Origin of the sequence: Flavobacterium cryoconiti, assembly GCF_048158645.1 — a bacterium.
Taxonomy (GTDB): Bacteria; Bacteroidota; Bacteroidia; order Flavobacteriales; family Flavobacteriaceae; genus Flavobacterium; species Flavobacterium cryoconiti.
This window is the reverse complement of the sequence record NZ_JBLNKW010000003.1, coordinates 115,343-346,028: the sequence shown is the minus strand read 5'-3', so window position 1 is coordinate 346,028 and position 230,686 is coordinate 115,343. Positions and strand designations below refer to the sequence as shown.

At 33.3% G+C, this 230,686-nt stretch carries 215 protein-coding genes and 1 tRNA gene (2 of these 216 cut by a window edge); 85 read left to right on the top strand and 131 right to left on the bottom strand.

Annotated features, from left to right (window positions below):
* Positions 1-514 carry the start of an FMN-binding glutamate synthase family protein gene (locus tag ACM55H_RS06690; protein WP_416835782.1) on the bottom strand. 995 nt of this gene lie to the left of the window's left edge, so only the first 514 of its 1,509 coding nucleotides appear in the window; it begins with the start codon at positions 512-514; its stop codon lies off the left edge, out of view.
* 183 nt (positions 515-697) lie between these two features.
* Here ACM55H_RS06690 and ACM55H_RS06685 point away from each other — a divergent pair, with 183 nt between their 5' ends.
* The gene (locus ACM55H_RS06685; protein ID WP_416835781.1) at positions 698-3,079 is read left to right on the top strand and encodes a hybrid sensor histidine kinase/response regulator; all 2,382 of its coding nucleotides are present in this window, start codon (positions 698-700) and stop codon (positions 3,077-3,079) included.
* Here the strand turns inward: ACM55H_RS06685 and ACM55H_RS06680 are convergent.
* Complete coding sequence (locus ACM55H_RS06680; RefSeq protein WP_416835780.1) at positions 3,076-3,861, bottom strand: NYN domain-containing protein; 786 nt, start codon at positions 3,859-3,861, stop codon at positions 3,076-3,078. The two genes, ACM55H_RS06685 and ACM55H_RS06680, sit on opposite strands and share 4 nt — an antisense overlap.
* 229 nt (positions 3,862-4,090) lie before the next feature.
* Here ACM55H_RS06680 and ACM55H_RS06675 point away from each other — a divergent pair, with 229 nt between their 5' ends.
* Both ACM55H_RS06675 and ACM55H_RS06670 read left to right on the top strand, forming a co-directional pair.
* Complete coding sequence (locus ACM55H_RS06675; RefSeq protein WP_416835779.1) at positions 4,091-5,353, top strand: aminotransferase class I/II-fold pyridoxal phosphate-dependent enzyme; 1,263 nt, start codon at positions 4,091-4,093, stop codon at positions 5,351-5,353.
* Positions 5,354-5,472: 119 nt separating this feature from the next.
* Positions 5,473-5,946, top strand: a complete 474-nt coding sequence (locus ACM55H_RS06670) for a hypothetical protein (RefSeq protein ID WP_416835778.1) — start codon at positions 5,473-5,475, stop codon at positions 5,944-5,946.
* A 92-nt stretch (positions 5,947-6,038) separates the two neighbouring features.
* Here ACM55H_RS06670 and ACM55H_RS06665 read toward each other — a convergent pair whose 3' ends face one another.
* Both ACM55H_RS06665 and ACM55H_RS06660 read right to left on the bottom strand, forming a co-directional pair.
* Positions 6,039-7,157, bottom strand: a complete 1,119-nt coding sequence (locus ACM55H_RS06665) for a GTP cyclohydrolase (protein ID WP_416835777.1) — start codon at positions 7,155-7,157, stop codon at positions 6,039-6,041.
* Positions 7,158-7,165: 8 nt separating this feature from the next.
* On the bottom strand, positions 7,166-8,131 hold the full coding sequence (locus tag ACM55H_RS06660; RefSeq protein WP_416835776.1) for a transporter: 966 nt from the start codon (positions 8,129-8,131) through the stop codon (positions 7,166-7,168).
* A 123-nt stretch (positions 8,132-8,254) separates the two neighbouring features.
* Here ACM55H_RS06660 and ACM55H_RS06655 point away from each other — a divergent pair, with 123 nt between their 5' ends.
* The 7 genes from ACM55H_RS06655 (at position 8,255) to ACM55H_RS06625 (ending at position 15,023) form a co-directional block, all read left to right on the top strand.
* Positions 8,255-8,536 carry a DUF4834 family protein gene (locus tag ACM55H_RS06655; protein WP_035670903.1) on the top strand — a complete coding sequence of 94 codons (282 nt, stop codon included), beginning with the start codon at positions 8,255-8,257 and terminating at the stop codon, positions 8,534-8,536.
* 48 nt (positions 8,537-8,584) lie between these two features.
* Entirely contained in the window at positions 8,585-11,017 is a 2,433-nt protein-coding gene (locus ACM55H_RS06650) for a YfhO family protein (RefSeq protein ID WP_416835775.1), read from the top strand.
* 40 nt (positions 11,018-11,057) lie between these two features.
* Positions 11,058-11,210, top strand: a complete 153-nt coding sequence (locus ACM55H_RS06645) for a hypothetical protein (RefSeq protein ID WP_416835774.1) — start codon at positions 11,058-11,060, stop codon at positions 11,208-11,210.
* 57 nt (positions 11,211-11,267) lie between these two features.
* The gene (locus ACM55H_RS06640) at positions 11,268-11,393 is read left to right on the top strand and encodes a hypothetical protein (protein WP_416835773.1); all 126 of its coding nucleotides are present in this window, start codon (positions 11,268-11,270) and stop codon (positions 11,391-11,393) included.
* A gap of 106 nt (positions 11,394-11,499) precedes the next feature.
* On the top strand, positions 11,500-12,783 hold the full coding sequence (locus ACM55H_RS06635; protein WP_416835772.1) for a glycosyltransferase family 4 protein: 1,284 nt from the start codon (positions 11,500-11,502) through the stop codon (positions 12,781-12,783).
* A 42-nt stretch (positions 12,784-12,825) separates the two neighbouring features.
* Positions 12,826-14,295 carry a lipopolysaccharide biosynthesis protein gene (locus ACM55H_RS06630; RefSeq protein WP_416835771.1) on the top strand — a complete coding sequence of 490 codons (1,470 nt, stop codon included), beginning with the start codon at positions 12,826-12,828 and terminating at the stop codon, positions 14,293-14,295.
* A gap of 428 nt (positions 14,296-14,723) precedes the next feature.
* Positions 14,724-15,023 carry a hypothetical protein gene (locus ACM55H_RS06625; RefSeq protein ID WP_416835770.1) on the top strand — a complete coding sequence of 100 codons (300 nt, stop codon included), beginning with the start codon at positions 14,724-14,726 and terminating at the stop codon, positions 15,021-15,023.
* Between the two features lie 4 nt (positions 15,024-15,027).
* On the opposite strand, the gene uvrA is transcribed toward ACM55H_RS06625, so the two are convergent.
* Positions 15,028-17,826, bottom strand: coding sequence for an excinuclease ABC subunit UvrA (uvrA, locus tag ACM55H_RS06620; RefSeq protein ID WP_416835769.1), 2,799 nt, complete (start codon positions 17,824-17,826; stop codon positions 15,028-15,030).
* A 430-nt stretch (positions 17,827-18,256) separates the two neighbouring features.
* Between uvrA and ACM55H_RS06615 the strand changes: the two genes are divergently transcribed.
* Both ACM55H_RS06615 and ACM55H_RS06610 read left to right on the top strand, forming a co-directional pair.
* Positions 18,257-18,841, top strand: coding sequence for an RNA polymerase sigma factor (locus ACM55H_RS06615; RefSeq protein WP_039107547.1), 585 nt, complete (start codon positions 18,257-18,259; stop codon positions 18,839-18,841).
* A gap of 51 nt (positions 18,842-18,892) precedes the next feature.
* Positions 18,893-19,036, top strand: a complete 144-nt coding sequence (locus tag ACM55H_RS06610; RefSeq protein WP_416835768.1) for a hypothetical protein — start codon at positions 18,893-18,895, stop codon at positions 19,034-19,036.
* A gap of 110 nt (positions 19,037-19,146) precedes the next feature.
* Here the strand turns inward: ACM55H_RS06610 and ACM55H_RS06605 are convergent, their stop codons facing one another.
* On the bottom strand, positions 19,147-19,812 hold the full coding sequence (locus ACM55H_RS06605; RefSeq protein ID WP_416835767.1) for an endonuclease III domain-containing protein: 666 nt from the start codon (positions 19,810-19,812) through the stop codon (positions 19,147-19,149).
* An 89-nt stretch (positions 19,813-19,901) separates the two neighbouring features.
* Here ACM55H_RS06605 and bcp point away from each other — a divergent pair, with 89 nt between their 5' ends.
* The gene (gene bcp / locus ACM55H_RS06600) at positions 19,902-20,354 is read left to right on the top strand and encodes a thioredoxin-dependent thiol peroxidase (protein WP_416835766.1); all 453 of its coding nucleotides are present in this window, start codon (positions 19,902-19,904) and stop codon (positions 20,352-20,354) included.
* Positions 20,355-20,454: 100 nt separating this feature from the next.
* Here the strand turns inward: bcp and ACM55H_RS06595 are convergent, their stop codons facing one another.
* Positions 20,455-21,918: a TonB-dependent receptor gene (locus tag ACM55H_RS06595; protein ID WP_416835765.1), complete on the bottom strand. Its 1,464-nt coding sequence runs from the start codon at positions 21,916-21,918 to the stop codon at positions 20,455-20,457.
* 95 nt (positions 21,919-22,013) lie between these two features.
* On the opposite strand from ACM55H_RS06595, the gene ACM55H_RS06590 reads away from it, so the two are divergent.
* Positions 22,014-22,778, top strand: coding sequence for an MBL fold metallo-hydrolase (locus tag ACM55H_RS06590; protein WP_416835764.1), 765 nt, complete (start codon positions 22,014-22,016; stop codon positions 22,776-22,778).
* A 12-nt stretch (positions 22,779-22,790) separates the two neighbouring features.
* Positions 22,791-23,291, top strand: a complete 501-nt coding sequence (locus ACM55H_RS06585) for a hypothetical protein (RefSeq protein ID WP_416835763.1) — start codon at positions 22,791-22,793, stop codon at positions 23,289-23,291.
* A 47-nt stretch (positions 23,292-23,338) separates the two neighbouring features.
* On the opposite strand, the gene ACM55H_RS06580 is transcribed toward ACM55H_RS06585, so the two are convergent.
* Genes ACM55H_RS06580 through ACM55H_RS06565 form a run of 4 tightly spaced genes read right to left on the bottom strand, consistent with a single transcriptional unit; the run spans position 23,339 to position 27,574 of the window.
* A complete protein-coding gene (locus tag ACM55H_RS06580; protein ID WP_416835762.1) occupies positions 23,339-23,986 on the bottom strand; it encodes an alpha/beta hydrolase in 648 nt (215 codons plus the stop codon).
* 4 nt (positions 23,987-23,990) lie between these two features.
* Complete coding sequence (locus tag ACM55H_RS06575) at positions 23,991-24,317, bottom strand: hypothetical protein (RefSeq protein WP_416835761.1); 327 nt, start codon at positions 24,315-24,317, stop codon at positions 23,991-23,993.
* A 44-nt stretch (positions 24,318-24,361) separates the two neighbouring features.
* Positions 24,362-25,615, bottom strand: a complete 1,254-nt coding sequence (locus ACM55H_RS06570) for a dihydroorotase (RefSeq protein WP_416835760.1) — start codon at positions 25,613-25,615, stop codon at positions 24,362-24,364.
* A gap of 30 nt (positions 25,616-25,645) precedes the next feature.
* A complete protein-coding gene (locus tag ACM55H_RS06565) occupies positions 25,646-27,574 on the bottom strand; it encodes a BatA domain-containing protein (protein ID WP_416835759.1) in 1,929 nt (642 codons plus the stop codon).
* A gap of 182 nt (positions 27,575-27,756) precedes the next feature.
* Between ACM55H_RS06565 and ACM55H_RS06560 the strand changes: the two genes are divergently transcribed.
* A complete protein-coding gene (locus ACM55H_RS06560) occupies positions 27,757-28,869 on the top strand; it encodes a lactonase family protein (protein ID WP_416835758.1) in 1,113 nt (370 codons plus the stop codon).
* A 70-nt stretch (positions 28,870-28,939) separates the two neighbouring features.
* Here ACM55H_RS06560 and ACM55H_RS06555 read toward each other — a convergent pair whose 3' ends face one another.
* The 8 genes from ACM55H_RS06555 to ACM55H_RS06520 all read right to left on the bottom strand — a co-directional run bounded on the left by ACM55H_RS06555 (position 28,940) and on the right by ACM55H_RS06520 (position 38,834).
* Positions 28,940-30,292 carry a DEAD/DEAH box helicase gene (locus tag ACM55H_RS06555; protein WP_416835757.1) on the bottom strand — a complete coding sequence of 451 codons (1,353 nt, stop codon included), beginning with the start codon at positions 30,290-30,292 and terminating at the stop codon, positions 28,940-28,942.
* A 77-nt stretch (positions 30,293-30,369) separates the two neighbouring features.
* Positions 30,370-31,635 carry a YaiO family outer membrane beta-barrel protein gene (locus tag ACM55H_RS06550; protein WP_416835756.1) on the bottom strand — a complete coding sequence of 422 codons (1,266 nt, stop codon included), beginning with the start codon at positions 31,633-31,635 and terminating at the stop codon, positions 30,370-30,372.
* Positions 31,632-34,022, bottom strand: coding sequence for a sulfatase-like hydrolase/transferase (locus ACM55H_RS06545; RefSeq protein WP_416835755.1), 2,391 nt, complete (start codon positions 34,020-34,022; stop codon positions 31,632-31,634). Before ACM55H_RS06545 ends, ACM55H_RS06550 begins: the two co-directional genes overlap by 4 nt.
* Positions 34,023-34,039: 17 nt before the next feature.
* On the bottom strand, positions 34,040-35,470 hold the full coding sequence (locus ACM55H_RS06540) for a glycosyltransferase family 2 protein (protein WP_416835754.1): 1,431 nt from the start codon (positions 35,468-35,470) through the stop codon (positions 34,040-34,042).
* Between the two features lie 12 nt (positions 35,471-35,482).
* Positions 35,483-36,559 (bottom strand): HEAT repeat domain-containing protein, encoded by a 1,077-nt coding sequence (locus ACM55H_RS06535; protein ID WP_416835753.1) that lies wholly within the window; start codon positions 36,557-36,559, stop codon positions 35,483-35,485.
* 24 nt (positions 36,560-36,583) lie between these two features.
* Positions 36,584-36,958, bottom strand: a complete 375-nt coding sequence (locus ACM55H_RS06530; protein ID WP_416835752.1) for a response regulator transcription factor — start codon at positions 36,956-36,958, stop codon at positions 36,584-36,586.
* A gap of 444 nt (positions 36,959-37,402) precedes the next feature.
* Complete coding sequence (locus tag ACM55H_RS06525; protein ID WP_416835751.1) at positions 37,403-38,167, bottom strand: TIGR02757 family protein; 765 nt, start codon at positions 38,165-38,167, stop codon at positions 37,403-37,405.
* Between the two features lie 4 nt (positions 38,168-38,171).
* Positions 38,172-38,834 (bottom strand): ABC transporter ATP-binding protein, encoded by a 663-nt coding sequence (locus tag ACM55H_RS06520; RefSeq protein WP_291246788.1) that lies wholly within the window; start codon positions 38,832-38,834, stop codon positions 38,172-38,174.
* A gap of 190 nt (positions 38,835-39,024) precedes the next feature.
* On the opposite strand from ACM55H_RS06520, the gene msrA reads away from it, so the two are divergent.
* On the top strand, positions 39,025-39,573 hold the full coding sequence (gene msrA / locus ACM55H_RS06515) for a peptide-methionine (S)-S-oxide reductase MsrA (RefSeq protein WP_416835750.1): 549 nt from the start codon (positions 39,025-39,027) through the stop codon (positions 39,571-39,573).
* A 49-nt stretch (positions 39,574-39,622) separates the two neighbouring features.
* A complete protein-coding gene (locus ACM55H_RS06510) occupies positions 39,623-39,919 on the top strand; it encodes a hypothetical protein (protein WP_416835749.1) in 297 nt (98 codons plus the stop codon).
* A gap of 13 nt (positions 39,920-39,932) precedes the next feature.
* On the opposite strand, the gene ACM55H_RS06505 is transcribed toward ACM55H_RS06510, so the two are convergent.
* The 6 genes from ACM55H_RS06505 to ACM55H_RS06480 all read right to left on the bottom strand — a co-directional run bounded on the left by ACM55H_RS06505 (position 39,933) and on the right by ACM55H_RS06480 (position 44,785).
* A complete protein-coding gene (locus tag ACM55H_RS06505; RefSeq protein ID WP_416835748.1) occupies positions 39,933-40,235 on the bottom strand; it encodes a DUF6787 family protein in 303 nt (100 codons plus the stop codon).
* A 32-nt stretch (positions 40,236-40,267) separates the two neighbouring features.
* The gene (locus tag ACM55H_RS06500; protein WP_416835747.1) at positions 40,268-40,702 is read right to left on the bottom strand and encodes a DUF6146 family protein; all 435 of its coding nucleotides are present in this window, start codon (positions 40,700-40,702) and stop codon (positions 40,268-40,270) included.
* A 114-nt stretch (positions 40,703-40,816) separates the two neighbouring features.
* Positions 40,817-41,380, bottom strand: coding sequence for a DUF937 domain-containing protein (locus tag ACM55H_RS06495; RefSeq protein WP_416835746.1), 564 nt, complete (start codon positions 41,378-41,380; stop codon positions 40,817-40,819).
* A 92-nt stretch (positions 41,381-41,472) separates the two neighbouring features.
* The gene (locus ACM55H_RS06490; RefSeq protein WP_039107595.1) at positions 41,473-42,423 is read right to left on the bottom strand and encodes a D-2-hydroxyacid dehydrogenase; all 951 of its coding nucleotides are present in this window, start codon (positions 42,421-42,423) and stop codon (positions 41,473-41,475) included.
* Positions 42,424-42,562: 139 nt separating this feature from the next.
* On the bottom strand, positions 42,563-43,633 hold the full coding sequence (gene serC, locus ACM55H_RS06485) for a 3-phosphoserine/phosphohydroxythreonine transaminase (protein ID WP_416835745.1): 1,071 nt from the start codon (positions 43,631-43,633) through the stop codon (positions 42,563-42,565).
* Between the two features lie 93 nt (positions 43,634-43,726).
* Positions 43,727-44,785, bottom strand: a complete 1,059-nt coding sequence (locus tag ACM55H_RS06480; protein ID WP_416835744.1) for an acyl-CoA reductase — start codon at positions 44,783-44,785, stop codon at positions 43,727-43,729.
* A 136-nt stretch (positions 44,786-44,921) separates the two neighbouring features.
* On the opposite strand from ACM55H_RS06480, the gene ACM55H_RS06475 reads away from it, so the two are divergent.
* Entirely contained in the window at positions 44,922-45,272 is a 351-nt protein-coding gene (locus ACM55H_RS06475; RefSeq protein WP_416835743.1) for a 4Fe-4S dicluster domain-containing protein, read from the top strand.
* 41 nt (positions 45,273-45,313) lie between these two features.
* On the opposite strand, the gene ACM55H_RS06470 is transcribed toward ACM55H_RS06475, so the two are convergent.
* The gene (locus tag ACM55H_RS06470; RefSeq protein WP_416835742.1) at positions 45,314-46,072 is read right to left on the bottom strand and encodes a class I SAM-dependent DNA methyltransferase; all 759 of its coding nucleotides are present in this window, start codon (positions 46,070-46,072) and stop codon (positions 45,314-45,316) included.
* A 94-nt stretch (positions 46,073-46,166) separates the two neighbouring features.
* Positions 46,167-48,848 carry a TonB-dependent receptor gene (locus tag ACM55H_RS06465; protein ID WP_416835741.1) on the bottom strand — a complete coding sequence of 894 codons (2,682 nt, stop codon included), beginning with the start codon at positions 48,846-48,848 and terminating at the stop codon, positions 46,167-46,169.
* A 361-nt stretch (positions 48,849-49,209) separates the two neighbouring features.
* Between ACM55H_RS06465 and ychF the strand changes: the two genes are divergently transcribed.
* The 4 genes from ychF (at position 49,210) to ACM55H_RS06445 (ending at position 55,762) form a co-directional block, all read left to right on the top strand.
* A complete protein-coding gene (gene ychF, locus ACM55H_RS06460; protein ID WP_416835740.1) occupies positions 49,210-50,304 on the top strand; it encodes a redox-regulated ATPase YchF in 1,095 nt (364 codons plus the stop codon).
* 149 nt (positions 50,305-50,453) lie between these two features.
* Positions 50,454-50,975 (top strand): NADPH-dependent FMN reductase, encoded by a 522-nt coding sequence (locus ACM55H_RS06455; RefSeq protein ID WP_416835739.1) that lies wholly within the window; start codon positions 50,454-50,456, stop codon positions 50,973-50,975.
* A gap of 150 nt (positions 50,976-51,125) precedes the next feature.
* A complete protein-coding gene (locus ACM55H_RS06450) occupies positions 51,126-52,988 on the top strand; it encodes a DNA topoisomerase IV subunit B (protein ID WP_416835738.1) in 1,863 nt (620 codons plus the stop codon).
* Positions 52,989-53,032: 44 nt separating this feature from the next.
* A complete protein-coding gene (locus tag ACM55H_RS06445) occupies positions 53,033-55,762 on the top strand; it encodes a DNA gyrase/topoisomerase IV subunit A (RefSeq protein ID WP_416835737.1) in 2,730 nt (909 codons plus the stop codon).
* A gap of 51 nt (positions 55,763-55,813) precedes the next feature.
* Here the strand turns inward: ACM55H_RS06445 and ACM55H_RS06440 are convergent, their stop codons facing one another.
* The 10 genes from ACM55H_RS06440 to ACM55H_RS06395 all read right to left on the bottom strand — a co-directional run bounded on the left by ACM55H_RS06440 (position 55,814) and on the right by ACM55H_RS06395 (position 63,870).
* Positions 55,814-56,476: a 3'-5' exonuclease gene (locus ACM55H_RS06440; protein ID WP_416835736.1), complete on the bottom strand. Its 663-nt coding sequence runs from the start codon at positions 56,474-56,476 to the stop codon at positions 55,814-55,816.
* Positions 56,473-58,392 carry a DUF294 nucleotidyltransferase-like domain-containing protein gene (locus tag ACM55H_RS06435; protein ID WP_416835735.1) on the bottom strand — a complete coding sequence of 640 codons (1,920 nt, stop codon included), beginning with the start codon at positions 58,390-58,392 and terminating at the stop codon, positions 56,473-56,475. Before ACM55H_RS06435 ends, ACM55H_RS06440 begins: the two co-directional genes overlap by 4 nt.
* Positions 58,393-58,552: 160 nt before the next feature.
* The gene (locus ACM55H_RS06430) at positions 58,553-59,323 is read right to left on the bottom strand and encodes a TerC family protein (protein WP_416835734.1); all 771 of its coding nucleotides are present in this window, start codon (positions 59,321-59,323) and stop codon (positions 58,553-58,555) included.
* A 39-nt stretch (positions 59,324-59,362) separates the two neighbouring features.
* Positions 59,363-59,737 (bottom strand): DNA topoisomerase IV, encoded by a 375-nt coding sequence (locus ACM55H_RS06425; RefSeq protein WP_416835733.1) that lies wholly within the window; start codon positions 59,735-59,737, stop codon positions 59,363-59,365.
* A 67-nt stretch (positions 59,738-59,804) separates the two neighbouring features.
* Entirely contained in the window at positions 59,805-60,383 is a 579-nt protein-coding gene (locus ACM55H_RS06420) for a DUF1572 family protein (protein ID WP_416835732.1), read from the bottom strand.
* A gap of 2 nt (positions 60,384-60,385) precedes the next feature.
* Positions 60,386-60,958 carry a pentapeptide repeat-containing protein gene (locus tag ACM55H_RS06415; RefSeq protein WP_416835731.1) on the bottom strand — a complete coding sequence of 191 codons (573 nt, stop codon included), beginning with the start codon at positions 60,956-60,958 and terminating at the stop codon, positions 60,386-60,388.
* Positions 60,958-61,179 (bottom strand): DUF6095 family protein, encoded by a 222-nt coding sequence (locus tag ACM55H_RS06410; protein ID WP_416835730.1) that lies wholly within the window; start codon positions 61,177-61,179, stop codon positions 60,958-60,960. The genes ACM55H_RS06415 and ACM55H_RS06410 overlap by 1 nt, the downstream gene beginning before the upstream one ends.
* A 276-nt stretch (positions 61,180-61,455) precedes the next feature.
* Positions 61,456-62,271, bottom strand: a complete 816-nt coding sequence (gene murQ / locus ACM55H_RS06405) for an N-acetylmuramic acid 6-phosphate etherase (RefSeq protein ID WP_416835729.1) — start codon at positions 62,269-62,271, stop codon at positions 61,456-61,458.
* A 119-nt stretch (positions 62,272-62,390) separates the two neighbouring features.
* Positions 62,391-63,059, bottom strand: coding sequence for a ZIP family metal transporter (locus tag ACM55H_RS06400; RefSeq protein ID WP_416835728.1), 669 nt, complete (start codon positions 63,057-63,059; stop codon positions 62,391-62,393).
* A gap of 46 nt (positions 63,060-63,105) precedes the next feature.
* A complete protein-coding gene (locus ACM55H_RS06395) occupies positions 63,106-63,870 on the bottom strand; it encodes a class I SAM-dependent methyltransferase (RefSeq protein WP_416835727.1) in 765 nt (254 codons plus the stop codon).
* Positions 63,871-63,939: 69 nt separating this feature from the next.
* On the opposite strand from ACM55H_RS06395, the gene ACM55H_RS06390 reads away from it, so the two are divergent.
* Together ACM55H_RS06390 and ACM55H_RS06385 are read left to right on the top strand one after the other, a co-directional pair.
* Positions 63,940-65,130 carry a THUMP domain-containing class I SAM-dependent RNA methyltransferase gene (locus ACM55H_RS06390; RefSeq protein WP_416835726.1) on the top strand — a complete coding sequence of 397 codons (1,191 nt, stop codon included), beginning with the start codon at positions 63,940-63,942 and terminating at the stop codon, positions 65,128-65,130.
* 59 nt (positions 65,131-65,189) lie between these two features.
* Positions 65,190-65,426, top strand: coding sequence for a hypothetical protein (locus tag ACM55H_RS06385; protein WP_416835725.1), 237 nt, complete (start codon positions 65,190-65,192; stop codon positions 65,424-65,426).
* A gap of 107 nt (positions 65,427-65,533) precedes the next feature.
* Here the strand turns inward: ACM55H_RS06385 and ACM55H_RS06380 are convergent, their stop codons facing one another.
* Genes ACM55H_RS06380 through rlmD form a run of 3 tightly spaced genes read right to left on the bottom strand, consistent with a single transcriptional unit; the run spans position 65,534 to position 68,330 of the window.
* Positions 65,534-66,310 carry a DUF6048 family protein gene (locus tag ACM55H_RS06380; protein WP_416835724.1) on the bottom strand — a complete coding sequence of 259 codons (777 nt, stop codon included), beginning with the start codon at positions 66,308-66,310 and terminating at the stop codon, positions 65,534-65,536.
* Between the two features lie 10 nt (positions 66,311-66,320).
* The gene (locus tag ACM55H_RS06375) at positions 66,321-66,860 is read right to left on the bottom strand and encodes a DUF6452 family protein (protein ID WP_416835723.1); all 540 of its coding nucleotides are present in this window, start codon (positions 66,858-66,860) and stop codon (positions 66,321-66,323) included.
* Positions 66,861-66,917: 57 nt separating this feature from the next.
* Positions 66,918-68,330: a 23S rRNA (uracil(1939)-C(5))-methyltransferase RlmD gene (gene rlmD, locus ACM55H_RS06370; protein WP_039107631.1), complete on the bottom strand. Its 1,413-nt coding sequence runs from the start codon at positions 68,328-68,330 to the stop codon at positions 66,918-66,920.
* A gap of 413 nt (positions 68,331-68,743) precedes the next feature.
* Between rlmD and ACM55H_RS06365 the strand changes: the two genes are divergently transcribed.
* Positions 68,744-69,343 (top strand): DedA family protein, encoded by a 600-nt coding sequence (locus ACM55H_RS06365; protein ID WP_416835721.1) that lies wholly within the window; start codon positions 68,744-68,746, stop codon positions 69,341-69,343.
* A 19-nt stretch (positions 69,344-69,362) separates the two neighbouring features.
* On the opposite strand, the gene ACM55H_RS06360 is transcribed toward ACM55H_RS06365, so the two are convergent.
* On the bottom strand, positions 69,363-69,806 hold the full coding sequence (locus ACM55H_RS06360) for a hypothetical protein (protein ID WP_416835720.1): 444 nt from the start codon (positions 69,804-69,806) through the stop codon (positions 69,363-69,365).
* Positions 69,807-70,086: 280 nt separating this feature from the next.
* Here ACM55H_RS06360 and ACM55H_RS06355 point away from each other — a divergent pair, with 280 nt between their 5' ends.
* Complete coding sequence (locus tag ACM55H_RS06355) at positions 70,087-71,142, top strand: sensor histidine kinase (protein WP_416835719.1); 1,056 nt, start codon at positions 70,087-70,089, stop codon at positions 71,140-71,142.
* Positions 71,143-71,237: 95 nt separating this feature from the next.
* A complete protein-coding gene (locus tag ACM55H_RS06350; protein ID WP_416835718.1) occupies positions 71,238-71,648 on the top strand; it encodes an OsmC family peroxiredoxin in 411 nt (136 codons plus the stop codon).
* 71 nt (positions 71,649-71,719) lie between these two features.
* On the opposite strand, the gene ACM55H_RS06345 is transcribed toward ACM55H_RS06350, so the two are convergent.
* The 7 genes from ACM55H_RS06345 to ACM55H_RS06315 all read right to left on the bottom strand — a co-directional run bounded on the left by ACM55H_RS06345 (position 71,720) and on the right by ACM55H_RS06315 (position 77,325).
* On the bottom strand, positions 71,720-72,706 hold the full coding sequence (locus tag ACM55H_RS06345; protein ID WP_416835717.1) for an aldo/keto reductase: 987 nt from the start codon (positions 72,704-72,706) through the stop codon (positions 71,720-71,722).
* An 11-nt stretch (positions 72,707-72,717) separates the two neighbouring features.
* On the bottom strand, positions 72,718-73,419 hold the full coding sequence (locus ACM55H_RS06340; protein WP_416835716.1) for an SGNH/GDSL hydrolase family protein: 702 nt from the start codon (positions 73,417-73,419) through the stop codon (positions 72,718-72,720).
* 150 nt (positions 73,420-73,569) lie between these two features.
* Positions 73,570-74,457: a cysteine synthase CysM gene (cysM, locus tag ACM55H_RS06335; protein ID WP_416835715.1), complete on the bottom strand. Its 888-nt coding sequence runs from the start codon at positions 74,455-74,457 to the stop codon at positions 73,570-73,572.
* Between the two features lies 1 nt (position 74,458).
* Entirely contained in the window at positions 74,459-75,250 is a 792-nt protein-coding gene (gene epsC / locus ACM55H_RS06330; protein ID WP_416835713.1) for a serine O-acetyltransferase EpsC, read from the bottom strand.
* 205 nt (positions 75,251-75,455) lie between these two features.
* Entirely contained in the window at positions 75,456-76,115 is a 660-nt protein-coding gene (locus ACM55H_RS06325; protein ID WP_416835712.1) for a sensor histidine kinase, read from the bottom strand.
* Positions 76,093-76,839, bottom strand: coding sequence for a PDC sensor domain-containing protein (locus tag ACM55H_RS06320; RefSeq protein WP_416835711.1), 747 nt, complete (start codon positions 76,837-76,839; stop codon positions 76,093-76,095). The genes ACM55H_RS06325 and ACM55H_RS06320 overlap by 23 nt, the downstream gene beginning before the upstream one ends.
* Before the next feature lie 225 nt (positions 76,840-77,064).
* Positions 77,065-77,325: a DUF2752 domain-containing protein gene (locus ACM55H_RS06315; protein ID WP_416835843.1), complete on the bottom strand. Its 261-nt coding sequence runs from the start codon at positions 77,323-77,325 to the stop codon at positions 77,065-77,067.
* A 144-nt stretch (positions 77,326-77,469) separates the two neighbouring features.
* On the opposite strand from ACM55H_RS06315, the gene ACM55H_RS06310 reads away from it, so the two are divergent.
* Both ACM55H_RS06310 and ACM55H_RS06305 read left to right on the top strand, forming a co-directional pair.
* A complete protein-coding gene (locus ACM55H_RS06310) occupies positions 77,470-77,628 on the top strand; it encodes a hypothetical protein (protein WP_416835710.1) in 159 nt (52 codons plus the stop codon).
* Positions 77,621-78,172, top strand: coding sequence for a Smr/MutS family protein (locus tag ACM55H_RS06305; RefSeq protein WP_416835709.1), 552 nt, complete (start codon positions 77,621-77,623; stop codon positions 78,170-78,172). Before ACM55H_RS06310 ends, ACM55H_RS06305 begins: the two co-directional genes overlap by 8 nt.
* 126 nt (positions 78,173-78,298) lie before the next feature.
* On the opposite strand, the gene ACM55H_RS06300 is transcribed toward ACM55H_RS06305, so the two are convergent.
* Positions 78,299-79,258, bottom strand: coding sequence for a hypothetical protein (locus ACM55H_RS06300; RefSeq protein WP_416835708.1), 960 nt, complete (start codon positions 79,256-79,258; stop codon positions 78,299-78,301).
* A 204-nt stretch (positions 79,259-79,462) separates the two neighbouring features.
* On the opposite strand from ACM55H_RS06300, the gene ACM55H_RS06295 reads away from it, so the two are divergent.
* Positions 79,463-80,383 carry an EamA family transporter gene (locus tag ACM55H_RS06295; protein ID WP_416835707.1) on the top strand — a complete coding sequence of 307 codons (921 nt, stop codon included), beginning with the start codon at positions 79,463-79,465 and terminating at the stop codon, positions 80,381-80,383.
* Between the two features lie 17 nt (positions 80,384-80,400).
* Positions 80,401-81,525, top strand: coding sequence for a cysteine desulfurase family protein (locus ACM55H_RS06290; RefSeq protein ID WP_416835706.1), 1,125 nt, complete (start codon positions 80,401-80,403; stop codon positions 81,523-81,525).
* A gap of 416 nt (positions 81,526-81,941) precedes the next feature.
* Here the strand turns inward: ACM55H_RS06290 and ACM55H_RS06285 are convergent, their stop codons facing one another.
* From ACM55H_RS06285 to ppsA, 18 genes are all read right to left on the bottom strand, one after another.
* Entirely contained in the window at positions 81,942-84,164 is a 2,223-nt protein-coding gene (locus ACM55H_RS06285) for a glycosyltransferase (protein WP_416835705.1), read from the bottom strand.
* Between the two features lie 10 nt (positions 84,165-84,174).
* Positions 84,175-85,212: a glycoside hydrolase family 130 protein gene (locus ACM55H_RS06280; protein WP_416835704.1), complete on the bottom strand. Its 1,038-nt coding sequence runs from the start codon at positions 85,210-85,212 to the stop codon at positions 84,175-84,177.
* A gap of 45 nt (positions 85,213-85,257) precedes the next feature.
* Positions 85,258-86,235, bottom strand: a complete 978-nt coding sequence (locus ACM55H_RS06275) for an MlaD family protein (RefSeq protein ID WP_416835703.1) — start codon at positions 86,233-86,235, stop codon at positions 85,258-85,260.
* 7 nt (positions 86,236-86,242) lie between these two features.
* Positions 86,243-86,995, bottom strand: coding sequence for an ABC transporter ATP-binding protein (locus ACM55H_RS06270; RefSeq protein ID WP_416835702.1), 753 nt, complete (start codon positions 86,993-86,995; stop codon positions 86,243-86,245).
* 6 nt (positions 86,996-87,001) lie between these two features.
* A complete protein-coding gene (locus ACM55H_RS06265; protein ID WP_039107669.1) occupies positions 87,002-87,784 on the bottom strand; it encodes an MlaE family ABC transporter permease in 783 nt (260 codons plus the stop codon).
* A gap of 199 nt (positions 87,785-87,983) precedes the next feature.
* Positions 87,984-89,894 (bottom strand): SPFH domain-containing protein, encoded by a 1,911-nt coding sequence (locus tag ACM55H_RS06260; protein WP_416835701.1) that lies wholly within the window; start codon positions 89,892-89,894, stop codon positions 87,984-87,986.
* Between the two features lie 258 nt (positions 89,895-90,152).
* Positions 90,153-90,446, bottom strand: a complete 294-nt coding sequence (locus ACM55H_RS06255; RefSeq protein ID WP_416835699.1) for a chaperone modulator CbpM — start codon at positions 90,444-90,446, stop codon at positions 90,153-90,155.
* Positions 90,443-91,351 (bottom strand): DnaJ C-terminal domain-containing protein, encoded by a 909-nt coding sequence (locus ACM55H_RS06250; RefSeq protein ID WP_416835698.1) that lies wholly within the window; start codon positions 91,349-91,351, stop codon positions 90,443-90,445. Before ACM55H_RS06250 ends, ACM55H_RS06255 begins: the two co-directional genes overlap by 4 nt.
* Before the next feature lie 108 nt (positions 91,352-91,459).
* Positions 91,460-91,894: a universal stress protein gene (locus ACM55H_RS06245; RefSeq protein ID WP_416835697.1), complete on the bottom strand. Its 435-nt coding sequence runs from the start codon at positions 91,892-91,894 to the stop codon at positions 91,460-91,462.
* Positions 91,895-92,124: 230 nt separating this feature from the next.
* Positions 92,125-92,724, bottom strand: a complete 600-nt coding sequence (locus tag ACM55H_RS06240) for a YceI family protein (RefSeq protein ID WP_416835696.1) — start codon at positions 92,722-92,724, stop codon at positions 92,125-92,127.
* Between the two features lie 239 nt (positions 92,725-92,963).
* Complete coding sequence (locus tag ACM55H_RS06235; protein ID WP_416835695.1) at positions 92,964-94,025, bottom strand: reverse transcriptase domain-containing protein; 1,062 nt, start codon at positions 94,023-94,025, stop codon at positions 92,964-92,966.
* A gap of 185 nt (positions 94,026-94,210) precedes the next feature.
* The gene (locus ACM55H_RS06230; RefSeq protein WP_416835694.1) at positions 94,211-94,336 is read right to left on the bottom strand and encodes a hypothetical protein; all 126 of its coding nucleotides are present in this window, start codon (positions 94,334-94,336) and stop codon (positions 94,211-94,213) included.
* A gap of 163 nt (positions 94,337-94,499) precedes the next feature.
* On the bottom strand, positions 94,500-95,651 hold the full coding sequence (locus ACM55H_RS06225) for a phospholipase D-like domain-containing protein (RefSeq protein WP_416835693.1): 1,152 nt from the start codon (positions 95,649-95,651) through the stop codon (positions 94,500-94,502).
* Positions 95,641-96,744 (bottom strand): site-2 protease family protein, encoded by a 1,104-nt coding sequence (locus tag ACM55H_RS06220; protein WP_416835692.1) that lies wholly within the window; start codon positions 96,742-96,744, stop codon positions 95,641-95,643. Before ACM55H_RS06220 ends, ACM55H_RS06225 begins: the two co-directional genes overlap by 11 nt.
* A gap of 101 nt (positions 96,745-96,845) precedes the next feature.
* Positions 96,846-97,835 carry a 2-hydroxyacid dehydrogenase gene (locus tag ACM55H_RS06215; protein ID WP_416835691.1) on the bottom strand — a complete coding sequence of 330 codons (990 nt, stop codon included), beginning with the start codon at positions 97,833-97,835 and terminating at the stop codon, positions 96,846-96,848.
* Between the two features lie 224 nt (positions 97,836-98,059).
* A complete protein-coding gene (locus ACM55H_RS06210) occupies positions 98,060-99,352 on the bottom strand; it encodes a dihydrolipoamide acetyltransferase family protein (RefSeq protein ID WP_416835690.1) in 1,293 nt (430 codons plus the stop codon).
* A 63-nt stretch (positions 99,353-99,415) separates the two neighbouring features.
* Complete coding sequence (locus tag ACM55H_RS06205) at positions 99,416-100,171, bottom strand: SDR family oxidoreductase (protein WP_416835689.1); 756 nt, start codon at positions 100,169-100,171, stop codon at positions 99,416-99,418.
* Positions 100,149-102,599 (bottom strand): phosphoenolpyruvate synthase, encoded by a 2,451-nt coding sequence (gene ppsA / locus ACM55H_RS06200; RefSeq protein WP_416835688.1) that lies wholly within the window; start codon positions 102,597-102,599, stop codon positions 100,149-100,151. The genes ACM55H_RS06205 and ppsA overlap by 23 nt, the downstream gene beginning before the upstream one ends.
* Positions 102,600-103,178: 579 nt before the next feature.
* Between ppsA and ACM55H_RS06195 the strand changes: the two genes are divergently transcribed.
* From ACM55H_RS06195 to ACM55H_RS06170, 6 genes are all read left to right on the top strand, one after another.
* Positions 103,179-105,500, top strand: a complete 2,322-nt coding sequence (locus ACM55H_RS06195; protein ID WP_416835687.1) for a PAS domain S-box protein — start codon at positions 103,179-103,181, stop codon at positions 105,498-105,500.
* Between the two features lie 6 nt (positions 105,501-105,506).
* Positions 105,507-106,217 carry a sensor histidine kinase gene (locus tag ACM55H_RS06190; protein WP_416835686.1) on the top strand — a complete coding sequence of 237 codons (711 nt, stop codon included), beginning with the start codon at positions 105,507-105,509 and terminating at the stop codon, positions 106,215-106,217.
* A 22-nt stretch (positions 106,218-106,239) separates the two neighbouring features.
* Positions 106,240-106,650: a response regulator gene (locus ACM55H_RS06185; protein ID WP_039107687.1), complete on the top strand. Its 411-nt coding sequence runs from the start codon at positions 106,240-106,242 to the stop codon at positions 106,648-106,650.
* A gap of 17 nt (positions 106,651-106,667) precedes the next feature.
* Positions 106,668-107,093: a response regulator gene (locus ACM55H_RS06180; protein WP_416835685.1), complete on the top strand. Its 426-nt coding sequence runs from the start codon at positions 106,668-106,670 to the stop codon at positions 107,091-107,093.
* Between the two features lie 6 nt (positions 107,094-107,099).
* A complete protein-coding gene (locus tag ACM55H_RS06175; protein ID WP_416835684.1) occupies positions 107,100-109,457 on the top strand; it encodes a response regulator in 2,358 nt (785 codons plus the stop codon).
* 214 nt (positions 109,458-109,671) lie between these two features.
* Positions 109,672-110,031 (top strand): response regulator transcription factor, encoded by a 360-nt coding sequence (locus ACM55H_RS06170; RefSeq protein WP_416835683.1) that lies wholly within the window; start codon positions 109,672-109,674, stop codon positions 110,029-110,031.
* A gap of 97 nt (positions 110,032-110,128) precedes the next feature.
* Here the strand turns inward: ACM55H_RS06170 and ACM55H_RS06165 are convergent, their stop codons facing one another.
* From ACM55H_RS06165 to truA, 11 genes are all read right to left on the bottom strand, one after another.
* On the bottom strand, positions 110,129-110,575 hold the full coding sequence (locus ACM55H_RS06165; protein WP_416835682.1) for an endo-arabinase: 447 nt from the start codon (positions 110,573-110,575) through the stop codon (positions 110,129-110,131).
* Positions 110,576-110,702: 127 nt separating this feature from the next.
* Complete coding sequence (locus ACM55H_RS06160) at positions 110,703-111,110, bottom strand: ribosomal maturation YjgA family protein (RefSeq protein ID WP_416835681.1); 408 nt, start codon at positions 111,108-111,110, stop codon at positions 110,703-110,705.
* Between the two features lie 182 nt (positions 111,111-111,292).
* On the bottom strand, positions 111,293-111,793 hold the full coding sequence (locus ACM55H_RS06155) for a GNAT family N-acetyltransferase (protein WP_416835680.1): 501 nt from the start codon (positions 111,791-111,793) through the stop codon (positions 111,293-111,295).
* Positions 111,794-111,862: 69 nt separating this feature from the next.
* Complete coding sequence (locus ACM55H_RS06150; RefSeq protein ID WP_416835679.1) at positions 111,863-112,291, bottom strand: DUF1801 domain-containing protein; 429 nt, start codon at positions 112,289-112,291, stop codon at positions 111,863-111,865.
* A gap of 175 nt (positions 112,292-112,466) precedes the next feature.
* The gene (locus ACM55H_RS06145; protein WP_416835678.1) at positions 112,467-113,384 is read right to left on the bottom strand and encodes an FRG domain-containing protein; all 918 of its coding nucleotides are present in this window, start codon (positions 113,382-113,384) and stop codon (positions 112,467-112,469) included.
* 39 nt (positions 113,385-113,423) lie between these two features.
* Positions 113,424-113,810, bottom strand: coding sequence for a hypothetical protein (locus tag ACM55H_RS06140; protein ID WP_416835677.1), 387 nt, complete (start codon positions 113,808-113,810; stop codon positions 113,424-113,426).
* A 487-nt stretch (positions 113,811-114,297) separates the two neighbouring features.
* Complete coding sequence (locus tag ACM55H_RS06135) at positions 114,298-114,693, bottom strand: cupin domain-containing protein (protein ID WP_416835676.1); 396 nt, start codon at positions 114,691-114,693, stop codon at positions 114,298-114,300.
* 669 nt (positions 114,694-115,362) lie between these two features.
* The gene (locus ACM55H_RS06130) at positions 115,363-115,851 is read right to left on the bottom strand and encodes a hypothetical protein (protein WP_416835675.1); all 489 of its coding nucleotides are present in this window, start codon (positions 115,849-115,851) and stop codon (positions 115,363-115,365) included.
* A 222-nt stretch (positions 115,852-116,073) separates the two neighbouring features.
* Complete coding sequence (gene lpdA, locus ACM55H_RS06125) at positions 116,074-117,462, bottom strand: dihydrolipoyl dehydrogenase (RefSeq protein WP_416835674.1); 1,389 nt, start codon at positions 117,460-117,462, stop codon at positions 116,074-116,076.
* A gap of 390 nt (positions 117,463-117,852) precedes the next feature.
* Positions 117,853-119,607, bottom strand: coding sequence for an ABC transporter ATP-binding protein (locus ACM55H_RS06120; RefSeq protein WP_416835673.1), 1,755 nt, complete (start codon positions 119,605-119,607; stop codon positions 117,853-117,855).
* A 129-nt stretch (positions 119,608-119,736) separates the two neighbouring features.
* Positions 119,737-120,507 carry a tRNA pseudouridine(38-40) synthase TruA gene (gene truA / locus ACM55H_RS06115; protein ID WP_416835672.1) on the bottom strand — a complete coding sequence of 257 codons (771 nt, stop codon included), beginning with the start codon at positions 120,505-120,507 and terminating at the stop codon, positions 119,737-119,739.
* Between the two features lie 316 nt (positions 120,508-120,823).
* On the opposite strand from truA, the gene ACM55H_RS06110 reads away from it, so the two are divergent.
* Positions 120,824-121,321 (top strand): metallophosphoesterase family protein, encoded by a 498-nt coding sequence (locus tag ACM55H_RS06110; RefSeq protein ID WP_416835670.1) that lies wholly within the window; start codon positions 120,824-120,826, stop codon positions 121,319-121,321.
* 3 nt (positions 121,322-121,324) lie between these two features.
* Here ACM55H_RS06110 and ACM55H_RS06105 read toward each other — a convergent pair whose 3' ends face one another.
* The 3 genes from ACM55H_RS06105 to ACM55H_RS06095 form a co-directional block, all read right to left on the bottom strand.
* Positions 121,325-123,019, bottom strand: a complete 1,695-nt coding sequence (locus tag ACM55H_RS06105) for a tetratricopeptide repeat-containing sensor histidine kinase (RefSeq protein ID WP_416835669.1) — start codon at positions 123,017-123,019, stop codon at positions 121,325-121,327.
* An 11-nt stretch (positions 123,020-123,030) separates the two neighbouring features.
* The gene (locus ACM55H_RS06100; protein ID WP_416835668.1) at positions 123,031-123,693 is read right to left on the bottom strand and encodes a response regulator; all 663 of its coding nucleotides are present in this window, start codon (positions 123,691-123,693) and stop codon (positions 123,031-123,033) included.
* Positions 123,694-123,827: 134 nt separating this feature from the next.
* Entirely contained in the window at positions 123,828-124,241 is a 414-nt protein-coding gene (locus ACM55H_RS06095; RefSeq protein ID WP_416835667.1) for a DUF4293 domain-containing protein, read from the bottom strand.
* Positions 124,242-124,422: 181 nt separating this feature from the next.
* Here ACM55H_RS06095 and rho point away from each other — a divergent pair, with 181 nt between their 5' ends.
* Positions 124,423-126,228, top strand: a complete 1,806-nt coding sequence (gene rho, locus ACM55H_RS06090) for a transcription termination factor Rho (RefSeq protein WP_416835666.1) — start codon at positions 124,423-124,425, stop codon at positions 126,226-126,228.
* A 106-nt stretch (positions 126,229-126,334) separates the two neighbouring features.
* On the opposite strand, the gene ACM55H_RS06085 is transcribed toward rho, so the two are convergent.
* The 3 genes from ACM55H_RS06085 to ACM55H_RS06075 form a co-directional block, all read right to left on the bottom strand.
* Positions 126,335-127,591, bottom strand: coding sequence for an RsmB/NOP family class I SAM-dependent RNA methyltransferase (locus tag ACM55H_RS06085; RefSeq protein WP_416835665.1), 1,257 nt, complete (start codon positions 127,589-127,591; stop codon positions 126,335-126,337).
* A gap of 140 nt (positions 127,592-127,731) precedes the next feature.
* Positions 127,732-129,693 (bottom strand): KUP/HAK/KT family potassium transporter, encoded by a 1,962-nt coding sequence (locus ACM55H_RS06080; RefSeq protein WP_416835664.1) that lies wholly within the window; start codon positions 129,691-129,693, stop codon positions 127,732-127,734.
* Positions 129,694-129,819: 126 nt separating this feature from the next.
* The gene (locus ACM55H_RS06075) at positions 129,820-131,199 is read right to left on the bottom strand and encodes a hypothetical protein (protein WP_416835663.1); all 1,380 of its coding nucleotides are present in this window, start codon (positions 131,197-131,199) and stop codon (positions 129,820-129,822) included.
* A 117-nt stretch (positions 131,200-131,316) separates the two neighbouring features.
* Between ACM55H_RS06075 and ACM55H_RS06070 the strand changes: the two genes are divergently transcribed.
* The gene (locus ACM55H_RS06070; protein ID WP_416835662.1) at positions 131,317-132,381 is read left to right on the top strand and encodes a WD40/YVTN/BNR-like repeat-containing protein; all 1,065 of its coding nucleotides are present in this window, start codon (positions 131,317-131,319) and stop codon (positions 132,379-132,381) included.
* A gap of 64 nt (positions 132,382-132,445) precedes the next feature.
* Here the strand turns inward: ACM55H_RS06070 and ACM55H_RS06065 are convergent, their stop codons facing one another.
* From ACM55H_RS06065 to ACM55H_RS06050, 4 genes are all read right to left on the bottom strand, one after another.
* The gene (locus tag ACM55H_RS06065; RefSeq protein ID WP_416835661.1) at positions 132,446-132,904 is read right to left on the bottom strand and encodes a sensor of ECF-type sigma factor; all 459 of its coding nucleotides are present in this window, start codon (positions 132,902-132,904) and stop codon (positions 132,446-132,448) included.
* A gap of 50 nt (positions 132,905-132,954) precedes the next feature.
* Positions 132,955-133,368, bottom strand: a complete 414-nt coding sequence (locus tag ACM55H_RS06060) for a hypothetical protein (protein ID WP_416835660.1) — start codon at positions 133,366-133,368, stop codon at positions 132,955-132,957.
* A 33-nt stretch (positions 133,369-133,401) separates the two neighbouring features.
* Positions 133,402-133,944 (bottom strand): RNA polymerase sigma factor, encoded by a 543-nt coding sequence (locus tag ACM55H_RS06055; RefSeq protein ID WP_416835659.1) that lies wholly within the window; start codon positions 133,942-133,944, stop codon positions 133,402-133,404.
* A gap of 62 nt (positions 133,945-134,006) precedes the next feature.
* Positions 134,007-135,251 (bottom strand): SRPBCC family protein, encoded by a 1,245-nt coding sequence (locus tag ACM55H_RS06050; RefSeq protein WP_416835658.1) that lies wholly within the window; start codon positions 135,249-135,251, stop codon positions 134,007-134,009.
* 278 nt (positions 135,252-135,529) lie between these two features.
* Here ACM55H_RS06050 and ACM55H_RS06045 point away from each other — a divergent pair, with 278 nt between their 5' ends.
* Both ACM55H_RS06045 and ACM55H_RS06040 read left to right on the top strand, forming a co-directional pair.
* Positions 135,530-137,551: a dipeptidyl-peptidase 3 family protein gene (locus ACM55H_RS06045; protein ID WP_416835657.1), complete on the top strand. Its 2,022-nt coding sequence runs from the start codon at positions 135,530-135,532 to the stop codon at positions 137,549-137,551.
* Positions 137,552-137,892: 341 nt separating this feature from the next.
* Positions 137,893-138,279, top strand: coding sequence for a pyrophosphohydrolase domain-containing protein (locus ACM55H_RS06040; RefSeq protein ID WP_416835656.1), 387 nt, complete (start codon positions 137,893-137,895; stop codon positions 138,277-138,279).
* Positions 138,280-138,372: 93 nt separating this feature from the next.
* On the opposite strand, the gene ACM55H_RS06035 is transcribed toward ACM55H_RS06040, so the two are convergent.
* Positions 138,373-139,440: a branched-chain amino acid aminotransferase gene (locus tag ACM55H_RS06035; RefSeq protein ID WP_416835655.1), complete on the bottom strand. Its 1,068-nt coding sequence runs from the start codon at positions 139,438-139,440 to the stop codon at positions 138,373-138,375.
* A 307-nt stretch (positions 139,441-139,747) separates the two neighbouring features.
* Between ACM55H_RS06035 and mnmC2 the strand changes: the two genes are divergently transcribed.
* The gene (mnmC2, locus tag ACM55H_RS06030; RefSeq protein WP_416835654.1) at positions 139,748-140,410 is read left to right on the top strand and encodes a tRNA (5-methylaminomethyl-2-thiouridine)(34)-methyltransferase MnmC2; all 663 of its coding nucleotides are present in this window, start codon (positions 139,748-139,750) and stop codon (positions 140,408-140,410) included.
* Positions 140,411-140,556: 146 nt separating this feature from the next.
* A complete protein-coding gene (locus ACM55H_RS06025; protein ID WP_416835653.1) occupies positions 140,557-140,754 on the top strand; it encodes a hypothetical protein in 198 nt (65 codons plus the stop codon).
* Between the two features lie 30 nt (positions 140,755-140,784).
* Here the strand turns inward: ACM55H_RS06025 and ACM55H_RS06020 are convergent, their stop codons facing one another.
* Positions 140,785-141,729, bottom strand: a complete 945-nt coding sequence (locus ACM55H_RS06020; RefSeq protein ID WP_416835652.1) for a LysR substrate-binding domain-containing protein — start codon at positions 141,727-141,729, stop codon at positions 140,785-140,787.
* A 97-nt stretch (positions 141,730-141,826) separates the two neighbouring features.
* On the opposite strand from ACM55H_RS06020, the gene ACM55H_RS06015 reads away from it, so the two are divergent.
* Together ACM55H_RS06015 and can are read left to right on the top strand one after the other, a co-directional pair.
* Complete coding sequence (locus ACM55H_RS06015) at positions 141,827-142,306, top strand: Dps family protein (RefSeq protein WP_416835651.1); 480 nt, start codon at positions 141,827-141,829, stop codon at positions 142,304-142,306.
* 112 nt (positions 142,307-142,418) lie between these two features.
* The gene (gene can, locus ACM55H_RS06010) at positions 142,419-143,054 is read left to right on the top strand and encodes a carbonate dehydratase (protein WP_416835650.1); all 636 of its coding nucleotides are present in this window, start codon (positions 142,419-142,421) and stop codon (positions 143,052-143,054) included.
* A gap of 26 nt (positions 143,055-143,080) precedes the next feature.
* On the opposite strand, the gene ACM55H_RS06005 is transcribed toward can, so the two are convergent.
* From ACM55H_RS06005 to ACM55H_RS05995, 3 genes are all read right to left on the bottom strand, one after another.
* Complete coding sequence (locus ACM55H_RS06005) at positions 143,081-144,283, bottom strand: LETM1-related biofilm-associated protein (RefSeq protein WP_416835649.1); 1,203 nt, start codon at positions 144,281-144,283, stop codon at positions 143,081-143,083.
* 86 nt (positions 144,284-144,369) lie between these two features.
* A complete protein-coding gene (locus tag ACM55H_RS06000; RefSeq protein ID WP_416835648.1) occupies positions 144,370-144,939 on the bottom strand; it encodes a YdeI/OmpD-associated family protein in 570 nt (189 codons plus the stop codon).
* Between the two features lie 16 nt (positions 144,940-144,955).
* Positions 144,956-145,483 (bottom strand): superoxide dismutase family protein, encoded by a 528-nt coding sequence (locus ACM55H_RS05995; protein WP_416835647.1) that lies wholly within the window; start codon positions 145,481-145,483, stop codon positions 144,956-144,958.
* 240 nt (positions 145,484-145,723) lie between these two features.
* Here ACM55H_RS05995 and ACM55H_RS05990 point away from each other — a divergent pair, with 240 nt between their 5' ends.
* The 3 genes from ACM55H_RS05990 to ACM55H_RS05980 all read left to right on the top strand — a co-directional run bounded on the left by ACM55H_RS05990 (position 145,724) and on the right by ACM55H_RS05980 (position 147,807).
* Positions 145,724-146,638 (top strand): YihY/virulence factor BrkB family protein, encoded by a 915-nt coding sequence (locus tag ACM55H_RS05990; RefSeq protein WP_416835646.1) that lies wholly within the window; start codon positions 145,724-145,726, stop codon positions 146,636-146,638.
* 141 nt (positions 146,639-146,779) lie between these two features.
* Complete coding sequence (locus ACM55H_RS05985) at positions 146,780-147,208, top strand: META domain-containing protein (RefSeq protein WP_416835645.1); 429 nt, start codon at positions 146,780-146,782, stop codon at positions 147,206-147,208.
* A 77-nt stretch (positions 147,209-147,285) separates the two neighbouring features.
* A complete protein-coding gene (locus ACM55H_RS05980) occupies positions 147,286-147,807 on the top strand; it encodes a DUF4251 domain-containing protein (protein ID WP_416835644.1) in 522 nt (173 codons plus the stop codon).
* A 79-nt stretch (positions 147,808-147,886) separates the two neighbouring features.
* Here the strand turns inward: ACM55H_RS05980 and ACM55H_RS05975 are convergent, their stop codons facing one another.
* The 17 genes from ACM55H_RS05975 to ACM55H_RS05895 all read right to left on the bottom strand — a co-directional run bounded on the left by ACM55H_RS05975 (position 147,887) and on the right by ACM55H_RS05895 (position 170,253).
* Positions 147,887-149,692, bottom strand: a complete 1,806-nt coding sequence (locus tag ACM55H_RS05975; protein ID WP_416835643.1) for an acyl-CoA dehydrogenase family protein — start codon at positions 149,690-149,692, stop codon at positions 147,887-147,889.
* A gap of 65 nt (positions 149,693-149,757) precedes the next feature.
* Positions 149,758-150,939, bottom strand: coding sequence for an acetyl-CoA C-acyltransferase (locus ACM55H_RS05970; protein ID WP_416835642.1), 1,182 nt, complete (start codon positions 150,937-150,939; stop codon positions 149,758-149,760).
* 4 nt (positions 150,940-150,943) lie between these two features.
* Complete coding sequence (locus ACM55H_RS05965; RefSeq protein WP_416835641.1) at positions 150,944-153,334, bottom strand: 3-hydroxyacyl-CoA dehydrogenase/enoyl-CoA hydratase family protein; 2,391 nt, start codon at positions 153,332-153,334, stop codon at positions 150,944-150,946.
* A 139-nt stretch (positions 153,335-153,473) separates the two neighbouring features.
* Positions 153,474-153,986 carry a MarR family winged helix-turn-helix transcriptional regulator gene (locus tag ACM55H_RS05960; RefSeq protein ID WP_416835640.1) on the bottom strand — a complete coding sequence of 171 codons (513 nt, stop codon included), beginning with the start codon at positions 153,984-153,986 and terminating at the stop codon, positions 153,474-153,476.
* Between the two features lie 138 nt (positions 153,987-154,124).
* Positions 154,125-154,514, bottom strand: a complete 390-nt coding sequence (locus ACM55H_RS05955; protein ID WP_416835639.1) for a hypothetical protein — start codon at positions 154,512-154,514, stop codon at positions 154,125-154,127.
* Between the two features lie 200 nt (positions 154,515-154,714).
* The gene (locus ACM55H_RS05950) at positions 154,715-155,767 is read right to left on the bottom strand and encodes a proline iminopeptidase-family hydrolase (RefSeq protein WP_416835638.1); all 1,053 of its coding nucleotides are present in this window, start codon (positions 155,765-155,767) and stop codon (positions 154,715-154,717) included.
* Positions 155,768-155,791: 24 nt separating this feature from the next.
* Positions 155,792-157,567 carry an AMP-dependent synthetase/ligase gene (locus ACM55H_RS05945; RefSeq protein ID WP_416835637.1) on the bottom strand — a complete coding sequence of 592 codons (1,776 nt, stop codon included), beginning with the start codon at positions 157,565-157,567 and terminating at the stop codon, positions 155,792-155,794.
* Positions 157,568-157,751: 184 nt separating this feature from the next.
* Complete coding sequence (locus ACM55H_RS05940) at positions 157,752-158,165, bottom strand: hypothetical protein (protein ID WP_416835636.1); 414 nt, start codon at positions 158,163-158,165, stop codon at positions 157,752-157,754.
* A 32-nt stretch (positions 158,166-158,197) separates the two neighbouring features.
* Positions 158,198-160,483 carry a GH92 family glycosyl hydrolase gene (locus tag ACM55H_RS05935; protein WP_416835635.1) on the bottom strand — a complete coding sequence of 762 codons (2,286 nt, stop codon included), beginning with the start codon at positions 160,481-160,483 and terminating at the stop codon, positions 158,198-158,200.
* Between the two features lie 135 nt (positions 160,484-160,618).
* Positions 160,619-161,098, bottom strand: coding sequence for a GNAT family N-acetyltransferase (locus ACM55H_RS05930; RefSeq protein ID WP_416835634.1), 480 nt, complete (start codon positions 161,096-161,098; stop codon positions 160,619-160,621).
* Positions 161,099-161,636: 538 nt separating this feature from the next.
* Positions 161,637-162,398, bottom strand: coding sequence for a LuxR C-terminal-related transcriptional regulator (locus ACM55H_RS05925; protein ID WP_416835633.1), 762 nt, complete (start codon positions 162,396-162,398; stop codon positions 161,637-161,639).
* Positions 162,399-162,744: 346 nt separating this feature from the next.
* Positions 162,745-163,101 (bottom strand): helix-turn-helix domain-containing protein, encoded by a 357-nt coding sequence (locus tag ACM55H_RS05920; RefSeq protein ID WP_416835632.1) that lies wholly within the window; start codon positions 163,099-163,101, stop codon positions 162,745-162,747.
* A gap of 5 nt (positions 163,102-163,106) precedes the next feature.
* A complete protein-coding gene (locus tag ACM55H_RS05915) occupies positions 163,107-163,400 on the bottom strand; it encodes a type II toxin-antitoxin system HigB family toxin (RefSeq protein ID WP_416835631.1) in 294 nt (97 codons plus the stop codon).
* A 165-nt stretch (positions 163,401-163,565) separates the two neighbouring features.
* Complete coding sequence (locus tag ACM55H_RS05910; protein ID WP_416835630.1) at positions 163,566-164,003, bottom strand: hypothetical protein; 438 nt, start codon at positions 164,001-164,003, stop codon at positions 163,566-163,568.
* 153 nt (positions 164,004-164,156) lie between these two features.
* Positions 164,157-164,753 (bottom strand): hypothetical protein, encoded by a 597-nt coding sequence (locus ACM55H_RS05905; RefSeq protein ID WP_416835629.1) that lies wholly within the window; start codon positions 164,751-164,753, stop codon positions 164,157-164,159.
* Positions 164,754-164,988: 235 nt separating this feature from the next.
* On the bottom strand, positions 164,989-168,642 hold the full coding sequence (purL, locus tag ACM55H_RS05900; RefSeq protein WP_416835628.1) for a phosphoribosylformylglycinamidine synthase: 3,654 nt from the start codon (positions 168,640-168,642) through the stop codon (positions 164,989-164,991).
* A gap of 84 nt (positions 168,643-168,726) precedes the next feature.
* On the bottom strand, positions 168,727-170,253 hold the full coding sequence (locus tag ACM55H_RS05895; protein ID WP_416835627.1) for a hypothetical protein: 1,527 nt from the start codon (positions 170,251-170,253) through the stop codon (positions 168,727-168,729).
* A gap of 138 nt (positions 170,254-170,391) precedes the next feature.
* Between ACM55H_RS05895 and ACM55H_RS05890 the strand changes: the two genes are divergently transcribed.
* The 6 genes from ACM55H_RS05890 (at position 170,392) to ACM55H_RS05865 (ending at position 175,535) form a co-directional block, all read left to right on the top strand.
* Positions 170,392-170,829: a PaaI family thioesterase gene (locus ACM55H_RS05890; protein WP_416835626.1), complete on the top strand. Its 438-nt coding sequence runs from the start codon at positions 170,392-170,394 to the stop codon at positions 170,827-170,829.
* Positions 170,829-171,905: an isochorismate synthase gene (locus ACM55H_RS05885; protein WP_416835625.1), complete on the top strand. Its 1,077-nt coding sequence runs from the start codon at positions 170,829-170,831 to the stop codon at positions 171,903-171,905. Before ACM55H_RS05890 ends, ACM55H_RS05885 begins: the two co-directional genes overlap by 1 nt.
* Before the next feature lie 47 nt (positions 171,906-171,952).
* A complete protein-coding gene (gene bshB1 / locus ACM55H_RS05880) occupies positions 171,953-172,669 on the top strand; it encodes a bacillithiol biosynthesis deacetylase BshB1 (RefSeq protein WP_416835624.1) in 717 nt (238 codons plus the stop codon).
* Between the two features lie 74 nt (positions 172,670-172,743).
* A tRNA-His gene (locus ACM55H_RS05875) sits at positions 172,744-172,819 on the top strand.
* 392 nt (positions 172,820-173,211) lie between these two features.
* On the top strand, positions 173,212-174,408 hold the full coding sequence (locus ACM55H_RS05870; protein ID WP_416835623.1) for a PAS domain-containing sensor histidine kinase: 1,197 nt from the start codon (positions 173,212-173,214) through the stop codon (positions 174,406-174,408).
* A gap of 242 nt (positions 174,409-174,650) precedes the next feature.
* Positions 174,651-175,535, top strand: a complete 885-nt coding sequence (locus tag ACM55H_RS05865; protein ID WP_416835622.1) for a sulfurtransferase — start codon at positions 174,651-174,653, stop codon at positions 175,533-175,535.
* Positions 175,536-175,716: 181 nt separating this feature from the next.
* Here the strand turns inward: ACM55H_RS05865 and ACM55H_RS05860 are convergent, their stop codons facing one another.
* From ACM55H_RS05860 to ACM55H_RS05845, 4 genes are all read right to left on the bottom strand, one after another.
* Positions 175,717-176,730 (bottom strand): M28 family peptidase, encoded by a 1,014-nt coding sequence (locus ACM55H_RS05860; protein WP_416835621.1) that lies wholly within the window; start codon positions 176,728-176,730, stop codon positions 175,717-175,719.
* A gap of 5 nt (positions 176,731-176,735) precedes the next feature.
* Entirely contained in the window at positions 176,736-177,830 is a 1,095-nt protein-coding gene (locus ACM55H_RS05855; protein ID WP_416835620.1) for a DUF3667 domain-containing protein, read from the bottom strand.
* A gap of 36 nt (positions 177,831-177,866) precedes the next feature.
* Positions 177,867-178,640, bottom strand: coding sequence for a dienelactone hydrolase family protein (locus ACM55H_RS05850; RefSeq protein WP_416835619.1), 774 nt, complete (start codon positions 178,638-178,640; stop codon positions 177,867-177,869).
* Positions 178,641-178,750: 110 nt separating this feature from the next.
* Entirely contained in the window at positions 178,751-179,203 is a 453-nt protein-coding gene (locus tag ACM55H_RS05845) for an Lrp/AsnC family transcriptional regulator (RefSeq protein WP_416835618.1), read from the bottom strand.
* Between the two features lie 232 nt (positions 179,204-179,435).
* Here ACM55H_RS05845 and rocD point away from each other — a divergent pair, with 232 nt between their 5' ends.
* The 17 genes from rocD to ACM55H_RS05760 all read left to right on the top strand — a co-directional run bounded on the left by rocD (position 179,436) and on the right by ACM55H_RS05760 (position 193,931).
* Entirely contained in the window at positions 179,436-180,686 is a 1,251-nt protein-coding gene (gene rocD / locus ACM55H_RS05840) for an ornithine--oxo-acid transaminase (protein WP_416835617.1), read from the top strand.
* Positions 180,673-181,659 carry an arginase gene (locus ACM55H_RS05835; RefSeq protein ID WP_416835616.1) on the top strand — a complete coding sequence of 329 codons (987 nt, stop codon included), beginning with the start codon at positions 180,673-180,675 and terminating at the stop codon, positions 181,657-181,659. The genes rocD and ACM55H_RS05835 overlap by 14 nt, the downstream gene beginning before the upstream one ends.
* A gap of 230 nt (positions 181,660-181,889) precedes the next feature.
* The gene (locus ACM55H_RS05830; protein WP_416835615.1) at positions 181,890-183,062 is read left to right on the top strand and encodes a molybdopterin molybdotransferase MoeA; all 1,173 of its coding nucleotides are present in this window, start codon (positions 181,890-181,892) and stop codon (positions 183,060-183,062) included.
* Between the two features lie 10 nt (positions 183,063-183,072).
* On the top strand, positions 183,073-183,816 hold the full coding sequence (locus tag ACM55H_RS05825) for a sulfite exporter TauE/SafE family protein (protein ID WP_416835614.1): 744 nt from the start codon (positions 183,073-183,075) through the stop codon (positions 183,814-183,816).
* Positions 183,817-183,961: 145 nt separating this feature from the next.
* Positions 183,962-184,525 carry a molybdenum cofactor guanylyltransferase gene (locus ACM55H_RS05820; RefSeq protein ID WP_416835613.1) on the top strand — a complete coding sequence of 188 codons (564 nt, stop codon included), beginning with the start codon at positions 183,962-183,964 and terminating at the stop codon, positions 184,523-184,525.
* 5 nt (positions 184,526-184,530) lie between these two features.
* The gene (gene cobA, locus ACM55H_RS05815; protein WP_416835612.1) at positions 184,531-185,328 is read left to right on the top strand and encodes a uroporphyrinogen-III C-methyltransferase; all 798 of its coding nucleotides are present in this window, start codon (positions 184,531-184,533) and stop codon (positions 185,326-185,328) included.
* A complete protein-coding gene (locus tag ACM55H_RS05810) occupies positions 185,325-185,561 on the top strand; it encodes a MoaD/ThiS family protein (RefSeq protein WP_416835611.1) in 237 nt (78 codons plus the stop codon). The genes cobA and ACM55H_RS05810 overlap by 4 nt, the downstream gene beginning before the upstream one ends.
* A gap of 74 nt (positions 185,562-185,635) precedes the next feature.
* Positions 185,636-186,715: a molybdopterin-synthase adenylyltransferase MoeB gene (gene moeB, locus ACM55H_RS05805; RefSeq protein WP_416835610.1), complete on the top strand. Its 1,080-nt coding sequence runs from the start codon at positions 185,636-185,638 to the stop codon at positions 186,713-186,715.
* Between the two features lie 19 nt (positions 186,716-186,734).
* Positions 186,735-187,172: a molybdenum cofactor biosynthesis protein MoaE gene (locus tag ACM55H_RS05800; protein ID WP_416835609.1), complete on the top strand. Its 438-nt coding sequence runs from the start codon at positions 186,735-186,737 to the stop codon at positions 187,170-187,172.
* Positions 187,173-187,313: 141 nt separating this feature from the next.
* The gene (gene moaCB / locus ACM55H_RS05795) at positions 187,314-188,228 is read left to right on the top strand and encodes a bifunctional molybdenum cofactor biosynthesis protein MoaC/MoaB (RefSeq protein WP_416835607.1); all 915 of its coding nucleotides are present in this window, start codon (positions 187,314-187,316) and stop codon (positions 188,226-188,228) included.
* The gene (moaA, locus tag ACM55H_RS05790; RefSeq protein ID WP_416835606.1) at positions 188,215-189,222 is read left to right on the top strand and encodes a GTP 3',8-cyclase MoaA; all 1,008 of its coding nucleotides are present in this window, start codon (positions 188,215-188,217) and stop codon (positions 189,220-189,222) included. The genes moaCB and moaA overlap by 14 nt, the downstream gene beginning before the upstream one ends.
* 504 nt (positions 189,223-189,726) lie before the next feature.
* Positions 189,727-190,938, top strand: coding sequence for a hypothetical protein (locus ACM55H_RS05785; RefSeq protein ID WP_416835605.1), 1,212 nt, complete (start codon positions 189,727-189,729; stop codon positions 190,936-190,938).
* 209 nt (positions 190,939-191,147) lie between these two features.
* Positions 191,148-191,342: a hypothetical protein gene (locus ACM55H_RS05780; RefSeq protein ID WP_416835604.1), complete on the top strand. Its 195-nt coding sequence runs from the start codon at positions 191,148-191,150 to the stop codon at positions 191,340-191,342.
* Positions 191,329-191,559: an AAA family ATPase gene (locus ACM55H_RS05775; RefSeq protein WP_416835603.1), complete on the top strand. Its 231-nt coding sequence runs from the start codon at positions 191,329-191,331 to the stop codon at positions 191,557-191,559. The genes ACM55H_RS05780 and ACM55H_RS05775 overlap by 14 nt, the downstream gene beginning before the upstream one ends.
* Positions 191,560-191,750: 191 nt before the next feature.
* Positions 191,751-192,299 carry an REP-associated tyrosine transposase gene (locus ACM55H_RS05770; protein ID WP_416835602.1) on the top strand — a complete coding sequence of 183 codons (549 nt, stop codon included), beginning with the start codon at positions 191,751-191,753 and terminating at the stop codon, positions 192,297-192,299.
* Between the two features lie 340 nt (positions 192,300-192,639).
* The gene (locus tag ACM55H_RS05765) at positions 192,640-193,602 is read left to right on the top strand and encodes a GNAT family N-acetyltransferase (RefSeq protein ID WP_416835601.1); all 963 of its coding nucleotides are present in this window, start codon (positions 192,640-192,642) and stop codon (positions 193,600-193,602) included.
* Positions 193,603-193,607: 5 nt separating this feature from the next.
* A complete protein-coding gene (locus ACM55H_RS05760; RefSeq protein WP_416835600.1) occupies positions 193,608-193,931 on the top strand; it encodes a cupin domain-containing protein in 324 nt (107 codons plus the stop codon).
* A gap of 138 nt (positions 193,932-194,069) precedes the next feature.
* On the opposite strand, the gene katG is transcribed toward ACM55H_RS05760, so the two are convergent.
* Positions 194,070-196,289: a catalase/peroxidase HPI gene (gene katG, locus ACM55H_RS05755; protein ID WP_416835599.1), complete on the bottom strand. Its 2,220-nt coding sequence runs from the start codon at positions 196,287-196,289 to the stop codon at positions 194,070-194,072.
* A gap of 338 nt (positions 196,290-196,627) precedes the next feature.
* Between katG and ACM55H_RS05750 the strand changes: the two genes are divergently transcribed.
* Positions 196,628-197,230: a hypothetical protein gene (locus tag ACM55H_RS05750; RefSeq protein WP_416835598.1), complete on the top strand. Its 603-nt coding sequence runs from the start codon at positions 196,628-196,630 to the stop codon at positions 197,228-197,230.
* A 130-nt stretch (positions 197,231-197,360) separates the two neighbouring features.
* Here ACM55H_RS05750 and ACM55H_RS05745 read toward each other — a convergent pair whose 3' ends face one another.
* From ACM55H_RS05745 to ACM55H_RS05735, 3 genes are all read right to left on the bottom strand, one after another.
* The gene (locus ACM55H_RS05745; RefSeq protein ID WP_039107932.1) at positions 197,361-197,909 is read right to left on the bottom strand and encodes an acyl-CoA thioesterase; all 549 of its coding nucleotides are present in this window, start codon (positions 197,907-197,909) and stop codon (positions 197,361-197,363) included.
* A gap of 132 nt (positions 197,910-198,041) precedes the next feature.
* The gene (locus tag ACM55H_RS05740; RefSeq protein ID WP_416835597.1) at positions 198,042-199,484 is read right to left on the bottom strand and encodes a rubredoxin; all 1,443 of its coding nucleotides are present in this window, start codon (positions 199,482-199,484) and stop codon (positions 198,042-198,044) included.
* A 69-nt stretch (positions 199,485-199,553) separates the two neighbouring features.
* Complete coding sequence (locus ACM55H_RS05735; RefSeq protein ID WP_416835596.1) at positions 199,554-203,066, bottom strand: molybdopterin-dependent oxidoreductase; 3,513 nt, start codon at positions 203,064-203,066, stop codon at positions 199,554-199,556.
* A gap of 178 nt (positions 203,067-203,244) precedes the next feature.
* Here ACM55H_RS05735 and ACM55H_RS05730 point away from each other — a divergent pair, with 178 nt between their 5' ends.
* From ACM55H_RS05730 to ACM55H_RS05710, 5 genes are all read left to right on the top strand, one after another.
* The gene (locus tag ACM55H_RS05730) at positions 203,245-203,949 is read left to right on the top strand and encodes a Crp/Fnr family transcriptional regulator (RefSeq protein WP_416835595.1); all 705 of its coding nucleotides are present in this window, start codon (positions 203,245-203,247) and stop codon (positions 203,947-203,949) included.
* A gap of 344 nt (positions 203,950-204,293) precedes the next feature.
* Positions 204,294-205,745 carry an alginate export family protein gene (locus ACM55H_RS05725; RefSeq protein WP_416835594.1) on the top strand — a complete coding sequence of 484 codons (1,452 nt, stop codon included), beginning with the start codon at positions 204,294-204,296 and terminating at the stop codon, positions 205,743-205,745.
* A 31-nt stretch (positions 205,746-205,776) separates the two neighbouring features.
* Positions 205,777-207,006 carry a CmpA/NrtA family ABC transporter substrate-binding protein gene (locus tag ACM55H_RS05720; RefSeq protein WP_416835593.1) on the top strand — a complete coding sequence of 410 codons (1,230 nt, stop codon included), beginning with the start codon at positions 205,777-205,779 and terminating at the stop codon, positions 207,004-207,006.
* A 118-nt stretch (positions 207,007-207,124) separates the two neighbouring features.
* A complete protein-coding gene (ntrB, locus tag ACM55H_RS05715) occupies positions 207,125-208,012 on the top strand; it encodes a nitrate ABC transporter permease (RefSeq protein WP_416835592.1) in 888 nt (295 codons plus the stop codon).
* 185 nt (positions 208,013-208,197) lie between these two features.
* Positions 208,198-209,004 carry an ABC transporter ATP-binding protein gene (locus ACM55H_RS05710; protein ID WP_039107927.1) on the top strand — a complete coding sequence of 269 codons (807 nt, stop codon included), beginning with the start codon at positions 208,198-208,200 and terminating at the stop codon, positions 209,002-209,004.
* Between the two features lie 1,163 nt (positions 209,005-210,167).
* Here ACM55H_RS05710 and ACM55H_RS05705 read toward each other — a convergent pair.
* The 12 genes from ACM55H_RS05705 to ACM55H_RS05650 all read right to left on the bottom strand — a co-directional run bounded on the left by ACM55H_RS05705 (position 210,168) and on the right by ACM55H_RS05650 (position 221,763).
* Entirely contained in the window at positions 210,168-211,649 is a 1,482-nt protein-coding gene (locus ACM55H_RS05705) for an MFS transporter (protein ID WP_416835591.1), read from the bottom strand.
* Positions 211,650-211,801: 152 nt separating this feature from the next.
* The gene (locus tag ACM55H_RS05700) at positions 211,802-212,461 is read right to left on the bottom strand and encodes a response regulator transcription factor (RefSeq protein ID WP_416835590.1); all 660 of its coding nucleotides are present in this window, start codon (positions 212,459-212,461) and stop codon (positions 211,802-211,804) included.
* A 126-nt stretch (positions 212,462-212,587) separates the two neighbouring features.
* The gene (locus ACM55H_RS05695; RefSeq protein WP_416835589.1) at positions 212,588-214,399 is read right to left on the bottom strand and encodes a sensor histidine kinase; all 1,812 of its coding nucleotides are present in this window, start codon (positions 214,397-214,399) and stop codon (positions 212,588-212,590) included.
* Positions 214,400-214,411: 12 nt separating this feature from the next.
* The gene (locus ACM55H_RS05690) at positions 214,412-214,999 is read right to left on the bottom strand and encodes a DUF4202 domain-containing protein (protein WP_416835588.1); all 588 of its coding nucleotides are present in this window, start codon (positions 214,997-214,999) and stop codon (positions 214,412-214,414) included.
* Positions 215,000-215,028: 29 nt separating this feature from the next.
* Positions 215,029-215,406, bottom strand: a complete 378-nt coding sequence (gene nirD, locus ACM55H_RS05685) for a nitrite reductase small subunit NirD (protein WP_416835587.1) — start codon at positions 215,404-215,406, stop codon at positions 215,029-215,031.
* A gap of 117 nt (positions 215,407-215,523) precedes the next feature.
* Entirely contained in the window at positions 215,524-218,031 is a 2,508-nt protein-coding gene (nirB, locus tag ACM55H_RS05680) for a nitrite reductase large subunit NirB (protein WP_416835586.1), read from the bottom strand.
* Between the two features lie 272 nt (positions 218,032-218,303).
* Positions 218,304-219,347: an ACR3 family arsenite efflux transporter gene (gene arsB, locus ACM55H_RS05675; protein ID WP_416835585.1), complete on the bottom strand. Its 1,044-nt coding sequence runs from the start codon at positions 219,345-219,347 to the stop codon at positions 218,304-218,306.
* 2 nt (positions 219,348-219,349) lie between these two features.
* On the bottom strand, positions 219,350-219,982 hold the full coding sequence (locus ACM55H_RS05670; RefSeq protein ID WP_416835584.1) for an arsenate-mycothiol transferase ArsC: 633 nt from the start codon (positions 219,980-219,982) through the stop codon (positions 219,350-219,352).
* 16 nt (positions 219,983-219,998) lie between these two features.
* On the bottom strand, positions 219,999-220,469 hold the full coding sequence (locus ACM55H_RS05665) for a DUF6428 family protein (protein WP_416835583.1): 471 nt from the start codon (positions 220,467-220,469) through the stop codon (positions 219,999-220,001).
* A gap of 19 nt (positions 220,470-220,488) precedes the next feature.
* On the bottom strand, positions 220,489-220,821 hold the full coding sequence (locus tag ACM55H_RS05660) for an ArsR/SmtB family transcription factor (RefSeq protein WP_039107915.1): 333 nt from the start codon (positions 220,819-220,821) through the stop codon (positions 220,489-220,491).
* Positions 220,822-221,065: 244 nt separating this feature from the next.
* Positions 221,066-221,449 carry a hypothetical protein gene (locus ACM55H_RS05655; RefSeq protein ID WP_416835582.1) on the bottom strand — a complete coding sequence of 128 codons (384 nt, stop codon included), beginning with the start codon at positions 221,447-221,449 and terminating at the stop codon, positions 221,066-221,068.
* A 53-nt stretch (positions 221,450-221,502) separates the two neighbouring features.
* Entirely contained in the window at positions 221,503-221,763 is a 261-nt protein-coding gene (locus ACM55H_RS05650; protein WP_416835581.1) for a heavy-metal-associated domain-containing protein, read from the bottom strand.
* Positions 221,764-222,160: 397 nt separating this feature from the next.
* Here ACM55H_RS05650 and ACM55H_RS05645 point away from each other — a divergent pair, with 397 nt between their 5' ends.
* From ACM55H_RS05645 to ACM55H_RS05630, 4 genes are all read left to right on the top strand, one after another.
* Positions 222,161-222,979 (top strand): AraC family transcriptional regulator, encoded by an 819-nt coding sequence (locus ACM55H_RS05645; RefSeq protein ID WP_416835580.1) that lies wholly within the window; start codon positions 222,161-222,163, stop codon positions 222,977-222,979.
* Between the two features lie 168 nt (positions 222,980-223,147).
* A complete protein-coding gene (locus ACM55H_RS05640) occupies positions 223,148-224,491 on the top strand; it encodes a TolC family protein (protein WP_416835579.1) in 1,344 nt (447 codons plus the stop codon).
* A 36-nt stretch (positions 224,492-224,527) separates the two neighbouring features.
* On the top strand, positions 224,528-225,580 hold the full coding sequence (locus ACM55H_RS05635; protein ID WP_416835578.1) for an HlyD family secretion protein: 1,053 nt from the start codon (positions 224,528-224,530) through the stop codon (positions 225,578-225,580).
* Positions 225,581-225,584: 4 nt separating this feature from the next.
* Positions 225,585-227,168: an efflux MFS transporter permease gene (locus ACM55H_RS05630; protein ID WP_416835577.1), complete on the top strand. Its 1,584-nt coding sequence runs from the start codon at positions 225,585-225,587 to the stop codon at positions 227,166-227,168.
* A 93-nt stretch (positions 227,169-227,261) separates the two neighbouring features.
* Here ACM55H_RS05630 and ACM55H_RS05625 read toward each other — a convergent pair whose 3' ends face one another.
* Positions 227,262-229,364 carry a M3 family metallopeptidase gene (locus tag ACM55H_RS05625; protein ID WP_416835575.1) on the bottom strand — a complete coding sequence of 701 codons (2,103 nt, stop codon included), beginning with the start codon at positions 229,362-229,364 and terminating at the stop codon, positions 227,262-227,264.
* A gap of 340 nt (positions 229,365-229,704) precedes the next feature.
* On the opposite strand from ACM55H_RS05625, the gene ACM55H_RS05620 reads away from it, so the two are divergent.
* Together ACM55H_RS05620 and ACM55H_RS05615 are read left to right on the top strand one after the other, a co-directional pair.
* Positions 229,705-230,067, top strand: a complete 363-nt coding sequence (locus ACM55H_RS05620) for a hypothetical protein (RefSeq protein WP_416835574.1) — start codon at positions 229,705-229,707, stop codon at positions 230,065-230,067.
* Positions 230,068-230,167: 100 nt separating this feature from the next.
* A protein-coding gene (locus ACM55H_RS05615; protein WP_416835573.1) for a DNA polymerase ligase N-terminal domain-containing protein crosses the window boundary here: on the top strand, positions 230,168-230,686 show its 5' portion. It continues 57 nt past the right edge of the window; only the first 519 of its 576 coding nucleotides appear in the window; the start codon lies at positions 230,168-230,170; its stop codon lies beyond the right edge, outside the window.

Below are 230,686 nucleotides of genomic sequence, written 5' to 3'. Positions count from 1 at the left end.
TCAAAGCCATAATAGCATTTTGACTTAAGGAACCAAAACTCATAGCCGAAATGTTTAATAACGAAGCCGAATAGGGTTGCGTACAATCAGGTCCACCAACTAGAACTCGGGGTAATTCTTCATTGACTTTTGCAGGAAAAATAGAATGTTTAATTCCCTCATAACTCGATTGATTTAAATTTAATTGTGTTCCAAAAGGGGTTGTCGCATCAATATTTTTGGCCCTTTGATAAGCCAGAGTTCGCTGATTTCTTGAAAATGGTTTTCCATCTGTGGAACGCTCGATAAAATATTGCTGAATTTCGGGCGCTATCGTTTCAAATAAATATCTAAAATAACCTAAAACAGGAAAATTTCTTAAAATGGCGTGTTTCTGTTGAATACTATTGGCATAACCAATCAATAATAGAATCAATAAAAAAACTAATAAAAATAGGCCTACTTTAAAATATAAGTAAATACCCAAAGTAATTATAAATGCAGTAATTCCTAAAACGAAAAATTTTTGTCTCATAATGAAAGTTATTTCAACTACTAAATTAGTAAGAATATTAAAGATTTTGCACTTTTGTAACTATTATTTGAAAGGAATTGTTTTATTTCACAAAATAGAAAAGCACAATTAAAAAAGAGTTGTTAAAAAACTAAAGAGCTCTTTTTTACGTAAGTGTTTTTGTCTAATTGTAATTTATTAAACATGGGTCAGAAAAAATGCATCGAATTTTCGATTACTTTGAAATTATTGTTTTTCTTGTTGTTTTTTACAAGCGCCCATTCACAATATGTTTTTAGGAATGATGCAATTCCTAAAGAGATTTCCCTTTATAATTTTACTACAATTACGGATGTTGGTCAAAGAAATTTAGATATTCATTTTGTGATTAAAAATTACAATTCACTGAATGTTAAAAAATTAAAAAATGAAAGTGATGATTTAGGCTTTACACAAAATAATTTTTGGTCTAAAACGGAACTTGAGAACCCTACAAATTTATCTTTGAACTATTATTTAGAAACAGCTCGTCCCATAACTGATTTGGTTGAGTTGTATGTTGTTAATGGAGTTTCTGGAAAAATAACTAAATCAATAAGTGGCGATAATATTCCTTATTCCAAACGAAGTTTTGATAATCGTAAAACCATTTTTAAAATTGAAATAGCACCAAAATCCAATTTAAAATTGTTTTTACATCTAAAGAGTGATGGAGAAGTAATAAAAATGCCAATAAAACTGTATTCCTCTGAAAGTTTTATCAAGATGGTTTCAAAAGAGCAATTGATATATGGTGTTTTCTATGGTATTTTAGTTATTGTAGCGATTATTTACTTCTTTTTCTTTTTTGCCTTACGCGAAAAAACATTTTTGTACTACAGTTTGTATGTTGTTTTTGTTGGTTTGTTGCAGTTTTCGTTAGATGGTTTTTTCTTTCAGATTGTTACGCCTTACGGTGGCTGGTTTTCAAATCATGCCGTGTTGTTTTTTGCAATAATTGCCGCTTTTTTATCAGGTAAATACAGTGAAGTTTTTCTGAAAATTAAACAATATAGTAAAACATTTTATACGTTGTTTAATGTTAGTTATGCATTACTATTTGTTTTATTGTTTTGTGCAATCGTACTTCCTGTTACATTGTTGTATTGTTATATGTTGGTGAATGTATTAGCGTTAATATTTTTGATTTTGATTATTTGTTCCATTGGATATCTTTATTATAAAAAAAAGCCAATAGACTCTTTATTTACCATTGGGATTTTCTTTTTAATTCTAGGATTTGGGGTTTTTATTCTGAACAATTTTGGTCAGGTTCCTAATAATTTTTTAACTGAAAACAGTTCTAAGCTGGGTACCGGTTTAGAGATTATTTTTCTTTCGCTTTCGATGTCAAATTTAATTCGAAATCTTAAAAATGAAAAGAATGAACTCAATCGTCTTGCTTTAGTTCGTTCGGAAGAAATGAATGATTTGAAATCATACTTCTTGTCAAATATCAGTCATGAATTGCGAACTCCGTTGAATGCCATTATGAATTTAATCGATTCTATTTCCAGTGAAGTTCAAGATGATAAAATTAGAAAAAATTGTCAGATTATAAAGTATTCTTCCCATAGTTTGTTGAGTTCCGTTAATGATATTTTGGATTTTTCTAAAATTGAAAAAAGAGAATTAAGACTGGAAAATAATCAATTTGATCCGGTTCAGGTTTTGGAACATTTGAAGAATAATGCCATCAATATCGCTAAAGATAAAGGGTTGGGATTTCAGTTTTCAAAATCAGACACTATTCCTGATTTTTTAATTGGAGATGTGACCCGATTGGTTCAGGTGGTGAACAATGTATTGAATAATGCCATTAAATTTACGGCTACTGGATTTGTGAAATTCAGTATTGATGCTGAATTGAAACCAAACAATAAAGCCAGTTTGATTTTGACTGTTTCAGATTCTGGTGTGGGAATTTCCAAAGATAAAATGAACAGTATTTTTGATTCTTTCTCTCAAAATAATATCGATAATAAGCGAAAATTTGGAGGACTTGGATTAGGGCTTTATATTGTAAAAACTCTTGTAGATATGCAAAACGGAACTGTTTTAATGGATAGTAAAGTTAATGAGGGTACAACGTGTAAAATTACAATTGACTTTGATGTGGCAGAACAACAAAAAGTAAAAGAAGTGGTAATTGAGCCAATTGTTTATGATTTAGAAGGTAAATCAATCTTAGTGGTTGAAGATAACCCCATTAATCAAATGGTTATTAAAATGATTACAAAAAAATGGTTGAATACGACTGTAGTTTATGTAAATAATGGACAGGAATGTCTGGATGCTTTCAAAACAAACCAATTTGATATTATCTTGATGGATCTTCAAATGCCAATAATGGATGGTTATGAAGCTACGATTGCCATTAGAAATGGTGAAGCAGGAGCACATAATAGTAATATACCAATTATTGCAGTAACCGCCGATGTGATGGAAACCACAAAACAGCGCGTTAAAGAAATTGGAATTAATGATTATTTATCGAAACCAATTAAAAAAGAAGTCTTATTCCAGGTTGTGAAAAACTTAGTTTAACTGAAACGCAATCGCACATAAACGTGTTTGATTCCTTTTTTGTCGGATTCTCTTTCGTCGATTTCAAGAATATCGGTAAGGGATTTTAGCATAGGAGTTAATTTTGAAAAGCCGTAATTTCGTGGGTCAAATTCAGGTTTTCTTTTTACAATAAGATTACCAACATCTCCAAGAAAAGCCCAACCGTCATCATCACAAATATCTTCTATTGTGGTTTCGATAAGTTCTATCGTGTCTACATCTATTTTGTTTAACGATTTTTCCACAGGTTTCTCCACGGGTTTCTCCACAGGTTTTTTAGTGTCAGCCGAACGTTTTTTTGCTTTTTTCTTGATGGCGCCGTCCAATACTTCAATGTAAATAAATCGATCACAGGCTACAATAAATGAATTGGGGGTTTTTTGTTCTCCAATTCCAATGACTTTCATCCCAGATTCCCGGAGTCTAATGGCTAAACGTGTAAAGTCAGAATCACTGGAAACAATACAAAAACCATCTACTTTATCCGAATATAACAAATCCATAGCGTCAATAATCATCGCTGAATCCGAAGAATTTTTACCTACCGTGTAACTGTATTGTTGGATAGGTGTGATAGCATGTTCCAATAAAACACTTTTCCAGCCTCCTGCATTTGGTTTGGTCCAATCAGCATAAATACGTTTGGTGGTTGGTGTTCCAAATTTGGCTATTTCTTCCATCATTCCTTTTACATTACTGTATGGAACGTTGTCAGCATCAATGAGAACGGCTAGTTTTAATTCTTTTGTATCTTGGGACATAAATTTCTAATGTTGAAATATTTATTCAAATATACAAAGTTTATTGATGAATACGCTTTTTAGCCCTGATCGAAACGGCATCCTTTTGTGCCGATTTTTCTTCGGCACAAAAGATACAGTGTAGAGCAGGAAATAGCTCCTGAAAAATAAATTTACTTTCAATACCATTATAAAATTTAAATAATTATTTTTGCAACTTCTTAAAATTAAAATTATTACTTAATATATTATGGTAAAAGATTTATTCGAAAGGATTCAAAACAATAAAGGACCATTAGGGAAATGGGCTTCACAAGCAGAAGGATATTTTGTATTTCCAAAATTAGAAGGAGATTTAGGACCAAGAATGAAATTTCAAGGAAAAGAGGTTTTGAACTGGAGTTTGAATGACTATTTAGGTCTTGCAAATCACCCTGAAGTGCGTAAAGCAGATGCGGATGCAGCGTTAGAATATGGTGCAGCTGCTCCAATGGGTGCTCGTATGATGTCAGGTCACACTAAATATCACGAACAATTAGAGAATGAATTGGCTGCTTTTGTAATGAAAGAATCGGCTTATTTATTGAATTTTGGTTACCAAGGAATGGTTTCTATCATTGATGCTTTGGTGACTAGAAATGACGTTATTGTGTATGATGTAGATGGACACGCTTGTATTATTGACGGTGTTCGTTTGCATAGCGGAAAACGTTTTACTTACAAGCACAACGACATTGAAAGTATGGAGAAAAACCTGCAACGTGCCACAAAATTAGCTACTGAACAAGGGGGAGGAATCCTTTTTATTACTGAAGGTGTTTTTGGGATGCGTGGGCAACAAGGAAAGTTGAAAGAGATTGTAGAAATGAAAAAGAAATATAATTTCCGTCTTTTAGTTGATGATGCTCACGGTTTTGGTACACTTGGTAAAACAGGTGCTGGAGCAGGCGAGGAGCAAGGTTGTCAGGATGGAATTGATGTTTATTTCTCAACTTTTGCCAAATCAATGGCGAATATTGGTGCTTTTGTGGCTGCCGATAAAGATATTATCGATTATTTAAAATACAATTTGCGTTCTCAAATGTTTGCGAAAGCATTACCAATGATTCAAACTATTGGTTCTTTGAAACGTTTGCAATTGTTGCGTGACAACCCAGGATTGAAAGACAAATTATGGGAAAATGTAAATGCTTTGCAAGGTGGTTTGAGAAGTAAAGGATTTAATATTGGTGATACCAATACTTGTGTTACACCAGTTTACTTGGAAGGAAGTGTGCCAGAAGCGATGGTGATGGTGAATGACTTAAGAGAGAATTATGGTATTTTCTTGTCAATAGTAATTTATCCGGTAATTCCAAAAGGCATGATTTTATTGCGTGTTATTCCTACTGCACCTCACACTTTGTCAGATATTGACGAAACACTAACGGCTTTTGAAGCGATTCGTGAGAAATTATTAAACGGAACTTACAAAGAAATTGCAGCACGAACTACAGTTGATTTAGATGCTTAGTTTTTAAAATTATTGCAATTTTCAGTTTATAAAAAATCCATCAGCTTTTGTTGATGGATTTTTTTTTAAATCTATCTGACCAATAAAGAGTATATTTATGCAACTTAAATTTAAAGTTTATGAAAAAAATAATTGTATTAGGTGTCGTTTTTATTAATGTTTTTATCTCTTGTAAGAAAGAAAATAAAATAGAAGAAACGCCAATTGCACCAGAAGAAATAGTTGTAGAAGAACCTGTATCCCAAGAATGTTATAGCGCAATTATAAAAAAGGATACGATTTCAATGACTTTGAATATAAAAGGAGATCAATTGACTTCAGGGAAATTAAGTTATAATTTTTATGAGAAAGATAAAAGCTTTGGAACATTAGTTGGGAAAATAAAAGGTGATACGCTTTTTGCTGACTATGCTTTTATGTCCGAAGGTCTTGCCACAGTTCGTCAAGTTGTTTTCTTGAAAAAAGGAAATACTTATGTTGAAGGTTTTGGTAATGTTGTAGATGATAATAAAGGAAAAGTAACTTTTAAAGACACGAAACAATTAAAATTTGACGGGAATATAGTTTTGTCAAAAGTGGATTGCAAAATGTAGTTTATCTTTTAAAAATAAAATTATTTAAAACTAAAAAAATCCATTAGCCTAAGTCAATGGATTTTTAAGTTTTAGTACTAAAATTTAAAGTACTACAAATTCTTTAAAAAAGTACATCTGCGTTTATGAACTACAGGATTAAAATGTTTCCACAAGTTGTGAATGGCAAGGTTATCTGCTAATTCAGGAGTTCTGAAACAATTTACGACACCTTTTTCTTTGAAAGTATGGTAATATTCGTTGAAAATTATTGCAGTAACTGCTTTGTTTTGGTAATCAGGATGCACACCAATCAGATAGAAAATCATATCCTTACTTTGGTTTTTGGCTTTCAGCAAATGAAGGAATCCAAAAGGGAATAATTTTCCTTTTGATTTTTGCAATGCTTCCGAAAATGAAGGCATAACAATACTAAAAGCAACAATATTATGGTCTTTATCTTCTACAAATTTGATGAATTCTGGATTGATAAAACTGATGTATTTTTTCTTGAAATACTCTTTTTGAATGTCAGAAATAGCTACAAAAGACGATAAAGAAGCATAGGATTCGTTGAATAAGTCAAACATTTTATCTACATGTGGCATCACTTCTTTGGTAGTTTTAAAATTAAGCGGACTTAACTGGTACCTTCTTTTTACCAAATCATTTGCCTTTTCAAAAAATTCTGGTTTTACGTTTTCGAAAGGGAATTTACTTTCTAAGTATTTTTTTTCTACGCTATATCCCAATTGCTCAAAATGACTGGCGTAATACGGATGATTGTACCAGGTAATCATGGTTCCTATTTCGTCAAAACCTTCCGTCAAAACGCCAACTTTATCTAAATTAGAAAATCCCATTGGACCTTCAACATGTTCTAGATTGTTTTTTCGACCTAATTCATATACTTTTTCTAAAAGTGCTTTGGTTACTTCGATATCATCGATTACATCAAACCAACCAAAACGCACTTTCTTTTTTTGCTGATCATTCACTTCACTCCAATTGATTATTGCAGCAATTCTACCTACAATTTTGTTGTCTTTGTAGGCGATATAAAAGTAGGCTTCAGCATTTTCAAAAGCAGGATTTTTAGTTTTGTCAAAGGTCTCCAATTCATCAGCAATGATTGGTGGAACCCAGTATTTATTGTTTTTGTATAGAGAAAAAGGGAATTTGATATAATCCGTTAACTCCTTTTTTGTTTTAGCTTCTTGTATTGTAATCATTATTCTTTTTATTGCGTGTTTTCTATTTCGTCTTTGCGTTTTTTATTTTTCTTTTCTGCTTTTTTTACTGATTTTGATTTTTTATTGTCTCCGCTGTCAATGCTCATTCGTACTTCTTGATAATTAGCATCATAACGCCAGGAAAAACCAACTCCGCCATAAAGAATGGAAGGAGTATCTTTGAAATTTGTACTTATTGAAGCATCAATTTGCATGTCCTTGTTTAGTAAATAAGCAGCGCCTCCACGAACAATAGCATCACTGTAAAAATCACTTTTGAAGCCCTGATTTTCTATAAATCCGGACCATTTATCATTGAATCCTCTTGTTAATGTTAATACGTAGCCATAACTGGGATAATCTGTCGAAATATAATCGGCTATGATATTGGTTACAAAAACCCATTTTCCGTCTCCCAAATGGTTTTGTGTAATCAACATTATTTTTGGGGATATGCTGGATTTTGGAGAAAATGAATACGGATTGTCAGCCATTGTAAAATTAGCTCCCGCAAATACGGAAACTGCAGGGATTAATTGGTGCCAATTGAAAGCATGGTTGGCTTTCCAACTGTAAATATTTATTTTTTTTTCGTAATTTTTAAATGGATCGTAAATTAGATATTTAGCTCCTAAAACCGTTTGTTTTAAAGCGGATCGATTGGTGTTATTGAATAGTGTGGTGAATTTCTCGTTTTGGTATTGTAAATCGGCAATCAATTCTAATTTTTCCATGAATAATCCCCATCTTAATGTGGCATCAATCCCAAAACCATTGGCATCATAATTCAATAAATTATGTTTTTCTTTAATGCCGTAAATGCCTGTTTCTATTTGGATTACTGATTTTCCAACTGCAAAAGCAGACATGGTTTCACCGGGTCTGTTAGAGTTGATTTGATCCGTATGCTGTCCATAATGAATACTCGGAATCATAAAAAGGGAAGCAAAAAATAAGATTTTGATTTTGAACATATTATTTTTTTTGGGTTAAAAAGTAATAACGCTTTTCAAATGTACTATATTTTATTATTTATTTAAGAATGATATTTTAATTTTGAATGTTGGATTTGTTAATTTTGCAAAAAATATTTGATTATGCAAACAGCTTCTTTTACGGGTTTTATAGAAACGATATTTTATATTCTGGCTTTCTATTACATTTTTAAATTTTTGGCGAAGTTATTCTTGCCTTTATTAGTTAAGAAAGTAGTGGAGAAAGCGGGACAAAATTTTCAACAGCAACAGCAATATTCACAGGATAATTCTTGGAAAACAACGCAAAGTAAAGACGAGGTGATTTACAATGCTGCGAATGCCAAAAATCCTCGTGAAACCAAAAAAGTAGGAGATTATGTGGATTACGAAGAAATAGATTAAATTTGCCGTAAAACTAAGATCTCATACTTTAAACCAAACTTTCAAAAATTGAAAATAATAAATAAGTTCTATCCGCATGCGCTGGCCATACTTGGTTTTGTGCTCACATCTCTAATCTATTTTTATCCTGTATTGCAAGGAAAACAAATTTCCCAATCGGATATTGCTCAATACACCGGAATGGCAAAGGAGCAAAATGATTTTAGAGCCTCAGATCATGTGGAACCTTATTGGACAAATTCAGCTTTTGGAGGAATGCCAACCTATCAGCTAGGAGCTAATTATCCTCATGATTATATTGGAAAAATTGATGATGCCTTACGGTTTTTACCTCGTCCTGCGGATTATTTATTCCTGTACTTTCTTGGTTTTTATGGGTTAATGTTAGTGTTAAAAATTGACCCTTTGAAAGCTTTTTTCGGTGCATTGGCTTTTGGTTTTTCTACTTATTTGATTATTATACTTGGTGTTGGACATAATGCCAAAGCCCATGCTATTGCTTATATGCCGCTCGTAATTGCCGGCTTTATTTTAGTTTTTCGAAAAAAATACATTTCAGGCGGTTTGCTGACCATGTTTGCTGTGGCATTAGAAATTAATGCCAACCACTTTCAAATGACGTATTATTTGTTGATTTTCTTATTAATCCTTTCAGGTTATTTTATTTATCAGGCAGTAAAAGAGAAGGAATATAAATCATTGTTGTATTCTTTTGGCGTTTTGGCGGTTGCCGGAATTTTTGCTTTGGGTGCAAATGCGACTAATTTATTGGCTACAGCCGAGTATACTAATTTTAGTATACGTGGTAAAAGTGAATTAACCTTTAATCCTGACGGGTCAAAAACGACGAGCAATAGTGCGATGACGCATGATTATATTACAGAATACAGTTATGGGATTGCCGAAAGTTTCAACCTTATTGCTCCAAGACTTTTTGGAGGTTCAAATCATGAAGCTTTAGGTCAAGACAGCGAAATGTATAACTTCATGATCGGTAAAGGTGTACCGGAAGCTCAGGCGAACGATTTTGTTTCGGGAATGCCAACCTATTGGGGTGATCAGCCTATTGTTGCTGCACCAGCTTATATTGGAGCTGTAGTTTTCTTTTTAGGAATCTTAGCTTTGTTTATTGACAAGCGAAAAATTAAATATGTATTTCTTTCCGGAGCACTTCTGGCATTAGTTCTTTCTTGGGGTAAAAATTTCCCTGCTTTGACGGACTTTTTTATTGATCATGTTCCCATGTATGATAAGTTTAGAGCAGTTTCCTCGATACAAGTAGTTTTAGAGTTGTGCTTTCCGGTCCTTGCGATTATGGGATTACAATCTTTTTTCAAATTAGATAAAACGATTCCTAAACTGCAGGAAAAAGCATTATTAGAAACTGGTGTTTTTAGTTTGGGAGTGATTTTGATTTTGTTCTTGTGTAAAAGCCTGTTTAGTTTTTCAGGTGGTAGTGACGAGTATTATTTGCAAAATTATGGGCCAGATTTTATAAACGCACTTAAAGAAGACAGAAAGAGTTTATATTCAGCAGATTTATTGCGTTCCGGTTTCTTTATTTTGCTTTCAGCAGGTGTTTTGTGGTTGTTTATAAAAAATAAATTCGCTCAGAATACGGCTATAATTTTGGTGGGTATTTTAATGATTTTCGATTTATTTTTTGTTGATAAAAAATATGTTTCAGGTAAAGATTTTGTCAACGGAAGAGAGGTAGAAGTACCTTTTCAGGAAACACCTGCTGATGCCCAAATCCTAAAAGATACGACTAATTACAGAGTTTTTGAAGTGGGTGATTTATTAGGTGCTAGAACTTCTTATTTCCATAAATCAATAGGTGGTTATAGTGCTGTAAGGCCTCAAAGAATGCAGCAATTAATTGATTTCCAAATTGCCAAAAACAATATGGAAATTCTTAATATGCTTAATGTTAAGTATGTAATTCAAAAAGATACCACAGGCAATTCTATCCCAACTCAAAATCCAAACACTAATGGAAATGCTTGGTTTGTAAGTCAGGTAAAATTAGTCCCTTCTACTGATGAAGAAATGAAAGCATTGGATAAATTAGATTCTAAAAATGTGGCAGTAGTCAATCAAAAAGAATTTGAAATTAAAAATAAGGCTTTCGTCAAAGACAGTTCGGCTACAATAACTTTGAATTCATACAAACCCAATGATTTAAAATATACTTCGAACAATAGCAATGAAGGATTAGCCGTTTTCTCTGAAATCTATTATGGAAAAGGCTGGAATGCTTATATCGATGGCAAATTGACTCCTCATATAAGAACTGATTATACGCTAAGAGCACTTGTTGTTCCTGCTGGGAAGCATGCTGTTGAATTCAAGTTTGAACCACAAGTTATAAAAACAGGAAGTACAATTGCACTTTTTAGTACAATAGGAATGCTGTTATTGTTAATTGGAGGAATTTATTTAGAGCAGAGAAGAATACAAGAAAATGAGAATAGAATATAAGAATTAGTCTATATGTTTTTCTAAAATTGTACATTTGAATATGAAATCTAAAAGCGAAAATAGATTGACTCAAAAAGAAATTGAAACTTCTGATTTGCAAAAGTTGTACTCTGAAAGGATAGAAAGATTTATGGCTTTGGTTGAGATTTCGTATGCCTTAAAAACTGCACCAAGAATTATTCAGAAAAAATAATGCTTCAAGAAATTTTAGACATTTGGGAAAAACTCAACGAAAACAATGTTCGTTATCTTGAAAGAAATTCCTGTTTATTTTTTAGATTATGATAATTTGATAAAAGCTAAAAAAGCTACAAACAGACCCAAAGATATTTTAGACATTGAAGAGTTAGAAAAGCTAAATAAAAAAAATGATTGAAGATTGTTGATTAACGATTTTGACCCGAGCCTGAAAAAGCGAACAGGCGAAGCATTTCAGAAGTTTTAAGTTAAACTTCTAAACCCTAAACTTCTAAATCTTAAACTTGGAATCAAAGAAAATCTTAATAATCACCTACTATTGGCCACCGGCGGGAGGACCAGGCGTTCAACGTTGGCTTAAGTTTGTAAAATATTTGCCTGATTTTGGAATTCAACCTATTGTATATATTCCTGAGAATCCTACGTATCCAATTGTCGATGAAAATTTAGTAAAAGAAGTTTCGGATAAAGCGATTATTCTAAAACAGAAGATTTTTGAACCCTATCAATTGGCTTCGTTTCTTTCGAAAAACAAAACCAAAAAAATCAGTTCGGGAATTATTCCCAATAAGAAGAAACAAAGTTTTCTTGATAAAACCTTTCTTTGGATTCGCGGAAACCTTTTTATACCTGATGCCCGTGTTTTTTGGGTAAAACCATCGGTTGCTTATTTAGAGAAATATATTAAAGAAAATAATATTGACATCATTGTTACTTCTGGACCGCCGCACAGTTTGCATCTTATTGGATTAGAATTAAAACAAAAATTAGATCTAAAATGGTTTGCTGATTTCAGGGATCCATGGACCACTATTGGGTATCATAAATCGTTGCGATTATCTAATTATGCAGCCAAAAAACACAAAACATTAGAACATTTGGTTTTGAATACAGCTGATACGATTATCGTAACCAGTAAAACTACCAAAACCGAATTTGAAGCCATTACAGCCAAACCAATTGCTGTTATAACGAATGGTTATGATACGGAGAATGTTGAAAAGCAATCTTTGGATTCTAAATTTAGTTTGGCTCATATCGGTTCTTTCCTTTCAGAAAGAAATCCTTTGATACTATGGGATTGTTTGATTGAATTGCTTGATGAAATTCCAGATTTTAAATCCCATTTAGAAATAAAATTAATTGGAGCAGTTAGTCAGGAAGTATTGGAAACCATTACCCAATTTGGATTAAATCCGTATTTGAATAATTTGGGTTATGTTTCACATGCGGAGGCGATTGCACATCAAAGAAAATCACAAGTTTTATTGCTTATTGAAATTGATTCTGAGGATACGAAGAGTATTATTCCTGGTAAATTATTCGAATATATGGTTTCTGGAAGACCAATTGTTGCGATTGGCCCGAGCGGTTCTGATTTTGCCGAAATTATAACAGAAACCAATACAGGTGTGTTTTTTGATTATTCTGAGAAAGTGAAGCTAAAAAGTGTAATTTTGGACTTTTATAATCAGTTTTTGGCAGGAAAATTACAATCGAATGGAGTAGGTTTGCAAAAATATTCCAGAAAGAATCTTACCAAAGAATTAGCACAATTGATTAATTAAAAGAGCAATCTTTTTTGCAACTTTAAATCTTAAACTCCTAAAATGGGAATAGTATTAAATCAGTCTTTAAAGAATACAATAATAACTTATATCGGTTTTGGAATTGGGGCAATAAATACACTTTATTTATATCCTGTTTTTCTCGGAGCAACATATTATGCGTTGACGAATTATGTTCTTTCGGCTGCAAATGTTATTATGCCTTTATTTGCGATTGGTATGCAAAACACTCTTGTGAAATTTTATGCACAATATGAAACCGAAGAGGAGCGATCACAGTTTTTATCTTTTACAATATTATTCCCATTATTAATGTGTATTCCTTTAGGAATAATTGGATTCTTTTTCTTTGATGAGATTTCATTTTTTATTTCTAAGAAAAATGCTGTCGTAAAAGATTTTATTTGGCTTATCCCGTTTACAGGATTGTGTATGGCTTATTTTGAAATATTTTATGCTTGGGCAAGAGTGCACATGTTTTCTGTTTTTGGAAATTTTATCAAGGAAGTAGGTCTGCGTTTATTTTCTTTATTTATATTGATTGGAGTTTACTTTCATTGGATAACGGTTGTTGATTTTGTATATATTACTGCCGGTATTTATTTCTTAGCTTTTATTGTTACTATGCTATATGCATTTTATATAAAGAAGCCAGTTTTTCAATTCTCGATTCCACACAATGTAAAAGGTATAATGGAATACACTTTTTATATTATTTTATCCGGAAGTGTGGCCAATTTACTTTTGGATGGCGATAAAATTATTTTGAACCAATACATGAAGATCGAGAATATTGCGTATTATTCGGTTGCTACTTATATAGCTTTGGTCATATCAGTTCCAAGTCGTGCCATGCATCAAATTGTTTATCCCATTACTGCAAAGTTAATGCACGAGAATAAACATGACGAACTAAATAGCTTATATAAAAAAACATCAATCAATTTGCAAATTGTGGGTGGTTTTGTAATGTTATGCATTTTTGTAAATATCAATCAATTGTATGAAATGGTACCAAAAGAATATAGTGGCGGTATTTTGGTCGTTTTTATGATTGGAATTTCTAAATATTTTGACTTGATGTTGGGTAATAACAATGCTATAATATTTAATACCAAATACTATAGGGCAGTCCTGTTTTTAGGCGTTTTTTTAGTGATTTTGACAATAGGATTGAACATGATTTTTATTCCAATATATGGAATTATCGGATCAGCTTTTGCCACTTTATTATCAATCACTCTGTATAGTTTAGCCAAATTACTTTTTGTGGTCAAACGCTTGGATTTGTTTCCTTTTACGAATCAGACGTTGCATTCTATGGCAATTACTTTTGTTTTGTTTTTGTTGTTTTATTTTTGGGAATTTCCTTTAAATCCAATAATTGCTATAGGATTAAAATCTATTTTGGTAACTATTTTATATGTTTATCTTAATTATAAATTTGTTGTTTCAACTGAAATAAATCAAGTTCTTGATACTGTTTTGAAAAAGTTGAAAATAAAAATATAATAAAATTAAGAGTTCTTTAACTGAAGTAATTGTTTCAATACTAAAAGGAATAATTCTTTTTTCAAGAATAACCTAATTCATGCTTGAATTATATTTTCTCCTTTTTAATCCATTTATTACAAATTTTCCATTTCCCATAATACAGTAATGTTTCTAATCTTCTAGTTTAGAAAAGGTTTTGATTTTAATACTGTAAATTTTATAAGTTTATCCAAATATTTTATAAGGTTTTAGCACTTTTTTAAAAATACATTTGTAGTGTATTTTGATAGTTAGAGTATGAGATTTTAAGTGTTTAGCATTTGGGCAAAAATCACCAAAAGTGGGTATTGTGCAAATTAGATTGAACTCCTAATTTTGTTTTTAATTATTTGAATTAATTAATTGGAGTAGATAGGATTAATTGGCTAAGAATAAAAACAGAAATTATGAAAATTAACCACATGACTAACGAAGAAAATTTACAAAAATTTTCAAATATCATTGCTAATAAAATTCATAATGGATTTATTATTACAGAAAGAAATGATAAATTACCTTTTGCGATTTTATCAAAAGGAGGAAAAGAAGTTGATCACACTTTCAATTTTTTACTTTGTTGTATTACACTAGGTTTGTGGTCAGTTGCTTGGGTTTATTTAACCTATGTAGCTTCTAAAGAAAAAAAGATATTGATTGCCATCGATGAGGATGGAAATACCTTTGAAGAAAAATGCTATTCAGAATAGATTTTTATAATTTATCCTTTAGGTATTTTCCAGTAATTGATTTTTTTATTTTTACAATTTCTTCAGGAGTTCCCACTGCTAATAATTTGCCTCCATTTTCTCCTCCTTCGGGACCTAAATCAATAATCCAGTCTGCACATTTTATAAGGTCAAGGTTGTGTTCAATCACAATTATCGAATGTCCTTTGTCTATTAAAGCATCAAATGAAGCCAATAATTTCTTGATATCATGAAAATGCAATCCTGTGGTTGGTTCGTCAAATACAAAAAGCGCTTTGTCTTTTGTAGCGCCTTTCACTAAGAATGAAGCCAGTTTTATACGTTGTGCTTCACCACCTGATAATGTAGAAGAGGATTGTCCTAGTTGTACATATCCTAATCCAACATCTTGCAACGGTTGTAGCTTTTGAGTGATTTTAGCTTGCTTATTGGCTATAAAAAACGCAATGGCATCATCAATAGTCATAGTGAGTATATCATGTATGTTTTTGCCTTCAAAAGCTACTTCCAAGACTTCTTTCTTAAAGCGTTTCCCATTGCAGGTTTCACAAGGTAATTGTACATCAGCCATGAAAACCATTTCTACATTTATAGAACCTTCTCCTTTGCAGGTTTCACATCTTCCTCCGTCAACATTAAAAGAAAAATGTTTGGCTTGGTATCCTCTTATTTTTGATAATTTTTCCTTGGCGTACAATTCCCTAATATCGTCATAAGCCTTAATATATGTTACTGGATTAGAACGAGAACTTCTTCCAATTGGGTTTTGGTCCACGTATTCAATATGTTTAATTTGAGAAAATGAACCGGTCATTTCAGTAAATTGACCCGCTTTTTCGCCTGCATTTTCCAGTTTTTTTTGCATAGCAGGAAACAAAATTTTCTTTACAAGCGTGCTTTTTCCACTTCCAGAAACTCCTGTAATAACGGTCAATACGTCCAAAGGAAAAGTCACATCAATATTTTGCAGATTGTTTTCTCTGGCGCCTTTTATTTCTATAAAATTCTTGAAGGGTCTTCGTTTTTTTGGAACAGTAATTTCTAAATCGCCATTCAGATATTTTGCTGTAAGTGAAGTTGATTTTAGGATTTCGTCATACGTTCCTTGGGCAACTAAATTACCACCTAAAGTTCCCGCTTCCGGACCAATATCGATAATCATATCAGCAGCTTTCATTATGTCTTCATCATGTTCGACTACAATAACAGTATTGCCTAAATCACGAAGAGACAATAATACTTTTATGAGGCGTTCTGTATCTTTTGGGTGTAAACCAATGCTGGGTTCGTCTAGAATATACATGGATCCAACCAAGCTACTTCCTAATGAGGTTGCTAAATTGATACGTTGAGATTCCCCACCGGAAAGTGTTGCTGAATTTCTATTTAAAGTAAGATAATCTAAACCAACTTCGGTTAAAAACGATAATCTATTATTAATTTCCAATAATAGTCGTTTTGCAATTTGCTTTTCGTAAACATCTAAGTCAATATTTTGAAAAAAAGTAACCAAATGCTTAATAGGTAAATCAACTAAATCAGAAACTGTTTTATCATTAATTTTTACGTAAGAAGCTTCTATTCGCAAGCGTTTTCCTTTGCAGGAATGGCATTTGGTTTTTCCACGGTAACGAGAAAGCATCACACGGTTTTGAATCTTATAATTTTTTTCTTCCAGTTCCTTAAAGAAATCATTCAGACCTTGAAAATAGGTGTTTCCATTCCAAATCAATTCTTTTTGATCTTCGGATAATTGATAAAAAGGTTTGTGAATAGGAAAGTCAAATTTATAGGCGTTGTTTACTAATTCATCTCTAAACCAGCTCATACTTTCACCTCTCCATGGGAAAATAGCATTCTCAAATATGGATAAGGTCGTATTTGGCACTACTAATTCAGCATCAATTCCTATTATATTTCCGTATCCTTCACATACAGGACAAGCACCATAAGGATTGTTGAAACTGAATAAATGTACATTAGGTTCCAAGAAATTAATTCCGTCCAATTCGAAATTATTAGAATAAGAAAAACTTTTATCCGAATTTAATTCTTGCAAATAACAAATTCCTTTTCCTTCAAAAAAAGCGGTTTGAACAGCATCAGCCAATCGATTGTAGAATTCTTCTTCTCCCGAAGTTTCGGGATTGATAACAATTCGATCAATAATGAGCTTTATGTCTTTATTGTCTAAAGAATGTTGGTCGATTTCATCTAATCGAACCATTTCATTATTAACTTGAATCCTAGCAAAACCTTGTTGTAAAAGTACCTTTAGTTTGTCTTCCAGTTTTCGGCCTTCTTCCAGATTAATAGGAGCAAGTAGTAACCATTTGCTGTCAATGTCAAATTTTTTCACATCGTTTACCACATCGGTAACCGTATTTTTCTTTACTTCTCGTCCGGAAATAGGAGAATAGGTACGTCCAATTCTAGCAAATAATAATTTTATATAATCGTAAATTTCTGTTGAAGTTCCTACTGTAGAACGTGCATTTGTTGTGTTTACTTTTTGTTCAATAGCAATTGCAGGAGCAATTCCTTTGATGTATTCCACTTTTGGTTTGTCTAACCGACCAAGAAATTGTCGTGCATAGGATGATAAACTTTCTACATAACGGCGTTGTCCTTCGGCATATAAAGTATCAAATGCCAGACTTGATTTCCCTGATCCGGAAAGTCCTGTGATAACAACTAATTTATTTCGAGGAATCGCAACATCTACATTTTTTAAGTTATGTACTTGTGCGCCTTTTATAATAATATTTTTCTTAGGATCTAATTTAGAAAGGTCAACTTGCATAAAAACAATTAATTTTCACAAAAGTAATCAATTTTCATCGGAGAAAAGAGGTTGAACAAATCACAAATTTTGGATTATTAATGGAGGGAAATAAGAAATGCTATTCTCAGGATATTTTGTATCTATTAAATTTCTTGTTAAATATTTTTTTCAGGTGTATTTTTTTAATTTTTCAAATAGCATTTTTTTAATTGAAACAAGCTTTTATCTGATAATACCATTGCTTTTCCCCCTTCAACGTAAAAACTGCGTATATATTTTAACATTTTTATTTTTGAGATGTTAATTTTTCTTAATTTAATTTGCTTGTTAAAATAATTATTTGCTAAATTTGAAGAATATAATAACCCTAATTAAGCATTAGCCTATACTACAAAACTACTTTTTAGAGAAAAATCTCCATTTTAATTAAAAACTAAAAAGTATAACTATGGCTAATACACAACTTCCAGACGCATTATTGGTGCAGGATTATGTTGCAGGTAATGAAGATGCCTTAGCTTCATTAATCAAAAGACACGAATCAAAAATTTATGGTTTTATATATTCAAAAATCTCCGATAGAGATATTTCGAATGATATTTTTCAAGATACCTTTATTAAGGTAATAAGAACCTTAAAATCAAATTCCTATAATGAAGAAGGAAAGTTCTTACCGTGGGTAATGAGAATTTCTCATAATCTTATTGTTGATCATTATCGAAAAACAAAAAAAATGCCCATGTTCAGAGAAACAGAGGAATTTTCTATTTTTTCAATAATGTCTGATGATTCTCTTACAATAGAAAATAAGCTAATCGCAGAGCAAGTTGAAATGGATTTGAAGAAACTTATCGAAGAACTTCCAATTGACCAAAAAGAAGTCTTGGTCATGCGAATGTATCAGGATATGAGTTTTAAAGAAATTTCTGAGGTAACAGGTGTAAGTATAAATACTGCTTTGGGCAGAATGCGTTATGCATTAATGAATATGAGGAAAGTTATTGATAAACATCAAATTGTTTTGACTAATTAACAATAAATTGAAACTTGCTCCGTTGTAATATAAAAACAAATTTATTACAATATGGCAAAAATTTACTCTAAAAAATCATTACTTTCTAAGAAGATGAAGCCCGAGAAAGAAATCGTTTCTTTTTTATTGAATTATTCAAAAGCGTTAAGCATAATAAAAATAGAAGATAAAAATTTCGAAATTATAGCGAATTAAAAACAGTCAATTTAGGTATTGGATGTTATTGTATTGAAAAAATTTAAGCTACAATTTTAGTACTTGAATTATTAAATTGCACTAATTTTATTTAAAATTAGTGCAATTTTTTATTTAGAAACGGGATGCTTTTTATAGTAATCATCTATAACTGATTTTCTTCCAATCGTTTTGGTGATAATATCTTTATCTAAATCCCAACCTCGTGCTGGCGAATATTCCCGACCATACCAAATGATTTCTAAATGCAGATCATTCCATAATTCCTCTGGAAAAATACGTTTAGCATCTTTTTCTGTTTGAACCACATTTTTTCCATTAGTCAAATTCCATCGATACATTAATCGATGAATATGGGTGTCTACAGGAAAAGCTGGAACGCCAAAAGCCTGAGACATGACCACACTTGCCGTTTTATGCCCCACAGCCGGTAATTCTTCTAAAAACTCAAAACTTTGAGGTACTTTCCCGCCGTGTTTGTCAATTAAAATATGAGATAAACCATGAATTCCCTTTGATTTCATTGGTGACAAGCCACAAGGTCGTATGATTTCCTTAATTTCTTCCACGGACATTTTAATCATATCATACGGATTATCAGCTTTCGCAAAAAGCAAAGGCGTAATTTGATTCACGCGAACATCAGTACATTGTGCTGAAAGTAAAACAGCAATCAGTAAAGTATAAGGATCCTTATGGTCTAACGGAATAGGAATCGTTGGATATAATTCTTTTAACGTATTTATAACAAACGTTACACGTTCTTGTTTATTCATTATTCAGTAAATTTGATTTGTAAAGAAAAACAATTTCAATCTTAATAACAAAATTCAATTTCAATTCGAACAAATAAAAAATATAAATAATGACAACATTAAAAAAAGGAGATAAAGCACCTGATTTTTCTGCTCTTGACCAAGATGGAAAATCACATCAATTAGCTGATTATAAAGGGAAAAAACTAGTTGTTTTCTTTTATCCAAAAGCTAATACTCCAGGATGCACCGCTGAAGCTTGTGATTTAAGAGATAATTTTGAACGTTTCAAAGCGAATAATTATGAACTACTTGGCGTAAGTGCTGATCCACAAAAAGCTCAAGCAAAATTCAAGGAGAAATATGATTTTCCTTTTCCATTATTGGCTGATGAAGATAAATCAGTAATTCAGGCGTTTGGAGTTTGGGGACCTAAAAAATTCATGGGAAAAGAATATGACGGAATTCATAGAACTACTTTCGTCATTGATGAAAACGGCATTATTGATGAGGTAATCTCTGATGTTAAAACTAAAGCACATGCCGCTCAGATATTAAAATAAGTTTTTCATATTTAAGAAAAAAAGCCAAGAAAGTAATTTTAAATACTTCCTTGGCTTTTTTATTTATTAAGATTTCAATTTGAAATTTATAATCTGAATATTAGTTATTACTTTCATTCAAAATTTTACTTGGGTCATACCCAAAAAGATGATGCTCTTTAATGATTTCTGCAATACCAGAAGGAAGCATGCTTTCCCATCCTGCTGTTCCATGACTAATCATTTTTAGAACCTCACGAGAGAAAACTTCAAGATTTTCAGGATCATAGTCATTAATGTCAACCACTTTCCCATTAAATTTAAAGAATTTATATAATTCTTTCATTCTTGGATGTACTTTTAAAGTATCGGATGTAATAATTTCTCCATTTTCCCCTATCATTGGATACAAGAATACTTTCATATCGCGATAAAATAATTTTCCGAAAGCTTCTAGAATTCCACCACTTAAATGACGGTAGTATTTCTCATCAAATATATCAACCAAGTTATTTACACCCATGGCTAATCCCATTCTGGCTTTAGTATAATTGGCAAAATATTCAACTACTTTATAATATTCTTGAAAATTAGAAATCATTACCGTTTGTCCCAGTGAACAAAGCAATTCAGCTCTGTCCATGAAATCTCTTTCATCAATTTCACCATCCGAACGTAAGTTGGACAAAGTGATTTCAAAGATTACAAGTGTATTTTCTTTTTCAACTTTATTTTCTTCAAGGAACATTTTTAATGATTTCTCATACATGTCCATGTTAACTTTAGTAACGGGACGAAAACTTCCTCTTAAAGCGAGTATATTTTTTTTGTAAAGAATAGCAGCAGGAAGTATGTTTTTGCCTTCAGGATCAAACATAACCGCATCAGTCATTCCGTTTTTTACTAATTGTAAACTCATCAAACGATTATCTACATCAGCAAAACGGGGACCTGAAAAATTAATGGTATCTATTTCCAGCTGATCTTTATCTAAATGGTCATATAAATAGCGCAATAAACGTTTAGGATCATTATATTTATAATAAGCACCATAGATTAAGTTTACGCCAAGAATACCAAGGGTTTCTTGTTGTAATCTCGCATCGGTTTCTTTGAAACGAATGTGAAGGATTATTTCGTTGTAAGCTTCGTCTGGTTCAATTTGATATCGAATACCTACCCAGCCGTGACCTTTAAATTGTTTGGCAAAGTCTATCGTAGCTACAGTATTAGCATAACTAAAAAACATTTTATTAGGATGTTTTTCTCTGCTTAACCGTTCTTCGATTAATTGCCCCTCAAAAGTCAGCATTTTTTTAAGTCGACTTTCCGTTACATAACGTCCATCACCTTCTATACCGTACACAGCATCACTAAAATCTTTGTCATAGGCTGACATCGCTTTTGCTATAGTACCAGAAGAACCTCCCGATCTAAAAAAATGTCTTACAGTTTCTTGCCCAGCACCAATTTCTGCGAAGGTTCCGTAAATATTTTCATTTAAATTAATACGGAGTGCTTTGTCTTTTATGGAAGGAATTTGCTCGATGACTTTGTCACCTTTTAGTTTTATTTCAGTACCCATTTTATTTTAAATATGGCTAATATGTTACAAAGTTAGTTAAATAGGTTTCTAATGAAAGATAATTAACCCTATTTTTGTAAAAAAAAATAATAGAGTTGAAGGTATATTTTTTAGGCACTGGTACATCACAAGGAATTCCAATCATTGGAAGTAATCATCCAGTATGTAAAAGCACTGATTTTAAGGATAAAAGGCTTCGGGTTTCAGTTTGGGTTTCATGGGAAAATCATTCATACGTTATCGATTGCGGACCTGATTTTAGACAGCAAATGCTTTCTTCAAATTGTCAAAAAGTAGACGGAATCCTATTTACTCATGAACATTCAGATCATACTGCTGGTTTGGATGATATTCGTCCCTTCAATTTTAAACAAGGTGAGATTCCAATTTATGCCCATCAAAGGGTAATTGATAATCTAAAAAGACGTTTCGATTATGTTTTTGAAACCGTAAATAGATATCCTGGCGCACCTTCTGTAAAAACTGTTGAGGTTGTCAATAATCAACCTTTTTCCATTGGCAATAAAACTGTGATTCCTATAGACGTGATGCATGCAGGGCTTCAGGTTTTTGGGTATAGAATAGATGATTTTGCCTATTTGACAGATGTGAAAACAATTGAAGAAAGCGAAATAGAAAAACTAAAAAATCTAAAAGTATTGGTGATAAACGCTTTGCGCGAAGAATCTCATATTGCGCATTTCAATTTACAGGAAGCGTTAGATTTTATAACTTTGGTTCAACCTGAAAAAGCCTATATTACTCATATCAGTCACATTCTTGGTTTTCATGAAGAAGTACAAAAAAGACTTCCAAAAAATGTTTTCCTGGCTTATGACAATCTACAAATTACAATTTAATTAATCTTAAAAATGAAAAAATCATTATTTCTTTACGCTCTTATTCTTGCTATACTTATGAATATTTATACTTATATGTTCTTGAGTAAGGAAGTAACTTTTGAACAAGATAGATATAAAAAAGTAACTACAAAGTTGAAAGACAGCTTGAATTCGGTTAAAGATAAATTAGTTGATGCCAATTATTTTTCTTTGGAAAAAAATGAAAATGCTCAAAATTATTTTGAATCTTCAAATTCTGGAAAGATAATTCAATATGAAAAATTGATTCCTGTTGTTACAGAAAAATTATTGGACTATAATTCAAATCCTAATGGAAATCCTTACGTAGGTCAGGATAAAATAGGGGCTAATAAATTTATTATCAATAAAGTTAAAATTCTAAACCACCGATGGATTATTGCTGATTTTAGTGATGGTGAAATTTGGGGAGAAGTATTATTGAAATACTTTGTCAATCCAGATGACAGTATTTCTTTTGAAGTGAATCAATCGCTTTTATATCAGAAATAAAGTATCAAGTTTTCAGTCACAGTATTCACTGCGACTGAAAACTAACACTAATTTTCAAGAAGCCAATTTTTGAAATCATAAAAATTTTGTGGTGCTACACCATGACCTACAGGATATTCTTTGTAGGTAGAGTGGATGCCTAATTTTTCCAGAAATGGTTTTGTTTTTCGGGCCCATTCCACTGGGATTACCTGATCAACAGTTCCATGTGAATGGAATATTTTAAGTTTTGTGAAATCGTTTCTTAAATAATTTTCTTCCAAAATAGGTTCACTTACATAACCGCTCAATGCAACTACCCTTTGCACTTTATCAGGATGTGATAATGCGATTGCATAACTTAAAATGGAGCCTTGGCTGAAGCCAACCAAAGTCACATTTTTAGCATCAATTGGATAGGTTTGAATTAATTCGTCAATAAATTGAGCGATTAAATCCCTAGAAACTTTTGCTTGTTCATGATCTGAAAATTTATTTTCGTCAGCATCAAAATTGATGGCGTACCAAGCATAAGCACCATATTGCATGTTATATGGAGCTCTTGCTGAAATAATGTAATATTCTTCAGGAAGTTCAGTTGCAAACGAAAATAAGTCTTCCTCGTTGCTGCCGTAACCATGTAATAAAAGTAAAAGAGGATTTTTTTCTAATTTTATTTTAGGTTCTCGGATTTTATATTCTAAAGATAAATTCATTTGATTATGATATGTTTTTAAGCCATTTTTGGAAATAAGTACCTAATAAAGGAACTGGTTTTGTTTCGCCTTTTATAGCACTGGTAATACCATAGGACCATAAAACAAATACAAAAATCCACATAGGGGCAGAAATCATTAAGCTGTCAAAATTATTGACAATTAATCCTAATGATATAAAGGTTAAAGTGAGTCCTAATCCCTGGCGGATGTGGAATGAAGCAAAAGTATTTTTGTCTTCGGAATTCATTGACATCGCTATAAATACACCAATTCCTAAGATATAACTTGTAATTGCAGCAGTTTTTCCTGCTTCGATAGTGTTATTCATGTTTTTTATTTTTTCTCACTTTGGGTTTTTGCGAGATTTTTTATTTATGCTAAAATTAATTTTCCTTGATTCACAATCCCGTGAACTTTTCCCTTAATTTCTGTTCCCAGAAAAGCGGAGTTTTTTGATTTCGATAAAATGGATGATTTTGTAAAAATGCTTTTAGGTTCCGGGTTGAATAGCGTAATGTTAGCTTTTGAGCCTTCATTAATGGTTTGTATATCGATACCAAAAGTTGATTTTCCCGATGTTAATTTCTCTATCACGGTTTCTAATGGCAATACTGTCATTAAAGCACCAAAAGCGCTTTCTAAACCAATTGTCCCATTTTTGGCGGTATCAAACTCCATTTTTTTATGTTCGATGTCAATTGGATTATGGTCGGAAGTAATCATGTCAATCGTTCCGTCTTTTATTCCTTTCAACAACGCTTTTCTATCTGTTTCTGTTCGGAGTGGTGGAGAAACTTTATATCTTGTATCGAATTCTTCCAGTTTTTCATCTGTTAAAACTAAATTATGGACTGCGACACTACACGTTACATTCAATCCATTGGATTTAGCCTCTTTAATTAATTGAACTGATTTTTTGGTAGAAATAGTCGGAATGTGTAATTTTCCTCCGGTGTATTCTAACAGAAATAAATTTCGTGCGATTTGTAATTCTTCGGCAAGATTTGGAATTCCTTTTAAGCCTAATCGCGTAGAAACAATTCCTTCATTAGCGACTCCGTTTCCTTTTATGTTTTCGTCTTGGGCAAATGCAATCACTAATCCATCAAAATCCTGAACGTATTGTAAGGCTATTTTTAGCAAATTAGCATTGTTCAAACTTTTAGTATAATCGCCAAAAGCAATTGCACCCGCTTTTTTCATATCGTATAATTCCGCCATGTCTTTTCCTTCACTTTGTTTTGTCAAAGCACCAATAGGGAAAAGTTGAGTTGCAAATCCATGCGCTTTGTTTACCACAAAATTCACTTGGGATTGATTGTCAATAATAGGGTACGAGTTGGGTTGTAATGCAATTGCGGTAAATCCGCTTTTGGCTGCTACATCAAGTCCGTTTGAAATGGTTTCTCGGTCTTCAAAACCAGGTTCTCCAAGGGAAACGCTACTGTCAAACCAGCCTTGTGATACATGCAAATTATCGAGTTTTACTTCATCTGCTTTTTCTAAATTGGGAAGCGATTTACCAATTTTTTTTATAAAACCATCAACAATTAAAATATCTACAGTCTTGTTATGAAAAGGACTTTTCGAATCGATAATTTTTGCTTCTCTGATGATTATATTCATAATGATTGTTTAATTATTTGAAATTCGGCTTTACTTTACGAACCGTATAATTGCCATTTCGGTTAGTAGAAATAACAGTGCAAAGATAACAAACCATTTCCAAATTTGATTATCAGTTCTGTCAGTTTGTAAAGTGTCAAAAAAGGATGTTATAGATTCGGCTGTTTTATAATTTGAAACGATATTTTCATTGGCTGCAGCCAAATTGCTTTCGGTTCTATTGTAATTAAAACTGATGTTTTCTACCCACTCTTTTTTATTGTAAATGCTATAATTTCCTGCTTGTTCCGGATAATAATTGAAAATCATTTTCACTTTATTATTCAAAATTTGTTGAATAGGAATAAATTGTTCGTCTGTACCTTTAACAGTTAAAATGTCGTCTTTATTTAAAGAAGCGTCTGTGAAATGTGGATTGTTATTTCCTATTATCAAAGCACTTATACCATTGTTTTGATTGTTCATTGCCATTTTATAAAAAGTAGGTACAATCAATGGCGATTGTTGGAAATTTGAATTTAGCGTATTAATTGGTGCCGAGAAAATAAAAACTGCTGCGGCCGAATTTGCTATTGAAGTCAGGAAAATACTTTGGTCTTCATAGGATAAAGCAGATGGACTGGAACTCGATAAAGCAAACGAACTTTTTGTTTTTGGATATTGAAAATTAGTGACTTTATTTTCGAAAACGGTATTGAATACAGGATGATTAAAATTGATTTTAGTAATCAGCTTTTCTTTGTTTTCTAATGAGTTGAATTTGATATTCCCAAAATTCATCAAAAATGAATTCAAATTAGAAACCGAAGCCACAGCCGAAGGAATCACAATTAAATTGCCGCCTTTTTCCGCAAAAGATTTTAAAGTGGTTTGCAGCGCTTGTGGAATTTCATCCAATTCATTTAAAACTATCGTATTTTGCTCTTCCAGTTTGTTGTAATCCAGTGAACCTAAAGTGTAATTATTAAAATTGAATTCTTCAGGTGTATAAATTCGGGAAAGAAAGTTGCTTTTTTCTGGCTCACCAATGCTGATTACGTTCGTTTTCTTCGTTTTTGAAATGCTGAAAAATAAAGTGTTGTCATAACTCAAACCATTGTTAACAATAGAAACATAACCATGAAAGGCTTGTTTTGGAATTGTAAAATTGATGTTTTTTTTCTTTGAATCTAAAGTTACTATCGTCTTCGCAATAAGTTTGTTGTCATTATATAAAGAGATAGGAATTGGATTGAACTCTTCACCATAACTGGACAGTTGGACGCTAATTTCATAAAAATTATCTTGTGTTTTATTGATAAAAACACTGTCAATAGAAACGTTATTTTTTTGTTCCGCTTTCGGGATTATGAATTGGGGTGTGTTTTCTTTGTCACTATTTTTCAATTGTTTTTCATCAAGTCCTACTGCATCCGTAATGATAACAATATCTTTTTTAAAAGCTGATTTATGTGCTTTTATTTTTGCCATTATAGCAGTGAGCTGAAAAGGCGCAGCGCTGTATTTTAGGTTTTGTAAAGAACTTCGAACTGACTTTATATCTGTATTCCAATAATTATCAGAATTGGTTAGCAAAGAAAAATTTACATTTGCCGGTGTTTCTTCCAGTAATTCCTGAACAGTTCGTTTTAGTAATTCCCCTTTTTTTCCTTTGGCTTGCATGCTAAAAGAATTATCCAAAATAATATATAATTCATTAGTGGCGTTTTTGCTGTCTTTTGAATCGAAAAAAGGTTGCGCAAATGCTATAATAATAGAAGTGAGCAATAATAAACGGCAGGAGAGAAGCAGCCATTTTTTGATTTTGGAGCTTTTTCTGGTTTGTATTGAAAGTGCTTTTAAGAAACGAACATTAGTAAAATATTCTTTTTTGAAACGTCGTAATTGAAATAAATGAACCAAAATTGGTACAATCAATAAGAATAGAAAGTATAGAATTTCGGGATGTTTAAAATGCATTTTTATTTCAAGTTTACTTCACTGGATTTTATTTTCAATGGAGTTCATTGAATTTTATGAATCAAAAATACAAATTTGTATACAGTTTTTGGTGATGTTGTTATAATTTTTCAAAGGAACAAACAATTGGCATTGATTCTAAAATATTTATGTATTTTAGCTTTTCAATAAAATTTAAAAACATGAAAAATTCGTATGTTGTTCTTCTTTTAATTTTCATTTTAACAAGCGTGCAAGCACAAAAAAACAAATTCAATTTGCTAATTGGAACTTATACCAACAGCTGTGAAAGTAAAGGAATTTACACCTATGATTTTGATACAAATACAGGCGGTTTTAATCTTAAAAGTGCTACTGAAAATGTTGTAAATCCAAGTTATTTGACGGTTTCTAAAAATAATAATTATGTTTATTCAGTAAATGAAAATGGCGCTGAAAGTATGGTGAGTTCTTTTGGTTATAATGCTTCAAGTGGAAAATTAAGCTTAATTAATAAACAAAGTTCCAAAGGAGCCGATCCTTGTTATATTATTAATGATGATAAAAATGTCATTGTGGCCAATTATTCTGGGGGTAATATTTCAGTTTTTGGCAAAAATAGCGATGGAAGTATTTCTGAAGCAAAACAGGTAGTACAACACTTTGGAAAAGGAATTAATGCACAAAGACAAGAGGGTCCTCACGTTCACATGGTTCATTTTTCTCCAGATAGAAAGTTTGTTTTATCTAATGATTTAGGGACTGATAAAGTGTTTTCGTACCAATACAATCCAAACTCTGCGAATGAAGTTTTGAAAATTAAAGATAGTATTTCAGTAAAATCAGGAAGTGGGCCAAGACATTTAACGTTTAGTAATGACGGAAAATTTGTTTACTTATTGCAAGAATTGGATGGAACGTTAACTGTTTTCAGTTATTCAAACGGATTGTTGAAAAAAATAGAAGAGACTACTATTTTAGCAAAAAACTTCAAAGGAACTTTTGGGTCTGCTGATATTCACATTTCGCCTGATGGTAAATTTTTATATGCTACCAATAGAGGAGAAGCAAATACTATTTCAATCTTTAAAATTCTAAAAAACGGAAAATTACTATCGAAAGGACAAACAAGTACTTTGGGAAAAGGACCTAGGAATTTCGTGATTGATCCAACTGGAAAATTTCTTTTGGTAGGGCATCAATACACAAATGATGTTGTGATTTTTAAAAGGAATGTAACTACAGGAACACTTACTGATACTGGAAAAAGAATCGCTTTATGTTCTCCGGTTTGTTTGGTTTTTACAAAGATTTAAACTTGAAAATTCAATAAGGTTAAAATAAAAAAGGCTAAAAATGATTGTCATTTTTAGCCTTTTTCTACTATTATTTATTTTTATCTTTTCTCTTTTTATCTCTGGTTTTTAGCATATTTCTATTCACAGAGCCATGCGTTTTTTTCTTGGTTACACCAGGGCCACCCAAATTGACTTTCTTATTCTTTTTACTTTTTTCTTGAAAAGCGCCATCTCCTTCAAGCTTTTGTTTTTTCATCATAAACTTAATCGGTTGTCTGTCTTTTTCAGGTTCGATTAATTTTGATGAAACTTCAACTGTTTCTGGGAAAACTTCGATGGCTAATTCCATGTTCATTAGCACTTCTATCTCGACTTTAGATTCTTCTTCACGAGGTGCGATAAGACTTATTGCTGTTCCTGTTGCATCAGCACGACCGGTTCTACCAATTCTATGCATATACAATTCAGGCATTTCGGGCATTTCAAAGTTGATAACATGGGTAATATTGGAAATGTCCAAACCTCTTGCCATAATATCTGTGGTAATCAAACCACGTAAATTTCCTTCTTGGAAAGAAGCCATCGTGCTCAAACGATAATTTTGAGATTTATTCGAGTGAATTACCCCAAACTGTCCTTCAAAATCTTCTTCGATTCGTTCGTGAACCATATCAGAAATCTTTTTATTATTGACAAATACCAAAACACGACTCATGTCTTCGTTGTTTTGCAATAAGTGTTTTAGAAGGTTTATTTTGGTATTAAAGTTTGGAACTTGATAGGTGATTTGTTTGATATTTTCCAATGGTGTTCCTGAAGCAGATAAGGTAACTTCTTCCGGATAATCAAAATAGTCATTCAAAATGGCATCTACTTCATCCGTCATTGTTGCCGAAAATAGGATATTTTGACGTTTTTTAGGCATCATCGCCAAAATAGCTGTCAATTGGGTGCGGAAACCTAAATTAAGCATTTCGTCAAACTCATCAATAACCAGTTTTTGCATTTCTTCAAAACGGATTACATTATCTAATGTTAAATCCATGATTCTTCCTGGAGTTCCCACTAGTATGTCGCAGCCTTGATAAACGGTTGTTTTTTGAGTATTAATGTTGACCCCTCCAAAAATACCAACGGTACGAACCGACATGTATTTTGTCAGTTTTTCTACTTCTTCCACTACTTGCACCACAAGTTCACGAGTAGGAACCAGAATTACTATTTTAGGAGTATGCCCCGGAGTAAATTTATATAATTTTAATAAAGGTAATAGATAGGCAAATGTTTTACCGGTACCGGTTTGTGCAATTCCCATCATATCTCTTCCAGACATTATCACAGAAAAAGTTTTTTCCTGGATGGGAGTTGGAGAAGTAAATCCTAAATCATCTATTGCTTTTTGTACAGATTTAGGGAGATTGAATTGTTCGAAAGTACTCATTTGCTTAAATTTTGTGCAAAGATAGTCTTTTTGAAAGGAATGTTAAGTTTTGATACTAAACTTCAATAATCTACCCTCTATTTGAATCTTATTTCCCACGATAAATTAAGTGAATAAATCCAAAAGTATTTCCCCGGGTCAAATATTATTTCTTGATGGGTAACTGCAAATTGAGTTCCCCAAGCATTTTGTTTATTTGAAGAAGAAAAATAATATCCCAAATTAATTTTTTGCGACTTTAAATTTATGATAGAGACTTCATTTTCATTAAAATCAAACTGATTTGTTTCTGGTGAAAACCCAATTCCTAATGAAAGACCTAAATAATTATCAGCATCACTACGATATTTACGATATGCAATAGTTCCTGAGGTGCTTGTTCCGGCACCACCAGGTGTTATGTAAGGGCGAAAAGACCAATAGCTATTTCCATAATACCAACCTACAGAGCCGGTATATATAGTCGTGGTGGTACTGTACATTAAAGTTCGGAACCCTAAGGAAACTTCAAAACTTTTAGGTAAAGATTTGTATAGTTCTGCACCAAATCTAACATCTGGAAAGAGAAAAGAATTAGACAAACCAACATTAACATAGGCATAAAATCCTTTTGAAATTTTTGGGTATAAATCGACTTCGTACTGTAACCCATTTTCCTTGAATCTTCTATTGAAATTTACTTTCGCTATTATACTTCCGTATTTTGTTTGGCGGCCATATTTAAGAGTATGATATTGCATTGGATCAAATACATCTGAATATAAATCAACAGTTGAATTAATTCCAATAGAATTTTGACTCAGTATTTTATTTAAACTTACTTTATAATCTTTGGCTTTTTGGTCTTCTGGATTTTTATTCAGTATAAATTGAACTGTATTTAATGCTTCTATTGGGTTGTTTGTGCTTTCTTGAGCACTTGCCTTTAAATACAATATTTCAGCATCGTCAGGAAAGTTTTTCAAAGCTTCATTTGTCATTTCTAAAGCCGAAAATGGCATATTTGCCCAAGACTCATTTTTTATTGCTGCTATCCAAGTACTCTTATTTTTAGTATCTCTTTCTAAAACATAAGCAAACTCTTTTCGTGCTTTTTTATAGTCGCCATCCCAAGAATACGTTGTTGCCAAAAAAGAACGGATTTCATGATAATCTGGATATTTAGTTAGAATAGAAAGCAATGTGTCCTGCGCTTGTTTGCGTTGCTTATTAAAAGCTAAATTACGGGCTGTCTCAAAGGAAGTATCAGGATCTCCATTGTATTTCTTTTCTTGACCTGACATTTCAAAGGCAAGTAAAAAGGTCCAGATACAAATAAGTTTTATGACTATTTTTAAAATCATTTTTTTAAGGATTTTTTAAAAGTTACGTAATTGTTATTCTCAGGATGAATTTTTATAAGGCTGTCAATAGTTTTATTTGCCTGATTTTTATTTTTCATCCTTTCATAGGCTTGTGCCAATTTATAACCTAATTCAGCATCGTTGATTTGATTTGCTAATCCTTTTTTACCAATTTCAATTGCTTTTTTATTCTGGTTTGACCACCAATAGACATCCATTATTGCTAAATAAGAATCACCGTAGAAAGGAGTTCTGTTTATGACTTCCAGTAATTCTATTTCCGCATTTTTATAATCACCATCCCAGGCTAATGTTCTGCCTTTCAGAGTTCTTACGTCACCATAATTAGGTAGCTCATTCAAGATATAATTACATAATAATCTCGCTTTTTCACGCTCTTTTTTAAATGCTAAATCTCTTGCAAGAAAGAAAATATGATCAGGATCCAATCCTTTTGTTAATTTTTTGATTAATGAAAGTTGCTCAGGTGTAAATGCATAAGTAGGTTTTTTAAAGCTGGTAGCGGTATTGGTGATTTTGTTTTTTGTGGTTAAGTATGCATTTAATTTTTTATAATCATTAAAAGAACCGGTTATCGTTTCCATCATGTCGTTGTCAGTTTCATTAAGATTGAAATTTTCATCAATTTTAAAAAGACTGCCATCTGAATAAAAATAGTCCTTATATATATAATCATTGATGCTGCCTTTGTATCTCATTAACGGAATGTTATGGATATTTCTAAATTCTCTAACGGTATCCAAACCTTGACCTATCCAAGTCGTTTTTTCTAATTTGTTGAATGTGTAATTATTCGTTAAAAAGGAAACTAAACTTGGCGTTACATCGGTATGTGAAGAAATAGATTTAAATTTTGCGGTTTTCTTCAGCATAGGGCTGTAAATGTAAAGAGGAACATGAAAACGGGATAAATTATCTTTTTGGGGAACCGGAATTAACCTGTGATCTCCCGTGATTATAAAAATAGTATTTTTATAATCGGGTCTTTTAGAATAAGCTTTCATGAAACTTTGGATGGAATTATCGGTATAAAGAAGACAGGCAAATATGTCTTTATATTCACTCATCTTGTTTTTTTCAAAATAAGATTTGGTATTTAAAATACGTTCGACCTTTTCTAAGTACACTTTTTTAGAAGGGAAATCAAAAGGTTCATGATTAGTAAGTGTCATTATAATATCCAATCGAGGTTCCTTTTTATCTTTTAATTCAGATAATGTTTTGCGGTATATTTCAGCATCAGGATAACCCCAGGAAAATCCGCCTGAATTTTCTTTTGTCTTAACATACCCGGGACCAAATTTGTTGATATCAATGATTTTATCGATACCGTTGTATTCTAAGAAATTACTTTTTTTATCAAATGTTGATTCATCGCCAGAATAATAAGCAGTAGTATAACCGTTTGATTTCAGAATGCTGATTAATGAATTGTGTTTAGGGATTGGATTCAATTCCATAAATCCATTTTCTCCAAAAGGCAACGAACCAATTAAAGAAGGTAGTGCGCCAAATGTTCGTCCGGCATTACTGACGAAATTTTCCCAATAAAGTGATTTTGTAGCCAATGAGTCTAAGTAAGGAGTAAACCCTTTGTATTCACCATCATCGGTAAAATCGCTTCCAAGTCCTTCCATAATAATAAAAACGACATTTGGTTTTTCTTTTTGAATATTGAAAAATGGAGCCAATACATCTTTAGTACTTTCAGATGCTTTTTCCAGAGGAAATTCTTTCTTGAAAGTGAGGTTGCCCTCAGAAGCCAAAGCTTTATCATTTTCGGCTCTTATGATGTCACTCAACAAGAAATTTAATTTGTTTTGAGAAGCATTTTTCTTTGTATTGGCAATTACAAAAGTTAAACTCCCAAAGACAAATAAAACGATAAGTAAAATTTTGGTATTGATTTTATGTCCAAATGAATTGAATAGCCAAATCAATCCCAGATAAACAATTGGTACTATCATGAACGGTAAAAGCATCAAAAAGGACAGCGATAAAGAGGCAGTTACAGTTGTGTACATGTCACTCAAAGAATAGCCTAAAAGATCTGCTCCAAGATTAATATGAGTGGTGAGGCTGTATCCTATCAATCCAAGTTGGATGATTGCAATAATTGAGAATAGCACTTTAATAACAAGTATCCCTAAAGGATTTTTAATGTATTTTAATACTAAATACAGTGGGAAAAACAATAATCCGATTAGTAGTCCCGTAAAAAAATCATTTAATAGTTTATAGGTAAATAACTGTATATCAAAATTTTTGAATAATTCGATTAAGCTTAATAGACAAAAAATAATTATGAGTGAAATTGTGGCGTAAATATATTCTAAACTGTTATAGTAAGAGAATTTTTTTTTCATTTGGTTGTTTTATAGTATTAGGCTTTGGTCATTCCTTTTCGTGTCATAGCTCCCCATTTCTTTTTTTTGTTAAAATAGTAATCTATATTTCCACTAATTGCTGCATACAAAATGACTGGATGATTAACAAAAGGTTCTAAAAAAGCAATCTTTAACAGGTCGAAACCTATTCTTTTCTTTTTATATTGGTGATAGGTAAGTTCTTCTGTAATTATTGCAACTATTGAAAACAAGACCGAAAATAAATAGGCGAAAATAATAAAAACCAATGAATAATCCCATCTAACATGATGGAGTGCAATAAGAATTCCAAAATAAAGTACACCGGCTACTTCTATAATTGGAGCCATTCTTTCGAAAAAGAACCAATACGGATAGCTGATAAGTCCCAAGGATTTATATTTTGGATTGAACCCTATTTTACGGTGTTTTTTAAGTGTTTCGATAGTTCCGCGAGTCCATCTGTTTCTTTGGGAAATAAATGTTTTATAATTGTCTGGAGCTTCTGTCCAGCATAATGGGTCAGGAATATAAGCTACTTTATATTTTTGTTTCTCCTCTTCCATATATCTTCTCATTCGCACAATAATTTCCATATCTTCCCCTACGGTGTTTGTATCGTAACCGCCCACTTTAATGGCTATTTTTTTATCAAATAAACCAAATGCACCCGAAATGACTAACAACCCATTTAGTCTGCTCCATGCCATTCTTCCTAATAGAAAGGCTCTCAAATATTCTAAAATTTGACCTTGTTCCAGCCATGTTTTAGGAAAGTTTATATCGAGTAATTTACCATCCTTAACGGTGCATGAATTGGCTATTCTTATTACTCCACCGGCTGCAATTACTTTGGCATCGGTTGTTTCCAGAAATGGTTTAATCATTTTTTGAAGCGCATCTTCCAATAACAAACAATCCACATCTATACAAGCAACATATTTGTTTTTACTTATATTCAGTCCCATATTTAAGGCATCAGCTTTTCCTCCGTTTTCTTTGTCAATTATAGTTAATTTGTCAAATGCAGGATTTATAGATTTATAAATGCCTTTTCTTAGTGGTTTTGTTTTAATCTGTTCATTGATATGATGGCTTATTGGAATTAAGTCGTAGGCTTCAATGAGTTTGCTTAAACTATCATCTTTACTTCCATCATTTACAATGATAACATCATAATTTACATAGTGGCTCGATAATAAGGAACGTACATTTTCAACAATGTTTAAACTTTCATTGTATGCAGGTGCTATAATTGAAATTGAAGGAGAGAAAGTCGAAGATAATATTTCCTTATAATTAACAAAGCTATTTTTCTTTACATATTCAATTGTTTCGATAGCTGAAATTACTGCTAATAGGATATAAGATCCAATTGCAATTGCAGAAAAAATAAAAAAGAAATAAGGGATGATTGACATTATAATTTGTAAAGTACTTGTACCCATATTAAATTGGTTTTAGGCTGTTAGCATTTTTTTTAATTCAATCTCATATAAAGTATATTCTTCAAAATTAATATGCTTCAATATCTCCATTACTAATAACTTAATTTCAAAATTTTTGTGGTGTATATGTTCCAATAAAAAAGGTTTGTCGCCATTCTCATACACATTTTCCATCATTTTTAGAAAAGCGATTTGTTCTTCATGACTGCGCTCATTAAAATTGTTTTTCAAAATATTTTTAGCTTCAACGATATTCAAATGACTTAATGCAGAAATTGCATTAACCCTTACATCTTCACTTTTATGATTTAACAGTTTAATAAGCTCATCTTTTGCTTCAAATTGATTGTAGACTTTAGCGAGTTTTAAAGTAAAAATGACTACCGAATCATTTGAAGATTTCAACCATGGCCTAATGTCTGCAATTTGTGGGTCATTTTTAAGTTGAAGGATTTCCAACAATTGAATCTGATCCCATTCAGATAAAGACGTTTCTAAAACATTCAAAAATTCAAGTCCCTTGAAAGCATATAAATGGACCAGGTATAATTGCATTTCTTTGCGAACTTCTCTCTTTGGATGGTTGATATTATTCATTATTATTTTATGAACTCCCTTTATTTTAAATTGAGTAAGCTCTCTAATTCCTATAGCGATAATGTCCCATTTTTTATGTCTTAGTTTGGCTAATGAGTAACGTAAAAGCCCTAATTTAATAAAGAGTTTATCAATAGATTCAGCTATTTCACCAGAAATTTCATTTCTTAATTTTAATAATGTTGAAATAATAATTTTCCTTTTAAAAGGATCACTTACAAATTCTTTTAATTCATTGATAATTAATTGTTGTTCTGAACTAAAACTTCCATCTTCATTTCCGGAATATAAATAGGTAACAAGATAAGATTCATAATCCTCTTGATATTTAGTCTTAATCTTTTCATTCACCCTTAAATGGTTTCTTAAATATTTAAGATACATTATCAGCATTGCAATAATTATTAAAAAAATACAACTAAAGACCCATGCCAATTTGATTATTGTAGAAGAGTGTTTTAAAAATTCTAAAAGGTAAAGGTTCTCGTTCATAACTATTTACTTTAAGTTATTCGTTTAAATATTAATCAGCAATCGTTTTACACGGATTACTAATTCATGTGGACTAAAAGGCTTACTCATAAAGTCAGTAGCTCCCAAGTCAAATGCTTTAAGCACGATTTCTTCCTGTCCAGCTGACGAAAAAACGACAATTGGAGTTTGCATATTCAATTTGTTTCTTACATGACTGATTACTTCTAATCCGCTGACAAAAGGCATCATAATATCGGTTAAAATTAATTCAGGACTGTGCTCTTCTATTAATTCGATTGCTTGCTTTCCGTCAACAGCTATAAGTAGTTTATATCCTTCTTTTTCTAATCTAAATTTAAGTAGTAATGAGAGGACAGAATTATCTTCAGCTAGAACAATTTTTTTAGTTTTATTCATTTGTTTAATGGTTTGAACTAGGTTAATAATTCAGATTTAAAATATCATAAAATCATTTGTCAATAGCTTCAATAATTTCTATTCTTTACTTTCGTCTAAATTAGATTCGATTTACTCAAAATTTGAATTTTTATCTGGTTGCTACCTTTTAATTCTAAATTTTGTGTTTTTTTAACTCTAATTTATTAGTAATTTTATTAATCAAATATAATGCAATTTCATTTCGAAATATTCGATAAAGTGCATATAAAACAGATAAAATGCGTAAAAACAATTAAATATAAGGTAAATAGTACAATATTTAAAAAAATAAAATCGCTATATATACCTTAATTGTTTACAAAGTGGGACTTGTGAAAATTAAAATAGTATTTCAATTAATTTCTAATGTTTCAAGAAAGTTGAAGTAATTGATTTTCAATTAGGTAAACTTTGAAGTAAAAATTAAAATCCCTCGAAAACACCTAATCCAAATAATGCGAAGTCATATTTCACTGGATCATTTACATCAAATTCCCGAAGTTTTTTATCGAGTTCAGCTAATGCTTTTCCGTCGTTTTGTTTCCTTGTAAGTAATCCTAATTTTCGGGCTACATTCCCGGAATGTACATCCAAAGGACAGGATAAAGAAGCAGGGGAAATACTTCTCCATATTCCTAAATCAACTCCTTTGTTGTCTTGACGCACCATCCAGCGGAGAAACATGTTGATTCGTTTAGCCGCCGAATTGTTCAGAGGGTCTGAAATGTGTTTTTGGGTTCTATACTGATGTGGAATTTCGAAGAATGTCTTTTTGAATTCCGAGATGCTTTTTTGCATAGTTGCTAATTCTTGGTTTTTAGCATATACGGATTCTAAACCATTATGGTTTTGGTAAATGTTTTTTAGGCTTCTAATAAAACTGGCAAAATCCTGTCCGTTAAAAGTTCTATGAACAAAAGTTTCTAGTCGTTCCAAATCATTTTCGGAATGTGACATAACAAAATCATAAGGAGCATTTCCCATTAAATCCATCATTTTATGGGAATTTTTTATAATCATTTTGCGATTTCCCCAAGCAATTGTAGCACTTAAAAAACCAGCAATTTCAATATCTTCTTTTTGTGAAAATAAATGCGGAATTTGAACCGGGTCGCTTTCTATGAATTCGAGCGTGTTGTATTGTATGACTTTTTCGTCAAGAAATGATTTTAATTCGGAATGATTCATTTTTTTAATTACTAATCAATCCATCAACCATTACTAATTTTCTATCGGCCATATTGGCTAATTCTTCATTATGGGTTACAATCACGAAAGTTTGTCCCAATTCATCACGCAATTTAAAAAATAATTGATGCAGGTTTTCAGCCGAAGCAGTATCGAGATTTCCCGAAGGTTCATCGGCAAAAATGATTGCAGGTTTATTGATTAAAGCTCTTGCGACAGCCACACGCTGTTGTTCTCCTCCAGAAAGCTCATTGGGTTTGTGGTTCATACGGTGGGAAAGACCAAGATAGGTTAGGAGTTTTTCGGCTTCTATTTCTGTTTCCACTTTGGATTTATTGGCAATAAAAGCAGGGATACAAACATTTTCCAATGCCGTAAATTCAGGTAATAATTGATGAAATTGGAATATAAAACCTAAATTTAAATTTCGGAATTTGGACAAGTTTTTGTCGTTCATAGTCAGAATATCTTCGTCATTAATGCGCAATTCGATTCCGTTTTCAACTGTAGGTTTGTCTAAAGTTCCAAGGATTTGCAAAAGTGTTGTTTTCCCGGCACCCGAAGCACCCACGATGGATACAATCTCCCCTTTTTGAATATGTAAATCAACTCCTTTCAACACATGTAGTTGATCGTAATATTTATGTAGATTTTTGACTTGGATCATTTTGAAACTATTTTCACAAAGAAACAAAGATTTTAATGATTATTAAATGGTTCACAATATATTTTCCCTTCACAAATTATAAACTTTCGTTAATAAGGAATAACCACTTCCGATTATTAGATTAAATTTGGTTTTAGATTGGTTATAATAATCTATAATCAGATTTTTTGCAAACAAAATAAACTTATAAATGGAAATTGAAGAAGGAATGGAAGTTGCCACTTTTGCCGGCGGTTGTTTTTGGTGTACCGAAGCTGTCTTTTTAGAATTGAATGGCGTGAAAAAGGTGGTTTCTGGATATATAGGAGGAGATACAATTAATCCCACCTATGCGGCTATTTGCAATGGCGATACCGGTCACACAGAGGCGATTCAAATTACTTTTAATCCCAATAAAATTACTTTTGGTGAATTGTTGGAAATATTTTTCGCAACACATGATCCCACTACTTTGAACCGTCAAGGAAATGATGTTGGTACACAATACCGAAGCGAAATATTTTATAATAATGAAAATCAGAAAGATTTAGCCGAAGCGTATATTGCTTTGATGACTAGAGAAAATACGTTTGGAGAACCCATTGTTACGGTAGTTTCACCAGCTACACTATTTTATGAAGCCGAGGATTATCATCAAAATTATTACAACCAAAATAAATTGCAAGGATATTGTAGTTATGTAATTACGCCAAAAGTTGAAAAATTAAAGAAAATCTTTAAAGATAAGCTTAATGATTAATTGGCATTAGATTTGTATGTTTTGTAATAAACTATTCTAAAACAGAATGATGGAAAAAATACAAGTTGGCGAAACAGATAATAAAAGCAGAAACCTTTTTCTGGGTCTATTATTTGACGGAATTGGGATGTTGTCTTTTACTATTCCTTTTGTTGGAGAGTTTTCTGATGTGGTTTGGGCACCCATTGCAGGTTATTTAATGACAACAATGTATAAAGGAACGGTAGGGAAAGTAGGCGGAGTAGTTACTTTTTTAGAAGAAATTTTACCGTTTTCGGATGTTATTCCCACATTTACCTTGACGTGGATTTATAATTATTGGATAAAAAACAAAAACGCTTCATAATTGAAGCGTTTTTTTATTCCTTGAAAAGAAACCCAAATCCTATCCGTTTTAGCATCTTCTTTTCGAATGCCCAAAAGAATTTGAATTGCCCGAAAATAAATCCTATTAAAACTAAAAGCACTTGATATATTGGGAAAATTAATAATAATCGAACAGGAGTGAACCAGTGACCCAAATCGGTCTTTGTAATTCCCAACCAAAAACAAAATGGTTTTGATAACCAAGCTGAAGCTGAACCTGTAATTGCAAAAACAATAAATATAATTGTGAGTTGTAAATTGGTTTCAATTCCCCAACGTTTTTTTAAATCGCTCATCTTTATTTATAATGATTACAAATATAGTAACATTATCTTGAGGGGACATAACCAAAAAGTTTTTGTTTGTAGGTATTTTGAAAATAAATCATATAATTATAAATTAGATAATTCACTTCATACCCATAATTAATATTTGAATCATAACTAATTGACATTTCATAAAGATTAGGGTCATATCGTTGTGGTTGCAAAACGCGGCTGTTCCACTCGCTAACGTACAATTGATTTTTGTTTTCTAAGTAACTTTGGGAATGATAGCCTCTAGGATAAGCTCTTGAATTAAGCCAAGTGCTAAAACCAGGGTCAATTATTATGACTTCGTATTGCAGTTCATCATTGGCAATTCGAACAGTGTCACTCTGCGTTGGAATTGTTTTATCAGTTTTCGAAAAAGTAGGTTTAGAAGTTTTACAACTAAAAAGAGAAACTAAAATAATTGCTAATATGTAGAAACTATTTTTCATGATAAAATGAATTGAGAATTAAAGTTACAAAATTAAAAGATTAGTTATTAGTGTTTTAACAAAAAAAATCATCTACTAAGAGTAAATGATTTTATATAAATATTTCGATTTCTATTATTTTCCAAAGAGTTTGCCAAGTATGCTTCCAAGTCCGCCACCTTTTTGGGTCACTGCTGACATAGCATCGCTTATATCTACTTTACCATCTGCATTTTGGTCTAAACCAAATTGACCACCATATTTTGAAATAGCATCCATAATACCCGAATTTTGCGCACTATTACCAGAAATAGCTCCAATAATATCAGAAATTTGAAAACTGGATTCATTTGGATCTTTGGCTTTATTGACTAATGAACCCAAGATTTGAGGGATTAAGCTTCCCGCAACATCAGAGGCAGTTTCATTATTTATGCCAAATTTTTCTCCCAAACTACTGGTTAGCTGCTCGGTTAATTTTTGAACCACAGGATTCGAACTGTCTTGCGCATTATTTCCTTGAAATAAACCCGCAAGTTGATCTGCTCCACCTTCTGAAACTATTTTTTGTAATCCGGAAATAATAGAACTACTGGCTTCAGTCATTACAGCTTCATTATGCTCATTTGGAATTGCTTGATTTTTAATAACAGACTCGACTCCAAACTGTTGTGCTAATTGTGTTAATTGTTCAAACATGTCATTTGATTTAGATTAGAAATCAAATTTAATAAAAAAAGGGATTCATTAAACACTGTTAATGAATCCCTTTTTACTATTTAATGCAAATACTAGCCTAATATGCTAATGATTTGTGAAGCTAATTCGGTACCAATTCTATCTTGTGCTTCTCCTGTTGCAGCTCCAATATGAGGAGTCATTGAGATTTTATGGTTCATCAAAATAGTCATTTCAGGAGTTGGTTCGTTTTCAAAAACATCCAATCCAGCGAATAATACTTTTCCGCTGTCTAATGCTTTTACTAATGCAACTTCATCAATAACACCACCACGAGCACAGTTTACAATACCTACACCGTCTTTCATAATAGCCAATTCTTTCTCTCCAATGATATAACCATCTTGAGCAGGAACGTGTAATGTTATGAAATCAGCTTCTTTGAATAAAGATTCCAATGATTGAGAAACGATAGTTGTAGTGATTGATTGACCATCAAAAAATTCAACTTTAACGTCAACTTGTGGGATAAACATATCAGCAGCAATCACTTTCATGCCTAAACCTAATGCCATTTTAGCAGTAGCTTGACCAATACGTCCAATTCCTACAACACCAAGAGTTTTTCCTCTTAATTCGATTCCGTTAGCATATGCTTTTTTCAAACCTTCAAAGTTTGTATCTCCTTCAAGAGGCATATTTCTGTTAGAATCATGTAAAAAACGTACACCAGAGAATAAATGTGCAAAAACTAATTCTGCAACTGATTCTGATGAAGAAGCAGGAGTATTGATTACGTGAATTCCTTTGCTTTTAGCATAGTCCACATCAATATTATCCATACCTACACCGCCACGACCAATAATTTTTAATCCTGGGCAAGCATCAATAATGTCTTTACGAACTTTGGTAGCACTACGCACCAAAACAACGCTCACATTGTTTTCATTTACAAAGTTAGCCACTTGTTCTTGCGCTACTTTTGTAGTTATAACTTCAAATCCACCTTTTTCTAAAGCTAGAATTCCACTTTTTGAAATTCCGTCATTGGCTAATACTTTCATTTATGTTTTATATTTAAAGATTGAAAAATTAAATGATTTAAAGATTCAATCAGGATTTTTTAATTTTAAAGTGTAATTTTAATTGAAAGATTTACTAATTGATTTTTATAATTATTTAAAACTTTCAATTATTAAATCATTAAATATTTTTTTCCAATTCTTTCATTACATCAACCAATACTTGAACACTTTCTAATGGAAGCGCATTGTACATAGAAGCTCTGTAACCACCTACTGAACGGTGTCCAGGTAATCCAGATATTCCGGCTGCTTTCCACATAGCATCAAATGTTTCTGTATGAGCAGCATCATTCAATAAGAAAGTGGCATTCATATTGGATCGATCTTCAACAGCTGCAGCTCCTTTGAATAATGGGTTTCTGTCAATTTCTCCGTAAAGTAATGCTGCTTTAGCATTATTTATTTTTTCAATTGCAGCAACACCTCCAAGGTTTTTCAACCATTGTAAGGTCAATAAAGAAGCATAAACAGGAAAAACAGGTGGAGTATTATACATACTTTCTGCTTTGATATGTTTAGTGTAATCCAACATGCTTGGGATTATTCTGCCATTTTTGCCTAAAATTTCCTCTTTGACAACAACCAAAGTAGTTCCTGCTGGGCCCATATTTTTTTGTGCTCCTGCATAAATCAAATCAAATTTAGAAAAATCCAATTCTCTTGAAAATATATCAGAACTCATATCACATACAATTGGCATATCAAGTGACGGGAATTCCTTCATTTGTGTACCAAAAATAGTGTTGTTACTGGTGCAATGGAAATAATCAGCATCTGAAGGTACAGTGTATCCTTTTGGAATATGATTGTAATTTTCTTCTTTTGATGAAGCGACAACAACAGTGTCACCAAAAAGTTTTGCTTCTTTTATAGCTGCTGATGCCCATGTTCCTGAATCAAGATAAGCAGATTTTCCACCTTCTTTCATCAAGTTATAAGGAGCCATAATAAATTCTAAACTAGCTCCGCCAGCAAGAAATAAAGCTTGATATCCTTTGCCTTCAAGGCCTAAAAGTTCAATAACAAGAGCTCTTGCCTCATCCATAACGGCAACGAAATCTTTACTTCTGTGCGAAATTTCTAAAATGGATAAACCAGAATTGTTGAAATTTAAAATAGCTTGAGCTGATTTTTCAAAAACTTCTTGTGGTAAAATACAAGGTCCTGCGCTGTAGTTGTGTTTTTTCATGGTGTAGTTTAAGTCCAAAAAATTAAAGTGCAAATTTCGGTAATAGGAGTTTAAAAAGCGTTAAATAATTCGAAAAAATTAAACAATTTTAGACTATATTGTTAACAAAAACGAAATAGTATCGACGTTATCTGCGTAATTCCATAATTTAGGTTTTTGGGTTTGTCCAAAATTAATGCTGTTTTCTATAATATTATCACTTACAATACACTGAATTTGCTCGTTTTCAGATTGTAATCGTATTTGTAAATCAGTGATGTCATCGTAAAATTCATAAAATACACTAGAAATAGGAGAGGCATGACTTTTATCTTCTTTTATGGTCAAAAATCCATTATCCAATAATTTAAAATTACTCATCAGGAAAACGGCTTTATTGTAATCATAATTGTTAGCATATTTTTCATAATGAATAACATCTTGATAATCAAATATAGCTTCAAAAAAACCATCGAAAATATACCCTTTTGGGACAAAAATTTTAGAGACATTGCGACATCCTAAGCCAAAATATCTAAAAATATCTTCACCTAAAGCACTTAATTGTTCTTTGGTTTCTTTTCCGTTCAAAACAGCAATTGAATTCCTGCTTTTTCTTATTATGGAAGGTTTATCTTTAAAGTAATATTCAAAATAACGAGCTGTATTATTACTTCCAGTTGCTATTACGGCATCAAAATTTTCTAATTTGCCCTCAACAAAAGTTATTTTATCAGTCAGCTCAGGGTCAATGGCTATGATATATTTAGCTAGAAAAGGCAGTAAATGTTGGTCATTTGAGGATGTTTTTATCAATACATTATGCCCAGTGATTAAAACCGACAAGAAATCATGAAAACCAACTAGTGGAATATTTCCAGCAAGAATTAAGGCGATGTTTTTAGGTTCGTTTATTTGAAAATCATAGGCAGAAAGCCATTGATTTAAATTATCTTCTGTTAGCGCTTCTGCCCAAGATTGAATAGAAAAATAAACTTGTTCAGGCGTATACCATCCATTATGGGATTGTGATAATTTTATTAATTCGATAAAATCATCAAAAAATAAATCGTTATGTAAAACAGTTGGGTTCTTAAAAGTGTTATTTTCGGAAAATTGACTTAAAAACTTTCCTAATTCAATAAAACTTCTTTTTTTTTCGTTTTGTAACATAAGTAACTTGTATATGAATAGTTTTGATTGTAATTTTGCACAAAAATAAGCTATAATAAGTTATAAGTCAAAAGAGAAAAAATCTTAAGTTGTTTTATCTCAAAAGGCATAGCTTTTAACTAATAAAAAGATAAAGATGGCAATTATAATAACAGATGAATGTATCAATTGTGGTGCTTGTGAACCAGAGTGCCCAAATACTGCAATATATGAAGGAGCCGATGATTGGAGATATAAAGATGGAACAAAACTTAAAGGGAGAGTAATTTTGCCTGATGGTACTGAAGTAGATTCAGATGAAGCCCAAACTCCAATTTCTGACGAAATCTACTATATAGTACCTGGGAAATGTACAGAATGTAAAGGATTTCATGATGAACCACAATGTGCTGCAGTTTGTCCTGTAGACTGTTGTATTCCAGATGATAATCATGTTGAGACTGAAGAAACGTTACTAAACAGACAGGCATTTTTGCATAATGAATAGTGTGTAAATCCAATAATAACAAAAAATCCTGAGTTAATGCCTCAGGATTTTTTTTGTGTTATTTTTTTTCTCGCAACAATCACATAAGTATCGTAAGCATACGTTTTTCTGTCAATTATTTTGATGATTTCAAAATCATTTAAATATAAAAATAATTGTATTTCATTTAAGGTAAATACACGTAATGTAGAAAAATCTTCTGCAATTATTTCTTTTTCATCATTTTTTAAAGTGTAATATTGTGCAGTCCACTCCAGCATAAAATTTTCTGAGGAAGTTGTTTTCCAATTACTGTTTCTATAATACAGTATTTCATCATATTCCGCTTTATGAATTATAACTTGATTTTCTTTAGTAAAAGGGATAAACCGATTAGCGTCTATAAAATCAAAAATGAGAATTCCGTCTTCTGTTAAATTTTTGTAAATGGATTCAAAAGTGCTATTTATATCTTCATTTGTCGTCAAATAACTAGTGGAACGCCCTGTAATTAGTATCGAATCAATGGGCTTTTCAAGTTCAAATTGTCTCATGTCTCCATGAATGAAAGTACAGCTTTTATTTCTTTCTTTGGCGATTGCTATTATACTTTGGCTATAATCCAGGCCAATATATTCTTGATTGTTTTGTTGAAATCGTTTGGCTAGGTTGCCAGTGCCGCTACCAACTTCCAGTATGGACGTGCAATTATTTTCTTTAATTAAATGGTTGTAGAATTGATACTCTTCATCATAATCAATGAAAGTTTGGTACATAGCATCAAAAATTGCAGCCATTTTTCCGTCATAAAGATTCGTCATGATAGTTGTAATAAAGTACTAAATTTATGAAAAATAAACGAAATAAAAAAAGGGCTATCGAAAGATAGCCCTTTTAAATTATTCAATAACCAAATTAGAATTTATAGTTCAAAGATAAATTGAACATAGTTCCTAATTGACTAAAGTGAAATCCATCGTAAGTCATTGTATTATAACGGCCATCGAAAGTTATATTCATATCCTGAGCATGAAGTAATGCAGGATTATTGACTATTGCATTTGCAGATGCAGAACCGTCAGATGTTATTTTGTATTTTGGAATTACATTAAATATATTATTAACGTTTAAAGCTAAAGATAAGCTTTTTGTTGCATTAAAATTAATACCTAAATCAGTAACCATTTTTGTTGCAAATTCAGTAGACAATCCTGGATCAGAATAATCAGCATTTTTGAATTTTGTTGGTCCAAAAACAGTATTGTTTAAAGAGAAATTAAATTTACCAATTTCATAATCTCCTCCAAAAATGTATTTGAATTTTGGTCTAGAGGTAAACATTAACGCATCTTGTGTAGCATTGAAAACAGTTTGGTTTCCAGGAAGTGCTGTTACACTTGCAGGATTTTTTACAGCTCCAACTCTTTCGTTAACAAGGGTGTAGTTTCCAGATAAATTAAGAGCTAATTTTCCAGCACCCAACATAATATTTCTGTACCCAGCAACAAAGTCTAGTCCAGCAGTTCTGGAATCAATTGCATTTACAAAGTATGCTTGACCATTAATTAGGTTTCCTAATACAATTCTGTCTTTTACTTTAATGTTATAATAATCTAAAGTAAAATTGAAATTTTTTATAGGTTTGATTCCAAATCCTAAGGTTATATTATCTGATTTTTCAGCAGTAAGTTTAGGTACTCCAAGAGCTCGTGCTGCTGTCGAAACATTACTTATGATCCCTGTTACAGCAATTGTACCACCAGAAAAGGTTGATTGCGATTTTTCAGTATAAATTTGGTGTAATGATGGTGCTCTAAATCCAGTAGAAATAGAACCTCTTAGTGTAAATTTGTCATCTAGAAATTTGTATCTAGAGCTTAATTTCCAAACATTTGCAGCACCAAAATCGCTATAATCTTCATGACGTACAGTACCGTTTACAAGGAAATCTTTGGAGAAATCAACTGCAACATCTAAATATGCTCCAACATTGTAACGATTAAATTTTCCTGAATTTGCAGGGTCATTACCTTGAAAGGAGTCAGCACCAAGACCATCATAAGATTGTTTATCGCCAGCAATAACTTCAAAGTTTTCGGTTCTAAATTCAGTTCCAAAACCAATACTTACTTGATCGGATAAAACTTTTGAAACATCAATATTTCCAACAAGATGATTGAATGAGGTTCCACCTGGATGGAATGTAGTTTGTCCAGTATAAATGTTTGGATCAGAAGCATAAATAAAATTGCCATTAGAATCCTTAGATCTATTTTGAGAATTTGTAACAGTATAAATTTGTTTGTTTCCTCCAATAGTAACACTGGCGTCAGTATTCCAGCCATTTGTCACATTCTTGTAACCTAATGTAGCATTGTAGTCATTCAAGTCTCCAATAAAAGTAGGGACATAGCCTAAATAAGAAGCGGCAGTTCCATTTCCATATAAGCTTGCAAGATATGGCATGTCTGCAACTGTTCTCCAATATGGAGCTCTATAATTTGCAAATGAATTTACTTTTTTATAGACGTAAGCGGCGTTATAATAAATTTTTGAATTTTCACTTAAGTCACTTCCACCGTTAACTTCAAATTTAGCGGCAGCTGTCTCTGGAGAACCATTTACGTTTCCTCCATCTGGTTTTTTAGCAAGAAATGCTTGTGTTGTAGCTAATGGAACACCCCAATAATCAGATTCATCTTGTGCGCTTAAAATACCTGGTCTGTTAGCTAATTTAACTTTAGAAAAATCTACAGTATAATTAACAAAACCTTTGTCTCCTACAGTAGAACCATTGTTAATGCTAATTCCTACCATTTCACCATCACCTTTTCCAGTGATGCCAGTTCTAACAGTTGCAGAACCACCGTTAGTATTTTTTTTCAAGATAATGTTCATTACACCAGCTATGGCATCAGACCCGTATTGAGCAGATGCACCATCGCGAAGTATCTCTACTCTTTCGATAGCGTCTTGAGGTATTGCTGATATGTCAGCACCTGTTTCACCACGTCCCGGAGATGTCTGTGTGTAAAGCAACGCACTCATATTTTTACGCTTACCATTAATAAGGATAAGTGTTCTACTTGGTCCTAAATTTCTAATTTCATAAGGGTCAAGTAATGAAGTTGCATCATTAACAGGTGTTTGAACGGTGTTAAACGATGGGATTTTGTATTGTAATGCTTTATCAAATGAAGCTTGTCCTGTAGAAGCTAAGTCTTTTGAAGTTAGCACATCAATAGGAAGTGCAGTAGTGGTGTTACTTCTGGGTGCTGTTCTTGTTCCTGTAACCACAACTTCTTGAAGGTTTTGGCCGCCTTCTTCGGATAATACTACATTTATTGTAGCGCTTGTTGCTGCTTTTTCTACTTTATTGAATCCTACGTAGCTAAAAACTAAAGTAGCCCCATCTTTAACTTTGATTTTGTAAGCTCCGTCGATATCAGTTGAGACACCGTTGTTAGTTCCTTTTTCGATAATGTTAACACCTGGTAATCCAGCACCGGCATTGTCTTTCACAACACCAGAGATTTCTTTTTGTGCAAAAAGAAATGTGACGTTTAACAAGAAGAATAATAATGTAAACTTTTTCATAAATTGTTGGTTTTGGTTTTTGTTTGGTTTGAAATCTGTTGCAATATAAATTTTTTTTAACAAAATATTAATATTTAGTTTAAAATTTTACAAACATTTATAGAAATTTTAATAATAATTAATAAAATTCTTATTTCAATAAATTGTTTTAAAGAATAGTATTGAATTGATAAAAAAGTAAAAAACTAGAATACAATACATAATTGTATTGATTATGCTATCAAACATTTATTAAATCTTATATTTGCAAACTTTTAAAGTGAATTCTAAAAACTTTTAGCAGGATACTGTTATCTGTAAACAAAAATAGCATGAAGAATGGCGGTGCCATATTTTCATTAAAAACAAATATTATCTACATATGAAAGCAGGAATTGTAGGATTACCGAATGTTGGAAAATCAACATTATTCAATTGTTTATCCAATGCAAAAGCGCAAAGTGCTAACTTTCCTTTTTGTACTATTGAACCAAATATAGGTGTTGTAAATGTTCCAGATCCAAGAATTGAAAAATTGGAGGAATTGGTAAAACCAGAACGCGTGCAAATGGCAACTGTTGATATTGTTGATATTGCAGGATTGGTAAAAGGAGCAAGTAAAGGAGAAGGTTTAGGGAATCAATTTCTTGGAAATATCAGAGAATGTAATGCGATTATTCATGTTTTACGTTGTTTTGATAATGATAATATTGTTCACGTTGATGGGAATGTAAATCCAATTCGCGATAAAGAAACGATTGATATAGAATTACAGTTGAAAGATTTGGAGAACGTTGAAAAGCGTCTGGAAAAAGTAAATCGTGCAGCTAAAACAGGAAATAAAGAAGCGCAAACTGAAAAGGCACTTTTAGATAGAATTAGAGAAACTTTGCTTCAGGCAAAATCTGCTAGAACAATAACTCCACAAAGCAATGATGAAGAAGTTTTGATGGAAGGATTTCAGTTGATTACAGCTAAACCAGTATTGTATGTTTGTAATGTTGATGAAAATTCAGCAGTTAGCGGAAATAAATATGTTGACCAAGTTCGTGAGTTAGTTAAAGATGAAGATGCGGAAGTAATTATTCTTTCTGTAGGTGCTGAAGCTGATATTACTGAATTAGAAAGCTACGAAGAGCGTCAGGTATTTCTGGAAGATATGGGATTGACTGAGCCAGGGGCTTCTGTATTGATTCGTGCGGCATACAAACTGTTGAAGCAACAAACCTATTTTACGGCAGGGGTTAAAGAAGTTCGTGCTTGGACTATTAATATTGGAGCAACTGCACCACAGGCAGCAGGAGTTATTCATACTGATTTCGAAAAAGGTTTCATTCGTGCCGAAGTTATTGCTTATGAAGATTTCGTTCAATATGGCTCAGAAGCTAAATGTAAAGAAGCCGGAAAATTTAAAGTAGAAGGAAAAGAATATATCGTAAAAGATGGCGATGTGATGCATTTTAGATTTAATGTGTAGATAGTCCGCTTTTAAAAGTTAAAAGAAACCTGCAAGAGTAATTTTGCAGGTTTTTTTATAAAATTTGATTTGTTTTTAATAGGTGAATCGGTGATTAATTATTTTGCAGCAGTACTAAATTTAGTTACTTTAGTAAAAATAAAATTTTTATGAAAATCATAGCCTTTGGCGGAAGCCCCAGTAAAAACTCCATCAATAAAAAATTAGCAACATATGCCGCAAATCTTTTCGAAAATGCCGAAATTGAAGTATTGGATTTAAATGATTTTCAAATGCCTTTGTTTAGCGTTGATATAGAAAAAGAAATTGGTCAACATGAACTGGCAAAAGCGTTTTTGGCTAAAATTGCCAGTGCGAATATTTTAGTGGTTTCGCTTGCAGAAAATAATGCAAATTATTCTGCGGCTTTCAAGAATGTATTCGATTGGTGTTCTAGAATTAATGGAAAAGTTTTTCAGGAAAAACCAATGTTACTTATGGCAACTTCACCAGGTGGAAGAGGAGGATCGTCTGTATTAGAAATTGCAAAAAATGCTTTTCCTCGTTATGGGGCAGTTATAAAAGCGACTTTTTCGCTACCAAGTTTTGATGCTAATTTTGATGTTGAAAACGGTAAAATTTCTAATCCTGAATTGGATAACCAATTGAGAGATATTGTTAAGAATTTTTAAATTTTAGTAAACCTTAACTATCCGCATATTCTGAAATCTAAAATCTGCAATCTTTTTTTTTGTCAATATCATTCTTAATAACTTTGACGGCTTCCTGTTTTAAATTTTATCGAATTACACTACATTAGCACAAAATCCACAAAATTTACAATGTCCGATCAAAATCAATATACCGAAGATAATATTCGGTCGCTCGACTGGAAAGAACATATTCGCATGCGTCCCGGAATGTATATTGGGAAACTGGGTGATGGTTCTTCTCCAGATGATGGTATTTACATTCTTCTAAAAGAAGTACTCGATAACTGTATCGATGAATTCGTCATGGGTGCCGGTAAGACAATTGAGGTAACTATCAAGGATAAAACGGTTACAGTAAGGGATTATGGTCGTGGAATTCCATTGGGAAAAGTGATTGATGTAGTTTCCAAAATGAATACAGGTGGAAAATACGATTCGTTGGCATTTAAGAAATCCGTTGGTTTAAATGGAGTAGGAACAAAAGCTGTCAATGCTTTGTCTAATTATTTCCGTGTAGAATCAGTTCGTGACGAAAAACAAAAAGCAGCCGAATTTTCCGCAGGAAATCTAGTTCTTGAAGAAGATATTATAGACACAACCAAACGAAAAGGAACCAAGGTTAGTTTTATTCCAGACGAAGCAATTTTTAAAAATTATAAATTCAGATATGAATATGTAATCAAAATGCTTAAAAACTATTGTTACTTAAACAATGGTTTGACTATTTTATTCAATGGCGAAAAATATTTTTCTGAAAATGGTCTGAAAGATTTATTGGAAGAAACCATTCATGCCGATGATTTGGAATATCCAATTATTCACCTAAAAGGAGAGGATATCGAGATTGCTTTGACGCATAGTAAAACACAATACAGTGAAGAATACCATTCCTTCGTGAATGGACAAAATACCACACAAGGAGGAACGCATTTAGCGGCGTATCGGGAAGCAATTGTAAAAACTATTAGAGAGTTTTATAATAAAAGTTTCGAAGCTTCGGATGTTAGGAAATCTATTGTAAGTGCGGTAAGTATTAAGGTTATGGAACCCGTTTTTGAGTCTCAAACCAAAACTAAATTGGGATCGACTGATATGGGTTCAGAGCCAGGAATGCCATCAGTACGTACTTTCATAAATGATTTTGTAAAAACGAAGTTAGATAATTACTTACACAAAAATACAGCAACTGCTGATGCCTTGCTTCGCAAAATTCTTCAAGCCGAAAGAGAGCGAAAAGAATTATCAGGGATTCGAAAATTAGCTACTGATCGTGCCAAAAAAGCAAATCTTCACAATAAAAAATTAAGGGATTGTAGAGCCCATCTTACGGATACCAAGAATCCTAAAAGTCTGGAGAGCACACTTTTTATCACTGAGGGAGATTCCGCTTCCGGGTCGATTACCAAATCGCGTGATGTGAATACTCAAGCAGTTTTTAGTTTGCGTGGTAAGCCTTTGAATTCCTACGGGATGAGCAAGAAAATTGTTTATGAAAATGAAGAATTCAATTTGTTGCAGGCAGCGCTTGATATTGAGGATGGTTTAGAAAAATTGCGGTATAACAATATTGTAATTGCTACGGATGCCGATGTCGATGGAATGCACATTAGGTTGTTATTAATTTCTTTTTTCTTGCAATTTTTTCCTGAATTAATAAAAGAAGGGCATTTATATATTTTACAAACACCACTTTTTAGAATCCGAAACAAGAAAGAAACGATTTATTGTTATTCGGAAGAAGAGCGAAAAGAGGCAATGGAAAAATTAAAACCCAAACCAGAAATTACCCGATTTAAAGGATTGGGGGAAATCTCTCCGGATGAGTTCAAAAATTTTATTGGAGAAACCATTCGTCTTGACCCAATTATGATGGACAAAAATACTTCAATTGAACAATTACTATCCTTTTATATGGGAAAAAACACACCAGACCGACAGGAATTTATCATCAAGAATTTGAAGGTAGAATTGGATGTTTTGGAAAAGGACTAGTATAAATTAAAGAAATTATTCCAATATTATTATAGGATAAATAAATGAAAGACGAAGAAGACGATAACATTATTCCAGCAAACGAAGAAAATAATTCGGAGGATCATTCTACTGATGAAAATCAAGAAGAAAATGATTCGGATGAAATTATCGATGTAGATAAAAAATCTTTTGAAGGACAGCATTTTTACGAAAATGAAGAAGATGAAAATGATACCATTACCAAAGTCACAGGAATGTACAAGGAATGGTTTTTGGATTATGCATCGTATGTAATTCTGGAGCGTGCAGTTCCTGCGATTGAAGATGGTTTTAAACCTGTGCAACGTCGTATTATGCACTCTTTAAAAGAATTAGATGATGGTCGTTATAATAAAGTGGCTAATGTAGTAGGGCACACGATGCAGTATCATCCACACGGGGATCAGAGTATTGGTGATGCAATGGTACAAATTGGTCAGAAAGAATTGTTGATTGATTGTCAAGGAAACTGGGGGAATATCCTAACGGGAGATGGAGCTGCGGCTTCTCGTTACATTGAAGCACGTTTATCTAAATTTGCTTTGGAAGTTTTATATTCTCCAAAGATTACTGACTGGGGTGTTTCTTACGATGGTCGTCGTGCAGAGCCCAATAATCTGCCTGTAAAATTCCCATTATTATTGGCTTCTGGAGCTGAGGGAATCGCTGTGGGTCTTTCGACGAAAGTCTTACCCCATAATTTTAATGAACTAATTGATTCGTCAATAAAAATTTTAAAAGGAAAACCATTTACGTTATATCCTGATTTCTTGACACAAGGTATTGCTGATGTGTCTAATTATAATGATGGATTGCGTGGTGGACGTGTACGTGTACGTGCCAAAATTGCACAGCTAGACAAGAATACCTTGGTGATTACCCAGATTCCGTTTTCGACGAATACGACCACTTTGATTGACAGTATTTTGAAAGCGAATGATAAAGGGAAAATCAAAATCAAGAAAATTGAGGACAATACCGCTGCTGAGGTAGAGATATTAATTCACCTTTTTCCAGGTGTTTCTCCAGATAAAACGATTGATGCTTTGTTTGCTTTCACGGCTTGTGAAACTTCGGTAGCACCATTGGGTTGTGTGATTGAGGATAATAAACCGTTGTTTATTGGGGTTTCGGATATGTTGAAAATTTCAACAAATAGGACTGTCCAACTCTTAAAAAGCGAACTCGAAATTCAGTTGAGTGAATTGGAAGAACAATGGCATTTTCTTTCTTTGGAACGTATTTTTATTGAGAACAAAATATACCGTGACATTGAGGAGCAGACTACTAGAGAAGGCGTTATAAAATCAGTTGATGATGGTTTAAAACCACACATAAAACACTTAAAACGCGCTGTTACCGAAGAAGATATTCTGCGTTTACTGGATATCCGAATCATGCGTATTTCTAAATTTGACAGCAATAAAGCACAGGACAAAATCGAATCATTGGAAGGCGACATTGAACTGGTAAAACACAATTTAGAACATCTGATTGATTTTGCTATTGCCTATTTTACGAAGTTAAAAGAGAAATACGGAAAAGGACGTGAACGCCAAACAGAACTTCGTATTTTTGATGATATTGAAGCTACCAAAGTGGTTTTAAGAAATACCAAATTATACGTCAATAAAGAAGAGGGATTTGTAGGTACAAGTCTGAAAAAAGACGAATACGTTACGGATTGTTCCGATATTGATGATGTAATTGTTTTTCTGCGAGATGGTAAAATGATGATTACCAAAGTGGATGCTAAAACCTTTGTGGGTAAAGATATTATTCACATTGCTATTTTTGACAAAAGTGACAAGCGTACGATTTACAATATGATTTACCGTGATGGAAAATCAGGTCCATCTTATATCAAGCGATTTAATGTTTCTGGGGTGACCCGAGACAAAGCGTATGATTTAACCAATGAAACTGCAGGTTCTCAAGTGGTGTATTTCTCTTGTAATCCAAATGGAGAAGCAGAGGTTATTACGATACTATTACGTCAGGTGGGAAGTGTGAAAAAACTGAAATTCGATATTGATTTTGCCAGTTTAGCTATAAAAGGGCGTGCTTCCAAAGGAAATTTGGTAACTAAATATCCAATCAAGAAAATCGAACTGAAAGAAAAAGGGATTTCAACTTTATTACCTCGGAAAGTTTGGTTTGATGATACTGTCCAAAGACTAAATGTAGACGGAAGAGGAGAACTGTTAGGTGAATTCAGACCAAGTGATAAGATTTTGATCATATCGCAATCTGGAAAAATAAAAGTAATTACGCCTGAATTATCGACTCATTTTGATGAAGATATGGTAGTTTTAGAAAAATGGGTTCCTAAAAAACCAATTTCAGCGATTTATTATGATGGTGAAAAAGAGCGCTATTATATCAAACGTTTTTTGGTAGAAACAGAAAACAAAGAGGAAAGTTTCATCACGGAACATCCGAATTCACATCTTGAAATTGTAGCTACGGATTATCGTCCTGTTGCCGAATTAGTTTTTGCGAAAGTAAAAGGAGTTCAAAAAGAAAATATGAGAGTGGATATTGAGTCTTTTATTGCTTTAAAAGGATTTAAAGCTTTAGGAAACCAATTGACAACCGATAAGTTGAAACAAGTAAATCTATTGGAATCGTTGCCTTATGAAATTCCTGTGGAGGTTATTCCAGAAGAATTAGAAGTAAAAGGAGAAACTGACGCTGATGATGTGGATATTCAACTGGAAGATGATGGCCAAATTACTTTGTCTTTAGAATAAAATAAAAAGATCATCAGCAATGATAGGCTTTTTTACATACATTCATCTTTTTTATTTGAACAACTGTTTTAATGTAAGTCCCTTTTTATCTCTTAATTTATTTAGAATTTTTAAAAAAGCAATTGCTGTAATATAAGCATCGCCCATTGCGGTATGCCTGTCTTTTTGTGAAATGTCAAATTTATCGGCAAGTTCGTCTAAACTGTAGGTGTCTTTACGTTCCAATAAATGAGAAACTATAAGCGTTTTTTTATACAGCACAGCTGTATCCAAAGTTTTATTGGTTAATTTAGGCAACCCATTTCTCTCCAATGCGTTATTAATCATGGTGACATCAAATATAGTATGATGCGCAATTATAATTGAGTCACCTAAAAAGACTAAAAATTGTTGTAAAGCTTCTAATTCATTGGGTCTGTCCAAGATAAATTCTTTCAAAATCCCATGAATTTTTGCTGTGGCTTTATCATAATGTTCCTGTTGAATAAATACTTCAAAACTATCATGGATGGGAATTGTATTATTTTGCAGGACGATAGCCCCAATACAAAGTATTCTATCATTAGTATAATCAAATCCAGTGGTTTCCGTATCTAAAACAACAAAACGAGTTGTATCAATATCATTTAATTGTTCTTCATCGGATAATGTTTCTGATTTACCCAAAAAATTAAATAAAACAGCTTTACTTTTTTCTAATAAGTTCGTCATCATAATATATTTGAAGGGTTAAATCGGATGGTAATAAGTTCCTGAAGTTCCTTAATGGTTTTGAAAGTTCTCTTTAACTTTATTTTTTCTAATTTGGATAAGGCTTCTAAGGCAATAAACTGACCGGAATCATGATGCAAAAGACCTTGTTTGGTTCTGAATTTCAATAATGCTTTGTACGAATAGGAACAGGCTAAATACAATTCGCTGTTATGAGGCTCTAATTCTGCTAATTTTTCAAAACGTTCCGGGGTATTGCTAATAGATTTCACTGAATGGGAGAGAATCAATACTCTTGCAGCATCGGTCAGTGGCATTAAAGCCCGTCTTTTTATGTCAAAAAAATCTTTGTGAGCACCATTCTGTTCTACAAGAAGTTGCCTGAAAAATCCAGTAGGAGAAGGACTTTGCAATGCGCCGCTTACTAAATGAATATAAAATACAGGATTAGCTTTTATATTTTCAAAAATAAAATCAGACAGATTATTTACGAGTTCTCTATCGCCATAGGACAGACTATAATCAAAAAATATAAAGGACAGTAACACTTCATTTTTTCCTGGGTTTGTAATCCAATGGTAAACTAAACGTTCCCATTCGCCAAGGCTCAAGCACCATTTAGGATTGGAAGCCATCATTTCTGCAGGACAATAATCATAGCCAATTTCAAAAAGCCCTTTATTGACATGAGTAGCTAATTCTAAAAAATAGTTCTTAGTAGCTTCTTTTAATTCTTCTGGAACTTCTTCATAAACTAAGGCATTGTCTTGGTCAGTATGCAGCAATTGTTCACTTCTCCCTTGACTTCCTAAAGCCAACCATGCAAATTTTACAGGAGGCGGTGTTTTCATTTTTTTTAGCGCTATTTCTATTATTTGCTGAATACAGACATCATTTAATTCTGTGATTATTTTAGAAGTCAGTGTCATAGGGATATTTTGGTCTAAATATCCTTGTAACAATTGCATTATGCTGGCTCGTATCGGCTTTATTTGTTTGGCTTTTTTAGCTCTTTTTACCGCTTTTATCAATACTGCAGGATTATTGCCAAGTTCCACCATGACATCATGTTTGGATAGGATTCCAACAGCTTTGGAATTTGCCGTGCCATCTTTTGTAAGACATAAATGACTGATGTTGCTTTTCATCATTGCCATTTGAGCTTGGGTAACGGTCATTTTCTTGGGATAAGTAATAACTGGAGTCGTCATTATCAGGCTGGCAGTTGTGGTGATTGGGAATTCTCCCGTCACAATTTTGTTCCTTAAATCTTTATCAGTAATGATACCAATGGGGAACTTATCCTCTATCACGAGAATAGCACCCACATTTTTTTTAGTCATGATTTCAGCAATCTCTTTTGCTGTAGTTGTAGAATAACACGTTATTAGTTTTTTTGAATATTTTACGGGCTGTATATCCAATAGATTTTTGTCAATGTCCAAAGTTTCACTACCAATAGTTTCACCATATAATTTTCCGCTATGGCTTTTGGAATATGGGTTGCGCGTATTTGAGGCAAAACTTTCTATTAAAAAATTCCCTACGGCTCTGTTTTCTAGTGCGTAAGGCTTGAATGAGCTGATTGGAACGGCATAAAGGATACTTTCTTCATAAGTTCGGGCTTCCATCTGATAGTTCTCATTGGCGATAAGCGGCCTCAACCCGAAAATATCTCCTTCATCACACCTGTCCAAAACATCATTTTCCTGACTATTTCTTAATGTTACAGCTCCTTTATGAACTACATAAAAACAGTTGTGCGTTTCTTCGTTTTCGGCAAATACCAAACTGTCTTTTTCTTTGTAAATAATGGATATTTGTTCAGAAAGAGTTTCGATATCTTTTTGATGTAAAAAGTTAAAGGGAGGGAAATTTTTTAAAAAGTCTGCGACTCTATGAGAGATAGTATTTTTCATGACGCTTATTTGTGTCTAAGATAAATTATAAAAAAATAAAATAAAAAGAAAAAGATCAAATTGGAGTCTTTTTAGTGTTTCCTTATTTAGGGAGGGAATAAATTTTCAGAATATAAAAAAAGCTCCCAAAATGGAGCTTCTTTATCAAAAAATAGTTTGATTACTTATTTTTCTTCATTTTCATATTCAATACTTCAACTAGTAAAGAAAAAGTTATGGCAAAATACAAATAGCCTTTTGGTACTGGTGTAACATGATTTCCAAAGATTAAAGCATTAGATAAATGCGCACTTTCAGTAAGTAACATCATTCCAATTAAAATCAAAAAGGATAATCCCAGAATTTGAATAGAAGGGTGTTTGTTGACAAAATTTCCAACAGGAACAGCAAACTGCATCATAATTAATACCGAAATAACCACGGCAGTAATCATAATATAAATAGCGCCTTCAACACCATTTGTCATACCTACGGCGGTAAGAATACTATCAAAAGAGAACACTAAATCAATCATAATGATTTGCAAAAGCACATTTTGAAATGATTTTGTAGCCGCTTTGCTTAATTCTTTTTCTTCATGTCCTTTTTCGTCTACTTTCTCTCTGATTTCATTCGTACTTTTATAAATCAAGAATAATCCTCCTAATAACAGAATGATACTTTGACCTGTAATTCCAGCAGAAAACCAACTCAAATCAATGTGAAACCAAGGTTCTTTCATTTGAATCAATAAATTAATTCCAAATAAAAGCCCAATTCTCATAAACATAGCAAGGAACATTCCTACTTTAGTAGCTTTTTTGCGTTGCTCAACTGGCAATTTTCCAGTAGCAATCGAGATGAAAATAATATTGTCGATTCCTAATACAATTTCCAAAAAAGTCAATGTTAATAAGGCAATCCAAGCATCGGGATTTAAAAATACTTCCATTTTATTTAGTTATGATTTGTAAGTTTTAATTTGAAATTATTAATCAGCAATTTTGGTGACAGTCCCTTTTTGTTTCGTGTCAACACCAACCATTCCAAATTCAAAGGTATAGGAATTTTTTGATGTTGTCAAAATTTTCATGTCGATTGCCTTTTCTTCGGCCATGTTTTTGGGATGTAATTTCTGCAAAATATACTCACAATCATTCACCCATCGAATCGAAGCAGTGTCTGTTTTTCCTTCAAATGTTTCAATTTCCAGACTGTCATTTCGCTCAAAAACGGTTGTTTTTTTTACGCCGTTAACTTCGTGTTCAAATTTGAATTTCCCGGTTTTAAAATCCTTGCAATTGCGCTCTACATTGTAACATGACATTAGTAACAGTATTGGGAGAAGAAGTATTATTTTTTTCATTTCTTTAGTGCGTTTAGTTTTGATTTTTTAAGTCTAATCAATCTGGGGTAATGCGATTTGGTGTTAATTATTTCGATAGTCGTTTTAATTCGTCATCCGTAAAATTCTTGATGCTTTTCTCTTGTGCAAATTTAGTAGCATTGTAACTATCGGATTTATTTTTAGGAATCGATAAACTTTCCCAATCGCTATTTTTTAATTGTTTAGCGTAAAAAACTATTTGTCCAACATGATATGGATAATGTGCCAGTTGTCTGTTGATGGCTTCCACAACCGTATGACCTTCATTTCTAATATATATTATTTGTGAAAGTTGTTCAGTTTGTAATCCGTTTAAAGCATCAAATAAACAATGCCAACCTTTATTCCAAGCATTTAAAACAGCTTCTTTTGATTCCAAATCATTTTCAAACTCCTCATCGCGGTTGCGCCATTCTTTTTCTCCATCACTAGTAAAAAAATCCGTCCATCGCGAAAGCATATTCCCGGAAAGATGTTTTACAATTGTGGCAATGCTATTCGTATCTTCATTTACACTGACAAAAAGTTGCTCCGGTTCGAGTTGTTCCATAGCTTTTTCTCCGAGCGTTTTATAATACAAAAACTGTTTTTTCACACTTTCAAGATAGGCAGCACTTATTTCCATAATTACATAATTTTAATATCGTATTTGTCCAAAAGTCCAATGATTCCTTGTGTGGAAAATTTGGCTTTTTTCATGGGATTGAATTCGGGATCAATTTTAAAATTAGTTGCTTTTGAAAAATCGGCCCCGGCTAATTGGGTATTGTTAAAAATAGCACCATCCAAATTGCTGTTGTCAAAAAAGGAACTCGTAAGATTGGTTCCAACAAAACTTACTTCTCTCAACGAACAAGAATTGAATTTTGTCTTTGGCATTTTCTTATTCGCAAATGATGAATAATCCAAAACGCATTCTTGAAAATTGACATTAAACAAGAAATCGTCGCATTCCTCAAATTGAATACCCAGTAATTTGCAGTTTTTAAATTGTATTCCTTTTAAGCTTGTTCCTGATAATTTGGTCATCGCCAGATTACAATCGATAAATTCGCAATCCATGAAGCTACTATAAGAGAAGTCACTATTTGATAAATCGCAGTTTTTAAAAATGCAATCTTCAAATTCTCGGTTGTTTACTTTTTTATCGGTGTAAACGATTTTTTCAAATGTTTTTTGAACGTGAATTAGGTTTTCCATTAGTCGTTAAATAAGCTTTTCATAATTGTTTTTAATCCCAAATACATTAGAAACATGGCGGCAAGACAAGCGATAATTCCTATTGCTAAAACTAAATAATGCCATACATTTTGTTGATTCATAAAGGCATTATAAATCACTGCAGGACCTATAAAAAGCAATGGCAAAGCACCTGCTAAATATTTGATTCCTTTGGATAATAGTTCTTTGTTAGTTGCCATTTTTTTGTAATTTAAACTTATAATATAGAGAAAAAATAAAACCTGATATTGTTTGAATAATTATTGAATATAGGAATAAAAAAATGTTTTTTAATCCATAGGGATCCGTTTTAAAAAAGTGAAAAGTAGAGTGAAAAATCAAAAAGAAATATACTGCTACTAAAAGAATATTTGCAATGCAAAAAATCTTGATAGGCTTCCATTTTCTTAAAAAATAGATAGTAAATATCCATAAAACAGGAATTAATGATAGAGCAAAATAAAAAATGAATACCATTATTTAGATTGATAGAAATCCACTGCTTTTCTCACACTACCATATTTATTCAATAATTCGGCACCTTCTTCATAGGAAACGGGAATTTCTCCCATAATCATTTTCACGCCACGATCTACAAGTTTGCTATTGCTCAATTGCATATCGACCATTTTGTTTCCTTTCACTTTTCCCAGTTGAATCATGGTGGCTGTTGTAATCATATTGAGTACTAGTTTTTGCGCCGTTCCAGCTTTCATTCTAGAGCTTCCGGTTACAAATTCAGGTCCTACAACTACTTCGATGGGGAATTTTGCAGTTTGCGAAAGCGGACTTCCAGCATTGCAAGAAATACTTCCTGTAGTGATATTATTTTCGTTACAAGCTTGTAGTCCTCCGATAACGTAAGGTGTTGTTCCTGAAGCGGCTATTCCTACTACGACATCATTTACATTTACATCGAAAGCTTTCAAATCAACCCAAGCTTGTGTTGCGTTGTCTTCGGCATTTTCTACGGCTCTACGGATTGCGGTGTCACCACCAGCAATAATCCCGATTACTAAATCAAAAGGAACGCCAAATGTTGGTGGACATTCTGAAGCATCAAGAATTCCCAATCGCCCTGAAGTTCCTGCGCCAATGTAGAATAATCGTCCGCCTAATTTCATTTTGGCAACGATTTCTGTCACTAAATTTTCTATTTTCGGCAAGGCTTTTTCTACGGCAAGCGGTACAGTTTTGTCTTCCTGATTGATATTAGAAAGCAATTCTTGAACCGACATTTTTTCTAAATGTTCGTATTTTGAGGATTGTTCGGTAGTTTTTGTGAAAGTCATATTCATGTTGTTTTTGGAGGGACAACTCGCGAGTTATCCATACAGTTATTTTTTTGCGTGAGGGATTGCAGCTAATAGCTCGAACCGATTTTTCAGCGGGTCACGCCCAAATTATAAAATTATATAAAATAGGCCAAGGCAATTCCAAAAATAATCATTGAAACTTTGGCGATATTGAACTTGTGTCCTTCGCTGGTTTCAAAAATAATGGTGGATGAAATATGAAATAAGATTCCTATTACAATGGCTGTGATTTCAGTATAATATACGTTTAAAATGGGCATGTAATCAGCTAAAATGGTTCCGAGTGGTGTCATAATTGCAAAAGTTGCCATAAAGAAAAGTATCGCTTTTTTATCCAGACTTGCATTGATAAAAAAAGTAGTCAAAATTATGGCAATTGGCAAATGATGAATGGCAATTCCCACCGCTAAATCATGATGGTGGCTTACGGGAAATCCTTCCAGAAAGGCGTGGATACAAAGACTGATGAATAGCAACCACGGGATTTGGGTCATTATTTCATGTCCGTGAACATGACCGTGTTCAGCACCTTTGGAGAAAAATTCCAATATGATTTGGAATAAGATTCCTATCATGATGAAAATTCCAATTTTTGGATTAGCGCTTTCATAGACTTCTGGCAATAAATGCATCACCGTTAAGGAAAGTAAAAAGGAACCGCTAAATGCCAATAGAAGCTTTAAGTTGGTTTTGTTTTTTGGTTTTAAAACCAATGCGATGATATATCCTATAAGTACGGAAAGTAAAGGTAAGAGATAATTCATATTTTTTGTTGAATCGTTTAATTAGTTAAACGGTTAATCGATTGACCTATTTGAAAATCATGATTAGTCGTTCACTGTCTGTTTTGTGGAATTTTTTCAATTTGTAATCACCAAAAATATCCAATAAGTATATTCCGGCTTCTTCCATTAATTCTTCAAAATCTTTAAGGGTTAAGGCTTTTACTTTTTCGGTAAAATGAAATTTTTGACCTTTGTCTTCAAAGTCAATTTCTTTGTAAATATGACCGTCTTTAAGATAGCGTTTGATATGAAAATCAATTCCTTCGACTGTTTTTGTTTCTTCTGGAACTAATGTTTCTAGGACTTGAGCAACATTCATGAAGTCAATCACAGCAAAACCATATTCCGAAAGGCTTTCTTTGATGGCTTTTAATGTGGTTAAATTGTCTTCGTCATTCTCGAAATAGCCAAAACTGGTAAATAAGTTGAAAATGGCATCAAATTTTTCTTCAAAAGGTTCACGCATATCGTGAACTTTGAAATGCAACGTTTCATTAGTATTTTTAGAAGCTTCAGCAATGCTGTTTTCAGATAAATCAGCACCAAGGACATCAAATCCCAATTGGTTTAAATAAATAGAATGACGGCCTTTGCCACAAGCTAAATCCAGTACTTTTGCCTTTTCAGGAAGATTAAGGTAATGGGTAATATTATCCATAAAAACCTGGGCTTCTCTGTAATTTCGTTCTTTATAAAGAATGTGATAATACGGAGTGTCAAACCAAGACGTGTACCAGTTTTCAGTTGATTTCAGTTGATTTTCAGTTGGTGGTTTTTGTGCTGCAGACATTTATTCTTTTTCAATTAATTCGATTGATGCAAATTTAGTGTATTTTTGCACCGAATACTTGATTTTACAATGGAAAATAATTATAAAATGATTGCCAAAACCTTTTTTGGTTTTGAAGAAATATTAGCGAAAGAATTGCAAATGCTTGGTGCACAAAACGTGGAGCAAGGGGTAAGAATGGTGAGTTTTAAAGGAGATAAAGGGTTTATGTACAAAGCAAATTTAGCGTTGCGTACCGCTTTGAAAATCTTGAAACCTATTTATTTTTTCAAGGCAAATAATGAACAGGCTTTATACAAAGGCATTTCGAGTATGAATTGGTCTAAATTGCTGAATGCCAATCAGACTTTTGTGATTGATACAACAGTGCATTCGGAATATTTTAATCACTCGGAATTTGTTTCCCAAAAATGTAAAGATGCAATTGTTGATCAGTTCAGAGAAAGAACTGGTCAGCGACCAAGTATTGATAAAGTACATCCTGATTTAAGAATCAATATTCACATCGATAAAGACCAAGTTTCAGTGGCACTGGATACTTCTGGGAATGCATTAAATCAACGTGGATATAGAACCGCTACTAATATTGCGCCTATAAACGAGGTGTTGGCAGCAGGAATTTTATTGCTTTCAGGTTGGGACGGTCAAGGAGATTTTTTGGATCCTATGTGTGGTTCTGGAACATTCTTAGCTGAAGCGGCGATGATTGCCTGTAATATTCCGGCAAACATTAACCGTAAAGAATTTGCTTTCGAAAAATGGAACGATTGGGATAATGATTTATTTGATAATATTTCAGACAGTTTATTGAAACGCGTTCGAGAGTTTCATTACACTATAAAAGGGTATGATAAAGCACCAAGTGCGGTTCAAAAAGCCAAAGATAATATCAAAAACGCTAATCTTGATGAGTACATTACTATCGAGGAACAGAACTTTTTTGATACCGAAAAAACTTCAGAGGGGAAATTACACATGGTTTTTAATCCGCCATATGATGAGCGATTGGATATTCACATGGAAGAATTCTACAAAAGTATTGGCGATACGTTAAAGAAAAATTACCCAGGGACAAATGCTTGGTTAATTACGGCTAATCTGGAAGCTTTGAAATATGTTGGACTAAAACCTTCGAGAAAAATCAAACTTTTCAATGCTGGTTTAGAAGCACGATTGGTAAAATACGAAATGTACGAAGGTAGTAAGAGAACCAAATTTCAGATATCAGAAAACAACGATCAGATTTCAGATATTAGTTAAAAAGGAATCAGATAGTTTTGATTTTAAACTTTTTTAAACCTTAAACTTTAAACAAAAAAATGACCAAATTACAAGTACGTGCATTTATATACCAGTTAGGTTGTTTTGCCATATTATTTACATTATTTAGATATATAGTAGCACATTACACTGCTTTAACCGGTTTTTTTGTTCCTTTAACTGCGTTTGCTATTGGAACACTTTTATCACCTAAATTTCAAGCCGTGAAAACTAAAGACGGTGAGAAATTATTTATGAAATGGATTTTCATAAAAGGACTTCGGATTATCGGATAGTTTTAAAAAGTCTTGCAGTATATGTTTATTCATTACTCAAAATAAAAAAATATCGCAAAGAAAACCAATGTTTTCTTTGCGATATTTTTTATTCTAAATGTCGGAATTTATTTCTTCTCTACTTTTTTAGTAACGATTGTAGCTGTCTTTTTCTTGTAAAAAGGGATGAAGTAGGTAACAGTGTAATTCAATCCTACCCCAAAAGTTCCATTATAAGTTTTGTTAAAACCAGGAATGTATAGGTTGTCAAAATTATCTGGTTTTTTATTTGAAACCAATGCGTTCAAGCGAAGGCTGAAACCCACAAACACATTATCAAAAACTTTGGCTTTTACCCCTGCTACGACTTCAATCCAGCTTGCAGTTAATCCATTGTATTTAGCCCCGGATGTAATTGCCAGTACTTCACCAAAATATGGATTGGCATTGTAGATTTTATAAGTATTCAATTGTTGGCTAAAACTACTCACACCATATCGCATCCCTATCGAAATGATATTTTCCATATTCAGCCAGTTTTCATAACCATTGTAATCAAAACCTACTTTTAGATAGGTCCCTTTTGCTGTGGTATTCAATCGGTCGTCATCGGTTGTTTTATTTTCGTTTCCAACTTCGGCTGCTATGAAATATCTTTTTGTCAAACGATAATCGCCTACTAATTCTATGCCTTTATAATTTTTATCATAAAGAGCACGAGTCAATTTGTATAAATCGACACCTACACGAAAACCATAACGATCTGTTTTTACAATGGTATCGTTCTTTATTTCGGAGGCGTTTTTTTTAACTATAGGTTTTGGAGCTTCAGGAATAACTCCGTCTATTTTTGTTTTTTGAGTTGCATTAGTCTCTTGGGCTTGAGCCAAAAATATAGAGAACATGAGGCAAAAACTAAAAAAATATTTTAATGTGTGTTTCATTTTCGTTTTCTATATTACTTTTTTCAACCGAGATGTATTTTATCCATTTTGTATCTGGAACCGTAGCGTCAGTATGTGTATAAGGATTTGAGGTGTTTAAAGTAAAAAGGGTCTTAAAACCGCATGCTCTAGATACAAAGACTTCTTTTCTTGTATAATCAAATTTGATATTATCTTCATTAACGAATACAGTATTAGCATTTCCATAATTTAAGGTAAAGCTATAACTGGTCGTGTCTTCGTTTGTTTTCAATGGAATCGAAATCGTACTTCCGCTGGTCAGGTATTTAGAATCATCTGTAGCAGTGGCATTAAAAATAATTCCATCAGTCATTCCTGCGCCCACAACTTTCAACTTCGTCACGGTTTTTAAAACGGAAGGATTGTCGTAATCATAAAAGGTGATTACAAGTCTGGGTGTTGTAGGAGTATTTGCATCGCAAATATCATCTTTCTCACAACTGGAGAAGGATAGTGCTATAGCGAATACCAATAAAATTATTTTTTTCATATTTTTTTAATGAAGATTTTTGATTGCAGTTTATTAAAATCTGCAATCAAAAATTAATTATCGTCTTTCCAAAAGTACAACATTTTCAACATGATGCGTTTGTGGAAACATATCTACGGGGCGCACACGAGTTACTTTGTATTTCTCATCCATCAAAGCTAAATCACGCGCTTGTGTAGCCGAATTACAACTTACATAAACTACTTTTTCAGGAGCAATTTTCATGATTTGTTCAATCACGTCTTTGTGCATTCCGTCTCTTGGTGGATCAGTGATAATCACATCAGGATGACCGTGTTGAGCAATGAAACTATCGTTAAAAACGACTTTCATATCTCCTACAAAGAACTCGCAATTAGTAATTTCATTGCGCTCAGCATTCAATTTTGCGTCTTTAATTGCTTCAGGAACACTTTCCACACCTATTACTTTTTTTGCTTTTTTCGAAACAAACTGAGCAATAGTTCCCGTACCTGTATATAAATCATAAACGATTTCATTACCAGTAAGGCCAGCAAAATCGCGAGTTATTTTATACAATTCGTATGCTTGGTCAGAATTGGTTTGGTAAAAAGATTTCGCATTAATGCTAAATTTCAATCCTTCCATTTCTTCCAAGATGTAATCTCTTCCTTTGTATAATTTAATATCAGTATCGTATAAAGTATCGTTGGCTTTGTTGTTTACCACGTATTGCAGCGAAGTAATTTGTGGAAATTTCTCGTAAAGGTGGTCGAGAAGCAATTCTCTGTTGGCTTTGTCATTTTCAAAAAACTGAATCAAAACCATGATTTCGCCAGTCGAAGCTGTACGCAACATCAAAGTTCTAAGCAATCCTTCGTGTGCTCTTGGATTAAAGAAAGTCAAACCATGCTCGTTAGCAAAAGCTCTCACTTCATTTCTAATCGCATTCGATGGATCTTCCTGCAAATGACATTTGTTGATGTCCAAGATTTTGTCCCACATTTTCGGAATGTGGAAACCAAGTGCGTTTCTGTTTCCTAAATCTTCGGTACTGTCAATTTCTTTTTCAGTTAACCAACGGCTGTTGGAAAACGAAAATTCCATTTTGTTTCTGTAAAAAAACTGTTTTTCTGAACCAAGTATCGGTTCAAATTCCGGAAGTTCTATTTTTCCGATGCGTTGCAAGTGATTTTTTACTTCATTTTGTTTGTAATACAACTGTTGGCTGTATTTCATATTCTGCCATTTACAACCGCCGCAAACACCAAAGTGCTCGCAAATAGGTTCTACACGATGCTCAGAATATTCATGAAAATGAACTGCTTTTCCTTCGTAATAAGCCTTGCGCTTTTTGAAAGTTTGCACATCAACCACATCACCCGGAACCACATTCGGGATAAAAACTACTTTACCATCCGGAGCTTTTGCTACCGAAACGCCTTTTGCACCAGCATCAAGGACTTTTATTTGATGAAAGACAACTTTGTCTGTATTTTTCTTTGCCATAGCGCAAAAATAAGCGTTTGAATGGTTTTATAAATTCAAATTGGGAAATATTTTTAATTTCAAGTGTTTTTTATTTGAGCCAATTCCCGCTTTCCGCTACAAACCTGCAATTCCGCAAGCAGCAATACCACGCCGGTAAAGAGCTTCTGCTGGTCGCTATTTACCAGCAAGTGTTCAAAAGTTTTTTCAATTGCGTGTTTTTCACTGCAAACAAAGTTCACTGAATACATCTAAAAAATAAAAATTAAATGAAGTAATCAGAGGCAGGGGAATTATAATTTTATTGTATACAATGGATTGCAAATCCTAAATGTTTTTTTTTAAATCTATATTATGTTAGATGTGTAATTTGGTTTTAACTAATTGATTAAAAGCGTATTATTTAGTAAATTTGAGTAACTAAAAATGATGTTATGTTCAGCGATATCATTTCACAGAGTCCTATAAGTTATTTAGGAATTTTTATTTGGTTTCTTTTCTTGGACCAATTAACTCCCATTCCTGAAGAAGTAACCTTGTTATCCATTGGTTATGTTGCTCAAAATCATTTGATTAATCCCTATTTTGCAGGTTTATCAGCATTTCTGGGTGTTACCATTATTGATACTATTTTTTATTGGCTTGCCTATTCCGGGAATAAATTGATTAATCGTTTTAAAAATAGCGTCAGTGAAAAGCTGCAGGAGAAATACTTAAAAGGGCTAAAAGAGCATCATGTTCGAACTATATTACTCTTAAGTTTTATTCCTAAAGTGCGGTTTTTTAGTCCTATTTTTGCAGGAATGTTTCGGGTGAAATGGCAAACCTTTTTTATTGTCAACAGTATTGGGACCATTATTTTTATAATAGTCTATATCGCCGTTGGGATGTTATTTCATAGCAGTCTGGAATACCTACTAAAAGAAGTGGAACTACTCCGACACTCCATTTTTATTGTATTTATGATTGTAATAACCATTGTCGTATTTTTTAAATTTAGACGTAAAACAATTCACAAAAGCAACCAAGTTTAAATCCTTGACTGAAATACAATTATTGTTTTTGCTTAATTAATTCGTAGTTAATTATTGTAGGCAAGTAGAAACATAAATCGGCAGTGATTTTCCCAAGTATAATTCCTAGAAAATAATTCCCGGTGAGTATTGGCATCCAATACATACAAAACGGACGAATAAAGAAGAAATCCAAAATAGCAGGATAACCAAATTCCAACACTAAATTTTTTACCAATAAAAGCGTTTCTTTTAAAGTGGTTTTTTGACCCAGTTCTTGATTCTTTTTAGCCAGTTTTTTATAAGACCGTGCAATTATAATTCCATAAAATGCCAAATACTCCGCAAACGTAATCAAATAAGCCGTAGTCAAACCGCTAAGGATTCTGCTGAATTGAGAACTAAGCAATGCGGAACTCGTGGCTGCTAATTCTGCATATTTGTATCGGTCAAACCATTCTTTAAAATTTGCTTTATTAAACATTGAGGAAGTATTTATTTATAGGTATTAAAAAAGCAATCTAAAAAAACTCTTTTATGTGTTAGTATTTGTGGGTTTTTATTGAGTAGCATCTTGGAGTCCTCAAAATTAAGGATTTTAGTTGATAAAACCATTCCGAAAAATAGTTGTCAAATAGCAGTAATTTCAAAGCTAAGGGTCTATATAAATTAAAATTTCCATTATTAATGCAAAATTAATTGTACGAATTTTATACTGTCATTTTTAACATATATCTTTACATGACTAACAAATACATTATTTTATGGAATTGTATCGTAAATTATCAAAAATTAGTTTTCTTAAAAATAGTTATGCATACAAATTCCTTTTTGTTACATTCATAGGGATTCATATACCATTGATTGGATTGCTGTTTTTTATTTTATATGTGAAACAGTCGGCTTCACCTCATTCAATTTTTGTTTTTACATTAATCATGACTTTGTTGGCAACTGGGATTACATTGTGGGTTTTGAAAAAATTAATAAGACCCATTGAGTTAGCTTCAAAAGCATTGGATGCTTACAAAAACACCAGAATGGTATCTGAGTTGCCAATAACCTTTAAAGATGAAGCGGGTTTGTTAATGGCAAATATACAGGAATCAATTGCAGAAAACGAAAAATACATCAATGATAAGCAGGATTTAGTGTATTTACTTTCGCATGATTTAAGAAGTTTTGCAGGGAACTCCCAGTCATTGGCTAAACTTATAATAGAAGAATATCCATCAGATTCCATTCCTGAATATGCGGATTTGATTAGTCAATCGATGGATCAACAATTTGTTTTTATTGAAACGGTTATAAAATTGATTAAAGAGGAAGATGAAATTTCAAAAAAAGTGATGGATGCTAAAAATGTTCAAATTGCAGGTGTTTTATCTCATGTAAATGAACAAGTCGCACAAAAACTGATAAATAAAAAAATCAAATTAATCACTACAATTGATGTTGAGGAAGCTTTAGTGAAAATAGATGAAGATTTATTGATTCAGGTTTTAGTTAATTTAATTGATAATTCTATAAAATTTTCCCTTCCTGAAAGCGAAATAAAGGTTGGTGCTCATTTGAATGAAGATCAATTGGCTTTTGTTGTTTCTGATTCGGGAATAGGTTTTGATTCAAAATATAAAGAAGAACTTTTTAAAAAATTTACCAATAGAAGCAGATTAGGAACGGCTAACGAACCTTCAACCGGAATAGGATTGTATTTGTGTAAAAAAATTGTTGAAAAATACCAAGGAAAACTCTTGGCAGAAAGCGAAGGAGTAAACAAAAGTGCTGAATTTTCAATTTTATTTGCGAATATTAATTGATTCCGATTGCTCTTTAAATTTTCGTTAAAAAAAGCAATATCTGAAATCATTTTTTTGATAAAGAACTAAATTTGGGTAAACTAAAAACTACAAATATGAAAAGAAATGCAACTGCAGTCTGGAATGGTTCACTGAAAGAAGGAGCCGGGAAATTAACCACACAAAGTACAACATTAAAGGATACACAGTATTCATTTAAATCTCGTTTCGAAGAAGGCGTAGGGACTAATCCAGAAGAATTGGTTGCGGCGGCGCATTCCGGTTGTTTTACGATGCAACTTTCGGCCTATATTACTGAGGGAGGTTTTGAAATTGAAAGTATCGAAACGAAATGTGATATTGAATTGGTAGAAGGAACTATAATAACTTCTCACTTAACTGTAAATGCAGAAGTAAAAGCTATAACAGATGAAGTTTTTCAACAACTAGTTACAAAAGCAGAGAAAAACTGCCCTATTTCTAAATTATTGAATGCAGCAATTTCTACTACGGCTACTCTAGTATAAAAAATAAAGATTTATATAAAAAAGGCTTGATTAAAATTAAATCGAGCCTTGTTTATTTTTAATAAAATGGATTACCAAAGCTGGTGTACTTCGGGTTTGATATAACGCTCATAAATTTCATTCATGGCGGTAATTTTTTCATAAGTCAATTTTGGTAAATCATAAACGGATAAATTAGACAACACATGACTTTCGTTTGATGCACCTGGGATAATACAACTTACTTCATCAAAACTTAAAATCCATTGCAAAGCAATAGGAGCCAGATTTGTTGCATTTGGAAACAAAGCTTTCAATTCTTCGACGGCTTTTAAACCGAGTTCGTAATTAATACCCGAAAATGTTTCCCCTTTGTCAAAAGCGTCCCCATTTCGATTAAAATTACGGTGATCTTGTATGTCAAAAGTAGTTTGAGTATTAAACTTCCCAGTCAGAAGTCCGCTTGCGAGTGGAACTCTTCCAATGATACCAACATCACGTTTTAGTGCTTCTTTGAAAAATAGTTCGGATGGGCGCTGACGGAAAAGGTTAAAAATAATCTGAACCGTTGTCACATTTGGGAATTCAATGGCTTTTAGGCCTTCTTCCACTTTTTCAACACTGACACCAAGATTTAAAATTTTTCCTTGCTCTTTTAAACGATCAAACATTTCAAAAATTTCCGGACGGTAAAATACTTCTGTTGGAGGACAATGCAATTGGATTAAATCCAATGTTTCTAAACCGGTTCTTTTCAGGCTGTCTTCTACGAATTTTTGTAACACTTTAGGTTGATAGCCTTCATTGACATGTGGATTGATGTGTCGTCCACATTTGGTAGCGACATAAATTCGTTCAGAACGGGAACGAACCACTCGACCTACGGCAGTTTCACTCAATCCATTTTCATAAACATCAGCAGTATCAATAAAATTTACACCATTATCGATAGCGGTATTGATTAACTGATCTGCGGTTTTATCATTAAAGGGAGAGCCCCATTTTCCGCCTACTTGCCAAGTGCCAAGAGATATTTCGGAGATTTCAAAATCTGTTTTACCCAGTCTGCGATAGTTCATTTTTTGTATTTTTAAAGTGATTTTATTTTTTTAGAAACGTTGGTTATTGCTTTTTCGAGTATAGGAGCCATGACTTCATAGCCTACTTTATTAGGGTGTACGCCGTCATTAGAGTAGGAGGTGGGTAATCCTTTTCGTTCATCCGCCATAGCTGGATAATAATCAACAAACACAATGTCATTGGCTATTGCATATGTTTTTATCATTTCATTCAATGCTACTATTTTTTCAGCAGGATTTTGATTGGGTCTCCAAGGAAAATCAAAAGCAGGTAAAACAGAACAAAGAATTACTTTAATCTGGTTTACTTTTGCTAATTCGGCCATTGAGAAAATATTATTTGCAATCATATCCAGTGTAGACGGACCTGTGTTTCCTGCAATGTCATTTATTCCTGCTAAAATCACCACTGCGGTTGGTTTTAAAGCTATAACATCGGCTCTGAAACGAATTAGCATCTGAGGTGTTGTTTGTCCGCTAATTCCGCGATTTACATATGGTTTTCCGGCAAAGTATTCTGCATTTATAATTGACCAAAATTCGGTTATGGAATCACCCATAAATACAATTCTTTTTTGACCTGCTACTGCGGGTTTAAGATTTGCATTTTCATTTTGGTATTTATTTAAATTTGGCCAGTCTTGAGCCTGTGCTTTTCCTCCCATAAATAGTGCTAAAAATAGAATACAGTAAATTAATGTTGTACTTTTCATTTGGTACCAGATTGTAAAATTTTAATTCAGAAGATGAGTTTCATCGGATTAAAAATAAAAAAAATACTTTTTCTTAAAAGCGAACCTGCCTCCCTTTTTGTATCGGAAAGATACTGAAAAGGAAGGCAGGTTTTATAAAGGTATTTTAATTTAGTCAAACAAATCCGAAGATAAATAACGATCGCCGCGGTCACAGATAATGGCAACAATAATTCCCGATTCTATAGTATTGGCTATTTTTAAGGCTGCCGCAACGGAACCACCGCTGCTCATTCCTGCAAAAACACCCTCTTCCAGAGCTAAACGTTTGGTCATATCTCGGGCTTCTTCTTCGGTGACTTCAATAATCGTATCTACTTTTGAGGCATCGAAAATTTTAGGTAAATATTCTTGAGGCCATTTCCTGATTCCTGGAATTTGGGAGCCATCACTTGGTTGTGCGCCTACGATTTGGATTGTTGGGTTTTTCTCTTTCAAATAAGTAGAAGTTCCTATAATCGTTCCTGTAGTTCCCATAGCGGAAACGAAATGCGTTACAGTTCCCTCGGTATCATTCCATATTTCCGGACCAGTCGTTTTATAATGTGCTTTCCAGTTGTCATCATTTGCAAACTGATTCAGCATGATGTAACCGCCTTCGGCAACTTTTTTATCAGCATAATCTCTGGAGCCAATGATTCCAGTATCTGCAGGTGTTAAAATCACGGTGGCGCCATAAGCACGCATTGTTTGGGTGCGTTCTTTGGTAGAATCTTCCGGAAGAATCAATTCAATTTCGATATTAAATAATTGGGCAATCATTGCCAAAGCAATTCCGGTATTTCCACTGGTGGCTTCAATGAGTTTGTCTCCTTTTTTGATATCCCCTCTTTCCAGTGCAGATTTAATCATATTGTAAGCCGCTCTATCTTTTACGCTGCCTCCAGGATTGTTTCCTTCGAGTTTTAATAAAAGTTTTACGTTTTTATTTTTAACCAAATTAACGGTCTCCACCAAAGGGGTATTTCCAATCAGGTCTAATAATTTTTGTGGCTTCATGCTAATTTATTTCTTTTATTTTTACTTCTGTAGTTGTGGTGTTGAGTACAATAGATTTTTCAGGAATAGATTTGGTAACCCAAGCATTCCCTCCAATAATACTGTTTTTACCAATGACAGTTTCTCCGCCAAGAATAGTTGCATTGGCATAAATGCAAACATTTTTCTCCACGGTAGGATGTCTTTTTGCATTTTTCATGTCTTTGCTCACGCTTAATGCTCCTAAAGTTACTCCTTGGTAAATCTTCACGTGTTTTTCAATCACAGTAGTCTCCCCAATTACAATTCCGGTGGCATGATCTATAAAGAAAGGCGATGCAATAGTTGCACCTGCGTGAATGTCTGTACCCGTGATGCGATGCGCATATTCGCTCATTAATCTGGAGAAAAGCAATAAGTCTAATAAATACAATTCATGGCTTAATCTATAGATCGCAATGGCATAGAATCCTGGATATGCTAAATAGACTTCTTCGATACTGTTTGATGCTGGGTCATTTTCTAAAATGTAAGCAGCATCCTGATTCAGTTTTTCAAGAACAGAGGGTAAACTTTCCAGATATTTGTCCCAAATAGAATCGCATAACGCATGTGGTTTTTTACAAGCAATTGCTGAAATTTCTTTGAATTGTAATTCAAGTTCAGCGATACTTTCATCCAGTGGCGCATTGGCATCAAATAGTGTATAGAATAATTTTTCAGTAAAGGCTTCCGTTTTTGTCTTGATTCCGTAGTTGATGGAAAAATGGCTTTTTAAAGCGCTAATATTTTTGATAATCAGATCTTTTGTCACGATTATAGGATTGAATTATTAATTTAAAGGCATAAAAGTAAGGCGATTTTTAGAAACAGTGGCAACATTAACACAAAGAAATTGGCATATTGAATGAGAATACAATATTTTTCTTGATTGGTAACATTTTTAGGTATATTCCCGAAAAATATAACAATTATAAGGTTCTTGAATTATTCATTTGTCTCGTGCAAAAGAGTAAATTTTATGATACTGTCGTTTTTGGGTTTTTAGGGATAGTAAAAATAAAACGGGTACCATAAATTCCGTCAGATTCGATATGAATCTTTCCTGATTTTCCTTCGATGATTTTTTTGACAATCGACAACCCAATTCCAGTACTTTCTTTGACATCTCGGGCTAAAATAGTTTGAAAAACACCAAATACTTTTTCTTGGTATTTTTCGGGTATTCCGGGACCATTGTCTTTTATGGTAAATTGATGAAAATTAGGTAATGAAAGATAAGTACATTCTATTTTTCCAATAGGTTTGTCGTTATATTTTACCGCATTGCTTATCAAGTTACTAAAAACCTGGTGCATTAATATTTTTTCAGTATAAATGATGGGGAAATTGTTCCCAATAATAACTTCGAATCTATCCTTTGGTACTATAGATTCAACTATTTCTTCCAGCATTTGATGTAAATCTACCTTTTCAACTTCGATATTAACGGTTCCAATACGGGAATACTCTAAAATGCCATTAATTAAGTTTTCCATCCTTTGAATTCTTCCTTGTAGTAATTTAAAATTTGAATTTGTTTCATCAGAAACGATATCTAAATCCTCAATAATCCATTCTGAAAGGCTGTAAATAGCTCTTAGTGGTGCTTTTAAATCATGTGAAACTATAATAAGCAAATTGATCCAGCTCGTCGTTTTTTTTGTTAAGGACTATTAAAGCATTATGTAATTTCTCTTCTTCTGTTTTTCGATTGATTATGTCGAAATTGAGTATCTTATTTTTGGCTATTATTTTAAATAAAAAATGCGACGTAATTAGGAACAATAAAACCAGTAAGCTAGATTCAATTACTTCAATTAATAAATCATTATCCCATGATTTTGCGTCAAAATCCATTCCATATACAGCAATAGTTTTACCGGTAATTTTATCTTTTATGGGTATATAAGCACTAACCCAAGTTCCCCATCTGTCGCTAGAAGGTTCAGTAATAATATCCTTTCCATCATTAAAAGCTTGGTAGGTTGGTTCATCTGCTTCAGTGTATTCTTGTCCAGGAGGAGAGTAATTTTTTGAAGTTTCAGGTTCTGAATCGACGATGAAATATATTTTCCCATTTTTTTGGGTATATAAATACGCAAAACTTGCTTTAGGATTAATTTTGATCACTTCCTTTAAAGTGTTTTTTAAATCTTGGTATTGCGGTTTGTTAATATCAGATAACTTTACTTCAAGTTTATTTATATCCTTTTTTGGTAAGGATACTTCAATGGATTTTGCAATTTGTAATACGTTGTCAGCTCGATTGTCTTTAAATCGCATCCAGGTAAAATAGAGATAAACGATACCTAAAATAAAAATTAAAATGGAAACTGTTTTTTGTAAATGAATTTTTTTCATGGATGATGAAATCATAGTATCTGAAACTATGTTTGTTTTTTAATAAATAATAAAAATTCAAATTGAAGTAAATGAGTCTGACTCATTCTTGCACTCAAAATAACAACTTTTAGGGCTTATAGCCAATTTAAAACGTTTAATTATTAAGTTGCGTATTTTAATAATTAAAGCCTTTTTTTATTTCTAATGTCTTATTCTCTAAATTTAGAAATGCAAAATCATCGCTTAATAGTGTTTGTAAAAATATCCGATAATCATAAATATCCCATTTAGGATTCCTATTCCAATAATGTATTTTTGATAATTATTTCGTTTGTCAATGAAATGTAAACTAACAATTCCTAAAAATAATAAGGTCGTAAAAATGGCGGGATACATCTTGAAAGCGGCTATAAAATCACCTTGTAAAAGAAGTAGAAGTCCTCTCTGAAAACCGCATCCCAAACACTCCACTCCGAAGAGTGTTTTGCTTAAACAGGGGAACATATATTTTTCTAAATCCAATGGTTTTTCTTTTTACAATTTTACAAAAAAAATACGAAACGGTTGAGATAATAAATAGAGCAATTTTAAATTCATTACTTTTGGAAACTGATATTTAAAGAGATGAAAAAGTTTTTAATTCCCATAATGATTATTGCGATCATTATAGCTTTATATGAGCAAGTGAAAGCAGAGAAAAATGTTTATGTAATGGTTGTTGCAATTGTTGTTTTTATGTTTGGAATGATGCAATTGAGCGCTAAGACACCGAGTAAAAATCAAGATAAAGAAGACGAAAATGTTTAATAAAGGAGATAAAGTTTCAGTGCTTGATGAAGCTATGAACGGAGTCGTGCTATCTGTAAAAGACAAGCAAGTGACGATAGAAACAGAGGATGGTTTTGTGATGACATTTTTAGTCAATGAATTGCTTAAAATAAACGATTCCAGTAATTTAATGGATTCTATTAGAAGAATTAATGTAGATGAAATTTCAAAAGAGAAAGAGATCCCGAAACCACGAAGTTTTGTCAAAGAACGCAAAGATAAACACGAAATTTCAGCTCCCGAGTTCGATTTGCATATCGAAAAATTAGTTCCTAATAAACGTGGAATGTCCAATTATGATATTCTGACCTTGCAAACCGAAACAGCAAAAAGACACATAGAATTTGCCATTCGAAATCGCATTCCTAAGATTGTTTTTATACATGGTGTTGGTGAAGGAATCTTAAAAGCAGAGCTTGATTTTTTATTAGGTCGGTATGACAATATTGCTTTTCAAGAAGGTAATTATCAAAAATACGGTCAGGGTGCTACTGAAGTTTTTATCAAACAAAGCACTAAATAATTCTCATTTTAGTTTTTATACAACACAAAAAAAGCGTCGATTCTAAGTCATTTTCATTTGAAAATATCCTTAAGAATCGACGCTTTTTAGGGTAAAATAGGCTTGATTTTAGACTTTTAGTTGTGTTTAATTTGCAGTTAAAAGTTCGCCATAAATGTAGTTGTCACCTAATTTGAAATCATTATTTCCTTTCTTCATTGTAACATTTTTAAGCACAATAGTGTGTTTAAAACCGTTTGCAAAAGACGTTGTAGTTACTTCAATAATTCCACTTACATTTGAAACTCCAGCCACGGCAATCCACTCTTCACTTATCGCAGGAGTTGTAGGAACTGTAGTTGTACAAAAATAACTAGAGGTTAATAAACCTGAAAATAATCGATACGTAAGCTTATTAACTGTTGCGCTTATTAGTCCGGTTCTAGGAGTATTTAGAGGAGTAGCACTATTAACAATCAAAGTAGGATCGATGTCTAATGTGAGAGCTTCGCTACTGTTATTATCGTAAATTTGTTTTGATGTTGGGCATTGTTCTAATGTTTTATCAAACCCAAATGGCAATGAAGTTGCCGAAGTGACATAGTCTCCAAATGGAAATGTTTCATATACTTGGGTACCACTACTTTTTGCAAAAGTAATATTTTTGAAAACAATATTATGATTGTAACCTGTTATTTTGGTGCTGTTATCAGTTGCATTTGTAGTTTTTACAGCAGTAGTAAATATTTGGATTTTTCCAGCAGTAGCTGTCCATTGGTCTGTTACAATTGGTGTTGCTGGTGGTATAGATTCACAAATGGTAGACGATGCAACCGTTCCGTTATAAAAACGATAAACGACTCTGTTAGTCGTATTGATATCTATAATGACAGGAGTGTCAACCAAACTGGGTTCGTTTAAGAACGTACTTTCTGGGATGTCAAGAAGTAATGATTCCTTTTCTTTGAGTTTATAGATGATATTATTATTGGTAGTGCATTTTTGTGTTGCAGCAGTTGAGAAATCAATAGTTTCCAAAGTCAAATTTCCATCATCACAGCTGTTTAACAGCAACGCTAAAACCAATAGGTTTGCAACTCTTTTCATATTTATAGTATTTGAAACAAAAATAGAATTTTTAATTTGTTCCAAATACATTCCTATTCAAAATCATTGAATTTAACAGCATTTTAGGCTTTTAGATTTTAAATAATGATTTAAAAAAACTGTCAATGCTTTCTTGATTTGACAAGAAAGCGTTAATTCAAAGCAAATAGAAATCATTATCTTTGCGGCAATTTAATACTGGATATGAGACTCAACAAATACTATTTAGCCGCTTTTTCTGCCTTTTTTGTCTGGGGTTTTTTTAGTTTAGCATTAAAACCATTGCATGATTATCCTTCTTTGGACATTTTATTTTACCGTGTTTTTTTTAGTGTTGTTACCATGCTGTTGATTAATCTTTCTTTTCGAAAAAAAGTTTTAAAAAAGGATTGGAATCATTTTAAAAGTATGGCTCCTAAACAGCGACGAAGTGTTGTTGTATTGACACTTGGAGGTGGTGTGTTTTTATCCTCAAACTGGTTTGTTTTTATTTATGTAATGAATCATATCAGTGTAAAAGCGGCTTCGTTAGCCTATTTGATATGTCCCATTTTAACCACGATATTCGCGTTCTTTATATTGAAAGAAAAACTGAGTAAATGGCAATGGTTTGCAGTAATGATAAGTGCTTTCAGTTGTGTTTTATTGTCTTTCAATCATTTTGAAGATATTTTCTACAGCCTTATCACAGCAGCGACTTATGCGATGTATTTAGTGAGCCAACGAAAGAATAGTGAATTGGATAAATTCCTTGTTTTGACTATTCAATTGGTTTTTACAGCCCTAATTCTCTTGCCTTTTTATCCAAATTATAGTGGAACCTTGCCTACAGAATCATTGTTTTACAGCTGTTTGTTAGTAATCGTAGTTTGTTTTACGATTATTCCTTTGTTTTTAAATTTGTATGCATTGAAAGTAATTAATTCGTCAGCAGTTGGAATTATGATCTATATTAATCCAATTATTGGATTTTTATTAGCCATATTTTATTACCATGAACAGGTAACTAGCCTTCAATTGTTTTCTTATTTTCTGATTTTGGTTTCAATAGTAGTTTTTAATGAGAAACTAATCTTTTCCAGAAAATTGAAAGAAGCACCATCAGAAATGGAAGCTTCAAAATAATTTTATAATTCCAAAAAATGAAAAAAGTATATCTCGATAACGCTTCTACAACAGCAATTCGTCCTGAAGTTATTCAAGAAATGACCAAAGTTATGGCGGAAGATTATGGAAATCCATCGTCAACGCATAGTTTTGGACGTAATGCCAAAAGTATTTTGGAGCTTTCCAGAAAATCAATTGCAAAACATTTGAATGGTACTGCGCAAGAAATAATCTTCACTTCCTGTGGTACCGAAGCCAATAATTGGATACTTCGTTCTGCCGTTAAAGATTTGAAAGTAGAGCGAATCATTACCAGTAAAATAGAGCATCATGCCGTTTTATATACTATTTTAGTTTTGCAAAGCGAATACGGTATTCAGGTTGATTATGTGGCTGTCAAGCCAAATGGCGAAATTGATATCACTGATTTAGTAGAACTGCTTTCTCAGGAAAAGAAAACGTTGGTAAGCCTGATGCATGTGAATAACGAAACAGGAACTGTTTTAGACTTGGATAGAATCGGTGTTATTTGTCAAGAAAATAGTGCGCTGTTTCATTCTGATACCGTGCAGTCCGTTGGAAAAACAGCGATTGATTTGCAAGCGTTACCCATTAATTTTATTGTGGCAAGCGCCCATAAATTTCACGGTCCTAAAGGGGTTGGGTTTGCTTTTATTCGAAAAAACTCCGGTTTACAACCTTTATTTTTTGGTGGCGAACAGGAAAAAGGATTACGGGCAGGAACGGAAGCTTTGCACCAAATTGCGGGAATGGCAAAAGCACTGGAGCTTTCCTATTCTAATTTAGAAGCAGAAAGAAAGTATATATCTGAATTGAAAAACTATTTGATTACCCAACTCGAAATTGAATTTCCAGCTTTTGTAATCAATGGAAGCGTTGATGGATTTTATAATATATTGAATGTTTTATTGCCTTTTTCTGAAGATAAAACCGCTATGATTTTATTTCATTTAGACATGAAAGGAATTGCAGTTTCACGCGGAAGTGCCTGTCAAAGCGGAAGCATAAAACCCTCGCATGTATTAGCCGAAATGCTTTCTAATGAAGATTTGAAAAAACCAAGTTTGCGCATTTCTCTAAGTCATTATAACTCAAAAAAAGATATTGATTTACTTATTGAAGCATTGAAAAGTATTTAAAGAGCACTTATAAATAATGCGAATCAAGGTTGAAAGTCTTTTTTTTTGTGCCGTTAGGCACTAAATATAGGTAGTAATTAGGTTTAAAATTCGTTAGCGTGCCGTAGGTACGCAACAAAACGATAAATGTTGCGTACCTACGGCACGCTAAATTCGTTCCAATTCATGTTTTCTACCTATATTTAGTGCCTAACGGCACATTCCAACCCTTGATTCGCATAAATAAACAAATTAGATACGTGCTGAATTTGTTTATTTTAAGGCTAATGGTATAGTTGACCGTTTTTTTTTTGCGTGAGTGATGGTAGAGGAGCTCTTTTTCTAGAGGCTTTTTACCTCTAGAAAAAAGCGGGAACGTACAGCACGACCCGAAGTTTTTACGTAGGGGCACGCCCAAATTGTAATTTAAAAATTGGTTAATTCTCAGTATATTTTTCCATAATTAATCTCGCTTTAAAATAGCATAAGGTAGATTCGGCACCTTGATTGATGTTGATGTGTTTGTCTTCCAATCCATCATAGGAAGCACCATTTTCAGGATTATACATGATTTGTTTCAGATGGTTATTTCCTAAAAACCAGATAAAAGCCAGTTTTAATTGGTCTTTGTACTTTTTGTTTTTGGTTACTTCATAAAATAAATCCAATGCAATAATTGTAGTGGCTACTTCAATAGGCTGCTCTCCATAGAAAATTCTTTCATTTTCTTTCTTGAACCAGCCTCTGTTTGAGATTACTTTTAACTGCCCTTTCATAAAATAATGAGAAAGGAGAAAATCAAATGTAATTACCGCAATTTTTTTATACTTAGGATTTTTTGTAACTAAATAACTGTACATCATAGCCTCAGGCAAAACGTTGTTGGCATAAGTCATATAATCTTCATACCAACACCAATTTTCTGCTGAATTGATGTGATAGTGATGCAAAAGTTCATCGGCAAACTTTTCTATATTCTGTCTTACAGACTCTTCTTTATAAGCTGAATAATAATGGTATAGTCCTTTCAGAGCATAGGCAATGGCTCTTGGGGATTTGATATCGTCAATTCTTTTGATTGCTTTATCCCAACATTTTTCTGCCCGTAAAATCATTTCTGCAGGTACCGATTCTTTATTTGCGATTACGGTTCCCAAGCTCCATAAGGCTCTCCCGTTTGCATCTTCAAGATTTACTTCTCCATTTTGTTTCGTTAATTGATGGTCAAAGTCTTTGTAATTATCGAACCAGCCATTGTTTCGTTGAATGCCTTCTATAAAATTTAAATAGATATTTGCAAGTTTCAAAACATGTTTGTCTGGGAAAGCTTTGTTATATACTACCATATTGATTAACGCTCTGGCATTATCATCTAACGTATAACCGGATTCAGGATCTGGCTGGCTAAATTTTGAAAATTGAAGAATTCCAAAATTAGTGGTGAGTTTCTCAATATGGTCTAGTTTTATTGGCGGAAAATTAAACTTCAAGTCGTCTTCCCGATTCGTCAATTGGTCAAATAATAAGCGGTATTGAATAGCAATATTTTCCCATGTTGTGGCATGCGCCAATGAAAAAGCGTTTTTGCCCATGGCGATCCGCTGCTCTTTGTTTTCGATGAGATACAAAATTGCTTTTTTGAATTCTTCCGGGTTATCAAATTCATTCAATAGCATTCCGTTACCATTTACGAGAGATTCTACTGCGTGCGGTATTGGAGTAGAAATAACGGCACAACCACAGCTCATCGCATAAGCAAAAGTACCACTGACAGCTTGATTTGGGTCTTTGGAAGAAAATAAATAGATATCTGATATCGTTAAATATTCCAGTAATTGCCACAATTGAAGATATTCATTGATAAAAATAACATTGTTTTCCAAACGGAGTTCATGCACAATGTCAATAAGGCTATCCCGATATTTCTCCCCTTCGCAACAAATTATTTCAGGATGCGTTTTGCCAATCACTAAATAAATGACTTCAGGGTGTTTCTTGACAATTTCCGGTAAAGCGCTTAATACGGTTTCGATGCCTTTGTTTTTATTGATTAAACCAAATGTGGACATTACTATTTTATCGGAGAAATCATATTTGTTTTTTAATTCCTCTTTTTGCTCCCATAGTACAGTATGATTACCATGAGGAATTACGATTGTTTTCATTTTAGGCAATTCGTAATCTCTAATCAAAATAGCTTCTGAATTTTTGGTAAGCACAATAATTCTATCGGATAAATCAGCAATGGCATGAACAATTTTTTTTCTTTTTTCATCTGGATTTGGGAGTACAGTATGAAAAACGGTGATAATTGGTTTGTTTAGCGCTAATATAAAAGAGAGAATATAATCGCCATAATCGCCTCTAAAAAGGCCAAATTCATGTTGAATACAAACCAAGCCAATATCATTTCGTTCGTTTATTTTCTCAGCAACCAGCCTATAGTGATCTAGCGAATCAACAGGCAAAATATAGCTTACTTCAGCATTATAGGAGAAGTTTTGGTCACTATTTTGCAATGCACAAACCTCGACAGGAAGTGTTTCCCCAAAAACAATTTCCACTGCATTTACAATGTCATTAGAAAAAGTCGCTATCCCGCATTCTCTGGGAGAATAAGAACTTACAATTAGCATTTTTATTACTTTTTCAAATTTCATGGCGCTTTTTTTAAGGTTGCTTTCTTAATTCAAGTAGCAATTCGTTGATATTCATTTTAGCAACAGCAATATGTTTATCAGCCGCACCATAGTATATGTAAAGGTCATTCCCAAACAATGCATGACCGGTTGGGAATACGACATCGTTGTCTTCTCCCTCTATTTCCCATTGTTTGGTAGGAGAGAAGAGCGGATAGGGGAGTCTGGATATTTCCATTTCAGGCTTTTCCAGATGCAATAAAGCAGCCTTAGCATGATAGATTTTGCCAGTTGTTGTTTCGTGTACTCCATGATAAATTAGCAACCATCCATCAGGAGTTTCTATTGGTGGCACTCCAGCTCCAATGTAACTCATTTCATAAGCATCTTTTGGATCTAAAAGAATATGATCTGTTAAGTTCTGTAGATAATTTTCCCAAAAAGATAAAGTTAAATCTTTCCAGCTGTCAAATTTTACAATTTGGATACCCGGCCATATTCTATGCAAAAGGACAAATTGCCCGTTTATTTTTCTTGGAAACAGTACCACATCTTTATCGCGTAGCAAGCGAGTTTCATCACTTTTCAGTCCTATTTGTGAAAAAAGATTATAATATTCATGGTATTTCGGGTTTAGCTTACTTGCATTGCAAAAATTCACATGACTTTCATATTCCTGATAGTTAACTGGAGGAGTAATTATTCCCTGTTTTTCAAAATGAATCAAATCTTTTGAAGTAGTAAGTGCTCCCATAGCATTGATACCGTCATAAGCGGTATAGGTTATATAATAGGTATCTTCAATTTTTACAATTCTAGGATCTTCCACTCCTTGTTTTTCGTAATCAAAGTCCTGTGTAATGATAGGTTTTTCTGCTCTTTCAACTATTTTTATAGGGCCTTCTGTTTTGGCATATCCAATGGTAGATAAATTTCCTTTCTGTACCGCTCTGTATAAAATATGTACTGTGTTTCCATCTTGATAAATACCAGGATTTAAAACTCCTGTACTTTCAAAAGTTCTTTCAGTTGGGCTTAGTATAATACCAAGTTTTTCTATAGTAACCATGAGTTGATTTTTTGTAATTTATTTTTCCGGTACAGATTTAATCTCCTATTTTTTCTGCTCTTTCAATTTTGCTTTTTCCTGTTTTTTAAAATAACCCCGAAATAAAAAATTGTGTTTCAAAGCTTCCATATTTTCATTTAACCGAAAACTGGCTTCATTTATGTTTTTCATTGTCGAATCTATTTTTCGAACTAAATTTGGGTCATTAGAAAGGTAGTTAATGGCCCCTTTTCCTTCTTTGATATTTACAATTGTCGAATTAAGATTGGTTATTACTTTGTCTATTTTATTGCTTGATTCATCTAAGTTTCTGACAATTGTTTTTATATTATTGGCGACAGCCGTATCTTTCAAAACACCAATCACATTATTTTTATTATCTAAAGAAGAAATGAGTTCGTTTAATTTTGTTACAGATTCGGAGGTTGTTTTTCCTGTGATTTTCAAATAATGCATGGTCTCTTTCAAATCTTTGGCTAAAATGGAATCTTTAATCAATAAACCGACAGTTCCTTTTCCTTGCGTTATTTCCTTCGTAATTTTAAGTAAATCAGTTGTTAGAAGTGCCGCATTCTTATTAGTCACACCAAGGGTATTGAGCATATCATCCGTACGAATACGACTTAAGGAATGTATCTCATCTCCTGGTTCTACGGAGACTGCCGTTCCTTTTCCTGGGATAATATTTATGATCATACTCCCTACTAAACCATCAGAACCTATGGTGGCAATAGCATTTTTTCTTATATTATGGAAAATGGTTTTGTCAATAAGCATATCCACTTTAATGGTAGAATCATTAATCATTTCTATGGCACGTACAGTTCCCACATTTATTCCGGAATAGCGCACATTGTTTCCTAATTGTAAGCCATTTACATTATTAAAAATAGCCTCTAAATGGTTGGTTTTTCCAAACATTTTTTGCTTGTCGCCAATGAAATAAACGGCTAGAATGAAAATCAATAACCCGATTATTACAAAAATTCCAAGACGTATTTTTTGTGATGTCGTTTTTTCCATTTTATTTTTATTTAAAGAAAGCTTGTATTTTAGGGTCAGTTGAGGTTGATAGTTCCTCAAAAGTACCTTCGGCATAATTGATACCATCGACTAATAAAATCATTCTGTTCGAAATCACTCTGGCACAATCTACATCGTGTGTAATTATGATTGCCGAAGTATTGTATTTTTGTTGGATAGACATCATTAACAACAAAATTTCTTTTGCCGTTATGGGATCTAATCCAGTAGTTGGTTCGTCATAAAGAATAATACTTGGTTGTAGAATTAAAGTTCTTGCTAAAGCAATCCTGCGTTTCATTCCACCCGAAAGTTCTTCGGGCATTAGATTTATTGTGTGTGCCAAGCCTACATTTCCTAGCGCTTCCATCACTAGTGGAGTTGTATCTTTTATTTTTCCAAATTTTTTCTTGTGACGACGCAATGGGAATTCCAGATTTTCCCTGACGGTCATCGAATCATACAAAGCACTTCCCTGAAAAAGAAATCCAACTTCAGTTCGGAGTTCGTCTAATTCTTCATGGTCTAGTTCAGCAATATTTTTGCCCATAATTACAATAGAGCCACTGTCAGGTTCTTCTAATCCAATCAGGCATTTTATCATTACTGATTTTCCTGAACCAGATTTTCCCATGATAACCAGATTTTCCCCTCTATTCAAAACCATATGAAAACCATCCAAAACATGATTGTCACCATAGCTTTTTCGTAAGTCTTTGATTTCTATAATAGGTTCTGTATATGGTATAGATGCACTCATAATAAGTTATAAATCATAAAAAATATTGGTAATAAAAACAGCAATAAAGTCAATAATAAAAAGCAGCATTGAGGTGAAAACTACCGCAGAGTTTGCTGCTAAACCCACACCTGCAGTTCCTTTTTTACAATTATATCCCTTAAAACAGCCTACTAATCCTATGGCAAACCCAAAAAAGAAAGTTTTAATTGTTGCGGGTATTAGATCCCCAAATTCCAATGCATCAAAAACCTGATTGTAATACAATAAAAAAGAAACATTTCCTTTTATGTTTTCCACCAGATAGGAACCGAAAATGGCAATAAAATCACCAAAAAAAACTAACACGGGAAGCATAAAAGTAGTTGCGAGAATGCGGGTAACCACTAAATATTTAAAGGGATTTGTCCCTGAAACTTCCATAGCATCAATTTGTTCCGTAACTCTCATCGAACCTAATTCGGCACCAATACCAGAACCGATACGTCCTGCACAAATCAAGGCAGTTATAATAGGTCCAATTTCTCTTATTATCGAAATACTTACCATGGAGGGCATCCAGGAAACGGCACCAAATTCCTGTAAAGTAGGTCTTGATTGTAAAGTGAATACTAAACCAATGATGAATCCTGTAACGGCAACAAGCAATAGAGAACGATTTCCCATATTAAAGCATTGACGTAGAAATTCTTTGAATTCAGAAGGACGTTTAAAAACTTCTTTAAAAAAACGTCCTGCAAAATAAGAGAGTTCGCCAATTTCAAGTAGAAAACCTTTGAATATTTCGATTATTTTAGAAAAACTATCCATAAGCGAATGAATTAATTTTTAACAGAAAATGGCTACCCAAATATACAATTATTTTGCTGATTTACAGTGGTGTTAGGTGTTGTTCGTTTGTTTTTTTATGGTTTTTTAGAGAAAATATACGGAACATTAATAAGTTATGAAAAAGACAAAAAAAAATCCGCTGAAAAGCGGATTTTTTGATACTAATTTAAATTGAAAATTATTTTGTACTCGATTCGTCTTTTCCGTTTTTAGTATCCATCATTTCCATTAATTTCATTCCTAGAAGGCCACTGATACCTCCATCGGAACCTGTATTTCCTGAAATTAGAACATCTGGAATCACTTTGATTTTTCCTTTACCAATTTCCTCTGTGATTTTATATTTTGTAAAATTATCACCACCCATTGCTGAAACTTGTAATTGATAGGCTTCGGCAGTTGATTTACCAATTGCCATAATTTTTTCAGCTTCGGCAAGACCAGTTTTAGAAATTCTTTCGGCTTCAGCACTTGCGGTAAGTTTCGTTGCTTCGGCTTGTGCTCCGGCTCTTGCTTTTGTAGCTTCAGCTTCGGCATTGGCGCGCATTTTTGTAGCTTCTGCTTCCGCATTTACATTGAGCTTTAAACTGGTTGCATCCCCTTCGGCTTTTTTAACTGTAGCATCAGCTGTACGTTGCGCAATTTCAACACTTTGTGATGCTTTTACAATTTCCTTTTGCATATCTGCAATGGCAGTTTCTTTTTCTACACCTTGACGTTGTTCTTGTGCCATTCTTTGGGTTTGATAGGTTTTTTGCTCTTCTTCGGCAATTTTTCTATCGGTTAACGTTTTCATTAGTGATTCTGGCGGAACAATATCTCCTATTAAGGTATCTACAGCATTTACATTGTATTCATCTAAAACCGTTTTAATATGATTTTTAGCTGATTCTTGGCGTTCTTTTCTGGTGGAAAGAAACGAAATCACATCACTGTCTTGTGCTGAGTTTCTAAAATAGTTTCCAATCGTAGGTTCTAAAACCTGAGAAACAAGATTGTTCATGCTCCCAAAACGAGCAATAACTTTTGGAGCTTCATTAGCAGGAACATGTATGATTTGTGAAACATCCAGATTAAAAGGGAATCCATCTTTAGAACGTACCGTAATAGTAGATAGATTTTTGTCTAAATTATGGGATTCGCTTCTGGCATCGGCCCAATTCAAAACTAAATTGGTTGTTGGAACTGGTTCCAGTTTTGTAGTGTATTTGTTCAAAGCATATTTTCCCGGACCAAAAGGCTCCATCCAAACTCCACGTTGCCCTTTTGAAACTATATTTCCATGTTTAAAAGTATCTCCGGTAACATCTTTTCCGTCTTCTCCAATATAGGAAATTACTACGCCAACATAACCAATAGGTACATCTGTCATTGGGTTTTGCTCAATTTGTACCGCCCATGTATTGATATAATAGGAACCAGCCAAAATAACTTGAGGTTGTAATCCTCTATTCCCGCCATTTTTTAGAAACTGGTCAAAATCTTGAAAGTTATTGTGGTTTTCTACAAATTTACCTGCAATTTGACCTATCGGGATAGGTTCTCCATCCATTGCTGTAACGATTCCAACCATGTTTTCAAAAATTACGATTTGTGGGGTCATCACTACTTCAAATAGGAAAGTATTGATACGATAAGATCCTGTAGTGATAAAGGCAGATTGACGTCCTTTTTGTCCGCCATTATTTAGAAATAAAGTAGCATCTTGAAAATTATCAGAATTTACTTTTTGTGCCAAAATTCTACCTGTAGGTATTTCTGCGCCATCTTTACTCAATAGTAAACCAATATTTCCTTCAGGTATAATGGTAAAAGAGGTCATGTTTACTGAATATTGCCAAGGCCACATTGCCCAATATAATCCTGGTGCAAGTGTTTTAGCCTGAAAACCGGCTTCACCTTTGGTAGCAATTATTCTTCCATCAGGTAATGATTTTTCGGCTCCAAAGAGAACGAATTTTTTGGTAACTAAACCAATTTTATCTTCCGGGACTATTACCATTCCGAAAAAAACACGTAAAACGAATTTGTAAAACACGATAAATAAAACTAAAACTAATACCCACCAATACTCTGTAAGATTTGCCATATTAAAATAAAATTTGATTTTAAAATTAGTATGACTTTATGGATTTTTGTTACAAGTAAAAGTAATTTAATGTTTGAATAATCTTACTAATTGCGTTTTAGAAATAGAATAGAAAATTATCCAATAAAATAAGACGTTAAGAGGCGTTTTTTATTTTGAAAAAAATGTAAAACATAGTTGGAACCAAAACGGAATTTATTTATTGTCCAAAATAGAAAGATAATTTTGGATGTGTTTATGCTATTTTCTATTTATAAATTAACTTTCGTACAATCGCAATCTGTTTTTAACGGAAGTCAGTTCATTTTGTAAATCTTCTATTTTTTGTAAAAGATTAAATACTACATCAATTCCTTCCGTATTAACGGCTAATTCCTGATGCATCCGAATCATTTTCTCTATTTCAAAAATGGCATCAGGGTGAATGTATTGTGTTTCTTCTATTGTTTTTATTTCTAGTAAACCCATCTCAATGAGATTATTAAAGAAAGCAATTTCCACTTTGTAATGGGTACTTAATGTAGGTAAGGGGATGAGGTTTTCTATATTCATATCGTTCTTAACTTAGCAAGTTCCATAAATAATTCTTTTTCTTTTTCGGTAAGGTTTGTGGGGATTTGTATTTGATATGTAATGTATAAATCACCAAATTCGCCTTCTTTTTTATAAATAGGGAACCCTTTTCCTTTCAGTTTTACTTTAGTTCCGTTTTGGGTTCCGGGTTTTACCGTAAGTTTTACTTTTCCGTCAAATGTATTTGCGGTGATTTCGCCACCTAATACGGCAGTATATAAATCTAAATCCACTGTGGAATATAAATTGTGTTTATCCAGCTTAAAATTAGTGTGGTTTTCAACAGTGAAAGTGATATACAAATCCCCTTTTGGTCCACCATCGGAGCCTTCTCCTCCAAGTCCGCTGATTTTTATTTGTTGTCCATTCTCGACTCCGGCAGGAATAGTGATTCGAATGTTTTTGCCATTGATAGTTAAGGTTCGCTTGTGGGTGGTGTAAACGTCTTTTAGGTCCAGATGCAATTCAGTACTGAAATCTTGTCCTTTAAATTGGGCACTACGACGGCGACCGCCACCTCCTGATGCACGACCACCAAACATAGATTCAAAAAAATCAGAAAAATCACCACCGCTGCCACCGCTAAACCCTCCATAACCATCTTGCTGTCCACCTCTTGAATATTGACCTTGCTGTTTTGCTTTTTCATATTGCTCTGCATGCTGCCAGTTTTCACCGTATTCATCATATTTTTTACGATTTTCAGTGTGGCTCAATACTTCGTTGGCTTCATTGATTTCCTTAAACTTTCTTTCTGCTTCCTTATCGTTCGGATTTAAGTCGGGATGGTATTTTCGGGCCATTTTGCGATATGCCTTTTTAATATCGGCTTCCGTTGCTTTTTTATCCACTTCAAGGATTTTATAATAGTCTATAAATGCCATCCTAGATTGTTTTTATAATTATTTGATTATCAAATGGGTAACTAATCGTTTTATAATTGATCTTCGGATTGTTTCTTCCGCGTGTTTTGTTAGGAAGAAGTTTTTCTATCATGGCTTGGTAGGTATGATAAATACTGGTATTTCTGAATGTCGAATTACTTTTTCAGCGACACTGCCCATTATTAAGTGTGAAAATCCAGTTCTGCCATGTGTCCCTAAAACAATTATATCAGCATCCCATTCTTTGGCCACATTTAAAATTACTTCGTATGGAATTCCTTCTTCTACAAAAGTCCAGATTTTATGTTCCTTAAATACGGTATCAACAAGCATTTGTTGATTTTTTTTGTAGTCGTTTATGGTAATGTCAGCAAATTCCTTAGGAGTGACTGCGCCTTCAGTTATAAGCATAGTCAAGTCGACAACGCTTAATAATGCAATTTTAGCTTTTAGTTGAAGACCAAGTTGAAAACCACTCAAAGCAATTTTCTCTGATGTGGGGTCATTGTCAACTGCGATTACTATTTTTTTTATGTTTTCCATATCTTTTGATTAGATTTTACTTTAATCTAAATATCCAGAAGTGCAAAAAAACATCCTACCAATGGATTATTTCTACTATCAAATTTAATCAATTTTTAGTTGTTAAAATCAGAACTTGATGTTTATTATGAATGAATTAGCTCTAAAAAAGGTACTCTTTTTAGAACTAATCAACAGAAGAATTTTGTTCTTCAGTCATAATTATTTTGCGGGTTTCATTGGCAACGATTTTACAGTCCATTAGCAGGAACCTGTTGTTTGATGAATTCACTATCAGCTTTAATTTTTACTTCATTACTAATCATTGGCGCAGGAAATTTTGGACCAATATCAAAATCGGATCGTTTTAGAATGCCGCTAAACTGAAAACCGGCTGTAATTGCTTTTGATTGCGGATTTACTATCGTTCCTCGATACCACATATTAATAGTCACCGGTTTGGTAATTCCGTGTAGTGTGAGGTTACCCATTAACTTGTATTTGCCTTTTTCTTTTCCGATTTTTTTTATGGAGATACTTTTAAAAATCATTTTCGGATATTTTTCTACTTCAAAGAATTCAGCACTTCGCAAATGATTGTCTCGCATTTCCACTTCGGTATTGATGGAGGCTACTTCAGTTGAAAGCTCAAATATGGCATCACTAAAATCAGCTTTGTTGCTTGTAGCGGTTATCTCAAATATTTTGAATAATCCGGCAATATCAGAAATGCCATGATGGACGGTGCTAAAAGTTAGTTTTGAATGCATCGGATCTGCTTTCCATGTTGTTTGTGCCAATAGAAAAGTAGAGAAAAATAGGGTTACGATAATTGCTGTTATTTTTTTCATGGACTTTAATTTTAATATATTTATGAAGATTTTTAGAAGTTTGAAATTTGACTGTAACCAATTGTTTTCTGGAATTCAGAAATATCTAAATCCGGACTACAGCGGATTATAAATTTTAGAAATTTTGCATATCAAATTTAATTAATTATTTAATACTGGAATTAAATAAAATGTTTTATTTCAGTTGGTTATATAATTAAAAAAGCTCCAATTTGGAGCTTTTTATAAAAAATGTTTTTTTAAATTGGAATCAATTCATCTTCCATCGTTTTCAAATCTTGCTTCTTTTTTAAGGCAATCAGTATGGTTTTGTAACCTATAAATTCTGCATCTTTTGGATTTATTTGCAGTACAAAATTTATTTTCCCTAACAGATGTTCCAGATAATTCTTTTGGTCAATTTCTTTGTATTCACGGTGCTCCTCGAAACCAAATTTCTTAATATAATACATGGCTTGCCTTAATTCATTGCGTTTATGAAATACTACCTGTGGTTTTTCATTGACCACAATGCCAGTAACAGTTTGGCGTGTATTGGGCGTCATCAGTTTGGTTTTGTTTTTATTGATATGAAGATTTAATTTCCCAATGGTTTCAGTTACTTTGTGAAGTAACTTATTTTCATCAAAATCTCCTGAAAAACTCAAATCGTCTGCATAACGGGTGTATCTTATTTTGTGTTGTTTGCAATAATCAGAAATCACGGCATCGGCTTTTTTGAAAATTAAATTCGAAAGATAGGGACTTGTTGGTGCACCTTGTGGTAAGCTTCCATCACGGATACATAGTTTTGAAAGTAATTTTGAGACCATTTTGGAATATCCCAATTCAAGAAACTCTTTTTCAACTTTTTCGATTGTAATGGAAGGAAAGAAATGTTCTAGATCCAGCGTGAAAACTTTGGGTTGGTTTTTATGAAATTTAAGGTTTTCAAGGATGCTTATATTAGGTTTATATGCTTTCGCAAAAGGGCTAATAGGCACTTTATAAAGGATATTTCTGAGAATCCAGATTTGGATTTCTTTCAAACTGGGAAGCGGCTCAGAAATAAGTCGTTTGCTGCCATTTTTTTTAAAAATATCAAAATCCCGATAATAACGTTTGGGATAAAGAGCTGCTTTTTTTAGAAATTCTTTTTTGTATCCAACCAAAAGGGATAAATGGGTTAGATTATAAATTACAGGAACATCATGCGCAAATAAAACTTTAGCATAATCCAGACAGCGTTTGATATTCTGTTCTAAATAGCCTTTTTTCTGGGCATCGTGTGTAAAGGTCTCTTTGTATTGAATAAAATCCATAAGATTAAATCGTTAATGGAGTAGGGACTTTTATGTCCCTAACCCCAATTAAGAATACCGGTTTGAAAGTTCGGAGCTCTGCGGAGAATCTTTTAAACCTGGTGCTTGAAAGAGCATTCAATTACAGAACAGTGACTCACGGTTCCGTCGCTAGTCTAAACTAACAAGTTTCTTTGGGAAATGAACTAAAAGAACAATTCATCCTGACTGGGAAGAAATAGTGTTTTTCGATCCAATTTCGGAATTTTACTTTCGAAATCCTTTTGGATCCATTCCTCTTTTTTTTTGGTTTTTATTCGATGTGGTTCCATTTTTTAAAATTCTAAACAAGCGTTTGTGAAATATTTAAAATGTTAGTTTTTAGTGTTTTACATGTATAAAGTTACAAAAAATATTGTATTGTTAGTATTAATCTGTATAATTTTTTAGTCTTGTAAGAACGAATTAATCGCTTTTAAATTCCTATTTATCAGGTTAAGTATAGAAACGTTTATAAGGGGTGTAAGTAATCAGTATTTCGATTAGTCGGGTAATAAAATAGGAGAACAGGTTAATAAATTTAGAAAAGAAATGAGTTTTTATTTCTAACGATTCAAGGGTTATAGGTTCACATTCGGCAATGATTTGCTTGAGGTGGGATTGATACATTTTAGAAAATACAGTAGAATTTATTTCAACATTCATTTCTACACTTCCATATGAACTTAAATTATTCAAATTAAAGGAGCCTATAGTAGTCCAATAGCCATCTATTACAGCTGATTTTCCATGTAAAACAGATTGGTTCCATTCGTATAATTCGATATTATAATGCAGCAGTTTGTTATAAAGAAAACAAGTTGCCCGCCGTGTCATGGGAAGATCTGAAATACCCGATAAAATTAATTTAATTTTTACATTGTTTTTGGACGCTTTATTTAATGCTTTAATGATTCTAATTCCGGGAAGAAAATAACTTCCCACAATGATTATTTCTTTTTTTGCATGACAAATGGATTTAATGTACCCATCACAAATTTCATTTTTTCTTTTTAGCCAATCATTTTGAATGATACGGACCAAAGCATCTTCCTGAACATGAAAAACCGATTTTATTTTTCTACTGCTTACCCGTTTTTTCTTAAAATAAATGTTCCTGCAAAGTTCCTGAAGGGGCTGGGCAATTGTACCATTTAATTGAACGGCATAATCAAGCCAAGGAACTTCAGTTGGGGTACCACAGTATTTATCGGCAATATTTATTCCGCCTATTAGTGCAATTTTTGCATCAGCAACTATTACTTTTTGATGCAATCTTCTACCAAGATAAAAAGTATATGCTGAAAATAAAGGGGCAAAAAAACGAATATTTATTCCGTTTTGTCTAAGCTCATCTATTATATCTGAAGGAAACGATAAAGAGCCTAAACCATCTAAAAGAATGAAAATTTTAACCTGACGCAAAGCCGCTTCTTTTATTGCCTCAATAATTCTTTTTCCTGTTGCATCGTTTTCAAAAAGATACATTTGAATGTGAAGTTCAATCTGAGAATTATGAATAATAGTTTCCAATCTTGAAAAATAATCTTCGCCACTATAAACTAGCTCCAGACTTTTAGGAGCAATACGGCTAATTTTACTTTCCATCATGGGCTTTTTTTATTTTAACTTCATTAATCAGAATGAATTCCAAAAGATTTTCAATATCCAAAGTTCCAGTAAGTTGATTGTTTTCCATAACGAGCATTAATGTTGATTTATTTTGCTGGATTAACTCAAAAACGTTTTCCAAAAGGGAATTGTTTTCGAGAATAATTAAATTTCGATCCATGACATTGTATATAAATTCATCATCTCCTTTTTTAGAAAGTGCCATTATTATTTGGTCCCGATTCAGTGTTCCTACGGGCATGTTATTTTCAGTAATTAAAAAATTCTTGTTTTGGCTGTCCAGAAGCAGTTCAACAGCTTTTTTTACTTTTTCATTAGCATCAATTGTCTGATAATCTTTCATGACTACATCTTGGACTTTAAAACCTTTCAGCATGAATTTTGATTCCGTATAATCAGCTTCAATTTGTGCGCCAATAATAACAAATATGCCTATGAAAATCAAAAAAGGGGAGGTGAAAAAACCTAAAATAATAAAAGCTAATGCCAGAAATTGCCCAATACGAGCCGCGATTCTGGTTGCAACATTTCGAGGAAGTTTAAAGGACAATAGCGCCCGTAAAACTCTACCACCATCCATAGGAAATGCTGGAATTAAATTGAAAATTGCCAACCAAAAATTGACTAAAAAGAAGTTGAGAAAGAAATTATTGGCATTGACGCCATTAGATAATTCTGTCATTAATTTATCCGTATTTTCAGGAATCGAAATAAAAAATGCCGTTATAAATGCCAAGGCAATATTTACTAATGGTCCTGCAAAAGCAACTATTAATTCTTCTAATGGTTTTTCGGGAATTCTTTCTAATCGTGCTAATCCTCCAATAGGTAAAAGTGTGATGTCTTTGGTTTTTATATTATAGTTTTTTGCGGCTAGCGCATGTCCTAATTCATGCAGTAAAACAGTAATAAAAATGCATAAGATAAATACAACAGACCAAATTATTTGTGTGGTATTTTGGCCTGATTTGTAGTTCATAAAAATGATGAACAGAATAAGTAATGAAAATGTCCAGTGAATAAATATTCCAATACCGGCTACTTTTCCGAGTTTGAATGATCCTTTCATCTTTTGAATTTTTAATACTATTAATCATAGTATGATTAGAAAAAAAACAACTAAACAATAAAAATCAATAGCTTGTATTCGTTTTAAAACACTAAGCCTCTTTAGTTTACTTCATTTTCAGAAATACCATTATATGCCCAAGCATTCAAATTTGCAATAGTGGTATGGGCGATTCCTTCTAATGCTTCATTAGTTAAAAAACCTTGGTGGCCGGTAATTATCACATTAGGATAGGAGCGGAGTTTTAGAAATAAAGGATCACTTACGGGAGCATTAGTGTGATCCTGAAAAAATATCGGTTTCTCCTTTTCATAAACATCTAAACCCGCTGCGGCTATTGTTTTATTTTCAATAGCTTCTAATAAATCTTCTGAGTTTACAATGCCTCCACGAGCCGTATTGATAAAAATAACTCCTTTTTTCATTTGTGAAAAAGTGGTTTTGTTAAACAAATGATTAGTCGTTTCGTTCAGTAGGTAATGAACAGAAATCACATCAGAATTGGCGCATAAATCCTCTATTGAGACATAAGAAATAGGAATTTCTTTCATTAACTCTTTATTTTCCTGTATATCAAAAGCTAAAATTTTACAGCCAAAACCATGCATAATTCGTGCAAAAGCAGCACCTATTTTTCCAGTACCAACGATGCCTATTGTTTTTCCATGCAAATCAAAACCTACTAAATGATCCAGACGATAATCACCATTTTGCATTAACGTCTGACCTAAAACCAGTTTTCTGTTTAAAGCCAATAGCAGAGCAACGGAAAGTTCAGCAATGGCATAAGGTGAATATTCCGGCACGTTTGCCACTTTTATTGCCAGGGATTTGGCTCTTGCTAAATCTACATGGTCGTAACCTACAGAGCGCAGTGCAATGTATTTTACACCGAAGGTATATAGCTTTTTCAATATAACTTCTGAAGCCTCATCAGAGGTGAAAAGCGAAACGGCATCAAACCCTTTGGCAAGATTTACGGTGCTTTCATTCAAAGGCTGTTCCGTAAAAACCAACTCGTGATTACCATGGGCCGCTTTTTCCAAAAAAGGTCTGTCGAAACCAAATATGCTATAAACTAATACTTTCATTTTTGTTTTTTTATCTGAAAAACAGGTTATTAATGATGGTAAGATAGTGATTTTTCGATAATCTGATCTAGATTTTCATTAAATGCAACGATCAATTGTAGTGAATCATAAGTATCTATATGCAGTGCTGTTCTATTATTTTTATCGAATATCAATTCCGAGGATTCCGAATGAAGAGCAATGTTTTTAGCAATTGAAAAATAATATTTTTAGATTTTCAGGGATTATAATAATTCAGGATTTTGTAAATGTTTGTTTAAAGTAATTAAAAATCGGCTGCCTATTAATCCATCCGTAGCACGATGATCTCCTGCCAATGTAACGTTTACGAAAGGACAGATACCAATCATACCATTTTCGGCATGAGGTTGTTCCAGAATATTTCCAAAACCAATAATTGCAACCTGTGGTGGATGAATGATTCCGAAAATAGAATCGGCTCCTCCGTCACTAATATTCGTTATTGTTATAGTGGAATCATTCCATTCCGAACTTTGTAACCGCATGGCTCTTGCTCTTGGAATAATCTCATTTAATGCATCCATTATTTCATCCACATTTTTCTTGTCAACCTGATGAATGGCAGGAACAATTATACCACCAGTGCGAAGTGATACGACAAAACCAATATTGATATCTTTCTTTAGTTGTAAACCGTTATCCCAAATTGCATTCAAATCCGGAAATTCAAGAAGCGATTTTGCCGTTGCTTTTATCATTAATGCTACTGGCAGTAATTGGTTTTTTACCACACGATGCTCGTTTGCTATTTGCAACCAAGCTAATGTATTTGTAAGATTAATTTTTTTTTCCAAATAATAATGTGGAATTTCTCTTTTAGATTTGCTCATTGCTGCAGCTACTGCAGTACGGATTCCTTCAGCAGTATTACCCTGTTTATCAGATTCATCAGGTAGTATCTCCGTGTTTTCTTTTTCAATTTTTTCAATCGTATTATCCACATCATCATTGGTAATGGCTTCATCGGCGTCAGTTTCTGTTATTTTCGAAAGGTCAGGACGATTATCATCAGCTTCAATTTTTTCAATCGTATTATCCACATCATCTTTGGTAATGGCTACATCGGGTTCAGCTTCTGTTGTTTTTTGAAAGCCAATAGGATTATCGTCATTAGTTCTCTGGTATAAGGGAGATTCTTTGATAGGTGTTTCTTCCACTTTTGGAACGTAAATTGGTTCCGTTTCTTTTTCTTCTATCGGTTGTAATGGTATCGATTCTTGTTCAGGAATTTTTTCTTCTTTTTTTGTTTCCAATGCAACTTCGCTAGGATTTATTAATGCCATTACGCTTCCCACGGGGATTTTATCACCTTCTTTAAAGAGCAATTCGGCAATGGTTCCTTCTTCAAATATTTCAATTTCAATCAGTTCTTTCTGTGTTTCCACTTCGGCAATAATATCCCCTCGCTTCACGGTATCTCCTGGTCTTTTTTTCCATTCGATCAGTGTAGCATCTTCCATATCCGCGCCCAAACTGGGCATTAGAAATTCAATCATGGCGTATCATTTTTTTTACTGTATTAACACTACATAAAGCTAGAATTACTATTATAATTTAAGTTATTGTGCTACAAAACCACCATCAACAGCCATTGCATGTCCTGTTATAAAAGAGGCTTCATCGGAACACATCCAAACTACTGCGTTAGCTATTTCTTCGGGTTGACCAAAACGACCTACAGGTTCCAAGCCGGTAAACTGTTCCACCGCTTCTTTTGTTTTACCGGTAAGTCTATCAATCATGGGTGTTTGTATTACTCCTGGACAAACTGCATTTACCCGAATTCCGAGTTTTGCACATTCTAAAGCAGCTGTTTTTGTTAATCCTACAACACCATGTTTTGATGCTACATAAGCCGGTAAACCAGGAAATCCAACTAGTCCCGCAACAGATGAGCAATTGACAATCACGCCTTTTCCCTGTTTCAGTATTTCGGGGATTTCATATTTCATGCAAAGCCAAATTCCTTTTAGGTTTACACCAATGGTTTTATCCCAATTTTCCTCGGTACAATCTTGTGTAGAAGCAGCTATTCCTTCAATGCCAGCGTTGTTAAACGCATAATCTAATCTTCCAAAAGCAGCTATCGTTTTTTCTACCATCACTTTTACATCAGCAGTTTTTGAGACATCGCATTTAATGAAAATGGCTTCTCCTCCTGAATCTTTAATAAGGTTCATCGTTTCATCATTTTCCTTCCAATCCACTATAACAACTTTTGCTCCTTTTTTTGCGAAAGCAAGAGCAGTAGCTTTACCGATTCCTGATGAACCGCCAGTTACAATAGCTACTTTATTTTTGAATGTTATTTCCATAATTGAGTTTTCTTACATGAGAATTTTTCTTTTTATTTTCTGCTTCCAAAATATTTTCAATTCCTTTTATCAAAGCGTCGGGATTGAATGAAATACTGTCGATTCCTGCATTCACTAAAAACTTTGCAAATTGTGGGATATCGCTAGGTGCTTGTCCACATAAACCTACTTTTATTCCAAAACGTTTGGCAACCCGAATCGTTTCTTTAATTAAATATTTTATGGCTGGATTTTCTTCATCAAATAAATAACTTACTAATGCTGAGTCGCGATCCAATCCTAATGTGAGTTGTGTTAAATCATTGGAACCAATAGAAAATCCATCAAATAGTTTTGCATATTCATCTGCCATTAATACATTACTTGGAATTTCAATCATGACATATACTTCTAGTCCGTTGATGCCTTGCATTAATCCATTTTTGACCATTTCATTAAGGACCTTTTCACCTTCTTCGACTGTTCTGCAAAAAGGAATCATCAATTTTACATTATGAAGCCCCATTTTATTGCGTACTTTTTTCATGGCTTCGCACTCTAAGGCAAACCCTTTTCGATAAAAATCACTGTAATAGCGGGAAGCACCACGAAATCCTATCATGGGGTTTTCTTCATCTGGTTCATAATATTTTCCACCAATGAGGTTGGCATATTCATTGCTTTTAAAATCACTCATCCGTACAATTACATCTTTTGGATAAAATGCAGCAGCAACAATAGATACGGCTTCGGCTAGTTTATCAATGAAATAATTTTTAGGATCTTCATATTCTTTGGTTAATGCCGCTATTTCGGCAACTATTGCGTTGTCGGTTATTTTTTCAGGCTCACACAAGGCCAACGGATGAATTTTTATGGTATTCGAAATAGCAAATTCCATTCGCATCAAACCCACACCTTGATTAGGATAATTACTCAATTCAAATGCTCTTTCCGGATCGGCAAGAATAAGCATAGGATCTGTTTTTGGCATTTCAAGTTTACTGAAATCTTGTTCTTTTATTTCCCATTTTAGCAATCCTTGGTATATATTTCCTTCCTTTCCTTCAGCACAGGAAACAGTAATTTCCTGACCATTTTTTAGTGCTGATGTAGCATTGCCACAACCCACTACTGCAACTGTTCCCAGCTCTCGTGCGACTATGGCGGCATGACTGGTACGTCCGCCTTTGTTGGTAATAATTGCCGAAGCTCTTTTCATGATGGGATCCCAATCTGGATTAGTCAAATCAGTAACTATAATTTCTCCGTCTTGCAATAAATGACCTTCTTGCGGGCTGTTTAAAATGCGTACTTTTCCGGAAGCAATTTTATCGCCAAGAGCAATCCCTTGTGCTAAAAGAGTTCCTTTTTCTTTGAGTTTATAAATTTTCCGGACTTGTTTATTTGTTTTTCCGTAAACGGTTTCCGGACGTGCCTGAACGATATAAAGTTGGTTGTTCAAACCGTCTTTTGCCCATTCTATATCCATTGGTTTTCTATAATGTTTTTCAATTTTATAACACCATTGGGCAAGCTGAATTACTTCTTTGTCGCTTAATGAAAACTGGTTCTGTTTCTCTAAAGAAGTATCTGTATTGCTAATTGTATTTTCTGCGGATGAACTGATGGATTTATCGGCATAAATCATCGTGAATTCTTTTCTGCCACATAGTCTTTTTAGAATAGGATCTAAATCTGGATTTTCTAAAGTGGGTTTAAAGACAATCCATTCGTCAGGCGTAACCGTACCTTGGACAATGTTTTCTCCTAATCCCCAAATGCTATTTACGATAATAGTGTTTTCGAAACCGCTATCAGGATCAATAGTGAATGCTACGCCAGAAGCTGCTTTGTCGCTTCGAACCATTTGTTGTATACCTACAGAAATCGCAATGTCCAGTTTGGCAAAACCCATATCATGACGGTATTTTATGGCGCGATCCGTGAATAAGGATACATAACAGCGGTGTACGGCATCGATTAACTGTGCTGTACCATTGATATTCAAAAAGGATTGCATTTGTCCTGCAAAACTTGCTGTAGGCAAATCCTCAGCAGTTGCGCTGCTTCGTACTGCCACATCAAGATTATTAATGTCGCATTGTTCACTAAGCGATTGGTAAGCAGCCTTTATTTCATCTTGAATTTCCTCTGGAATGGTTGCTGATAAAATTAGATTTCTGGCTTTTTCTCCAATGGAAGACAGATTGGAATATTCTTTAGTATCTAATGAAAGCAGTAACTCTTTCAATGGTTTCTCCAGATTATTCATTTTTCTGAAAAGCCGGTATCCGCGTGCTGTAACAGTAAAACCATTAGGAATGTTGATACCTTTTGGATTGAGCTGATTGTACATTTCGCCAAGAGAGGCATTTTTACCACCAACTATATCAATAGCATCAATACCAATTTGGTTGAAAAATAGGATGTGTTTGTACTTTGCCATTTCATATGTTTTTTGAATAGAAACTGACGATTATTAGTCTGTTAAAATAATAACAATAGAAAATAGTTGAGGCGCACTTTTTGGTTAATCAGACCGCAAATTTTTTACTTCAAAAGTAGGTTTGAAATTTGCTTACATTTTGAGGTTTAAAAGCAGGAAAGTAGGTATTCCTTATTGTTGAAACCCATACTGTAAAATTAATCAATTAATTATTTTATTGGTACAAAAAAAGACATTTTTTTCATTGTTGTTTTGAATTAAGTAATTAAAATACAATGTTTTGTGTATTTTAATTTTGTTAAAAAAAATAGGAATTAAAATGAAACTTTTTTTCAATAAAATTAAAAAAGTAATGGTAGTATTTAATGATAAATGATATAAACTATATGTGAGAAAAATAGTTGCAATTAACAAGAATATTAAGTTTAGATAAATATTGATAATACAAAAAATAAATTATTTTTGTAGTTAAAACAGTTAAGTTGGTTTAAAGAAATAGAATAAGTATAACTATGAAAAATATTTGTTTAGACCTATAAATTCTGTACTATTGTTAGTAGAGAAAAAGCCCCCAAATTGATGAAAAAAAATCCGATACCGGAAAATGAAATAGAAAGACTCAAAGCACTGAAAGAGTATTCAATTATGGATTCTTTAGCCGAAAAAGAGTATGACGCAATCACTCAGCTTGCCTCTTATATTTGCGGGACTCCTATAGCCCTAGTAAGTTTATTAGATGAGGAAAGACAATGGTTTAAATCTAGTGTTGGATTAGGAGTTACTGAAACCCCAAGAAGCTTCTCGTTTTGCCAATATGCAATTATGGGCGATGATATCTATGAAGTCAATAATGCAATGAAAAATGAATTATTTATGGAGAATCCTTTAGTGACAGGAAATCCTAATATTAGATTTTATGCAGGAGCGCCGCTTAAGGATGAAAATGGCTTTAATTTAGGATCTCTTTGTGTTATAGATACAGAGCCTAGAATATTAACTGATGAACAAAAAAATGCATTGCAATTGCTTGCGCATCAAGTAGTTTTATTATTGGATTTGCGAAAAAAGAATAAGGATTTGATTAAGTCTCAAAAAGAATTTAAAAATTTTATTGAACTTTCAAAGGATTTAGTTTGTATTGCGAACGTAGACGGCTGTTTTTATAAAGTTAATCCGGCCTTTACAGATGTATTGGGTTATTCTAAAGAGGAATTAGAAGGCAAACCATTCGTAGATTTAATTCATCCAGAGGATTTAGATAAAACTTTTAAGGAAGTTGGAAAATTATCAAACGGACATAAGACTGTCAGTTTTGAAAACCGGTATCGGTGTAAAAATGGCAAGTATGTTTTATTGAGTTGGAATGCCTCTCCAGATCCGGATACAGGGAATTTATATTGTATCGCAAGGGATATGTCAAAGGAAAAAGAAGCAGAACTAAATTTAATTAGTAGTAATAAATTATTAGATGAATCGCAAAGTATTGCAAAAATTGGAAGCTGGAAGTTTGACTTAATGACTAATCAACTTATTTGGTCCAAAGGACATTATCAAATTTTTGATTTAGAAGAATTGCCATCAGATGAACTATTTAAAGCTTACCGAAGCAGAATACATCCTGATGATTTATTAAATCTGGATAAAGCAATTGAAAATACAAGGATAAATGGCTCGGATTTACATTATAATCATAGAGTTCTTTTTCCTGATGGAAGCTTAAAATATGTTGTAGGGATAGGGAAAGCTTATAAAGACACCAGTGACGAAATAGTAGGGATTCAGGGAACTATTCAGGATATTACAGAAAAAACAGTAGCGGAGCAGAAAATAAATAGCAAAACAAAGGAAATTAGAGATATTAAATCAGCATTGGATGAATCAGCAATTGTTGCAATTACAGATCAAAAAGGGATAATCACTTATACCAATGAAAATTTCCGTACCATTTCTAAATACTCAAAGGAAGAATTAATAGGACAAGATCAACAAATTATTAACTCAGGGTATCATCCAACAGAATTTACAAGGAATATATTTGTGACCATTGCCAATGGAAATGTCTGGAAAGGAGAAATAAAAAACCGTGCAAAAGACGGCTCTTATTATTGGGAAAACACAACAATTGTTCCTTTTTTAAACGAAAACGGAAAACCATATCAATACATAGCGATTAGTACGGATATAACTCAAGAAAAATTAGCAAAAGAAAATTTAAATAGTGCTTTAGTTGACCTCGAAAAAAAGAATAAAGAGCTGGATCAGTATGCATATATCGTTTCTCATGACCTTAAAGCACCACTAAGAGCTATAAATAATCTTTCGGAATGGATTGTTGAGGACATGCCGGAAATGCCAGAGGAGGTCAATACTAATTTTGAACTATTGCGAGGACGTATCCAGAGAATGGAGAATTTGATAAATGGAGTTTTGGAATATTCCCGTATAGGAAGAACCAAAATTGAAAAAGAAACAACTGATTTAAAAAAGATGTTGAATCAAATCATTGATTCAGTTGTTCCTAATGAAGGATTCAAGATAGTCATCGATGATATGCTTCCTACTATTGAAACGGAAAAAATACTTATTCAGCAGGTTTTTAGTAATCTTGTAAGCAATTCAGTCAAGTATAATGATAAACCAATTGGTAAAATAGAATGTTTATATGAATTATTGCCTGGTTTTCATCAATTTACGGTAAAAGATAATGGTCCGGGTATCGCTGAAGAATACCATAAAAAAGTATTTGAAGTTTTTCAAACTATTGAAGCACGGGATAAAAAAGAAAGTACTGGTATAGGTTTATCTATTGTTAAAAAAATAATTGAAGAAAAAGGAGGCGCAATTTATATAGAGTCAAAGAATGATAATGGGACAAGTTTTATTTTTACGGTTCCTAAATAAATGAATATGACCGAGTCAGATAAAAAATGTCAGGAGGAACTAATTTCCCTTAAAAAAGAATTTGAAGAGTTTGTTTATATTGTATCGCATGATATAAAAACACCAATGCGAGCTATTTCTAATATAACAACTTGGATTGAAGAAGATTTGGGAAGTGATGCTGATAAAGATATTTTGGATAACTTTAGATTGTTAAAAAATAGAGTGGAGCGCCTTGAAAAAATGATGAATGCATTATTGGAATTTTCTCGTGTAAACAGGACTGAAATGGAGTTATATGAAGTGAATATTCCTAAATTAGTCACAGATTGCATTGAAATGGTCGATAATAAATCTGAGGTCGAATTCCATTTGTCCTATAATTTAATAAATGAAAATAGTATTATTCTGGGTAAAAAATTGCAAAAAGTATTATACAATTTACTGGATAATGCAATTCGATTTCATGATAAAGAAAAAAAGAATGTATTTGTAGAGGTAAGTGAGGAGAAAACGCAATACGTGATAAAAGTTAGTGATGATGGACCGGGAATACCGGAAGATGTTAAAGATAAAATTTTCTCTATATTTTATACGGTAAATTCGAAAGATATTGTAGATTCGACAGGTGCAGGATTATCAATTAGTAATAAAATAATTAAAATGGTTGGAGGGACATTAGTGTATACTCCTGGTATAAATAAAGGTTCTGTTTTTAAATTTAATTGGCCTAAATAATTAAGAATAATAAATTAAAATTATGACACATAGATTGGTAAATATTTTATTGGTTGAAGATGATGAGGTTGATGTAATGAATGTAAAAAGAGCATTTTCTAAAAACAATATTAAAAATCCGCTTTTTGTAGCTGGTAATGGTGTTGAAGCATTAGAGATGCTTGATGATAAGATTATTCCTTTACCAAAAATCATTATTTTGGATATAAATATGCCAAAGATGAATGGAATAGAATTCTTGAAAATTTTAAGGGAAAGTGAAAGACTGAAAAACATTTCCGTTTTTGTTATGACAACTTCAAATGAGGATAGTGATAAAATTAAGGCCTATAATTTGAATGTAGCCGGATATATTTTAAAACCATTGTCTTTCGAAAAATTCGTTGTATCGGTTTCAACACTTAATAATTTTTGGCAGTTATGTGAAATGTAAATTTTTAAATTTACTTTATGGGAAGTTCAAATATCTTATTAATAGACAGTTGTAGTGCTGATTTTGAAAATGTAAAAAATGCATTTTCTGAAATCGGGATTAAGTCTACCTTGTATCTGGCTAAAAATGACACAGAAGCTTGGTCTATGTTACAAGGTGATAATAAAATATCGCCAATTCCTAAGATCGTATTAATGGATATTAATGAGGAAGGTGTCAACGGTATACATTTATTAAATAAAATGCGAACCCATCCCGATTTAAAATCAACTTTAGTGTTTGTAATAACAAAAAGTGATAATGAACTAAATAAAATTGCCGCTTTAAATTTAAACATAGCGGGATACATGTATAAACCTTCTGAGGGCGAAAATAGCAAAGATTTTTTTTCAATACTTAATGACTATTGGAATATCATTGAATTTACAAGAGAAAAAAGATAAAATTATATGGCAGTTGCTTTAAAAATACTAATAATTGATGATGATAAAGTTGATTCAATTACCATTATTCGTTCCATATCTCATTCTGGAATTATTGCTGATGTAGAAACTGCTTTTTCTGCCAAAGAGGGTATTGAAAAGATTAAATCATTTCATTATGACTTAATTTTTTTGGACTATATGATGCCGGATAGTGATGGAATTTCTTTTTTAAAAAAACTCAGAGATTTAGGAATAGAAACCCCAGTTATTTTTGTGACTTCACAAGGAGATGAAAAAATTGCCAGTCAGGCAATTTTAGGTGGTGCGTCGGATTATATTCCCAAAACATTATTAACTCCTGATGGTATTTCGCAAAGTATCAGAAATGCAATTAAACTGCATGAAAGTCTTGAACTGCGTAAGAAAACAGAATTAGCTTTAAATATTAATGCTAACAGACTTTATGAAGCCCAAAAATTGGCCAAGATTGGGAGTTGGGAAGTAAATCTAAATGATGGAGGCGTTTTTTTCTCTGAAGAAGTTTTCAATATTTTTGAAATAGATAAAAATAGTATTCCTTCCATAGCGCTCATTAAATCATGTTTAATTAATTCTGAGGATATTGCACTTTTTGAAGAAAACCTTAATTCTGTCAAAAATAGTAATTCAGAAGTTCAGTTTAGTCATAGCTTATTATGTAAAAATGGAACAATTAAGTACATTAATGAGTTTATAAAATGTTTGAATGATGAACACAATGAGCCTTTCAAAATTCTAGGGACTATTCAAGATATTAGTGATCAAAAACGAATTGAGAAAGAATTAATAAAAGCGAAAGATATTGCAGAACAATCGGTTAGGGTTAAAGAACAATTTCTAACCAATATGAGTCATGAGATTCGAACACCAATGAATGGAATCATTGGATTTGCAAGAATTCTGGAAAGCACAAATCTAGATGATGATCAAAAACAAAGTGTAGAAGCGATTCAAAGAGCCAGTAAAAATTTAATGACTATTATTAATGATATTCTTGATTTTTCTAAAATTGATGCTAATAAAATGACATTTGAAGATGTTAATTTCTCTTTATCAAAAACTATAAATGCTGTAATTGAACTGCTTTCTCCAATTTCAAATGAGAAGAAAATAAAATTATTGTGTGAAATTGATCCACAAATAAATGATTTTTTAATTGGTGACCCAACTAAATTATCGCAAATACTAATTAATCTGGTTGGGAATGCTTTAAAATTTACTGAAAAGGGATATGTTGAGTTGATAGTTTCCCAAGAGGAAGAATCTGAATCAGAGAGTTTTCTACGATTTACAGTAGTAGATACCGGTATTGGTATTCCAAAAGATAAAATTGATTCTATTTTTGATAGTTTCAATCAGGCTTCAAATGAAACGACAAGAAAATTTGGGGGAACTGGTCTAGGACTTACCATTACCCGTAAACTTATTGAATTACAAGGCGGAACAATAAGCGTAACTAGCGAAGTTGCTAAGGGAAGCGAGTTTTCATTTGTATTACAATACAAAAAGGTCCAAAAAGAAATTGTTGAACCAATAAATGTAAAAAAAGAGCCATTATCTTTTGATTTTCTAAAAGGCATTAAAATACTTTTAGTTGAAGACAATGAGTTAAACCAACTTCTTGCGATTAAAGTATTCAAAAAATGGGAAAAAGAAATTGATATTGCCAATAATGGAAAAATAGCCATTGATAAAATAGAGCAGAATGATTATGACATTATTTTGATGGATATTCAAATGCCTGAAATGGATGGAATTGAGCTTACTAAATACATACGAACTAACATGGGGTCTAAATCAGATATCCCAATAATAGCATTAACTGCTCATGCAACATTAGGAGAAGAAAAGCGAAGTTTAGACAATGGAATGAATGATTATTTATCTAAACCTTTCGATTTTAATATATTGCTTGAAAAATTACATAAAAATTTAATGAATAACGATAATATTAAATCTTTTGATTTAGCAGAATCTAAACTTCCTGCTGAAAAATTAGTTGACTTTACTTACTTAAACGAATTTGCTGACGGTGATGCCGACTTTATTCAAAAAATGGTTTCCTTATTTCTGCATAATGCTCCAGAAGCTTTAGAAGCAATACGGCTCTCAAATGGCATTGATGATATTAAAATTTTAAAGGCTGAAGTGCATAAATTAAAATCCTCCATCAGTTTGTTAGGAATAAAAAAAGCATCAAAATGTATTGAAATTATTGAAAATGAAATTGAAATAAATCCTTTGGGAAAAAAGCGCAAAGACGAAGTTGAGAATTTTTATAGCATTTGTCAGCTTGTATTCAATGAATTAGAAACAATACATGGTTTTTCTAAAATAGTGTAATTAGTAAAAACTAAATTGGGTTTAAAAACGTAAATAGTATAATAAATAGTGTTTTTTTTTATTAAAATAAATGAAGCAATTTTATAATAATTCTATTATATATTGATACTATTAACCATTTTAAAAGCCTATTTTTGAGAAAAGCTTACGCTTTTTTTGGGAACTATAGAGCATGATTTTTCCGAAGATTTATTCATACCGATAATTAAAATACATGAAAATACTAATAGCCGAAGATGATGAGATGATGTTAAAAACTATGGAGTTTAAGCTCATGCGAGAAGGATATGAAGTTGTTGCATGTTTAGACGGTAATGATGCATTAGATAAAATAGTTTCAGAGAATCCTGATCTTATACTTTCAGATATTGAAATGCCTTTTGCTTCAGGTTTAGATATTGTGAATAAAGTAAAAGTGGAGTTAAAATTAAATATTCCAATAATTATATTATCCTCTTTAGGTTTAGAAAAAACGGTGCTAAAGGCTTTTGAACTAGGCGCAGATGATTTTATAACAAAACCTTTTAGTCCTAATGAGTTAATCATGAGGATTAAACGACTTTTATTAAAGTAAAAAAACTCCTTTTTGTGTCAGACAAAAAGGAGTTTTTTAATAATTTATCATTGCGGATGAAAAACTCTTTAAAAGAGAGTAGCCAAAAAATACTATTTTATTTTGGATTATAAATATGAATAGATTGTCCAACTAATTTCCATTGCCCCTTTATTTTCTCTAACATCCTGATTTCATAAGAAAAAGTTTTTTTTCCATCTTTAGCCGTAGATTCTTCATTATGGCTTACCCAAGCGCTCTTCCCATTAATGCTCATTTTGTAGTTTGTATTCACCGAATAACCACCATTACCCATCGAACTTGGATTTGTATTGATCATCGCCATTGGAGGAACATCTATTGCGGTTCCATCTGCAGTCGAAATTAATATTTTGCTATACGGTTGAATATACCAACATTCCGTATGCCCCTTGCTATCGGCGGCTCTCCATGTTGCGGATTCTTTTTCCAGTAATTTTTTTATTAATTCAGAGTCATCTGTTTTTTGACTGTAACTTAATATGCTAATGCTTATAATTAAGAAAAATGATAATTTCCATTTCATATGAATCCTGTTTTTTATAGTTCTTGTAAAAATATTTATTGTTAAAGATACTGTTTTTCTAAATTCAAATAGATTTATTAATTCGTTATCCATTTGTTCTAATTTACAATTTTGTGTTGCCTAATAACTACTTGTTTACTATGTTGTTAGCTAGTGGTTTTATTTCGTTTTTGAGCCAATACTTTTCGATAATAATTACAATAGCAATTCCCGTAATATAAGTTAGTAAATCAATCCAAGAGAATGAAGTTCCAATAACGGTTCGGGCAATTTTTGATTTTTCTAAATGTAGCTTTTCAACAATATTTAAAAATTGAAGAAATTCTATGGTGAAAGAAAAAAGCAATACAAATAGCGCAACAGTTAAAATGGGCAATTTGAGAAAAGATTTTAAAAAGCAATAGATCAAAATAACAACCAAAACATCACCGAGATATGGCCTAACAAAACGGTCATGGACAAAAAGGGCTATCAAAACTTCAATTAAAAAAATCAGAATTGCGAAGCCAAAGTAGTTTTTGTTAAATGTTAGCATAATATTGGTTTAGGTTCCGCTAAACGTCTCCTTAGTTTTGTTCTAGTTTTAGAAACTAAGTTACTATTTATTTTTCGGGTGTCACTAACTTTTAAATACAAACCCATTTCTCAAATTAAGCCAGTTGCCCAAATCAATTGTAGAATTTGTTAACAGTGGCGTTATTTCTCTTAGTCAGTCCATTATACATTTTGTCTTAATTCGTATTCAATTTCGTTATCGTCTAAATCTGCAGTTTTGATAAAGTTAAGTTGTTCAAGAAGTTTTATTGCTTTCTCATTTTGTTTGGTTGTAATTGCCCAAACACGTTTTAGTCCGATATTATTTATTCCAAAGTCTATGGCTAATAACATTGCAGAAGTCATAAAACCTTGCCCACGGTATTGCCGTAATAAAACGCAACCAAGTTCGCCTGCTTCTTCCTCAAATCCACGATAATAACCACAAGTCCCAATGATTTTATTTGTTAAATTGTCTGCAATACCCCAATGAACGGAATTACCGTCAATATAGTCCTTGTTTATTTTAGCCTGCATTTCTGTCGCCTGTTGAAAAGTAGTTGCCTGAACAGAATCATAAAACGAAATTTCAATAAGGTCTTCAATATCTGTAGTGAGAATTTGTCGCAACGAGATTTTGTCGCCGGATATAATTGGGAAAATGTTATATGGAGGTAATCTCATTTTATCTGTAATTGTGTTTTAACATGTTTACCGCTAACCTCAGTTATCCCGAAGCATTGGGCAAGCCAACTATTTATCTACTAAAGTGGCACCTTCAACGCCAGGATTTTTTTCAGCGAGCTTTAATACAATTTTAAGGGTTTCAAGATTGATGTCCTCAATTTTCTTAAATCGAATGCAACTTATTCCCTTACTAAGTTTGCCAAGTTCCTTTTTATATTTTTCTGCTGCATGCTTATCTTCAATAATTGCACATACATAAATACTTATATAATTCTTTTGATTTGCCAAGGCAATTATGGGCCAATCCTTTTTTTGTTTTTTTGAATCGAGGTAGTAAAACGAACCGTAACCAATCATATTTGATGCAAAATAAGGTTTTAGCTCTGGAACTGCTTTTTGAATAAAATCATGAATAAAATCAATATCTTTTTTACGATCGTCAAGTACACTCAAAAGATATTCTTCTACAGATTTAGCCTCATTTTTTGCAAACATGTTCATAATCGTGTTGTTTATGTTAATTTTCCTCGGTTAACGTTCTCGCGCTACAAGCAGTTTGGGATTAAATTAAGCCCTGTTTTCGGATTTGCCAAATAATTCCAAGTACAAAACCAATTTCAAATTAAGCCTAATACCCAAATTGCTTGTAGCGTGTGTTACCTGCAGGTTTTTATTCTGTGTGATTTTTTATTAAATCTTTATATGTAGTTCTCCTGTGGGTTGTTCCAATTTCAAATTTTATTCTTGAAGTAATTCCTTCTAATCCTGGATAAATAAAACCCCTGTGTATTCCGACATAATACAATTCGTTAAGAATTTGTTTTTTTAAGTTTTTATTTATTGTAAGTTTTATAAATGTATCAAATATTCTTGGAGAATCATTGACAGGTATAAAGCTATCTTTATTATTCGGGATTTGATGAATTGTAAAACACCCTGATTGATTAGTGATACGAGAATCAATGTGTTGTGGGAAAATAATATTTTCACAAATATTTCCCCCTAAATTTATTTTTTTAGCTATCCAAGTACTTTCTTCCCAACAATTATTTGTCGACGATAATCCATATAACCAAACATTTGCATCTTCATTATTTTCAAAATTTTCTACAGCGAAATACAAAGCAATTAGTGGATTTGTTGACCAATCTAATAATCTTGTGGGTAATCCATAATGTTGAGCAATAGTTAACCATTCAATTTCACTATTTGGAATTGTTTTTAAAAAAGGTATGGATTCTCTTTTAAATTGTGTCATTATATATTCTTCTATACTATCCCAATGAGCCCAAGATTTTTTTGTGTCAATTCTGAATAAACTAGGAATTAATTCATAATTAGAATTAGAATGTCCACGATATAACCATTGCGAAATATGTTGATGTTCTGTATTATTTATAAAACTTATAAATTCCGAAAGACTAGTAATATTCGTTTTTATTTTCATTTTTGGTTTTATTAAACTTGCTGGTGACTTTTTGGCACCACATTGAGTTTGGACTAAATTAAGTCCATTTTTTGTATTTGGATCCCGAAAGCTTTCGGGATCCAAATATAAAACCAACTTCAAATTTTGCCAATTGTCCAAATCCGTTTTAGTAGCTGTTTCCTGTAGGTTTTTATGCGCTTATTTTTTATAATCGAATCCAATTATTTTATTGCTATTATTTAATAAAACATAACCATTATTTAAAGTATCTCCTGCTACTCTAAAAAAATGAACTCTATAAAATTTCTCTCCTTTTGACTTTCCTAATGAATCTAAATACACAGAGATTAATTTACTTGTTTTGATATTAGCAAAACTTTCTTGTTGTTTTTGGTATCTTTTTATAATATAATCGTAAGCATCTTTATCTAAAATTTCGAAAGTCTCAAACTGCAATGATTCAACTTCGTTTTTATAAAGATTACTTTTACTTAAACTGTTTTTGACAATACTTTCCTGATCAGAATTTTTACTACAAGAAAGAAAAATTAAAGATATTCCTAAAATTGCGATTGCATTTTTCATTTATAATTGGTTTTTAAAGTTTAATTGATTTGTTCAAATTTAGCACGATTTTCCGGTAAACTTGCAGGTAACTTGTAGATAGGTCTAACGATGTCAGACTTATCATCCCTAAATTGGGTCGCTTTGTCTGATAAGCATCAATATTTATTTATTTATTCTCAAATATATTAAAATTTTCTTACAAATTATAAAAAGGACAGTTTGTTTGTTAGATGCTTTTTGAATTTACATGGTGATAATTTTAGTTGTCGTCACCGTTGATTTGCATGAAGGATGGCAGTGGAAATCCTCCCGATTTTTCTTCGGGAGATTATAACGTACAGCCTGACCTTGTTGCATAAAAAATAATGTCTTTTATACCATAGTTCAGCAACAAGGACATGCCCATAAAAAAATCCGCCTTATTAAAATGAGACGGATTTTGGTGTTTTTAAATCGTATTCAAAAAATGGAATCAAATGAATTATTTTGCCAAAAATATGGCTTGTTATTTTTTCTTGGCCGGAGCCATCATGGGATTCATCTTTTTTTGCATCATTGGTTTCATATCGGTCACAATTAATTTGATTGTGGTGGTTCCAACGTTTTTGCCCATATGAGTTACTGCAGGCATATACATAGCGGTACCTGCTTTGATGTCCATAGTAGTTGCTGCTTTGCCTTTTTCAGTTATTTCTATTTTTCCGCTGGTTAAGGCATAGATGACATGGTTAGGATGACTGTGCCACGCAGCTGTTGCTCCCGGCTTGAATTCAACCTCCATTACTCTTACCTTGTCGTTTTCAAGCAGTATTTTTTTATACACATTTGGGGATGCTTTCATGGGGTCTTGTGCATACAAACTTGCTCCTTGTAGTAGGAATAATCCAAAGAGTACTGTCACTAAAATCATTTTGATTGTTTTCATCTTTTTTAAATTTAAATTTTTAGTTATTTTAATTTAATTTTTTCTACTTGTTTGGCTTTTGGTTTCACCTGTTTTTTAAGTAGTCGATGGTTTTTGTATTTTATCTTTGTTGTGAGTCGGCATTGACAAGAAGCATATAACTGAATTATAGGTATTCTTGTTTGTCCGTAATGACTTCTAGTTTTTTTAAACCAACTTATAATCGGTTCATATTTACTATAAGTTTTGGCGTACTAATTCATTCGTTTTTTGAATAGTGAGGCGCTATAAGGGCGTCATTTTTACGAGGCTACTAATTTACAAAAAAATCCAACCCAATATTATATTAAGTGTCTTTTTTAATTATAATCTATTGAATTTTAATGTTTTGTGATTATTTATTTAAAAAGTGAGGAGGGATAAATATATTCAAAAATCCGTTTTTTCTTGTTCCAAAGAATAAGAAAAAACGGATTTAGTAGTGCAATCAGCAGCAACAATTTGCCTAGAATAAGTGTTGAATTTATAGTACTATTTTTGTCAGTATTAAACGAATAGATAGCGCAAGAATACTATTTTGTTTTGGCTTTAAATGTTGTTTTAATGGTATGAGTATTATTTTGTAACTGTTTTATTGTGCGTTACATTCTTTAGTTAGCTAAGTTTTTAATTTTTACTAACTATGGAAAAATCTGTTTCTCCGTTGCCATAAATTACATCACTTAATTTAATATCGCTTCTTGATTGATCAATGATTTCCCAATGATTTATTGTTTCCACAAAATGTATTGGGGATGTAAAAGTAATATCAAATTTTATTTCTGATAAAGTATCAATATACCCTGTTGTATCAGTTAGTGACCAAGTTCCCTTATAAGTAGTTGTTCCGTCAGTGGCAGTTAATCTATTTTTAGTTTCAAAAGTAAAATTAAACCTATTGAAATTAATTGCTTCATTGTTATCAGAGTCCCAATAAAGATCTATTTTCAAAGTTCCGTCAGTAACAACAATAGTAATATTATTTTGGTTATCTATTGGAGCTACACCATTTAATCGATTGTCGGTTTTCAAATCATCTGAACTTGGAGTGCATGCAGGAGTAATTAAAATAATTATCAATACCGGCTTTAAACTGAATTGTCTTAGTGTTTTCATAGCAAATAAATTAAATTATTAAATTTTAACATATTTGTATTTAAATATCGCACAATACAATCAAATTTACGAATTAATATTAGTTTATTTGTTAAAATATTAATATTTTTTTAATAGGATTCTTGTTTTTTATTTACTTTAAAACATAAAAAAATCCGACTTGTTTTCACAAATCGGATTAATAAATCTGAAATCAAAAATCGTTAATCTACGATCTAAAATCTATAAATGTATTACTTCGCCATACGCATCAGCAACGGCTTCCATAACAGCTTCACTCATTGTTGGGTGTGGGTGGATAGATTTTAAGATTTCGTGTCCTGTAGTTTCCAGTTTACGAGCCACAACTGCCTCAGCAATCATATCTGTAACTCCGGCTCCAATCATGTGACAACCCAACCATTCGCCATATTTAGCATCAAAAATTACTTTTACAAAACCATCTGGTGTTCCGGCAGCTTTCGCTTTTCCTGAAGCTGAGAATGGGAATTTACCAATTTTTAATTCGTATCCTTTTTCTTTAGCTTGTTTTTCAGTCAAACCTACTGAAGCAATTTCAGGAGTTGCATACGTACAACCCGGTACGTTTCCGTAATCGATAGGTTCTACGTGAAGTCCTGCGATTTTCTCCACACAGTTGATTCCTTCAGCAGAAGCTACGTGAGCTAATGCTTGCCCTGGTGTAACATCACCAATAGCGTAATATCCAGGAATGTTAGTTTGGTTGTATGCGTTTACCAAAATTTTATCTCTGTCAGTAGCAATACCAACTTCTTCTAATCCTATGTTTTCAATATTAGTTTTGATTCCAACAGCCGAAAGTAAGATGTCAGCTTCAAGAATTTCTTCTCCTTTTGCTGTTTTCACAAATGCTTTAACACCTGCTCCTGTAGTATCAATTCTTTCTACTGATGAGTTAGTCATGATTTTGATTCCTGCTTTTTTCAAAGAACGCTCCATTTGTTTTGAAATGTCTTCGTCTTCAACGGGAACTACATTTGGCATAAATTCTACAATGGTAACATCAGTTCCCATAGAATTATAGAAATGTGCAAATTCTACTCCAATTGCTCCAGAACCTACAATAATCATAGATTTAGGTTGTGTTGGTAAGGTCATTGCTTGTCTGTAACCAATTACTTTTACACCGTCTTGTGGTAAGTTTGGTAATTCACGAGAACGTGCTCCAGTAGCAATAATGATATGGTCAGCACTGTATTCAGTAACTTTATTGTCTTTGTCAGTAACATCAATTTTTTTTCCTGGTTTTAGTTTTCCAAAACCATCAATCACGTCAATTTTATTTTTTTTCATCAAGAATTGAACTCCTTTGCTCATTCCGTCAGCAACACTACGACTGCGTTGTACAACTGCAGGGAAGTCTTTGTCAAATGATGAAACAGTCAATCCGTAATCAGAAGCGTGTTTTAGATAATCAAAAACCTGAGCTGATTTTAGTAACGCTTTTGTTGGGATACAACCCCAGTTCAAACATACTCCGCCTAAGTTTTCTTTTTCAATCACGGCTACTTTAAAGCCTAATTGTGATGCTCTAATGGCTGTAACATAACCGCCTGGGCCACTTCCTAAAACTATAATATCGTATTTCATTTCAAAGTTTTTTATTTGTTTTTTATTGGTGAAATGCAGTCGCTAACGCTCGTGTCATTTTTTTCTTTTTATTTAAATTTTTGTAAAAATGAATTCGTAAAAATTCATTTTATTTTTTAAGTATTTATTTTTTTAGTTATATAAATGGAATTAGCAAAAGCTCATTTCATTTTAGGTACGTTTTTATTAAATTAATTGATTGGGCGAATTTAAGGATTTATTCTGTTTTGAGAAAATTTCAATGAAATAAAGTAATAAACTAACAAATTTTCAAAAAACCACTGTTTTTTTAAATAAAATTAGTTGAACTCATTCTAGTTTAAAATGCTATATAATCTAGTTTTTACGGTTAAAGAATTAACCAAATTAACAATTAACTGAGTGAAAAACTTAATTAGCTACCGAAAATTGCGAGTCATACAAGTTCTTGTAATATCCACTTTCACGATTTATTAATTCCTGATGCGTGCCTTGCTCCACAATTAATCCTTTATCCATAACCACAATTTTATCAGCATTGACAATAGTTGCGAGTCTATGCGCTATTACAATCGAAGTTCTGCCTTTGGTAATAGTTTCAGTGGCGCGTTGAATCAGTTCTTCGGAGTAGGTGTCTATAGATGAAGTGGCCTCATCCAAAATTAAAATGCTTGGATTACTCACATACGCTCTCAAAAAAGCAATCAACTGGCGCTGTCCTGACGAAAGCATAACACCACGTTCTTTGACGTCAAAATCATAATTATCCGGTAGACTCATGATAAAATCGTGAACGCCAATTTTTTTGGCTGCAGCCAAAACTTGTTCTCTGCTTATGGCTGGATTATTCAAGGTGATGTTATTAAAAATAGTATCAGCAAAAAGGAAAACATCCTGCAAAACCACCGCAATTTGTGTACGCAATGAACTTAAAGTATAATGTTCTATGTTGTGATTATCAATATAAATGGAACCGCTGTTGATTTCATAAAAACGGTTTAACAAGTTGATAATCGTTGATTTACCTGCTCCCGTAGAGCCTACAATCGCAATGGTTTGTCCGGCATTTACTTCAAGGTTAATTCCTTTAATCACATCTTCTTCAGGAATATATCCAAAACGAACATTTTCGAATTTTATATCTCCCTTGAAAAGGGGCGCTTCAATCGTTCCGGTATCTTGTATTTGATCTTGGGTATCCAAAATATCAAAAACACGATTCGCCGCAATCATTCCCAGTTGCATCTCGTTGAATTTATCCGCAATTTGGCGCAATGGATTAAACAACATTCCGATGAACATGGTGTACGAAAATAAATCTCCAAAAGTGGTAAAATGATCGCCATTTAATATTTTAATTCCACCGTACAAAACGATAAATCCTAATGTTAATGATGAAATAATATCTGCAATAGGGAAGAAGATGGAGTTATAAAGAATGGTTTTTATCCAAGCTCTGTTGTGTTTGTCGTTGATGCTTTTGAATTTTTCAAATTCTATGTCTTCTCTGTTGAAAAGTTGTACAATTTTCATTCCTGTCACACGTTCTTGAACAAAGGAATTCATATTGGCAATTTGCGTACGCACTTCCTCAAAAGCGACTTGCATTTTCTTTTGGAAAATTCGGGTGAAGAAAACCAGAATTGGCATAGCCACAATTACAATCCAAGTCAGCGTCCAGTTCATGTAGAACATAAAAAGAAGCACCACAACCATTTTCATCAAGTCACTGATAATCATGAATAATCCCTGACTAAAAATTCGGGCAATTGCCTCAATATCCGATACGGAACGCGTTACGAGTTGCCCCACAGGAACAAGATCAAAATACTTCATTCTAAAACTCAACAAGTGTTTGAAAAGTTTTGTTCGAATGTCTTTCACGATGTCCTGTCCCAGCCAGTTTGCCCAATATACAAAGTAAAACTGCGAAAATACTTCCATCAAAAGAACCATTCCCATCAGGATTACATACATTAATAATCCTTGTTGGTCGTGGGTTTTTATGTAGCCATCAACCGTTTGCTTCAATAAATAAGGACGCAAGGCCGCAAATATAGACAGTGAAATGGCAAAAACAATCACGCCGTTAAAACGCCATTGGTACGGTTTTGTATATTGTAATATTCGTTTGAATAATCGGGTATCAAATGCTTTTGCTTTCATATTTTTTGGATTTATCCTGATTGTTTTCAGGAGCTATTTCCAGCTATTCGTTTCAATCTTTTTATCCTGAACTTGTTTCAGGATCCTGAAACAAGTTCAGGATAAAAAGGATTTCCACTGCTATCTGGGCTATTGCGTAATGTAATCGTATTCTATTTTGGTTAAATATAAACCATGCGCCGGAACCGAAAAACCAGCTTTATCTCGGTTTTTACTTTCTATAATGGCAATAAAATCATCTAATATAATCTTGTGTAATCCAATATTTACTAATGTTCCCACAATAGCGCGTACCATGTTTCGTAAAAAACGATTGGCCGATATCGTAAAAATAAGGTTGCCATTTTCTTGTTTGTCTGCGCACTGTTCGGCTGTGCCTCGAGTCCAATGCGCTTCAAAAATCGTGCAGTCAAATGTATTCACATCTGTATTTACTTTAGAGAAACACTGAAAATCAGTAAAATTAAACAATAATTTGGCCGCTTCGTTCATTAAATCTACATCTAATTTTTGATGGAAATACCAACTTTGTTCTTGCGAAAAAGCATCTTTAAACGTGTTGATATGATATTCATACGTTCTTTTAGTCGCGTCAAAACGTGTGTGCGCTTCGTCGTGAACGGGAATAATATCATAAATGACAATGTCTTTGGGCAAGTAGGAGTTGAGTTTGTGAACTAAATTTGGAATATCAAATGGTCTTTCAAAATCAAAATGGGCGTACATTTCCTTGGCGTGAACACCAGTATCCGTGCGTCCGGCTCCCATAAGATTAATCTCGGTATTCAATAGCACCGAAAATGCTTTGTTCATCGTTTCTTGAACTGAAGCAGCATTGGGTTGGTATTGCCAGCCGTGATAATGGGTTCCGTTGTATGCTAATTTTATGAAGTACCTCAAGGTTAGATTTCAGATTTCAGATTTCAGATTTCAGATTTCAGATTTCAGATTGTTCTGAAAGAAATCGTGTTTTATACAATTAAAGAAGCAAAGATACTTATTAATTTTTGTGTCACGAAGTTGCTATGGCGCAAAAGTTTGTTAAGTTTTAAATGGATTTTTTATTTGGAATTTGAATGTTTAATTTTACCACAAAATCCTAGCCCTGATTGAAACGAAAATCCTTTTTATTCGCCTTTTCGGCGGATAAAAAGATTGAAGAGAAAAGCAGGAAATAGCTCCAGATTGCTTCGTTCCTCGCAATGACAATATAAATATGAAAAAAATATTACTCCTTTCGGATACGCACAGCCATATTGATGATACCATTTTAAAATATGTCGCTCAGGCAGATGAAGTTTGGCATGCAGGCGACATTGGTGATTTAGCCGTAACCGATGCGATAAAAAAACTAAAGCCGTTGCGTTGTGTTTATGGTAACATTGACGATGCTCAAGCCCGATTAGAGTTTCCGTTGCACAACCGTTTTATGTGTGAGGGAGTGGATGTTTGGATTACGCATATTGGCGGTTATCCGGGGAAATACAATCCCAACATTAAAGCGGAAATGGATGCCAATCCTCCAAAATTATTTATTTGTGGACATTCGCACATTCTAAAAGTAATATTTGATAAAAAACACAATCTCTTGCACATGAATCCCGGAGCAGCTGGAAAAAGTGGCTTTCATCAGGTACGCACCATGTTGCGTTTTGTCATTGAAGGGGATAAAATAAAAGATTTGGAAATTATAGAAATAGAGAAAAAAGGGTGATTTCTATTTAGCGGCAATAGGTACAATGATATAAATTGATGTTCCATAATGTTGCTTTGAATCGATGGAAATACCTCCTTTTAAATTGTTAATTCTCGCTTGAATCTGATTGAGTCCAAAACCTTCAAGAATATGAAAATGGGCGGGATCAAAACCTTTTCCATTATCATAGACATGGATTTGAAGGAGATTATTGTTTTCTTGAATGGTAACCTTAGCAGAATTTGCTTGGCTATGCTTTGTTATATTGTTTAAAAGTTCACTGACTATAAAATAAATTTTCATTTCAAATTCTTCATTATAACGCGTTTTTGTAGGCACGGAACTCGAATACTTAAATTCAATTACGGAATTTGAGTTTTTTTCACATAAATCTTCTAATGCATAAAATAAACCAAATCGTGCTAAAAGTGTGGGCATCAGTTCGTGGGATAAATCGCGAACTTTATCATGGGCTTCTTCAAGTATAGCTTTGGTTTTTAGTATTTCTTGGGGTGGTAACAGGTTTTGTGAAGTAAAAACATTTAAATGTAATCCTGCAGAAGACAGCAAGGCACTAATGTTGTCATGCAAAAAAGAAGCGATTTTTTTTCTTTCTAATTCCTGTCCGTTAATGGATGCGTTGATGATGTTTTCCTGAATTTTGCTTTGTAAGTCTTTTAGTTTGTTGTTCTGTTTTAGTCTTGTATTTTGAAATAAAAAATAAAAAAGAATAATGATTAGGAGTAATAACGAAATGACGATAATACTAATTTTTCTATTTTTATTCTGTTTTTCTATCAGTAAATTTTGTTTGGTTTTGTATTTGATTTCTATGTTGTCAATTTCTCTTTTGTAGCGATCAATCTCAAGGTTAATTCCTGCAACATTCGTTTTTTTTAGTTTTTCTTCATAATTAAGTTCAGCAGTAATTGAGTTATAAAGAGTCAGGTTTTCGTATGCTTTTTGGAACGCTCTATTTTTTAATAAAAACTTGGAATATTCTAAATGTGAAAAAGACAAATCGGATTTTTCATTTCCTTCCGTTCCGTATTTTATGGCATTTTGAAAAAAGTAATTGGCTTTTTTGGGATTATTTTTGTAGCTATTGTACATACCATTGAGCATGTTTAGTGCTACAATTGTAGATTCATCACCATATTTTTTGTGGTATTTATTTATATATACTAAATAAGGGTAACCGTCATCAAAACGACCAATGTCGAAGTAAGCCCAAGTTATATTGAGCTTTGTAAAAACAATTTGGGTAAAATTATTTGTTTTTTGACTGTATTCCAGCGATTTTTTGTAGCAAACAATTCCTTTTTCATATTGCCTTTTATCAAAGCAATAAATATTTCCTAAATTATTATAAAGCCAGTTTTTTAATTCACTATTATTTGTTCTTTTGGCATAAAACAAGCCTTTTTTATAGTAAAAAAAGGCTTTGTCGAATTCTGTTAATTCATCAAAATTTGCAGCAATGGTATTGTAAATAGAGGCGATGAGATTGTCATCCTTAACAGCGATGGCATAATGTAAAGCGATTCTTGATTTTACGAGTGATTTTTCAAAATTGCCCGTTTTCATATGTTTATTGGCCTCTTTTGCTAATAGTGTAATTTCTTCCTTAGTAGGTATTTTTTCTTGGGCAAAAATAGAAGCACTAGAAAGTAATAGCAATAGAAAGAGTACAATGTTAATTCGAATTTTAGGCATAAAAAGAGCTTTTATTGCTTAATCAAATTGTTTTTAAGAGCATATTTCACTAAGCTAATAGTGTTTTTTGCATCTAATTTTTTCATTATATTCTTACGGTGTGTTTCTACGGTATTGACACTGATAAAAAGTTGTTCGCTAATTTCCTTACCGCTATATTCTAAAGAAATCAAAGTGATGATTTCTAATTCGCGTCCAGTTAAAATGGAGTTCGTAATCGGTTCTGATTTATTTAGTTTTGGATTGTTTTTTGTAAATGAATTAAAGATTTTTTCTCTAACGGATTGGCAAAAATATTCCTCTCCTCTGGAAACGGCTTCAATAGCTTCTACAATATTTTCGCCTGCGCATTTTTTTGTCAGATAACCACTAGCACCAAGTTTCATGATTTCTTTGATCAATTTTAGTTCGTCATAACTGGAAAGAATAATAACCTTGCAGGGAAAGCCTTTTTCGGAAAATTCTTTAATGACTTCAATGCCATCTTTTTCAGGCATGTTAATATCCAAAACAAGAATATCGGATTTGTTATTGATAACATCGTCATAAATAGTAGTTCCATTTAAAGAAAACCCCACTACTTCAAAATTAGGAATAGTTTGCAGTAAAGTACTGATTCCGTCAATGAGTATTTGATGATCGTCTGCTAAATGGATTCTGGTTTTTGTTTTCATAATGAAATTACTACGTTTCAAATTTATAAAAATATAATGGATTATTTAGTAAGATTTTTAGTATTTATAAGCACAAAAAAACCCGAACTGTTACATTCGGGTCTTCTTCGCACTAATAAATTAAGTTTATAGGTTTACCTCAATCTATCCACAGATTTTACAAGATCTTCATCCTTTTTGATGGCCTTATTAGCCAAGACTAATAATACGATAGCAACTACAGGTAGAAACATCCCAATACCTTTCTCTGAAACAGCGAGTGTTTCTCCAGATAAGTTTAGTGAACGATATACAAACAATCCTAATAAAATTAAATTTAATATTATGTTCAATCTGCCAATAACAAATTGATTTTGTCTTTTTTTATACGATACAATACTTAATAGAGTAAGCGTTGTGCTTAATCCAAACAAGATTACATAGACTTGGTCCTGCATGAATAAAAAATCACTACCATTGTTCATTGTCCATAAAGGAATGAAAAACGGTAAAATTCCTGTCACTACAAAAGCAAGAAATAAATAAATGGTTTGAATTCTTTGTATCATGGTTTGAATTTGTTCTACAAAAATATATTTTCTTTTTTATAAATGCTATTGTATGATAAAATTTTATTCGTATTATTGCATCATAATACCGTAAGCACTTCATACTGCGGTTGATTCAAAACAAAAAAGTTTACTACCTATCTTTACAATTTTCCAAAATAATTAAACTCATAGAACATTCATGTTTGATATTTCTGCATTAAAAGAAATGAAGCTATCTGAGCTTCAAGAAATAGCTAAATCAGCTAAAACCATAAAGTTTAACGGTGTAAAAAAAGATACTTTAATTAGTCAAATTTTAGAGCATCAAGTGGCTACTAACGTTGATTCAGCTTTAGATTCTAAAAAGGAAAATAATGTTGAAGACGATAAACCCAAAAGAGTCCGAATCGTTCCCGTAAAAAAAGTAGCGATACAAAAAGCGGTAAAAAATACTCTTTTTGAAAAAGAAGAAATTATAACAGAAATAAGTACTCCAGTTGAAGAAAATCTTCCTTCAGTTGAACCAACAACAAAAGAAGAGGATATTACTCCAATTGCAGAACAGCCAGTAGATGGGGAGAAAAAAGTAGGTAAAATTATTAAATTTAATAAATCAGCCTACGAAAAGAAAATTGCTTTAAAAAAGGATAAGGAAGAAGTAAAAGAAGCAGCCAAAGAGAATGTAGAGGTTGTAGATGCAGCCATTGAAGATAAAACGGAAGCTCCTGCTGCACCTGTTAAAAAGATAAATCCAAATCAATTACATAAACAGAATCCTAACCAAAACCCAAATCAAAACCCAAATCAAAACGGGAATGGAAATGGAAACGGGAATCAAAATCCAAATTTTAAAAATAAGAAAAGTAATTTTGCTGCTTCTGATTTTGAATTTGACGGAATTATAGAAAGTGAAGGTGTTCTTGAAATGATGCCTGATGGGTATGGTTTCTTGCGCTCTTCAGATTATAATTATTTGGCTTCACCTGATGATATTTATTTATCGACTTCTCAAATCAGATTGTTTGGACTTAAAACCGGAGATACAGTAAAAGGAGTGGTTCGTCCACCAAAAGAAGGGGAGAAGTTTTTCCCATTAGTACGCGTTTTAAAAATAAACGGACACGATCCTCAAGTGGTTCGTGATAGAGTTTCATTCGAACATTTAACACCTGTTTTTCCTTCAGAAAAATTCAAATTAGCCGAAAAACAAAGCACTATTTCAACACGAATTATCGATTTGTTTTCACCAATAGGAAAAGGACAACGTGGAATGATTGTGGCGCAACCTAAAACCGGTAAAACGATGTTGCTTAAGGAAATTGCCAATGCTATTGCGGCAAATCATCCTGAAGTGTATTTAATTGTTTTATTGATTGATGAACGCCCGGAAGAGGTTACTGATATGCAACGTAGTGTGCGTGGTGAAGTAATTGCTTCTACTTTTGACAGAGAACCACAAGAGCATGTGAAAATTGCAAATATCGTACTTGAAAAAGCTAAACGATTGGTAGAATGTGGTCACGATGTAGTGATTCTATTAGATTCGATTACGCGTTTGGCAAGAGCTTATAATACAGTACAACCGGCGTCAGGAAAAGTATTAAGTGGAGGTGTGGATGCGAATGCATTGCAAAAACCAAAACGTTTCTTTGGAGCTGCCCGTAATGTAGAAAATGGTGGTTCATTAAGTATTATCGCTACTGCATTGACTGAAACTGGTTCGAAAATGGACGAAGTTATCTTCGAAGAATTTAAAGGTACTGGTAATATGGAATTGCAATTGGATAGAAAAATTGCTAACAAACGTATTTTCCCGGCTATCGATTTGACTTCTTCAAGTACAAGACGTGATGATATGTTATTGGATCAAAAAACATTGCAAAGAATGTGGATTATGCGAAAATACCTTTCGGATATGAATCCAGTGGAAGCGATGGATTTCATCAATGATCGTTTCAAGAAAACGAAGAATAATGAGGAGTTTTTAATCTCAATGAATGATTAAGAAGATTAAAAGAGAATATAATAAAGAACATAGATAAAACGCATAAAAAAATCCTCGATTTGTTCGAGGATTTTTTTTGTGAATTATGGAGTCTAAAATCTATATTCTATTCTATTTCTTTCTGTACTCTTTTTTCTTTCTGTTCTGAGTTTTCTTTTCTTTCTAACAAAGCCATGTAGAATCCATCAAAACCAGATTCTGAGGCCAGGATTTTTTGGTCTTTCACAAAGTTGAATTGTTTGCCAATGTCAGTAGTTAAGAAACGAGCGATTTGTTCTTGATTTTCTGATGGTAATATAGAACAAGTAGCGTATACTAGTTTTCCTCCCGGTTTTACAATTTTGGAATAACTTTCTAAAACTTCCGATTGTACTTTACGGATGTTGTCGATAAATTCCGGTTTTAATTTCCATTTAGCATCCGGATTTCTTTTCAGTACTCCTAATCCGCTACAAGGTGCGTCAATTAAAACACGGTCTGCTTTTTCGTGTAATTTTTTGATGATTTTTGTAGAATCAATGATGCGGTATTCAATATTGAAAGCACCGTCTCTTTTGGCTCTGATTTTTAATTGCTTCAATTTGCTTTCATACAAATCCATAGCGATTAACTGTCCTTTGTTTTCCATTAAAGAAGCAATGTGCAATGTTTTTCCACCAGCTCCAGCACAGGTGTCAACGACACGCATTCCTGGTTTTACATCAAGGAAAGCAGCTACTAATTGGGAGTTGGCATCCTGAACTTCAAAGAAACCTTGTTTAAAAGCATCAGTTAAGAAAACATTAGCTCTTTCTTTTAACACTAAAGCATCAGGTTGGTTTTTCAACGTTTCTGTCTCAATGTTTAAATCCATCAAAATAGCGCGTAGCGCTTCTCTGGTTGTCTTAAGTGTATTTACTCTTAGAATTACCTTAGCAGGTTGGTTTTGAGCTGTAATTTCAGTTGCCCAAACTTTTTCTCCTAATTCTTTAACTCCTAACTCATCCATCCAGTCCGGAATAGATTCTTTTAAGGCTCTCACTTTTGAAAGTTCGTCAAAACGTCCTTTTATTTTTCTTTCTGGAGTTCCTTCCAGTTGACGCCAATCAGGAATAGGGTAGCCTCTTAGAACTGCCCATACAGAAAACATTCTCCAAAGATTGTCTCTGTCAAATGGTTCTTTTACTTCGGCTATTTCTGCGTATAATCTTTTCCAACGTACGATTTCGTAGATGGTTTCGGCAACAAATTTTCTGTCAGAGCTTCCCCAACGTTTGTCTTTTTTTAAGGATCGGGCTACCACTTTATCAGCATATTCGCCTTCATTAAATATGGCGTTCAAAGCATCGATGGTAGTATAAACTAAATTTCTGTGTAATCTCATTTTAAATAATTGAGGTGCAAAGGTACTATTAATTGATTGAATGTTATATTTTTAATAATGAATGTTGTTTTTTAATTTTTTGACATAAAAAAACACTGTTTTCAAAACAGTGTTTTTTATAAATTTTATTTAAAAAATCCTTATTTAACTCTAGTTAGACCAATATTTTCAGGAGCATGAAGCACCATTGGGAATTTTTCTATTTTAACAGAGCTACTGTCAAGACCAAAGGCTCTTTCTTCGGATAAACTTAGTTTTTTAATAAAGAAATAAGAATTCATGATTAATTTTTCATGCCATCTTAAATCACTGTCATTAGAAAGGAATTTTTCAGATAATACAAATTTGAAGTCACCAATAATATTGTTTTTATTCAAAGATTCATATCGACTGGTAATGTCCATTTCTCCTTTTTGTACCATGTCTTTAATTACTTCTTTAAACATCAAGTTTATCTTAGTAGGTTCTCTAAAGCCTAAATTGAAATCAACGCGATACAAATCATCTTTGACAATTTCGGTTACTTTATACTCTGTTTTATAAGGTTCCGTTAATATGTTTACGTGTACAAACCAATAAATATCAGCTCTTTTAGGTCTTTTTTGTAAAATAGAATACATTACTTTTTCTTCTATTTCATCAGTTCTGCCGGCATTAGTCATATAAACTAAATGGGTTGCATATTTTGGTATGGATAAATCAGCACTCAATTCAACAAGTACTTTTTTGTAATCTTCAATCTTAACAATTTTGGTGTAGCTTTTATTGATTTTCTTAGCCAAATACCAAATGGTCATAACAGATATTAATAGTGTTGCTATAAAAAGAGTTACATAGCCACCTTCTGCAAATTTTGTAATATTGGCTGCAAGAAAACTAAATTCAATAATTAGATAAATGGTAATTAATGGCATGATAAAATACAATTTTACTCTTTTCATTATTAAATAAAAATTCAGTAAAATAGTGGTCATTATCATACATAATATGATTGCCAATCCATAGGCATGTTCCATATTACTAGACTCTTCGAAGTGCAATACAATGCCCACACAACCAAAGAATAATAACCAGTTTATTGACGGAATATACAATTGTCCTTTTAATTCAGTTGGGTATTTTATTTTTACTTTTGGCCAAAAGTTCAATCTCATCGCTTCATTTATTAATGTAAATGAGCCGCTGATTAATGCTTGTGACGCAATTACTGCTGCAAGTGTAGCGATAATAATCCCTATAGGTTGAAACCAATCCGGCATGATGAGATAGAATGGGTTTCCATTTTTCCCGCCTAAACTTTGTAATGTTTCTCCTTCGTGATGGATTAAATAAGCGGCTTGTCCAAAATAATTAAGCACTAAAGCCGTTTTTACAAAAATCCAGCTAATTCTAATGTTTTTTCGACCGCAATGTCCCATGTCTGAATACAGTGCTTCAGCACCCGTTGTACAAAGAAATACAAAACCTAAAACAAAAAAACCTTCAGGATGAATGTATAATAAGTGATAGGCGTAGTATGGATTCAAGGCCTTGAAAACTTCAGTGTGTTGTGCGATTTGTATAGAGCCCAAAACGGCAAGCATACCAAACCAAAGCAGCATCATTGGAGCGAAAAACTTACCAACTAATTTGGTTCCAAACTGTTGAATTGCAAACAACACAAATAGAATTCCTATTACAATTGGGATTGTGTTTATATGAGGATAATAAGTTCTAATTCCTTCAACAGCAGAAGATACGGATATGGGGGGGGTTATGATTCCATCAGCGAGTAATGCACTTCCGCCAATAATCGCGGGGACTATTAGCCACTGAATTTTTGTTTTTTTGACTAAGGCATATAAAGCGAAAATTCCACCTTCGCCATGATTGTCAGCACTTAAAGTAATCAGGACGTATTTTATAGTAGTTTGTAACGTAAGAGTCCAAAATACAGCCGAAATGCCTCCTAAAACGACATCGGCATTAATAATATGATCACCAAGTATGGCTTTCATTACATATAAAGGTGAAGTTCCAATATCACCGTAAATTATTCCTAATGAAACTAATAACCCGCCTAATGTTAATTTAGTATGCAAGTCTTTGTGCGCTGCGCTCATGTAATATTTTTAAAAAACTCGTCAAATTTACTCTTTTTAAATAAATTAGAGCTGTTTATTTAATAAAATGACAAAAAAAAGCACGGTTGTTATAACCGTGCTTTTTTAAATTTATTATAGTGATTTTTAAGATCTTCTGTTGTCATTTCTTGATGAAGAATTCCCTCTTTGTTGTTCCATTCTTTGTGGAGCTGCTTCTCTTGAAGAGTTACCTCTTTGTTGTTCCATTCTTTGTGGAGCTGCTTGTGGAGCTGAATTTCCTCTATTTTGAGAATAATCTCTTTGTTGTTGCGCTCTTTGCGGAACGACTTCTCCAGAAGAATTTCCTCTGTTTTGAGAATAATCTCTTTGTTGTTGCGCTCTTTGTGGAACGGCTTCTCCAGAAGAATTTCCTCTGTTTTGAGAATAATCTCTTTGTTGTTGCGTTCTTTGCGGAACGGCTTCTCCAGAAGAATTTCCTCTGTTTTGAGAATAATCTCTTTGTTGTTGCGCTCTTTGCGGAACGGCTTCTCCAGAAGAATTTCCTCTGTTTTGAGAATAATCTCTTTGTTGTTGCACTCTTTGTGGAGTGGCATCATTTGATGAATTCCCTCTGTTTTGAGAATAGTCTCTTTGTGGTGTACCTTCTCTTGAAGGATTATTTCTGTTTTGAGAATAGTCTCTTTCTCTTTGTTGTCCCATTCTTTGTGAAGGGGCTTCTCTATAAGGATTAGTTCTGTTTTGAGAATATCCATTATCATTTCTTGATCCAACATTTCTTGACCCTCTTCTTTGCTCTAATTCATAACGATTTGTTACTTGTGCATTTCTTCTTGAAAAAGCATAATTTGGATGTTGTCTTTCATATCCATTGGAACGTCTGGAACTATATAATTCAATTGCTATGCTACTTCTTCTATTGTTTACATAATTGTAATTGTTATTTGCATTTAAGCAAATGTTGATATTGTTTCTATATCTGAATACAGGGAATGGGTTCCAAGTATAATAATAAGAAGGATAATAACCCCAATTCCATGTTGAATAATAAGGGCGGTAATTAGAAGCCCAAAATGAAGCATAAATAAGTGGAGTGTTATAATACACAGGTTCGTAAATGTAATTTTGACCATACATATACACATCTCCTACAACTTGTACATGAACATTGTTGTATCTGTCTTTCTCAACATCGATTGTAGCGACATCTTGGTATACATCTTGATCGATAACAGATTGTATGATAATGACGTGGGTTCTATTTTCTACGGATTCTATTACTCGTAAATAATCAACTTCATCATCGTTATTCAAATCTAAATTTGATATTTGAAGTTTTGGATCGTTCAATCGTCTTTCAAAATCCTGAAGATCTCTCGAATCTCCAAAAATGGATGCAACAGCTCGTAAATCTAAGTTGTCACTAATTTCAGTATTCATTGCATTTACTGTAGTTCTATCCTGCGCATTTATTTGTGTGGCGAAAACAGAAGTCAATAGACTTAAAAGGAGTAGTTTAGTTTTCATGATTAATGTTATTAAGTTTAATATTTTTTGATTATCCAATTACTGTGCCAATAAATAAAGTGGCTAGTTTGTATTTATATTTTTAATTGTAAATTAGCCTTTAAAATTTATATATAAATGAGAAGTTTTTTTTTAATTTCGATGAGTTTTGTTTTGTTTGTGTCTTGTAAAACAGTTGGTAATATTGGTATCGATGACAATAACATGGGTTTTAAAGCCGTTAAAATCGATACGTTATTTCAAGATAAAATAAGTATTAGGGCCATTTTAATTGATGCAAATAAAATTTGGTATGCTGCGGATAATTCCAGATTTGGTTTTTATGATTTGACTCAAAATAAGAAAAAGGAAAGCATTATTAGTAATGATAGTTTAAAGTTTGAATTCAGAAGTATTGCACAAACTTCGGAGGCTGTTTTTATTCTAAACGTTTCCAATCCTGCATTATTATATAAAATCGCCAAAGACGGTTCAGAAGTACGATTAGTGTATCAAGAAAATCATAAAAAAGTATTTTATGATAGTATGCAATTTTGGAATGATAAAGATGGAATAGCCATCGGTGATCCTATAGAGAATAGTCTTTCGGTTATAATTACTCGTGACGGCGGAAATTCATGGAATAAAATTGCATCGGATAAGTTGCCTAAAATAATTGATGGGGAAGCAGCTTTTGCGGCAAGCAATACTAATATTGTTATTAAAGGAAATAAAACCTGGATTGTTTCTGGTGGAAAAAAAGCAAGTGTTTTTTATTCATCTGATAAAGGAAATACTTGGAAAGTATATAACACACCAATAGTTCAAGGAAAAACTATGACAGGAATTTTTACGGCTGATTTTTACGATTCAAAAATTGGATTTATAGCTGGAGGGAATTATGAATTGCCAAACCAAAATTTCGGGAATAAAGCAGCTACAACTGATGGAGGTAAAACTTGGAAACTGCAAGCCGAGAGTCAAAGTTTTGGTTATGCTTCCTGCGTTCAATATGTTCCAAACAGTAATGGAAAGGAACTAGTTTCAGTGGGTGTATCCGGATTGTATTACTCATCGAATAGTGGTAAATTCTGGAAACAATTATCGGTAGATTCCAGTCTTTTTACGATTCGTTTTTTAGACAATCATACTGCAATTGCTGCTGGAAAAAACAAAATAGTTCGTATAAATTTTAAAAAATAAAACACCCTAAATAATAGTATGAACCATTAAATAGGGTGTTTTATTGAATTAATAAATCTTAATTTTATCTTCTCGGACCTTTGTCGCGGTATTGTTGCAATAGTTTTCTATTGAAATCTTCTTCGGATTTTCTTAGTTTTATGATTTTAGTCGCTGGAATAACTCCTTTAAGATTTGCGGTAAATTTTTTTCGTAAAAAAAATAATTCTTCATCATTGCTTTCCATTTGAGCAAGAAAAGCACTGGCTTCTTTTTCGGTCATTTTATCTAAACCTCCATCATCCATTCTTTTCATCAAAGTTTTCATTTTTTGATGTCTCAATTCAAATTGCTTGTCATCAAATGTGTTATAGAGGGGCCAAAATTTTTCAGCTTCACTTGTAGTCAAATCTAGTTCAGTAGTCAAGAAAGCCACTTTCAGCGCTTTTATTTGTTCCTTTTTTTCTTTCATTCTTTCGCCTTGAGCGTAAAAATTAAAAGATAATAGTAAAAGGAGTACGGGTAAAAATTTTTTAATGTTCATTTTTTTTATTTTTTTTATTCAATTTTAATAGAAAGAATTTGGATGTATATTTATTCTAATATAAGATGCTCTAAATTAGAGTTTGTAGCTAATATATCTTCTACAGTCTTGTCTTCCAGAACTACTGTTGTTTTCATTTTATTAATATCTTCGGGTTGTAATTCACTGATCAAATCGTATTGTGTCATATTAGATTGTTCGGTCAGATAATTTTCTAAAGTGGCTGAATCTAATTCTTTTGTTTTGGTAGAATACGTATTTAGAATTGGAATCATCAATGCAAGTATTAAAATAGCCGCTACCATCATAATTACAATTTTCTTTTTTTGAAAAATCGAAATTACTTTTGGTTCCTCTTTTGGCAATTGTTGTAAAACTTTTGCTGAAAAATTTTCAAAATAATGGTCTGGAGTTTTAAATCCAGATTCAATTTTTGGCTCGTTTTCTAATTTAAATGGTTTCATAATATTCATTAGACTTAATTAAACACAAAAGGTTTAATTTGTTGTTACAAATGCTTCAATTTTTTTGACTGCATGATGATAGGATGCTTTCAAAGCACCAACGGATGTGCCTAAAATCTCTGATATTTCCTCATATTTTAATTCCTGAAAATATTTCATTTTGAAAACTAATTGTTGCTTTTCAGGTAAAAAAGTTATGGCTTTTTGCAGTTTTATTTGAATTTCATTTCCATCAAAGAAAACATCAGCTTTTAGATTATCTATGGTTTTGTTTTGTAATGTTTCAGAAGAAATTCCGTTCGTTTTTGCTTTTTGATTCAAAAAAGTTAGTGCTTCATTAGTTGCAATACGATACATCCAAGAAAAAAGTTTGCTCTCGCCTTTGAAGTTTTTTAAATGTTGAAATACCTTTATAAACGTATTTTGCAAAACATCATCAGTATCATCATGACTCAATACTATATTACGAATATGATTGTATAACGGTTTTTGGTACTCTTGCAAGAGCTGTTGAAACGCTTCATTTTGCGTTTTTGGGTTCAATAGTTTTTGAATGAATTCCTTTTCCTCTTGCAAAGCTATTATTTATCAGTTAGAATGGAATTTATCAAATAGGTTTAATTAGAAGTAAAAAAATATTAAAATTCAGATTGTTCTTCTTCTTTTTTTGTCGGAGTTGTCTTTTTTACAATTGGTTCTGCTTTTATGACCGGTTTAGTTTTTACAACAGGATTCGTTTTTACGACAGCTTTAGTTTTTGTAATGGGTTCTGTTTTTGTAACTGGAATAGTATTTACTGCAGGTTCTGTTTTTATCGCTTCATCAGTTTTTATAACTGCGGGTTTGTAAATTTTTACTGCTTCCACTTTTGGTTTTATTGGATAATAAATTTCAGTAACCCATTTTGATGGATTTTTCACTTCGTTTTTACTGATTGAATAAATTTCAAGATGTGAAATTGTAGCGTCAGCTGCGAGACGATTAGTGTTAAGGTATTGTGTAGTTTTATCCAAAGCTTTATCTCTATGGGAATAATCACCCGTTAAAATCGTTTTTACGGCTTCAAACGCTTCTAATTTTCCCGAATAAAGATCACTTCCTTCACTTGTATAAATTTGATTTTTAATAGGTACACAAATAGATATTTTAGTAAGTTCATTTACAAGATTATAAGTGTGATAAATTATAAAAGGCTTTCCTGTAATTGCAAGATTATTTTTTTTACAAAAAGCTATAATTTTTGGAGCAACGATTTTAAAATTCTTAGAAACGTTAACCATTTTACTGGTGAAAGTTTGATGTAAATAAAACGTTTCCGGTTTTTTTACCAAACCTTCTACTTTTACTGAATAGGTATTTATTTCATAATCTAAGGTTTTATCTAAGTTGGCCAAACTTTTTTCGTACATGCCACCTATGATTTTTTCAACACCTCCATTAAAGGCAGTATAAATTTTGAAAATGAAACTCATTTTTCCTTTTGTTCGCCAAGTTACTTTTGTACCTCCAACAGTGTCTTTAAAACTCCAGAAAACATCGGATAAAGTTCCATTATAATTCATCTTTTGAGAAATACTGTCATTTTCTTTTACAAAAATTGTTTTCATATCACCACTGCCATCTTTTCCTTCCCAAGAATAAGATGCACCTTTTCCAATCGTGTTTTGAGGATAAGTTATTTTCATTTCAGGATTTTCAACAGCCCAAGAACCAAAATCGCCCCAATTTTTAAAATCATTTACATAATTAAATACTGCTGGTTTTGGAGAATTTATGATTTTACTCCTTTCTACGGTAAAATCTCCTTTTTGTGTAGCGATGAAAATGGATAATGCAACTAAGCTAAGTAATAGTAAAAGAAAGATATATTTTAAAATCCTCATAATGAATTGGCTGTTTATCTTGTAAAGTTAGAAATTTTATTAATATAGCAGAGTAACTATTAAAAAATATAAAACGGGGTTTTCAAGTTGATTGTAATTTTTAGATTTTTTTTTATTCATTATCGAAAGATTAAATTGAAATTCACTAAAAAAATAATTGTACTAATTTTTTTTAACATTATTGAAACTGGATTATAAGCGATGATTTTTATTATTTATTTAAAGAAAATGTATATTTGTTGAATAATAATTTATTAAACATCTAAATATCATTAATAATGAAATTACTTAAAATTATTGGAATTTTTATTACCCTTGCGGTTTCTGTTACTTGTAATGCGCAAGCAGCAAAAACTACCGAGAAAGCTCCTTTTGATTATGTTGTGGAGCAGTTTGCTGACATTAAAGTGTTGCGTTATCAAATTCCAGGCTGGGAAAATCTAACACTAAAAGAACAAAAATTAGTTTATTATTTAACACAAGCCGGAACTTCAGGACGTGATATAATGTGGGACCAACATTATAAATACAATTTAAAAATCAGAAAAGCATTAGAGAATATTTATAAAAATTATAAAGGGGATAAAACGGCTGAAGACTGGAAAAATTTTGAAATATACCTTAAAAGAGTTTGGTTTTCAAATGGAATTCACCATCATTATTCCAGTGATAAGATTAAGCCAGGATTTTCTGTTGCCTATTTTAACGGTTTGTTAAAAGCTACAAAAACAACTCTATCACCAACGATTGAAGCCATTATATTTAATAATGTCGATGCTAAAAGAGTTAACCTTGACGAATCTAAAGGCTTGTTGGAAGGTTCCGCTATTAACTTCTATGACAAAAGAATTTCATTAAAAGAAACGGAAAATTTCTACGCTAAAAAAACAAGCCCAGATCCTAAGAAACCGTATTCTTATGGCCTGAATTCTAAATTAGTTCGTAATGCAAAAGGGCAATTAACAGAAAAAGTTTGGAAAAGTGGTGGTATGTATGGGGTAGCAATTGATAAAATTATTTATTGGTTAGAAAAAGCCAAAACTGTTGCTGAAAATAAAAAACAAGGGGATGCTTTAGGATTATTGATCAGCTATTACAAAACTGGTAGTTTAAAAACATGGGATGATTATAATATTGCTTGGTTACATGCTACCGAAGGAAATATTGATTATATCAATGGTTTTATCGAAGTGTATAATGATCCATTAGGCTACAGAGGTTCTTATGAAGGGATTGTGCAGATAAAAGATTTTGACATGTCGGCAAAAATGGAAGTGGTTTCTAAAAATGCGCAATGGTTTGAAGATAATTCTCCGTTGATGCAAGAGCATAAAAAGAAAAACGTTGTTGGTGTTTCTTATAAAACAGTTATTGTAGCAGGAGAATCGGGTGATGCTTCACCAAGTACGCCTATTGGAGTAAATCTTCCAAATGCAGATTGGATCCGTGCGGAGCATGGTTCGAAATCAGTTTCTTTAGGAAATATTATCGATTCGTATGGTAAAGCTGCCGGGAAAGGAAAATTAGAGGAATTTGCAAATGATGAGCAAGAAATTGCATTGGCAAAAAAATATGGTGAAATAGGGGATAAGATGCATACTGCTTTACATGAAGTGGTGGGGCATGCCTCAGGACAAATTAATCCAGGTGTGGGAACTCCAAAAGAATCATTGAAAAGTTATGCTTCGACACTTGAGGAAGGTAGGGCAGATCTTGTTGGACTATATTATTTGTACAACCCAAAATTACAGGAATTGGGCTTAGTAGATGATTGGAAAAAACTAGGAATGGAGTCTTATGACAGTTATATCAGAAACGGATTGATGACTCAGTTAGTGCGTTTAGAATTGGGGGCTAATATTGAAGAAGCACACATGAGAAACCGTCAGTGGGTGAGTTCATGGGTTTTTGAAAAAGGGCAAAAGGATAATGTTATAGAGAAAATCACTCGTAACGGAAAAACGTATTTCAATATTACGGATTATGAAAAATTACACGACTTATTTGGACAATTATTAAGAGAAGTACAAAGAATCAAATCAGAAGGAGATTTTAATGCAGGCAAAGCATTAGTGGAAAATTATGGTGTGAAAGTAGATCAAAAACTGCATGCTGAAGTTTTAGAGCGTAATAAGCAATTCGCTTCGGCTGCTTATAGTGGGTTTGTAAACCCAGTATTGGTTCCAAAATTAGACAAAACGGGTAAAATTATTTCGATTGAAGTACAACAACCAAAAACATTTGCAGAACAAATGTTGAAATACTCTAAAAACTTTGGTTTTTTACCTTTAGAAAATTAGAAGTATAATTTCTAAAAAAAAAATGCCCACTTTTTTAGTGGGCATTTTTTTTATTGCAAAAAATAAAGGTCTTAACGTTTGAAAAATATTTTTATCATAAACAGAAGTCCAATAAAAATTAAGAAACCTATTAATATTTTGTAATTTCCCTTGTAATACTCTTTGTGTATCCCTAAATCTTTTCGGTAAGAATAAATTGCTGCAATAACAAAAGCAACAAAAAAACAGCCTGCAAATATTAATTGTCCCTGACTAAACATAGTTTAAATTATTTCGGGCAAATTTAGTTAATAGTTTAGAAATAGTTGCTAATTTGCCATTTCATTTAATAAAATAAAAAGATGCAAAAACAAATAGACTCCGTTAAAGAATTTCATACTGCATTTAAAATAGGTCACAAAGAAATTCCAACAGCAGATTTAGGCGAAAATAAACATACACTTCGTTATAATTTAATGAAAGAAGAAAATGAAGAATATCTGGAAGCTGTTCAAAACAATGATTTAATAGAAATTGCAGATGCGCTTGGTGATATGATGTATATTTTATGTGGAACTATTATAGAACACGGCTTACAACATAAAATTGAAGCAGTTTTTGATGAAATCCAACGCAGTAATATGAGTAAGTTAGACGAAGATGGAAAACCTATTTATCGTGAAGATGGAAAAGTAATGAAAGGACCTAATTATTTTAAACCGGATTTTTCGAAAATATTGGGGATATAATTGGTTTAAGATTGCAGCTCAAATAAGACATAAAAAAAGCGATTTTCACATTGAAAATCGCTTTTTTATATATGTTAATCTGAAATCTGAAAATTACACTTTAACAGTCCATCCAAAAGTATCTTCAGCCAATTTATTTTGAATATTGGTCAATTTATCTTTTAGTTGTAATGCTATTGGATTTTCAAGTTTTGGTAATTCATAATAAACATCTTGATAAGAGAATCCAGAAATAGGACTAACTACTGCAGCTGTTCCAGCTCCAAAAATTTCTTTTAACGTTCCGTTTTTAGAAGCTTCAACAAGTTCAGAAACTAAAACTGGACGAACGTCTACATTTATACCTTCGCTTTTAGCTAAATCAATCAAGGTTTTTCTAGTTACACCATCAAGAATTCTTTCGCTAACTGGAGCAGTCAATAAAGTATCATTGATTCTGAAAAACACGTTCATTGTGCCCGCTTCTTCTAATTTGGTATGCGTTGCATCATCAGTCCAAATTACTTGTTGGAATCCTTCTTTATTAGCTAAGTTAGTAGGGTAAAATTGTGCAGCATAATTTCCAGCCGCTTTTGCAGCTCCAATTCCACCATTTGCAGCTCTACTAAAATGCTCTGCAATAAGTACTTTTACATCACCAGAATAATAAGCAGATACAGGAGATAAAATAATCATAAATTTATAATCATCTGACGGATTTGCAATTACTCCAGTACCTGTAGCAATCATAAACGGTCTAATGTACATGGAATTTCCTTTTCCTTTTTTTACCCACGCTTCATCTAATTGTAACAATTGATTTAAACCATTCATAAACACTTCTTCAGGAACTTCTGGCATAGCCATTCTTACTGCTGAAGTATTGAAACGCTTATAGTTTTCATCAGGTCTAAAAAGCCAAATGTCATTATTGTCATCTTTGTATGCTTTCATTCCTTCAAAAATAGCTTGGCCATAATGAAAAACTCTTGTAGATGGGTCTAACAAAAAAGGTGCGTAAGGCTTAATGACCGGTTTTTGCCATTCACCATTTTTAAAATCACATTCGAATAAATGATCTGTAAAAACAGAACCAAAGCTTAAGTTTTCAAAATCTACTTCATTTATCTTTGAAGTAGGAGCTTTAATTATTTCAATTTTGCTAGTTTGAGTTGTACTCATAATAAGGTATTGTTTATTTTTATTTTTTATAAGTGATATGCTAGAGTATTAAAATCGTTCGTTTTTTACAAAACGAAGTTTAATGTTTGCAAAATTAAATAAAAATCACTGAAATACTTATGATTATTCCATTAATTATAGCATTTAACTGTGATTTATTTATATTTTAAAAAATGGAAATAAATAGAGCCAATTTATATGAAATTTATAAAAAATATAGATTTTTTGAGACTATTACATTTTAGTTTTGATTAAATTTGACCATCTGGGACAACTATAAAACAAAGAATAACCTCAAATTATAATTTTGAAAAGAGAAATAATCCAAACACTCGACGGTTCTACAACGATTCATTTACAGGAATGGGATGAATGTTATCATTCTAAACACGGAGCAATTCAGGAAGCGCAGCATGTTTTTATCAAAAATGGGCTGTCTTTATTTCAAAACAAGCAAATTTCAATTTTAGAAATTGGTTTTGGAACTGGTTTGAATGCATTTATTACTTTTTTGGAAGCATCCAAAATGAATCAATCAATCGATTATGTGGGAGTGGAGGCCTATCCAATATCAGCAGAGGAAGTTGTATCGATGAATTATGTTGATGAACTGAATGCCAGTAATGAAAGGCCTGTATTTAAAAAAATGCATGAAAGTAATTGGGAAGAAAAGATTGTTTTAAGGGATGATTTTACTTTAACTAAAAGGAAACAATTTTTTGAAGAAATAGATGATTTTGAAAAATTTGACTTGATCTATTTTGATGCTTTTGGTTATCGGGTTCAGCCTGAATTATGGAGTACAGCCATTTTTAAAAAAATGTATAACGCGCTTAAGCCCAATAGTGTACTGGTTACTTATGCTGCGCGAGGAGTAGTTAAAAGGAGTATGATAGAAGTAGGTTTTACAGTGGAGAAATTAGCAGGGCCTCCGGGAAAAAGAGAAATGTTTCGTGCTAAAAAGAAATAGAAAAATTTAAATTTTGTGTTTAAAAATATACTTTCTTTTGAATAAAATAAAATACAAAAAAGAACGTTAATTTGTTATGTTGTGTATTTTAAAAATGTACTTTTACAATAGTTAATAAAAATTGATAACCCAAATCTTAATTTATTATGTCGAAAATTATGTTCGATTACACAAAATCAGTGCTTGAAAGAGTAAGTTTTGACCCGATGCTTTTTTGCAAAGAATTAGAAAAAGCAATTAAAACATTATTACCATACGAAATGGAGCAATTACGAGAATGGTTACTAAGTTTTACAATTGGAAAACCAGAATTAAAACAATGTTTGCTTATCGTTAATTCATAAAAAAAAAGGAACCTAAATTGGTTCCTTTTTTTATTTTTTTTGAAGTGGACTTATAATTTGTACATTTTGAAAAACGATTGCACCTTTTATAACACCTGCAATTGTACTTCTTAATGCGTCAATTATTTGAATTTTTAATTCGCTTTTAGGGAAAATTAAACTAACCTCTCTTGCTGGTTTTGGTTCCTTAAATTGGCGTAGTTTTATTTTGTCTGAGTCCTTTAAATCTAATGTGTGTAAATAAGGCAGTAATGTTGTTCCCAAACCTTCATCAGCCAATTTTATTAAAGTTTCAAAGCTTCCGCTTTCTATCTGGAAATGATTGATTTCATTTCTCCCTCCTGCATTTTTACACAAGTTTAATATTCCATCGCGAAAACAGTGTCCATCTTGTAATAATAGGATTTCATCTAAGTTTAAATCAGAGACTTCAATTTCTTCTTTTTGAAAATTATGATGACTTTCCGGTATGTAAGCGACAAAAGGTTCAAAGTATAGAACAATTTCCTTGATTTTTTCTTCCATTAAAGGCGTTGCCGCAATCGCCGCATCAAGATGACCGTTATTGAGTTTTGTGATAATTTCTTCGGTGTTTAACTCTTCGATTATGAGTTTTACTTTTGGGTATTTTTTGATAAAATTATTCAGGAACATCGGTAATAGTGTAGGCATGATAGTAGGGATTATTCCTAATCTGAACTCGCCTCCAATAAATCCCTTTTGTTGCTCTACAATATCTTGAATTCTATCAGCCTCATTAACAATGTTTTTAGCCTGATTTACAATTTTTTGTCCAATATCTGTAAGCTGAATTGGCTTTTTTGTTCTGTCAAATATTTGAATGCTTAATTCTTCCTCTATTTTCTGAATTTGCATACTCAAGGTAGGCTGAGTTACAAAACATTTTTCGGCAGCAAGAGTGAAGTTTTTATGCTCGGCTACAGCCAAAACATATTTTAGTTGAGTGATTGTCATTTTTTATAGTAATATCTGATGCAAATATAAAAACAATCAATTTAACTTATAGTACAAAGCGTTATTTTCTTATCTAAATTTGTTCAAAATAAAAATTATGAAAACAAATATTTTAGGATTACCCATTAAAGAATCGGAATTAATTGTAACGGAATTGAACATATTGCTTTCTAATTTTCAGGTTTACTACCAAAATTTAAGAGGAATTCACTGGAATATCCGTGGCAAACGTTTCTTTGACTTGCATATAAAATTTGAAGAATTATACAACGACTCCCAATTGAAGATTGATATGATTGCTGAACGTGTTCTTACTCTTGGAGGAACTCCGCTTCATACTTTTGAAGATTATATTAAAAACAATCAATTAACTATTGGAAAAAATATTTCTATTGATGAGAAAGCGATCCATTTAATTGTAAACTCACTGTCTTATTTGCTAAAAATAGAAAGAGAAATTTTAATTAAGTCTTCTGAAATTAATGATGAAGGAACGAATTCTATGATGAGTGATTTTATTGCTGAGCAAGAAAAAACCATCTGGATGATGCAAGCTTGGTTAGAAGAAGAATTGTAACAATACTAGAGTTTATGTGAAATAATCAATAAAACTGGCAATGATTTTTTTTTAGCAAATAAAACCATTAATTTTTATTTTACATTTGAATGAACTAAGACAGTAATTCTTTATGAGCGATTTTTATAAAAAAATATTAGAAAATAATAAAAAATGGGTAGAAACATCTCTGGCTAGTGATCCTAATTATTTTGCGGATTTAGCCAAAGGACAAACGCCACCTTTATTGTGGATTGGTTGTTCAGATAGCAGAGTTCCTGCTAATGAAATTGTTGGTGCAAAACCGGGAGAAGTATTTGTACATAGAAATATTGCCAATATGGTAGTACATTCTGATATGAATATGTTAAGTGTTCTGGATTATGCAGTAAATGTTTTGAAAGTAAAACATGTACTTGTATGTGGTCATTATGGTTGTGGAGGCGTGAAAGCAGCAATGGGAAATGAATCAATAGGAATTATTGACAACTGGATTCGCCATATAAAAGATGTTTATAGACTACATCATGAATATTTAGATTCTATCGTTGACGAAAATGAACGTTTTAATGCTTTTGTAGAAATTAATGTAAAAGAACAAGTATTTGATTTGGCTAAAACATCAATCGTACAATCCGCATGGAAAAACGGACAAGAATTAACATTACACGGTTGGGCTTATGGATTGAATTCTGGATTTGTTACGGATTTGAATGTCAATATCAGTTCAGATAAAGATTTGGATGATGTATATCAATTAAAATTTTAAAAAAAAATCGCTTTCGGGCGATTTTTTTATTCGATTTCTTCTAGATTTTCATTGAAAGCTGAAGGTAATAGGGTAGGGATGAATTTTATCAAAATAGGTAATAATAAACTTCCACCCGGTAGTAAAAATATGGTCAAAGAAGGAATAGTTTTACAAATATCCAGTAATTGTTTTTTTACTTTTTTCTTTTCTTTTTCATCCAAATCTCTTCGGGTAGAATAGGCTAACAGAAGCATTAACTCTTTGCTTTGAATAATTTCCTTTAGCAATCTACTTTTATTACGACTGACTAAAGTAACAACACTTTGGGTGGTCTGGTCGTAAAAGTGTTTGACAGGATTAGAGTAATTGAAATAGGGGATTTCTTTTTTATGTTTAGTAATGAATTCATTAGTACTGTTTATGCTCTGATTAACAAAATCATCGGATATAGATAGTGTTTCAGCTAATGAATGTAAAAAATAAGCTTCATTATTTTCAATTATTCCATCACTCCACAGCGCCATTCCAGCAATATCTATTAAATAATATTTTTCTAATTCATTTGTAAAATAATCCAACTGAAGCGTTTCCAGACTTTGAACAGAAACTTTCGAAAATTTGCTGTAACGGATAGAAGCTTCAAAAAGTTTAATTAACAGATCATCATATTGAGATTTGTTTGACTTAATTTTTAAAGCCAGTGTGACAAGATTAACAATCGTCTCTTCAATTTTCTTCAAGTATTTCTCAGGAATTACTCCGTGAATTAAATATTGGCGAAAAGCAACAACATCAATAAACAAAAGTGCATTCGTAACAAGATGTGAGAAATTTTTACTGATAATAGTGTCATTGGTTTGAACGCGTTCATCAATTATTTTTTCCAGTGTTAGGGAAAGGGAATTTTTAGGAAGTATTTTTTTGAATAAATTAAATCCTTGAGGATTCATTTGATTATAAAAAGTAACTGCTTCTTTTATGAAATTCTCAGAGTTAATTTCTTCCTTAGTCAGGCAAAAAACATCGTACAAAGTATTTAATAACGCAACTTTAGAAATCTCTTCTTTAAACCAACCTTTGGTTTCAATAGTGTTTACAGTCTCAAAAGTAATGATGTGACCGTATATAAAACCTGTATTTCTAACTTTTTGATAAAATGAATCAGTAGTTTTAGAAACAGTTTCGTTTGAAAATTTTTGTTCAATAAAAAATTTATCTATCCAACCTGATGCCGAAGGGTTAATCATTACTTTAATTTGAAGCTACAAAGCTATGTTTTTTTATGGTTGTCTAGAAAAGTTTAGGTTAAGTTTTAATTATTTTAGTGAAAATACTAATCTCTGGATTTTTTATTTTGAGAACAAAGGTTTATGATTTCGGTTATCCTATTATTTCTAGTTTCTTCTCTTTTGGCCTGATTGAGCCAATAAAGATAACTTTTCCTGTATGAAGGACTAAATTTTTTATAGTTTTCGAATGCAGCACTATTTTTGTTAAAAGCCATTTCAAGATCTGTTGGCATAATCAAATTCTCCACTGCATCTAATGAAGTCCAGGAACCATTTTTTTTAGCAGTTTCAATTTTTGCCAATCCACTTTCATGCATCAGATTTTCTTTGAGGAGTTTTTCGATATATGTTTTATTAAGTTTGCTCCAAACGCTTTTATCTTTTCTGGGAGAAAAAACTTGTTTTCTACGGTCTTCGTCCATTTTTCTTACTGTTGAATCAATCCAACCAAAACAAATGGCAACTTGAACCGCTTCTTCCCATCGCATACTTTCAAAGTCACTATTTACCTTATAAAAAATGAGATATACCCCTTTAGAAGAATGATGATTTTGGTGCAACCAATCACGCCATTCTTCTTTGTTTTTAAAATAGTGGTGCTCTTTATCTTCCAATTGGGGTCTTAAAAAACTACTTAATAATAGCGGAACATGCTACTCTTGCACCAGCATTACCTGCAGGTTGAGAAACATAATCATCAGTTCCTTGGTGAACTATTAGTCCTTTTCCTAAAATATCCTTTGTCGCATCTCCACAACCTATACACCATTCATCAGTTGTTAATGTAATGGTCCCATTCCCTTTTTCATCAGCAGTAAAATTACCGATGTCACCTTTGTGATATTCGCCAACGCCCCATTTTCCATGTTTTTTGAATGTTGGGTTCCAGTGTCCACCTGCAGAACTTCCATCAGCGGCAGTACAATCTGATTTCTCATGGATGTGTATCGCATGAATACCCGGTTTTAGCCCGGCTAATTTTGCTACAAAAGTTACTTTACCATTTTTTTCTTCAAAAGTTGCCGTTCCAGAAACGGTACTGTTGCTTTTAGGTTCAAAAACAATGTTTAGTTTTTTTGAATTACTTGAATCGCTGCTCGTTTTGCAACCAATGATTACCACAACAATTAGGACAATAGATAAGAATATTTTTTTCATGATATGTTTTATTTCAAAGGTAAGAAATTTTTGTATTACAGATAAAAGATTCAGTTTTTATAATTCAGTTTAGTAGGAATTATATAACATTCATTTTAAATACCTAATCAATTTAGTTGTAGTTTTGAATGCAGTCGCAATTTGATATAAAGGAATTGCCTACGCTGCTTTCGAACCTGATAAAAGTGAACTAATAAGCTTAAATTTTTCTTTCGGAATATAAATTAGTATTGAAAAAAAATGAAGCACAAAGAAATAGCCATTATAAGTTGGAGTTTATTAAAACGAACGTATCAGGAGTTTAATGATGATAATGCTATAAAACTAAGCGCTTCATTATCTTATTACACTATATTTTCGCTGCCTCCGTTGTTGATTATTATTTTATCTATTTTTAGTATTTTCTTTGGAAGAGAAGCAGTTACCGGAAGATTTTTTGGACAAATTAATGGAATGGTTGGCAACGAAGCTGCGATTCAAATTCAGGAAACCATTAAGAATATTGAATTGTCAGACAGTGTAACATTTGCAACAATATTTGGAGGTGTTATGTTATTGATTGGGGCTTCTGGAGTATTTGCCGAAATACAAAGTTCCATTAATTTTATTTGGGGATTAAAAGCAAAACCCAATAAAGGAATAATGAAATTTATTAAAAATAGATTGATGTCATTTTCTATGATTGCTTCAGTTGGTTTTTTGTTAATGGTCAGTTTGATGGTAAATACTGTAATGGATGTTATAAACACGCGATTACTAGTTTATTTCCCGGATACAATGGTTTATATTTTTTATGTTTTTAATATCTTAGTCCTGTTTGCAACTACAACCATCTTGTTCTCCATTATTTTCAAAACACTGCCGGATGGTAATATCGCTTGGAAAGATGCTTTGATAGGATCTGGTTTCACTTCTTTTTTCTTTATGTTTGGCAAATTTGCTATCGGTTTCTATTTAGGAAGTTCAACTGTGGCAACCGTTTATGGCGCTGCAGGTTCAATAATAATAATTTTAATTTGGGTATATTATTCGGCCATAATCTTATATTTTGGAGCCGAATTCACTAAAGTGTATGCCAATGCACATGGGCAAAAAATTATTCCAAATGGGTATGCTGTTAGTATTAAGGTCGAAATCATTGAGATTAAAAAGTAATAAATCATCAGTATATCTTTATATTTTAGGATTTTAAAGTAGAATTTTTAAAACGGTATATTTTGTACTTTATTTTTAAAAAACTTAAAAACTGGCAATATTTTTGTTCTATTTTTCAAGTATAAAATTAAATACAATCCTATGAAAAAAATAATTTTGGTGCTAACTGCTTTATGTTGGGCATTTATTTCTTGCAATTCAGCTAAAAAAACAATGAGTAATACAACATCTCTTGAGGGAACTTGGGAATTGAACTATGTTACAGGACCAAGAATAGCTTTTGGAGGATTGTATCCGAACAATAAACCAACTATCACTTTCAACTTGAAAGAAAATAGCGTTTCAGGAAGCAGCAGTTGCAACCGTTATTCCGGAAAATTAAATTTGGTTGGAAATAAAATCAGCTTCAAAGACCCAATGGCTATGACTAGAATGTTTTGTCCGGGAGAAGGCGAGAATGTTTATATGTCTACGCTTCAAAAAATAGATTCCTATTCCGTTTCAGAAGATGGGAAAACATTAAATTTCATCATGGGAGATATCGCGATGATGCGTTTTGAGAAAAAATGAATTCAAAATTTTTGAAGGTGTATTTAATATTTTACAAATTATAAAATGGTTATAACTTAATATTAAAAATGGATACCATGAAAACAAAAACAGCAATTTTGGTACTGTTTCTTTCGCTGATTGCAATGGCAAGTTATGCTCAGGAAAAAAGTAAGAAACAATTAAGAGAAGAACGTAAAATTGAAAAAGAGAAACAAATAACATCTTTAGTTGATTCTAAAGCGTTTGTGTTTATTGGGCGGACAGCTTTGCCTCAAGGATTTAGAACTATGGATTTAACTACGAATCCTAATTATGTACAATTTGAGCCAAATAAAATTAAGAGTGAAATGCCTTTTTTTGGGACAGCTTATAGTGGCGTTGCTTACGGCAGGGATGGAGGATTAAATTTTGAGGGAAGTCCTCAGGAATTTACTGTTGAAAAAAAGAAAAAAGCGTATCAAATAGAAACAGTTGTTAAAGGGGAGACTGATGTATTTACTCTGTTTCTTTCCGTTTCTTTTGGAGGCAGCGCTACTCTTACCATTAGTTCTAATAATCGAAGCACCATTTCCTATAATGGAGAAATCAGACCAATAGAAACAAAGGAGCTTAAGTAATTTTTCAAATAAATAAAAAAACCGTCTTGTTTTAAAGAACAAGGCGGTTTTTTAAAAAACTAAAAACTATCTTTTTATTTTAGAAACAATACTCGTTTTCTGCCACTAATTTGGTGGTAATTATTTCTCTTAATCCTACTATATTTGGCATATTAGTATATTTTGTAAAACGGCGTAAACCCATTAACATCATACGTTGCTCATCACCTTCAGCAAAAGAGATTACACTTTCTTTACCTTTTTGAGTAACGATATCTACTGCTTTGTATAAGTATAATTTGGCCATGGCAATTTGCTCTTGTACTTTGGCTTCGCCTTCTTTTTTGGCTAATTTTTCAGTTCTAAGAATAGTGCTTTCTGCCATGTAGATTTCGATTAAAATATCTGAAGCAGCCATTAATAACTGTTGATGTGCATCTAAATCAGGACCATATTTTTGTACTGCACCACCTGCAACCATTAAAAATGCTTTTTTCAATTTGCTAATCATTTCTTTTTCTTCAGCAAATAATTCAGAATAATCAGGAGCGTCAAAAGAAGGAATTCCCATTAATTCTTCTTGTACTTTTGATGCTGGTCCCAGTAAATCTACGTGACCTTTCATGGCTTTTTTGATTAACATTCCTACAGATAGCATTCTGTTAATTTCGTTAGTTCCTTCGTAAATACGTGCAATTCTGGCATCTCTCCACGCACTTTCCATTGGTGTGTCTTCTGAAAATCCCATTCCGCCAAAAATTTGAATTCCTTCATCTGCACAATTTTGAATATCTTCAGAAACGGCCACTTTTAGAATAGAACATTCAATTGCATATTCTTCAATGCCTTTTAATTCAGCTTCTTGATGGGTAGCTCCTTCAGTTTCACGTGATGCAATTCGATCTTCAATATCTTTTGCGGCACGATACGTAGCACTTTCTCCGGCATAACAGGAAGTTGCCATTTCGGCTAATTTTGCTCGGATGGCTCCAAACTGAGAAATAGCGGTATTGAATTGTATTCTTTCATTAGCGTATTTTGTTGCGTTTGAAATAACTCTGCGTTGTGCATCCAAACAGGCAGCGGCCAATTTAATTCGGCCCACATTCAAAGCATTCATGGCTATTTTGAAACCATTTCCTCTTTCGGATAACATGTTTTCAACAGGAACTTTTGTATCTGCAAAGAAAACCTGACGCGTAGAAGAGGAACGAATTCCTAATTTATGTTCTTCTTCATTCATAGAAATACCATTACTTGGATCATTTTCTACGATAAAGCCAGTTATATTTTTATCATCTCCAATACGGGCAAAAACAATAAAGACATTACAAAATCCTGCATTTGTAATCCACATTTTTTGTCCTGTGATTTTATAATGCGTTCCATCCTCAGATAAAACTGCTTTTGTTTTTCCGGAGTTGGCATCAGATCCTGAGCCCGGTTCGGTCAAACAATAGGCTCCAAACCATTCTCCAGAGGCTAATTTTGTTACGTATTTTTGCTTTTGTTCTTCAGTACCATACAACGTAATTGGCATGGTTCCAATTCCTGTATGTGCTCCAAAAGCAGAAGAAAATGAACCTGTTGCTCCCGAAATATAATCGCAAACCAAAACAGTATTTACAAATCCCATTCCCATTCCACCATAAGCTTCAGGAACTGCGATACTCAAAAATCCCATTTCAGCTGCCTTTTGCATACTTTCTACCGTTAAGGCAAAATCTCTTTTTTCAAAACGATCTTTGTTAGGCCAGATTTCTTTGTCTACAAACTCTTTTACAGAGTCACGCATCATTAATTGTTCTTCATTAAAATCTTCAGGAGTGAAGACATCTTCGCACTTTGTTTCTTTAACCAAAAACTGACCGCCACGGGTTACTTTTTTTTCAACTGTATCTGCCATTTTTTTATTTTTTAATATGTTTTTATTTATAATCTAAATCATCAATATCGGATGGAAATTTTTGACTACATCAATTCATAAATCCCTGCGCTTCCTTGTCCGGTTCCTACACACATACTCACAATTCCGTATTTGCTTCCTCTGCGTTTCATTTCGTCGAATAGTTGAACAGAAAGTTTAGCACCTGTGCAACCTAGTGGATGACCTAATGCAATCGCTCCACCATTGACATTGATGATATCAGGATTTAGGTTTAGTTCTCTCGTTACTGCTAATGCTTGTGATGCAAAAGCCTCGTTAAGTTCTATTAAATCAATATCATTCAAGGTTAAACCCGCTTGTTTCAATGCTTTTGGAATCGCTTTTACAGGTCCAATTCCCATGATTCTTGGTTCGACTCCTGCCGAAGCAAAGTTGACCAAACGGGCGATAGGGGTAAGGTTCAATTCTTTTACCATTTCTTCGCTCATGATTAGAACAAATGCTGCTCCATCACTCATTTGAGAAGAGTTTCCTGCAGTTACGCTTCCGGTCGCTTCAAAAACTGGTCTTAAACCTGCCAAAGCTTCCACAGAAGTTCCTGCTCTAGGACCTTCATCTTTATTAACTACGTATGATTTTGTTTCTTTTTTACCGTTCTCATTGATAAACGTTTGTTCTACCGTTATAGGAACAATTTGTTTGTCAAATTTGCCTTCGGCTTGCGCTTTCAAGGCTTTCATGTGTGAGTTATAAGCAAACTCATCTTGGTCTGCACGAGAGACATTGAATTGTTTGGCTACCGCTTCCGCAGTTAGTCCCATTCCCCAATAGTAATCTTCGTTTCCAGCTTTTGCGACAGCATAATCCGGAGTTGGTTTGTACCCTCCCATTGGGATAAAACTCATGCTTTCTGCTCCACCGGCAATAATGCAGTCGGCCATTCCTGACTGGATTTTGGCTGTAGCCATACCGATTGTTTCTAATCCCGAGGCACAATATCTGTTTACAGTTACGCCAGGAACATCTTCAATTTTCAATCCCATCAAAGAGATTAATCGTCCCACGTTTAATCCTTGTTCCGCTTCTGGCATAGCATTTCCTACCATCACGTCATCAATACGTTTTTTGTCAAAATCAGGCAACTCATTCATCATAAACTGAATCGTTTCTGCCGCCAATTCATCAGGTCTTTTAAATCTAAAAACTCCTTTTGGTGCTTTTCCTACCGCAGTACGATAAGCTTTAACTATATATGCTGTTTTCATTTGTTTAGTTTCTTAGAGGTTTTCCTTTAGTTAACATAAATTGGATACGCTCCAATGTTTTTCTTTCCGTGCAAAGGGATAAGAAAGCTTCCCGTTCCAAATCCAATAAATATTGTTCCGTTACTAATGTTGGCTCTGATAAGTCACCACCAGCCATAACATACGCCAGTTTATTTGCAATTTTCTTGTCGTGTTCGGAAATGTATTTTCCGGCAACCATTTGGTCAGTTCCCACCAAGAACATTCCTAAAGCTTGCTTTCCTAATACTTTCACATCGTTTCTGCGAATCGGTTGTGTGTAACCCGCTTCTGCCATTAGTAAAGTGTGTTTCTTCGCTTCGGCAATCTGACGGTCTTTGTTAACCACAATAATATCTTTTCCATGTTGTAAAAGACCGGTATCAAAAGCTTCGTAACCAGAGGTGGATACTTTTGCCATAGCAACAGTCAAGAAATATTCTTGTAATACATTCAATTCCACATCATTTTTATGGAATAAATCAGCTGCACGCAATGCCATTTCTTTCGATCCGCCACCGCCAGGAATTACTCCAACACCAAATTCCACTAATCCCATATAGGTTTCAGCCGCAGCAACAACTTTGTCGGCATGCAAACTCATTTCGCAACCACCACCAAAAGTCATTCCGTGTGGTGCAACCACAACCGGGATTCCAGAGTAACGTACGCGCATCATCGTGTCCTGAAACATTTTGATAGCCATATTCAATTCATCGTATTCTTGCTCGACTGCCATCATGAAAATCATTCCGATATTGGCTCCAACAGAGAAATTAGCTGCTTGATTTCCAATAACTAATCCTTGGTATTCTTTTTCAGATAAGTCGATTGCTTTATTGATGGCTGCCAAAACATCGCCACCAATCGTATTCATTTTAGATTGGAATTCTAAATTCAAAATTCCGTCTCCCAAATCTTGTATAATTGCTCCGCTATTACTCCACACTTTTTTGCTTTCGCGAATGTTGTTCAGGATAATAAAAGCATCCTGACCAGGAACTTTAGTTTGTGATTTTGTAGGGATATTATAGAAAAAAGTTGCTCCTTCTTTAATAGAATAAAAACTAGAACTTCCGGAAGCCAACATATCATTTACCCAAGCAGCTGGTTCAAGACCTTCCGCTTTCATGATTTCGATTCCTTTTGCAACACCAATGGCATCCCAAATTTCGAAAGGACCATTTTCCCATCCAAAACCGGCTTTCATCGCATCGTCAATCTTGTATAATTCATCTGTAATTTCAGGAATTCTGTTCGAAACGTAAGCAAACATTCCTGCAAAACTTTTTCGGTAAAATTCACCGGCTTTATCTGTTCCTTTTACCAAAACTTTAAAACGATCAATTGGTTTGTCAATCGTTTTTGTTAATTCTAATGTAGTAAATGATGCTCTTTTTGCCGGACGGTATTCTAAAGTGTCTAAATCCAAAGACAGAATATCCTTGTCTACTTTTTTGTAAAAACCTTGACCTGTTTTGCTTCCAAACCATTTGTTTTCCATCATTTTGTTGACGAAATCAGGAAGTTTGAACAAGTCATGTTGCTCGTCATTCGGACAGTTTTCGTAGATTCCGTTGGCAACATGCACCAAAGTATCCAATCCAACCACATCCACTGTTCTGAAAGTGGCTGATTTTGGTCTTCCAATAACGGGACCGGTCAATTTATCTACTTCTTCAATTGTCAATCCCATTTCTTTTACTAAATGAAATAAACTCTGAATCCCGTAAATTCCAATTCTATTTCCGATGAATGCCGGAGTATCTTTGGCAACGACCGAAGTTTTTCCTAAGAATTTTGAACCATAATCAGTAAGGAAATCTAAAACTTCCGTTGCAGTTTGTGGGCCAGGAATGATTTCGAATAATTTTAAATAACGCGCTGGGTTGAAAAAGTGTGTGCCACAAAAATGTTTTTGAAAATCGTCACTTCTTCCTTCGCTCATAAAGTGAATAGGAATTCCTGAAGTATTTGAAGTAACTAAAGTTCCCAGTTTTCTGAATTTTTCAATTTGCTCAAAAACTAATTTTTTGATATCTAAACGTTCCACTACCACTTCAATAATCCAATCAACAGCAGCAATTTTCGCCATGTCATCCGTTGTGTTTCCAGTAGTAATTCTACTGGCAAATTTGGAGTTGTAAATAGGGGATGGTTTCGATTTTAGGGAATTAGCTAAATGCTCATTCACCAATCGGTTTCTGACAATTTTGCTTTCTAAAGTAAGTCCTTTTTTAGCTTCTACTTCGGTAAGTTCTCCCGGAACAATATCCAAAAGTAAGACTTCAACCCCAATGTTGGCAAAATGGCAAGCAATTCCTGAACCCATAATTCCGGATCCAATTACTGCAACTTTTTTAATTGTGCGTTTCATATAAAATAATATTTGTTTTTCATCGGTCATATGTAATTCGCATTTCATCAATCGGTTTTAGCTACCAATCGTTGGTTATGCTCATTTCATACGTAGTTTATGTTTGTTTTTTATAGGAATATGGTATCGCCATTTTTAATTATTGATTGTTTTTTTGAATCTTGGCGATGTCATTTTCTGGTTTTTCAGTTTGCTCCGTCAGTTCGCTGACGCTCGTATGATTAAATATATTTTTATCTTGAATTAACTCATTGATAGTTTCTGCCACTTCAATAAAATGTTGCAGTTTCTCCTCAGAAATGTGATTTCTCACTGTTTCATTGAATTTCAAAACAGTATTTTTTGACAATTCCCTTTTCTCTTTACCAAAATCAGTCAGGTAAATCAAAACGCCACGGCCATCATAAGGATTTTTCTTCCTGATAATTAAGCCTTTATCTTCCATTGATTTTAAGGTTCTGGTAAGACTTGTCGCTTCCATACCCATTTTTGGGCCTAAGGCGGTAGAAGGTGTGCCTTTTTCCTTATCCATACTCAGTAGAGCAAAACCCGTTGCCATAGTTGCACCGTATTTAGATGCTTCTTCATTGTACATTCTAGAAACCGCTTGCCAGGTTGCTCTTAATATATAATCTATCGTTTTATCTTTCATAATCTCTAACTATATCGTTTTCAAATATAATAAAAAATACTATGCATGCATAATAAATTAAATTATTTTTTTAAATTTTTGTCAAAACTAAAAAACTCCCCATGAAATGAAGAGTTTTTTAGTAAGAATTTTCATTTGTTATAATTTCCCATTCACCAGTGCGATAACTGCTCCGGTAAAGGCGGACATTATTATAGTGATTACAATATCTAATGCCATAATCTGGAAATTAATATCAGCTGTTGGTTTCATTGCATTGGCAAAAAAATCCATATATAATGCCATAAATAATCCAATTATGGCACCGGCACCAAAACCAGTTATCCAATTTGAAATACCTGCCCATTTAGTAAAAATATAGGCTGTAAATAATCCAAAAGTAAGGCAACCTAAAAATATGAATAGCATGTTTTCATTTCCATTAGAAGGAAATGCGTCTTTAAATATGATTCCGTAGAGTATCCATCCTAAAAAAAAGTTGATTACGCCACCTACAATACCTGAAACTAAAAAGTTTTTCACATTCATAATGTTTGGTTTTATGGGTTAATACAATAAAGGTATTAAAAAATAACAAAATAACAGGTAAAGTGTTAAATAACAATTGAATACATGGATTTAGTAGTAATAAGAAAGAATATAATCGTTTTTATATATTTCTATTTTAATATTTTTCAAAAAAAACTCCTCAGCTATTGAGGAGTTAGAGTTATTATTGAAGAAAATTTTTAAGATTTTTTAAAAGTACCATTATCCACATCTTTCAAAAACTTGATCACGCCTGTGAAATAGTTTTTAGGATCATCGTATTGCGAAAGGTGGCTTCCGTTAGGACAAAACAAGAAGCGTCCGTTTTGAACTTCGTGGGCAATCCATTTCATGTGTTCCGGATCCATTGTGTCGTATTTAGAACCAATACTCAAGGTAGGAACTGTAAGCGTTTTAAGTCTGGCTTTGACATCCCAATTTTTCAAGGTGGCATTTCCAGTGATACCAAATTCACTGTGACCTTGCATAAACACATACACATCTGGATTGATGTGTTTGAAACATCTGTTGATGGATTCCGGCCATTGGTCCAGCGGTTTTCTTAAAATATGTTCCGTATAGTAATATTTGAATAGTAATTCGCTGTATTTTGGATTATCAAAATCATTGTTCTTTTCTATATCCTGCAATTGTTTTAGGATTTTCGGGTCCATCTGTGGCGCGAGAACGTCTTTTGCGTAGGCATTATATTCCTTAGCGCTCGCCATCATATTGGATATAATCAAGCCTTTGAGGTTCTTTTGATATTTCAACGCGTATTCCATTGCCAGGATTCCGCCCCAAGATTGTCCCATCAGGTAAAAATTAGAACTGTCTAAGCCTAATGCGATGCGCACTTGCTCGACTTCCTCAACAAAACGTTCATTGGTCCATAAACTATTGTCTTTGGGCTGGTCGCTGTAATACGAACCCAATTGATCGTAATAAATATATTCGATGCTTTCGTTAGGAAAATACCCATCAAAACATTCATACAATTCATGTGTCAATCCAGGGCCGCCGTGAAGCAGCAGCACTTTTATTTTGGGATTATTACCAACGGTTTTTGTCCAGACTTTGAAAGTCCCTTTTGGCGTTTTTATCGGAATCATTTTGATGCCGGCAGTACCTTGGTCGTCCCGTTTCGAGAAATCTAAATAATTTGCTTTTATGGAATCTTCCTTCGGTTTTTCTTGGCAATTAGAAAAAAAGAACACACTTATAACAGAACAAATTAGAGCTTTTAGTTTCATGTTTTGTATGGGTTTTATGAAATACTAACCGTAGATTTTATGGAATAAATCAATGTATTTTTCCATCACTATTTTTCGTTTCAGTTTTAGGGTAGGGGTCAATTGTCCGCCTTCAATGGACCAAATATCTGGGGTCAATTCAAAACGTTTTATTTTCTCCCAATTTCCAAATTTTTCATTTAAGGTATCAATCTCGGCTTGAATTCGTTCGATTACTTTTTCGTTCGAGATAATCTCATCATTGCTTTTTCCAACATCAATTCCATGAATAACGGCCCATTCCTTAATAAAATCAAAACTTGGTTGAATGATTGCTGCCGGCATTTTTTGTCCGTCACCAATCACCATTATTTGTTCAATGAAGCGCGATTGTTTCATCGTGTTTTCGATTAATTGTGGGGCAATATATTTTCCACCTGATGTTTTGAACATTTCTTTTTTACGATCGGTAATTTTCAAGAATCCATCTTCATCAAATATTCCAATGTCACCAGTATGAAAATACCCGTTTGTAATTACTTCGCTGGTTAGTTTTTCATCTTTGTAATACCCCATCATTACGTTAGGTCCTTTGCAAAGGATTTCACCGTCTTCAGCAATTAGTACTTCTACATTATTTATTACTTTACCCACAGTTCCTACTTTGAAACCGTGATTTCTCATGTCGTTAACGGAGATTACAGGAGAGGTTTCGGTTAAACCATAGCCTTCCATTACTGGGATTTCTGCAGCAGCAAAAACTCTGGCTAATCTAGGTTGTAAAGCGGCACTTCCAGAAACCATTAAATCCAGATTTCCTCCCAAACCTTCTTTCCATTTACTGAAAATTAATTTACGTGCAATTTTGAGTTGTAATTCGTACCACAAACCATTTTTTCCATAAGGTTCGTAGATTAACCCTAAATCAATTGCCCAAAAGAATAGTTTCTTTTTAATGCCGGTTAACTCCGTTCCTTTGGCGTATATTTTATCATACACTTTTTCAAGAAGTCTGGGAACAGCTGTAATAACTGTAGGTCTTACTTCTTTGAGATTGTCACTAATTTTATCTATTGATTCTCCAAAATAGATTGAAACACCATAATATTGGTATAAATACAAAATCATTCTTTCAAAAATATGACAAATAGGAAGGAAACTTAAGGCACGGCTTTTTCCAGCTTCAAAAGGAATTCTGGAAGCACTGTCCAAAACATTTGAGACAATATTTTTGTGCGAAAGCATAACTCCTTTTGGTTTTCCTGTTGTCCCGGAAGTATAAATAATGGTCGCTAAATCTTCGGTTTTTACGTTGTTTTTACGAATTTCAACTTCATTTTGGTTGCTTTTGTCATCGCCAAGAATTAGCAATTCATTCCAGTTTTTACAACCTTCAATTTCGTTGAATGAATAGACTTCTTTAAGCGTTGGTACTTTATCTTTAATCAAATTTACTTTCCGAAACACTTCTGCATCTGACACAAAACAATAAATAGCACCAGAATGATTTAAGATATATTCGTAATCATCTTCAGAAATAGTAGGATAAATAGGGACTGTTTGTGCGCCAGTTTGCAACACGCCAATATCCATAATATTCCATTCTGTTCTATTATTAGAAGAGATGATAGCAATTTTATCGTCTTTTTGAATGCCTAATTTCAGTAATGCTCTTGATACAGCATTGGCTTTAGCAATATATTCTTGAGTAGAAGTTTTTATCCAAACCCCATTTTGCTTTGTTGTTAAAGCATCTGGAATTGAAGTGTATTTATCTTGCTGATAATAGGGAAAATCAAAAAGTCTGGTTATAGAAGTCATTATTCTGAGGTTGAATTTTATCGCAAATTAATTAAAAATTAATGATAATTATTATTTTTCAAAAAATTAAATGGAAATTAAACCAGAATTATTTTATTTAACGAAATCGTTTTCTTTAAATCGAGATTAAGCCGTTGATTTTAAGCTAAAATGTACTTTATTTATAAATTTACTAATGTATAGATTACTCAATATAGTCTTTGCTTCTTTCCCCTAAGATGAACATTTTCTTTTTTTCAAAATGGATTGAAAAATGAGCGTTTATCCATTCTTCTTTGTTTTTATACCAAAGTGAGTATACGGCATAATTAAATCCCTTTTGGTATTTTGGAGTACCGTCTTCAAAACACTCCATTCCCCAAACCATAGTTATTTTTGATAAATCATCCAACTGAAATATACCGGTTCCATCTGGATTTAATTGTACTATGGGTTCCGTTCCACCTTCAGAAAGATAGGTTCCCGTTATAGGATAATCAATGTTTTTGGTGATGTAATGGATTCCGTCTTTGGAAGTGATTTTTTCGACATTCTGTGCTTGGATGGATGTAAACAATACGATTAATGCGATAATAAATACGTTATCTAATTTTTTCATTTTGGGTGGTTTTGATTTTTGAACAATTAGAATTATTTCTGTTTTGGTTTTGGTCCCATATAAAAAGTCATTTTTGAACCAGTGGTAATATCACTATGTTTGATAAATAAACTGTTTAAAGGTTTCCCGTTCAACAGCACTTTTTGAACATAAATATTTTTATCACTTTGGTTGATTGCTTCTACAGTAAAGGTCTTTCCGTTTTCCAAGGTTAAAATTGCATTATTTATTATTGGAGATCCTAAACTGTATTCATCAGCTCCAGGAGCTACCGGATAAAATCCTAACGAAGAGAAAATGTACCAAGCACTCATTTGTCCGCAATCATCATTACCGCCTAAACCATCGGGTGTAGGTTTGTATTGCATATTCAAAATTTTACGTACTTGAGATTGGGTTTTCCATGGCTGGTCAGTCCAATTGTATAAATAAGCGACGTGATGCGCGGGTTCATTGCCATGAACGTATCCGCCAATAATCCCTTCTCGGGTTATATCTTCTGTTTCTGCAAAAAAGGAATCGGGTAAATGCATGGAAAATAAGGTGTCTAAACGGGATGTAAAGGTTTTTTTTCCTCCCATTTGAGACACTAATTGAGTTGGGTCTTGTGGTACAAAAAAGCTGTAGTTCCAACTATTACCTTCTATAAAACCTTGTCCGTTTGTGCTTAAAGCATCAAACTCTTTTTTGAAGGTTCCATCGGCTAATTTTGGTCGCATAAAACCAGTTGTTTTATCAAAATTATTTTTCCAATTTCCGGAACGTTTTATAAATTCATTGTATACATCTGTTCGGTTTAGTTTCTTGGCTATTTTTGCAATACACCAATCGTCATAAGCGTATTCTAACGTATTTGAAACGGAAACGCCACTTTTTTCGGCTGGAATATAACCCAAATCGATATAACTGCCAATACCTTCATAATTGCGGTGGTTTGCAGTAGTGATGCAGGCTTCTAAAGCTTGATTTTCATCTCCATTGTAAATTCCTTTTATAATCGCATCAGCAATAACGGAAACACTATGATAACCGCTCATACACCAATTGTCATTGGAATAATGAGACCAAATGGGTAACATGTGCAAAGCGCTTTGATTGTAATGTGCCATCATGGATTTTACCATATCATTATTACGTGATGGCTGAATTATATTGAAAAAAGGATGTAAGGCACGATAGGTATCCCAAAGTGAAAAAGTACTGTAATTGGTAAAGCCGTCTGCTTGATGTATTCCTTGATCCAGCCCTTTATATTGCCCGTTTACATCAGTATAAGTAGTGGGATTTATAAAAGTATGATACATGGCGGTGTAAAAATTCACTTTGGTATCTTCTGAAGCAGTGATTGCGATTTTATTCAATTCTTTGTTCCAAATTGCCTGTGCTTGATTTTTTACTTTTTCGAAATCCCAATCTTTAATTTCGGCCTGCATATTTTGCAAGGCATTTTCTTGACTAACAGAGGATAAAGAGAATTTTATTTTTATTTTTTCGGCTTCTTCTGTTTTAAAATCAAAATACATTCGTATTTTTTTTCCTGCTATTTCGGGAAAGTTTTTGTTTTGGTCGAACTTGCCCCAAAATCCTCTATACGGCTGCTTTCCATCATAATTTTTTTGACCATATTGTGTAAAAGGTTTCGAAAATGACATAGCAAAGTAAACCGTTCGGGTTCTTGCCCAGCCATTTGTTTGTCTATAACCTGTAATCAACGTATCATTAATAACTCTTACATAGGTCCAAACATCTTTTTCATCGTAATTATAAATTCCTGCCATTAAATCTAAAATGATATGACTTTCGTCAGACTTTGGAAAGGTATATTGATGCATGCCAACCCGAGTTGTAGCAGTCATTTCCGCTAAAATGCCATCATCATCCAGTTTAACTTTATAATAACCGGCTTCGGCTTTTTCGTTAGCATGAGAAAAGGCTGAGCGATATCCATTTTTTGGATTAGAAGCTGTTCCCGGATTTAATTGTAACTTTCCTTGTGTGGGCATAATTAGAAAATCCCCAAGATCTGAATGTCCAGTTCCGCTTAAATGAGTATGGCTAAAACCTACAATAGTCTTATCTTCATATTTGTAACCAGCACAATACTTGTAGACTTCCCCATTGTATTTCCCATTAAGTTCATATGAAATAGTATCTGTTTCCGGACTCAGTTGTACTGCCCCAAAAGGAACTGTCGCACCTGGATAAGTGTGTCCCATTTTTTCGGTACCTATAATTGGTTTTACGTATTGAACTAAATTTTGTTGGGCATTACTAAAATAGAAACTGAACAGTAGCGCAAATAGGAATATTTTTTTCATTAAAAGAGTTTAAAACTTTAAAAAGAAACAGTAGCTTGGGTAAATATCAAGATTAGATGTAAATCTAGTTAATCATAGTTTTTTGAGCAAATAATAATCCATAAAAAAGGACGCAACGGAGTGTCCTGTTATAAATTATTTTGAACGTTTGTATAATGGTAATGAAGTGTAACGGGACAGGGCCTCTGCGCCCAAATCACCTTCTTTGCTAAATGTCCAAACAAACAGGGCTTTCAAAGGATGGTCTTTGCGTATGTTTTCAATTGCCTGTAATGTCAGTTGCTTTGCGATTCCTTTTCTTCGATATTCTTCTAAAACCAGAGCGGAGCAGAGGTACAGTGCTTCATATTTGGTGTCTAATGGCGTCTGGTCAAAGAGTTGTTTTTCCGAAATTTTATTGTCGAGAAATTGATTCATCAAATCCAGTGTGGTAGGGATTAGTAAAATCCAAGCCACCGGACCATTACCATCATCGTATTCTGAAACTGTCGCAGGATGAATCTTTTTCAGCCTTTCTAATATTTCCTGATTTACATCAAGCTGGTTGAGATCATTTTTGACAGCAAAAACTTCGTCAGCCAGTTGTAACATTCGTTCAAAATTGCTTTTAGACATCGATTTAAAATTAAATTGCAGACATTAATTTTGTACACTAACCAGAATCAGATTATTCCAGTTTTGTTTATCAATATCATTTTGTGGTATTGATTAAAGCCCAAAGTTATAGTTTTTTATGCAGCTAAGTTGTAAATTTACAGTAGAATACGCAATCGTTGTGCTGCCATTTTTGTAGGGCAGTTTTTTAAAAGATACTGGTTATATTGTGTTTTTTTGAATGTATAAATTCTGTTTAATAGTATTGTTACTAATTTGATAGGTTGGCACAATGGCATCAAGTACATAGGGGTTTCCCAACCTTCCGTCTATGACCAACGAAATGGTACACGAGTTTGATACCCATTGATTAGTAGTATAAAAGGATAGTATTAAACAGAATTTTTAGCTGTATAAAGTTAATAGGAACTTTCAAACCGAGGTCATAAAAAAAGCGCTCCTTTTCGGGAACGCTTTCTGTATCAAAAAATTATTTTTTATCATAGAATGCGCTAACGATTTTGGTATATGAGCGCGGTCGTGGTGTTTTTCCTTTGGTTTAAATCAAACCTTGTAACAGACATTTACGGACTAATTCTATTGAATTTTTTGAACCTGATTTTTGATAGATGTTTTTTCGGTGAGTTTTTACCGTATTTTCACTAATAACCAGAAAAGTGGCAATTTTTTTGTTTGGGTACCCTTCGGAAATAAGTTTTATAATTTCAATTTCCCTTTTTGAAAACGATATTATGTCTTTAAGATCAAGAACAACACCAATATTAGTATAAGAAGGTTCGTTATTTAATCCTATAAGTGAAATCATATTGTTATTCGTTTTGGTGAGATGGTCTATATTGGTATGGATATTAAGGGATTTTCCAAAACGACCCGCATCATCTATTGTAAGTATTATAGATTGGTGATTTAACAGACAATATTCCCCATTTTTCATTCGACTTCTAAAGGAATAATTTGCTTTGTAATTGAGAACTTTTTCTATTCCTAATTTATTCTGAAGGAATTCAATATAAGTGGCTTCAGCTTTTGCAACAAACTCCATATCATCAGGATGAATTGTGTTTAAGATATCATCAAAAGTTACTGTTTCTGGATCAAATCCATGAATCTCAGCTATGGACGGACTGACATTGGATAAGGACATGTCATAAAAATCTATTATATAAAAGTAAAATGGTCCCACACTGATTAAAGAACTTATAATTTCATCAAAACTTAATTGAGAGATCAATGTACTTTGAGCCGCTTTTTGTTCCGTAACTTCCCAAACTGTTTTCAGTTTATTTATTTCTGGCTCCATAAATTTGTTGATTTAAAGATTCATATGTTGTTAAAAAGCAGCATATTTATATAGTGAATTTAGTGAAAAAACAATTTGGTATTAAGATATTCATAATTATTAATGAAGTGTTTTTTTTGTTATGCGATTAAATCAAAAAAAGCGCTTCTTTTATGAACGCTTTCTATATAGTAAATCAAAAATTATTTTTTATCATAGAATGCGCTAACGATTTTGGTATATCAGCGCGGTCGGGTCTAAATTAAACCCATTATTCGGATTTGCCAAATCATCCCAAATACAAAACCAACTTCCCATTAAGCCAATTGCCCAAATCCGTTGTAGTAGCTGTTAGCAGTCGTGATTATTAATAAGTTTGAATTAGAACATCAGTTGGAATATGTAGAACTTTGTGTAATTTTCTAATCATTTCAAGAGATAGCTTTCTTTTTCGATTTAGAATTTCGCTTGCACGGCTTTTTAGACCTACAATGTTTGCCAAATCATTTTGATTATAGCCCATCTGTTCCATTCTGAATTTAATCGCTTCAATTGGGTCCGGCAGACCAATAGGGAAGTGCTCATTTTCGTATTGGTCAATTAAAATTCCAAGCACTTCAAGTTCATCTCCTTCTGATGTGCCATTTTTTGCGTCAAAAATCATTTCAAGTCTTTCAAGTGCTTGATTATAATCTTTCACTGTTTTTATAGGTTTAATTTCCATAGCTATTAAATTTCGTTAGCGTTAATTTTGTCATACTCTGAATGTGTTCCGATGAATCGAATCCAAATCATTTGATAATCATAATTTATTTTGACGATCAATCTATAGTTGTTGCCTTTTATATTGAAAACAACTCGATTATCATTCAAAATACTTGCGCTTGGATATTCTTGCTTTATCTCATTTGGATTTTTCCATTCAGCTTTACTCGCCTCTTGAAACCAAGCCTTTAATTGTTGTTCACAATCAGCATGGAATTCCCAAAAATCTCTCAATATTTTTTTTGCAATTACTCTCAAGCTTTTCTAATTTTTTACAAAGATAACAAAAGTTCCCAAAACGGGAAATTGTTTAATGTTTTTTTCACATTTGCTAAATCATCCCAAATACAAAACTAACTTTCCATTAAGCCAATTGCCCAAATCCGTTGTAGTAGCTGTTAGCACTCGTTGTATATTTATTTATCAAAGTTTCCACCAAGGTTTTTTCTCTGTTATATTTTTGTAAACTTCTAAATTTAGAATTTCACCAAGTTTATTAATTGCGTTTTGCTGGTTCACAGTCTTGCGTTTTACATTGCGTCCATATTGAACTTCTCCTTTAAAATTGTCGTCTGTCAGATTTGCAATTTTAAATAATGCTTCACACGCATGATATCGTATTAAATATTCATTTTTTAAATTACTTACAATTTCAAATAGCGGTTTTATAGACTTCACTGTCCCTTTAATTTGAAACACACGCCAAATTTGATAATTGTCGTGTCCGTCCCAAATTTTAAACTTGTTTTCGTTCTTGTCTACAATAATTTTCAAAAGATCGTCTTCTGTCAGTTCATTCAACTCGTTAAATACTCTTTTAGATTCGTCTTCGTAAAATTTATGAAATTCTTCTTGTGTCATGTCGAGTAATGAGTGCTAATGTTCTGGTACTACAGCGGGTTTGGGACTAAATTAATCCCCATTTTCGGATTTGCCAAATCATCCCAAATACAAAACCAACTTTCCATTATGCCTATTGCCCAAATCCGTTGTAGTAGCTGTTATGGGCAGGCTTTACTTGTTCTGTTCTATTGATATAATTTTTTTTACTTCATTGTTTTTTAAAGTTTCAAAAAGGAAATATTCAGACGAGACAATTTTCCCGAGTTCAAAATGCGAAACTATTATGTCGTCACGATTTATAAAATATTTTCCCTTATTTTCAAGAATAGAATTAATTTTTCCATCATAATTTGTAATAATTTTTTCCAGTTTCCAACCTTCATTTCGGTCATAACGATAAATATCTAAATCTAATTTATTGTTAGCATTTAAATAGACAACAAAGTTTTGAATACGATAATATTCTCCAGAATTGTCTGCTTCAATTATTACTAAATCTTTACTGTCGATTTTTTTATTCAATATTTTCAGAAAAGTATATCTAATTGAATTTCTGTTAAGTTGACTTTCATCCTTAATTTCCCAATATGCAAATCTTGCTTCAAGGCGATTTTTCGCATAGTTCTGTTCTGTTAAAGTTTCTTTTATTGATTTTAGTGAACTAACCGTTTCTTTATTCCAATTAATAAACAATTCATCTGTCTTTTCTTGACTGTTTGTTACTATTGGTAAAAAAGAAGCAACTATAATCAAAAGAATTGTTTTCATAACTGTTTGTCGTTTTTTGGTTTCCCTTAAGCTTGCCCAAAATGAGATGTATAGGCGCTACTAAATAGCGCATATACATCTCATTTTGGGTGGATAAGCGCTACTGCGTAGCGTATTACTTTCAAATATACACTTTAATTATTTTCTTACAAATTTCTTAAGGGATTTTAAATTAGTTACCATAAAAAAAGCGTTCCTGAAAAGGAACGCTTTTTTTAAAATCTATAAAATATAATTATTTTTTATCCATCCATTTTCTGGCATTGACAAAAGCTTCATGCCAAGGCGAAACTTCATCGTCTCTATCTTTTGGATAATGTGCCCAGTTCCACTGGAACGTAGAACGCTCAATGTGTGGCATCATAACCAAGTGACGTCCTGTTTTGTCGCAAAGCATCGCAACGTCAAAATGAGAACCGTTTGGATTAGCAGGATAGCCTTCATAGGCATATTTAGAAACAATATTATAATTTTCTTCACTCATTGGTAAATTGAATTTTCCTTCTCCATGCGAAACCCAAACTCCAAGTGTACTTCCTGCTAATGAAGAAAGCATCACTGAATTGTTTTCCTGTACGGTTACTGATGTAAAAATACTTTCGTGTTTGTTACTTTCGTTGTGCAGCATTTTTCCGTGTACTTCATGCTCCGGATTAATTACTTCCAATTCCATAAATAATTGACAACCATTACAGATTCCAACAGATAACGTATCTTCTCTTTTGAAGAAATTGTCTAAAGCTGTTTTTGCTTTTTCATTGTATAAAAATGCTCCGGCCCAACCTTTCGCAGAACCTAAAACATCTGAATTAGAGAATCCACCAACAGCTCCAATGAACTGAATATCTTCCAAAGTCTCACGACCTGAAATTAAATCGGTCATGTGAACGTCTTTTACATCAAAACCGGCTAAGTACATCGCATTTGCCATTTCACGCTCGGAGTTACTTCCTTTTTCACGGATAATCGCTGCTTTTGGTTTTGGTTTAGAATTGTCGATAACTGGTTTTTTTCCTGTGAAATGTGCAGGGAAAGTATAGTGTAACGCTTGGTTTTTGTAATTATCAAAACGCGCTTGAGCGGTTCCGTTTTTAGATTGTTTTTGGTCTAATAAGAAAGACGTTTTAAACCAAACATCTCTGTATTTAGCAATATCTAATTTACAAGGACCAAAATCTAAAGTCGCTTCATTTGTAGCTGTTCCTAATTTATAGAAAGAAACGTTATTGGCGCTTAATTTAGATTCCACTTCAGCATCTGATTTTGCTTGGAAAACAATTCCGATATTTTCAGCAAAAAGATATTTGATAATGTCTTTTTCTTCGAAAACCGAGAAGTCTATTTTAGCTCCCAAATTCACATCGGCAAAACACATTTCTAATAAGGTTGTGATTAAACCACCACTTCCAATGTCGTGTCCAGCAAGGATATTATTCTCTAAAATTAATTCTTGAATGGTATTGAACGCTCTTTTGAAAAAGGCAGCGTCTTTAATCGTTGGTACTTCATTTCCAATAGTGTTCAATGTTTGTGCAAACGAAGAACCACCTAATTTGAAATCATCTTGCGATAAATTGATATAATAAATAGAACCGCCGTCTCTTTGTAAAACAGGCTCTACTACTTTTCTAATGTCAGTACAATTTCCACCTGCCGAAATAATTACCGTTCCCGGTGCGATTACTTCTTCATTTGGATATTTTTGTTTCATGGAAAGTGAATCTTTCCCTGTTGGAATATTGATTCCCAATTCGATTGCAAAATCCGAACAACCTTGTACAGCGGCGTACAAACGCGCATCTTCTCCTTCGTTTTTACAAGCCCACATCCAGTTTGCTGACAATGAAAGTCCAGCCAAACCATCTTTTATTGGCGCCCAAACAATGTTAGACAATGCCTCTGCAATAGCAGTTCTACTTCCCGCAACAGGATCTATCAATGCTGCAACAGGCGAGTGACCAATTGAAGTTGCAATTCCTTCTATTCCTTGATAATCCAAAGCCATCACACCACAATTATTCAATGGCAATTGCAATGGACCCGCACATTGTTGTTTGGCAACTTTTCCACCCACACAACGGTCTACTTTATTTGTCAACCAGTCTTTACAAGCAACCGCTTCCAGTTGAAGTACTTGCTCTAAATAGGTGGAAATGTTTTTCTTGTCGTAAACTAAATCAGTATAGTTTCTTTCGATAGTTTTGTCCGTCATCACCACTTTTGGAGAACTTCCAAAAAAGTCTTCCAAGGCAAAATCCATTGGTTTAGCACCAGTTGATTTTGATTCGAAAGTAAAACGGTGATCTCCGGTTACATCTCCAACTTGATACATTGGTGAACGTTCGCGGTCAGCAATTTTTTGCAATAAATCAATGTTTTCCTTACCAATAACCAATCCCATTCTTTCCTGAGATTCGTTACCGATTATTTCTTTTGCCGAAAGGGTAGGATCTCCCACAGGCAATTTGTCTAAATCAATTAATCCACCGGTATCTTCCACTAATTCCGAAAGACAGTTTAAATGTCCACCAGCTCCGTGATCGTGAATAGAGACAATTGGATTGATATCACTTTCTACCAAACCACGAATGGCATTGGCAGCACGTTTTTGCATTTCAGGGTTCGAACGTTGGATGGCGTTCAATTCAATTCCTGAACTGAAAGCTCCGGTATCTGCAGAAGAAACTGCAGCTCCACCCATTCCAATTCTATAATTTTCTCCACCAAGGATAACAATTTTATCCCCTGTTTGTGGTTTTTTCTTAATGGCTTGATCTAATTTTCCGTAACCAATTCCACCCGCCTGCATAATCACTTTGTCGAAACCTAGTTTGCGAGCGTCTTCTTCGTGTTCGAAAGTCAGGATAGAACCTGTAATTAACGGTTGTCCAAATTTATTTCCAAAATCAGAAGCTCCGTTTGACGCTTTTATCAAAATATCCATTGGTGTTTGATACAGCCATTTTCTTTCGGTCATGCCGTTTTCCCACGGTCTGTTTTCTTCTAAACGAGAGTATGAAGTCATGTAAACTGCCGTTCCTGCCATTGGCAACGAACCTTGTCCACCTGCTAAACGATCCCGAATTTCTCCACCAGAACCAGTTGCAGCTCCGTTGAAAGGCTCTACCGTTGTTGGGAAATTGTGCGTTTCTGCTTTTAATGAAATAACCGAATCAAATTCTTTTACTTCATAAAAATCAGGTTTATCAGCACTTTTTGGAGCAAATTGTTGTACACGCGGCCCTTTTACAAAAGCAACATTATCTTTGTAAGCCGAAACAATATCGTTCGGGTTTTCCTGAGATGTTTTCTTGATTAATTTGAATAAAGAAGATTCTTTTTCTTCCCCGTCAATTATAAATTTTCCGTTGAAAATCTTATGGCGACAGTGTTCCGAATTGGCTTGTGAGAAACCAAAAATCTCAGAATCCGTTAGTTTTCGTCCTAATTTAATCGCTAGATTATCCAAATATTCCACTTCTTCAGGACTTAAAGACAATCCTTCTTTTTGGTTGTAAGCTGTAATATCATCGATATCCAAAATAGCTTCCGGAAGTACGTTGATAGTGAAAATATCTTGATTTAATTCGGCGTATTTTTGCGAAAGCATCGGGTCGAAATCAGAAAAATTAGCTGTTGCTTTTTGAAATTCTTCAATTCGGATGATTCCGGAAATTCCCATGTTTTGGGTGATTTCCACCGCATTGGTACTCCAAGGCGTTATCATAGTGGCGCGAGGACCAACAAAAAAATCCGTCAACACGGATTTTTCTATTTTATAGGAGTTGGCAAAAAGCCAGTTGAGTTTTGAAATGTCTTGAGCTGAAATTTCGTTTTGCGTTTGTACTGCAAAAACAGTTTTGCTTTGGTTTTCAAAGAAATGGATCATTGTTTTTTAGTTTGTTGTATTGCGATGCAAATTTAGTTTAAATAAATAGTACGAGCAAATGTGAAAAGCAAAGACTTTGAAAAATTATTTAGGGAACGGATTGTTTTGATATGCCCCTAAATCAGGAGGTAATGTTCGCGTGTTTCCTATAATATCCAATGGAATCAGATACGCCGAATTCCCTTTTGCAAAAGCGGCGGAAGTCTCGTCAATGTTGAATTTGTTTAGGGAAACCTTTAGGAATTTAGGGTCTTTATTTAAAATAATTGCGTTGTAATGTGCTGCATCCGTTTCAAATTGATAGTCTGGATTCGTAGTAAATGGATTGGAAGTATTGTCAAATTTTAAAAGACAATTATTGAATTGATATACAAAAGCAGCGCCTGTTTTTTTGTTCAAAATCATTTCATTCGAGTATGAACCGTAAATAATACAATTATTGAATGTTGCTTCGGTTAGGTCTTTTACTTCCGGAACTGCTCCCAAAATGTAATTGCTTACCAAAACCGCCACTTGTTCTGAACTATTCCAGTTGTTATTGAACGTACAATGGGTAAAGTTGTAATTTCCCCCATAAGCGCAAGCTAGACCAGCTTGTCCCGCATTATTGATAACAAGATTCTCACCATTAATTTTTGCGGTCTGCGCCAAAATTCCATAATTGGCTGAATTATAGATTTGCGTATTTTTTATAGTTATAGTTGTTCCGTCATTATTTTGAATAAGTAATCCTATAGTTCCATTCTTGATGGTAGCATGATTCAATTGATTATTCGTACTGCCATTCGTAAGCCAAATTGTTCCCCATTGTCCGGGAACATCTGAATATTCGGGTTCTAATCGATCGCCTTCAAAAATGACTTCTTTTTCCAATTTATCTGTTGCAGACGCGGCTCCATTTATATGTATCGATGCATTATTAGATACAATAAGACCGGAATTTGCATGAAAATAGACTCTGGTTCCCGCATCAAAAATTGCCGTTTTTCCTGAAGGAACGGCGGCATAACCATAAATTACATAAGGTTTTGTGTTTTTAAAATGAAGCTCATTACCATTTATAGCATCGTTTTCATCGAGATAAAAGCCATCGATTTTTTCTTCGCCAATGGGAAGTGTTTCGGTAGTTCCGTCAGCAAAGCGTTTTGGATATAGAAAAACAGCATCCTGAATTAGGGTCACTAATTCTACTTTTTGCAAATTTTCGCCACCATCAAACTGAATTTGGTCAGTGTATAAAAAGTCAGTTGGGTTGGCATCGGCAATATTAGCGGTGGTTTCTATGAAAATATACAAACTGTCTTTGGCGAGAAGGTCAACATTGGTGAATATTTTTCCATTTGTTCCCTGCATTCCATCGACTGTCATTCTATATTTAGAACTCAATCCTTTTCCTAATTTTATGGTTGGAATGGTGATGTCATTTTTGCTGTGATTGTAAACTTTAAGCCGGTACGTGCTGGAACCTATGTTTGTAAAAACGGTATCTAAGTAGATAGTGTCTTTCGAAAACGTCAAATCGCCCGTGCTGGCTACGGTCTCAAAATCAGAACGACAAGCGCAAAAAGACAACAATATTCCAATAAAAAACAATAAAGTTATGGGACGCATTTCGTTAGTTTTTTTGTAAAAATAGGGAAAATCTTATTTGATTGGAAACGATTTTCAAATTTGAATTTAGAATAACAATTGCATTTGCTATTTTGTAACTCATCTTTTATTTAATTTTACATTTTTAAAGCCAAAAATATGACATTCGACAAAGAAAAAATCCTTCAATATTGCAATCAAATCTCAGAAAACACATTGATGCGAACCCTGAATATTCTATATACTGATGCAGGAGAAGATTATTTAGTGGCTACGATGCCGGTAAATCCATCAGTGCATCAACCTTTTGGATTATTACATGGAGGCGCTTCAGTTGCTTTGGCCGAAAGTGTGGGGAGTGCCGCATCGTTGTTGTATGTAAATTCAGAGCACAGTGAAGTGCGCGGAATTGAAATATCAGCGAATCATTTGAAAGCAAAACGAGACGGAATAGTTACGGCAACCGCAAGAATAGTTCATAAGGGGAGAAGTATTCATCTTTGGGAAATACGAATTACAGATGAAATAGGCAATTTGATTTCGCTTTGTAAATTGACGAATATGGTTTTGCCAAAAAGAAAAAGCGAAGATAAATAATGGACGTAATTTTAGATAAAGCCAAAAATCAATTTGAACAAAATTTACCTTTTGTATTGTATTGCAAACCCAATTCAGATATGGTAATCGGACTTTTTCAGCAAAATGATGAATTATATAAAGTAAATGATTTTACCGAAAAAGGCTTTGTTTTTGCTTCTTTTGATGGCAATCAAACCTATTTAATTCCTGAAAATCAATCTGAAATAGTTGGTGTTATTTGGGACAAAAAAAAAGTTGATGTTCTTGAAAGGGAATTTAAGGAATCAAATGGAGTTACCAAAAATAATTTTGAAAGATTAGTTGCCAAAGGAATTCAAGCCATTGAAAATGACGAATTCAAGAAAGTGGTTTTATCCCGAAAAGAAACAGTTGATTTGGTTGATTTTGATTTGGTTACGGTATTCGAAAAGTTGGTTCGCTTGTATCCCGCTACTTTTGTGTATTGTTTTTTTCATCCAAAAGTAGGAATCTGGCTCGGTGCTACACCCGAGCAATTATTAAAAGCCAATGTGAATGTATTTGAAACAATGGCTTTGGCAGGAACTCAAAAGGATAGTGGTTCTGGGGAAATAGTTTGGGATAAAAAAGAGAAAGAAGAGCAGCAATATGTTACGGATTATATAGTTTCAGCTTTGCAAGGCGTTGCTTTGGAAGTTTCGGTTACCAAACCTTACAGCGTCAAAGCGGGAAGTATTTGGCACATAAAAACGGATATTTGGGGGGTATTGAATTCAAACTCTACTTTGCAGCAAGTAATCTATTTATTGCATCCCACACCTGCAGTTTGTGGTTTACCCAAAGAAAAATCGAAAGCTTTTATTTTAGAAAATGAAAATTACGACAGGAGTTTTTATACTGGTTTTTTAGGAGAGTTGAACAGCAGTTTTGCAACAGATTCCGTAAGTTCTGATTTGTTTGTGAATTTGCGCTGTATGCAAATTGAGGTTAATTCGGAACCAGTAATGACCAAAGCGTATTTGTATATGGGTTGCGGCATTACTAAAGATAGTATTCCTGAAAAGGAATGGAGCGAAAGCATCAATAAATCAATGACAATGAAAAAGGTGTTGTAGATGAAAGTTTACACGAAATAGATAACAGAATAGTAATAATAAAAAATATGAAATTAGACATACTTGCTTTTGGCGCGCATCCTGACGATGTCGAATTAGGCTGTTCGGGAACTATTCTAAAAGAAATCGCCTTAGGGAAAACCGTGGGAATCGTTGATTTGACTCGTGGAGAGTTAGGAACTCGTGGTTCGGCTGAAATTAGAGATGAGGAAGCAAATGCTGCCGCAAAAATTCTAGGTGTTTCGGTACGCGAGAATCTGGAAATGCGCGATGGTTTTTTTGTCAATGACGAAAAACACCAATTGGAAATCATAAAAATGATTCGCAAGTACCAACCCGAAATTGTATTGTGTAATGCCATTGACGACCGTCATATTGATCATGCAAAAGGAAGTAAATTAGTTTCGGATGCTTGTTTTTTATCGGGATTGAGAAAGATAGAAACTACTGTTGATGGAGAAAATCAAGCAGCCTGGAGACCCAAATTAGTGTATCATTATATTCAATGGAAAAACATAGAACCTGATTTTGTTGTTGATATTACAGGTTTTACTGATAAGAAAATCGAATCTATTTTAGCGTATCGCTCGCAGTTTTATGATCCAAATTCGAATGAACCAGAATCACCAATCACGAGTAAAAACTTCTTAGAAAGTCTGAATTATCGTTCTAGAGATTTGGGAAGGTTAGTAGGGGTTGAATTTGGTGAAGGTTTTACGGTTGAAAGATATTTGGCAGTCAATAGTTTAGGAGATTTGATATAAATTTGCTGTAAATTTTTAAAAAAATTATTTGCAGAAGTAAACTTATGTTGTATATTTGCCACCGCTAAGCAAATGGTGGTTGTAGCTCAGTTGGTTAGAGCATCGGTTTGTGGTACCGAGGGTCGCGGGTTCGAGCCCCGTCTCCCACCCAGAAAGCAAAAGCTTCGAAGAAATTCGAGGCTTTTTTTGTGGAATAAACTTTCGTGGGATTGTTCGGTTTTATTTATTGGCTTGAATATTGTAAATGAGAAAGCATATAGTATAAATTTGGAGTTTGAAAAAATCGTTTAAGGCTTAAATGTTTCTGAAAAATTAAATATAAAATAGGGGTGCGAATAGTTATTTAGCGAACATAAAGTACTTAGTAAAAACATAAATTGAGAATTAATCCAGGAATAGACTGTGTAACGGTGGGACATTTATGTTCGGGGAATATTTTTCAATATTCATGCATCCTTTTGTATACCTTTGAGCGCATTCCTATCTGATTTTCAAATACTATTCTGCATTCAAAAAAAATTAAATATCATTTAATTCACCAAATGGAAAACGAGCAAATTAATTCTAAAATTCTTAAAAGTAATTATATTCCAACTGCCGAATTTTATAGCCAGATTATAGACAGTTTACAAGATTACTCCATTTTTACTATTGATAATGAATTTGTGATCAACAGTTGGAGCTCAGGGGCAACAAAAATCTTTGGTTATGAATCAGATGAAATTTTAGGACAACATTTTGATATAATTTTTACAAAAGAAGATTTACAAAATGGTATTCCTAAAAATGAAATTGAAACTGCTTTAAAAGAAGGAAGGGCAACGGATAACAGATGGCATATTTGTAAAGACAAAAGTGAATTTTATGCATATGGTTTAGTTTTCCCGCTTACTGGAATAGATGGGGAAATGTTAGGATATGTTAAAATCCTACGCGACTTAACGGAAAGAAAGAAATCAGAAGATGCCATAAAAAAATATGTAAAGGACCTTGAAGATTTAAATACACATAAAGAAAGTGTTCTTGCCATACTTTCGCATGATTTGAGAAGTCCATTATCGAGTATTATTGCTACTACTGGATATTTAAAATCAAATTTTGAAAGAATGCAGCCAAATACAGTTAAAGAAATGCTTGAGCTTCTTTACAAAGCATCAATAGATGAGTTAAATATGTTAGACTACTTAGTGGAGTGGGCGAGAATAAAATACGCAGCAGAAGTGTTTTCTCCTAGAAAAATTGAGCTTGTTGATTATGTTCAAAAAGTTTTTGAGACTTTAAATGATACTGCGTCTTTAAATACAATAAATCTTCATCATGAAATTAAAGAAAACACTAAAGTTTTTGCTGATGGAAAAATGTTACTTTCCGTTATTCAGAATATAGTTTCGAATGCTATTAAACATTCACTCCCTGGAGGAAAAATTGTAGTTTCGGCAAAAACTAAAGGAGATAAAATAATAGTTCAGATAAAAGATTCCGGTGTTGGTATGTCTAAAGAAATCCAAGACAAACTTTTTACACCACAAATGAATATACTTTCAAAAGCAAGGACAGAAAATAAAGGTGCAGGGATAGGATTACTATTAGTGAAAGGGTTTTTAGAAAAAAATGGTGGTGAAATATGGGTAGAAAGTATAGAAGGCGAAGGTTCTTCTTTTTATTTTACACTGCCAATGGAGGAACCATTACACAAAATAGACAGTGCTGATAAAATTGAGTTTGATGAAAGCGCTTAAAAAATAATTCTAAGGTTGAAACATAAAGTTTTGTAACAGCTAGTGAAATTCAAGAAAAGATAACTTTAAAGCCTACATTAGTGGGCTTTTTTTATGGAGTGAATAATTTCTCTAGTGTGTTTTTTTTGAATTTAATTGCTGTTTTGACGATTGCAAATAATAGCATAAATTAGTAGTACTTAAAAGCTATTTTTAATTTGTATTTGATATAAAAGTAGTTATTTCTGAGTAAAAAAATAATAATGACACTAATTGTAAAATTAAGAAATATGGCTCAAGACATTTCACCAATTATAAAGCCTGATGAACTAATAGCACTGAAAGATAAAAGTGAATTAGTAATTATTGATGCCAGTAACGGTAATGGTGCTAAAGAAAATTATAGTGCTGAACATTTAGATGGTGCATTGTATGTTGATTTAAACACGCAGTTAGCCAATATAAAAGCGAATGTTTCTATAGGAGGTAGGCATCCTTTGCCTACACTTGAACAATTTTCTGAAACTTTAACGAGTCTTGGCATAACGTCTACGAGTTACGTAGTGGTTTATGATGATAAAAATGGTTCGAATGCAGCTGCGAGGTTTTGGTGGATGTTAAAATCTGTTGGGCACCAGAAAGTTCAGGTGTTGGATGGCGGATTTCAAGCGGCTATTAAAGCAGGATTTCCAACAAGCTCAAAAATAGAAATCCCATTGAAAACGGAACCGTATAAAATTGAAAATTGGCTGTTGCCGTTAGCTGATATTCATGAAATTGATAAAGTAGCACAAGATGTTAATTTTCTGGTTGTAGATGTACGAGATGAAGAACGATACAATGGAGAAAAAGAACCTATCGATTTAGTTGCAGGACATATTCCGGGTGCCATAAATATTCCTTTTACCACTAATTTAGATTCTAATGGGTTTTTCTTATCACCTGAAGAATTGAAGAATAATTATTTAAAAGAATTTGAAGATAAGGCAGCTGAAAATGTTATCGTGCATTGTGGTTCTGGTGTAACAGCCTGCCATACGCTTTTGGCACTAGCTTATGCAGGTCTAGAAATCCCAAAACTGTATGTTGGTTCTTGGAGTGAGTGGTCCAGAAATAATATACTGATAGCGACTTCGAAGAAAGAGTAGCGGTTTGTTTTTAGTAAGTGTAAATACAACAAGAGCTTTGAATTGCTTCAAAGCTCTTGTTGTATCGGGTTTGCACAAGGGATAGCAGTGGAAATCCTTTTTTGTGATTTTTCATCACAAAAAAGATTGCAACGTATAGCCCGACCCGCTTTTTTCGGCGGGATGTGCCCAAATGCTAAAACTATTTTTTATCGACTACAGGGCGATTTTCTCTGTTTGCCAATTCCCAAGCGATTACAAAGGCAAGTTGTGTTCTTTTGGCCAACGCATCAAATTCAATTTTATCGACTTCATCTGTTTTTTGATGGTAATCAGCATGTACACCATTGAAAAGGAATACAGCCGGAATTCCATGTTTGGCAAAATTATAATGGTCAGAACGCTCATAAAAATGATTTGGATCTTTAGGGTCGTTGAATTTATAATCTAAATCCATTTTGATATACTTGGCGTTTGCGATGGTACAAATATTATCTAAATCAGTTGATAAACGATCTGCGCCTATTAGATATACATAATTATTTGTATTTGCATGTGCCTCGTCACGACGACCAATCATGTCAATGTTGATGTCGGTAATTGTGTTTGCGACAGGAAATAAAGGGTTTTCCGAGTAATAACGGGAACCATGTAATCCATGCTCTTCACCTGTTGCGTGGAAAAACATAATGGAACGTTTTGGACCATGACCTTCTTTTTTGGCGATTTCGAATGCTTGTGCAATTTCCAGTAAAGCAACTGTTCCGGAACCATCATCATCGGCACCATTGTACACTTCACCATCTTTAATGCCTACGTGGTCGTAATGAGCCGAAATAACCAGTACTTCTTCTGGTTTTTCGGAACCTTCGATGAATGCCCAGATATTCTCTGAATCTCCTAATTTTTCTCCGTATTTTTTGTTCATGAATTCAGCAGGAACTTTTTGGTAATACGATGTAGCGCCTTTAGGGAAAGGAATGTTGTTTTTCTTGTATTGATTGATGAGATAAACACCAGCTTTTTTCTGACCGGTTGAACCTGTTTCACGTCCTTCCATCGAATCAGCCGCTACAATATAAAGATGTTTTTTTAAATCACTTGCCGTGATGGTATTCATGTATTTTGTAGGCTCAACCGCAGTTACACTCTTTTTTTGAGTCGTACAACTGATGCTTAAAACCAAAAGCAAACTTAATAGGGATATTTTTTTCATGTTATTTAATGTAAATTAATAAAGGTATAAACTGCAAATAGGGTAAGGATTATGAAAACAAAAAACATATTAATGAAGAACATAACGATTCCCTTTGTTATTGAAATTATTTTGGAATCGCCATAAAAACGATGGTGCGCCGGGAAAAAATAATACAGCATATAAAGGACTGCAATAGTTGTAAAAATATAATTTATAACGGTAAATAATGTGTATTCATTTAAAAATCCAAGGAAGTAGTTTTCCAATTTTAGTATTAACAATCCTAATAATAAAAATGAAAAGTAATGTAACGTGAAAATGCCATGGTCAAAATAGTACCATTTTTTCTTATCCTGAAAGAGCCATAAAATAAAAGCAAAGAGTGGCATGTAAACAAATAATGCTTTCGGTAGATTATGTATAAAGGATTCAACGAACTTTTCTTTAAGCTCAGTGGCAGTGTATCGATCATTTACCAGCTGCGTTTTTCGGTTTAACCAGTATTGAAATGCGCCCATTTTATTTTCGGGTTTAGCATTTTTCTGGATAGAATCAAATTCCTGAACTGATTTGTATTGTTTTCCAAAAAAGGTAAATCCTCCATCTTCTTGATCTTCTTTTTTCTCCTTAGAGGCAACAATGAACTTTTGAATTGAATCGGATTCTTTTTTAGAAATCAATCCTTTTTTTTCAAAGTCAATTATTTTTTGCTGCTCTTTGTAGATTGTATCCTGTTTTTTGACTTTTTCTGTTGGGTTATAAAATTTTTCGGAAGCTTGTTTTGAATCATTTGCTTCTTTATTTTCAGGCATCACACTGATTAGAAAGAAAGTTATAAAACTGATGAAAATATAAAGGCGAACAGGTGCTAAATAGGATAATCGTTTACCAGAAAGATATTCCTTAGTTAGGGATGCCGGTTTTAAGATTAAGTTTTTTATGGTGCGCCAAAAAGCATTTTCATAATGCGTCAGGTCTTCAAAAAAATGAATGAATAAATGATGAAATGTTTTTCTGATATCAGTGTTTTCCTGTCCACAATTAGGACAGAATCTGTTTTCTACAACATATCTGCAATTTAGGCATGTCTTATCCTTTCTTAAAACGGTTTTCCCCATAAAAACGTTGTTTTGGCTATTAATAGAATCTAAAAATTATTTTTTCAAAACTTCATTTAGGAAAATTTTGAAATGTTCAAAAGAACGTTTGTCTGCTTTTTCATTATAGGCAGCTCCTTTTGAATTGTCATTTCCTGCATCCGGATCTGTAAAAGAGTGAACCGCATTAGCATAATAAATCATTTGCCAATCGGCTTTTGTGTCTCTCATTTCTTGTTGGAATGCGGTGATTTCTTCTTTAGATTCATACGGATCATCAGCACCGTGGCAAACTAAAACTTTAGCTGTTATAGGTTCTGTTGTACGAGAAGCATCTCTTCCTAATCCGCCATGAAAAGAAACTACTCCTTTTATATTCAAGTGGGCACGAGCTGCTTCAAGTGCTCCCGTTCCACCAAAACAATATCCCATTACGACAATGTTGTTAGGATTTGCGCCGGATTTAATTAATTGTTCTAATGCTAATGAAATTCGTTTTTGGTATTCCTTGTAGTTTGTTTTGTAAAATCCTGCTTTTTGACCTGCTTCTGCATTGTCTTTCGGATAATTTCCAGCACCATAAATATCAGCTACAAAGGCATAATATCCCAGTTTAGCCAACGTTTCTGCGGTAGTTTTTGCATGTTTATCAATTCCTTTCCAAGCGGGAAGAATTAGGATGCCCGGTTTTTGTGGGCTTTTTTTCATTGGCTGAATTTGGAATCCATTCAAAACCTGAGCGCCATCATTATATTTTGCTGGTTTCAGCTGTGCAAAGGTTGCATTTGAAAAGAGTGCTATTCCTAAAATAAACAAGGCTATATTTTTCATAATGTTTTATTTTTTAAACAAATATCTAAAATAAATTGTGATTTTTCTGTATAAACAGACTCTTTTTGGGATTTTTTATAACATAAAGCAGCAAAAAATAATTTTGGTAACTATAGAGTGATATTCCGTTTGAAAGCGCAGCCCAATTCTATGATGGAATCCGTTTTGGAAATTCCTGGAATGTTATCAATTTTTTCATAAAGGATTTTTCTCATGTGTTCGTGATTCTGGGCTACTATTTTGATATAAAGCGTGAAAGAACCGGTTACATAATAGCATTCTGTGATTTCAGGAATATTCTTTAATTCCTCGATAATTCTATTTGAATCTTGGTCTTTATTTAAGGTAATACCGGTAAAAGAAGCCCAGTCGTACCCAATTTTTTTTTCGTTTATAATGGGTTTTATTCCTGCCAGAATTCCTTGTTCTGTCAATCGATTTACCCGCTGATGAACCATTGTATTGGATATTTTTAGCGTAGTGGCAATAGCAGAAAATGCCATACGACCATCTTTTTCTAATTCTTTAATGATATTGATATCAAATTCATCTAATATGTCCATGTAATTTATTTTAAATTGAAAAGGTATTTTCTACTATTTATAAAAGTAACTATTATTTCTCGTCTAATTGAAAGGAAAAACAAAAAGTACGTATTAATAAATGACTTATTTTCGTACAAATAAAAGTGATTATTTGTTTTTAAATGATTAAATTAAGTCAAAATTATCATTTTTTGTTGTAAAATAAAAAATATTATATATTTTTGTTTTAAATTTTAATAAATAACAAGTCATGGAACAATCACATCAAGCACTTTCTTCAAAATCTGAAGCATTTATAGAAAAAGAAAATAAGTATGGCGCTCATAATTACCATCCTTTACCGGTAGTTTTAGAAAAAGGGGAAGGCGTATATGTTTGGGACGTAGACGGTAAAAAATATTATGATTTCTTGTCGGCTTATTCGGCGGTGAATCAAGGACATTGTCATCCAAAAATTGTTGGTGCAATGGTAAAACAAGCGCAAACATTGACGTTGACTTCACGTGCTTTTTATAACGATCAATTAGGGCCTTATGAAGAATTTGTAACTGAATATTTTGGTTTCGATAAAGTTTTACCAATGAATACCGGTGCCGAAGCAGTGGAAACAGCTTTGAAAATCTGTAGAAAATGGGCGTATGAAGTAAAAGGAATTCCAGAAAATCAAGCGCAAATAATTGTTTGCGAGAATAATTTCCACGGAAGAACGACTACGATTATTTCGTTTTCGAATGATGAAAATGCGCGTAAAAGTTTTGGTCCTTTCACAGCAGGATTTATCAAAATACCTTATGATGATATTGAAGCATTGGAAAACGCTTTAAAATCAACTAATAATATTGCCGGTTTCCTAGTAGAACCTATTCAAGGAGAAGCCGGAGTTTATGTTCCTGCCGACGGTTATTTGGCGAAAGCCAAAGCGCTTTGCGAACAATACAATGCTTTGTTTATAGCTGATGAGGTACAAACAGGAATTGCACGTACCGGAAAATTATTAGCCGTGCATCATGAAAATGTTCAACCAGATATTTTAATTTTAGGAAAAGCGATTTCGGGTGGCGTTTATCCAGTTTCGGCAGTTTTGGCGAATAATGCGGTTATGAATGTCATCAAACCTGGTCAGCATGGTTCTACTTTTGGAGGGAATCCAGTTGCAGCTGCTGTTGCCATTGCAGCACTAGAAGTGGTTCGTGACGAAAACTTATCACAAAATGCAGCTTATTTAGGCGTTGTTTTAAGAACGGGACTTAACGAAATTGCTTCCAGAAATCCTCTAATTACATTGGTTCGTGGAAAAGGATTGCTTAATGCGATTGTTATTAATTGTGATGAAGACTCCGATTTGGCTTGGGATATTTGCATGAAATTCAGTGAATACGGTTTATTGGCAAAACCTACACACGGAAATAAAATACGTTTGGCACCGCCATTAGTTATTACTGAAACTCAAATTCATGAGTGTCTTGGAATTATCGAAAGAGCATTAAATGATTTCAGATAATTTAATTGTCATGGAAAAAGCAATAAAATTAATCAAAAACCGGTCTGATATCGGTGCAGGAACCCGAGGTTCGGATTTAGGGATTGATGCTATCGAAATAGCCGCAATTAATCAAGACAGCGACTATTTTAATCAATTTGAGTTTGAAGATGTGAAAACGCATAATGAATCCATTTATGATAAAAATAGAAGTACTTCTGCCAAAAGAATTGAACACGTTGTGGAGCAGTGCACCAGAGTGTGTCATGCGGTAAAGAAAAATCTGGAACAGAATTATTTTCCCATAGTTTTATCAGGGGATCATTCCTCGGCACTGGGAACCATAAGCGGTATAAAAGTGGCTTATCCGGAATTGACCTTAGGAGTGATTTGGATTGATGCCCATGCTGATTTGCATTCGCCTTACACATCGCCTTCGGGAAATATTCACGGTATGCCATTATCGGCAGCTCTTGCAGACGATAATTTAAGTTGTCAGAACAATGAAGTGCCTCTTGAAACCCAAGAGCATTGGGAGAAAATGAAAAATATAGGCAGCGAAGGTGCTAAAGTACAGGCCGAAGATGTTATTTATTTTGGTGTTCGCGATACCGAAGAAGCCGAAGATAAGCAAATTGAAAAGTTGCATATCCGAAATTATAAAGTTCACGAAGTACGCTATAGAGGACTTCAAAATTGTGTGGAAGAGGCTTTGGCTGAGCTAACGAATTGTGATATGATTTATATTTCTTTTGATGTGGATTCCATGGATTGTGATATGATTTCATATGGAACGGGAACTCCGGTACCAAAAGGATTTGATCAATACGAGGTCATCGCAATTATCAATCAGATTATCGAAAGTAAAAAGGTGGTTTGCCTCGAATTTGTGGAAGTAAATCCACTTTTGGATACTAAAGGAAATAAGATGGCAGAAACGGCTTTTGAAGTTTTGGAGGCTGTTACTTCAACACTGATTTTACCTATTGAATAAGTTTTAAATATTGAATTAGTATAGGAAATCCCAAAATCTAGATCGGTTTTGGGATTTCTTTTTTACGGATTTTACAGATTTGGTATTGCTTTGTTCATTTTTTAATAAATAAAACGGTTTAAATCTTGCTATATTCATTTTGCATGCAATTATAGTTAATTGTTGGTTCAACTTCACATATTTACGTATATTTGCAATAAGTATTTTTACTTAGTTTTATTCAAAATCGTATGATACAAGTGGACCAAGCCTTATCGATTATTGCAGAAAATAGTTGCAAGATGCCTATCAGAAAAATTAAAGTGGCCAAATCACTTGGTTTTGTTTTGGCGGAAGCAATTTATTCTCCAATGGATATGCCGCCTTTCCGTCAATCAGCGATGGATGGTTACGCTTTTATGCATGGTGAATTGCAACAGTTTAACGTGGTTAGCACTTCACAAGCTGGTGATTTTTCGAATAAAAAAATAAAAAAAGATCAGGCAATACGCATATTCACTGGAGCGTATGTTCCGGATAATTTGGATACGGTTGTCATGCAGGAACATACTACGGTTAAAAATAAAACGGTTGAAATTACCAAAATGCCTGACCGTTTTGCGAATGTTAGAAGCAAAGGCGAGCAAATAAAAGAAAACGAACTTGTACTTGAAAATAATACGGTGATTACCCCTGCAGCTATTGGATTTTTAGCTTGTTTGGGAATTACGGAAATAACAGTTTATGCCAAACCAAAAGTGGCTATTGTTGTTACAGGGAACGAATTGGTAAAAGTGGGCAAAAAATTATCGGAAGGAACCATTTACGAAAGTAACTCTATTATGCTTGAAGCTGCTTTGCAGGGAATTGGGATTAAAAAAATCGAAACATTCCGGGTAAAGGATAATTTGAAGGCTACAAAAAGAATTATAAAAAGCTGTCTTGCTGCTTTTGATGTTGTGCTTGTTTCAGGCGGAATTTCGGTTGGTGATTATGATTTTGTCAAAGAAGCGCTTTTATTCAATGGGGTAGAAGAGTTATTTTATAAAATTAATCAGAAGCCTGGAAAACCGTTGTTTTTTGGAAAAAAAGACAAAACGATAGTTTTTGCCTTGCCTGGAAATCCAGCTTCGACTTTGACCAGTTTTTACATTTATGTTCATCCGGCGCTAAAAATAAATATGGGTTTTGAGTCTATTCATTTGCCAAAAATCAAACGGAAAATAACTGCCCAATTTGAAAATATAACTGGAAAAACCTTATTTTTGAAAGGGTTGTGTGATGATGAAAAAGTTACGGTTTTAGAGAGTCAAAGTTCAGCCATGCTGAATACTTTTGCAGTAGCGAATGCTTTAATTTATTTGCCTTATGATGTGGTAAATATTGAAAAAGATCAGGAAGTACTTGTTATACCACTTAATTAATAGAGTAAAGATGTCAATAGTAAATAATGATTTTTTGATTTTATTCGGCGTATTGTTAGCGGTGGTTGCGTTTTTGTATTCCAGCGTGGGACATGGTGGCGCATCGGGATATTTAGCGTTGATGGCGATTTTTGCATTCCCTGTTTCGGTGATGAAACCTTCTGCCTTATTGCTTAATTTGTTTGTTTCAGGAATTTCTTTTTTCTTTTACTATAAAAAAGATTTCTTCAAACCCAGACTGTTTTATCCTTTCGCGATAACTTCGGTACCGGCGGCTTTTATTGGCGGGATGATTCCGTTAGAAAATAGTTTTTATAAAATATTGTTAGGAATCGTATTGATTTTGGCAGCGTTAAGATTGTTCGGTTTTTTTCATTCTAAAGAAACAGAAAGCACTAAAATAAATATTCCGCTAGCTATGGGAATAGGTTTTGGAATAGGTTTATTATCCGGAATGTTAGGCATTGGTGGTGGCGTTATCCTGAGTCCAATCATTTTATTATTGGGTTGGGCGACGTTAAAAGAAACAGCAGCCATTTCAAGTTTGTTTATTCTAGTGAATTCTATTGCGGGACTTTCGGGCTATTTTATGGGAGACAAAACGTTTCCAACAGAAAGTTTTTATTTAGTTCCAATAGCTGTTTTCGGAGGGATGTTAGGAGCCTATTATGGTAGCGGATATTTTTCCAATAAAGTGTTGAAATATGTGTTGGCAACGGTAATCCTATTAGCGAGTGTGAAGTTGATTGTTTGATTTGTTATTTAAAGATTGAAAAATTGAATGATTCAAGGAATATAGAAACATGGTTAAATGTTAAGGGGTTAAATGTTTATTGCTAAAGTTGTAGTAAAATAATCTTTTAATTATTAAATTTTTCAATCATTAAATTATTTTTTTTATGCAAGTATCGATTCTTTGTGGAGGAAAAAGCAGCCGAATGCAGTCGGAAAAAGGCTTGGTATTGTACCAAAACAAACCTTTTATCGAGCATATCATAGAAGCGGTTTTGCCAATATCAAGGAACATTCAATTGATTACCAATACAAACGATTACGATTATTTAGCATACAAAAAAGTAAAAGATATAATAACTGATAAAGGACCATTGGGCGGAATATATACTGCACTGGTTCATTCAGAAACGGAGATGAATTTGATATTGAGTTGCGACATTCCATTAATTTCTACCGAAATACTGTTGGAATTGATTGAAAATCATGATACAAATTTTGAGGTTTCTGTTTTCAAAGATAATGATCGGATTCATCCTTTGATAGGAATTTATGCAACAACCATAATTCCTGTTCTAAAAAAGTCAATTGATGATAATGATTTGAAAATGATGCGCTTCATTTCAAATGTAAAACATCAATTGATTCCGATTCCGAATGCCAAAAGAGATCAGTTTAAAAATATAAATTCTGTTGCCGAGTTAAACGAATTGAATACCAATTTATCCTAGTTAAAATGAAAAATTCAAATACACCAAAATTGACAATCGTTGGGGCAGGTCCCGGAGATGTAGAGTTAATCACTTTAAAAGCAATCAAAGCATTGGAAAGTGCTGATGTTGTTTTGTATGATGCGCTTGTTAATGAAGAGTTGTTGCAGTATGCGACCCATGCAGAAATCATTTTTGTTGGAAAGCGTTTTGGTTGTCACGCTTACAGTCAAGATCAAATTAATGAATTGATTGTGTCGATGGCAAAGCGTTTTGGTCATGTCGTTCGATTGAAAGGCGGCGATCCATTTGTTTTTGGAAGAGGAAGCGAAGAAATAGAATATGCTCAAAAATTTGATTTAGAAACCGCTATTGTTCCTGGAATTTCATCTGCTTTAGGTGTGCCGGCGTCTAATGGAATAAGTTTGACACAAAGAAGAGTTGCCGAAAGTTTCTGGGTAATTACCGGAACTACTTCGGATCATAAATTGTCTAAAGACGTATCTTTGGCTTCTCAATCATCAGCAACGGTGGTTATCTTGATGGGAATGAATAAATTGGACGAAATTATTTCGATTTATCAAAACAACAGAACGGATGATTTGCCTGTTGCCATCATTCAAAATGGAACAAAAGACACCGAGAAAAAAGTGGTGGGAACCATAAGTTCTATAACGAAATTAGTCGAAGAGCACCAACTTTCTTCTCCTGCAATTATTGTCATTGGTGAAGTGGTGCGAAATGCTTCAAAATTAACGACTTATTTTCAAGAGGAATTATCCGAAGATGAGTTCATTTTTCAAAACTTAAATTTAACGGCATGATTGCAGTAAAATATTTTGGCGCTATAGCCGAAAAAACCAAAAGTCAAGGAGAAGAAATTTCTTTTTCTGATTTACCTTTACATCAATTATTAGCATCATTAGAGCAAAAGTACCAATTGAATCAACTTTCTTTTAGTGTAGCAATTAATCAAAAAATAGTACAGGATACAGCAAATTATATTCTGAAAAGCAATGATATTGTTGCTTTATTACCACCATTTGCTGGAGGTTAAGATTTTTGATTAACGATTTTTGATTTTAAAAAAGTGGCGTTCAGAAATAAAACGTTTGTTTTAAACCTAAATTTATGGAAACAGCACGATACAACCGACAAATTATACTTCCTGAAGTAGGTATTAATGGGCAACAAAAACTGCAACAAGCCAAAGTCTTGATCATTGGTGCCGGCGGATTGGGAGCTGCTGTTTTACCTTATTTGGCTGCAGCCGGAATAGGGGAAATTGGCATTATTGACGATGATAGAATCGAAGTGACCAATTTGCAACGCCAGGTGATTTACAAAAGCAGTTCAGTGGGGAAAAGTAAAGTTCTTGAAGCGGCAGCAATGGCTTTGGAACTCAATCCTTCCATAAAAATAAATGCAATCACTGAAAAATTAGACTCGAAAAATGCAATTTCGTTATTCGAGCAGTATGATATTATGGTTGATGCCACGGATAATCTGAATACTAAATATTTGATTAATGATGCGTGTTGCGTAACCAACAAACCGTTTGTTTACGGTTCTATTTATAAATTTGAAGGGCAGGTTTCTATTTTTAATTATGAAAATGGACCTACGTATCGCTGTTTGTTTCCAGAGGAAGCCAGCGAAGTCAGGAACTGTAATGATGCGGGTGTTATGGGAATATCGGTTGGAATCATCGGTATGTTTCAAGCGAATGAAGTATTGAAAATGGTTTTGGGAATAGGGGAGTTGTTGTCGGGGAAATTACTAGTGTATAATATGCTGAATAACGAACAACAGAAGTTTGATTTTTCAAAAACTTGCACAAATACGATCGATACAGTAGCTTTCGAAAATAAATATACTGCGGTTGAAAGTGCAACTATTGAAATCAGTGTAGCTCTTGCATTGGAACAAATGCATCATCCACAAGTTGTTTTTCTTGATGTTCGAAATTCAGATGAATATCCAAAAATAACAATCAAAAACGGGCTTCAAATTCCGTTAGACCGTTTAGAATTCGAACTACATCAATTGGACATTAATTCAACATTATTTGTTTTTTGTCAATCCGGAATAAGAAGTAAAAAGGCAGTGGAAATTCTCGTAAAAAATAATTTTACGAATGCCAAAAGTATTGCGGGTGGCGCTAAAGCATTGAATGAAATACTGCATAAAGAAACTGTTTCTGTTTCCTAAAATATAAAAGATAAAGATCATGAGTAAGAAAACTGTTTTCATTCAGGGACCAATTTCTTCGGAATTTATAGGGCAGTCGATTGCGAAACACCAATCGAAAACGACTATTGGTGCGCACAATATTTTTTTGGGTCAAGTCAGAGCCGATCAAATTGATTGTCAAACCGTAGCTGCAATTGATTACACCGCTTACGAAGAAATGGCAGACGAAGCCCTGAACGTGATTAGAGAGAAAGCTTTCGCACAATTCGATTTGATTTGCATGCACATTTATCACAGTTTGGGCGTGGTTAAAGCAGGAGAAATCTGTTTGTTTGTCTTTGTTTCGGCAACCAGAAGAAAACAAGTGTATGAAGCCACGGAAGCGATTGTGAATTGGATAAAAACAGATGTGCCTATTTTTGGTAAAGAAATATTTGAAAACAGTACTTTTATCTGGAAGAAAAATAGTTTGTAGTCTAAATGTCATAAAGTCGAAGGTCGAAAGTCTTTATGAATACTATAAATAGAATAATCCAAACGAATTAAAAATAACGGTTTTATAGTTTCAAGAGGCTGACTTTGCAACTTTAGACTTTAAAACTTTAGACACATATAAATGGTTGATATCACACATAAAATAAGTACGCTCCGTACCGCAACAGCAAAGGCAACAGTGATTGTGAGTCTTCAGGCCACAATTGATGCTGTTGTAAATAATCTGGTTCCAAAAGGAAACGTACTGGAAATGGCCAAAACGGCAGGTTTATTTGCGGTGAAAAATACGTATTTATCCATTCCTGATTGCCATCCAATTCCAATTGAATTTACATCAGTAGCATACGAAATCAATGAATTGAGTATTGATATTATTTTCAATGTGAAAACGGTTTACAAAACCGGAGTTGAGGTCGAGGCGATGCACGGTGCTTCGATTGTGGCGCTTACGATGTATGACATGCTGAAACCAATTGACAAAAATATCGAGATTTCGACAATTAAATTAATCAGCAAGGAAGGCGGGAAATCGTCTTTCAAAAATAGATTTCCATCCGCTATTAAAGCGGCAGTTTTCGTTTGTTCCGATTCTATTTTTGCGGGAGACAAGCAAGATCGTTCCGGAAAAATAATTGTTGAAAAACTGGAAGTTTGCGGAGTCGAAACGACGCATTACGAAATCATACCCGATGAAATGGATGTGATTCAAGAGCGAACCAAAGCTTTCGCTAAAGAAAATCAATTGATCATTTTTACCGGAGGAACAGGGCTTTCGCCAAGAGATGTTACACCGCAAGCATTGGAACCATTATTGGAAACCAGAATTCCGGGGATTGAGGAAGCTGTCCGCAATTATGGGCAACAACGCATGCCGTATTCCATGCTTTCCAGAACAGTTGCAGGAACTTTAGGAAATTCTTTGGTATTGGCTTTACCGGGTTCAACCAATGGCGCAAAGGAATCCATGGATGCCATATTTCCTCATGTGCTGCATGTTTTTCATATTTTAAAAGGCAAAAATCATGACACCAAATAATGCTGTTTTAACGGATGATTTTGGACGTAAACACAACTATTTGCGTATTTCTCTAATTGAGAAATGCAATTTGCGTTGTACCTACTGCATGCCAGCTGATGGAATTGTATTAAGTCCAAAAGCGAGCTTGATGACCGCTGACGAAATTCACGCCATCGCCCAAACATTCGTCAATAATGGTGTTGATAAAATAAGACTTACCGGCGGAGAACCGTTGTTAAGAAAAGATTTTCCTGAAATAATAGCCAAACTGGCTTCACTTCAAACCGAAATTTCCATCACCACAAACGGAATTCTGATTAACAAACATATAGAAGTTCTAAAGCAATTTAACGTCAAGAAAATCAACTTGAGTTTAGATACTTTGGTGGCTTCAAAATTTCATTCGATTACGCTTAGAAACCAGTTTCAGAGCGTTATTGATAATTTACATTTGTTACTGAATAATGATTTCAAAATCAAGGTAAATGTGGTTTTGATTAAAGGATTCAATGACGATGAAATCATTGATTTTATAAAATTGACTGAATTTTTACCCATTTCGATTCGGTTTATAGAATTCATGCCTTTTGCAGGAAATGAGTGGGACAGGAGCAAAATGGTTTCTCAAAAGGAGATTCTGGATCAGGTACAACATCATTTTCCAGAATCCCATGTAGAGAAATTAGAAGATGAAAAAAACTTCACTGCCAGAGAATTCAAAATAAAAAACTACTTGGGAAGTTTTGGGATTATCAGTTCGATAACCAATCCTTTTTGTGACGGTTGCAACAGAATTCGCCTTACAGCAAACGGAAAAATAAAAAACTGTCTGTTCTCAAACTCCGAAACAGATTTACTGACGCCTTTCAGAAATGGCGAAGCGATAGAAGACTTGATTGCTTTTGCCATTAAAAACAAAAAGAAAGTACGAGCAGGAATGACTACCATCGAGGATATGAACAATCCCGCTTTGAATCAAGATAACCGCAGCATGATTGCGATTGGCGGTTAATTTTTAACAATTTTTTTTAGGAGCTACTCCCGTTATTCGTTGCAACCCATTTGGTCTCAAACCCTTTTTCTAGGCGCTGGCAGGAGCTTTCTGCGGTCGCTCTGCCACCACCAGAAAAAGTGGTTCTTCACCTGCATCCGGTTTTCACTGCTACCGGGGCTAGGGATTTTGTGTAGAAAAGAACGTGAATGTGGTTTCCCGTAAAGTTTACAATTAAGAAGGTATTATTTTTGAAAATAAGTTAATTATCAAAGTTTATTTATCAGATTTTTCGGTAATTAAATAGTACATTTGAAATAAGTAATGTATAATGTTTATCAAGACTATCTACCCAATTTAGGGGTGATAAGTATGTTAGCGTCAGACTTATATAGTAGTTAGTGATTGTTTTAACGTAACTAGTAGAAAATCAAAATTTTAAAAGTAAAAAAAATATTTAAGTCGTCGGAACAAGCTGAAAAAAGACAAAAAACAGAAGTAAGCATAAATAATTAAGTCATAACAATGAAAGTCAAATTATCATTTATTTTTTTATTGGTATTAAACGTGTCATTTATCTATTCTCAAAACACAAATTATTTATTAATTGAAAAATTAAATAAGAATTTATCTGATTGCAAAGCCTTTGAAGTTAAAAAGTTAAAAATTACTTCCAAAAAATTTGAATATTTAGAAATTAATAATCCTGAATATATTGCAATAAAAAATAGAATAGATTCGATTAAAGAAAAAATCGTTGAGATTAAAAACAGTAATTTTAATAACGAAACAAAAAAAAATAAGATTGCTGATTTGTCTTTACTAAGTAGAGATTTATCATTTAAAATAAGCACAGGTTATAGCTTCGGTGAAGACAATCAAGTTAGAGAAAAAATTAATGCATATGTACCAACTACTGATATCGAAAGAGAAATTTTAGTAATCGACAGTATAAATGTATCAGATAAATTAAAGGGTTCATTCATAACATCAATAACTGAATTAAATGATAATGATGATTACAGAATTATGAATGAAAATAAATTACAGTTCATAAAAAATGAAATTGTTGCAAAAAACTTAACTCAACAATTTTTTGGAAACGATTATAATAAATTATCAAGGGATTTAGGTTATTTTTATAAATCGCCTATTAAATTGATGGATTGCTACAATTTATTAAATGGAAAAAAAGAAATAGAAACATCAGTAACAAGTAATTATTTAATTAAATGTAATGAAAACAATGCTATATATTATGTTACAAATAATTTCATAGAAAAAGGAACTATCGAAAAAGAAACATATCAGTTTCTAAAAAATATTGATGAGCTTGGAATTACTTTGTCAGTAATAGAAGATGAAATCTATATTATTAAAGATGGAAAAAAAAGCATCTTAACTCCTGACATTCAAAATAAAATAGCAAATGAAAAAGATATAAATATTATTGAAAAAACAAACAGTTCAGTTACTATGTGGAGAAATCTTTATAATCAACAATCAAAGATTGCTGTAAATTTGTCAAAACACATTCAAGCATATAAATCTCATCTAATGACAAAAGAAAGATTAGCAATTTGGAAAAAAGAAACTAATGATTGTATGCTAATTCAAGAAAAAATAAACAAACTACCATTTAATAGTTTTTATAAACAATTAGATACCCAAGAAATTCAAGTACAATCAGCAATATTAGATGTTATGAGTGCAAGTCGAAATGTTTTGGGAATATAAAAAAAAACAGCCACTAACACACACACACATTTGTAGCAATTGGGGTTTTTGGCTTTAATTAAAAGTTTGTTTTGTATTTGCAAAGTATAGTCATTAACCGAAAGTTTAGGTTTTCTTAATCCGCCACATCGCCAAGCGGCCAAAACGTAATCGACTATTCTATGTGTGACACTCAAAATACAAGAAATCGACATTAATAAATTTTGAATATGGTAGAACTTAAAGAATGGATTACTGAACTAAAAACTGAAAAACCAGAATTAAAGGACTTTGTAACGAAACTTGAGGGATTTATTTCTGATACAGGTTTTAGTGCTTCAAAGTTCGAGAACGCTGTTGCAATAGGTTTGCAAAAGAAAGAAGAAGAAGTAAGAAAAACATTTATAGCCGATGCTGAAGATTAAGAAAATAACTGTTGAAAATTTCAGAGGACTTCGGTTGCCTGTTTCTATTGAATTGGTAAAAGGTAGCAAGATAACTTCTGCTTTAATTTATGGCAGAAACGGAACAGGCAAAAGTTCGATGGTTGATGCCTGGGAATGGCTTCACAAATTTCATATTGAAAATCTAAGCCGAGAAGGAGTTTTGCTAACTGATTTGCCACACAAAGCCCCAAGCTAGCGCGAGCGTCCCGCTCGTGCCCAAGCGCATTATAGAATCGTTAGATTTTTGCAGAAAAATAAAGGCGTGGAAATCTGATTGTGTGCACGAGCGGGACGCTCGCGCTAGCTTTTTAAAAGCTAAGTCCATAAATATGTTTCTTAAATTACGCTCGTGTCTACTAACCTAAGTCCATTTTACTTTAAAAAACAATGAGTAGAAAATACAAATTTGCTGAAAAATCTGGAGCATATTTTATAAGTTTCGCTGTTGTCAATTGGATTGATGTATTTACTAGAGATAATTATTTCTGGTGCATTATAGAATCGTTAGTTTTTTGTAGAAAAAATAAAGGCATGGAAATTTATGGATATTGTATTATGCCAAGTCATATCCATCTTATATTTCGTTCGTCATTAAATGACCCTTCTGGGTTGATAAGAGATTTTAAGGGATATACTTCAAAGAAAATAGTAAAAACAATTGAGGAGAATCCACAAGAAAGCAGAAAAGAATGGATGCTATGGATGTTTGAAAGAGCAGGGAAAAAGAATAGTAATGTCACGAATAGACAGTTTTGGCAACAAAATAATAATCCTATCGAGATTTGGTCGTTGAACGTATTTGAGCAAAAACTAGAATACATTCACAATAATCCTGTTGAAACTGGATTTGTAACTGATGCTGTAGATTGGAAATATAGCAGTGCCAGAAATTATGGTTGTGACGATCAAACGGTTCTGGAAATAGACAGGAACTGATATTGATTGTGGGCACGAGCGGGACGCTCGCGCTAGCTTCTGGTATTTTTCTAGTCAAATTGAATTAATTTTTTTGAAGAAAAATAATGTAGTGTGTTTCTTCGTTCCTCACCATGACCAGTTTGTGGAAACGGTATTATGAAAAAAGTTCGTGAGTCCTAGCCCTGATGGAAGCGGCATCCTCGTAACGCAGTGGAGAGATACAGCGGACAGCAGGAGGATTCGTTCTTGAAAACTCCATTCTTTTTGCTTCACTATTTTCAAGAATTTAAAAATAAGTTTGGAGGTGAAATATTATTTTTTATATTTACATAACTAGTTATGTAATTAATTATACAATATGAAACTATTCGAAAAAACAGGAAAAATGGCTTTGGGTAGTCGGTTGCGATTATTAACCGCTACAGTAACCGAAAACGCGGCCCAAATTTATGAGTTATACAAGGTGGAGTTTTCGCCAAAATGGTTTCCAGTGTTTTTTGTCCTTTCAGAAGAAGGCGAAAAGACCATTACCGAAATCGCTACTGAAATAGGACATTCCCAACCATCGGTTACTAAAATTATTCAGGAAATGACAGTTTCCGGATTGGTTGAGGAAAACCTAAAATCAAAGGATAAACGCAGGACTCTCGTGGGGTTAACCCCAAAAGGAACAATGCTTTCGGAAAAAATCAGAGTGCAATGTACCGATGTAGATGCCGCCATTGAAGGTATTATTACTGAAGCCACACACAACCTTTGGGAAGCAATTGAAGAATGGGAATTTTTATTGGAACAAAAGTCGTTGTTCAGACGCGTACAGGAGCAAAAGAAACTGCGTGAAAGTAAAGACGTCCAGATTGTGGAATACGAATCTCAATATCAATCCGCTTTTAAATCGCTGAACGAAGAGTGGATTTCCACTTACTTTGAAATGGAAGAAGCCGATTACAAAGCTTTGGATAATCCAAAAGAATACATTTTGGACAAAGGCGGAAAGATTTTCGTTGCGCTTTACAATAATGAACCCGTTGGAGTTTGCGCACTCATCAAAATGAACGACGCCAACTATGATTTTGAAATGGCAAAAATGGCGGTTTCTCCAAATGCACAGGGGAAAAACATCGGTGGTTTGCTTGGTCAGGCAGTTGTCGATGCCGCAAAGCAATTGGGCGCTTCCAAATTATACTTGGAAAGCAATACCATTCTGAAACCCGCAATTAACTTATATCATAAATTGGGTTTCCAAAAAATAGCAGGACAAGCCACGCCTTACAAACGCTGTAATATCCAAATGGAATTAAACTTAAACAATCAATTGTAAAGAATATGAAAAATATAGTAAAAAAAGAAAACGCCATCTCAAAACAATTTTTAGGAGTTGATTTTGTCGTTCTTTCCATTGGTAAAGACTCTATGGTTACAAAAATGCTGTATAAGTCAACTGATTTTGTTCCTTTTCACAAACACCCAAACGAACAGAGCGGTTATGTTATTTCTGGTTCGTACAAATTAAAATTTGGAGGAGAAGAATTCTTATTATCCGAAGGAGATACTTATTCTATTCCTGCGAATATAGAGCATTCTATTGAAATTATTGAAGCAGGTCAGGTAGTGGATGTATTTACACCCATTCGACAGGATTATTTATAAATGATTTTCTAACGGTAATAAGTCCAAACGCACTGATGTCAAATCTACCTTGGTAAAATAGAAATAAATCAAAAGAAAAATAAAAAAAGGTGGTCCGTTACAGACCACCTTTAATACTATATAATACAAGGTTTGTAATTAAACCAAGTCGAAGCGATCCAAATTCATCACCTTAGTCCAGACTGCAATAAAGTCTTTTACGAATTTATCTTGAGAATCGGCACTTCCATAGACTTCAGCGATAGCTCTAAGCTCTGAGTTCGAACCAAAAATAAGATCAACACGAGTTCCAATCCACTTCAATCCACCTGTTTTACGATCAGTGCCAACAAACAAATCATCAGTTTCCGAAGCCGCTTTCCAAGTCGTACCTAAATCCAATAGATTCACAAATAAATCGTTGGTCAGCACTTCTGGACGCTTCGTGAAAACACCGTTTTGAGATTGGTCAAAGTTGGCATTTAGAACACGCAAACCACCAACAAGAACGGCCATTTCTGGTGTTGTCAAGGTAAGCAGTTGCGCCTTATCCACAAGCATTTCCTCTGCTGATACGGTATATTTAGTCTTAGCGTAATTGCGGAAACCGTCAGCTTCAGGTTCTAGGACTGCAAATGATTCTACATCAGTTTGCTCTTGCGATGCATCGGTTCTTCCGGGTGTAAAAGGAACTTTCACATCTTGACCGGCTTGCTTCGCTGCTTTCTCAATACCAGCACTACCGCCTAAAACGATCAAGTCGGCAATTGAAACCATTTTACCACCAGATTGAGCGTTGTTGAATGCTGTTTGAATGTCACCAAGTGTTTCCAGCACTTTTGTCAGTTGGCCAGGATTGTTAACTTTCCAATCCTTTTGAGGTGCCAATCGAATGCGAGCACCGTTTGCACCACCGCGTTTATCAGAGCCACGGAACGTTGAAGCTGACGCCCAAGCGGTAGCTACCAGTTGGGAAACAGTTAGTCCTGAATCAAGTATTTTAGATTTTAGTGCAGCAATATCATTATCATCAATTAGTTGATGTGTAACGGCAGGAACAGGATCTTGCCAGATTAGTTCTTCCGTAGGTACTTCTGGCCCAAGATAGCGCGCTATTGGACCCATATCGCGGTGTGTCAACTTAAACCAGGCACGACCAAAGGCATCTGCAAACTTATCAGGATTTTCATGGAAATATCTTGAAATGGGTTCGTAGATAGGATCTGCTCTCAGAGCAAGGTCAGCGGTAAGCATCGTTGGCGCATGACTCTTTGACGGATTGTGAGCATCCGGTACTGTACCGGCACCTGCGCCAGCTTTCGGTTTCCATTGATGCGCACCAGCAGGACTTTTTGATAGCTCCCATTCGAATCCGAACAGATTTTCGAAGTAATTGTTACTCCACTTTGTAGGCGTAGTAGTCCAAGCACCTTCAAGTCCGCTGGTAATTGTGTCTTCTCCATTTCCGCTACCAAATGTATTTTTCCAGCCAAGACCTTGCTCCTCAATAGGCGCACCTGCAGGTTCTGGACCTATATATTGGTTTGGATCGGCGGCACCATGGGTTTTCCCGAACGTATGTCCACCGGCAATAAGCGCAACAGTTTCTTCGTCATTCATCGCCATACGGGCAAAAGTCTCCCGAATGTCACGAGCAGACGCAACTGGATCAGGATTTCCGTTTGGTCCCTCAGGATTCACATAGATAAGCCCCATTTGAACGGCAGCAAGAGGATTTTCTAATTCGCGTTCACCCGTGTAGCGTTTGTCATCCAACCACTTTCCTTCAGAACCCCAGTAGATATCTTCCGCAGGCTCCCAAACATCAGCACGTCCACCAGCGAAACCAAAGGTCTTGAAGCCCATGGACTCAAGAGCACAGTTTCCGGTAAGAATCATCAGGTCAGCCCATGAAATTTTCTTCCCATATTTCTGTTTGATTGGCCATAACAATAAACGAGCCTTGTCGAGGTTTGCATTGTCAGGCCAACTGTTAAGCGGCGCAAATCTTTGTGTACCAAAACCTGCACCACCGCGGCCATCAGCGATGCGATAGGTACCTGCACTATGCCATGCCATACGAATAAAAAACGGCCCGTAGTGACCAAAATCTGCTGGCCACCATTCTTGAGACGTAGTCATTAAATCGAAGAGGTCTTTTTTCACAGCATCAAGATCGAGACTCTTGAACTCCTCAGCATAGTTGAACTCCTCGCCCATAGGATTGGACAGGGGAGAGTTTTGGCGAAGGACGCTTAATTTTAACTGATTGGGCCACCAGTCATTGTTTCTCGTTCCAGAGCCGGCTGTTTGTTTTGAAGTACCTCCTGAAAACGGACATTTACTTTCTGAAGAGTTCCCATTATTGTTATTTTCCATAATATGATTGATTTTTTATTTTATAAACTTTAATGCTAATTTAATTATTTTCTACTTATCAAAAATATTTTATTAATAGATAAAAACTATAATGGTAGCTATTATCCGTTATGCAATCAACTTATTGAAATTGCTGAATTAAAAGAAAATCAAATTATTTGGATATCAAAGTTGGACTTTTATGGTTTTGATGGAAAGAATGGGGTTTGTTTTTATTGCAAGAAATAATAGCATAAATTAGCGAAACAAAACTGTTTTATAGCGCAAAGCGACCTAATCTGAGTAGATATGCGCTATAATGTAGCGGATACGTAGAAGTTGGTGTTTATATAAAAAACATGAATAGAAAATACATCATACTTTTTTTATTAATTTTTTCACTTAGTTGTGAAAAAAGAAATTCTGTTTTAGAATTTGAACAAAATGTATTTGATCAAATTTTTCTAAATGTAGTAGATTTAACTTATAAGGACAAAAGACTTTATACACTTTTTCCAGAAGTGAGTCCTAAATTACTATATGATAAAGATGGAAAATGGATTGGAAGAGATACAACTGGACAATATCAGAGAGAAGTAGATTGTGAACGAAAAAGAGAAATTTTAAAAAAAGACACTTTAAATCTTATAATCGCAATTGATAATAAAGGATTAATAAGTATGAAAACAGATTTAAAAAAATATAGTAACAATAAATTCATTTTTAAACATTTTTCTGAACTTCCTAAAATTGAAGAATATCAAAACTGGGGAGTAAAATATCCCAAATTTGCTGGAGTAATGTCTTTTTCAAGAATTCAATTCAACCACAAAAAAGAAAATGGAGTTTTGAATGTTAGCTATTCTTGTGGTGGTAAATGTGGCTTAGGATATTCAGTTTATATCAAAAAAAATAATAAAAAATGGGTTGTATATAAAGTTAAACAAACTTGGATTTCATAAAATACAATGGCTAAAAGAATTTTGGGTATTAGTTTTTTATTTGAAGTTGGTCTTTTACTTGAATTAAAAGCTTTAGCCTAAAGAAATTTAACTTACTCCCAAAGCCTTTAAAACGTTACTATTTTGATCACTACTGCAACTCCACCTTCACATTATACTGATTTAAACTCAAAATATTTTCTATAGATCCAAAAGTAGAAATGCTCTTTTGATATTCTCTTTCTTTTTTCAAAGCGATTTGTTTTACACAGTTTTGAAACCGACTCACTTCTTTTAGATTCGTAAGGATTAATCCGGGAACGGCTGCATTTTTGCCCTCTTTGTCTTTAGAGACCATTGTAAAATAGGATGAATTGCAATGATTAACGGTTCCTGTTTGAATATTTTCTGATTCCACACGAATACCAATAATCATAGAACTGGTTCCCACGTAATTTACACTGGCTTTCATCGTTACCAATTCGCCCACTTCAATAGGTTTTAAGAAATTTACCGTATCTACAGAAGCTGTTACGCAATAATTACCGGAAAACTTTGAAGCACAAGCAAAAGCAATTTGATCGAGTAATGATAAAATATAGCCTCCATGTATTTTGCCACTAAAATTAGTGTGTGAAGGCAGCATTAATTCAGAAATTGTTATGTGAGAGGAGCTTACCGTTTTGAAAGTAGTATTCATATTGTAATTGTTTTTTGGTACTAATAAGAGTCTTTTGAATTATTTTGTTGCCACGAATTACACAAATTAGTCCTTAAAATTAAATTAATTAGTGCTAATTTGTGTAATTCGTGGCTAACTTTTTTTAAAAAATTATGATAAAGCATCCAGTTTCTCTCCTGTCAATACTATAAAATTACTTTTTGGAGATCCACATAAGGAACAGCAATAGTCTACAGGTAAGTCTTTAAATAAAGTCCCTTTTTCAATTCCTTGAGTAACATCGCCATATTCTGAATTGTATAAAGTCAAACATTCCGGACATTGATGAATATCTTGTGCTGTTTTTTCTTTTTTGGTGGCAGTTTTATTTACTTCAACAATTTGATTTCCTAAGTCTTCAAAATATTTTCTACTCAATTCAATCAAAATGGTTGGTAGTTCCAGTTTGTCTACATCTTGTGCATGAACAATATATTCTTTGGTATTTGGATCAAAATTTTTGGCATACAAAACATTATATGTATCCCTAATTTTGATGGATTCTAAGTCTTTTGGCAATTCATTTTTTTCGACTACAATCGAAGTGAAATAGTGTCCTTCACGATTGTATTCTGATAAACCAAAGGTAAGTCCATAGGTACTGATATCAAATTGATCGAGCGTTCGAACCAGAAAAGTTTTAAGATTTAAAGCCCATTCCATCGCAACAGGTAAGTGCCAGTTCAATTCCAATAGCGAGTGACGAACGTTAATTCCTTTTTTACCCAGGAATTTTTCCCAATCTAATTTTCGTTCCTTTGGAATCCCTTTTACGATAAAGGATTTCCATGGTGTGATACATATTTTACCAATTTTGCAATCAAAACATAAATCACACATTTCTTTTAAAAAGTCTAAATCGTATAGATTATTTCTCCAATACAATCCCAACCAATATTGATCAATTCCCAATCGATTCATTCCTTCATAGTAAGGAAATGGGTAGAAAGGAATATTTAACGGCTTGTCAATGGTTCTGTTATTAGTGTCTAAAGCATCGCTGACCAATTGAAAAATCATATCAACAGAATCCGGTTCTTCTTCAAGTATTTTTTCAATGGCATAATATACTTCGGCGATATTCCAACTGTAAATCAGCACGGGATACATTTCCATTTTATCCCATTTTGGCAAACGGATATAGAGAAACCAATAATCTTCATGATCCGAAGCAATAAAGTTGATATGTCCTGTAAATAAAGGAACCAACTGTTGTTTTGGATCGGTGATGTTAACTTTTAGCTTGGGTTGTTCTTTAAATTGCTCTAAAATATATAAAAACTTATTTCCCGTAAGCCAAGGGGTGTTTCTAAAAATATCAGTAGATACATAGGAAGAAACAATGTTGTTTCCACTTTTTTCATTTGGATAAACAAAATGATTCTTACCTGTTTTTTCCTTTTCAATAGGAGTGAAGCCTTTAGGAAATATAATATCTTGTCGAGAACCAAAAGAGATTGCATCCAATCCTTGCTCTAAAGCCATATTTACAATTACTCGTAATTCACCTGGTGAAATCACGCCTCCTTTTACTATTAGTCTTGTCAATTCCATATTTTTTTAGTGTTCAGTTTGCAGTTTTTAGTATCCAGTTATTAACTGATTACGGAATACTGCTAACTATTATTTACATTTTGATAAGATTTCTTTCACTTCGGTTTTGCAACTTCCACAACCTAATCCAGCACCTGTGGTTCTGCATAATTCAGTAAAGTTAGTCACGCCTCCTTTTATGGCTTCTTCAATATTTCCGCTTCCTACTTGACTACAGGAACAAACTAATTTACCAATTACCGGTTTAGTATTCGAACTTCCTCTAAGTAATGTATTTCTTTTATCAGATAATTCGATTTTGCTTTCAATCATGGTTTTGAATTCGGCAAACTCATTTTTATCCCCCATCAAAATAGCACCTATTAATAAGTCATTTTTGACGATACATTTTTTATAGTATCTTTTTCCTAAATCAGCAAACACAATTTCTTCGTAAGAATCATCATTGTCTGGGATTTCTATTTCACCAATACTACATAAATTAATGTCTTCCAGTTTCAAGATATTCATCAAAACGGAACCTTTATAAAAACTACTGATGTCACCAGCCATATAATTGGCTAAAACATCCGCTTGTTCTTCAGCTGCTGAAGTAATTCCGAATAACTGGTTGTTGAATTCAGCTATTTCTCCAATAGCAAATACATTTGGATTCGAAGATTGTAAATACTGATTTACTTTTACACCACGTCCGCAGGATATTCCTGATTCTTTGGCTAATTCTATATTTGGAATGGTACCAATGGTATAAACGATTGCATTGGCAGTTATAATTCGACCACTTTTTAGGGCGATTTCTATTTCGTTTGGATTGTCAGTTTCGAATACGGTACTGACTTCATTATCAAAATAAATTTGAATGTCACGCAGTTGTACTTCTTCGGCAAGTAATTTACTCGAAATTCGGTCTAATTGACGTTCCATTAATCTGGAAGCCCTTTGAATTATCGTGATTTTTACTTTTTTATGTTTTAAGGCTGCGGCCAATTCTAATCCTAATAATCCACCACCTACAATAACTACATGTTGCTCTTCTGCAACTAAATTAGTGTTATCCAGATAGTTTTTCAATCGGTCCGCATCTTCTTTTTTTCTGATGGTGAATCGTCCCGGTAAGTGCAATTGTGCATTTTCAGGAATAAAAGGTCGGCTTCCGGTTGCTAATATTAAGGAATCAAAAGAATGGGTGATGCCGTCACTATCGAGTATTATATTTTCTTTGGTGTTGATGTTATCAATTGAAACCCCCGATTTCATAGTGATATTTAGCTTACTTAAGGCTTCATCTTTTATTTTTAAAAGCTGTTCCCAAGAAAGTTCCGCAGTTACGTATTCCGGTAATAAAACCCTGTTGTAAAATGGGTTTTCTTCATTCGAAAAAACAATAATTTCGTCAGAAGTATTGATTTCCCTGTAGTTCTGAATGAATCGGAAAGCAGCCGCTCCAGCACCCACAACCGCGATTTTCTCGAAAGGTTTTACATATTTGGCTACAGAAACAGTGGTGAATTTAAAGTCAGGCTCTTTCGATACTGGATCTACAAGAGTATTGGTCAAATTATTGGTTCTGTTCAAATCATTTTCCAATTGTTTTCCCCAGTGCATCGGCAAGAAAACAACACCTTCTCTAATGGTATCAGCCACTTTGGCTTTTACACGAACAGTTCCGTTTTTACTGGTTACCACAACAATATCCCCATTATTGATGGACGCTTTGTAGGCATCAATAGGATTTATTTCAAGTACAGGACTCGGGATGTGCGTCATTAATCGGGACACTTTACCAGTTTTAGTCATCGTATGCCATTGATCTCTGATACGACCTGTGGTTAGAATATATGGAAACTGGTCATTTGGTTGTTCCGACGTGTTTTCAATAGCCGTTGGGATATTAAAAATGGCTTTTTGCGAAGGCGTATAGAATTTTTTATCACTAAATAAGCGGGGAGTTCCAGGATGTCCATAGTCAGGAACAGGCCATTGAAAAGTACCTTCGTTTTTTAGACGATTGTAATTTAAAAATGAAATATCTATGTTGGTGTTTTTTGTCATTAGACAATGTTCCTTATAAATATCTTCAGTACTATTGAAATTGAACCCGGTAAAATTCATTTTTTTAGCAAAACGAGTCAGAATCTCCACATCAGATAACGCTTCTCCCGGTGCATTGATGCCTTTCGGCAAATAAGAAATTCGTCTTTCAGAATTGGTCATCGTTCCTTCTTTCTCTAACCAACCCGCTGCCGGCAATAATAAATCGGCAAATTTTGACGTATCGGCATTATGGGAAATATCCTGAACCACCACAAATTTGGCATTAGCTAGCGCTTTTTCCACTCTTCGGGAGTCTGGTAAACTTACCATTGGATTGGTACAAATAACCCAAATCGCTTTCATTTTTCCAGATTCCAAAGCATCAAACATCTCTGTAGCTGTTAATCCCGGTTTTTCAGATATGTCTTCAACTCCCCAAAAATCAGCTACTTCTTTGCGATGTACCGGATTGTTTAATTCTTTATGTACAGCAAGTAAATTAGCCATTCCACCTACTTCACGACCACCCATAGCATTAGGTTGACCAGTCAATGAAAAAGGTCCAGAACCTGGTTTTCCTATATGTCCGGTTAATAAAGAAAGGTTAAGTAAAGCTGTATTTTTATCTACGCCAATAGCACTTTGATTGAGTCCCATTGCCCATAGCGAAAGAAACCCTTTGGCTTTACCAATAATGTCAGCTGCTAATTTGATGTCGTTCAAGGGAACGCCACAAAGTTTAGACGCTTTTTCTAAGGAACTGGAAAGAACAAGGTCTTTATATAATTTGAAATTTTCAGTATGGTTTTTAATGAAATCATTGTCGGCATATCCTTTTTCGATTAACCTTTTGGCCAAAGCATGATATAAAATAATGTCAGTACCCGGAATGATTTGTAAATGCAAATCGGCAGCTATTGCTGAATCCGTTCTGCGAGGATCGATTACAATGATTTTTGTTTTCGGATTTTTTTCCTTGTGTTGTTCTATTCGTCTAAAAAGAATAGGGTGGCACCAAGCAGGATTGGCACCTGTTATTAAAAAGGTATCTGCCAGTTCAATATCGTCGTAAGCGATTGGTACGGAATCTTCACCAAATGTTTTTTTGTAACCAGCCACCGCTGAACTCATGCACAAACGGGAGTTGGTATCGATATTATTGGTTTTCAGAAATCCTTTTACCAGTTTGTTTACCAAATAATATTCTTCCGTAAGACATTGGCCGGAAATATAGAACCCAACACTGTCAGGACCGTGTTTTTTTATTATGGATGAAAAGACTGCTGCTGCACGATCCAAAGCGGTATCCCAGCTCACTCTTTCCATAGGATGGGACTTGCTCCATCGCATTTCTGGATAAAGAATCCTGTCGGAGGTATCGTTGACTACATAATGAAGGTTCATTCCTTTAGAACAAAGCATACCTCTATTCACCGGATGGTCTTTATCGCCTGTAACGGAGACTCCATTTTTAGAATCATTGGTTACTATAATTCCGCATCCTACTCCACAATAGGAACACGTAGTTTTGATTTCTGAATTTTGCATTATTGAATTTCTTTATTAATAATGAAAGCTTAGTATATTGATCTGTTTCTATCTTACGAAAGTGTAAAAATAAGTATTTTTACGTATTAATACGTATTAAATGGATTTTATTTTATATTTTTGGGTAAAATAAATATTTAGTACCAAATCATTTTGTGAACGATTTTAAATTTTAGCCATGAAAGAAGAATTAACCACTTGTAGCAGCTGCATAAATGAAAATTGTTTCATTAAAAAGCACCTTCATTTAGAACAAATGAAAAGTTACATCGATAGAAAGCGTAGTTTTACTTGTAAAAAATCACAACAATTTATCATTGAAGGCGCGCCAATTCAGGGTTTGTACTTTATTTACAAAGGAAAGGTAAAGACGGTAAAAACAGGTATCTACGGAAGAGAACAAATTGTGCGATTGACAAAGGATGGAGATACAATTGGGTTTAGAGGTTTTGGTACCAGTAAGCGCTATCTTATTGGTGCTTATGCTTTGGAAAACACGGTGTTATGTAATTTTAGTAATGAAGATATGCTGGAAATACTTCATAATGTTCCTGAGTTTACCTTTGATTTAATGCTGTTTTATGCAGAAGAACTGAATAAAAGCGAGAATAATATTCGCAAAATTGCACATATGAATGTGCGTGAAAGAGTAATTGATACCTTATTATATATTCATAGAAAATTTGGTCAGTCAAATGGCGTAATAGGGCTTGATTTGTCCAGAAAAGAAATTGCCGATTTTGCAGGAACCACCGAAGAGCAAGTGATACGGGTGATTTCGAGTTTAAAAAAAGAATTGCTTATCAAAGCCGTCGGTAAGAAAATTGGATTAACGAATACCGATAAATTAAAATTGGAAATACAGGAACACAAATACCTTTAGATTTAGATTGCTCTTTTTTATGCTTATTATGTTTTCTATTCTTCCTATTCCTTTTTAAGTACTTCATTCTTCACACGATAATTGATTTTACCAACTTTTAAAAGACAATTATCAAACTACAGCCCAATCAAATTTTATAAGTGCGTATTTTTTTCTACGTATTTAATTCTGCTCAGGTCAAGCTATAGCTGCGTTGCGCGAGATTTACTGCTTTTTCGCAGAAAATAAACTGTTTTACTCTCTTGTTTTATCGTGTTAAAAAGCTATTTGTATCTGTTTTTTATATTGTACGTAAGTATTAGTACTTACGTAAATTTGCTTCATACTAATTAAAACATATGATTATGCAAAACATTAAAACCACATTACTAAATATTCAAGGTTTAAAAAAAGGAAGCATTTCAAGTGCAAATCTTTCAAAATCTATTTTCTTAGGCATCGCCTTAACCTTTTTAAGCCACAATGAAGCGAAAGCTCAATTAACTGCAACTGGACAAATAAGAGAAAGAACCGAAATTAGAGCGGGACAAGGAACTTTGCAAAAAGATGGAGAAAAAGCAGCATTGTTCAATTCTCAAAGAGCACGATTAAATATAGGATTCACGGGATATAGATTCAAAGTATTTATGGCATTACAAGACGTACGCGTTTGGGGTCAAGATGCTTCTTCTATAAACAGAACAACTACTGAAGCAAATAATGGTATCATGTTGCACGAGGCTTGGGGAGAGATTATGTTAAACGATACCACTAGTACTATTCAAAACTTATCTTTAAAAATAGGACGTCAAGAAATCTCTTATGATGACCAAAAAGTATTGGGAGGTTTAGATTGGTTACAACAAGGTAGAAGACATGATGCGATTGTATTCAAATTTGCAAACAAAGGATGGATTGCTGACGTAGGAGCTGCTTTTAACCAAAACAAAGAACTTAGTACAGGTACCGTTTACAACGGAACAAATTCAGCTTATGGCGCTGGTACAAATGGAATAGGTACGATGTACAAATCGTTTCAGTATGCTTATTTAGGTAAGAAATTTTCTTTTGGTGATGTCTCGTTTTTATTCTTTAAAGATGATTTTAATAAATATACTAATGTAACTTCTGGAACACCTGCAGTAACGACTAAAGTGTATGGAGAAGGAGTATGGAGTCGCAATACAGCCGGTTTTTACTTTAACACGAATCCAACCAGAAAAATTAATCTTACCGGAAGTGTGTATCACCAAGGAGGACATGACAAAGACGGAAGATCTATAAGTGCTAATCTTGCTTCTATAACATCAACATTACAAGTAGGAAGAAAATTATTTGTAGGACCTGGTATTGATTATTTATCCGGTGATGACGGTACAAAAGCTGTAACTGCTACAACTGATAACAATCGTTTTGACCCACTTTACGGTACACCTCACAAATTCTGGGGAAGTATGGATTATTTCTACGCTGCGAATGGTTTTGGAAAACAAGGATTGTTAAACTACTTCTTCAAAGCAAAATACAATATGAGAGACAATCTTACTTTACTATTAGATGTTCATGGATTTGAAGCTGCGAATACATTATCTAATGGAGCAGGAGGAAAATTAAGTTCTTATTTAGGTACTGAAGTAGATTTGTTAGTAAAATATAATTTAACTAAAATGATCAACATCGAAGCTGGGTATTCTTTCATGAAAGCAACCAATTCAATGGCATCTGCAGCGGTTAAAAATGTTACAAACCCTGATCTTAGTCCACAATTTGCTTATGTGATGCTAAATATTAAACCTAACTTTTTAGCTAAAAAATAAATTATAGTATTCAATTTTTAAAACAAATAAAATGAAAAATTCAAATAAACAAATAACAAGGGTTTTCAAAAGAGTTATGTTGACCTTGTTAGTAGTATTGAGTTCGGCTTTTACAACAATAAGTGCTCAAAATGATCCAGTACGATTAGGGTTTATTCCCTTAACGGATTGTTCTCCAATTGTTATGGCAAAAGAACTAGGGTTGTTCAAAAAATATGGAGTAGAGGTTGTAGTAACCAAAGAATCTTCATGGGCAAATGTTCGTGACAAAATCCTAACAGGCGAATTAGACGGAGCACATTGTTTATATACCATGCCTTTTTCAGTGTACACTGGAGTAGGAGGGAAAGCAGGATCAGAGATGATGATTGCGATGATGTTAAACGTAAACGGTCAAGCCATAACACTTTCTAATGATTTTTGTGGAAAAGTGGGTTTCAAGCAAATGAATAAAGTAGCACCAGTGGTTGCTGCCAAATTAAAAGCGGAGAAAGAAGTAACCTTTGCAATGACTTTTCCTGGAGGAACGCACGATTTATGGTTGCGTAACTGGATGTCTATTGCAGGTTTGAATCAAAAAGCGGTAAAAATCATTACAATTCCTCCTCCGCAAATGGTTGCTAACATGAAAGTAGGTAACATGGATGGATATTGTGTAGGTGAGCCTTGGGGTGGAGTTGCAGTAAAACAAGGAATTGGTTTTACTCAAATTGCTTCACAAGATATTTGGAAAGATCATCCTGAAAAAGCATTGGTTGTCAATAAGGAATTTAGTTCAAAACGCAGAGAAGACCTTAAAAAAGTAATGAAAGCCATTATGGAAGCTTGTATCTGGTTAGATAATCCATCTAATCGTAAAAAAGCGGCTGCAATTATTGGTAGAGCCCCTTATGTAAATGCTCCGGCTGATGTTATCGAATCAAGATTGATGGGAGATTATAATTTAGGTTGCAACCAAGGAACAGAAGTATATTCTAATAACTACATGTTGTTTTACAAAGGCGGAATGGTAAATTATCCTCGTAAATCCTACGCAATTTGGGCGATGGCACAATTCGTACGATTCGGATATTTGAAAGAAGCTCCTAACTATAAAGCAATTGCTGATAAATTGGTGCTGCAAGATTTGTATGAAGAAGTAGCAAAGAGCATGAAAGTGAAAATTCCAAACGATGATATGAAACCTTTTTCTCTTACTATGGATAAAACTGTTTTCGACCCATCAAATCCTGCAGCTTATTTAAAAGTTGTAAAAAGATAGATTACAATAAACGGAATCCTTAATTACTGTAGCGATGCAGTCCTATGTATGGCTACAGTAAAATAATCCGGGTTTTTTAAAGAATACAAAATACATAATTGAACTAAATTTTAATAAAATGTCTGATAAAAACACATTAACCGTTGATGCCTTAGACCAAGTAATTAGCGTTTCGACTGAAAGCAATACTGTTGTAGCATCTGAAAATATTAAATTCAAATTGATCCTTAATACAGTACTTGTAAAACTGAAATCATTGGCATTAGCCAGTTTAGGTTTGTTTGTTTTTGGAGGATTTTGGAGCTTATTAAGTTATTATACTAAAGGTGCTCTTCCTGATCCAAAAGCTACATTAACTGTTTTATACGAAATGATTCGCGATCCTTTTTATGATTACGGACCAAATGATAAAGGAATTGGATTACAATTATTCAGTTCCATAAAAACAGTGTTGATGGGATTTTTATTGGGTTCATTAATCGCTATTCCAATTGGGATATTGATGGGAGCAAGTTCAATATGTAAACAAATTTTTTATCCAATTGTTCAACTTTTAAAACCTGTTTCCCCGTTAGCTTGGTTTCCTATAGGTTTGGTTGTGTTCAAAGATACCGGTATGGCTACTATATTTATTGTTTTTATTACCTCATTGTGGTCTACACTTATCAATACCTCTTTTGGTGTGGCATCGATTCCACAAGATCATAAAAACGTGGCTAAAGCTTTTGGTTTTTCCAAAATGCGTTACCTGACCAAAATTTTAATTCCGTACAGTTTGCCTCATATCATTACAGGATTGCGTTTGAGTATCAGTGTGGCTTGGTTGGTAATTGTTGCCGGTGAAATGTTGTCTGGTGGTGCAGGAATTGGGTTCTTTGTTTGGGACAGCTGGAATGCATTAAGTTTAGAAAAAGTAATATCAGCCATCATTATCATAGGTGTTGTAGGATTACTTTTTGACAAATTATTTACTTATATCGAAAACAAAGTGGCTTACAAAGCATAATTATCTGGGCGTGCCCCTCCGTAAAAACTACGGGTCGTGCTGTACGTTCCCGCTTTTTATAAGCCGAAAAAAATCGGCTTATAAAAGAGCTCCACTACCGTCACTCACGCAAACCAAAAAAGAGCAATTCACTATAAACCAACATCGATTTAATTTTATCATTAAATCATTTAAATAAAAAGATCATGAGCTATTTAGAAATCAAAGATTTGGAAATTTCGTTTCCAACTCCAAAAGGAAAATATATTGCAGTAAGAGATATTAATCTTTCTATCAAAAAAGGAGAAATTGTATCCATCATTGGACATTCAGGATGTGGGAAATCAACAATTATGAATGCTATTGCAGGAATGATTACGCCAACAGGCGGAACAGTTGAATTAGACAATCAAAAAATAAAAGGACCAGGACCAGATCGCGGAATTGTTTTTCAAAATTATTCCTTGTTGCCTTGGTTAACTGTGGACCAAAACATTTTTCAAGCAGTTGATTCTGTAATGAATTGTTCCAAAAAAGAAAAACATGAAATTGTAGAAAAGAACCTTAAAATGGTTAATTTATACGAGCACAAAGATAAATTACCAGGGCAATTATCCGGTGGAATGAAACAAAGGGTAGCAATCGCAAGAGCATTTTCTATAAACCCAGGCGTTTTATTATTGGATGAGCCTTTTGGGGCTTTGGATGCACTTACCAAAGGAACCATGCAATTAGAAGTTTTGAAATTATGGAACTTGAATAACAGAGACAAAACGATTGTAATGATTACCCATGATATCGAAGAAGCTTTGTTTTTATCAGATAGAATTGTGGTTTTGAATAACGGTCCAGCTTCAACCATCAGAGAAATTGTCGAAGTTCATTTGCCAAGACCAAGAAATAAAATCGAAATTGTAAAAATGCCCGAATATATAGAGTTAAGAGATAAACTATTACACCTATTAACCGATAAATTCTCTATTGAAGATATGGGGATGGTGTATAAAAGTTAATTTTTTGGTTTAGTTTATTTGTTTAGTTAAGAATCCCTGAGATATTGAGCCATTTCAGGGATTTTTTGTGCCTATAAATTCATATTTGCATAATGTCTCTGTGAGGAATGGTGTTTATGAACGGTAGGATGTATAGTAGAGACGCACTGCAGTGCGTCTCTACTGCTAAGATAATGTTTTGTGTAGAACTAATTATTTTTCGAATTTGCAGCAATAGGTTGTAGTAAATTTGTCATTCCGAGGAAGGAGGAATCTCTGTTTGTTGCTCAAGTTTGTTGAGATTCCTCCTTCCTCGGAATGACAAAATCATGGAGATTATTCCTTAACTTAATGACATTGGAGATGCGTTAGAGACGCTGCAGTGAGTCTCTACATCAGGCGATTGTTCAATAGTTAATATTCCTGTTCAACCCAAAAATTATCGGACTTTGACGTTTTATTTTTCGGTTTTAGACCGTTTTTCACTTCCATAAAGTCCGAAACTTTGCTTTTGGAGCTGAGGTTATTTTATTTTCGTTATCCAATATTGTTCAAACTTTTCTTTAATTTATTTATCAGTTTCTGAGTTAAACGCTCTCTTAATAAAATAAGGTTTATTTTGGTTGTCAACTTGAAAATTTCCGTTAATTCCCATTGAATTTAAGTTCATAATTTCTTCCGCTATATCATCAATATATGTCTTAGATTCATAGGTCAGGTTATTTCATTTTTTCAATTATATTTCCATCAAGTCCTGCTGCATCTAAATACATTTCGTTAAATTCTTCTGAGTCTACTAATGAAATTCCTCCAAATGGATTTAACTCAATATTATTCAATAAAACTTTAAAATTGTAATTGATACTATTAGCAATTCCATATTTATTAGTAAGTTTTTGAATGTCTTTTTTAAATTTTGTATAGTTTTCATTTGCAAAAAAATCACCACCGATACTATTAAATACAAAAACCGCAAATTCACAGATTTTAAAGCTGTGAATTTGCGGTTAATTTTTGTAGCTTCTACACAAGACGTAAAACCGTAATAGAAAGTGTTACGCCCGTGTATGAAGTAAAAACTTTCTAGAGGAATTGAAAGTTTTGCTACTCTTTTTTAAATGTTTGATCATTGTGTTTATTAACAATTTTTTTAACCCAAATAACCCATTCAAAAAAGTATATTTTTATTTTTTACGTTCCATTTCTCTGGATAAAGTTGGTTGTTTTTCGTTCATGATTTTGGTTACTGTATAATGCATCCAAACCAAGCATATTGCTGAAAATAGGAGTACAAATATCCAAGAACTAGACCAAATACCGGTTGCAGTCAATAAATACCCAAAGATAATAGGTCCAAAGAAACCACCAAGACCACCTATCATTCCAACCATTCCACCTACAACGCCTACTTCTGTCGGGAAATATTCAGGAATGTGTTTGTAAACAGCTGCTTTTCCAATTCCCCAAGAAATACCAATCAGGATTACTAAAACTAAGTACACCCACATATTCGCATCAAAATGGATTGCTGTAATTCCTTTGGCTAATAATTCTTTTTTCTTAACATCTTGGTTTTGAGTCACAACGACTTCTTGCCAAGAGTTTTTAGTTGGGAAAATAGAACTTTCGACTGGTTTTTCTACCTTTTTATTGATTGGAAAATCTTTATCTCCTACTTTTACATTCGTTTCAGTAACAGCGGTTATAGTTCCTTTTTTACCAGCCATAACACCTGGTCCTGAAGTTGTGATATCCATTTTTGGAACCATCAACAAAGCACTCAATACTACTGAAGACGATAATACCCAGTACATCACTTTTCGTGCACCAAATTTATCTGATAAGTAACCTCCAAAAGCACGAATCACACCTGAAGGTAAACTAAACATCGTAGCAAACAAACCACCCATAACTAAACTGGTTTGATACACGTTCATAAAGTTTGGTAATAACCATTGTGAATAGGCAACAAAGCATCCAAAGACTAAGAAATAATAAGCTCCAAATCTCCAAACTCGGGCACTTTTTAAAGACTGAAGCATTTCAGTTACTGTTTTTGTTTGGTTCTCTATTTTTTTATTTTTTGCAAAAACTAAGAAGACAACTCCAATAATTACTAAGGCTGTTCCGTAAATAATTGGCAATAATTTCCAACCATTTTGAGGGTCTTCTACTGAAAAATGATTCAATAATGAAGGGGCAAGGAATGTAGTGATAGCTGCTCCCGCATTTCCCATTCCAAAAATCCCCAATGCTCTACCTTGCCATTCTTTTGGATACCAAATAGAAGTAAATCCAATACCAACAGCAAAACTGGTTCCTACCATACCAAACAAAAAGCTTAGAAGGGCAAACATGAAAAAACTATCGGCTAACGGAAGTAAGAATAATGGGATAGAGCAGAGAAGTAATAATATGGAGAAGACATATTTTCCGCCAAATTTATCAGTCAAAATACCTATTGGTAAACGCATAATAGAACCTGTCAGAATTGGAATTCCAAGAAGCCAGCCCACTTGGACAACGCTCCATTTAAAAATACCATTGTCTACTAAGAAGGTTACTAAAACGCCATTTAAAGTCCAACAAGCAAAACATATAGTAAATGCAAGTGTATTTAAAAACAAAATTTTATGCGATTGGGATAATGAGTTTGAATTTTTCATAATACTTATATTTTTTGTCAAAATTAAGTATTAAGGCTTATGTAAAACCTGCTAAAACGCAGGTTTTTAAAAATAATTAAGTATTTATACGTATTTTAATATTATTTTGTACGTATTTTTATTAGTGTAAACAAAAAGTGACCTTAAAAGGATTAGAGTAAAGAATATTCTGTTGCTTTATTAGAAAGTTCCATAAGATTTTTTACTTTCAATTTTTTCATCAAATTAAAACGGTGTACTTCAGCTGTACGTTTACTGATGTCCAAAGCTTCAGCTATTTCTTTATTGCCTTTTCCGGACAATAAAAGTTTAAGAATTTCTTTTTCTCTTTTGGTTATTAGTTGTTCTTCGTCTAATGTTTGCTTTGCTTCTATTGTCCCGGATGGATTACTAAGCTGTCCAATTAATATGGAAGAAATGTCACCGCTAAAATATTTTCCGCCATTAGCAACAGTATGAACTGCTTTAAGAAACTCTTCTTTACTGGAACCTTTAAGTAAGTATCCATCAGCTCCGGCTTTGATTGATTTTAATACGTACTCTTCTGATTCATGCATAGAAAGCATGACAATTTTTACCATATTGTTTTGAGCTCTCAATTTTTCAACTACTTCAATACCGGTTAAATTAGGCATACGAATGTCTAAAATCAGTAAGTCAGGTTTTACTGTTTCTATTATTTTTAGGGCTTCTAAGCCGTCTGTAGCTTCGCCTACAACTTCTATATTGACTTCGTTTTCTAATAATGATTTGATACCATCTCTTACAAATACATGATCATCTGTTAGAACAACTCGAATAGTATTACTCATAGCTTACTTAATTTTGAAATCTGATTATTACGTATATTAACCTAAAAATTAAGGCTAAGATACGTATTCTAATGAAATTATTTTATTTGGATTGAAAAAAGAGTGAATTTTGTAAATTTTCGAGGATTATATAGGAATATTGAAAGTAATTCGGGTTCCTTCATTTGGAATTGAGTTAATGAAAACCCGGCCATTAATATATTGAATCCTTTCTTTCATGAAAAGCAATCCCATTCCAGATTCGCTATTTCTCTTTTTCTCGGCAGCATTAATATCAAATCCTTTTCCGTTATCGTCTATCGTAATACTTAATATGGAATTGCTATGCGATAGTTGTACAATAATGTGTGTGGAATCGGCGTATTTTAAAGCGTTGTTAATCGCTTCCTGTGTCAGTCTATAAATGTTGATTTCAATTAAGGAATCCAGGCGTTGATCAAAATGGGTTTTATTATAAAAAAGGATGTTTTTCCCTGTCAATTTTGATAATTCCTGAGTCAGTTTTGCAATAGAGGAGACAATTCCATGATCGCTCAATTCCGGAGGCATCAGGTTGAATGTAGCCGTGCGTACCCCTTTTATAATATCAAGCGATAATTTTTTTAGGTATTCTATTTTTTGAGCCGCTTTTTCTTTGTCATCCAGATTGATACTTTCCAAGCTGAATTTTAAACCGGTGAGCATTTGCCCAATTCCATCGTGAATTTCTCTGGCAATCCTGTTTTGCTCGTTTTCCTGATTTTCGACAATCTTACTCGAAATGATCTTCTGCTGATTGATTTTATCGGTTACATTTTCGGTATTCAATCGTTCAACTTCCTGTTCCGCTTTCTTACGCTCGGTAATATCAAAACAGATGATCAACAATTCAGATTCCTCTTTTTTTATGGTTACCGGAACCATTGATATATCCAACCAAAGGGATTCTCCTTTTCTATTGGTTATATTGAGTTCTCCTTGCCAGCCACTGCGCTGTTTTTCCGAAACAATCCTACTGATTGTGAGTTGTTCCTTTTCTATTGGTGTTAATACTTGCGAGAATGTTTTGTCAGAAACGAAGGGATTATACTGAAGTAATTTAGAGAATTTTTCACCAATATGTATTAGTGAACCATCAGGTGCAACACGGCAATAGAGCAATGTGTTTTCCATTGCATAATTGAGTGATTTTAATTCTTTAACAGAGTTTTCCTTTATTTCGCTAATTATCTCGGTGTTATAGGCAAGTTTTAAAGCCTTCTTTTCAGAAGATAAAAGTTTAGAAATAAGTTTTTCTACTTTTTGATTGGTCGGTTTAAAGATGAATAAGAATTCCAGTAATAAAACAAATAGCGTAAATACTAAAATCGCATATTCCGTTTTACTTTGCAGCGTCACTTTTTCTAGCGCCTCTTTGTCGTATTCATCAACAATTTGGTTCATTTTAGAAAGAAAAACTACTTGGTTTTCAAGAATAGCTTGTACTAATTTTTGATTTTCGGATTCTTTTGTATTTAGTTTTTTATTTTCTAAAAAAAGGGTTGTAGCATTAACGATATTGTCAAGATTAGGTTTGATTGCCTTAAATAATACCGAAAGGGTTTTGCTTTTTTCTTTTGGAAAACCAAGACTGTCATTTCCTTTTTCTAAATTAAAATGGGTAGTTTTCCAAAGCGAAAGCGTTTCATCGATGCTTGCGATTTCCTCGTTTTTTTTGGCAGTATCCGTCACGAAATTTAAAATTAAAACCTCTTTCGTCAATTTCTGGCTCAGCATTCTTTGTTTTCCCGAAATATTGATTATTCGGGAATCACTCAGCTGGCTGTTAAGGTTGTATTGTATCAACAACTGGCTTAACAATACTGTAATACCAATAGTTAATAAGGCGAAAAGATACAATCGCCTTAAGTTTTTAAATGAAATAGTATCGATAGATGATCCTTTAACGTTTTTTTTCATAACGAAATCAAATTACAGTTCAAGTGACTCTTTGATTAAGTCAAGATTCGCAGCACTGTAACTGATTTTTAAGGCTTCTTGCTGTCCTTTTTCAGACATTTTAAGCCAAGTTTTCAGAATGATATTTTTCATTTTCTCCCTGTCGTGTTTGTGTACAAAAGGGTCTAGGTAATACTCCAGAAACACTAAGCAGATAACATCTTCTAAGAGTTGCGTTTCCTCGTCTTTTTTAAGTAATTTTTTTTCAATCAGAAAAGAAACTCTGGCGATAAATTCCTCAGTGTAGCCCGCTTTTTCTAAAATTGCAGCGGTAGTTTTAGCATGAAATTTTTTCAAATCTTCGCGCCATTTTAAATAGCCCACACGATCCATAGGGTAGGAGTCCCGTGCTATTTTCCAGCGGCAAATGTGTTGTGCTTTAGAGGCAATTTGAACTGATTCTGAAGCATTTGGATGGAAATCCATCAGTCTTTCATACATTCGATTTGAATATAATAATTCCTTTGGATAGGTTATAGATTGGTATGTTTCGTGGTTTGGATCTTGAGCATTCTCTGCATCAATCCATGTACTTGCGTTCTGGAATGGTGTTGTTGTCATTTGAAATGTTTAAAATCAAAGATACATAATTATTCCAAAAAGCCAACGAATACTTCATCTTCTACAATTTTTACAGGATAGGTAGCAATTTTTAAATCATCCCCATTCAGATTCGAACCGTCTACAAGAGAAAATGTTTTCTTGTGCATAGGACAAGCTATTTTAGGGATATCATCAACAGAACCAATCATTCCTCTTGAAAGCACCATTTCCATTTTATGAGGACATAGGTTTTGACAAGCGTACCATTCATTTCTGCGGTCAAATTTTATAATAGCTATCTGTTTGTTTTTGTATTTGATACAACCACCACCATTACTAGGAAAATCAGCTATTTTTCCTGCTTTGAACCATATTTTTACGTCGTTTAGAGAAACGGTTTCGTATTGATTTAGAATATTTTCCATTTGAATAATCTTTTAATTTTTAACTCCTAATCCCTCTCCAAAGAGAGGAATCAGCAGCTGAAAACAGTTAATTAGTTGTATATAATGTAGTAGTTGTTTTTATTTAAAACCGGCTGATTACCAAGATTTTGGCATTTTTTGATCTCTTATGGGTACAAATTCAATATTGTCATCTCTTTCTTCAGAATTGGTGAAATGTCTAAAACGTTTTTGCAATTCAGGATTTTCGATAACTTGAGTCCATTCGCATTCGTATGAATCAACTAATCCTTGCATTTCTACATCCAATGCATTAGCAATTCCCAAGCTATCTTCAATTACTACTTGTTTCAAGTAATCTAGTCCACCTTCCAGTTTTTCTAGCCAAGTAGAAGTTCGAACTAATGGTCCTGCAGTGCGGATATAAAACATCAAGAAACGATCTAAGTATTTCAAACAAGTTTCTTTGTCAACTTGTTCTGCAAATAAAACGGCGTGTTTTGGATTTGCTCCTCCATTACCGCTGATGTATAGATTCCAGCCTCCGTCTACGGCAATAACTCCAAAATCTTTTCCTCTGGCTTCGGCGCACTCCCTGATACAACCAGAAACGCCGCCTTTGATTTTATGTGGTGAACGCAATCCTTTGTATCTATTTTCTAATTCAATGGCAAAAGTAGTACTATCGTCCATTCCGTAACGACACCAAGTATTTCCTACGCAGCTTTTTACGGTACGCAATGATTTACCATAAGCATGCCCACTTTCAAAACCACTGTCGATAAGTATTTTCCAAATTTCAGGTAAATCATTTAATTCGGCTCCAAATAAGTCGATACGTTGTCCTCCTGTAATTTTAGTATATAGATTGTATTTTAAGGCTACTTCACCTAATACGATTAGTTTCTCGGCTGAAATTTCCCCACCTGTAACTCTAGGTACAACAGAATACGTACCGTTACGTTGAATATTAGCCAAGAATCTGTCATTTGAGTCCTGTTCAACGATATGTTTGTTGGCAGTGTCATTATATATACTGGAGAATATGGAAGATAAAACCGGTTTGCAAACTTCACATCCATCTCCTTTTCCAACAGTACCCAACACCTCATTGTGATTGGTGAATTTGTTGATTTTTATGATATCATATAGTTCTTGTCTGCTATAAGCAAAATGCTCGCAAACCACATCTTTGACTTCTTTTCCTAATGATTTTTGGGTTTCTTTTACTAAATCTACAACCATTGGTTTACATCCACCACAGCCTGTTGTTGCTTTGGTTAATTTTACTACGTCAGAAAGAGTTTCGCAAGTACCGTCTGTGATAGAACAGCAAATACTTCCTTTGGTAACATTTTCACAAGAACAAATTACGGCAGTGTCTGGCAAGTCCATTGCACTTCCCATAGTAGAACTTTCTCCTCCTCTTGAACCCAAAATCAAATCTTCCGGATTTTTAGGCAATTTCATGGCGTTGCTATAAATTTGGAACAATCCATTATAATCACTTGAATCACCTACCAATATTCCTCCTAAAAGTGTTTTTCCGTCTTTGGTAACATTGATTCTTTTATAAATTCCACTGAATTTATTTTCGTAAACAATGGCGGTCACGTCCTCGTTTTCTATAAAAGGATCACCAAAACTCGCAACTTCAACACCAATTAATTTTAATTGTGTAGACATATCGATGGTTTCCCTCATCGTTTTTGCCCCCTTCAGGATTTGTTCAGCGGCCACATCGGCCATTTCGTATCCGGGAGCTACAAGACCATAAATCATATGATTGTAAAGTGCCACTTCCCCGATCGCATAGATATAAGGATCGGAAGATTGCATCTTGTTGTTTACTACAATTCCTCCTCGTACACCTACTTCAAGTCCGGAAACTCTTCCTAGTTCATCTCGAGGTTTAATCCCTGCAGAAATTACCAACATATCCACTTTTAGGAGTTTTTCTCCTTCAAACATCATTCCTGTTATAGTATCTTCACCAGCAATATATTGTGTTGATTTGTTCAGGTGAATGCTAATATTGAGTTCCTCAATTTTTGATTGCAACATATCACTCGCCCCTTTATCAAGCTGTCTTGGCATCAATCGAGGAGCAAATTCCACTACATGTGGATTTAATCCTAAATCATATACCGCTTTAGCAGCTTCTAATCCTAATAATCCACCACCAAGGACGGCAGCTTCAGTAGCACCATTTTGCTTTATTTTTTTGGCGTAAGCCATGATTGCATCCAGATCCTCAATAGTTCTATATACAAAAACTCCTTCTTTATCTACACCTTCAATAGGCGGTACAAAAGCCGCTGAACCTGTAGCTAAAACTAAGTAGTCGTAAGTGTGCGTTTTTTCTAAATGGGTATGTATAGTTTTTTGCTCTCTATTAATATCAGTAATTAATTCAGAGGTATTTAGGATTATGTTATTTTCTTCATACCAATTTGATGTTGATAATGATAAGTCGTCAGCGCTTTTACCCGCAAAGTATTCACTCAAGTGAACTCTATCGTATGCGCGTCTTGGTTCCTCTCCAAATACGGTGATTTGATATTCTTCTTGTCCTGATTTTGCAATGAATTTTTCACAAAATTTGTAACCTACCATGCCGTTTCCGACTACTATTACTTTAATCATAATCTCATTAATTAAGTATTATTACGCAAATATAAGTATTAATACTTAATTTAAGTACTTAATTATGTGTTTTTGAAATTAATTAGTAATTATTCAAAAAAGGGTGTTTTAAATAGGGTATTTATAATTAAAGTCCTGTTTTGTTGAAAAAAATATTCTGTATTTAGGGGGTCAAATAATATTTGGATAAAAAAAGCTCCCAAAAAAGTGTTTGGGAGCTTTTTATTAATTTAAAACGGTGTACTTATATTTTGAATTTTTTATTGTTTAAATTACTTAGATTGATAGTATTTTTTTCTTAACCAAAAAGCCACATTTACTAAAATTATCAAAGCCGGAACTTCTACCAATGGACCAATAACTCCAGCAAATGCTTGCCCGCTATTGATACCGAAAACTCCAATGGAAACTGCAATCGCCAATTCGAAATTATTTCCCGATGCGGTGAATGAAAGCGCTACTGCGTCTCTATAATTGGCACCAATTTTTTTAGAAACAAAAAACATCAGGAAAAACATAATGGTGAAGAAAATCACAAGTGGAATAGCAATTCGAATTACATCCAGTGGCAAATCAACAATCATTTCGCCTTTCAAACTGAACATGATAACGATTGTGAAAAGCAAAGCAATTAACGTAATTGGAGAAACAAAAGGAATAAACTTTTGATTGAACCATTTGTCACCAATGTATTTCTTGATGATATAGCGGCTAATTACTGCCAATGCAAATGGAATTCCTAAATAAATTCCAACTGTTGTAGCAATTTGGGCAACCGTAATATTTAATTCCAAACTTTTTATTCCAAATAAAGGCAACATGATTTCCAAGTAGAAATAGGCATATAAACCGAAAAAGAAAACTTGAAGCAAACTATTAATTCCGATTAATCCAGCCGTTAATTCTCTATTTCCCTCCGCTAATTCATTCCAAACAATTACCATCGCAATGCAAGGTGCAATCCCAATTATGATTAAACCGGTCATGTATTCCGGATAATCTTTCAAAAAGAATGTTGCCAATAAAAACATTAAAAACGGACCAACAATCCAAGTGATTAAAAAAGAGGCGGTGAGTAATTTTGGCTTTTCAAACATTAGAGAAATTTTTGAAAAATCAATTTTAGTCAATGGTGGATACATCATTACTATTAATCCAATTGCGAGAGGAATATTTGTTGTTCCGCTCGAAAAGGAATTGATAAAGCCGCTACTGGAAGGTATAAAGTAGCCAATGGAAACGCCAATTATCATTGCCAGAAATATCCAAAGTGTGAGGTAACTATCGAGAAAGTTTAGTCTTTTTTTAGCTGCCATTATTATGATTTTATTTGGGAAAAAACATAGCACATTTCAGTTGCAATTTGTAAACTGCGTTCCTGATATTTTTCTGCTTGTTGCGGTGTATTGTCAAATGCTTTTGGATCTTCAAATGTGACAGGAATTCGCATTTCAGCACCTGCAATAAACGGGCAACCTCCATCTGCATGCGAACAAGTCAATATGGCTGCAAATTCACTTTGTGGATTAAAATCGTCATCATAAGTTTTAGAAAAACCAATAATAGGATGTTCGTTCTCTCCATATTTTATGGCATAAATAGGATTATTTCCTGCTGCAATGGTTTTAATTTTAAAGCCTGATTGTTCTAATGCTTTGGCTGCCATAGGAAATAATGCAGTGGCTTCGGTTCCGCCGGAATAACAAAATACATTTTTGATAGTATAATACGCTGCAGCCGTTTGTGCCCAAACTTGAGACAAATGGCTTCTTCTTGAATTGTGGGTACAAATCAAGTTCAGCCTAACTTCTTGTTGGTTAGTAAATTTGTTTTGTATAAAATCAATAAGCGGTTGCAAAATAATTTTACGTTCTGCTGTGATGGTTTCAAAATCAAAAGCACGGATTGTTTTTTCGATTTCTGGAAATAGAATGGTTTTGGTTAAAGTCATTGTATAGTTTTAAAAATTAGCAACAGCCTCCTCCAGGAGTACAACAGCTTGATTGCGTAGGGATTTCGGATAATTTTATTTTTTGTTTTTCTGCAGGAATGCCACATTGATCTTGTGCTAAACAAGCGGTTTGTTTGTTTAAAAGAGTGAATGTTGCTCCGTTGAAACCAATGTCGTATTTTCCAATAGTTTCGGCTTGATATTCGACTTCCACTTCATAATCTTCGATTCCTAATACTTTTTCTGAAAGTGCGATGATGTCTAAAAGTTTTTGTGGTTTTAGGCGGTGTTCGAAATCATTGGCATCCCATAATTGGAAATTCACAACGGTTTCTTTTCGAACTTTTCCACCGCAATCAATAAAGTTTTTGGTGATTAAACCCACTTCGGTTACGTGAAAATGTTCTGGAACATAGGTTCCGTTTGGCAATACAAAAGCAACGTTGTCTAACGTGCTCAACTGTTTTTTAATTTCTGATAATTTCATGATTTTTGTAATTTAAAAATTAACAACATTGATTTTTCCTGTTTTCTAAGTAGGTGTTTATATGTTGAAAGAACCCCTTTATTTTATTAAAACCTTCTTCGTTGAGGCAATAACAAATGGCATTTCCTTCAAAATTGCCTTTTATAAGCCCGGCATTTTTTAGTTCCTTCAAGTGTTGCGAAACGGTAGGTTGCGCCAAAGGCAGTTCGTTTACGATATCACCGCACACACAACTGTTTACTTTTATGAGATGTTCTATTATGGCAATTCGGGCGGGATGACCTATGGCTTTCGCCAATGTTGCCAATTCGTTTTGCTCGTCTGTGAAATGTTCTGATTTAGTAATTCCCATCGTTATATATTTATATTGCAATATTACGATATAGATAAACGAAAAGCAAATTTGGAATATTAATTTTTGGTTAAATTTTTAATTGGCGCTCAGGTTTACTATAGGCAATAGTAGTTTGATAAGCATTTTGAAGTTTATGCTTGCAAATGAAATGGTTTTTAGGAAAATTTAAAATGTATTCGATACTAGGACCTCCAAAGAAATAGTTGAAAAAGATGCTTTTAGTTTTTGTAAATCGTCCAATTCACATCCATTTCGATAGAAAATCAATCAATTCTTCTCTCAATTCTTTAAATATTTTTTCAAAAACAGCGATACCTTCTCGGTGCTTTTTATGATCTGAAAATTTTTCATGATCAATACTATTAGGATTGTCAAGTGCTGCTCCTTCCAGATACAATTCATGACTTTTAATATCATGGGTTAAGATGTCAATCTGTTCCTTTTGAATGATTAGCAGATTATTAAAATGATCGGCTAAGGAGCGAACTTCATTAGAAGTGTTTTTTTTTGCCACTTCCAAAATTCGGTTATCCATAATTTTAAGTTCATCTTTATAAAAGGAAAGTTTGTTTAACCACGTTTTATGTTCTTCGTGTAATTGGTAAATTGTTTTTTTAGTTTCCATTTTTGTCTTTTTAAATAGTTTTAGATTAATTAAATCTGCATTATTTTAAAATATCAAAGCTCAAATAAATCTTTTGGAATAGCATGAAATCCCACTGATTTTACTTTGTTTTCAATATCATTAATTAAAACCATTTTGGAGGTATGAACCGTGAATTCTCGTGGAAATATTTCAGCATTCAACAGCACATCTTTTATTCCGTCTAATTTCAATACGTTGGCTTTAATTTCGATTAAATCAACTTCTTCTATAGCATTTGTTCCAAAAATTTGACCATGATTTCCTGGAATTACATTGTCTTTTAGTGCACTCATGTTTTTATTTTTTAAAAATTAGGAATCTAGTTTGGATGTATTTAAATAAATAATTAAGTTGCTTAAAGTTAGTGATTTATGTTTTATTAGTGTAGAAAAAGGAATAGAAAAATATCACTTTTTGGATTTTAGAATGAATGTTTGTTCACAGCATATTTTAGTAAATCTACGGGTTCCAATAGTCATTTTATCTTTGAAAAATAAAGCGGCATCTTGTGCAGAAACAACTTTGTCTTTGTAACTTTGAAATCTAATGCTGTCCAATTGCACAATTGGGTTTTTGGTAAAAAATACTAAAATCAATTAGTAGAATAAAACTTAAAGGCTATTCAATTGTATTGAAATTAGACCTTGGACAAATATCTTAATAAATCATAAAATATTCATTTCAGTCGCAATGGGTTCACCTGAAACTTTAGAAGAGAAATATTATATAAAAGAGGTTGATACGGATAAAAAAAGTATTTATTGCCATCATGATTTAATGGGCGAATTATTTATTCCAACCCACAAACATGAAAAAGCCCAAATGCTATATTCAGAAGGAGGCATTGTTTATGTTACCACTGAAACCAAGACTTATTTTCTTCCTGCCCGTCATTTTATTTGGATTCCAAGCGGAATAAAACATAGTATTCATCCCAATTCGGATCATGTTATAATGCGGAATTTATATTTTCCTATAGATTCGAATGAAGATTCTTTTTATGAAAAAGAAGGCATTTATCCCATTAATGATTTATTGCTGCAAATGATGCGTTTCACGAACCGATGGAACGGAAACTTGGAAAAAGGAACCAGAAATTTTACTATTGCCAATGCCATAAAAGCCATTTTACCGGAAATCTGTCTGACTAATTTACCATTATCGGTGCCTTTACCAAAGGATATTCGACTCAATAAAATTATTAGCTATTTAGATGAAAACTTGGGAGAAATTATTTTATTCTCTGATTTGGCCAATCGATTTGGTTTTAGTGAGCGCTCTTTGTATCGCTTGTTCCAAAAAGATTTAGGTATGTCATTCATTCAATATTTCACCATTCGAAGAATTTTAAAAGCAATAGAATTGTTACTCGAAAAAAAAGGCTCTGTTAATGAAGTGGCGCAAGCTGTGGGGTATAATAGCGTTCCAACTTTTAGCAACACATTTTTCAAGATTTTAGGACAACGTCCTTCTGATTATTTAAAAGGGATTGAAATATTAAAAAAGTGATTTTTTTCAACACTCATTTTCTGCAATCGTTATAGTGATTTTATTGTTTTATATTTGTCCGAAATGAATAAATAGTTGGCTTTAGTTGATTTTACTGCATAGATTAAATTAGGGAACTTTGCACCCTATTCCTTTATCTATATTATGTTTCTTAAAAAATGGGTTCTTTTGAACCAATCGAAAATTAATTTTTCTAAAAATGCAGTGTTATTATTCCTCTTTTTTCAAGGGATGACATCCGTACAAGCACAACATGCTACCGCCATTTCTTTAAATGATGCTTTAAAAATCGCTAAAGAAAATAATAAGACGATTAAGAAATCTCATATCGAACAGCGTATTTCAGAAAAAGAAATTACCGGGACAAAAAACCTTCGTTTGCCGGAAGTAAATTTTAATGCCATGTATTCCCGATTATCAGATTTGACAGAATACGAAGGCGGTTTTTTCTCGGACAAACATACCTACACTCCAGAACCTGGGACCGTAATATATGATGCCGTTACAAAATTTGATATGCCGCTTTATGCAGGTAACAGAATCAATAATGCTATTAAAAAATCAAAAGAGGAAAATGAAATTGCCAAAATCAAGTTAGAGAAGACACAGAATGATGTTCAATTGCAGGTTACCGCTACTTTTTTGGGCATTTATAAAATGATGGAGCTCCAGAAAATCATTGGCGAAAGCATTAAAGAAGAACAGGAACGATTGAAGGAAGTGAAAGCTTTTAAAACTTTTGGAACCGTAACTAAAAACGAAGTGTTGCGTTCTGAGCTACAATTGTCAGACAGAGAACTCAATTCGTTAACGAATAAAAAAAACATCAGGATAGCGCTTCAAGAGTTGAAAACAGTGTTGCAGTTGCCCGAAGAATCAGAAATTGCTATCGACACAACCGGTTTACTCGATATTGCTCCTTTGAAAGACTATGATTTCTATTTTAAAGAAACCCTTCAAAACGAAGAAATGCGTATCGCAAATAGAGAAGTAGACGTTAAAAAAACAGAGCTAAAGATGGTTAAAGGGAATTATTATCCTAAGGTCAGTTTCTTTGGTAATTATAATCTAAAATATCCTGATTATATGTTGTTTACGCTGAATCGTCCGTATCTCTACACTATAGGACAAATAGGAGTGGAGGCTACTTATAATTTGTCCGGTTTATATAAAAATAAAGCCAAAGTGCAGGTTGCCAATTTAAAAGTGGACTTGCAAAAAAATGAATCGGAGCTTGTGAAAAATGAGATGGTAGATAAAGTATTTAGAAACCATACCCAATATCAGGAAATACAGGACAAGCTACCAGTTACGGACAAAGCATTGGATTTAGCCAATGAGAATTACCGCATTGTAAAGGTAAAATACCTGAACCAACTGGTCTTGATTACTGAAATGGTCGATGCGGATAATGCGTTGCTTCAGGCAAAATTCAACAAAGTTTCGACTAGAATAGATGCAGTTATGAAACATTATGAATTGCTTCATACTGCAGGACTACTCAACAAATAATAATCTCAATTTAATATAATTTAGTTTCCAATTTATATGGTAAAAGTTCATAATTCATCAAGAGCCCATCGATCATTTCATAGATTAATCACCGTGATTGCCAGTATGCTGGTCCTCGGCGGAATTGTTTTAGGGATTTGGTTTTATATTTTTAATAAAAATCACGAAGAAACCAATGATGCTCAGGTGGATCAATATGTAACGCCAATTATGGCCCGAATTACGGGTTATGTTGCCGAAGTGCGCTATAATGAAAATCAATTTGTTCACAAAGGCGATACCTTGCTGGTAATAGACAACAGGGAATATAAAGCGCATTTAGATATGGCATTGGCAGATGTTGAAAACGCAAAAAGCAATAGCATTGTGATTGAAAAAAATGTTGCAACAACTTCTAATGTGACTTCCGTTAGACAAGCTCAATTAGAGGCGGCAAAAACAGAAGTTTGGAAAACAAAACTGGAATTTAATCGCTATAAAGGATTAGTAAGCCAAGAAGCCGCTACTGAACAACAGCTTGAAAAAGTAAAAGCGGATTATGAATTGGCACAGGCACATTATCAGGAAATAGCCAACACGATTCAATCGGCTGCATTGAATACTTCAGAAGCTTCTGCAAAAATACCAACGGCCCAGACAGTAATTCAGTCTAAACAAGCCGTTGCTGATAATGCCACTTTGTTTCTTTCTTACACCGTTATCACGGCTCCTTATGATGGGTGGGTGGGTAAAAAAATGATTCAGCCGGGACAAATGATAAAAGAAGGGCAGACCTTAGTTTCTATCGTGAGCAAGGAAAAGTGGATTACAGCTAATTTTAAGGAAACGCAGCTACAGTATTTATCCATTGGCCAAGAAGTGGAGCTAAAAGCAGATGCAATAAGCGGAAGAGAATTTACGGGAAGTATTGAATCATTATCGCCAGCCAGTGGGGCGCGTTTTTCATTATTGCCTCCTGATAATGCAACGGGTAACTTTATAAAAATAGAACAAAGAATTCCTGTCAGAATAAAATTAAAAGAAAGTGACGCACAAATGGACTTTCTTAGAGCCGGTATGAATGTTACCGTTATAGCCGAACACAAATAATCAGATGTCACAAGTAAGTGTTTTTAAATCTTGGGTTCCCAATTGGGCTATTATTGCTATTATCTTTTTCTGCATGCTGCATTCCATGGTTTTATTGGGAGTATATACTTCTAATGTTACGTATGCAGCCAGTTTTTTGGACGTAGAAATCGAAGATTTACAGTTTTCGATGTGTGTTACTTATGGGACTTTTTTATCTACCATTCTCATTGAAAGTCGGTTTTTTAAGTTTTTTCCAACCAAGAAATATTTTCTGGTTATTTATAGTTTGGCTGCTTTAACATTTATACTGACGGCGTATACACAAAATTTTTCTTTGTTTATTATGTTAAGAATGGCCGAAGGAATTCTGATGGCCTTGCCAGTTTTACCTTTACGACAATTTTTGATAGCACGGTTTAAGTCTAAAAATGCCGTGATTATAGCTTTTACGCTTAATTATGGAGCTTTGATGCTGGCTTCTCCATTTATAATGAATATTGCGGTATGGTTGCTTGAGAATTACGATTGGAAATATATGGCGTATGGTTCCGCTTTTTTCCAAATTGTGTGCGTGGCTTTGGTCATGATTACCTTTAATAACAATCGCTTTCATAAAAAAATCCCGTTGTATCAAATTGATTGGGCCAGTTTTATTCTTGTGCTTACCGCTATTTTATGTGGCAGTTATTTTGTAGTTTATGGCCAAAAAAAATATTGGTTTGAATCTCCCCAAATTGTTGCAGCGCTCATTGTTGCCTTACTAACAGGAGGTTTTTTTATCGCCCGACAAATGCTGGTGAAGAGACCTACTTTTGATATGCGAGTATTTCGATATGCAAATTTACGAACCGGATTGTTATTATCCGTGGTTTTTTACATTGGCAGAGCAACGTTGAATATTTGTCACAGTACGATGGCTGTTGTTTGGAATTGGGAACCTTCAAGAGTGGCACATGTGCAATATTTGAATTTGACAGGAAATATAATTGGAATGATTTTGACTGTGGTATTTTTGGCCAAATCAGTTTCTTCGCGCTATATTTTTATAATAGGATTTTCACTTTTAGCTTTATTTCATTTTTGGTTTACTTTCCTTTTTGTGCCGGATGCTTCCTTGTTGGATATTGCGATTCCTTATATGTTGCAGGGTGTGGCTGTTGGAATAATATTTGTTCCGCTAGTCTTGTTCACGGTATCAGCTGTTCCTACACATTATGCTCCGTTTGCTGGTGTTGTTGGAGTTGCAGGGCGTTTTTGGGGAAGTATATTGGGTTTTGCTATGATTCAAAATGCTGGGTTGTTTTTACAAAGTACCCATTTTACAAAATTCAGACAATTTATTCTTCCTGAAAGCCCGGAAACACAAATGAGAGTGGAACAAATCACCAAAAGTTTTATGACTAAAGGATATGCTTTGGATGACTCCAATAAATTAGCGATGAAACAAATTATCAGTTCGGTTTCAAAACAATCGGTTTTATTGTCCAATATGGAAATTTTTACCGCTATTGGTTATCTTATGGTTATTGTCGTTATTTTTCTATTGCTTAATCAGCATTTAAGACAAACAATTGATATCTTCAAAAATAGAATTTGGGGTAATTAAAAAAGTATTTTATAAGTCTAGTAAAAGCGTTTAAAAACAAAATATCCTATTCTAAATTAAATTTAAGAATAGGATGTTTTGTTTTTAGAAGACTTAACCTTCGGATTTTTTTGTGGGTTTCGTTGTTTCTTTTTTGTCTAAACCTCGTTTTTTTAACAAAGGCGCAACATTAGGCTCAGCTCCACGGAAACGTTTGTACAAGACCATAGGTTCTTCAGTTCCGCCTTTTTCTAAAATGTTTTTTCGAAATGATTTGGCTTTTTCAGGATTGAATAGATTGGTTGTTTTGAAGACTTCAAAAGCATCCGTATCCAAAACACCTGACCAGATATAACTATAATATCCAGCCGAATAACCACCGGAGAAAATATGATTGTAATACGTACTTCTGTATCTTGGAATGATTGCAGGTATTAAACCTATTTCGTCCATTGCATTTTTCTCAAAAGTATTGGCATCTATTGTAATTGTTGCCTTTTGAGTGTGGTACTTTAAATCTAAAAAGGAAGCTGCCAGATACTCCGTAGTCATAAAACCCTGATCAAAAGTACTTGATTCTTGTATTTTTTTAATTAAATCATCAGGAATGACTTTTCCTGTCTGATAATGTTTGGCATACATTTTTAAAACTTCAGGTTCTACAGCCCAGTTTTCCATAATTTGCGAAGGCAATTCAACAAAATCTCTTGGAACATTTGTACCGGCTAAACTTCGGTACGTTACATTCGACAATAATCCGTGTAAAGCGTGACCAAATTCATGGAAAAAAGTGGTCACTTCGTCAAAAGTCAATAAAGCGGGAGCGTTTTCTGTGGGTTTAGAAAAATTGCAAACAATAGAAATTACCGGAGCTTGTCTAAATCCGTCAATTGTTTTTTGGGTTCTGTAGGAGGTCATCCAAGCGCCGCCACGTTTTGAATTTCTAGGAAAAAAATCCATATATAAAATGCCTAAATGCGTTCCATTGGATTCTGAAACTTTCCAAACATCCACCTCTTCATGGTATTTTGGGACCTCATGTAAAGGTTTGAATTGTAAGCCGTATAAGTTTTCGGTAACTTGAAAAACGCCTTTTCTGACATTCTCTAAACTGAAATAAGGTTTTAATTCCTGCTCATCCAAATCAAAACGCTCTTTTCGGATTTTTTCAGTATAAAATCGCCAATCGTAAGGCTGAACTGAATCATTGATTCCGTCTTTTTTCATCATTTCCTGAATATCGGCCGCTTCTGTTTTGGCAATTTCTAAAGCAGGTTCCCATAAATCATTCAAAAGTTTATAAACAGTTTCTGGCGTTTTTGCCATAGTTTCCTCCAAAACATAATGGGCATGCGTTTCATAACCAAGAAGCCTTGATTTTTCGCCGCGAAGATTTGCTAGTTTCAGGACATTTTCTTTATTGTCAAAATCGTCATCATGATTGGCACGGGTTTGATAGGCTTCCCAGATTTGCTGTCTTAAATTTCTATTGGCACTATATTGCAAAAACGGAATTACACTGGAATTAGATAAGGTAAAAACCCATTTTCCCTCGTTTCCTTTTGATTTCCCCTCGGCAAAAGCGGCGGTAATTAGTTCCTGCGGTAATCCGGATAAATCGTTTATATCTTCAATAACCAATTTGTATGTATTGGTTTCAGCCAAAACATTTTGCCCATATTTCAAACAAGTCAGCGAAAGTTCCTCGTTTATTTTTCTCAGTTTATTTTTATCTGAATCAACTAAATTAGCACCGCTTCGTACAAATGCTTTGTATAGATTATCCAAAACCTTAGCTTGTTCTACATTCAGATTTAGCTTTTCTTTTTTATTCCAAAGTGATTTTACTTTCAAGAATAATTTTTCGTTCAAATAGATATTGTCATTGTGTGCCGCTAAGTTTGGAGCAAGTTCTTTGGCTATATCTTGAAGTTCGTCATTGGTATTCGCCCCATTCAAATTAGAAAATACCATATTGACATTCAAAAGAAATTCCCCTGCATTTTCCATGGCAAGAATGGTGTTTTCAAAAGTTGATACCTCTGGATTATTTGCAATTTGATCTATTTGTGTCTGATGTATTTTAATGCCTTCTAAAATAGCGGGTTTAAAATGTTCGTTTCTTATTTTATCAAAAGGCGGAACATTATATGGTGTATTATAGGATTGAAAAAATGGATTCATTGCTTCATCTTGGTCTTTTTCCTGGGTTTCCATTGGTACCATTTTGTAGTTGTTTGTAAAATATAAAAAAAATAGTTTTTGTAAATTTAACAGAATCCAACTGGATTAGGAAACTGTAGCGTGTTATTTAATGTTATTTTAAGAAATTTAGCAGTAAAATAATCTTGTTTAAAATAGAATGGATTCTCACCAAAGCAACAATTAATTTGAATTAATTATTTACTGATTAGGAAGTTTAAAATTAGAAAAAAATGTACAAAGGTTCCCGTTATAAAATCAGGATTAGTGGATGTTTTTTCATACTTATAAAATACATTTTTGGTTAAAAATGATTAACTTAGTGATCTGTAAGTCAATTTAATAAAACATTAAAATGGAAAATAAAGACGACAAATCAAATCTAAATAAGACGAAACCGGTTAATAAAGATAAAAATAAAGTGCCGGATTCTCTTTTGTATCCACCAAGCGAAGATATGTATAGTCAGTTCCACAAAGAAATGGAAATTGACCCCGAAGATATTACTAAAAAGAAGGCGCCAGTTGAAATTAATAATGTCAGGGAATTGAATCAAAAAGATTTTGAGGAAGACGAATCTGGCAGTGATTTAGACGTTCCCGGGTCTGAACTGGATGATGATCAGGAAGATATGGGAAGCGAAGACGAAGAAAATAATAATTACAGTATTGGCGGTGATAATCACAGCAATTTAGACGAGAATACAGGAAAAAGTTAAAATCCAATCTAAATAATTTTTTAGTTTGCTTTTTGACTGATTTCATGAATATATCAATTCCATACTTTTTAGATTTATTTTAACTCTAATTTTATTTATCATGATATCTTTAAATAAATACAATCAAAAGCGTAATTTTAATGCTACCACTGAACCCGAAGGTGCAATTAAAAAATCTACAACTGAATTAGTTTTCGTCATGCAAAAACACGCGGCTTCCCATTTGCATTATGATTTTCGGTTGGAAATGGACGGAGTATTAAAAAGCTGGGTTATACCCAAAGGACCATCCATGAATCCTGAGGATAAAAGGCTGGCGATTATGGTAGAAGACCATCCTTACGATTACAAGGATTTTGAAGGAATTATTCCTGATGGAAATTATGGTGCAGGTACTGTTATGATTTGGGATAATGGAACCTATACTTTAGCTGATGAAGAAGGTACGGACAATGTTGAAAAAAAATTAAAATCCGATTTGAAAGAAGGGCATCTTAGTTTTATTCTTAATGGAAAAAAGCTCAAAGGTGAATTTGCATTGGTGGAACTAAAAACGAAAGAGGAAAACACGTGGCTTTTGATAAAGAAAAATGACCAATATGCAAGTAATGAAGATATT

Coding starts and splice junctions, on each gene's coding strand:
- ACM55H_RS06685 (WP_416835781.1), top strand. CDS start 698: ATGGGTCAGAAAAAATGCATCGAATTTTCGATTACTTTGAAATTATTG.
- ACM55H_RS06680 (WP_416835780.1), bottom strand. CDS start 3,861: ATGTCCCAAGATACAAAAGAATTAAAACTAGCCGTTCTCATTGATGCT.
- ACM55H_RS06675 (WP_416835779.1), top strand. CDS start 4,091: ATGGTAAAAGATTTATTCGAAAGGATTCAAAACAATAAAGGACCATTA.
- ACM55H_RS06670 (WP_416835778.1), top strand. CDS start 5,473: ATGAAAAAAATAATTGTATTAGGTGTCGTTTTTATTAATGTTTTTATC.
- ACM55H_RS06665 (WP_416835777.1), bottom strand. CDS start 7,157: ATGATTACAATACAAGAAGCTAAAACAAAAAAGGAGTTAACGGATTAT.
- ACM55H_RS06660 (WP_416835776.1), bottom strand. CDS start 8,131: ATGTTCAAAATCAAAATCTTATTTTTTGCTTCCCTTTTTATGATTCCG.
- ACM55H_RS06655 (WP_035670903.1), top strand. CDS start 8,255: ATGCAAACAGCTTCTTTTACGGGTTTTATAGAAACGATATTTTATATT.
- ACM55H_RS06645 (WP_416835774.1), top strand. CDS start 11,058: ATGAAATCTAAAAGCGAAAATAGATTGACTCAAAAAGAAATTGAAACT.
- ACM55H_RS06630 (WP_416835771.1), top strand. CDS start 12,826: ATGGGAATAGTATTAAATCAGTCTTTAAAGAATACAATAATAACTTAT.
- ACM55H_RS06625 (WP_416835770.1), top strand. CDS start 14,724: ATGAAAATTAACCACATGACTAACGAAGAAAATTTACAAAAATTTTCA.
- uvrA (WP_416835769.1), bottom strand. CDS start 17,826: ATGCAAGTTGACCTTTCTAAATTAGATCCTAAGAAAAATATTATTATA.
- ACM55H_RS06615 (WP_039107547.1), top strand. CDS start 18,257: ATGGCTAATACACAACTTCCAGACGCATTATTGGTGCAGGATTATGTT.
- ACM55H_RS06610 (WP_416835768.1), top strand. CDS start 18,893: ATGGCAAAAATTTACTCTAAAAAATCATTACTTTCTAAGAAGATGAAG.
- ACM55H_RS06605 (WP_416835767.1), bottom strand. CDS start 19,812: ATGAATAAACAAGAACGTGTAACGTTTGTTATAAATACGTTAAAAGAA.
- bcp (WP_416835766.1), top strand. CDS start 19,902: ATGACAACATTAAAAAAAGGAGATAAAGCACCTGATTTTTCTGCTCTT.
- ACM55H_RS06595 (WP_416835765.1), bottom strand. CDS start 21,918: ATGGGTACTGAAATAAAACTAAAAGGTGACAAAGTCATCGAGCAAATT.
- ACM55H_RS06585 (WP_416835763.1), top strand. CDS start 22,791: ATGAAAAAATCATTATTTCTTTACGCTCTTATTCTTGCTATACTTATG.
- ACM55H_RS06580 (WP_416835762.1), bottom strand. CDS start 23,986: ATGAATTTATCTTTAGAATATAAAATCCGAGAACCTAAAATAAAATTA.
- ACM55H_RS06575 (WP_416835761.1), bottom strand. CDS start 24,317: ATGAATAACACTATCGAAGCAGGAAAAACTGCTGCAATTACAAGTTAT.
- ACM55H_RS06570 (WP_416835760.1), bottom strand. CDS start 25,615: ATGAATATAATCATCAGAGAAGCAAAAATTATCGATTCGAAAAGTCCT.
- ACM55H_RS06565 (WP_416835759.1), bottom strand. CDS start 27,574: ATGCATTTTAAACATCCCGAAATTCTATACTTTCTATTCTTATTGATT.
- ACM55H_RS06560 (WP_416835758.1), top strand. CDS start 27,757: ATGAAAAATTCGTATGTTGTTCTTCTTTTAATTTTCATTTTAACAAGC.
- ACM55H_RS06555 (WP_416835757.1), bottom strand. CDS start 30,292: ATGAGTACTTTCGAACAATTCAATCTCCCTAAATCTGTACAAAAAGCA.
- ACM55H_RS06550 (WP_416835756.1), bottom strand. CDS start 31,635: ATGATTTTAAAAATAGTCATAAAACTTATTTGTATCTGGACCTTTTTA.
- ACM55H_RS06545 (WP_416835755.1), bottom strand. CDS start 34,022: ATGAAAAAAAAATTCTCTTACTATAACAGTTTAGAATATATTTACGCC.
- ACM55H_RS06540 (WP_416835754.1), bottom strand. CDS start 35,470: ATGGGTACAAGTACTTTACAAATTATAATGTCAATCATCCCTTATTTC.
- ACM55H_RS06535 (WP_416835753.1), bottom strand. CDS start 36,559: ATGAACGAGAACCTTTACCTTTTAGAATTTTTAAAACACTCTTCTACA.
- ACM55H_RS06530 (WP_416835752.1), bottom strand. CDS start 36,958: ATGAATAAAACTAAAAAAATTGTTCTAGCTGAAGATAATTCTGTCCTC.
- ACM55H_RS06525 (WP_416835751.1), bottom strand. CDS start 38,167: ATGAATCATTCCGAATTAAAATCATTTCTTGACGAAAAAGTCATACAA.
- ACM55H_RS06520 (WP_291246788.1), bottom strand. CDS start 38,834: ATGATCCAAGTCAAAAATCTACATAAATATTACGATCAACTACATGTG.
- msrA (WP_416835750.1), top strand. CDS start 39,025: ATGGAAATTGAAGAAGGAATGGAAGTTGCCACTTTTGCCGGCGGTTGT.
- ACM55H_RS06510 (WP_416835749.1), top strand. CDS start 39,623: ATGGAAAAAATACAAGTTGGCGAAACAGATAATAAAAGCAGAAACCTT.
- ACM55H_RS06505 (WP_416835748.1), bottom strand. CDS start 40,235: ATGAGCGATTTAAAAAAACGTTGGGGAATTGAAACCAATTTACAACTC.
- ACM55H_RS06500 (WP_416835747.1), bottom strand. CDS start 40,702: ATGAAAAATAGTTTCTACATATTAGCAATTATTTTAGTTTCTCTTTTT.
- ACM55H_RS06495 (WP_416835746.1), bottom strand. CDS start 41,380: ATGTTTGAACAATTAACACAATTAGCACAACAGTTTGGAGTCGAGTCT.
- ACM55H_RS06490 (WP_039107595.1), bottom strand. CDS start 42,423: ATGAAAGTATTAGCCAATGACGGAATTTCAAAAAGTGGAATTCTAGCT.
- serC (WP_416835745.1), bottom strand. CDS start 43,633: ATGAAAAAACACAACTACAGCGCAGGACCTTGTATTTTACCACAAGAA.
- ACM55H_RS06480 (WP_416835744.1), bottom strand. CDS start 44,785: ATGTTACAAAACGAAAAAAAAAGAAGTTTTATTGAATTAGGAAAGTTT.
- ACM55H_RS06475 (WP_416835743.1), top strand. CDS start 44,922: ATGGCAATTATAATAACAGATGAATGTATCAATTGTGGTGCTTGTGAA.
- ACM55H_RS06470 (WP_416835742.1), bottom strand. CDS start 46,072: ATGACGAATCTTTATGACGGAAAAATGGCTGCAATTTTTGATGCTATG.
- ACM55H_RS06465 (WP_416835741.1), bottom strand. CDS start 48,848: ATGAAAAAGTTTACATTATTATTCTTCTTGTTAAACGTCACATTTCTT.
- ychF (WP_416835740.1), top strand. CDS start 49,210: ATGAAAGCAGGAATTGTAGGATTACCGAATGTTGGAAAATCAACATTA.
- ACM55H_RS06455 (WP_416835739.1), top strand. CDS start 50,454: ATGAAAATCATAGCCTTTGGCGGAAGCCCCAGTAAAAACTCCATCAAT.
- ACM55H_RS06450 (WP_416835738.1), top strand. CDS start 51,126: ATGTCCGATCAAAATCAATATACCGAAGATAATATTCGGTCGCTCGAC.
- ACM55H_RS06445 (WP_416835737.1), top strand. CDS start 53,033: ATGAAAGACGAAGAAGACGATAACATTATTCCAGCAAACGAAGAAAAT.
- ACM55H_RS06440 (WP_416835736.1), bottom strand. CDS start 56,476: ATGATGACGAACTTATTAGAAAAAAGTAAAGCTGTTTTATTTAATTTT.
- ACM55H_RS06435 (WP_416835735.1), bottom strand. CDS start 58,392: ATGAAAAATACTATCTCTCATAGAGTCGCAGACTTTTTAAAAAATTTC.
- ACM55H_RS06430 (WP_416835734.1), bottom strand. CDS start 59,323: ATGGAAGTATTTTTAAATCCCGATGCTTGGATTGCCTTATTAACATTG.
- ACM55H_RS06425 (WP_416835733.1), bottom strand. CDS start 59,737: ATGAAAAAAATAATACTTCTTCTCCCAATACTGTTACTAATGTCATGT.
- ACM55H_RS06420 (WP_416835732.1), bottom strand. CDS start 60,383: ATGGAAATAAGTGCTGCCTATCTTGAAAGTGTGAAAAAACAGTTTTTG.
- ACM55H_RS06415 (WP_416835731.1), bottom strand. CDS start 60,958: ATGGAAAACCTAATTCACGTTCAAAAAACATTTGAAAAAATCGTTTAC.
- ACM55H_RS06410 (WP_416835730.1), bottom strand. CDS start 61,179: ATGGCAACTAACAAAGAACTATTATCCAAAGGAATCAAATATTTAGCA.
- murQ (WP_416835729.1), bottom strand. CDS start 62,271: ATGACTTTCACAAAAACTACCGAACAATCCTCAAAATACGAACATTTA.
- ACM55H_RS06400 (WP_416835728.1), bottom strand. CDS start 63,059: ATGAATTATCTCTTACCTTTACTTTCCGTACTTATAGGATATATCATC.
- ACM55H_RS06395 (WP_416835727.1), bottom strand. CDS start 63,870: ATGTCTGCAGCACAAAAACCACCAACTGAAAATCAACTGAAATCAACT.
- ACM55H_RS06390 (WP_416835726.1), top strand. CDS start 63,940: ATGGAAAATAATTATAAAATGATTGCCAAAACCTTTTTTGGTTTTGAA.
- ACM55H_RS06385 (WP_416835725.1), top strand. CDS start 65,190: ATGACCAAATTACAAGTACGTGCATTTATATACCAGTTAGGTTGTTTT.
- ACM55H_RS06380 (WP_416835724.1), bottom strand. CDS start 66,310: ATGTTCTCTATATTTTTGGCTCAAGCCCAAGAGACTAATGCAACTCAA.
- ACM55H_RS06375 (WP_416835723.1), bottom strand. CDS start 66,860: ATGAAAAAAATAATTTTATTGGTATTCGCTATAGCACTATCCTTCTCC.
- rlmD (WP_039107631.1), bottom strand. CDS start 68,330: ATGGCAAAGAAAAATACAGACAAAGTTGTCTTTCATCAAATAAAAGTC.
- ACM55H_RS06365 (WP_416835721.1), top strand. CDS start 68,744: ATGTTCAGCGATATCATTTCACAGAGTCCTATAAGTTATTTAGGAATT.
- ACM55H_RS06360 (WP_416835720.1), bottom strand. CDS start 69,806: ATGTTTAATAAAGCAAATTTTAAAGAATGGTTTGACCGATACAAATAT.
- ACM55H_RS06355 (WP_416835719.1), top strand. CDS start 70,087: ATGGAATTGTATCGTAAATTATCAAAAATTAGTTTTCTTAAAAATAGT.
- ACM55H_RS06350 (WP_416835718.1), top strand. CDS start 71,238: ATGAAAAGAAATGCAACTGCAGTCTGGAATGGTTCACTGAAAGAAGGA.
- ACM55H_RS06345 (WP_416835717.1), bottom strand. CDS start 72,706: ATGAACTATCGCAGACTGGGTAAAACAGATTTTGAAATCTCCGAAATA.
- ACM55H_RS06340 (WP_416835716.1), bottom strand. CDS start 73,419: ATGAAAAGTACAACATTAATTTACTGTATTCTATTTTTAGCACTATTT.
- cysM (WP_416835715.1), bottom strand. CDS start 74,457: ATGAAGCCACAAAAATTATTAGACCTGATTGGAAATACCCCTTTGGTG.
- ACM55H_RS06320 (WP_416835711.1), bottom strand. CDS start 76,839: ATGAAAAAAATTCATTTACAAAAAACAGTTTCCATTTTAATTTTTATT.
- ACM55H_RS06315 (WP_416835843.1), bottom strand. CDS start 77,325: ATGTTCCCCTGTTTAAGCAAAACACTCTTCGGAGTGGAGTGTTTGGGA.
- ACM55H_RS06310 (WP_416835710.1), top strand. CDS start 77,470: ATGATTATTGCGATCATTATAGCTTTATATGAGCAAGTGAAAGCAGAG.
- ACM55H_RS06305 (WP_416835709.1), top strand. CDS start 77,621: ATGTTTAATAAAGGAGATAAAGTTTCAGTGCTTGATGAAGCTATGAAC.
- ACM55H_RS06300 (WP_416835708.1), bottom strand. CDS start 79,258: ATGAAAAGAGTTGCAAACCTATTGGTTTTAGCGTTGCTGTTAAACAGC.
- ACM55H_RS06295 (WP_416835707.1), top strand. CDS start 79,463: ATGAGACTCAACAAATACTATTTAGCCGCTTTTTCTGCCTTTTTTGTC.
- ACM55H_RS06290 (WP_416835706.1), top strand. CDS start 80,401: ATGAAAAAAGTATATCTCGATAACGCTTCTACAACAGCAATTCGTCCT.
- ACM55H_RS06285 (WP_416835705.1), bottom strand. CDS start 84,164: ATGAAATTTGAAAAAGTAATAAAAATGCTAATTGTAAGTTCTTATTCT.
- ACM55H_RS06280 (WP_416835704.1), bottom strand. CDS start 85,212: ATGGTTACTATAGAAAAACTTGGTATTATACTAAGCCCAACTGAAAGA.
- ACM55H_RS06275 (WP_416835703.1), bottom strand. CDS start 86,235: ATGGAAAAAACGACATCACAAAAAATACGTCTTGGAATTTTTGTAATA.
- ACM55H_RS06270 (WP_416835702.1), bottom strand. CDS start 86,995: ATGAGTGCATCTATACCATATACAGAACCTATTATAGAAATCAAAGAC.
- ACM55H_RS06265 (WP_039107669.1), bottom strand. CDS start 87,784: ATGGATAGTTTTTCTAAAATAATCGAAATATTCAAAGGTTTTCTACTT.
- ACM55H_RS06260 (WP_416835701.1), bottom strand. CDS start 89,894: ATGGCAAATCTTACAGAGTATTGGTGGGTATTAGTTTTAGTTTTATTT.
- ACM55H_RS06255 (WP_416835699.1), bottom strand. CDS start 90,446: ATGAATATAGAAAACCTCATCCCCTTACCTACATTAAGTACCCATTAC.
- ACM55H_RS06250 (WP_416835698.1), bottom strand. CDS start 91,351: ATGGCATTTATAGACTATTATAAAATCCTTGAAGTGGATAAAAAAGCA.
- ACM55H_RS06245 (WP_416835697.1), bottom strand. CDS start 91,894: ATGGAAAACATAAAAAAAATAGTAATCGCAGTTGACAATGACCCCACA.
- ACM55H_RS06240 (WP_416835696.1), bottom strand. CDS start 92,724: ATGAAAAAAATAACAGCAATTATCGTAACCCTATTTTTCTCTACTTTT.
- ACM55H_RS06235 (WP_416835695.1), bottom strand. CDS start 94,025: ATGGATTTTATTCAATACAAAGAGACCTTTACACACGATGCCCAGAAA.
- ACM55H_RS06230 (WP_416835694.1), bottom strand. CDS start 94,336: ATGGAACCACATCGAATAAAAACCAAAAAAAAAGAGGAATGGATCCAA.
- ACM55H_RS06225 (WP_416835693.1), bottom strand. CDS start 95,651: ATGGAAAGTAAAATTAGCCGTATTGCTCCTAAAAGTCTGGAGCTAGTT.
- ACM55H_RS06220 (WP_416835692.1), bottom strand. CDS start 96,744: ATGAAAGGATCATTCAAACTCGGAAAAGTAGCCGGTATTGGAATATTT.
- ACM55H_RS06215 (WP_416835691.1), bottom strand. CDS start 97,835: ATGAAAGTATTAGTTTATAGCATATTTGGTTTCGACAGACCTTTTTTG.
- ACM55H_RS06210 (WP_416835690.1), bottom strand. CDS start 99,352: ATGATTGAATTTCTAATGCCCAGTTTGGGCGCGGATATGGAAGATGCT.
- ACM55H_RS06205 (WP_416835689.1), bottom strand. CDS start 100,171: ATGGAAATAACATTCAAAAATAAAGTAGCTATTGTAACTGGCGGTTCA.
- ppsA (WP_416835688.1), bottom strand. CDS start 102,599: ATGGCAAAGTACAAACACATCCTATTTTTCAACCAAATTGGTATTGAT.
- ACM55H_RS06195 (WP_416835687.1), top strand. CDS start 103,179: ATGAAAAAAAATCCGATACCGGAAAATGAAATAGAAAGACTCAAAGCA.
- ACM55H_RS06190 (WP_416835686.1), top strand. CDS start 105,507: ATGACCGAGTCAGATAAAAAATGTCAGGAGGAACTAATTTCCCTTAAA.
- ACM55H_RS06185 (WP_039107687.1), top strand. CDS start 106,240: ATGACACATAGATTGGTAAATATTTTATTGGTTGAAGATGATGAGGTT.
- ACM55H_RS06180 (WP_416835685.1), top strand. CDS start 106,668: ATGGGAAGTTCAAATATCTTATTAATAGACAGTTGTAGTGCTGATTTT.
- ACM55H_RS06175 (WP_416835684.1), top strand. CDS start 107,100: ATGGCAGTTGCTTTAAAAATACTAATAATTGATGATGATAAAGTTGAT.
- ACM55H_RS06170 (WP_416835683.1), top strand. CDS start 109,672: ATGAAAATACTAATAGCCGAAGATGATGAGATGATGTTAAAAACTATG.
- ACM55H_RS06165 (WP_416835682.1), bottom strand. CDS start 110,575: ATGAAATGGAAATTATCATTTTTCTTAATTATAAGCATTAGCATATTA.
- ACM55H_RS06160 (WP_416835681.1), bottom strand. CDS start 111,110: ATGCTAACATTTAACAAAAACTACTTTGGCTTCGCAATTCTGATTTTT.
- ACM55H_RS06155 (WP_416835680.1), bottom strand. CDS start 111,793: ATGAGATTACCTCCATATAACATTTTCCCAATTATATCCGGCGACAAA.
- ACM55H_RS06150 (WP_416835679.1), bottom strand. CDS start 112,291: ATGTTTGCAAAAAATGAGGCTAAATCTGTAGAAGAATATCTTTTGAGT.
- ACM55H_RS06140 (WP_416835677.1), bottom strand. CDS start 113,810: ATGAAAAATGCAATCGCAATTTTAGGAATATCTTTAATTTTTCTTTCT.
- ACM55H_RS06130 (WP_416835675.1), bottom strand. CDS start 115,851: ATGAAAACACTAAGACAATTCAGTTTAAAGCCGGTATTGATAATTATT.
- lpdA (WP_416835674.1), bottom strand. CDS start 117,462: ATGAAATACGATATTATAGTTTTAGGAAGTGGCCCAGGCGGTTATGTT.
- ACM55H_RS06120 (WP_416835673.1), bottom strand. CDS start 119,607: ATGAAAGCAAAAGCATTTGATACCCGATTATTCAAACGAATATTACAA.
- ACM55H_RS06110 (WP_416835670.1), top strand. CDS start 120,824: ATGAAAAAAATATTACTCCTTTCGGATACGCACAGCCATATTGATGAT.
- ACM55H_RS06105 (WP_416835669.1), bottom strand. CDS start 123,019: ATGCCTAAAATTCGAATTAACATTGTACTCTTTCTATTGCTATTACTT.
- ACM55H_RS06100 (WP_416835668.1), bottom strand. CDS start 123,693: ATGAAAACAAAAACCAGAATCCATTTAGCAGACGATCATCAAATACTC.
- ACM55H_RS06095 (WP_416835667.1), bottom strand. CDS start 124,241: ATGATACAAAGAATTCAAACCATTTATTTATTTCTTGCTTTTGTAGTG.
- rho (WP_416835666.1), top strand. CDS start 124,423: ATGTTTGATATTTCTGCATTAAAAGAAATGAAGCTATCTGAGCTTCAA.
- ACM55H_RS06085 (WP_416835665.1), bottom strand. CDS start 127,591: ATGAGATTACACAGAAATTTAGTTTATACTACCATCGATGCTTTGAAC.
- ACM55H_RS06080 (WP_416835664.1), bottom strand. CDS start 129,693: ATGAGCGCAGCGCACAAAGACTTGCATACTAAATTAACATTAGGCGGG.
- ACM55H_RS06075 (WP_416835663.1), bottom strand. CDS start 131,199: ATGAAAACTAAACTACTCCTTTTAAGTCTATTGACTTCTGTTTTCGCC.
- ACM55H_RS06070 (WP_416835662.1), top strand. CDS start 131,317: ATGAGAAGTTTTTTTTTAATTTCGATGAGTTTTGTTTTGTTTGTGTCT.
- ACM55H_RS06065 (WP_416835661.1), bottom strand. CDS start 132,904: ATGAACATTAAAAAATTTTTACCCGTACTCCTTTTACTATTATCTTTT.
- ACM55H_RS06060 (WP_416835660.1), bottom strand. CDS start 133,368: ATGAAACCATTTAAATTAGAAAACGAGCCAAAAATTGAATCTGGATTT.
- ACM55H_RS06050 (WP_416835658.1), bottom strand. CDS start 135,251: ATGAGGATTTTAAAATATATCTTTCTTTTACTATTACTTAGCTTAGTT.
- ACM55H_RS06045 (WP_416835657.1), top strand. CDS start 135,530: ATGAAATTACTTAAAATTATTGGAATTTTTATTACCCTTGCGGTTTCT.
- ACM55H_RS06040 (WP_416835656.1), top strand. CDS start 137,893: ATGCAAAAACAAATAGACTCCGTTAAAGAATTTCATACTGCATTTAAA.
- ACM55H_RS06035 (WP_416835655.1), bottom strand. CDS start 139,440: ATGAGTACAACTCAAACTAGCAAAATTGAAATAATTAAAGCTCCTACT.
- ACM55H_RS06025 (WP_416835653.1), top strand. CDS start 140,557: ATGTCGAAAATTATGTTCGATTACACAAAATCAGTGCTTGAAAGAGTA.
- ACM55H_RS06020 (WP_416835652.1), bottom strand. CDS start 141,729: ATGACAATCACTCAACTAAAATATGTTTTGGCTGTAGCCGAGCATAAA.
- ACM55H_RS06015 (WP_416835651.1), top strand. CDS start 141,827: ATGAAAACAAATATTTTAGGATTACCCATTAAAGAATCGGAATTAATT.
- can (WP_416835650.1), top strand. CDS start 142,419: ATGAGCGATTTTTATAAAAAAATATTAGAAAATAATAAAAAATGGGTA.
- ACM55H_RS06005 (WP_416835649.1), bottom strand. CDS start 144,283: ATGATTAACCCTTCGGCATCAGGTTGGATAGATAAATTTTTTATTGAA.
- ACM55H_RS05995 (WP_416835647.1), bottom strand. CDS start 145,483: ATGAAAAAAATATTCTTATCTATTGTCCTAATTGTTGTGGTAATCATT.
- ACM55H_RS05990 (WP_416835646.1), top strand. CDS start 145,724: ATGAAGCACAAAGAAATAGCCATTATAAGTTGGAGTTTATTAAAACGA.
- ACM55H_RS05985 (WP_416835645.1), top strand. CDS start 146,780: ATGAAAAAAATAATTTTGGTGCTAACTGCTTTATGTTGGGCATTTATT.
- ACM55H_RS05980 (WP_416835644.1), top strand. CDS start 147,286: ATGAAAACAAAAACAGCAATTTTGGTACTGTTTCTTTCGCTGATTGCA.
- ACM55H_RS05975 (WP_416835643.1), bottom strand. CDS start 149,692: ATGGCAGATACAGTTGAAAAAAAAGTAACCCGTGGCGGTCAGTTTTTG.
- ACM55H_RS05970 (WP_416835642.1), bottom strand. CDS start 150,939: ATGAAAACAGCATATATAGTTAAAGCTTATCGTACTGCGGTAGGAAAA.
- ACM55H_RS05965 (WP_416835641.1), bottom strand. CDS start 153,334: ATGAAACGCACAATTAAAAAAGTTGCAGTAATTGGATCCGGAATTATG.
- ACM55H_RS05960 (WP_416835640.1), bottom strand. CDS start 153,986: ATGAAAGATAAAACGATAGATTATATATTAAGAGCAACCTGGCAAGCG.
- ACM55H_RS05955 (WP_416835639.1), bottom strand. CDS start 154,514: ATGAATGTGAAAAACTTTTTAGTTTCAGGTATTGTAGGTGGCGTAATC.
- ACM55H_RS05950 (WP_416835638.1), bottom strand. CDS start 155,767: ATGAAACTAAAAGCTCTAATTTGTTCTGTTATAAGTGTGTTCTTTTTT.
- ACM55H_RS05945 (WP_416835637.1), bottom strand. CDS start 157,567: ATGACTTCTATAACCAGACTTTTTGATTTTCCCTATTATCAGCAAGAT.
- ACM55H_RS05940 (WP_416835636.1), bottom strand. CDS start 158,165: ATGAAAAAATTAGATAACGTATTTATTATCGCATTAATCGTATTGTTT.
- ACM55H_RS05935 (WP_416835635.1), bottom strand. CDS start 160,483: ATGAAAAAAATATTCCTATTTGCGCTACTGTTCAGTTTCTATTTTAGT.
- ACM55H_RS05930 (WP_416835634.1), bottom strand. CDS start 161,098: ATGTCTAAAAGCAATTTTGAACGAATGTTACAACTGGCTGACGAAGTT.
- ACM55H_RS05925 (WP_416835633.1), bottom strand. CDS start 162,398: ATGGAGCCAGAAATAAATAAACTGAAAACAGTTTGGGAAGTTACGGAA.
- ACM55H_RS05920 (WP_416835632.1), bottom strand. CDS start 163,101: ATGGAAATTAAACCTATAAAAACAGTGAAAGATTATAATCAAGCACTT.
- ACM55H_RS05910 (WP_416835630.1), bottom strand. CDS start 164,003: ATGACACAAGAAGAATTTCATAAATTTTACGAAGACGAATCTAAAAGA.
- ACM55H_RS05905 (WP_416835629.1), bottom strand. CDS start 164,753: ATGAAAACAATTCTTTTGATTATAGTTGCTTCTTTTTTACCAATAGTA.
- purL (WP_416835628.1), bottom strand. CDS start 168,642: ATGATCCATTTCTTTGAAAACCAAAGCAAAACTGTTTTTGCAGTACAA.
- ACM55H_RS05895 (WP_416835627.1), bottom strand. CDS start 170,253: ATGCGTCCCATAACTTTATTGTTTTTTATTGGAATATTGTTGTCTTTT.
- ACM55H_RS05890 (WP_416835626.1), top strand. CDS start 170,392: ATGACATTCGACAAAGAAAAAATCCTTCAATATTGCAATCAAATCTCA.
- ACM55H_RS05885 (WP_416835625.1), top strand. CDS start 170,829: ATGGACGTAATTTTAGATAAAGCCAAAAATCAATTTGAACAAAATTTA.
- bshB1 (WP_416835624.1), top strand. CDS start 171,953: ATGAAATTAGACATACTTGCTTTTGGCGCGCATCCTGACGATGTCGAA.
- ACM55H_RS05870 (WP_416835623.1), top strand. CDS start 173,212: ATGGAAAACGAGCAAATTAATTCTAAAATTCTTAAAAGTAATTATATT.
- ACM55H_RS05865 (WP_416835622.1), top strand. CDS start 174,651: ATGACACTAATTGTAAAATTAAGAAATATGGCTCAAGACATTTCACCA.
- ACM55H_RS05860 (WP_416835621.1), bottom strand. CDS start 176,730: ATGAAAAAAATATCCCTATTAAGTTTGCTTTTGGTTTTAAGCATCAGT.
- ACM55H_RS05855 (WP_416835620.1), bottom strand. CDS start 177,830: ATGGGGAAAACCGTTTTAAGAAAGGATAAGACATGCCTAAATTGCAGA.
- ACM55H_RS05850 (WP_416835619.1), bottom strand. CDS start 178,640: ATGAAAAATATAGCCTTGTTTATTTTAGGAATAGCACTCTTTTCAAAT.
- ACM55H_RS05845 (WP_416835618.1), bottom strand. CDS start 179,203: ATGGACATATTAGATGAATTTGATATCAATATCATTAAAGAATTAGAA.
- rocD (WP_416835617.1), top strand. CDS start 179,436: ATGGAACAATCACATCAAGCACTTTCTTCAAAATCTGAAGCATTTATA.
- ACM55H_RS05835 (WP_416835616.1), top strand. CDS start 180,673: ATGATTTCAGATAATTTAATTGTCATGGAAAAAGCAATAAAATTAATC.
- ACM55H_RS05830 (WP_416835615.1), top strand. CDS start 181,890: ATGATACAAGTGGACCAAGCCTTATCGATTATTGCAGAAAATAGTTGC.
- ACM55H_RS05825 (WP_416835614.1), top strand. CDS start 183,073: ATGTCAATAGTAAATAATGATTTTTTGATTTTATTCGGCGTATTGTTA.
- ACM55H_RS05820 (WP_416835613.1), top strand. CDS start 183,962: ATGCAAGTATCGATTCTTTGTGGAGGAAAAAGCAGCCGAATGCAGTCG.
- cobA (WP_416835612.1), top strand. CDS start 184,531: ATGAAAAATTCAAATACACCAAAATTGACAATCGTTGGGGCAGGTCCC.
- ACM55H_RS05810 (WP_416835611.1), top strand. CDS start 185,325: ATGATTGCAGTAAAATATTTTGGCGCTATAGCCGAAAAAACCAAAAGT.
- moeB (WP_416835610.1), top strand. CDS start 185,636: ATGGAAACAGCACGATACAACCGACAAATTATACTTCCTGAAGTAGGT.
- ACM55H_RS05800 (WP_416835609.1), top strand. CDS start 186,735: ATGAGTAAGAAAACTGTTTTCATTCAGGGACCAATTTCTTCGGAATTT.
- moaCB (WP_416835607.1), top strand. CDS start 187,314: ATGGTTGATATCACACATAAAATAAGTACGCTCCGTACCGCAACAGCA.
- moaA (WP_416835606.1), top strand. CDS start 188,215: ATGACACCAAATAATGCTGTTTTAACGGATGATTTTGGACGTAAACAC.
- ACM55H_RS05785 (WP_416835605.1), top strand. CDS start 189,727: ATGAAAGTCAAATTATCATTTATTTTTTTATTGGTATTAAACGTGTCA.
- ACM55H_RS05780 (WP_416835604.1), top strand. CDS start 191,148: ATGGTAGAACTTAAAGAATGGATTACTGAACTAAAAACTGAAAAACCA.
- ACM55H_RS05775 (WP_416835603.1), top strand. CDS start 191,329: ATGCTGAAGATTAAGAAAATAACTGTTGAAAATTTCAGAGGACTTCGG.
- ACM55H_RS05770 (WP_416835602.1), top strand. CDS start 191,751: ATGAGTAGAAAATACAAATTTGCTGAAAAATCTGGAGCATATTTTATA.
- ACM55H_RS05765 (WP_416835601.1), top strand. CDS start 192,640: ATGAAACTATTCGAAAAAACAGGAAAAATGGCTTTGGGTAGTCGGTTG.
- ACM55H_RS05760 (WP_416835600.1), top strand. CDS start 193,608: ATGAAAAATATAGTAAAAAAAGAAAACGCCATCTCAAAACAATTTTTA.
- katG (WP_416835599.1), bottom strand. CDS start 196,289: ATGGAAAATAACAATAATGGGAACTCTTCAGAAAGTAAATGTCCGTTT.
- ACM55H_RS05750 (WP_416835598.1), top strand. CDS start 196,628: ATGAATAGAAAATACATCATACTTTTTTTATTAATTTTTTCACTTAGT.
- ACM55H_RS05745 (WP_039107932.1), bottom strand. CDS start 197,909: ATGAATACTACTTTCAAAACGGTAAGCTCCTCTCACATAACAATTTCT.
- ACM55H_RS05740 (WP_416835597.1), bottom strand. CDS start 199,484: ATGGAATTGACAAGACTAATAGTAAAAGGAGGCGTGATTTCACCAGGT.
- ACM55H_RS05735 (WP_416835596.1), bottom strand. CDS start 203,066: ATGCAAAATTCAGAAATCAAAACTACGTGTTCCTATTGTGGAGTAGGA.
- ACM55H_RS05730 (WP_416835595.1), top strand. CDS start 203,245: ATGAAAGAAGAATTAACCACTTGTAGCAGCTGCATAAATGAAAATTGT.
- ACM55H_RS05725 (WP_416835594.1), top strand. CDS start 204,294: ATGCAAAACATTAAAACCACATTACTAAATATTCAAGGTTTAAAAAAA.
- ACM55H_RS05720 (WP_416835593.1), top strand. CDS start 205,777: ATGAAAAATTCAAATAAACAAATAACAAGGGTTTTCAAAAGAGTTATG.
- ntrB (WP_416835592.1), top strand. CDS start 207,125: ATGTCTGATAAAAACACATTAACCGTTGATGCCTTAGACCAAGTAATT.
- ACM55H_RS05710 (WP_039107927.1), top strand. CDS start 208,198: ATGAGCTATTTAGAAATCAAAGATTTGGAAATTTCGTTTCCAACTCCA.
- ACM55H_RS05705 (WP_416835591.1), bottom strand. CDS start 211,649: ATGAAAAATTCAAACTCATTATCCCAATCGCATAAAATTTTGTTTTTA.
- ACM55H_RS05700 (WP_416835590.1), bottom strand. CDS start 212,461: ATGAGTAATACTATTCGAGTTGTTCTAACAGATGATCATGTATTTGTA.
- ACM55H_RS05695 (WP_416835589.1), bottom strand. CDS start 214,399: ATGAAAAAAAACGTTAAAGGATCATCTATCGATACTATTTCATTTAAA.
- ACM55H_RS05690 (WP_416835588.1), bottom strand. CDS start 214,999: ATGACAACAACACCATTCCAGAACGCAAGTACATGGATTGATGCAGAG.
- nirD (WP_416835587.1), bottom strand. CDS start 215,406: ATGGAAAATATTCTAAATCAATACGAAACCGTTTCTCTAAACGACGTA.
- nirB (WP_416835586.1), bottom strand. CDS start 218,031: ATGATTAAAGTAATAGTAGTCGGAAACGGCATGGTAGGTTACAAATTT.
- arsB (WP_416835585.1), bottom strand. CDS start 219,347: ATGGCAGCTAAAAAAAGACTAAACTTTCTCGATAGTTACCTCACACTT.
- ACM55H_RS05670 (WP_416835584.1), bottom strand. CDS start 219,982: ATGACTTTAACCAAAACCATTCTATTTCCAGAAATCGAAAAAACAATC.
- ACM55H_RS05665 (WP_416835583.1), bottom strand. CDS start 220,469: ATGAAATTATCAGAAATTAAAAAACAGTTGAGCACGTTAGACAACGTT.
- ACM55H_RS05660 (WP_039107915.1), bottom strand. CDS start 220,821: ATGGGAATTACTAAATCAGAACATTTCACAGACGAGCAAAACGAATTG.
- ACM55H_RS05655 (WP_416835582.1), bottom strand. CDS start 221,449: ATGGAAACTAAAAAAACAATTTACCAATTACACGAAGAACATAAAACG.
- ACM55H_RS05650 (WP_416835581.1), bottom strand. CDS start 221,763: ATGAGTGCACTAAAAGACAATGTAATTCCAGGAAATCATGGTCAAATT.
- ACM55H_RS05645 (WP_416835580.1), top strand. CDS start 222,161: ATGGGTTCACCTGAAACTTTAGAAGAGAAATATTATATAAAAGAGGTT.
- ACM55H_RS05635 (WP_416835578.1), top strand. CDS start 224,528: ATGGTAAAAGTTCATAATTCATCAAGAGCCCATCGATCATTTCATAGA.
- ACM55H_RS05630 (WP_416835577.1), top strand. CDS start 225,585: ATGTCACAAGTAAGTGTTTTTAAATCTTGGGTTCCCAATTGGGCTATT.
- ACM55H_RS05625 (WP_416835575.1), bottom strand. CDS start 229,364: ATGGAAACCCAGGAAAAAGACCAAGATGAAGCAATGAATCCATTTTTT.
- ACM55H_RS05620 (WP_416835574.1), top strand. CDS start 229,705: ATGGAAAATAAAGACGACAAATCAAATCTAAATAAGACGAAACCGGTT.